This is a genomic window from Thalassobacillus sp. CUG 92003 (genome assembly GCF_013618635.1).
Classification (GTDB): Bacteria; Bacillota; Bacilli; order Bacillales; family Halobacillaceae; genus CUG-92003.
On sequence record NZ_JABLSJ010000002.1, the window covers coordinates 286,290 to 456,065 of the forward strand.

Genomic DNA, 169,776 nt, shown 5'->3' on the forward strand with positions numbered 1-169,776 from the left:
TGGGCTGATGGGCAGGAAAAGGGATTAAAAAACTTAAACGTTTTGACAAGTTTTTATTTTTCGTTAAGATAAGTTTGTAAAGAAAAAATTTAATAAACTTAATTGCGTAGGAGGTTGTAAATGTCGAACGACTATCAAGAACAAGCCCGGGCTTCCATTGAAGAAGCAAAAGGGTTGGTTGTGGATTCAATTGCTGAAACAATTGATCTCTATGGTGTCACACGCAGTGCGGGAACATTGTATGGCACCATGTATTTCGAAGAGGACATGACACTCGATGAGATGCGCGAAAAACTCGGGATGAGTAAACCGAGTATGAGCACGGGTGTTAAAAAGCTTCAAGATTATAACATCGTGAAGCAAACCTTCCGCAAAGGAACACGCAAACAGACCTTTGTGGCTGAAAAGGATTTCTTTCAGTTTTTCGCTAACTTTTTTGCGAAAAAGTGGATGAGAGAGGCAAAAATTAATTTGGATGCGATCAAACGCGCTCAACGGGAGTTGGATGAGGTGCTGGAATCTGATCAACTCGATCATGAGCTCAGAGAAGAAGCCGCTGCCATCTATAATCAAATGGAAGCGTCAAAACCTTACTATCAATGGCTGCAAAAACTTGTTGCCTCGCTTGAAAGCGGAGAACTATTCGAGCTTCTCCCTTTAGATGAAGACTAAAAGACAATACGGCTCTCTTAGGATAACATAGCGTTATTTAAGGGAGGCGTACGCTCAGCATAAGTTACTGAATATTCATAATAATCTGTCTACTAATAGAATTTAGGAGTGATGCAAGTGCTAGAAAATTCAAATGAACACAAGTCATTTTGGGCGAAAAACGCCCCCATGCTATTAATTGGATTGCTATTGGCGATCGCCGTCGTCTATATCGGGATGACCAATGAAAACATCCATTGGGGCGGCTTTATAGCTATGATTGTATTTTATGCCCTCGTTTACTATATAGGAGCCGTCCTCGCTACAAAAAACTCCAACACCCTTTCTGATATGATGGTCGCAAAACGGAGCCTTCCTTTAGGCATTGCGATGTTCACGATGGCTGCCACGTGGGTAGGTGGCGGTTACGTCAACGGAACTGCTGAATTCACTTATAGTGATGGGCTTGTTTGGGCCCAAGCGCCGTGGGGTTATGCATTAAGTTTAATAATTGGTGGTATTTTTTACGCTCGTAAAATGCGTCGTTATGAATTTATGACAATCATCGATCCGCTTGAACAGCGCTTTGGCAAACGTATGGCAGGTGTTCTCTATATCCCTGCTTTGCTTGGGGAGATGTTTTGGAGTGCAGCTATCCTCACAGCTCTTGGTACAACGTTTGGTACGATTCTAAACATCGATTTCACGACATCGATTATTTTATCCGGCATCATTGCGATCGCGTATACGGTGCTTGGCGGTATGTGGGCTGTTGCTTACACCGATCTATTCCAAATGGCTATTCTGTTAATCGGTCTCTTCCTCGTTGTCCCATTTGCCTTAAATCATGTCGGAGGGATTGATTCAGCCTGGGGGAATTACTCCGCTGAGCTAGGTTCTTATGCTCAATTGATTCCGCCGTTAAATGGCTGGCAGGACCCTGCGTGGGGCAATTGGTACTGGAATTGGATCGACTATGCCTTGCTGCTGGTATTCGGCGGTATCGCGTGGCAAGTCTATTTCCAGCGTGTCCTATCCGCTAAAAATGAAAAAACAGCGATGTGGCTATCGATAACTGCCGGTTTCATTTGCATTATAGCGGCGATTCCCGCTGTGTTGATTGGAATGGTAGGTTTCAATATTGATTGGGCCGGTATGGGGCTTCCGGATCCGGAAAATGCTTCCGTGATTCTTCCGCACGTCTTACGGTATTTAACGCCTGAACTGGTTGCTTCAGTTGGACTGGGGGCGCTGGCAGCTGCCGTCATGTCCTCCATGGACTCATCTATTCTCTCTGCTTCGTCTATGGCTTCCTGGAATATTTATCGCCCGTTGATCAATCCTGAAGCCAGCCAGGACAAACTGAAAAAAGTCATCAAACGGACGATCATTATCATTGGTGTGGGTGCCATGATCATTGCTTTAAACGTCCAGAGTGTTTATACACTTTGGTATCTGGCATCCGATTTGGTTTACACAATCCTTTTCCCGCAATTGACAATGGCTTTATTTTATAAAAATGCCAATATTTACGGTTCGATTGCAGGGTTTGCCGTCGCCTTATTCTTAAGGATAGGAGGCGGAGAACCAGCACTAGGATTGCCTGCTTTCCTTCCTTACCCAATGATTTCAGAAGGTGGCATCGTGTTATTCCCTTTCAGAACGCTCGCTTGTGTCGCGGCGTTTGTCTTCATCTTCATTGTGTCTGAACTGACGAAGAAAAAGGCCAAGCCGCAACCCTTACAACTTCCAGCTCATAAGCAGACTGGAAACGAGGGAAATGTAACTTCATAAGCTAATAAATGAACAGACCTCAGGGCCACGCCCTGGGGTCTATATTTGTTTGGTCAGGGGAAATGAGTGTGCGTGCTGATGGTCACTGTAATAGGCAATCGGCTGTTTTGAGAAAATGGCGTCTGGGAGCAGGTCTGACTTATAGAAGTGGTGGTCTATTCTTGCCTTTTGAAGCTTCCAACTTTGATGATAAATCGGTCCTTTATAGATCATCCGATCATGGGTGAGCCACAGGCAATACCGTTCGGTTAACCAGTAGATTAAAGACCCTGGTTCTGCCTGAAGGGGAGGAGATACCACGGAATAATGAACGGCAAAATGATCGAGCCCTTTTGAACTCCGACTGACAAACCTATTGGAGAGGCCGTTTTGTTGGCTTCGTATCGAAGCTGAAAAGTAAGGCAGACCAAACATGGTATGGACAAAACGAGCCATAAGGGGGTGATTGGCATTGATTTTTAGAAAATAGACCCCTTTTATTCCTTCATACGTGACGTAAGTGCGGATATTCAATTCATCGAACGCGTTGAATCCAGGGATGACAGGGCAACCTTTTATACGGGTGTTGCTCACATGAAAAGGAATGAGGCTGATCCAAGCTGTACCTTGGTACTCATCTAATGTAAAAGAAGGGGGGATTAATGGGAGGAGAATATCTCTCGGCACCGGCCAATTCATAAACAATAGATCTGTCCAGTCTTGCTCCATAAACCATGTGCGAGAAAACCAGGAATAATCTGACATTTAACAAGACTCCCTTTTACCATTTGGTTTTCCCAACTAAAAGCGAATCATGTATGTCGGTTGATTTTTATTTAACGGGTTGTTTAGGCTTAATCTGTAATTTGCGTTGCTGAAGTTCCTGCTTGAGTAAATCAATAAATTCGAGATCGACGTTTGATTTTAAGGCTAAATGATATGTTAACTTCAACATATCATTTGAGAGGTATCTCACGGCTAAGCACCCCTTTGTCATGTGTTAAGTTTGTGGAAGTTGTGGCAACACCGATGATATTTCCTTTGTGATTAAGGAGAGGACGTGCAAACACATAGTAATAAAGTTGCTCATCGGGCAAATCGAAGTGAATGTATTCTGTGAAGGTTTTCCCGGTCTTAATGACCTTATCTTTAAGTGATATAAGTGCATTTGTCCCATCACCGTTGTGAATATCATCGGGGCGCTTACCGATGATGGTTAAAGGGTTCAAACTTGAGTGAGGGTTATAAATCCACGTAAACCGCAAGTTTAAATCACAATGTGCCACTGTAATTGGGGATCCTTCTATTGCTGCCTGAAAGGGCTCACTGAGATGATCGGTGAAAAACAGTGATGGGTCGATGTTCAAAAATCGGGAGATTTGTTTGGCGACAGCCATGCTTGGGTTGCGTGTGTCGCTTTCGATTTGGGTGTAGTATGCGCGGTTGATGTGAGCTCCTCTCGCGACTTCTTCTTGAGTAAGGTTTAGTTCTTTTCTGATTTGGATTAACCATTCTCTCATGATTGTTTGCCCCTCTCACGATAGCTGTCTGATATTTAATACTTATTCTTTGTCGAATTATGATTACCTTGTGGCAGATTGCCACAAGAAGCACTTTTTTAGTTATATTTATCTATATCCGCATAATTAATTCATTAATCCAGGAAAAACGAAAAGCAAATAGGCTGATAAATGGATTATTTTTCTAGTTATTTCCTTCGATAAATGAGGCATGACAGACGTGCTGAGGTTTGATACGATGAAAGAAGCAGATTAAATTGAATATGACTACTAGGGGTGCCCAGGAGTTTGGGCTGAGAGAGAAGCGCGATCAGGCTTTTCAACCCTTGACCTGATCTGGTTAGCACCAGCGGAGGAAAGTAGCGCGACGCGTAACTCTACGTATATCATCAGCCAGGTCCTTACTTTGTTTGGAGCTGGTTTTTGTTGTTGAAAGGAGGGGAGGATAGACGCATTCATTTTGATCTGCTTGATTAACGCGAAGCTGCTGGGGGCGCTGTTTTAAGCTGAGATAAGGAGAGATCCTTTGTCCCTTAGAACCTGATCTGGTTAGCACCTGCGAAGGGAAGCAGGATGATGCCATTAATACGACATGTATATTTGTCATCCCGACGTTTCCCTTCTGACTTTCACCTCTAGTGAAAGGAACCATAAGAAGGAGGCTATATTATGACATTTACTGAACAATTACGCAGAAAGAATGATGATCTATTTAACATGATTTATGACCATCCGTTCGTCCAGGGGATCAAAACTGGTGATGTCCCTGAGGAAGCGATAGCTCACTATATTAAGGCTGATTATGAGTATTTGAATGCGTTTATGCATATTTATGGCATCGCAATATCAAAATCAACTCAACGCGAAGATGTGGCGTTTTTCAATGAGCAAATCCAGTTTGTTTTGAATAGTGAAGTGCACCCCCACCATAATTTCTGTGACCATATTGGTGTCGGTTATGAAGAATTGCAAGGTTATGCTTTACCCCCTACGGCTGATCATTATGTTAAGCACATGATGTATCACGCTCAAATGGGGTCTCTGGGTGAAGCCCTGGCTGCTTTATTGCCATGTCCCTGGACGTACCTTGAAATTGGAGACAACCTCAAACAAGAGGCGCAGCCGGGTCCAGACCACCCTTTTTATGACTGGATAACCTTTTATGCTGATCCTGAAGTAGCCGATATCACCCTCCAACTAAGAAATCGGCTGGATGCTGCAGCAGAGGGTGCTTCTGAGTACCAAAAGAAACGAATGGAAACAGCATTTCGGAAAAGCTGTCAGCTCGAGTGGTCGTTCTGGAATATGGCGTATACATGTGAAGAATGGCCGGAAAATAAGGAGGTTAACTTATGAAAGAAACACCATGCGCTCTCACTATTGCTGGAACGGATCCCAGTGGAGGAGCAGGAATACAAGCTGATTTAAAAACGTTCCAAGAGTTGAAGAGTTATGGCATGTCTGTCATTACTTCGGTTGTGGCACAAAATACAACAGGTGTTCAGGATGTTTTCCATTTACCGCTTGAGATGCTGAAGCGGCAAATCACCTCTATTATTGAAGATATGCCGCTGCATGCCATGAAGACGGGGATGATTGCGAACCGCGACATGATGAAAGTGATTGCTCCAGTCGTCCAAAATAAATCCGTTGCTTATGTGATGGACCCCGTCATGGTGGCGAAAAGCGGAGATCCCTTAATGGAAGAAGCGGATAGGTTGTTTTTGCGTGATGAACTCCTTCCATATGCAGATGTGGTCACGCCAAATTTGCCTGAGGCGGAAGCTTGGACAGGCAAGCAAATACGAGATGAAAAAGATATGAAAGAAGCGGCAGTCCAACTTGTGCAGCAATATGGTGCTGGGGCAGCCTTGATTAAAGGCGGGCATCTTGATGGTCAAGCGATCGATATATTATACGATGGTCATCATTTCCGCACCTTTGCGTCCGAGCGAATTAATACAAAGCACACGCATGGAACGGGATGTACGTATTCCGCCGCGATTACAGCTTATTTAAGTCAAGGCTACGTTCTCGAGGATGCGGTGGAAGCCGCGAAACAATATGTAACGTCAGCTATAAGACATTCCTTTGCACTCGGCCATGGGAACGGGCCGACGAATCATTGGGCTTGGCGTGAGGAGGTTAAGAGCAGATGAGTGGACAATATATTGGACAGCTTATTCGTGAAGTGCGCGAGATACAGCCTCTAGTCCATCACATCACCAATAAAGTCGTCATGAATTTTTCTGCGAATGGTCTGCTTGCTTTTGGCGGTTCTCCTGTGATGGCTGCTGAAGAAGCAGAGACGGCAGACATGGCCAGTGTCTCCCAAGGCCTGCTCCTTAATATTGGAACCATGACAAAACCGGAATTAGCAGCTATGATCACAGCAGGACGAGCAGCCAACGAAAACGGCGTACCTGTCGTGATCGATCCGGTTGGTGTGGCTGCAACACCTTTTCGTTCTGAATCTGTGCAGAAGCTGTTAAATGAGGTGAAGCCTACACTCATTAAAGGAAATGCAGGGGAGATGGCCCACTTAATTGATGTTCCATGGGAGACCAAAGGGGTGGATTCGACAGGTGAAGGGGACGTGGGTTATCTGGCGAGTCAGGTGGCTCAAACGTACCACACGGTTGCGCTTGTTACGGGTGAAACAGATGTGCTCAGTGACGGTAATCAAACGGCTGAAAATAGACATGGCAGCCCTATGTTGGCGCGCATTACGGGGTCGGGTTGTTTATTAGGCTCGGTGGTTACAGCTTGTCTTAGCTCTTCATCCTCCACCTTGGATGCTGCACTGGCTGGTACTGCATTTTATGGGTTGGCGGCTGAGTATGCGGCTCATCAATTATACGTCCATGGGCCTGGCACCTTTACACCTGCCTTCCTTGATAGTTTAGCTTTGAGTTGGGAGGAATTAGTGCTGGACGGTAAAAAGACACGGGTGACGTATTTATGAACCCTCGTTTTTCGGGTGAGCAGCTCAGAAAATATTTCGTGATGGGGAGCCAAAACTGTCTCAATGATCCTGTTTTGACTTTGCAAGCGGCCATTGAAGGCGGCATTACAGCCTTTCAATTTCGCGAAAAAGGAGAAGGTAGCTTAACAGGTGAGGCTAAACGGAACCTTGGCCTTATTCTCCGTGAGGAATGCCGTAAGCATGGGGTGTTGTTTTTCATCAATGATGATAGTGATCTTGCTCTGGATTTAGATGTTGATGGTATTCATATCGGGCAAGAAGACGAAGCGGCTGCGCGTGTGCGTGACCGGTTTCCCGATAAATGGATCGGTTTATCAGTCTCGACGTTCGAGGAGTTAGAGAAGAGTGACGTGCAGACTGTAGATTATCTTGGATTAGGTCCGATTTTTTCGACGGCGACCAAAGCAGATGCTAAACAAGCAGTAGGAACAGAGTGGATTAAAACAGTGAAGCGCCATCATCCGCAACTTCCGCTGGTAGGCATTGGGGGCATCACAACGGCAAACGCCCATGAGGTCATCCAAGCAGGAGCTGACGGAGTAGCGGTTATAACCGCGATCTCCCATGCCAAGGATATTCAAATGGCCGTTTCGGAACTGTAGGACACCACATTACCCTGTTGTCATAGCGTTCTTCTTGCTAAGATATGAGTAGCAGAAATAAGAAGGAGTTTGGAACTATGGCTTGGGATGTGTTAAATGTTATTGCTGTGGCTGCGTTTGCTTTTAGCGGGGCCATTGTAGCATTGAGTGAACGTTATGATATATTTGGAACGTTCATACTCGGTATCGCCACCCCATTCGCGGGTGGCATTATCCGGAATATCGCATTGGATGTTCCGGTGGTCCACGTATGGGAACAGAGCAGCTTGCTATGGGTGGCTGTCATCACGATATCGATTGTGTATGTGTTTCCGAAAAGCTGGGTTATGTTTTGGGATCGCTGGAATGTGTATTTAGATGCCGTTGGATTGTCAGCGTTTGCTTTACAGGGTGCGGCATTTGCGGTCGAGAATGGTTTCCCTTTCGGCGGGATATTATTTGCGGCTATTTTAACCGGTGTAGGCGGCGGGGTAACACGAGATGTGTTGGCGCAACGGCGCCCCATGGTTCTTCATCAGGAGATTTATGCCGTATGGGCGTTAGTAGCCGGTTTATCGGTCGCGGGCGGTCTTATTGATTTGGCTAGCACCTGGCAAACGTATGGATTGTTCATCTTGGTTATAGGCTGTCGCGTCACATCGTATCATCTCGGCTGGCACTTGAGATTTCGCGACCTTTACCGTTTATGACCGTTAAAAACGGTAAAGGTCGCGAGTTATTCTTGTGCATGAGCTGCTCAAAGCTGTTCGAACTCTTGAGCTCGCTTTAGGCCAATAATCGTACCTTGATGAATCGATTCATGGTAAAGCGAGAATGTCATCGCTTCTTCTAAGGTCGCCAAGTGAAAGGAACCAATCTGCATCGGTTGGTCCCTTTTTTCATGGAGCCGATTAGCGAACGTTTGCTTTATTTGTGACGTTTGAGCTTGCAAATATGATTGGATCTCTTCAGCTCGGGGCGGCGTGCTTTCCCATTGGCTTGGTGAAGTTCTTGGGCTGAAGAATGAAACATACTGCTCAGGGAGTTGTTTGTCCTCGCCTGTGAACCCGTAAACCAACTTTTCCTGCACGACCAAAATATGGCCGAAGTTCCACCGAAGTGAGTTATTGAATCCTTTCGGTACCGTATCTAATGCATAATCGGGCGTGGTTTCCAGACTTGAAATGGTCCGGTTGCGTACAGATTCCATATGTTGGAATACAACCTCTTCGTTCATGTTTACGCCTCCTTGTAAATTAATATCTGAACAGATCCCCTGAGAGGTACCGTTCGCCGGTATCCGGTGCGATGACGACCACGATTTCTCCTTGATCCTTTTGCTCAGCTACCTCCATCGCTGTAAAACAGGCAGCTCCTGCTGATGTACCGACTAAAATGCCTTCCTCTTTGGCTAAGCGTCTAGTGATCGCATAGGCCTGCTCATCTGTCACTTTGCATATTTCATCATAAATGGTTTGATTCAAAATATCCGGAATGAAACCGGGGCTTGTCCCGACTAATTTATGTTTGCCGGGTTTCCCCCCTGAAAGAACAGGGGATCCAGCAGGTTCAGCGACATGAATGGAAAGGTGCTCATAGTGCTTTTTCAGTTCTTCGCCTGTTCCGGTAACCGTTCCCCCGGTACCTGCTGTGGAGACAAAGGCTGATAGCGGCTTACCAATTTCGTTCATCGCGGCGATTATTTCGGCCGCGGTTGTTTGCCGGTGAGCATCGGGGTTGGCCTTATTTTCGAATTGCATCGGCATGAAACTATTCGGGATTTCATCTACGAGTTCTTTTGCTTTTTCGATAGCTCCGGGCATTTTGTCTGCTCCGGGCGATAGAACGATTTCAGCTCCGTAAGCCTTCAATAAGTTGATGCGTTCCTGAGTCATGGTATCCGGCATGACAAGAATGGATCGGTACCCTTTAGCAGTGGCACTCATAGCAATGCCGATGCCCGTGTTGCCGCTTGTTGGCTCAATGATAGTGGAACCTTCCTTTAACAAACCTTCCTTTTCTGCTTCAACCATCATATTATAAGCGGCACGGTCTTTGACACTTCCGCTTGGATTGAACATTTCTAATTTCATATAAATATAAGCCCCGTCTTCAGGCGACAGACGGTTCAGTTTAACTAACGGTGTTTCGCCGATTAAATCTGCAATATTATTTACAACGCGCATGTTGTCACATCCTTTTACCGGTTGACTTTTCTCCACTATTTTAACACACGTAAATGGATTATTCCCATCACCTCACTCAGGATAGCTTCTTTCCTTATAACAAGCGCATGATCACGAGGAATCAAGATCATACTAACGTATAAAAGTGACGTACTGAATACAGTGATAACTATGTTATGATGAAGGTTAAATAACTAACAAGGTGAAACGTCTTTTTCACACCAAAAGGGGAACACATAATGAACGAAACGAAGGAAATGTATGATTTAATCGGAGTAGGCGTCGGTCCATTCAACCTTAGCTTAGCAGCTTTGTTAGATGAGCAGACGGAGGTTGATGCGTTGTTTTTTGAGCAAAAACAACAGTTTGATTGGCACCCTGGCATGTTGATCGAAGGGACGAGACTTCAAGTGCCATTTCTTGCTGATTTGGTAACGATGGCTGACCCGAAGAGCCCGTATAGCTTTTTAAATTATATCAACGAAAATGAGCGGATGTATCAGTTCTACTTTTTGCAACGGTTGGAAATACCGCGACGTGAATATAATGACTATTGTCAGTGGGTCTCAAACCAACTTGCGAGTTGTGTGTTCGGCCATCGCGTAACGAATCTCCGCTACATTGAGGATAATGAGCCGTATTTCGAAGTGGAAGTTCTGGATATAGCATCTGAAGAAACGAAAGGGTTTCGAACCAAACATCTCGTATTGGGGTCAGGGAGTGTTCCCGCTATGCCGAAATCCTTCCAGGGCCTACCGGAAGAGGATGTGTTTCATACCGCTGACTTTCTCAAACATCAGGAACGCTGTCGACAATCGGAAGCCATATCTGTCATCGGCTCAGGGCAAAGCGCTGCTGAAACGTTCAGGGAATTGTTGAAGGAGCAACAAGATCATGGCTACCGATTGAATTGGATTACGCGTTCCGGGTTCGCTTCTATGGAAGAATCGAAATTAAGCCTGGAGCATTTCTCCCCCGATTATGTGAATTACTTTTATCAGCTTCCTCAACATAAAAAAGATGAAATATTTACGGACCAGGATTTGTTTTATAAAGGCATCAGTAACCATACGGTGACAGATATTTATAATCTGCTTTATGAACATTCTATCGGGCAGGACCGCGTCGATGCGGGGTTACAAGTTTTGACTGAAGTGAAGAATATTGAATCCAAATCGAACGCCCCAGGCTACACCATTACGTGTCAGCATAAGCAAACGGGCGAGACCTTTGAAATGCAGAGCGATGTCGTTATTACGGCCACTGGGTACCGTCCCTATGTGCCTGATTTCATACACCAACTAGGCTCGTTTGTGGAATGGGACGAAGAGGGGCGATACAAGGTTGAACCCGACTATCGATTAGTGAAAACAGCAGAGACCCCGAGTGAAATCTACGTGCACAGCGGGATTTCCCATACCCATGGGGTCGGCTCTACGAATTTAGGTTTAGCTGTGCATAGGAACAAGGTGATTATTAACCATTTGATGAATCGGGACGTTTATAAGATACCCGATCAAAACATCTTCCAGCAATTCGATGCGCCGAACACGTAATACGCGCATGAATGACGGAGATGAAAAACCGAACATTGCTGAGGAGTCATGACCGTAGGTAAGGGAATGCCTTCCTTGCTATACAAAAATGCCGAATGATTTGCAATCAGTTCGGCATTTTTATGTTTTAGACAAAGCCTTTTTAGTCGTTCAATTTTTCGGAGACCATGCGCTGAGCAAAATTGAACGACTCATTTGGGACGGCTATGTTGAAGGCAAGTTGATTGCTTTTAAGATTGAACCGATCCACACTCACATTAAAATTACTGGCCGTCTCCATGTCGGTAACGGCGACATAAATGTTTTCATCATTTGGGTTTACGACGACCCATTCAGGAAGGTTGTAACTGTCACGGACATATTCTAACACCTTTTTGGTGGGCAACGGCAATTTTCCTAAGGAAATGCTTTCTTGTTCCAGCACAACATCGCCGTTTTCCTGGACAACGGGATTAAACTGGGCAGTGAGCGGAATCTTTTGGTCAAACGCTTCAATGTTCCCTTTTAATTCAACATTTCGCTCTAGTGAAATCGAATAGTTCAGGCCGGTATCTTTTGATAGTTCTCCGAGATACTCGTTGGCTAGCTGTTCGAGGTTCTCTTTAGTGGATACAACAGTAAATTGGGCTTCTTTATTTTCTTTTTGCTCATCAACATTGACAAGCGTATACGAAGTGGGAAGAAACACTAACCCTAATATCCAAAGGACAATCCCGATATTCACAATGGCGAGGCCGAAGAAAAGTGCTTTCCATTTATTTTTAATCGTAAACTTCTTCATATCATTCCACCCTGGGTGTTTACTGGTTTTGCTCAATATCTGATCTTATATATTCTAACACGCGCTCTGCAATAAGTTTATACCCTTTTTCATTCGGATGGAAATTATCCTCTTTCCATAATAGGTCTGTATTCTGGTTATTAAAAATATCTTTGATAGGGATAAAGTTGACCCCGTTTTGATCTGAAATGACTTCCTTAGTGATGCGGTTATAATCACTAGTAATTTGGCCAAGTTCTGGAATATTAGTAAAATAAGCTTCGAAAGGGTTATAGAGCCCGATTAAATAGACAGGAGCATTAGGGTTTCGTTCCCTGATTAAATTGACCAGTTCATCCATGCGTTCCCTGTAACCTTCTTGGGCTGTCACGAAATCCTGGTAGTTCAACCCCTCAAAATTACTCTTCAACACTTTGATGACATCGTTGGCCCCAATCGTCACTAGGACTAAATCAGCCTGTTCAATCGAACGGGTCATCTCTTCCTGTTTAACGCGCTCGATTAATTGATCGGTTCGATTGCCGCGTTTCCCATAATTCTCAATATTGATTTCTTCAGGCGTGTTACCATTGCTGTTTAGGGAATCTTCAAGCACGCCAACATAGCCTTCATTATCAGTGCTATCGCCAACCCCTTGCGTCAAAGAGTCTCCGATCGCCACAATATCGAGGTCATCTTGCACAAAGAGCCCACGAGCGTTTTCTAAGACACTGGTGAAAACCTCTCCGAGCGTACTTTCTTCAGGTTCTTCGTCAGCTTCCTCATCGTTTTGTTCGGCTGTGTCTTGTTCAGTCTCTTCAGGTTCTTCTTGTTGAGGGGTGTTGTCCGTTTCTTGATTAGACGGTGTATCTTGTATAATAATGATAAAAGTTAATAGGCCTGCGATTAGGAGGCCAAGAATCGAAATCATTAAAAGGAATTTTTTCATAAAAACATCACACCTGTTATTTCCTTTATTTTACCCTTATTATAATTATATGCCTAAATAGATGTTTGGAAAACGGTAAAGATTTAAAAAACAGCAAGAACAGAATTTTCTTACATTATTTCGGCAGCCAGAGTTGTTTCGTGTCGGTAAAATATACATGAATGTTATGAAGGGGAGTGAAGCTAATGGACAGTCAATTGAGTGTCTCCATCCGTTCCTTGGCTGAATACGTGTATCGTTCTGGGAACATTGACAACCGCTTTCGATCCCCGACTGCTTTACAAGAAGGGACTGCTATTCACCAGGATGTCCAGCAAGCGTATGAGGATCAGGATGAAAAAGAAGTTTACCTGGAAACGACTTTCCGTCAAGATGATCTTGATTTAGTTGTTCACGGTCGCTGTGATGGGGTGCTGATGCGGGAAGGCCATCCGATTATTGATGAAATAAAATCTACCTCACTTATGCTTGACGAACTGGAATCAGAAGGTCTCCCTGTGCATTGGGCCCAAGCTAAGAGTTATGCCTACATATACGCACTAGATCATCGATTAACCGAGATTGACGTCCAACTGACGTATGTACAAAAACACTCAAAAGAAAAACGAATCATTAAACAAACGTTTGATCAACAAGCGTTGCAGACCTTCATGGAGGCAATGATTCAAGAATATCTATCTTACGGTCGGATACTCCTGCATATTCGTGAACAAAAACAACGATCCCTCCCTGATTTGGGGTTTCCTTTTACTCACTTCCGCGACGGGCAGCGCAAATTGACAGGTGCCGTCTATAAAACGATCCAGGAGAAACGGCAGCTTTACGCTCAGGCGCCGACAGGCATAGGAAAAACCATCTCCACTTTATTTCCTGCTATTAAAGCGATGGAGCAAGAAGATCTTCACCAGATATTTTATTTAACAGCTAAAACGGTAACGCGTGCAACCGTGGAGGAAGCCTTGCAATACATGAAAGATGAAGGCCTAGCATTGCGGTCGGTTACCCTGACAGCTAAGGACAAAATCTGTTTTCAAGAGGAGACGATTTGTCAGCCTGACTATTGTGAATTCGCTGATGGCTACTACGATCGAATTAATGGGGCGATCATCGATATTTTGCAAAATGAAATGATAGTGACTCGTTCTGTCATCGAATCCTATGCCATGAAACATAAGGTCTGTCCTTTTGAATTTTCATTGGATGTCGCTTATGTAGTGGATGTTGTCATATGCGACTACAATTATATTTTTGACCCTAAGGTCAGTCTGAAGCGGCTGATGCCAGAAGATAAAAAACAATCAGCTTTGCTTGTCGATGAAGCCCATAATCTAGTGGAACGCGGGCGCGAGATGTTCTCAGCTTCGCTGGAAGAAGATAGTTTTCTCCACATTTCCCGGTCGTACCCTGCTCATGAAGACAAAGTGAAAGAGGCAGCTGAGTCGATTGCGCGTGATTTGCAGCGCCTAGAAAAACAGCAAGGTAAAGGAGAGGCTTTTGTACTCGATGAGATGCCAGGGAGCTTTGAGGAAAGCCTTGATCAATTCGTACGCTATGCTGAGAAGGAATTACGAGAAGGGGATGACACAGAGGACAAAGAGCCGTTAAAAGATGCGTATTTTGCTGCGCAAAATTTTATTAAAGTGAGCAAGATGATGGATGAATCCTATGTCATTTATGGGCAAGGCGACCACCGTAAACTGTTTATTAAACTGTACTGTGTGGACCCTTCTCAGTTACTTTGGAAAGTCAGTGAAGGGTTTCGTTCATCTGTATTCTTTTCAGCTACATTGTCCCCTTTTGCTTACTATAAAGACTTATTAGGTGGTTCGAAAGATGATTATATTCTTAAACTTCCTTCGCCTTATAAGTTTGAAGAAGCTGTCGATGTCACGATTTGTAACGTCTCAACAAGGTATAAAGATCGCTCGGCGACATTACCTGCCATTATCGCAGCGTTTTACCAGATGACTTTGGAGAAACCCGGGAATCATTTATTTTTCTTTCCATCTTATCAGTATATGGAGCAAGCAGCAGAAGAATGGCGTAAACAGACAGGTAATAGGGACACCATCATTCAGTCTCCTGCTATGACTGAGGAAGCACGCGATGAATTTTTGGATCAATTTCATGCAGGGGGAGAGAAGATCGGCTTTGCAGTGCTGGGTGGTATTTTCTCGGAAGGTGTCGATTTAAAAGGGGACCGGTTGACCGGGGTTGCGGTTGTGGGTGTGGGCTTAGTTCCGCGCAGCTTTGAACGTGAATTGATCAAAGGTCACTTTAATCGCGCGAGCCGGAATGGGTATGACTACGCTTATGTATTTCCTGGTATGAATAAAGTGTTGCAGGCGGGAGGGCGGTTGATTCGATCGGAAAAGGATGAAGGGGCCATTATGCTGGTCGATGATCGCTTCCTCACTTCTAAATACCGGCAATTGATTCCTGACGAATGGCGTCATTATCGCGTTTTTTCGTAGCGTACTTCGACATATTTCCCGGGAAATCATTCAATGGTCGTAGATTTTTACACGACCAATAGCGTACCCTTAATTCCTTCTTATTCGTGATGGCGGGTATGCCTTTCTCAGATAAACTGTAAGTAATCAATTGAGAAAGGTGTTGGTGGTATGACTCAAACAATTATGATCACGGGAGCTTCAAAAGGTTTAGGGAAGGCGCTGGCCCTTGGATTTGCTGAACAAGGCGCTAACCTTGCGATATGCGCACGCGGAAAGGATCGTTTGCTGGAAGTCAAGGATCAGGCAGAACAACTAGGAGCGGCAGTGGTCGCCGTGGAGGCTGATATATCAGTTCGTTCCGATGTGGAACGGTTTGTGTCCATTGCAGAACATACATTTGATCGTGTGGATGTATTAATCAATAACGCTTCTATGTTTGGTCCTGGTCCGGAGTTACTGCTCGATTATCCTGCCGATGAATTTTCGGAAGTGTTGCGGGTGAACGTTGAAAATCCATTTTTGATGGCCCAGCGTGTGCTGCCGGGGATGGTCACCCGACAACAAGGCTCGATCATCAACCTAACATCCGAAGCGGGACACACAGGCTATGCAGAATGGGGAGCATATGGGGTCTCGAAATTTGCTTTGGAAGGTTTGACTGAAATTTGGGCCGACGAAGTTTATCAACATGGTGTTCGCATCAATATGGTTGATCCAGGCGAAATGGATACAGAGATGCACGACATAGCCATCCCTGATTGTGATTACCCATTGGCAAAGCCGGACGAGATTCTCGACGTGTTCTTTTATTTAGCTTCTGAAAGGTCACAACGTGTCAACGGGCAACGATTAGAAGCGCAATCATTTGAGAAGGCGGTGGAATGAATGACAGATACAGCCTTTTCATTTACGATACCTGATACGTTAAACGCGTCTGAACCAGCGGAATACAGGGGTAGAAATCGTGAAGATGTCAAACTTATGGTGTTGGATCGTCTAACAGGCAAAACGCGGCATGGTGAATTCTCCGACATTTCAGCCTACTTTCACCCGGGAGATGTCCTGGTTCTCAATCGTTCCAGAACGATGCCTTCTCAATTCCAAGCTAAAGTTCTGGGCGAGAGCTACGAGATGCGTCTTGCCCGGGAAGTAGAAGATGGGGTGTGGGAAGTGCTGTTGCTTCCCGATGCACTTAAGATAGGGACCACCATTACTTTAGCGGACGGTTACTCGGCAGAGGTAGTGGGGGAAGGGAGCGAGTCACCGCTTCAAACAGTTAAGTTTGAGCTTGCTGGAGAGAAATTGCTTTCGTTTTTCTATCAATATGGGGCGCCCGTTTACTATGAATACATTACCGAGCCATGGCCGCTCGATGCCTATCAGACTGTATATAGTTCAGTGCCAGGATCGGTTGAGATGACATCAGCAGGCCGCCCGTTTAGTTGGCGCACGTTGAATGCTTTACGTAATCAAGGGGTGCAGATTGCTTTTCTCGAATTGCATACGTCGCTTAGTTATTATTCCCATAACAGGTGGCCGACACCTTCATCCCATCCTGAAAACTATCATATTCCTAAAGAAACTACGGAAATGATTGAGCGGGCTGCTCGAGAGGGGAACCGTGTCATTGCTGCCGGCACCACTGTGGTTAGAGCTTTAGAATCAGCTGCTGTATCTCCAAGAGGCACACTCCACTATGGCAAAGGTGTCAGTCGTCTTTATATTGATCGTCATCACGAGTTGAAAGTCGTGAATGGCTTAATCACTGGTTTTCATGAACCTGAAGCAAGTCATTTGGACCTGCTCACTGCTATTGTGAGCGAAAAGTATCTCATGGAGGCTTACCAGGTTGCGATCGACCAACACTACCTCTGGCATGAATTTGGTGATATCAATCTCATTATGTAACGAAGCCGAGCTAAGGGGCTGGCATCATATCGGAATAGAGACCAGCTGTTTGGCACGTACCATTACGTTTTACACACAGTTAATTGATTTTCACACTAGTGAACAGATCGACCTGGATGATGAGAGCTTAACGTTTTTGACTAGAGGGAGTCTGCAACTCGAACTCGTACTGCCAAAACAAGAAACCGAGGTTTCCTCTGGACATGTACATTTTGCCTGGAAGGTGAACAATTTAACCGCATGGGTTGAATGGTTAAAGGAACATAATGTGTTTCCTGTGGATGGCCCCTATCGGGTTCGGCGGTTACAAGGGGTAATGTACAAAGGCCCCAATAACGAAACAATCGAACTAATTTGTTCCCAGCAGGAACACGGGCAATAACATCGGCGCTCAAGTAAGCGTTGGTGTTATTTTTTTGATCATTCTGAAAATTTCAAGTTTTAATTTGAGAAATTAAGGAAATCTATCACTGTGTAGTTTAAATCTTGTTATAATTGGAGGAATTATTTTTATGGCTCAGAGAAGAGTGAAAAATCGATGGTTAATTGCTCTTTGTGCGGTAGGTATACACATATCGATTGGTTCTGTTTATGCATGGAGCAATTTTACCAACCCCTTGATCGATGAATTTGGTTGGAGCTCCAGCCAAGTGCAGTTCACCTTTAGTTTGGCCATTTTGTTCTTGGGATTATCGGCCGCGTTTCTCGGCTGGTTTGTTGAAAAATACGGTCCTCGTGTAGCTGGTATGACGGCAGCTGTTTTTTTTGGAATTGGGATATTTGGTTCAGGTTTAGCCGTTAACGCCGGTTCGCTATGGATGTTGTATTTCTTTTATGGCGTATTGGGCGGTGTTGGACTCGGTATTGGCTACATAGCTCCAGTATCCACATTGGTCAAATGGTTCCCAGATAGAAGGGGCTTAGCTACCGGAATGGCTATTATGGGGTTTGGATTTGCTGCTGCCATCGCCAGCCCGGTTATGGACTGGCTGATCGGTTCTTTAGGGATCGCCGCCACATTTTTTATATTAGGAATAAGTTATTTTGCCATCATGATCCTTTCTTCTCTCTATCTGTCTCGCCCTCCTGAAGACTGGTCTCCTGAAGGGTATGACCCCCATGCAGAAAAGGAAGTGGAAAAACGAGATTTAGCCAATATTAAAGCAAAAGAGTCCTTAAAAACTGTCCGCTTTTACTATCTGTGGCTCATGTTATTCATTAATGTAACGTGTGGCATAGCTGTCATTTCAGCGGCAAAGCCACTGGCTGAAAACAGTGTTGGCATGAGCACAGGAGCCGCTGCTACATTAGTGGGCGTCATGGGGATCTTTAATGGACTTGGTAGAATTGGTTGGGCGAGCGGATCTGATTACATCGGACGTGCCAATACGTATTTAACTTTTTTCGCTTTGCAAATCGCCCTGTTCCTCATTTTACCCTGGACGACCTCGGTCGTTATCTTCGTTGTAGCATTGGCGGTCATCTATACGTGTTACGGTGGGGGCTTTGCAACCATCCCAGCGTTTATTGGCGACTTGTTCGGCACCAAGGAGTTAGGTGCTATTCACGGCTATATTTTAACAGCTTGGGCAGCTGCTGGTTTAGTTGGCCCATTGTTTGCGGCATGGATGCAGGATACGACCGGCAGTTATGAAAACAGCCTTATTTACTTTGCGGGGATGTTCGTCATCGCCCTGATCATTTCGATTTTAACTAAAGTTGATATAAGGAAAAAGCAAGCAGAACTAAAAAAATCAGCTTAAATGGACCGTTGTCGCTGGTGACAGACGTCATATTCAGTAAAGGAGGATGACCAATGGGAGCAGCGATTGGAGTTGTAGCGGTATTTATTGTTATTGGAATCTTAAAATCAGCTTTGGGTATGCCATCTACTAAGCGACCTGACAAGGAGTATGATTATTATTAAAGCACATAACACTTCAGGCGCGTGATAACGCTGCAACATTAATAAATTTAACACTGTATTGGAATAAGACCCCATATCGCTCGCGTGTTAAATCCGAGCGATAGGGGGTCGCTTTTTGAATATTGTAAACCTTTAAATTTTAAAGTTGACAATATAGCCAAGGTCCTCTATTGTAGCACTATAATGGTAAGGAGGTTAGAACATGACGAATCGTGCATTATCTACATATGATATCACGCTTGGGGCTATGTTTGTCGCTTTGATGGCAATAGGAGCAAATATTACAGCAGTAGCACCCTTTCTTTCGGTTATGGGCGTGCCGTTAACATTACAAACTTTTTTTGCTATCTTGGCGGGCCTCATACTCGGCAGTCGTCTGGGCACCATCGCCATGACTGTTTATTTGGCTCTGGGGTTAGTAGGGGCCCCTGTTTTTGCTGGGTTTAAAGCCGGTTTTTCAGTGTTGGTGATGCCGACATTTGGATTTATACTATCATTTATTTTATTGGCGTTTGTCGTAGGTAAAATTGCGGAAAAAAACCGAAGATTGAATGTGTATATTACGGCAGCAAGTGTTGGACTCCTCATCAATTACGCGATAGGAGTGAATTGGATGTACGGTGCATACGTCCTTTGGGTGGGGGAGCCAGAAAGCTTTTCTTATTTGGCTGCTTGGGCAGGCATGGGGGCGTTTTTCGTGAAAGACGCTGTCTTAGCTGTATGTGCAGGCATGCTTGCTAATCGTCTCGTCCGCACAGGGGCGTCAAGGGCTGCGTGGCGACGTAACCCAGCAGCTTAATGGGGTTGTCGTCTTTCGGTGCTCCTGATGTGTTACATTGTTTCTGTTTGAAAGACAAAATTGCTACAATGAAGGAAACAATTGTCAGGAGGGCGGATCATGAAATATCTATTCCTAGTATTCGCGATTGCTTTGCTCTCGGAATGTACGAGCGAACAGGAACCTTCCTCTGAACCATCGGACGAACAAGCCGATGATCAGGACAAATCGGCGCTCATCAGTCAGCTGAATTCCCCATGGGATATTGAATCGGCCGAGGGTACGTTTTTTATCTCAGAACGGGAAGGCTCCATCACCCGATGGGAAGAGGGCACTGATCCAACACGCATGGATGTGGAAACGAGCAAGGATATTGCTCAAATAGGAGAAGGTGGCCTGCTCGGGCTAGCGTTATTTCCTGATTTTTCAGAGTCCCGAAAGGCGTATGCTTACCACACATACAATGCGGACGGTGGCATCATGAATCGAGTTGTGGTGTTGGAGATGCGTAATAATGTGTGGGAAGAAACCGAGACAATCATAGAGGGCATTCCAGGGTCTAACTTTCATAATGGAGGAAGAATGAAAATCGGACCTGATGAAAAATTGTACGTAACGACAGGGGATGCACAAGAACAAGCATCGGCTCAGGATAAAACAAGCCTATCTGGTAACATTCTACGCTTGAATCAAGACGGTTCCATACCTGAAGATAACCCTGATTCAGACTCATATGTCTATAGCTATGGGCACCGGAACCCGCAAGGATTAACGTGGGCAGACAATGGAAAACTGTATGCTTCAGAACACGGATCGACGAACCATGATGAAGTCAATCAAATCAAGGCTGGTGCTAATTATGGGTGGCCGGAAATTGAAGGGGACGAAGAAGCCGCCGATATGGAAACGCCCTTGTATCAAACAGGCAACGACACGTGGGCTCCATCTGGTATGACGTCGCAAAATAATACACTGTACGTAGCAGCTCTTAGAGGAGAAGCCATTTACCAGCTGCCGCTTGATGATTCTGAACCGGAGAGGATCGTTGAAGATTACGGCAGAATACGGGATGTAGAATGGATAGATGGCGCGTTGTACTTTATTACCAACAGTACTGATGGACGCGGTTCACCTGAGGAAGGCGACGATCAATTGGTTCGCGCTCAGCTTCAGTAATGTGAGCCAGATAAGTAAATCGGAGATATTTCATGAATAGTTTGCCTGGAACACCAAAATGCCGAACTGATTTCAAATCGTTCGGCATTTTGGTGTTTCATTCAGTTTTTCCCTTCTTAGTCTTCTGTTATCCATTCCCCTTTTGTGAATACCAATAACGCAAATGTGAAAAAAGCAAGCAGCATGATGCTCCCGCCTACGATAAAAAAGATCATACTGAAGGTCTCCATACCTTCAATCGGCTGGACATAATATAGCCACATCCCGGTCGTCAGCCCCAGCGAACCTATGAACGACGTCCAGACGTGGACCAATGATAGTTTTGAGTTTTTCGGAATGTTGAATACTTTATAAAAGATGCCGAATGAAAATAACGATAGCCACCCGACGACCAAAATATGGGCGTGTACTGTCTTCAATTCATAACCGCCTGCACCCGCCATGTGTGAACCGATGTAAGCGCCTAATAGAGCATAAAGTGCGGCAACCCGCACAAAAAAACGTGTTCGATCCAATGTTAATCCCCCTCAATTCGTACAATTCTATTCCATTATATCTGAAAGGAATCTGATTAGAAATGAGAGCGCGGTATTGTTGAAAAGTGTTCATATGTACTGATTTATCTAAACTGTTTTTTGAATGGCCCATTTCCGCTATGATAGAAGGACAACATTCAAACAGAAGGAGAGATTCTATGAACCAACGATTGCAAAACATATGCGACTATTTAAAAAATCAGCAAATCGATGCTGCATTTATTAATGCACCCGAAAACTTTTTTTACTTATCGGGGTTTCAGACCGATCCTCACGAGCGTTTGCTTGGCATGATGGTCTTTCCTCACACGAAACCTATCGCCATCATCCCCGAAATGGAAGCTGAGCAGTTGAGGCAATCGGGGTGGGATTCGCATATCATCGGCTATCAGGATCATGAAAATCCCTGGGAGCTATTGAAGGATGATTTGAACAAACGTGAGATCATCAATGTAAAAACGATCGGTTTGGAGAAAAATGTATTGTCCTATGGACGCAGTGAATCATTACTCGGCATGTTTCCAAACGTCAACGTTGTGGACGTAGAAGTGCAGCTTAATCACATGCGCGTTGTGAAGGACGAGGAAGAAATCGCGGTTATGAGAGAAGCAGCTGAATTAGCCGATTATGGTATAAAAATAGGGGTGGACGCTTTAGACGAAGGTGTCAGCGAAATGGAGGTTCTCGCCAAAATCGAGTTCGAGCTGAAAAAGAAAGGCGTCCGCGAGATGTCATTCTCAACAATGGTGTTGTTCGGGGAAAATTCTGGCTCGCCACATGGAAACCCGGGGAATCGTACATTGAAATCAGGGGATTTTGTCTTATTCGATCTTGGGGTAGAGTGGAAGGGCTATACCTCTGATATTACCCGAACGTTTGCGTTCAAACATATCACCTCTGAACAGGAAGACATTTATCAGACAGTTTTGAATGCCCAGCTGGCAGCTTTGGATATCAGCCAGCCAGGTACGCGCATCGGTGATTTGGATCAGACGGCCCGAGATATCATCGAAGCAGCAGGGTTTGGCGATCGCTTCCCCCATCGGCTTGGTCATGGAATCGGGATCAATGTTCACGAATTCCCTTCGATGAGTCATTTGAATAATGATAAGTTAAAAGCAGGGATGACGTATACAATTGAACCAGGGATTTATGATAGTAAGTTAGGCGGGGTTAGAATTGAAGATGATGTCCTGGTGAAAGCGAATGGTTGTGAGACGTTAACCCGTTATCCAAAGGAACTCCAGGTCATTACGTAAATGGATAGAGACTAGACTAATAAATCCCAAAAATTCCGAACAATATTGCTGATTAAGCAAAACCCGGTCTATGTGATGAAATACGGAGAGATTGTGTGCGGATTCTATAGTTTATAACTGGACTTCTTACCATACAGCCGAGGGTGTTGGTCAATCTTTGTAGCAGCATGTCATCGATACAGCAGCTGAATACGGCTTGCAGAACGTCACGATAGATAGCAACCCAAATGCTGAACGTTCTACCTTAAAATGGGAGCGCGACGAATAGGAGAGATTTCCTCCACAGTCTTTCAAAATCGACAATTACCGTTGCTGCATGTCAGCGTATGTGGAAACGCCTGCTGCTACATGGAGATTTCTGTAGAAATGTGTTCCGGTCTTTGTGATTTATAAGCCTAATTCGTAGATATTCAATCCATTGGCCGGGGCAGGGAAAATCTACGAGCCTGTTAGTCTGTTTTCCGGGCTGATGCAATCGTTTTGTAAGCCACATCGTCTGTTTATAAACCAAACGCGAATATATATCATTCAAGTGCCCTAGTGGAAATAGGTTACGTGCCAAATTTTGAGGTCACCACGCCGAATCAGCACGTGACCGATCCAACCTGGCTCCTCACCCTGCCGAATCTACAAAACTATAAGCCGAATTCGGCATCTTTCATGCCTGGACGACTTTACATGCCGAAACAACTCAGATTCATTCCAATGCTCACAAAATATAAGCCAACGCCCGCACATAGTTAATCCCTACCAAACAAACCATCAATGCAATCCAGAAACACTTCGGAATTTTTGGGTTTCAAGGGAGGGGTTCCATAACCGGTCCATTAAAACAGACGATTTTTCCGATGCATGTTACTCGTACGTTTCTTTTCCCCATATCCGTTTAACGCTTAGTAACGCTTTATCATCAAATGTTAATTTGTAAACGTCTGGCATTTCGAGTTCTTTCCAAAAAGTGAAATTATAGCGCTCATTAAAGAAATTCATAATGAGAACCATTATATTGCCGTGAGTTCCGATCACAACGTTTTTTCCTCTGAATTTCTCCAATATATTCAACGTGGCAGCGACGCCTCTCTTTTGAGCTTCTAAGTTCGACTCCCCACCTTCCCAGGAAAAGTTATAATCCTCCCATACTTTTGTAATAGCAGAAGGAAAGTCTTTGACCGGGTCCTTGCTTAACGTACGTTCTTTAAACCCATCTACAATTGTAATATCTTTGTTTATTTGTTTAGCGATACCTTCCACCGTTTGAATAGCTCGTTTATAAGGACTTGAAACGACATGGTTAATTTGTTCTGAGTTAAATAACCTAGTAACCTTAGCAGCATCATTAAAGCCGTCTTCTGATAATGGTCTCCCTAACTCGTCCGGAGAATATATAGAATGGGCATGTCTCACGAAGTATAGATTAGTCATTTACAATCAACTTCTCCCTTACTATTAATGTAATCTACTTTAAATAAATTGTATTTGGCTAAATGCGTTGAGAAGGTATGTTCATTCAATATCAACCAAGTGGTTTCGAGAAGCCTATATGGCAAGTGCCGTTGGGGAAGGGTGAGACTCCCGCGGGAGAAGGAGCAAGGCAAGACCTCGGAAGGCGAAGCCTGAGGAGGCTTGCCAGTTCCCCCGCAGGAAAGCGAATCCTTCCCCAACGGCCCTACACCTCCCCAAAAACATCTCGAAATCGAGGCGAAGCCCCCGTTTCGAGATAAATATCCACTTCAAATATCAACAACAAACTTTAAAAAAGCCTTATAACCCTCATTCATACACAGTTAATTGCCAAATACAAATTAATCCTAATTTGCTTACAACTGGGTTCTCATTATACCAATTGTTTATTAAAAAAACAGATGGGTATTGATTATTGTAATCGGATACTATTCCCTTAACAACAAACTTCCACCAAATCATGAGATAGGAGAAGGTAATGAAAAAAGTAACTTCGGTATTTTGGATTACGCTAGCCATTACGTTATTTTCTGTCGTTTGGGGGTCAATTGCCCCGAAAAATTTAGAAAGAATTACGGGCAACATCCAATCGTACATCTCGGTCCATTTTGGATGGTATTATCTATTAATTGTTACGCTTTTTGTTGGATTTTGCTTATATATGATTTTCAGCCCTTACGGCAAAATGAAATTGGGGAAACCAGAGGACAAGCCGGATTATAGCTATTCCACATGGTTCGCCATGCTGTTCAGTGCAGGAATGGGTATTGGGCTGGTCTTTTATGGGGCGGCTGCACCAATTCAGCAATATATAACCAATCCGCCTACAGCAGAGTCCGGGACCCCGGAAGCTCTTGCTGATGCGATGCGGATTACGTTTTTCCATTACGGGGTCCATGCGTGGGGGATTTATGCCATCGTAGCCCTGGTACTAGCTTATTTCAAATTCCGTCGCGGTGCGCCCGGGTTGATTAGCGCCACGTTAGAGCCGCTGTTCGGTGAGAAAATGAAAGGCCCGTGGGGGATCGTTGTGGATGTTATCGCAGTGTTTGCCACCATTGTAGGCGTAGCGACCACCCTTGGGTTCGGAGCTGCCCAAATTAATGGAGGCATTACGTACTTGACAGACATCGATGAAGGATTTGGCGTTCAATTGATCATCATTGCCGTGGTCACTGTGTTGTTCATGGTTTCCGCCTATACAGGTTTGAGTAAAGGGATTAAGTATCTGAGTAACGCAAATATGGGTTTAGGTGGCCTCTTATTTATATTGATTTTGATAATCGGGCCGACGTTATACATCATGAACATGCTGGTTGATTCACTGGGGTCTTATATTTACACTCTCCCGAAAGAAAGCTTGCGCATTGCACCGAATAATGAAGAACAGCAAAAATGGGTGAATAACTGGACGGTTTTCTTTTGGGCCTGGTGGATCGCATGGTCGCCTTTTGTTGGCATTTTTATCGCCCGTGTCTCGAAAGGACGTTCGATTCGGGAGTTTCTATCCGGCGTGCTGCTTGTCCCGTCCATTGTCAGCTTTTTATGGTTCTCCGCATTTGGAAGCTCGGCGATTGTTAAACAGGATGAAGGAGCTGAACTTGCCAGTCTGGCGCCGGAACAAATGCTGTTTGGGGTTTTTGACCAATACCCAATGAGCTTATTATTATCCATTATCGCGCTCATGTTAATTGCGACGTTTTTCATAACATCAGCTGATTCAGCCACATTTGTGTTAGGCATGCAGACGACAAACGGCTCCCTTAATCCGCCTAAGATGGTTAAATTCGCATGGGGGATTGCTCAATCAGCAACCGCTGCTGTGCTCCTGTACACTGGTGGTTTACAAGCCTTACAAAATGCATTAATTTCTGCTGCATTTCCATTTTCACTGATCATGTTGCTTATGGTCTACTCTCTTTATAAGGCTTTACGAACGGATAAAGCAGAACTGGACCGAGAACGTATGCAGTCCTTGAAAAAACAAATCCAGCAAGAGGAGATTACGGATTAGTCGGCACACTTACTGTGTCGGCTTTTTTTATGCCCAGCCCCTTAAATACGCCTCTAGGCTTATATGAAAATATATCTCCAGCTCATTATGCAACCTTTCGGGAACGCGTAAGATGAAGATAGATTAAACGAAGGAGGGAATGAGATGAAGAAATTTCTAATTTTTTTAGCAGGACTTGTGGCTTTAATGGTCCTTCTCGCTAATTTAGGCCCAATGATTCTCCTGGCTGTAGGGATATGGCTGTTATATGTCGTGTTCAAGCAGTTTCTTAAAAGTGAATCCACTGCTGGAAAAATCGGCTGGGTTGTTGTCGGCTTGATTGTACTCAGTGTGACGATATCGAATATTTACGCTGTGATTGGCGTGGCTGCAGCTTATGTGCTTTACGTCATTTATAAAAAATGGCGCATGGACAAGGCCTCTTCAGTGGACGAGCCCGCTGAGCCAAGACGTAACGACCCTTTCACGAATTTTGAGAGACAATGGGCAGAATTGAACAAATAATGAAGTGTATCATGACTAAAAAAAGGAGAGATACGAAATGGCAAATATATTTACGCGTTTAAAAGACTCGATTACGGCCGATTTTCATGAAGCTCTGGATCAAAAGGAACAACGTAACCCTATCGCCATGTTGAACCAGTATTTACGAGAAAGTGAGCAAGAAACCGAAAAGGTACGTAAGCTGGTTGAGCGTCAATATCGGCTTAAAGATGAGTTTGGACAGGAATGCCAGCGGTCAGAAGATATGGCTCAAAAGCGTAAACACCAAGCAGAAATCGCCCGGAAAGCCGGGGAAGAGAATATGTACGAGTTTGCGGTGAAAGAGCAGCAGGAATATGAAGCGCGAGCTGAGCGGTTGCAAGCATCACGTGTCAATGCAGAGGAGCAGCTCGAAACGTTGGAACATAAGTATGAGGATATGAAGCACAGGCTGAAGGATATGAGGCTCAAGCGTATGGAATTGATGGGGCGGGAGAACATCGCACGTGCTCACCACCGTATGAACCAGGTCATGGAAGATACATCGGACAAGCCTTACTCACGGTTTGCAGAGATTGACCGTTACATTGACGATTTAGAGTATAAAGTGAATAGTTCTTACTATCGCAACACATTTGACAGCAAAATGGCTCATCTTGAAAAAGAGCTGGACAACAAAGAACCCGTTCCAGATCAATCACAATCATGATATAGTAAAAAGGCGCAGTCCTCTGCGTCTTTTTGATAGCTTAGGGAACTATAAAATTTGGACCTAATAAGCCGCGTCCGACTCCAGCGCCCAGTTCCTCGCGACATACGCAACCAACCCTGCGGAAGGAAAGACCACACCTTCCTCCTGGTGTTTTGCTTATGCGTGTCGGAGCTCCCGGGGTGCTTGTGCCTTTGTTCTTACATAAGCGGGAAGGAGGAGATCCTGTGTTTCAGCGCATGTCAACGGATACGTTAAATATGATTATCATCATCGGGGTCATTCTCCTTGTCGTAGAAGTTGCTTTTTTTAATGGCGGCTTGATATTTTCGGTTATGTTTTCCGGCCTCATGATATATTTTGGATTGAAACGCTACCATCGTTTTTGGGGGAAAGTCCTGTTTTGGATTGGAGCCGTCAGTTTATTTTTTACGGTATTGAACATGATTGCCGTTCGATTTGTCCTGATTGCATTGGTGGTCATGTTTCTGCTTAGTTACCAACGATCAAAAACGAATCCTGATCATATTAAACCTGATATAACAGAGCCTTCTGAAGCTGTGATTCCGCAAGACCCATTGTTTCGGCAAAAATTTTTCGGCGATCAAAAGACCGATTCAATGCCTTATAAATGGAATGATATTAACATTCATGGCGGGTTTGGTGACCGTGTCATCGACTTAAGCAACACCGTCCTGCCTGATGATGAAGCCGTTATATCGATTAGGCATATGATCGGAAATATCGAGATACTCGTGCCTTATGAGGTGGAAGTCAGCGTGCACCATAGTGCCTTATTGGGTCGGGTTCGCATTTTTCATCACCAGAAAGAGCGATTATTTAATCAGCTTGTGTCCTATAAAACGGAACATTACGCTACAGAAAAGCCGAGGGTGAAAATAGTGACGTCCATGGTGTCCGGGGATATTGAGGTGAAGCGGATATGAGCTTACTTCAACGGCAGATGGTCCTTGGATTGTTATGGTTTTTATTTTTTGCGATTGGTTTGTCCATCCTGACCTTTAGTGCGTTCCCTTTAGACAATTGGCAGGACTTATGGAGTGTCCACTTATTTGATCTCCCGTTCGCAGCCGTAATTTTAGCGTTTTCCGTGATAGCTGGATTTATCAGCGGCATTTCGTACGGTTGGTTTTGGCGTCGCAAACTGCATACGCTGGACCAAAAACTGGAGGACCTTATGAATGGGACCAAATTGGAGCACGATGATATGGAAGTCAACGAACTAAGTGAAATCCAGGATCATCTGTTTCAACTGGAAGACAAATTAAAGCAACAGACTGAATTGTCTCAGCGTCTGGCCACGGAACGGGCGAATGAACGCGAAAAAAGTTTGCAGGAAGTGGTGGCCCAAGAACGGAGTCGATTGGCGAGAGAACTGCATGATTCGGTCAGTCAACAATTGTTTGCGGCATCAATGATGATGTCTGCTATTAATGATACTCAGACGGATACCCCTGAAAATCAATCCGTCAATAAACAATTGGCCATGGTGGAAAAGATGATCCATCAATCGCAATTGGAAATGCGTGCCTTACTTCTGCACTTGCGTCCGGTTGCTTTAAATAATCAATCATTATCCGAAGGTGTCGAGGAGCTGCTTGACGAACTGACACAAAAAGTCCCCATGACAATTGATTGGAAAGTCGAAGCACTTGAGTTAGATAAAGGCATTGAAGACCAACTATTTAGAATCCTGCAGGAAGCAGTATCGAATACGTTACGTCATGCAAAAGCCGATCATTTAACCTTTATGTTAATCGAACGTGATGAGCATGTGATCATGCGTGTTGTGGATGACGGAATAGGATTCAACGTTGAAGAAGCCAAAGCGAGCTCATACGGATTGCAAAACATGCAAGAGCGGGCAGCAGAGGTCGGTGGTTCGTTAAAGGTTGTCAGCTTGGAAAAAGAAGGGACCCGATTGGAAGTGAAGGTTCCTCGTGTAATGAAAGGGGAAGAAAAAGATGATTAACGTGTTGTTTGCCGATGACCACGAAATGGTGCGCATAGGAGTCTCAGCTTATTTATCTGCCCAACCTGACATCGAAGTAACAGCTGAAGCAAACGATGGACATGAAGCCGTGAAACTCGCACTGGAAAGTAAACCGGACATTATTCTGATGGATTTAGTGATGAAAGAAATGGATGGCATTGAAGCGACCAAAAAAATTGTAGACGCGTGGCCGGAAGCTAAAATCATCATTGTGACGAGTTTTCTTGATGATGAAAAAGTTTATCCCGCCTTGGAAGCAGGCGCGACAAGCTATATGTTAAAAACGTCTAAGGCAGAGGAAATCGCTGATGCTATTAGGGCGACCCATGAGGGTCAGTCTATTCTCGAGCCCGAAGTGACCGGGAAAATCATGACAAAGATGCGGACGAAACCCGTTCAATATCACCATGAGCACTTGACTGAACGTGAAATGGAAATCTTGTTATTAATGGCGGAAGGGAAGACCAACCAGGAAATTGCAGAACAGTTATTCATTGCGATGAAAACAGTAAAAGTGCATGTAAGTAACATCCTTGGAAAATTAGAAGTTCATGACCGCACTCAAGCCGTCGTATACGCCTTCAAACATAATTTAGTGTGAGCGCAACCTTGTCTTTCGACGAGGTTTTTTCTTTTTTAGAACTATATTATGGTATATATAGAAAGAAAAGTGATGACAGGAAGCATGTTTTTTCCGTGGATTTAGGGAATACAAATAAAGGGAGGGGTTTTCATGAAGTGGCAAAATAAACTAGCAACTGATTTGAAGTGGGGAACAGAAATTAGTCATCAATCACAAAAAACACGCGTTGCGGCGAAAGTAGCTCAATTCGTAAAAGATGGAGATGTCATTGGAGCAGGGTCAGGTTCAACCTCTTTTATAGCGCTGCAGTCGATTGCGAAGCGTATCAAAGAAGAGGACTTGAATATTTCAGCCATCCCAACTTCAAAGGAAGTGGAGATGAATTGCGCTATTCTAGGTGTGCCGACCACCACCCTCATGGCGCACCAGCCCGATTGGGGATTCGATGGAGCAGATGAGGTTGATGGGAATAAACGGCTGATCAAAGGTCGAGGGGGTGCCATGCTTGCTGAGAAACTTGTGATGGCAAGCTCGCCGAAGACTTATATTTTGGTGGATGAAAGCAAATTTGTTAAGCGTTTAGGCGCATCATTTCCTGTTCCAGTCGAGGTCGATGCGAGAGCCGTCCATTTAGTCGAAGACCGTTTAAGTCAAATGGAAACCAGTGACATTACGTTAAGAAAAGCAGCAGGGAAGGATGGGCCGGTTATCACTGAAGCAGGTAACCTCATTCTTGATGTCCGGTTTGACAGCATTGAAGGCGATATGGAAGAACGGCTGGCTGCTATTCCTGGTGTCGTTGAAACGGGTCTTTTCTTTCATTATCCTATAGACGTTTTAACTGATTAACGCGTATGGCAGTTGTGATTGGTAACTCATAGCACGAAAAATTCTATAATAATTATAAATCCATGTCATGAAGGGGAAATCATTATGGAACTACCTGACAAACTTGTTCATTATGACCAGCGTTACCCCTATTTAATTCTGATCCCCATTGGAAGAGAACACAAAAAAGTACGTTCGATTGGACATAAATATGAACGAAGTGTGCTGTCGAGACTCAATGATTTAATTTCTGAACGGGCTTTACTGTCTGCACTGCCAGATGACGTGATGCTTCCTGTGCCTATAGGAAAAGACGAAACCATCTACCCTCACTTAATCCGGCCTGATCGAATGCTTTGGCGTGATATATCGGTTGAGGATGGCTTGATTCTTGATGAAGAAGATGTGTATGAAGAAGACTTCACAAAGCTGTCAGCTGCCGCCTTAGCCGTGCACGTTAATCACGTGTTGCAAGATTATCAATTCAACACCATGGTTGCAGGCTATTCGAGAGAATATTGGCTCAACCAAATTGCTGAGGCCTTTCACCTTCACCCTTTAATTAAATTGACTCGCAAGAAAAAAGCGGTGATTCAGTCGTTAGAACGCATGAACCAGTCCTCTCTGTTGGCTGTATTGAAGTACCCGGAGGATGTCGCAAGATGGCGTGATCGCTTGGAATATATGATGCGTCCATTCCGAACAGTTCCCGCAAGCTGGCTGAATAAGCAGCAGAATTTATGTAACCATGAAAAACATCTGACGTTCGACTCCTCTCGTCGTGCCATTGCATGTCACTGTGAGAATTGCCATTATACAGTCGAATATACAGTCGATCAGCACATGATTTCCCTTCAAGAAGAGTTCAATGTGATGAAAGCCGAGACACGACTAGGGAAACTTGAAGATGAATTTACTCACATCATTAACCATAATCACGACATAACATCAAAGCTGCAGCAATTAGCAGAGCTGAAATCCTGGTTATTGACCGATCATCATCAATTGGAAGAAAATCTCCACGTAGCGAATTGGATCATGTATTACCAACCAGAATCTGATGTGATGAATCAGTACCCTGCGCTCATGGTATACCGTGAGTTGAAAAACATGACCCTGCCTCACAATCAGCACAACAATGCGTTACAATGGTTATCGACGTTTGAAATTGACAATATGGCTGTATTAACACAGCTCCCAAATTGGTTGGCACGTCTTCCTGTTGATTTGGCAGCTGAAAATCGGGCTGACAGAGAAGAGCTTGTTCAGCTGTTGGAACTTGTGAAATACCAACGCGATGATGTCGTGATCAAAGTGAAAGACTTCCCGCTAACATTTGAAAAGGCCCAAATGGTCATCAACCTTGTGGAGACCTATGGCGATCACTACCCGACGCATATGTTGGTGCACATGTTATCAGGTAAAGCGACGCATAAAATCCGCTCCTTGCAGCTTCATGAAGCGCAGACATTCGGACTTCTTTCTGATTGGCCGGAAAAATATATTCCCCAATTGCTAAATATGATGGAAGATCACGGATGGTTATCTAAACAAAGGAAAGGGTATACGGTCACCTCGTTGGCGCTCGACATGTTATAGGGGCCAGCCGCTTTATGGCTGGTACTCCTAAGGTGGTTCGGGGCATATAATTGATCACAGAAAGGGAGAGTTTTATGAGTTATCAAGATTCAAAAGAAAATGAGCACGTTCATACGGATTTTAAAGAAAAAATGACTTACGGGGAATATTTAGAGCTTGATCAGTTATTATCCTCCCAGAAACGGCTTTCCGATCATCATGACGAAATGCTGTTCATCATCATTCATCAAGTGAGTGAGTTGTGGATGAAATTAATCCTACATGAATTGCAAGCCGCTATTAGTGCTATTCGGTCGGGTGAAGTGCAATCCGCCTTCAAGATGTTGGCGCGCGTTACAACGATCCAGAACCAAATCATCCATGCGTGGGATGTACTTTCGACGCTGACTCCCGCTGAATACATAGAATTTCGCGATCATCTTGGCCAAGCCTCAGGATTTCAATCCTATCAATATCGCATGGTCGAATTTGCGCTTGGCTATAAAACCGCTCATGTTCTGTCCATTTATAAGAAGGACCCTGAGCTCCATCAAAAGCTGACTGAAGCGTACCAAGCGCCCAGCCTTTATGATGCTGCCATTGAAAAACTTTATGAAGCCGGTTTTGATATCAATCCTGATTTAATTAATCGTGATTACACCGAAATTTATCAAGCTGATCCGACTGTGGAGGCCGCATGGCGTGAAGTTTATTTGAATGTGGAAAAGCATTGGGAGTTATACCAGCTGGCGGAAAAATTGGTGGATATCGAGGATTCACTGCAGCAGTGGCGGTTCCGGCATATGAAAACCGTGGAGCGCATCATTGGTCATAAGATGGGCACCGGAGGCTCCTCAGGTGTCGGCTACTTGAAAAAAGTGCTCGATCATCGGTTCTTCCCAGAACTGTGGGATTTAAGGACAAATTTATAGTTTTAGGTAAGTATCGTCTCTAAACATGGTGATGATGAATATTTGAAAAACTTGGCAACTATTTTTAGCGTACATGAGAGCTCTTCACTTCACTGAAGGAGCCATTCCTTAATCGAAATATAAGTTGGGCCCTTTTTGCCGGTAAAGTCAATAATCGCGACAGAGCATAGAACACCTCATACGTGATAATCATGCTAGAGAAGACGCTTTCTCTACATAGGTGTTCGTTTATATCCATGTCGAATGGGGTGGCTTTGAAACGACGAGACTCCCTTATGAAAGCGGAGGCGTCTTGATCAGCAGCGTATGGACTGGACTGAGCTGGAGGAGATAAAGGAAACACGAAGAACGACGTGATTCGATGTTGACTTATCGTACAGAAGCGAGGGAAGTCTCACTAGCCGCTAGACGCCGGAGCTGGATAGTTCAAATACGGCAGAGCTTCTATCCAGAAGGCAAATTCCCAGTTAATTAGCGGGAAAAGGAGCTCGGCGAGACCCCACAGGGAGCGAAGCGACCGAGGAGGCTTGCCGGTTCCCCGCAGGAAAGCGAGTTGTTTCAAAGCCACCCCAATTCTTTTTAGGGTAACGAACCCCTCCTAATGAAAATTAACAGATGTAAAAAAAATTAACTGAAAATAACGAATATATTAATCTTCTGTTACAGTTGTGTTACAATGTGTGGTGAAATGAAAAGTTATGGAGAGGGAACTGCATGAAACAATCACTTGTATATATAACTGTAACGATGCTGATGATACTAGGTTCGTGTTCGTACCTGGACAAGAATAATCAAAAAGAAGTAACAGCGACAGGACACGATAAAGCAGCGCCGTTTGAAATCAATATAGAATCAAAGATAGAGGAATACCCGGACTATCATTTGGCGGTACACTATCCTGAAACCTCGAATGACCAGATTAATCAACGGGTTAAAGACTACGTTAATCAGCAGATATCTGAATTCAAAAAAGAAAGCTACAATTTGAAGCAGGAGGCTCAGACTGACCGTAATTATGAATTGAATATTGATTTTAGTGTTGTTTATTTAAATGACCAGTTTTTCGTTGTTCAATTTGATAATGAAAAGAAATACGGTCAGGATAAAACGGAATCATCCAAAAAAGTCATGAACTTTGACCGTGACAAAGGAAAACAGCTGGTTATTGAGGACTTCTTCAGGGATGGAAATACGAAGGCAGGCTTACAGGCGTTATCAAAAGCCGTTCAAAAAAGAATGACGGAAGAAGATGCACTAGCTGAAGCTGAATATAGTTGGGTCAGCCAGGGCACCAAACCGACTTCAGCTAATTTTGATAACATTGCGCTTAAAGAAAATGAGATTGTTGTCCATTTTAATCCTTCTCAAATCGCGTCAGCAGCGGCTGGACCTGTTACCATTGCGGTGCCTAAGTCGGAACTGGAAGCTGAATTAGCTGACAGATTTATCGGTATAGGGGATTCGGAAAGCCCAACCACCGGAGATGAGTCCGAAGAGTCCGAAGTGGATAATGAGATTACAACAGACTCAGTTGAAAATAACTCAGGTGACAAGCAGGTGGCCCTCGCCTTTGAAGACGGACCTGATCCTACTGTCACCCGAGATATCCTCTCTGTGCTCGACCAGTACAAGGCAAAGGGGACTTTCTTCATGTTGGGAAAGCGTGTTTCATTCTACCCTGAACTTACAAAGCAAGTTGCATCTGAAGGTCATGAAATAGGGAATCATAGCTGGAGTCATAAGCAACTGGATCACTTGCCAGAAGAAGAGATCAAGAAGGAAGTAAAGAGGACGAACGAACTGATCAAGAAACTGACGGATAAAACGCCTTCATTTGTGCGTCCTCCGTATGAAACATTGAATGAAAAGCTGAAAAATGCCATTGATCAGAGTATTGTAGGGGACGCTATAAAAGTAAATGACCCTCAAAATTCTGCTCACATGGCTCGATCGATTCTTGATGACACAGAGAATGGCCGCGTCATTATGTTACCCGCTTTGTCGTCCATAACGCCGGAAGCACTCGATATTATTTTAAGGGAGCTATCGGTTCGTGGCTACACGTTTGTTACGGTGAGTGAATTAAAGCAAAAAAACCATAAGTAGAAAATGAAGCGTACGACAGGGAATTGTCGTACGCTTCATTAGTTTGGAAGAACGGTTCAGCTATTGATTCAACTTTTGCTCGACCCACCAGTTCCATCGTTCAAATTCCACAAGAAAGCCATCGTGGCCGAAATCTGTCTCGACATGGAAATGGTCACCTTCAGGTACGAGTTGAGCGAAGTTTTCCATTTGTTCTTTGGGATAAAGGAGGTCATGCTGAAAGCTTAAGGTGTAGACAGGGGCTTTGAAAAGCTGGGATGCTTTTTCGATGCCTCCGCGTCCTTCCCCAATATCATGGTGGTTCATTGCCTCCAACAAGTAAAGGTAGCTGTTGGCATCAAAGCGCTCTTTGATTTTTTCGCCCTGGTGATCCAAATACGTCTGGATTTGGTAATGCCTTTCATTTGTCAGCGTGCGTCCAAAACGCTGGTCGAAAAGGGGGGCACTTCGATACGTGACCATACCGGCCATCCGTGCTATTTCAAATCCGCTTAAATCCTGGTTTGAGTTATAGCGCCCGTCATTCCAGGCGGGGTCGGTTTTAATTGCCTTTGCACCGATGTGGTTAAAGGCAATCCCATAATCACTCAAGGAGGGCGTAGCTGCTATAACAAAGAGCTGCTCCATAAAAGTGGGATACAATAAACCCCATTCCAGTGTCTGCATGCCCCCGAGAGAAGCGCCAATTACGGCTTTCGCTTCGTTAATACCAAGGATTTTCAACGCTTCGTATTGAGCCCTTACCATATCTCTAACGGTCACGACAGGAAAATCCGTCTGATAATAGTGTTGACTGACAGGGTGGCGGCTGGCCGGACCAGTTGAGCCGTGACAACCACCGATCACATTGAATGTGATTGTTTGGAACTGCTGCGTATCAAAAACGTTTCCATCACCAATCAGACCATGCCACCAGCCCGGCGCTTCGTCAGACCCCTTCGCGAATTGGTTGCCTGTTAAAGCGTGACAAATCACAATTGCAGGCGCATCTGCTGGACCTACCCGCTCATAAGCCAAACTGACTTCAGGAAGGATAATCCCGGAATCAAGTCGGAAGGAGCCAATATTCACGTGCTCTGTAGTGTGCTGCTTCGTTACCGGGCTTTTTAATGACATTATCTGTGCGCTCCTTTCTGAAATTCTTTAAAGTGATAATTCAGATTCAATCAGTGATTCCCCTTGTCTTAATGCAATGACACTGTCGTAGATCGGAAAGCCTGTAATGACTCGATCATCTTCGTTGGTTAAGGATGATTTACTCCATACTAAGGTTGGCTGCAATGCTTTTGCCTCGTTAAGCTGAACGGGCTCAGGCTCTTCAAAATAGATGATATCGATGATGCCGTCCTCAGGTACCTCGAGGTGCTGGGGCTCATCGAAGGTTTTAACTTCAAATCCGAGACGAGATAACTTTCGGAGTTCTTGGGACGTATTGTCTGAAAGGCTCTCGCCAATTGCGTAAATACGACGTTTTCGCAATCCTCCGTCTGTACGGTCAAGCGAGGAAGATAAGACATCTTCAATCAACGTGCGTTCTGACGCATATGGTTTGGAGGCGCCTGTAGCCTGTTCAATGCCATAGTTTAAATCCTCAATGATGTCCTCAACAGATTCGAGGCCGACGGACAATCGAATCAATTCCTCACTAACGCCCGATTTTCTTAAATCTTCACCACTTAGCTGCTGATGAGTTGTGGAAGCGGGGTGAATGATCAGTGATTTAGCATCCCCCACGTTAGCAACATGCGACCATAGCGACGTGTTGTCAATCACTTGACGTCCAGCTTCGCGATCCCCATTAATACCGAACACGATGATGGAGCCGAACCCGTATTGAAAGTACTTTTTGGCTAACTCATGAGAGGGGTGGTCATCCAACCCCGGGTAGTTCACCCATGCAACACCTTCATGGTTCTTTAGGTATTCAGCTACGGCCAATGCATTATCAGCGTGTTCAACAATCCGCAAGTGCAGGGTTTCGAGGCCTTGAAGTAAAAGAAAAGCGTTATGTGGGCTCAGACAAGCCCCAATGTCACGCAGTAACTGAACGCGCAGCTTAATGGCAAAGGCTGCAGGGCCTGCATCGTAAGCGTAGCGGAGGCCATGGTAACTATGGTCAGGCTCAGTGAAACGCGGGAATTTTGGGTTATCCCAGTTGAAACGTCCACTATCAACAACGACTCCCGCAATGGCTGTACCGTGTCCGCCAATCCATTTTGTAGCTGAATGAATGACAATATCAGCCCCCCAGGCAAGCGGTTTACAAATATAAGGCGTGGCGAACGTATTATCGATAATGAGAGGAATTTCATGCTCATGTGCAATATCGGCGACGGCTTCAAAATCTAAAACGTTCAGACTAGGATTGCCAGTCGTTTCAGCAAAAATCGCTTTTGTTTTATCAGTTATCGCCAGGGCAAAATTATCTGGTTCCGTACTATCTACGAATTTAACGTTAATACCATATCGCGGTAAAGTGTTAACGAATAAATTGTAAGTACCTCCGTAAAGATTGGTCGATGTTACGATTTCATCGCCTGCTTCTGCAATATTCAATATCGAAAGCGTGATGGCTGACATACCTGAAGACGTAGCTACAGCAGCGGCACCATCCTCTAGTAAAGCCATGCGCTGTTCGAAGGCATCGACCGTCGGGTTCCCAATTCGTGTGTAAATATTACCGGGTTCAGCTAAAGCGAAAAGGTTCTGGGCATGATCAGTATCTTCAAATACGTAGGACGTCGTTTGATAGATGGGGACGGCGCGAGACCCTGTTGCAGGGTCAGGCTCTTGTCCTCCGTGAAGTAAAAGTGTTTCCGGGCGGTAAAGATGGAATGGTAATGTCAATTTAAACTCCTCCTTTAAGATTGTCTGAATGAGCAAGGAAACATTTCAAGAAAATATAAAAAGCCCTCTTCGGTAAGAAGAGGGCGTTAACGTCTAGTCCTCCTCTTATCTTTCAGATCTGTACGATCTGTAGGAATTAGCACCTTTTCAAGCCGTTGCTTGAAGGTTGCCGGGCATCACAGGGCCTAGTCCCTCTGCCACTCTCGATAAGAGATATTAAAATGTTTTAGTATTATATGCTTGTTGAAGATTATAAATGACCAACAATTGTCTGTCAACTGAATTGTCAGAATTCAGCGGCCTGGCCCCTCGATGTTTGAATACCCTCAGCGGTGGGAATGGTGTTGCAAAAGACGAAAAGGAGTGTTTTTGGATGAAGGAATATACAGTTGCTCCCAATAAAGATGTAACAGGCTGGTTAGTAAAAATTGAAGATATAGCCCCTACTGATCTGTATGATGAAAAAGATACAGCACTAGAAAAAGCTGAACAGCTGGCTCAAGAAAATAAACCGAGCCGCCTGACCATTCTTGATGAGCACCATCAAGTTGAACAAGAAAAACGATATTAAAATCATGAACCCTGCACCGCTTACAGTAGTGCAGGGTTTTCGTATATAGAAGCTTCCTTTTAGGTACTACTCCTCTAATCAGATGTTAGAATTTAATTTGAGGGTCAAAATGTTTGGCCATATCGGGAGGTGACACACGTTGAAAATCAGAGGGATTAATCACTTTCTTTTTTCGGTATCCAATTTAGAACGGTCTATTGCGTTTTATCAACATGTTTTTGAAGCTGAATTATTAGTTAAAGGGGAAACGACTGCTTACTTCGATTTATGTGGCATGTGGCTCGCTTTGAATGAAGAAAGAGATATTCCGAGAGAAGAACAGCATCAGTCCTACACCCATATCGCCTTTACGATTGATGAAACAGAAGTAGACGAAACATATCAAAAGCTGCAGAATTTAAACGTCAACATTCTCACAGGCCGGCCTAGAGACGAACGCGATAAGAAATCTATTTATTTTACCGATCCGGATGGCCGCAAATTCGAATTTCATACGGGTACGTTACAGGATCGTATCAATTACTATAAAGAAGCTAAACCTCATATGGAATTCTTTAAGTGAGTCGGGGTTGTGACTGTTTCGTAAAAAATCCACCATACTGGTTGGAAGGGGGGGTGAGGGTGCCGACTGCTAATGTATTAGGGTTAGTTTTAAAAAATAATCACATTTTATTAGAAAAGTTTAATGGTGCTCATTCTCTTGGAGAAGGAGTTTATTATCGTCCTATTGGAGGTAAGATTGAGCACGGTGAATCATCACAGGCAACATTAATAAGAGAATTTAAAGAAGAAGTGGACATTGAAATTATAATAGACACTTACATAAGTTGTGTTGAGAATATCTTTAATATAGGAAATGAAATAGGACATGAAATTACACAAGTCTATGTAGTAAAGTTCAAGGATGAAAATTTATATGACAAGCCATGGTTTGAAGTTATAGAAGGAGAAAGAGTATCTATAGCCGAATGGATTCCATTAAAGGAACTAGAAAAAGTATATATGTACCCAATTAAATTAAAAGAGATTATTTTTCATAATCCATTTTTGGCAGAAGGTTAGTTATTCATAGAAGACTGTTAATTGTAGGTAATGCTCGGTTATGAGCTAGTTTGTGGTCTTGGCTGTAATTGAACCCCAATAGAGCGTTTGCAATGGAAAAGATGATTAAAAAACGATAAAGTAGTACAAGATCAAGACACTGCAGAATTAAAAGGTGATTATACATGACAGAGCAAAACCATTATGATGCGATTATCATCGGAGCGAGGGCAGCAGGTGCAAGCCTCGCTATTCTACTCGGACAACGCGGCAAGAACGTTCTGTTGGTTGATAAGGCAGCTTTCCCAAGTGATACGTTATCAACACACCATCTTTCCCACATTCATTACTTGGACAAACTGGGTGTGCTCGATGAAGTAGAGGCGTTGGGTTTAAGGAAGATCACGCGCATGCGAACGCATATAGCGGATAGTTTAATAGAAGGACCGCGTTCACATTATACATTGATCCCGAGACGAAAGGACTTGGATCAGATATTAATAGCCAAGGCGCTGACCTATAATAGTGTCACACTGATGGAAAACACGCCTATTAAAGGCTTAATTAAAGAGGGCGATCATGTTATCGGCGTGGAGGGGGTCTATGCCGACAAGCAAATGGAGGCTTATGGCGAACTGGTCGTTGGTGCTGACGGAAAACGTTCGCGAACTGCCGAATGGGCAGGAGCAGAAACGTACCGGAATGAAGGGGCAGAAAGGCCGGTTTTTTATGGGTACTACCGAAACGTCAAAGCCTTAGAAGAGCCCACGACTGAAATATTTCTTCAGGGAGGGCGGATCGGTTTTTTATTTCCAATGGAGCCCGGGATGGATTGTTTAGGTTTAGAGATTCACCCCGACGAATACCAGGCGTTTGCACAAAATCCCCGCTCTCAATTTGAAACAGCCTATCGCCAGCTGTATCGTATGGAAACACGGTTGCAAGATGCCCGGTTGGAAGGCAAGGTGTTCGGCACGGCAGGGGTGCCGAATTTCTTTCGAACAGCTTACGGAAAAGGGTGGGCGTTAATCGGAGATGCCGGCCATTGCAAGGATCCAAGTACCGGTCTTGGTATAAACGATGCGTTCCTGCAATCGTTTTTATTAGCTGAGGCATGGGATCGGCATGATGAGGGTGCAGCATGGGAGTCGGTTATGGAAGATTTTCAAAACAAACGTGATCAACAGATGCTCCCAGCTTTTGAATTGACGCTCGACTATGTCCAATCGTTACGTGCCTGGTCCCAAGATGAAGCAGCATTATTTAACGCAATGGCGGCCAATCCCATCGTATGGAATCGATTAGTTTCCCACTTGCCTGATCTGCTTCAAGCAAAATCAACGGACCTCCCTCAGTTAATGGGTTCTGTAATTGAAGAGGCTAAAGCGTTTGGATACCGCCCTTAAGTGCCGAGCGTGTTTTTTAGGTGTCTTCCTCAGGCTTGAAAGCATCTGTACGTGTCCCCTGGTGGAAAGTCATCCGCCATGTATCGCCTTCTCGCTTCCATATGGAACTACGTAAAGAGTAGGTGTCTGATCCGTGATTATAGACACGAAATGTGTTTAAGACAATATCAGTTGCTAAGGGGTCGGCGTGGAAGTGAGAGATTGTTCGCTCAGCCGGCTCTTCTGTGGGAAGTCGCTCAAGAATATCATGCTTTGTGTAGGTGAGACCGGAAATTCCGAATTCGATAAAATCGTCACTCAGCATACGATTAAGTGCGTCTCTTGATAGACGTACATCCGCTTGCAATAACTCGTTTTCCAATGTATATAACTGTTCTGACAACGTTGGGCGAGGCATCGTATCGCTTCCTTTCACGAACCGGATAGTAGTAAATTTGAAAGTTTTGTTAATGCAATAGTATCATAATAAATAAGTTAAGTGATATTAATCGGAGGAGGGATAGGGTATGAATTGGACGCATGACCAGGCTTACGCTAAGCTCCAGGAGATTTACACGGATAAGGTGATGCAGGATGAAAAACGCCGGGTGTTTCAGGACGTATACCGCCATTTATTTGAACATCTCGATGACCTCGAAGTGAAAAAAGGACTTAAGGAAGAAGCGGAGAGGCAATTGAAGTTCTTTAAGGAATACACATTCATGCCAGGGGACAATTTGTTCCAGTCCATGAGATACGTTTTTCTAGTTGCAAGAGGCGAAAAAGAAAAGGACCGTCAAGAAACCTATCAACATGTTCAGAGAATCTATCGCGCGTTATTTCAGCCGGCAGGATTGAAAAACCCGGTGATCCCCGATTCATTCTGGAGCACCCCCATAGGTGTAGCCTGTACCGTGGCTGAAAAAGGTGTTGAGGCTGTCTATCCTGTGCTTGATGAAGTTAAAGAAGCTGAAGACATGGCGTGAGTAAGAGGCGCGAGGAACGACTCGCTTTCCGTGGAAGCGCAGTGTTCCGTTTCTTGCTCCCCTCTTATCCGTCAGGTTCCCTTTTCAACGCATTAAGGAGGACTTGAGTTAAGTGTGGCGTCATTTTTCTTAATCGTTCGATGTCATAAACACCTAAATAGTACTGGATAATCAGGCCGTCTACGAAAGCGACGAGCAGAGAGGCGCCATGCTCTGAATGCAGGACTGGGTAATCTCTGTCCTGATCCAGTTGCTCCAATCTTATTTGAAGATGGTCAACCATTTCATTGAATGCTGCACTAAAGACCCCTTGATAAATATCGCCACTCTTGTAACGCCCCAAAACACGCTTGATGTTTTCTATATTCTGATCATTATAGGTCCAGGACTTATACAAAAACTGTTCAATAAACTCTTCTACGTTTGTGCTATTATCGTCCCTGATGGCATTCACATAATCATCTTCCAACTGCTTTAACAATCTATCCATTTCCTGATGGGAAATTCGATGCTCCATGATCACGTCCTCCTTTACCATTATTCCTTGTTCCCTAAATCTCGCGTTATTAGACTTAAACAAGATACTGAGCCGCCTCTTTGCTTTTTGAAGAAGCTGAAGGGTTGTGCCCGTGGAAAGCGGTGTGGTTTGACGGAGCGGTCTTTGATCGTCTTGCTTGATACACAAAAACGCCGAACGGATTTCTACCAGTTCGACGTTTTTTGTATTTCATTCAGTTTTGTCCCAGCCTTGCCTCTGATCTTTTCAGAAGCATAACGTTATTGGGTGACGTAGTCTGAGATCGTTTTTTGGATATCGTAGATACTATCATCTTTTTTGAACTGTTTCGCAATAGGTTCAGACTTTCCGGAAATCCAGATATTTAACTCAGCATCCAAATCAAACGTTCCCGCCGTCTCCACGCTGAAATGGGTAATGGAACGATAAGGCACAGAATGATATTCGACTTTTTTCCCGGTCATCCCTTGTTTATCAACGAGTATCAATCGTTTATCTGTAAAAATCATCATGTCACGGAGTATTTTATAAGCTTTCGTTACGCGTTCGTTATCCGAAATGATGTCTTCTAACTGGTCTTCAACGTCCTTAAGATCGACTTCAGATGCGTTGCCCATTATTCCATCTAAAAATCCCATCGAATCCCTGCCTTTCTTAAGCGTTATGATCATTCTATCATATGCGGCTAGTCGTCACTATTGTTTCGTGATGCTGCTTCTTTTGTTGATACATCCGTTGATCGGCGAATTTAATTGCATGGCGTAGGTCGATTTCATTATAGACGAATGAATAGCCGATTGATACAGATAAGCGATGGTTCTCTACAACAATCGAGGCAAGAGGCTTTTGGATACCGGCAATGACCTCATCCATCTCTCCATCAAAAAATGTGCCGGGGATGAAAATGACGAATTCGTCCCCTCCATACCGGTAAATTTGAGCGGATTCACCCAAGTACTCGTGGGTAATACGGGTGAAAGAACGCAATATGTAGTCTCCCTGATCATGGCCGTACTCATCATTAAACACTTTCATGTTATCAAAATCACAGAGCAACACCGTCATCGGGAAAGAAAGGTGATGGGGGCTCTGGAGTATCTGCTCCAGATAATTTCGGTTGTAAACCCCTGTTAAATCATCGTGGTGGCTTAACCATTGTAATCGGTGCTCCAATTCTTTTTTTTCGGTTATGTTGCGCGCGATGGCATTATATCCTTTTAGCTTTCCTCTCCAGTTGTGATAAGGGAGCAAATGTTGTTCCAGCCACAATGACTGGCCTGATGAAGTCTTGAATTCGACTTCCATTGTGGTCAGGCTTGTGATGTTTCCTAGGTAAATCGACTCAATGCGTGATTTGTGGTGGTCTACTGCTGTATTAAGAGGGATGAAAGGGTCAATGGTATACCCTGATGCGCTGTTTTCGAGAATACGTTTAGTTGAATCACTGATGTATTTAAACTTTGGTGTAGGGTGAATCTGGAGGGTGTAGGTTAAATCGGGTGAATGAAGTTTATGAAAACGGTAAAATTTAAAGCCGGGATAGAAGGCAATGGCTGCTCCAAAGCTTACTAACATGAATATGAACATGATTAAGATTAAACTATCCATTATTTGAAATCGCCACCTAAGGATTGGTTATGAGAGTATTTCACCATAAATATCCGGACGATTAGATAGATAACTGCAAAAAATCAGAAAAATGATCGACAAATTAAACGCCGTAATTTTATTTTTCCTTCCATAAAACACGTTGTACTTCAGACTCTGCATCGAGGTAGTAGGGAGGGAGCTTCTCGGTTTCGAGGAGAACGATATTTACGACTTTCCTTCTCTTCGAAACCGAGTCTTCCGGTATCCTGTCGGTCAGCTGCACGTATCATTGTACACATTAAAAATCATAATAAGTACGCAGTTTTCCAGCTATACCTTTGTATTGCTCGTAGGCCTCTAAGTTGGTTACCATGCCTTTAATCAATGCTTTACGTGGGTTTTGCTGATGCAGTTCATCGAGAAGGACTTCTGCGGTCTCTTTGATTTCCTCCAACCCAGGCTCAAGCTCCTGATCTGAAATAGCTTGCAGGGATGACGTAATGTCCTCTAACTGTAGATGAAGTAAATCTGATGGAATAATACTTTTCATAAGAGTTTCATCAATGACTACATGGTCATCATATTGCAGGAAACCTTCAACTAAATAGTCAGTCCTTCGCAATAAGGCTTCACAGACGTTATCCAAATCCAAGTCAATTTGTTCAAAGATCATAAGTTCCATATAAGATTGGAACATGGTCTGGAGCAGGATGCTGAGTTCCCATACATAGTCTTCAATGGCATCACCATAAATGCTGAGTAAATGTTGTTTATAAAAAAGATAAGAACTGTAACGCTTCCGTTTAATGAATGTTTCGATACTCGTATTGAAAGGGATGGCCTGTTCGCGAATTTGCATGATGATAAATGCCCGGTGATGGGTGATTTCTTCATACGTTACATACAGTTGCCGATACAGTTTGGTACGAGGGTCGAGATCCTTCATTTCAATATCATCAATACGCGCTTGAAGGATATCGAAATAGTATTCGAAAATGGCCATTAATAACGCATCTTTTGATTTGAAATGGAGGTAGAATGCCCCCTTTGAAATATCACATTCATTGGCGATCTCTTGAACTGAGGTGGAACTGAATCCTTTATTAGCAAATAACTTAATGGACTGTTCAATGATATGCTTGGTTTTATGATTCATTTGAACGTCTCCTTTTTTATTTTCTTTCTTGACTTATGACCGAGTGGTCAGTTATATTATAAATTGCAATGACCGACCAGTCAAACTTAAAGGGGGAATACAGTTTTGAACAAAATAATCAATTTTTCTATGAATAACAAATTTGCAGTTTGGTTTATGACCATCATTATTACTGTAGCAGGTTTGTATGCTGGTTTAAATATGAAACTAGAAACGATTCCTGATATCGAGCCGCCGATTATTACGGTCTCAACGACTTATCCAGGAGCTACACCGCAAGAAGTGGCCAGTGAAGTATCGGAACCGATTGAACAGCAGGTCAGTAATCTGAGCGGGGTGAAAACGGTCAGCTCATCTTCTTTTCAAAATGCATCATCATTTCAGATTGAATACAATTTTGATAAAGATCTCGATGAAGCTGAAGATGAGTTGAACGAGACGATAAGCAATGTAGATTTTCCTGATAGTGTGGAGGATCCTTCTGTCTCAAGGCTGAATTTCAATGCCTTACCTGTTGTCAGTGTCAGCGTATTGAATGGAGATCAATCACTTTCTGAATTGACGGATACGGTAGAAGACGAGATTTTACCGCAAATTGAAGGGATTGAAGGAGTAGCCGATGTTCAAGTATCCGGGCAGCAGGTTGAACAGGCGACGATCGATTATGATGAGGATCGCTTAGCTGAGCTCGGAATGGATAAGGAAACGGTAACCAATTTGCTCAAAGGGTCGGATGTTTCTTACCCGTTAGGTTTACTCACCTTCGATGACACTCAAAAGTCCGTGGTTGTAAATGGTGACATCTCGAGTATAGAAGAGTTGAAAAGCTTACAAATTCCAGCAGTTCCTTCTCAAGGTAGTCAAGGTCAAGCGGGGAGTCAAGGACCGTCAGCCGGAGGAGATATACCATCGGAGCAACCTGGAGATGGAGCACCTTCTAGTAATGCAGGCAGTCAGGGGCAATCAGGAGCAAGTGGAAATGCCCAGGCTGAACTAGCGGACATCCCGACTGTGGAACTGGGAGAAATAGCAGATATATCAATGGAAGGTAAGGTTGAATCGATTTCAAAAACGAATGGTGAAGATTCAATCAGCCTCCAGATTGTTAAATCACAAGAAGCAAATACCGTTGATGTCGTAAATAAAGTTAAAGAAGAGACGTCATCGTTTGAGGAAGAGTTAGATAATGTCAGCTTTGTGTATTCGTTTGATCAGGGGGAACCGATTGAAGAATCCGTGAGCACGATGTTGAACAAAGCGCTCTTCGGCGGCATTTTCGCCATAGCTGTGATCTTGCTGTTCTTGCGTAATGTAAGAACAACATTGATTTCTGTGATTTCCATACCACTATCCCTATTGATTGCTGTCCTGGTACTGAATCAAATGGACATCACGTTGAATATTATGACACTCGGTGCTATGACGGTCGCGATTGGCCGGGTGGTTGATGATTCCATTGTGGTGGTCGAAAACATATACCGGCGCAAATCAATGACGGAAGAACAATTGGAAGGAAAAGAGCTCGTCCGTTCGGCAACGAGAGAAATGTTTATGCCGATTCTTTCCTCAACGCTTGTAACCATTGCAGTCTTCCTGCCTCTAGGCTTAGTGGAAGGAACAGTGGGGCAGATTTTCCTACCGTTTGCCCTAACAGTAGTGTTTGCGTTGCTTGCTTCATTGCTGGTGGCAATCACAATTGTGCCGATGATGTCGCATTCGTTATTGAAAAACAAACGGGCCACCAAGTCCGGTCATGAAGAGGCTGGCAAATTGGCTCGGGGTTACCGTCGTTTTCTCAACAAGGTGCTGAATCATAAAATCATCACATCTGTCGTTGCCATTGCTGTGCTGGTCGGGAGCATCGCGATGATTCCGTTGGTCGGGGTCAGCTTCCTTCCGTCTCAAGGTGAGAAAATGGTTATGGCCACCTATAGCCCGGCACCAGGTCAAACGCGCGAGGACGTCGAAGAAGTAGCCACATCAGCAGAAGGGTATTTTGAAGGACGTAATCAAGTGCAAAACATCCAATACTCTGTCGGGGGCGAAAACCCTATGAGTCCGGGTGCGTCGAATGAAGCCATGTTTTATGTTGAGTACGACAGCGATACAGAGAGTTTCTCTGACGAGACCCAAACGGTGATTGATGCGTTAAATGAACAAACGTCTGAAGGGGAATGGGCTTCACAGGATTTCTCTGCAAGCGGCGGAAGTAGTAATCTCGAACTTCTCATTTATGGGGAAGATACAGAAGAGATCAAGCCGTATGTAGAGGATGTAGAACAATTATTGAATGAACAGGAAGATTTGAGCAATATCGACTCAAGTCTATCTGAATCCTATGATGAATATACGTTAACCGCAGATCATGAACGCTTAAGCGAGCTAGGTTTGACTGCTAGTCAGCTCGGTATGGAGCTGAGCCAGAACAGGCGAAACGCTGTTGTTACGACGATAGAAGAAGATGGGGAATCCATTGATGTCTACGTAAATGAAGAGGAACAGGCGTATCAAAACATTGATGACCTGACGAATCAGGAGATTGAAACGCCAGGTGGTCAAACCGTCCCTGTTAATGAACTCGTGGAAGTAGAAGAAGGAACCACGGAAGATACGATTACTAGACGAAACGAACGGGTGTATGCGAGTGTCAGCGCTCAAATTACGTCCGATGATATCGGCACCGTTTCATCCGATGTTCAGGAAGCGATTGACGAGATGGATACGGAGTCAAACGTTGATATTGCAATGGGAGGCGTGACCCAGGATATTAATGAATCGTTCACCCAACTAGGGTTGGCGATGCTGGCTGCCGTTGCGATCGTTTACTTGATTCTCGTCATCTTCTTTGGCGGAGCGTTAGCCCCTCTTGCCATTCTATTTTCATTACCGTTTACCATCATCGGTGCAGTGTTGGGATTATTAATCAGTGGGGAAACGCTGAGCATATCAGCTATGATCGGAGCGTTAATGCTGATCGGTATTGTGGTCACCAATGCTATTGTTTTAATTGACCGAGTCATCACGCGCGAGAAAGAAGGGTTTACAACGAGAGAGGCCTTGCTTGATGCAGGGATGACCCGTTTAAGACCAATTCTCATGACAGCATTAGCCACAATCGGTGCATTGCTGCCGTTAGCTCTTGGATTTGAAGGCGGATCTATCATTAGTAAAGGATTAGGTGTCACGGTTATCGGTGGTCTGGCAAGTTCCACATTGCTGACTTTAATCATCGTACCGCTCGTCTATGAACTTTTGAATAAGTTTCGCAGAAAAAAAACGTTAGAAGACTAGAACCAAGGGCATCCTTCTGAATTCAGAAGGGTGCTCTTTATTGTTGGGATCTTCCTAGCTGACGTCTATCAAAAAGTCCTTAACTGTTTTTGTGCCTATAATCACTGACTATTACCATATCTTTGTTGTTTTTAAAAAGAGTGTTCTGGGTAAACAATACTACGACTAGACTTGAGAGGGAGAGCAGACATGAATACGACTTATGACGTTTTGATTGTGGGAGCCGGAATGGCCGGAATTATGGCAGGACAGGAATTAAGACGTAACGAATGTGATAATGTCATGTTGTTGGATAAAGGCAGCCATGTAGGAGGCAGGCTCGCTACAAAGGAGATAGCTTCTGGAAAAGCCGATCATGGTGCGCAGTTCTTCACAGTACGTTCGCAACCGTTACAGGAACAGGTGGAAAAATGGCTGCACAACAGTTGGGTGAAACACTGGTTCGGGGAAGACTATCCGAGATACACGGGTGTCTCTGGAATGAATCAGTTGGCCTACCATTTAGCTGAAAATTTACCATTATCGTTAAATACTGAAATAAATCATTTAGAGAAACGAGACGATGAATATATTCTAAAGGACGTTGAAGGAAAGGTATATCACACGAAACATCTTATTTTTACACTTCCGGTTCCACAGACGCTCGACTTATTGGATGCAAGCGCCCTCGGTATCTCGAAGGATGCTTATCGTTCACTGGAACAATTGACATTTGCTCCGACATACGTCGGGTTGTTTGAATTTAGTCAGGATACCAGCTTACCCGAGGATGGTCACTTGGATAAAGGTCTACCGGATGGAGTACAACGGATTGTCGATCATAAAAAGAAAGGCATGTCATCTGTCCCCATTATTAGCGTTTATATGACAGCTGATTGGTCTGATGAACATGAGGGGAGGGACAATCTTCTAGCTGAGATTGAGACGTCAGTGAAGAGCTATTTTAATTGGGATGACCTGCAATCCCGGTACTTGAAGCTATGGCGTTATGCTCAAGCCGAACGGGTTTATAAACATCCTTATATGGGACTTGATGAAGAAGCGACGCTTTTGATTGCGGGAGACACTTTCCTTTATCCGGATGATCAATCCGGTCGCACCCGATTTGAGAGTGCTTTTCTATCCGGTGTAGCGGCTGGGCAGAAGATATTGGAGAAATATTAACGGCTCCTGATTTAAACGTATATTAGCGAAACAAAAGCTTGCAGCGGATCGCTGCAAGCTTTTAACGCTTAGCTGGCTTTAGCTTCGTAAGAGCGCATTCGTTTTACTCTGGTGACTGTGTATACGGTTAAACCTGCCCAAATAAGACTGAATGAAATCATATGTGTGACAGTGAAGGGTTCGTGGTACAAGATGACCCCAATCAGTAACATAAGCGTAGGGGCAATGTATTGGAGGAAACCTACCATTGAAAGTGGGATCCGTTTCGCCCCACCTGCAAATAACAAGAGAGGCACTGCGGTTACAATCCCAGCTCCAAAGAGTAAAAGGGCTGTGCTGGACCAAACGTCAATTTGCCCCCAATTACCATTTTGCTGTGTCATTAGATAAAGCAGGGCCACCGGAGAGACAATCAAGGTTTCAATCGTCAAACCAAACATAGGGCCTAGCTGTACGACTTTCTTCAATAAGCCGTAAAACCCGAAACTGAAAGCGAGTAATAGGGCAACCCACGGAACCGCACCGAAATTGACGGTCATAAATGAGACCCCAGCCGCAGCTAAAGCAAAGGCTAACCACTGTGCTCTTGAAAATGTTTCTTTGAGAAAAATCATGCCTAGTAAAATACTTACTAATGGATTGATATAATAACCGAGACTGGCTTCGACGACGTGGTCACTGTTGACCGCCCAAATGAATGTCACCCAGTTGATGCTAATGGTAATGGAGGCGAGGGTGATGCCAGCCAAATCCCGTTTTGCTTTCCAAATCCGTTTGCATTCCCTCAGAAAGGGCCGCCACTTTCTCATGAGAAAGACGATCATGGTCATGAATAAAAAAGACCAGACGATCCGGTGAGCAAGAATCTCGTAGGCCGACACGTCTTTTATCAGCTTCCAATATAGTGGAAGAACGCCCCACAATATATAAGCGGCCGCCGTATAAATGATTCCGTGTTTTTGGTCTTCATGCATAGTAACCACGCCTTTCCTTCGTGACATAATACCTCACTACTATATAGGATTCGTTTGGAAGGGGGCAACCATTTGAATTGGTGTGTGTTTACTTTTTGGTACACAAAAGTGCCGAACTGATTTCAATGAAATCGTTCGGCACTTTTGCGAATCATTCGTTTTATTCATCATGATCCAATTTAGTTAAAGGCTGTTTAGCAGGCCCTTCCATAACTTCCCCGTCGTAAGAAAAGCGTGAACCATGACAAGGGCAGTCCCACGTTCGTTCTGCACTATTCCAATCTACTTCGCAGCCCATGTGAGTACAGGTCGTATCGAGCACATGAAGGTTTCCGTCTTCATCTCTAAAAGCGCCTGCGCGTTCGCCTCTAATTTGAACGATATCCCCCTGGCCTTTTTTCAAAGCTTTCGGACGTGTCCCGACCAACTCCATTTTTCCTTCTAATAAATGCGCCCCCACATTGAAGTTTTGGGAAATGAATTGTTTAATGCTTGGGTTTGCTTTGAAGCGAGATGGGGTGTACAACGACACGTAAGGATTATCTTTCCCCATGATGCTATCCGTGATAAGACGTGCTGCCACAGTACTGGTTGTCATTCCCCATTTACGGAAGCCGGTAGCGACGTAAATATCCGGTTTATTCCGGGTGATTTTCCCGATGTAAGGCACTTTATCTAACGTCGTTAAATCCTGCGCCGACCATTGAAACAGTTTTTCTTTAACGCCAAAGGTTTGGGCGGCAAACTCCTCTAACGCATTGTAGTGGAAAGCGGTGTCGATCCCTTCGCCCGTTCTGTGACTTTCACCACCAATGAGTAATAGCGATTTGCCTTGGTATTGGACAGGACGAACGGAACGTTTTGGTTCATCTATGGATAGATACATGCCCGTTGTGTCATGGTTCTCTGGCTCAATGGCGATGACGTACGAGCGTTCAGCATACATCCGACTGAAATAGAAGCCGTTGCCGTCATAAAAAGGGAAATGGGAACACGAGACAGCATGGTCACATGTTATGGTGAAGCCTTCGCGTGTCATGACTTTTTGTGATTGGTCGTTTGTAACCCCTGTCGCTACAGTGTGTTCGAAGATTTCACCGCCACGTTTGATGATTTCTTCTACCATAAACTGAAGATACTTCAAAGGGTGAAAGTGAGCTTGGTGAGGCATGAATAACCCGCCTAAAGCATCTGAATCAAACGGTATCGTGTTAATATAATCACCCGGTATGCCAAGTTGAGCATAAGCGCGATGCTCAAGCTCTAATTTTCTCTGGCCCTGCTGCGTTGTCGCGTAAATAAAGGCGTCGTCTCTTTCCCAGTTGCAATCGATATGATGTTTTTCGACTAGACCAGCCATAAAGTCTATGGCTTGCTGGTTAGCCTGATAATATAACCGGGCTGTTTCCTTGCCAAAATGCTGAATCAATTCATGGTAAATAAAGCCATGCTGAGCTGTCACTTTAGCTGTCGTATGACCCGTTGTACCGTTTAAGATGTGATCGGCCTCAATCAGCGCTACTTTCTTTCCTTCAAGGCTGAGCAAATAAGCAGTCGTAATCCCAGTTATACCCCCGCCTACAATAGCAATGTCTGTTTCAATATTTTCTTGTAAAGGTTTGAAACGCGGGAAGCTTTCATTTTCCCGCCATAATGGTTCTGGATTCATCCAGCGTTCCTCCGTCATGTTTATCCTCCTTTTGCATTCATCTCCCTTCAGTTTGTCCTTTAGTTGACGGAATCATGTATGAAAACCAAAAAGAACCAGCAAGATGGAAATTGGCATCAGCTCGTCAAGATTAGACGAAAAATCTCATGTGCAAACGCTTTCAAAATGTTTTATTTTGCCATATGATAGAAGAGAGAAGATATGCACCCCGGCTGATACTGACGAATTAGGGAAAGCTGGTGCATCAAGACTAAGTGATAGAAGAGGAGAGGAAATTAATGACCCGTAACGAGGAACGTTTTGAAACGAAAGTCATTCATGAAGGATACGATTCTAAAGATCATCTAGGCAGTCTGGCCACCCCGTTGTTCCAGACTTCTACGTTTACATTCGATTCAGCAGAACAAGGGGAAAGGCGATTCGCAGGGGAAGAAGAGGGTTATGTCTATTCAAGATTGGGCAACCCGACTGTACGTGTCCTTGAAGAGCGTATTGCAGCGCTTGAAGGAGGCGAAATGGGTCTTGCTTTCGGTTCAGGAATGGCAGCCGTATCAGCAGTGCTGACAGCATTGACCAAGGCGAATGACCATATTCTCTGTTCCCAAGGACTTTACGGCTGTACATTTGGGCTGCTGACCATGATGAAAGAAAAATACGGCATAACGCATGACTTCAGTTTGATGGCTTCGGAAGAAGAGGTTCACTCGCGTATTCAACCGAATACAGCGGTTATTTATATAGAAACACCCATTAATCCGACTATGAAACTGATTGATTTAGACATGGTCGTCCGAGTGGCGAAAACATACAATATCCCTGTGGTGGTCGATAACACATTTTCCTCCCCTTACCTTCAACGTCCGATTGAATTGGGGTGTGATATCGTGCTTCACAGTGCCACGAAGTATATTGGCGGTCACGGAGATTTAGTAGCGGGCCTGGTTGTGGGCAAACAAGCTTTCATGAAAGAAGTAGCGATGACCACACAAAAAGACATAGGCGGCATCATCGCTCCCTTTGATGCGTGGCTGTTGTTGCGCGGGCTTAAAACACTTCCCGTACGAATGGATCGCCACTGCGATAATGCCGAGAAAATTGCTCAGGCGTTAGCGGAACATCCGTCTATTAAAGCTGTGTATTACCCGGGGGATCCGGACCATCCGGATGCTAAAGTAAGGGCAAAACAAATGAAGGCGGGCGGTGGCGTGATTGCATTCGATATACATGGATCAAAAAAAGAAGCACAGAAATTATTGAATAGCCTAGAATTTATTAAAATTGCTGTCAGTCTAGGTGATACGGAAAGCTTGATTCAACACCCTGCCACTATGACGCATGCGGTTGTTCCAGAACATGCCCGCCGACAGATGGGCATCAACGACGAACTGATTCGTCTCTCAGTGGGTCTTGAAGCATGGGAGGATATCTGGTCGGATTTATCACAAGCCCTTGATCATGTCTTACCTCAATACGCCGACCACACATCGCATTCCATTTAAAGTTTCCAGCGTGGGACTCCTCTTATCCATATAAAGTGTTGTATTAAATGGTCAGCAGCAAGATTGTGGAAGACTTGAATTTTAGGTGATGAAGGTTCGTTACTATAAGAGGAATTGGGATGGCTTTGAAACAACTCGCTTTCCTGCGGGGAACCGGCAAGCCTCCTCGGTCGCTTCGCTCCCTGTGGGGTCTCGCCGAGCTCCTTTTCCCGCTAATTAACTGGGAATTTGCCTTCTGGATAGAAGCTCTGCCGTATTTGAACTATCCAGCTCCGGCGTCTAGCGGCTAGTGAGACTTCCCTCGCTTCTGTACGATAAGTCAACATCGAATCACGTTGTTCTTCGTGTTTCCTTTATCTCCTACAGCTCAGTCCAGTCCTAACGCCGCTGATCAAGACGCCTTCGCTTTCAGAGGGGAGTCTCGCCGTTTCAAAGCCATCCCATTCAACAAGCAAATGAACGAACCTCCGGCATAGGAGCATGCTTTCTAACTACGCTATAGAATAACCGCTACCCAATACGATTCTTAGGGAGAGCCATCAAATGCTCAGCTCATTTCATGTTTCCGTTCTACCACAAATGGAAGAAGGTCCGGGAAATTGCGAGACTCCTGTGGGATGAAAATGTTCGGTGAGATCCCGCAAGGCGAAGCCTGAGGAAGCTCACCACATGCCCACGGAAAGGGAGTAATTTCCCGGACCTTCATATGGCAAATTTCGTAACGGAAACCAGGTTTATTTCAGGTACCGAGTCTTAAACAAACGGGGGGATTTTATCAAACTTTGATAATTGGCAGTGTTATGCTTTTAAGAGCATAAGGCGTCTGTTCATCATATTTTTTAATCTTATGTTAGAATAACAGGGATGGATTTGGAACAAAGGAGTAATGGATATGACGCAACCATCCAAAAAACGAAATGCAGAAGAGCGTCGAGACCAGATTCTCACCCTTTTAACAGAAAGCACTTCTCCGATTACTGGAAGTGATTTGGCTGAGAAAATGGGCGTCACGCGTCAGGTTATAGTCGGGGATATTTCCCTGTTAAAAGCAAAGAACGAACCAATAGTAGCCACAAGTCAAGGTTACTTATATATGACAGATACGAAACGTTCCCCCGCATATAAGCAAAAAGTTGCCGTAAAGCATACCCCTGGGCAAACGGAAGTTGAATTGAATACCATCGTGGATTTCGGAGTCAGCGTTGAGGATGTGGTGGTGGAGCACCCCGTTTATGGGGATTTGACAGCTTCTCTCATGATATCAAATCGCCGCGATGTAAAAAAATTCATCGAAAAAGTTCAGGCTACAAATGCTTCATTTTTATTAGAATTGACTGACGGCATCCATACGCATACGCTGTCTGCGGATAGCGAGACCGCCCTGCAGGAAGCAGTGGACGCTCTGGAGAAAGAAGGGCTTATGTATCATGCCTGAATCTATTTGAACAAGTAAGCCATTTGTCGATCAACGGCAGGTGGCTTTGTTTTTTTTATAACGAGGCGCCTGTTCAGGTATGTTTGCTGTTTGTCAAAGTATGCTATAGTAGGTACACAAAGTTCGCCAAATGGAGAAAGGTGAAGACGGATGGATGTTTTGACATTTTTCTTAGGGTTCGTACTGGTGTTGAACGTATTACTTGCATTCGCCATCATCTTTTTAGAACGCCGTGATGCAAGCGCAACATGGGCATGGTTGATGGTATTGCTGTTCGTACCAGTAGCTGGATTTATATTATATCTTGTATTTGGACGTCGACTCAGCAATAAAGAAATTTTTACATGGGATAAGAAGAGCAGGCTGGGTCTGCTGACCGCTGTGCAGGATCAGCTTCGTTCTATAGAAGAGAATACGCTGGAACTGGCTCACCCTGCTTTAGAGAAATATGAGGATTTATTTTATCTGCATTTGAAAAACAATGACGCTATCCTGACTCAAAGCAACGAAGTCGAGGTCTTCACGGATGGCGAGAAGAAGTTCCATTCCCTTATGGAAGATATTGATAATGCTACCGAGCACATACATATCCTTTATTACATCATTCGTGACGATCAGCTTGGGCAGCGGCTTGGCGACGCTTTGGTGAAAAAAGCGCGTGAAGGCGTGAAGGTCCGTGTTTTGTACGATGATATGGGATCGCGTTCCCTCAGCCGCAAATACGTTCGCCGAATCCAGAATGCCGGGGGCGAGGTTGAATCGTTTTTTCCTCCGCTCATTCCTAAGTTGAATATGAAAATCAATTACCGTAATCATAGGAAATTATCGATTATAGATGGGAAAATCGGCTACATCGGTGGTTTTAATATAGGAGATGAGTACCTCGGTTTCAACAAAAGGTTCGGATACTGGCGAGATACGCACCTTCGTGTAGAAGGGGAAGCAGTACATAATATGCAGACCCGTTTCATTCTCGACTGGAATCATGCTTCGCGCCGGGATATCGAATATAATGAAGGGTACTATCAAGCGGAGAAGAAGGGCGACGTGGGGATGCAAATCGTTTCAAGCGGCCCTGATTCTGAGTGGGAACAAATAAAGAATGGGTATATCAAGATGATTTTATCGGCCAAGGAATACGTTTATATTCAAACGCCTTACTTCATACCTGATGACAGCCTGTTGGATGCCCTCCGCATAGCTGTCCTTTCCGGTGTTGACGTGCGCGTCATGATACCAAATAAGCCTGATCACCCCTTCGTTTATTGGGCAACGTATTCTAACATCGGGGATTTGTTGAAATCGGGCGCCACCATTTATGTGTATCAAAAAGGTTTCCTGCATGCCAAATCAATCGTTGTCGATGGGGCGATTGCATCAGTCGGAACGGCCAACATCGATGTACGTAGTTTCAGGCTGAATTTTGAAGTCAATGCTTTCATTTATCATCCCGGTGTCGCAAAGTTGCTTTCAGATCGTTTTGAAGCAGATATCATTGATTCTACCGAATTGACCTATAAACTATATCAAAGCCGCTCAACTTGGGTGCGCTTCAAAGAAGCATTATCCCGGTTGCTCTCTCCTATTTTATAGGCCCTATGGTGCTCAAAAAAAGCCAGGCTATGGCCGTCCTAAAACGGCGATAGCCTGGCTGAAAATTTATAAAGGGGGTCAATGAACTTTAACTATTGGGAGGAAAGTTCAAGGTTTACGTTCGTTTCTTTACCGTTACGATAGAGAGTCAGTTCAACTTGTTCACCTGTTTCAGCTTCATTGTAAAGGTACTTGCGAAGTTCGATGAGGTTATTTACTTGATTACCCTCGATGGCGGTAATGACATCGTACTTCTGCAAGTCAGCTTCAGCTGCTGGTGTTCCTTCTTTGACACTTGCGACCACAACACCTCCTTCGAGTTTGTTAGGGAGATTAAGCTCCTGTCGCTGGATAGCTGCTGGCACCTGGTTAAGGTCTTGCAGGGCGACTCCCATGTATGGCCGTTTTACTTCACCATCTGCTTCTAAGTCTTGGATGATCGGCTTTGCAACGTCCATAGGAATAGAGAATCCGATGCCTTCAACTTCAGCTTTGGCAATTTTCATCGAATTGATTCCGATGACTTCTCCCTGCAGGTTGATTAACGGCCCGCCGCTATTTCCGGGATTAATGGCAGCGTCTGTTTGCAGGACTTCTGTCTGCCAATCGGGCTGCCGGTCGCCGTTTAAATCAACGGGGATGTTTCGATTTAAACCGCTGACGATCCCTTTAGTAGCTGAGCCTGTCAATTCCATGCCGAGTGGGTTGCCGATGGCAATGGCTGTCTGACCAACCTCTACGTCTTCGGTTGATCCTAATTCAGCAACTTTATCGACATGTTCATCATTTATTTGTAAAACGGCCAGATCTGAGAAGGGGTCACTGCCTTTCAATTCGGCTTCAACTGTTTGACCACCATTTAAAACAACTTCAAGGCTTGAAGCATTTTCAACGACATGATGGTTGGTTACGACAAAGGCATTGCCGTTCTCCTGTTTATAGATGACCCCAGAACCTGTGCCGGCTTTTTGCTGCTCTTCTTGCAGGGCATTAGTTGCCCCCTGCATGCTGTTAACCCCTACCACAGCAGGAGATGTTTCTTCCACTGCTTGGGTGACTTCACTTTTATCTTCGAGAGTGACTTCATCTGCTTGTGCCGAAGGTTTGTCTGTATTGACTTCTACAGAGACACCCTTCCATTGAAATACGGTGGTGACGACAAATATAGCGATAATAGCACCGAGGACACTGTAAGCAAATCCAGAACGTTTTTTCTTTTGTTGCTCAGTGTGATGTTCTCTATTAAACATGTTTCAAAACTCCTTTACGAAAAGAATGGTTCAGGGCAATTACGATTAGTTCACTTTATATTCTAGGTTAGAGGTGCGGCATGATTTTGGAGAAAATGTGGAAAAAGTGTGTAAATGAACAAAGGAGTAAGAAATGGTTTTATGGAATATGACATGATAGGAAGAGGAAGTATAGTAAAGGGGTTATGATATGGAACATCATATTGGTATTGTAGAAGATGACCCGAATATTCGAGATATTGTAACTGGTTATTTATCGAAAGAAGGCTATCACATAGATGCAGTCGGTACAGCGGAGGACGCGTGGGAATTATTTGAGCGCACGCCTCCTGATTTATGGGTGCTGGACATTATGCTCCCCGGGATGGACGGTTACGAGTTTTGTAAAAGTGTCAGGCAGTCGTCTGAAGTTCCAATCATCATCATTTCTGCAAAAGATGATGAAGTGGATAAAATTCTCGGGCTGGAACTAGGGGGCGATGATTATTTAACGAAACCGTTCAGTCCGCGAGAGTTGGTTGCTCGTGTCAAACGGCAGCTCAAACGCTGGGACGTGATGCAGCCTGGTGCTGGGGAGTCAGGAAAAAGTTTATTTTCCGGCGATTTAGAATTGAACATTGAAGAACGACGTGTGTTCTGGGCCTCTGAGGAAGTGGATGTCACAGCGAAAGAGTTTGAAATGCTGAGAATACTGACTGAACAACAGAATCGTGCTTTTTCCCGGGAAGAATTGCTTGTAAAAATTTGGGGAAGCGATTATTTCGGTAGTGACCGCGCAGTGGACGATCTTGTGAAACGCTTGCGAAAGAAAATGAAAGACCTTCCCCTTGATACCGTTTGGGGTTTTGGCTATCGACTTAGAAGCGGCGGCGGTTCAGGATGAAATTGCTTTATCAGCTAAATGCGGCCTTTACCGTGCTGCTTTTAGTCATTATGTCGATTACGGCATTTTTTATTTACTCATTATTAATGGATATGCTTGTGCAAGATGAGCAGCGCCAGCTCCAGGCAAAAGGGGAATTGCTCATTGACGTCTTGAATGAAGAAAACGAGTCGATCAAAGCGTCTCAATTATCACAGCTTGTACAGGATGATGATTTTAGAATTCTATTGCTCGATCAAACACAAGGTGAGCCTGTTTACTCGACGCTCCCAGCTGAAACCTCAGCGGATTGGGCTGCTCGCTATAATCAAGAGTTGCATGAACAAGATTTATGGGAAAGCGCAAATGAAAGTTTTGTTGTCTATGATTTACCGATAACCCCGCGAGAGAGCGGGCTAGTACTTGTCATGGCCACGCCGTTGAATGATTTGCAGGCCGTGCAGTCCGTATTTGCTACACGCATGATAGCCGTACTGCTGATCGGCCTTGTGCTGGCTGTCACACTGAGTTACTTTTTAACGCGCAGGTTAGTCACGCCGTTGACGCGTTTGAAGCAAGAACTGAAAAAAATAGAAAAGCGGCAATTTGAGGCCATTGAACCGATTAAGGCGAGTGGTGAGATTAAAGAGGTGGAACAAAGCGTCCGGCATACAGCAGCAGAATTAGAGCGTTATATTCTATCGCAGAAACAATTTTTTCAAAATGCTTCGCATGAATTGAAAACACCTCTTATGTCCATTCAAGGGTACGCCGAAGGGATAAGGGATGGTATTTTTCAAGGAGATGAGGCTGATCGTGGACTCAACGTCATGGTCAGTGAAACGGAGCGGCTCAAGAAAATCGTAAATGAAATGATTTTACTTGCTAAACTGGAGAGTAATGAGGATATCTACCATCCCGGAGAAGCAGACGTGGTCAACCTCCTTATCCAGGCCAAGGATCGATTATACCCGCTTGCCTCGGAACAGGAAGTGGACATTCGCGTTGAAGAAACAGGGTCGTTCATCACATACGTGGATGAAGAAAAAATTCTGCAAGCCTTAATTAACATTATTGGTAATGCTATCCGTCATGCTGATGCTGTCATCACGATTGAAAAAGAAGTACAAGACCAGAACATTACGATTAAAATCGTTGATGACGGGGATGGGATACCCGACGAACTCCTGCCTCACTTATTTGAACGTTTCATTAAAGGAAAAGAAGGAGAAACAGGATTAGGATTAGCCATTTCAAGAGCGATCATCGAACGAAGCGGCGGGAAAATCCATGCCTATAATAACCCTGTTCAGGAGGGTGCTGTGTTTGTGATCACCTTGCCGAAACAAGCGGACGATAAATTAAAGGAGCGTGACCATCATGAAAGCTAAAACATGTATAGATTCTTTGGCGATCAAAAATTCGCATGTGCTGCCACCGGATACGAACAGCCATGGTACATTATTTGGAGGAAGATTAATGGGCTATATCGATGATGTCGCTGCGATTGCTGCAACAAGACATTGCCGCAGTCCTGTCGTAACTGCCTCGACCGACTCTGTCGATTTTTTACATCCGGTTTATGAAGGGGACACCATTTGTCTAGAAGCATTTGTTACGTGGACCCACAACACGTCAATGGAAATATTCGTTAAAGCGATAACAGAAAACTTGCTCACCGGAGATCGAAAGTTGTGTACAACAGCGTTTCTCTCTATGGTCGCCGTCGATGAAAACAACAAGCCGACCGAAGTTCCACCTGTTCAACCAGTATCAGAAGAAGAGAAATGGCTCCATGAAGGTGCTCCGAAAAGGCATGAAGCAAGAAAAGCCCGGCGCAAAGAATCCAAAGGGATGGCCGACATGTTCGGTACTGATTTGCCGTGGAATAAAGCGTAATAACGAAAACTGCTCGGGATGACAGGCTGGTTCGACAGATAGCTGGTAAAAAGCGATATTTTGACTATTTCTGCAGCCTCCCGGGCTGTTTTTTTGCTTTCAAGGAAGAAATTGCTCTCAGGTTGCTTGCATAGCACTCGAAGTTGCTTACAAACCAGTAAAAGTTGCGTGCATATGCAGATAAGTTGCATGGAAAACGACTAAACTCAATCATATGCTCTATTTCAATTTTCACTTTTCCTGGGACAGAATCATTGATACAGTGGGAGATATTGGATGAAACGTTCAAGAATGTCAAGTTTTGAAGGAGGCAGCAGGTGTGTTAGAGACATTACTCAGTGAGTTAAATACGTACATGTGGGGCTACATATTGATAGCCGCTTTATTAGGTTTGGGATTGTGGTTTTCCATTCAATTAAAGTTTGCTCAATTCCGGTATATTCCTGAAATGTTCCGCGTGTTGTTTGATAAACGTGCCATATCGGCGAAAGGTAAAAAAGGCACCTCAGCATTTCAGGCTTTTACCATCAGTACCGCTTCCCGTGTTGGGACGGGCAATTTGGCCGGGGTGGCAGCAGCGATTTCATTAGGAGGTCCTGGCGCCGTATTCTGGATGTGGATGATTGCCCTTTTAGGAGGAGCTTCGAGCTTTATCGAAAGCACCCTCGCCCAAATCTATAAAATTCCCGAGCGTAACCAGTACCGGGGCGGCCCTGCCTACTACATGGAAAAGGGGTTGAATAACCGAAAATTAGGGATCGTGTTTGCGGTTATCATTACGTTTACATATGGACTTGTCTTCAGCTCTGTCCAGTCCAATACCATCCGCTTGGCTTTCGAAAATTCGTTCGGTACTGATCGCTGGGTTATGGCAGCCATCCTCACGCTTATCGTCGGGTTGATTATTTTTGGCGGTTTAAAGCGGATTGCACAAGTAACGCAGTATATCATTCCGATTATGGCTGTCTTTTATATTATTTTAGCTTTCTATGTGTTTTTTAATAACTTCGGGATGGTACCAGATATGGTTGCGATGATTTTTAATGGGGCGTTTGGTTTTCAAGAGGTAGCCGGCGGAACAGTCGGTGCAGCCCTTATGAATGGCATCAAACGTGGCTTATTTTCGAACGAAGCTGGTATGGGTAGTGCCCCGAACGCTGCAGCGACGTCTGAAGTGACGCACCCCGTTAAACAGGGACTCATTCAGACGCTTGGCGTTTTCACCGACACGATACTCATTTGCAGTGCGACGGCATTCATCATCATGGTGTCCGGCGATTACGTGCAGTCAGAAGCAGACGGTATCCAGCTCACTCAATTAGCATTTGAAAATCAACTCGGGCAATGGGCTTCGATTTTTATCGCTGCTGCTATATTTCTGTTTGCGTTTAGTTCAATCATCGGCAATTACTATTATGGCGAGACCAATATTGAATTCATAAATAACGGTTCCAACGGGATTTTTATTTATCGAATTGCCGTGTTGCTTATGGTGATTTTCGGTGCTATGTCCGAGTTCACGCTGGTTTGGTCGTTAGCTGATTTATCCATGGGCATCATGGCGTTGATTAACTTATATGCCATTGCCAAATTGTCTAAGGTCGCTTACGCTGCTTTGCAGGACTATAGCAGGCAAAAAGCGTCCGGACAGGATCCGGTCTTCTACCAGGATCATTTGCCGGGTGTATCGGGCATGTCTTATTGGAGACGTGATCAAACAGCTGAAAAAGAACAGCAATCCTCTTAACGCGAGCGAATGGCCTCCGAACCGCGTGAATCGGTTTTCGGAGGCTTTTTATGATATCATGGAACACAGATTGAAAAATGTAAGGATGGTTGTAATGAGCATATTAGCCGTAGACCAACTCAGTAAAAATTATGGCGATAAACAGTTGTTTCAAGATATATCGTTTCACGTCTCAAAAGGACAGCGAATCGGTCTGATCGGCGTAAATGGTACAGGTAAATCCACATTATTGAAAGTCTTGGCGGGGTTGGACTCTCCGGATCAGGGCACAATGAAACACGCTAAAGATTTTCAGATTGAATACTTGCCTCAAGAGCCTGAGCTTGAAGAAGATCGGACAGTGCTGGAACAAATTTACTATGGGAATACAGATGTTATGGTAACGTTGCGGAAATACGAGGAAGCCCTGATTGCCCTGGAAGCTGACCCTTCTAGCCAAGACGCTCAAAGTCAATTGATCAACATGCAGCAGAAAATGGATGAACAGGATGCCTGGGAAGCGAATACCGTTGCTAAAACTGTGTTGACGAAGCTCGGGATATCAGCGTATCACAAAAAGGTTTCTGAACTCTCAGGGGGACAAAAGAAACGGGTGGCGATTGCAAAATCACTCATCCAACCCGCTGATTTGTTGATTCTTGATGAGCCGACGAACCACTTGGATAACAACACGATCGAATGGTTGGAGGATTACCTGGCTCATTATCGCGGCGCCTTGATTGTGGTCACGCACGATCGTTATTTCTTGAATCGTGTCACCAACTTGATTTATGAACTGGATCTTGGCCGGTTATATATCTACGAGGGGAACTATGAAACGTATTTAGAAAAAAAGGCCGAACGGGAAGAGTGGGAGCTGCAAGCTGAGCAGAAATTGCAAAATACGCTGCGAAGAGAACTAGCCTGGCTGAAACGAGGACCCAAAGCGAGAGGAACGAAACAGAAAGCCAGGAAAGAACGCGTCGAGTCTCTACAGCAGGAAAGCTTCTCACGACAGAACCAATCGGTCGATATGGATATAGGCTCAACGAGACTTGGTAATCAAGTGATTGAGCTGAAAGATGTCAGCAAATCGTTTGCCGGCGTTCCGTTTATTAAAGATTTTAACTACTTGGTCGTACCTGGCGAGAGACTGGGTATTATTGGACCAAATGGATCGGGTAAAACAACGTTGTTGAACCTTATGGCTCAACGGCTTCAGCCTGACCAAGGTGAAGTGAATCTGGGGAACACCGTCAAGATCGGTTATTATACCCAAGACCATCAGGAAATGGATGAAAAACTGCGGGTGATTGAGTATATTAAAGAAGCGGCGGAAGTGATTACGACCAATAAAGGCAAAGAAATCACCGCTGAACAAATGCTCGAGCGTTTTCTTTTTCCGCGCTCCCAGCAATGGAGCTATATCGGGCGTTTATCTGGAGGGGAGCGTCGTCGTCTTTATTTACTACGCGTGTTGATGGGGGAGCCGAACGTATTGTTCTTAGACGAACCGACCAATGATTTAGACACGGAAACCCTCAGTATCCTTGAAGATTACCTGGAACAGTTTCCTGGCGTAGTGATTACGGTTTCTCACGATCGTTACTTTTTGGATCGTGTCGTAGCTAAACTCCTCTCCTTTGAAAACACGGGAGAGATTCAACCGTTTTACGGGAACTATAGCGAATACATGGATGAGCAGAAACAAGTCAGACAAGAGGCTGTAACCAGTGAAACACAATCCGAACCAAAACAGCGGCCAGAGCGATCGGAACGAAAGCGTAAACTCTCTTATCGCGAGCAAAAAGAGTGGGACACAATCGAAGATGACATAATGGAAGTGGAGAACAGCCTGGACGCAATTAAACAGCAGATAGCTGATGCAGGAAGCGATATTGATCAAGTTCAGGACCTTTACCAGGCACAAGAGGATAAAGAGAAAGAACTAGAAGCTAAAATGGAACGGTGGGAAGAACTTTCCCTGTTAGTAGAGGAGATTGAAAAAAGCTAGGGTAGTGATAAAGCAAGCAGTCGGATGCCGATATGCTTGCTTTTTTATTGCTTGGCACTGTTAAAGTTTAGTGTTGATATGACTAAAAAAATAAGAACTTCCAATTTTATGGGAGTCCTTCATTTTTTATATATTGGGCTAATTCAACTAAAACCCCGCAATAATGGAAGAGTTATAAAAACTCAAGACTTAATCCAACGTAGATTAAAAGTGACACAATGGCAAATCCAGAAAAGAATAATCCTTTCTGAAACCTTGTCCAATTTTTCATCCACCCCCAACGCTTTCGATCTACATCTAACCAAAAGATAATCCACTACTACCACTAATAAAACAATTACTAAAGCTGCGGAGATACCCAAAGAACCCCTCCAATTCTGTAAGTATTTTAACTATATCATCATCAATCCAAATAATACCAGGAAAGAAGTGAGATACTCATTATATGTATTTATCTTGAATTCAAGTCTTCAACTAATCTGCCCTATAGTGAAAAACTCCGTTTCGAGATAAATATCAAGTCAGAGCTCCCGGGCGCTTGCGCCTTTTTTCTGTGAAAATCACGAAAATTGTCGGAAAAAAAACGATAAAAAGCAATGAACAACATTTGTAATCAATTTGAAATATGAAATAATAGACAATGTGAAACTATGGAAAGTGGGGATGAACTCATGCCAGAGACTAAAATGCTGGAGCAATATGCTGAACTAGCACTACGAACAGGTGTCAATCTTCAACATAATCAAAAGCTTATGATTAATTCCACCATTGAAGGTGCAACGTTTACACGTATCGTAGCACGGAAAGCGTATGAACTTGGTGCGAAGGACGTTCACATTAATTGGACGGATGATGAACTCACACGCTTAAAGTTTGAATATGCTGACCAGGACGTTTTGGCAGAAGTGCCGGAATGGAAAGTTAAAATGTATGACACGTTTGCAGAAGAGGGTTCTGCCGTCTTGTCGATCAGAGCGACGGATCCTGACTTACTGAAAGGAATCGATCCTGCCAAAATTGCGGCCGCTAACAAAGCCGGCGCTCAAGCAATGAGTAATTTCCGCAATTACACGATGAACGATCGTATTCAATGGTCGATTGTAGCCATACCTATTGATGCATGGGCGCAGAAGATATTCCCGGATGAGCCGGCAGAACAGGCGAAGGAAAAGCTTTGGGAGCAAATTTTCAGTATTGTCAGAGTGGATCAAGACAATCCGGTCGAAGCATGGCAAGAACATAACGACATTCTTGCTCAGGCGCGGGAATTTTTGAACCGCAGGCAATATCATACGTTGGTTTATAAAGCGCTGGGTACAGATTTGAAAGTCCAGCTGCCTAAGAATCATATTTGGAAAGGCGGATCAACGACCACGGAGAAGCAGAATATTCCATTTAACGCTAATATGCCGACAGAAGAAGTATTCACTGTCCCGCATAAATATGGGGTTGATGGCGTTGTCTCCAGTACGAAACCCCTTAATTACGGGGGCAATTTAATTGAAAATTTCACCCTAACATTTAAAGATGGCAAGGTCGTGGATTATCAGGCAGAAAAAGGGCAGGACACGCTGCAGCATTTGCTGGATACCGACGACGGTGCCCGGAGGTTGGGAGAATTGGCACTTGTGCCGCATCACTCACCGATTTCTCAGTCTGGCTTAATTTTCTATAACACGTTATATGACGAAAATGCATCCTGTCATTTAGCGTTAGGAAAAGCATATCCGAATAGCTTGCAAGGCGGGTCCGATATGGATGAAGCCGACCTTGACCAGAACGGTGTCAATCACAGCCTGACGCATGTAGATTTCATGGTGGGATCTGGTCAACTGGATATTGATGGTGTGTTAGCCGACGGAAGTCCCGAGCCATTGATGCGAAAAGGAAATTGGGCAATCGAATTTGAATAATGCCAAACGTAAGGACCTGAACGATAATTTAACGCGTTCAGGTCCTTCTTTTATTCTGGCGGGCTTTCCAGAACGTCTATGCCATTTTCTTCTAACTGTTGCCATTCACCCGATAACTCTTGTTTATCTAAAACAACCGTTTCCAGGTTATCCAATTCCAATAGTGCTGATACATTTTCCGGTTGGACGTAAGGCGTGCGGATATCGAGATATCGTAAAGTGTCCAGATTACTGAAACTATTGAGATCCGCTCGTGCGTCCCGAATGGTCAACCTCTCCAGGTTAGGGATGCGAGCAAGGTGTTCTGCTGGAATAACGGTTCGTTCTAGCGTAATCGCTGAGAGCCCAGTCATCTCATTGTAGTAATCTGCTTTTGTTGCTTTAACTGAGAGCATACCACTACCAGAGTGGCTGACTGCCAATTGTCCCACTTGGTTCAAGTCTTGCCTTGTTACGTTCTGAGGTTCTTTACCTGCAGATTGAGCGATCGCCTCCACCATCGCTCCGCTAAAGCCGATTTGATATTTTTTCTGTGATTGGGCTTGACCGTCAACATAAACGAACCCATCTGACTTGAAGTTAACGGCACGTCTAGTTTCTCCATCTTCGGCTAAATACGTGTAAGATCCCGAACGCACACGGTCGTTACTGTCAAAGGTAAGTGTGAAACTGAGACCGATATGACCCTGCTTGAATTGGTCAAGTGATATATCGCCTTCCTCGTTAAATGAAAGGTCATCTGTAGCAAAATGGTAATATTCGCCTACCATTCTTTCACCTAAATCAACGACGTTTCGACGTGAATAGTTGCCACTGCCAAAAGCTTGCTTGGCCTGGCTGATGGTCATGCCGTATTGAAATTGACTTTGAATATCATCTGCTTTTGCTTGGACCTGTTCAAATGGCACACGCTCCGGTTCTTCGGATTCGGAGTCCTGTCCGTTATCGTTATTATTCGAGTTGTTATCTTGTGAGGTTCCCTCGTTTTGATTGTTGTCGTTAGAAGAGGGGTCGTTCGTGCTGTCATTACCGTCTGGTTGCTCAGAATCAGATCCTAGCTCTGGTTCAGACTCTGATTCGGCATCTGATTCGTTGTCTGTTTCACGCTCGGACTCGTTCTGTTGATTGTCGTCCCTGTTCGGTTGCTCTTGTTCATCGCTTTCCTGCCCGTTCTCATCTTCTTGTTCATCCGCCGTATCAGGTGTCGAGTCAGGTTCCTCCTCAGGAGTCTTTTCCAAATCAGGATCTTCATAAGAGCCCAAATCTTCCTTGCTTTCACTTTCGGGAGCATCCGTTATAGGCTTCGTAACAGATTCGAACGGAGATTCTTCCGCTACAAAGTAGAAGCCGCCGCTCATCACACCTAAAAAAAGCAAAGCGGTTACCAATTTCGGCCAAAAATAATGCGTCCAGCTGCTACGTCCAGCCATTTTTTTTTGGTTGTAGAAGCGTTCTTTGTCTTTATCGGTGAAAAGGGGCTTTTCCCCGATTTCTTTATCAATGGCTTTTTTCAGCTTCGTGTTATTCATAGGATATTTCCCTCCCATCCATCTTCTCTTTTAGAAGATCTCTTGCCCGCTGCATGCGTGTTTTCACAGTTGAAACGGGCACCCCAGTCGTCTCTGCTATTTCGTGTTGCGTGTAATTTTGATGATACGTCAAAATCATGACTTCCCGATATTTGACCGGAAGATTTAAAATAGCCTGGGCGATTTCTCCCCAATGTTCGTCTTCGATAACGGCTTTTTCTGCACTTTGCTCATCGCCTTTATCTACCCATTGATCTTTTACGAGCTTAATACGATGTAAGGGAGATCGAAGGTAATCTTTGCAACGATTAATGGCAATCCGCATCGCCCATGTTTTCAATTGGGAGTCACCCTGGAATTGATCCCATTTCCGATAGATTTGAATTAGAACTTCTTGAAAAATATCGTCAGTCGTGTGGAAGTTCTTAACGTATGTATAAATGGTGCGTTTAATGGCTTCACCATAGTGATTCATTATATATTCGATCGCTTGGTCGCGTGTGAGTTCTTTGTGCGGTTCAGGGTTTCCGGTCACCGGCAAGTCACTCCCTTCAAATATATTAGACGATGCTCACGTATGTAAGGACTGAAATTTATAGAAAAATTCTCAAACATTATACATACCCATCTCACTTTGATTGAAACATGAAAAAGTAGAGCAATCAAAATCATAGCGGCTCTTTAGAGGGTCAAGTTTAAATGTTTTCGGATGCAGGGTATATTAGTAACTAACTCTGATAATAGATAAGGTACAGGTGCTTGCCACGCTTGGGCGGTTATGCGCCTTGCTTGGGCGATTATGCTCTCGACATGGGCGATTGTGGGTCGAATATGGGCGATTCATCCGCACTTGGGCGGTTATGCGCCTCCCTTGGGCGATTTTACCTTCCGCATGGGCGATTGTGTGGCAAACATGGGCGATTCATCCACACTTGGGCGGTTATACGCCTCCCTTGGGCGATTCCGACCACGCCTTGGTCGAATAGTCCTGGGGAGGGAACTGTAGGTTACATAAATGTAAAGAAGGGAGATGAAACGATGCCGGAATCAGGACCAGGACCAGAAAGTGAATTGATGGGATTTCAAGCAAACCCTAACGAATTTGGCAAATGCAATAATTGTGGGAAAGTATTGACCTCAAAGAAAGAAGAGAAGGTAAAATTATGTAAAGAGTGTCAAAAGCGGCATAAAGATCAACGACCTGACTATGGTGAAGCTGAATGACCACAAAAAACCGCTGGGGTATTAGGACCCAAGCGGTTTTTTGTGTTGTTTATGTGGTTTCGCTAGATAGAAGAGGGGCTGATTAATATTGACGAAGAACGGCTCTGACGGGGCAGCCGTCAGCTTGTTCTGCTTTCAACGGAAAGGCCATGAGTTCGTAGCTTCCTGGCGCGACATGATCCAGTACAATACCTTCTAATATGAGGACGTCATTGGCATTCATAGACTGGTGCGCTTTAAGGTCTTTGCTGTTTTCAGGGTCAACTGAGGGTCCGTCTACACCGATTAAATCGATTCCATTTTCTTTGAGATACGTTCCGAGGTTTTCGTCTAGCACAATGTAATCCCCTGGGAATTGGCTGCGATCTTCCCATGTATTGGAGCGGATCAAAAGCTTACTGACACCGGTAAGTTCAAAGGCGGCTAAATCCTCTGCTGTCACGACGTCTTTTCCTTCCATATTGACGACAAGTGCGTCGCCTATGAACCGGTCAACCGGGATGTCCGCAATCTTCAATCCATCGTTATCATAATGAAATGGAGCATCCACATGGGTAGCTGTATGGGCGCTCATTTGTAAGTGCCCCACATTTACCGCACCTGTTTCTTCCATCGTAGCCGATAAACCATAGTGAAAGGAGTGATCTCCGGGCCAGGGGGGTGTTTGATTATTCAATGTCATTGAAATATCGATGAGTTTCATAGTTTCCTCCTTACGCGATAACACCGCGTTCTTTTTTGTATTGTTTAAAGAGCTCGTTCTCCATTATGGAGCGAAGTCGCTTAACCATATCATACACGTCTGTAAAAGTAGTGTATAACGCGGTTGGGGCTAAACGGATGACGTTAGGTGAACGGAAATCGGGTATGACGTCTTTATCTTTTAACGCTTTGCATATTCGCACAGCTTCAGGGTGTTCTAAACTGACGTGGCCGCCCCTGCGTTCCTGCTCGATCGGGTTCGCAATGGAAAAGTCGTAGTCTTTCAGCTCTTGCTGGATCAAGTCCATCATTAAACGGGTTTGCCACAGTGATTTTTCGCGCAGCCGTTCGATACCGGCTTCGTTGAACATCTCAAGGGAGCCGAGCAGGGGAGCGGAACTTAAAATATGGGGGGTTCCGATTTGGAAAGCTCCTGCAGTTTCGGCAGGTGTCAGGTCGTGTTCCATGTCGAATTGTTTATCTTTACGCGAGCTGAACCACCCGGCCAATCCCGGCGTTCTGCCAGCGTGCTTGTTATGGACAAACAACCCTCCAACGCCTCCAGGGCCGCTATTCAAGTATTTATAGGTGCACCATACAGCAAAATCCGCTCCGATGTCATGGAGCTCATGGGGGAGAGCCCCGATGGAATGAGCGAGATCCCATCCGATGGTGATATTTTTTTCCCGTGCCGCTTCCGTTACTTTTTTCATGTCAAGCAACTGCCCGCTGCGGTAAAGGACGGATGGAAGCAGGATAAGCGCTACATCGTCTGTCATGGCTTGCAGGATGTCCGCTTCATCCAATGTACGTTGGTCGTGACTCTCGATTTGGATGAGATGGGTCTCAGGATCATAGCCGTGGAGGGTCAATTGGCTTTTTAGTGCATAAATATCAGACGGAAAATTCAGCGCATCAGCCATGATTTTCGTTTTGCTTCCCTCTGGCTTGTAGAAAGTAGCAATAAGCTGGTGAAGATTTGTCGTAATCGATCCTGTGCTCACGACTTCATCTGGTTTTGCACCGATGAGGGGCGCTGTTAACCTCCCCAGTTTTTCAGACATGTAATACCACGGCTCCTGGCCTTCGCTCCACCCATCGATGCCATGAACCTTCCAATCTTCAAGTGACTGCAGCAGCGCGGTTTCTGCCCGCTTGGATAATAAGCCGAGTGAATTGCCATCCAGGTAAAGCGTGCCGGGATTTATGTAGAATTCCTGCTTGTAATCAGAAAGCGGATCCGTCTCATCAAGCAAAAGGGTGTCTTGTCGTGTGATTTCAGGCTGTGTCATCGTTTGGCCTCCTTTCTTTCAGTATAACGTAAAGCGGGACCGATGGGTTATTCATGCACATCTCAAATGATCCCATGTTTGGTTAATACAGCGCGAAGGACCCGGTACGTGTACGTGTTTGGTAATGCTTCCTTAATAGGTTTGAGTTTGGTTTCTTCTAGTTGGTTTTGGGCCTGTAGCACTTCAGCTTCCTGCGCGTCTGTAAACCATTCACTCCAATCGATTGTAGCTCCATCTTTAACGGCTCGAAAAATATGATTTTCCACTGTGATCTCTGTAATCCCTCGTTCGGTCGCGACCGCTTCAATAGGCAGCTGGTCTGTTTGCCACATGCGAAAAGAAATGAGGTGACTGGGGCCCTTGTCGTTACGATCAACAGGCTGCTTTTTTACTGGAGCGGCCGGTTCGGATGGAGGAACGGGTTGGGCATGCTGCTGCCACGGTGTTAACGCTTCTAAAAATAATTCGCCATAATGGTCGAATTTTATCTCCCCGATGCCTTTGATGTTAAGCATCTGTTCTTTCGTTTGCGGTATATAGCGCGCCAAATCTTTCAATGTAGCATCTGAAAACACCACATAAGGCGGAAGGCCGTCATGGTCTGCAATGGACTTACGAAGCTGCCGAAGCTCTTCGAATAGGGCTTCATCATAATCAACCTCAACGGTGGCTGTAGGTTTACTTGCTATCATCCATACTTCGTCATTTCCTTTTAGCACATCGACGGCTTGTTGTGTCAGGCTCAAAGTCGGATAGCGGCCATTGCCGGGAGTCAAGAGGTTTTCTGCCGTTAAGAAATGAATGAGGTTGACGATTTCTTTTTCATTGTATTGCGACAATACGCCGTACGTCGATAGACGATCGAACTTGAACGAGCGGACTTTCTGGTCCTTGGATCCACGTAACACCTTAGCTGTCAGTCCCGCCCCGAATTTTTCTCCCATGCGTTTGACACACGAGAGAATCTTTTGAGCTTCCTGGGTCATATTCTCCTGTTCCCCTGTATACGTGCAGTTGGTGCATTTCCCGCAGGCCTCATGGGGGAACGGGTTATTGAAATAATCCAGGATATACTGCTGTAAGCACCGGTGAGTATGGCAATAGTTGACCATGGATTGAAGTTTTTCATATTCGTTGACTTTTTTATTGTCTTCTAAATGCGATTGCTCAATCAAATATTTTTGCAGATGGATATCCTGACCTGAGAATAGCAGAATGCAGTCGCTTGGCTCTCCATCCCGCCCAGCGCGGCCTGCCTCTTGATAATAGGACTCAATATTCATCGGCAGTGAATAATGCATGACAAATCGAACATTGGATTTGTCGATGCCCATGCCAAATGCATTGGTTGCCACGATCAAAGGTGTTTCATCCTGAACAAAATCAGTCTGTGCCTGTTTTCTGTTAAGCTCACTCATCCCCGCGTGATATTTCCCCACCTGATATCCTTTTTTGGAAAGAAAATGCTGGAGCTGGTCCGCATTCTTCCGGGTGGCGGTATAAATGATGCCTGACTCGTGAGGGCGTTTGTCCAAGTATTCCTTTAAAAACTCACGTTTATCCCGTCCTTTGACAATCTGAAAAGCTAGATTTTCCCGGGCGAAGCCGGTATTGACAATGTGGTCTTCTTCAACATGAATCAAGTGTTGAATATCACGGACGACCTCCTGGGTAGCGGTGGCTGTCAAAGCCATGATCACAGGAAGGTTACGCAAACTATGGATAGTGGAGACGATTGAACGGTAACTAGGACGGAAATCATGTCCCCATTGGGATATGCAATGGGCTTCGTCAAACGCAATTAAAGCCAAAGGTGTTTTTTGAACGGCGTTCATAAAATTAGGCGCATCGAACCTTTCAGGAGCGACGTAAACAAATTGATAATCTCCATTTTGCATAGCTTGCACCCGGCTGCGTTGCTCGTCATGGCTCAGCGAGCTATTGATATAGGTCGCGTCGATGCCTAGAGCCGTCAGTCCGTCCACCTGATCCTTCATTAAGGAAATCAAGGGCGAGATAATGATCGCTATGCCTGATTTTACAAGACCCGGGATTTGATAACATAAGGATTTACCGCCTCCCGTTGGCATCACAGCTAGCGTATTTGCATCGTTTAATACTCTATTTATTATGTTTTCCTGCCCTGGGCGGAACGAGGAATATCCATAGTATTCGCTCAGTATCTGTTTAGCATTTTCCATGGCATGGCTCATCCTTTTTAAATTCTTTTTTTATCCTATCATGTTTCGCCAGTTTTGAAAGGGGAAAAATCTTTATGTAGCTATTAAACTGGAAGTAAGTGTAAGGAGCGTAAAAACATGAAAGCTGTTGTTATAGAAGCATATGGAGATAAGGACCAATTGGTAGAGAAACAAGGAGAAGTCCCTGAAATAAACGCGGATCAAGTGTTGGTGGAAGTACACGCGACTTCGATCAACCCGATTGATTGGAAGTTGCGCGAAGGCTATCTTAAAGAAATGCTCGATTTTGATTTTCCGATTACACTTGGCTGGGACGTGGCAGGTGTCGTTGCTGAGACAGGGGCAATCGTAACAAAATTCAAAGAAGGCGACCGTGTATTCGCGCGTCCTGAACTGACACGGTTTGGTACGTATGCGGAGTATGCACCGGTCGATGAAGATTTACTTGCACACTTGCCGGATTCGATTCCATTTGAAGAAGGTGCAGCGGTTCCGCTGGCTGGTTTAACCGCACGACAGTGTCTGGTGGATGTCGGAAATGTAGCAGAAGGGGATCGGGTGTTAATTCACGCAGGTTCAGGCGGAGTCGGCAGTTTTGCTATTCAGATCGCGAAAGCACGCGGCGCTTATGTAGCTGCTACTGCTAGCGGTGAAAATGAGGTGTGGGTTAAAGCGTTAGGTGTCGATCGTTTTATCAACTATGAAATGGAAAATTTTCATAAAGCGTTGGAAGGGTTTGACTTTGTGCTTGATACGTTAGGAGGAGAAGTCCAGGAGAACAGTTATCAGGTATTGAAACAAGGTGGAACACTTGCCTCTATCGTTCAAAAGCCGAATGAAGACAAAGCTGCCGAATACGGCGTGACCGCTGCGAGTGTGTGGCTCCAGCCTGACGGGGAGAATCTTGCCGAGTTGGCAGAATTGATGAATAAAGGCATGCTTACGGCCGTGGTCGGGCATCGTTATGATTTTTCACAAACGGGATTAAGAGATGCTCATGCCGCAAGTGAGTCGCATCATGCTAAAGGAAAAATCGTGATTCCGATTCATTCATGATATAATAATAGCACCAGATAGTTTCCAAGTGTTAACTATTTGGTGCTTTTTTTAAGATAGTACTGTTAAATGTTGTAGGTGATGGACCACACGAGCATTCCTCAAATATTGGTCAGGAATCTGTAAGAAATGACGGGGTTCGTTAATTTTAAAAGGGTGAGGGGTGGCTTTGAAACAACTCGCTTTCCTGCGGGGCACCGGCGAGCCTCCTTTTCCTGGTGGTTTGCGCTAAATGGAAGAGCTGCCTTATTTTATCCAGCTGCGGCGTCTAGCGGCTAGTGTGACTTCCCTCGCTTCTGTGCGATAAGTCAACATCGAATCACGTCGTTCTTCGTGTTTCCTTTATCTCCTCCAGCTCAGTCCAGTCCATACGCCGCTGACCAAGACGCCTCCGCTTTCAGAGGGGAGTCTCGCCGTTTCAAAGCCACCCCTATCGATATTGCAATTGGACGAACCCGGGCATAGAGTGGATCGTGTTTTAGAACGATTCTCGTGCATGAAACACTCTGGAAACTTAAAGCATCTGATGTTTCCGTGCTACTTTATGAAAAGCCAGAAGGCCCGCTCACCAGGTCTTTGAGGCAATTCACCAAACGCCTGCAAGAACTTGTGAATCTCTGGGCCTTCCAACGCCATCGCTCTCAACAGGCATTACTAGATTTTAGTATTCCATAAACGAGATTATAGGAAACATGCGATTTAACAGAGCCAAGGTTTAAATTCATCTATCATTCAAAAAGGAGGCTGTTAATGAACAACTATAAGGTTGCATCTTATTTTGATGAAATGTTACAAGACGAGAATAAGCCGAAGCCTCATTATCAGAGATTTCATCGATTAATGGAACAATACACAGAGGACGAACTGCGCGAAAAACATGAGACAGCTCAAATGAACTTTCTCAGACAAGGCATTACGTTCACCGTTTATCACGAAGCGGTCGGAACAGAGCGGACCATGCCGTTTGATTTCATCCCGATCATCATTCCGACTGATAAATGGGCGCAGATCGAGAAGGGTATGAAGCAACGCGTCTCTGCACTTAACGCTTTTCTTGATGATATGTATCATGACCAGGAGATTATAAAAGATGGACTTATTCCACGCGAATTGGTGGAAACAAATCCTAATTATTACCACAGTCAAGTGGGTGGGTTGGATATCCCGCTTAACAATCATATTTTTCTGGCTGGAATCGATCTGATTCGCGACGAGCAAGGGGAGTATCGTGTTCTTGAAGATAATTTGAGAAACCCCTCAGGCATGTCCTACGTGTTTCAGAATCGTTATGTCATGCGCCAAGTGTATCCGGAACTCTTTTTCCAGCATTCAATTGAAACCCTCGAGCATCAACTATCTATGCTTCACCAATCCCTCTTAAGCCATGTACCACCAAATGCAATTGAACCATTAGCTCCAACAGCCGTACTCCTGACTCCGGGCATGTTTAATTCCGCCTATTACGATCACGTCTTCCTGGCCCAGCAAATGGGCATTGAACTCGTGGAAGGAAGGGATCTGTATGTTCGAGATGACAAAGTGTTTATGAAAACGATACGCGGTCTAAGGCGTGTTGATATCATCTACAAACGAATTGACGATGATTTTATGGACCCCGAAGCTTTCTGGCCTGATTCAGAACTCGGTGTACCGGGTTTATTACGCGCCTATCAGAAAGGCAATGTTTCCATATTAAATGGTATTGGGAACGGTATAGCAGATGACAAGGCCATGTATGCATATGTTCCTGATATGATTCGTTATTATCTTAATGAAGAGCCGCTAATCAAAAATGTCCCGACCTATTTCTTAAGTGATAAAGCACAGCGGGATGAAGTGCTTGAAAAGCTGGATCAACTGGTTGTCAAAAATGTCGGTGCTTCCGGTGGCTACGATCTGCTGATCGGTCCTCAGGCTTCCCCTGAGGAAAGGGAGCAGTTCCGACACAAAATCATGGAAAATCCTGCGAAATATATAGCCCAGCCTACTATTAAACTATCGCGTGCTCCCGCTTTCCAAGGTGATGACTTTTACCCGTGCCACGTTGACTTGCGCGTGTTTGTGATGGGCGGAAAAGACAGTCATGTATTACCTGGCGGGTTATCTCGTGTTGCTCTAAAGGAAGGGTCGCTCGTCGTGAACTCCTCACAAGGCGGAGGCGGTAAAGACACATGGGTATTAACCGAAGGAGAGATCAATCATGCTTAGTCGTGTAGCAGATTCGCTTTATTGGATGGCTCGTAACATAGAACGTGCGGAGACAAATGCACGGGTCCTCAGTGTCCAGTTGATTCATATGCTAGAAGTATCTGAACAGCATGTATCAAACCGCGATTGGGAAGAAATCATAGAAATCAGTGCATCGCTATCAGATTATTATAGTGGTCATGACGGAATAGAACGGGAAGAGGTTATTCACTATTTGACTCAAGACAGGCAAAATTTTAATTCGATCAGTAATTGCATGATTTATGCACGTGAAAATGCGAAAGCTACACGGGATATGATCCCTGATGGCTTATGGGAAGTGCTGAATCAGTATTATTTAGAACATACAGGAGAATCTCGCTTCAGTTCCTACCAACAAGCGCAGCATGCTCTTCAACTGACGATGCAAACCTCCACCACAGCACAAGGTATCGTGGAGTCGTCGATGACAAGGGGAGTGCCTTATGCCTTTCTTAAAATCGGAAAATGGCTGGAACGCGCTGAAAAGACGGCTAGAATTCTCAATGTGCTATGTGAAAAGACACTTAAGGAAAAGCAGGCCGCCAATGTCAGTAATTATTATTATTGGTTGACGGCTCTACAACAAGTAAACGGGTACAATGCCTATATTAAAGAATACCCGCCTACAATGAAGCCGGAGCATGTGCTGTCGTTCATTATCGACAACCGGGGTTTTCCAAGGTCGATCCGTTATTGCATCGATCACGTGATGGAAGCCATCCATCACTTGGAAGATGGGAAAATTTCGCATTACTCCCAGCAACTGTTTCATACACTGGCGACTGTACAAGAGGAATTTACGGCTGCCCACATTGATGATATGAGCACTGAAGAGTTGATGGCATTTCTTGATCGCTTCCAGAATCGCTGTCAGGAGATGAGTCGATTGTTTTCAGAAACCTATTATTTGATCGACCCTGTTAAGATAAAGTGAAAGCACCTTTCACTTGAGGAGGAAAATCGAGTGAAATATGAAATTGAGCATGTGAACTTGTTCCAGTACGAGAATTTCGTAGATCAGAGTATGAATAATATTCGACTCAAACCGAGGACTGACGAATGTCAACGGTTATTGGCATACCGAACTGAAATCAGCCCGGCTTCTATGACGAAAGAACATATCGATTTATGGGGCAATCATGTGGAATCGTTTTTTATCCCGGAAAAACATGAGCATTTAATGGTTAAGACGGTATCAACTGTCAGTATTCAAAAAAGCCCGTTCCTATTCATGATGGCGTATACAAAAGAAATGCGTGACATCTTCCTTTCAGCGCTGTTCAATCGTCATTATCTGGCTTATTTAAATGAGACCCCCTATACCTTTTTATATCAGGAGCAAATAGACGATATTGTCAATCAAGTAGGGGACCCGAGTGATCCGCTTCAGTTTTCCATTCAATTAATGGCCTTTATCCATCATTCCCTCCGTTATGATGGTGAAGTGACTGAAGTGTCTACCAAAGCATGTGAATCCTGGCCGTTAAAAGCAGGCGTCTGTCAGGATTATGCTCATATTATGTTGGGCGTGCTCAGGGCGAAAGGCATACCCGCGCGGTACGTGAGCGGTTATCTTTACGTTGGAGAAAATTCAGCATTAGTGGGCGACTCGGCTACACATGCCTGGGTGGAAGTGATGATGCCAGGGATAGGCTGGGTTGGGCTGGATCCCACCAACAATGTCGAAGCACTCGAACAACATATTCGTGTTGGCACAGGACGTGATTATGCTGATGTGAGCCCGCTTCAGGGCGTTTATCGTGGGGGAAAGCACACACTTGATGTGAATGTCTCTGTCACGTTATTGGAGAAATAGAAAGGGTTTGGGAAGGCTGTCGGGAGAAACCCCGGCAGCCTGATTTATGAATCAAGGGCGATATGACCATTCTGCCGGATTTTTATCAGATGCCATACCCATCCGATAAGACCGCCCGCTAGAGCCGGAATAAGCCATCCTAAGCCTTGCTCAAACAAAGGAAGTATGCTCAGGTATGAGTGAACAGCGGCAAGGTCAAGGCCGAATGCTGTTAATCCGTCATAGAGACTCATTGCTGCAGTGAACAACAGCGCACCACGATAGACATAAGGGGAACCTTGGAAGACGGGATGGATAAATGTCAATAAGACGAGTACGATAGCCACGGGATAAATGAAAACCAGCACCGGGACAGAAAAGGCAATGATCTGATTGAGACCAACGTTAGTAATGGTCAGGCTCAAAAGTGTAACAATTGAAATGACGGCTTTATAAGAGAGAACCGGGAATTGGCTGGAAAAGAATTGTCCGCAGGCTACAGTCAATCCGATACAAGTCGTCAGACAGGCTAACGCAACAAGGACCCCAAGCAGCAGGGCGCCGGTAGAGCCGTAAATCAGGTTAGCGGCGCCTGACAGGATTTCGCCACCATTGGTGAAGGTGCCCTTGTCAGCCATTCTAGAACCGATCCAGCCGATTGATGCATAAACAGTACTCAAACCGATGGCCGTTACTCCGCCTGCTTGAAGCGTGCGAAGCATAACGCGGCGGCGTGATTGGACCCCTTTTTCATGAAAAGCAGTCATCACAATGATGCCGAATGCCAGCGCTGCGATGGCATCCATCGTGAGATAGCCTTCAATGAATCCTGTGAAAAAGGGCTGCGTTTGATAGGCGGAAGAGGGGGAGGCAGGTTCTCCCTTAAGCCCCCATAGACTCCCGATGACAAGTGCAATGATCGTTAACAAGAGAGCAGGTGTCAGCCATTGCCCGATGCGATCTACGAGTTTGGATGCATTCAGACTGACAATGAAAACGAGCGAAAAAAAGGCGATCGAAAAAAGCAGCAGCCACTGTGAGGACGGAGTGGTAATTAACGGGGAGACGCCCATTTCATACGCAACATTCGCCGCTCGTGGAATGCCGAAAAAGGGTCCGATTGCCAAGTAGACGATCGACGTGAAAATGACCCCGAACCACGGATGGACTCGTTGCCCCAACTCTACTGCTCCGTTTCCCACCAATGAAATGGCTGCTACGGTAAGAATCGGAAGACCTACTCCAGTCAATACAAACCCTGCAATGGCCGGCCAATAGGCGGTTCCGGCGCTTATGCCGAGGGAAGGGGGGTAAATCAAGTTCCCTGCTCCGAAAAACAACGCAAATAACATGAAACCGACAAATACGGTGTCTCGTCTTCTCATAGCTGCTCCTCCTGTTGATAAAGTCTTTGCCGCAATCGGCGCGAAATAAAGGACTTCGTAATACTATCAATGTCAAAAAATTATGTCAACGTAAATCACTCAGCTAAACATGAGAGTTTACATATAAGAGAGAGGAATATAGAATATTTCTATATCTTGTTAGTAAAGAATAGCTGTAAGGAACGATTTCAAAGTCTGTCGGAATGAGGAGACATGTCAATGCCTGAATCGCTTTTGCTTGAATTAATGCTCATAGGTCTCCTAGGCATCGGCTCACAATGGGTTGCTTGGAGATACCGTTTGCCTGCTATCGTGGTTATGTCAGTCGTTGGACTGTTAGCAGGTCCAGTGCTTGGCATTATGAACCCCGAGCAAGATTTTGGGAATCTCTACAGTCCCATTATCTCATTAGCTGTAGCCATTATCTTATTTGAAGGCAGTTTAAACCTTGATTTTAAAGAAGTGCGTGGACTTGGGCGTCCTGTCTTTCGTATCGTTTCAGTCGGCGCCTTCTTGAGCTGGATTCTCGGTTCATTGACAGCCCATTACATTGCAGGCCTCTCCTGGGCGGTGGCTTTTGTCATCGGGGGTTTATTTATCGTCACCGGTCCCACTGTCATTTTACCGCTATTACGTCAATCCAAGCTCAAACCAAGGCCGGCTAAAATATTGAAATGGGAAGGCATTATAGTGGATCCTGTCGGGGCATTGCTCGCTGTCTTCGCCTTTGAAATCATCCAGTTTTTATTAGGAAACAACGTGAATCCGACCGTCTTGTTATCCTTTTTCTTAGCTTCCTTGTTCGCTGTCATATTAGGTTGGGGGTGTGGCAAGTTAGTCGGTTGGATGTATGAAGTCGGTTACGTACCGGAGTATCTTAAATCACCCTTTGTCTTCGTCATCGTGCTTGCCTGCTTCACAATTGCGGATGAAGTGACCCACGAGACGGGTTTATTATCTGTTACGGCCATGGGGATGACCCTCGCCAATATGCATATTTCCTCGATTGCGGATATGCGCCATTTTAAAGAGAATATATCGTTATTATTAATATCGACTATATTTGTCATGTTGACGGCTTCCCTCACCCGAGATACCTTGATGCAGATTTTTAATATAGAAATCATCGGATTCGTACTATTGATGCTCTTCGTTGTGCGCCCATTAGCCATTTTCATCTCGACGATCGGCACGGATTTAACCCGTGCTGAGAAATTGCTGGTCGGCTGGATAGCGCCACGCGGCATCGTTGCCCTGACTGTTTCCAGTTATTTTGCCACTGTATTATTACAGGAAGGGTTCGAAGATGCTGCTATATTGACGTCGATTACGTTTGCCTTGGTTATCACAACGGTTGTGGCTCACGGTTTTACCATTCAGGCCATGGCCAAGAAACTGAATTTGTCTATCGAAGGGCCGCCTGGATTGCTGATGGTCGGAGGGAGCACGTTTACCACAGGATTAGCACGGACGCTCGGACAAATCGACGTGCCCGTCCTCATTAGCGACTCTTCCTGGGAACGCCTTACAAAAGCGCGCAGGGCAGGGGTTTCCTCCTATCATGGTGAAATTCTTTCGGAGCAGACAGAGTATTATTTGGATATGACGCCCTATGATTATATGATTGCGGCGACGGAGCTCGACTCCTATAACGCGCTTGTCTGTACCACATTCGTCCCTGAATTTGGGCGCAACAATCTGTTTCAGTTAAGTCTGCGCAACCAAGAAGGAGATAATCTTCAGAACTTAGTCCATACCATCGGGGGGCGCGTCTTGTTCAAGGAAGGCGCTTCGTGGGAAATGCTGAATGATAAAGTTGAAAGTGGCTACGTCTTTAGAAAAACGAGCATCACAGATCACTATACCTTTAAGCAATATCTCGAGAATATAGACGAAAACGCATTGTTGTTATTGGTCAAAAAGCCAAGCGGAAAACTTGATTTCTTTACTGTAGAAAATGAGGCTTTTGTTGAAAGCGGGGACATCGTTGTAAGTCTGACCCCGCCTAGTAAAGAATTTGAAAAAATTCAGGAAAAGCTATCTGAAAAGCGTAAGGAAAATAATGAAGAATAATCGTTCTGTATCATGAAATATGGGGAAGGTTTACGGGTTCATTCGTACAACCTTCCCCTTTTGAATTAAGAACGTTCAGCTTGCTCCAGTTTACGGTTCAACTCTTGCAATTCTTCTTCAATCCGTTTCAGCTGTTGTTCCGAATTCTGGATGTTACCACCCGCTGCTTCCACCTTGTCCAAATCACCTTGAATCCTCATATAATCTGATTTCAGTTCAGCAATTTGGGATTGAATCTCTTTTTTATTCATATTATCACCTCTCATACTATTGTAGTGGTTGCGTCAATCTGTGTATAATAAGAGAAATTCTTACTATTGACGAGAAAAGTTGGCTAAATCAAAAGGAGGGGGGGATTATAAATAGAAGCCATTCTGCCATGGTCATGTAAAACGATGAAAAAAACTGTTCGTTTCCCTTGATATTCGGGGTGAAAGAGCCATTATTTTCATGTATAGAAGCAGGAAAAGCTTCAAAATGCGAGGTAGAATAAGCTGGAAATCAAGTAAATAAAATGTATGCATAGAAAATTAAGCGCAATTTGAAGGAAATTCAGCTATGTTCAGCGAAACGGTACTATACCTGGAGAGAAATGACGAGAGGACTTTTGAGGGTAGTTGTGTGTTCGTAGTCTGTTCGGTATGATAATTATTATATGAGTTAATTTATTCATAACTCACGCACTCCAGAGGAGGCACATCGAAGTTGAAGCTCTTAAAATTGTTTGACAAATTTATACTTAAACTAGAGGAATTCATACTAAGCTATGCTGTTATTATTATAGCTCTTATGGTTGTTGGAAAAGCCTTAAGCAGAGCCATTTTCAGTTATTCCCCTCCATTTGCTGATGAGGTCAGTCAAATATCCATTGTGGTCGCAACTTTTATGGGAATCAGTTATGCAGCGAGGAAGGGAAGGCATATCAGCATGTCAGCTTTTTATGATATGGCCCCATTTAAAATACGTAAAATTCTCGCCATATTTATTCCAGCTGTAACGGCCCTTTTTCTATTCTTACTTGCCTATTATTCCTATCAATATGTGTACGGTGTTTATGAATCCGGTCGTGTAACACCTGCCTTGCAAATGCCGGCTTTCGTGATGTATATGTTCATACCGATCGGCTTGTTAATGGGAGGCATCCAATTTCTTCGCAACATGTGGATCAACATTGCAAATCGCGAAGAAATCTATCTCGGGACGGACGTAAAGGATTACAACGATGAGGATGACAGGGAAATTGAAGAACAGGTTCATATGTAATTCATAGTACTCGACATGGCACCACTAAAATGAACTAAGAAAGGATAACATTATGATAGCGACTTTATTATCCATCATGGTGGTCCTCTTATTACTTAATTTCCCCATGATGATTCCGCTAATGGCAGCACCGTTAGTCATATTATTCTTATACTTTCCTAATCTTGATGCAACAATTTTAATGCAACAGTTTTCCACAGGTATTGAACCTTATGTGTTACTTGCTGTCCCACTGTTCATATTTGCAGCTGACATCATGACAAGCGGTAAAACGTCTCGCCGGTTGCTCGATTTTATCGGTGCCTTTATCGGCCACGTTCGTGGAGGCTACGCCGTAACGACAGCTGCAGCTTGTACATTATTTGGCGCAATTTCAGGATCAACGCAGGCGACAGTTGTAGCCATCGGTAAGCCGATGAGGGAAAGACTCCTCAAAATAGGCTACAAGGACCCGGCCGCGATGGCTCTGATCATCAACTCGAGTGATGTTGCCTTACTCGTACCGCCCAGTATCGGAATGATCATATACGGCCTTGTATCCGGTACATCGGTAGGGGACTTGTTCATCGCCGGTATCATCCCTGGCGTTATCGTCTTTCTAAGCTTTGCTGCGTATAGCGTAATTTATGCCAAAGTAGCCGATATTCCTTTAGCAGATAAAGTATCGTGGAAAGAGAGATTCCGTTTAACGAGAAAAGCCATTCTGCCGCTCGGGTTTCCCGTTATTATTATAGGTGGAATTTACACAGGACTATTTAGCCCGACAGAAGCAGCGGGGATGTCTGTCCTGTACGCGTTTATCTTGGAAGTATTGATTTACCGGTCAGTATCCATCATGGAACTGCCTAAAATCGCCCGTTCGACTGGCTTGGTTACGTCCGCCGTTTTCGTCTTAGTTGCTGGCGGTCAGGCGTTCACGTGGGTTATATCGTTTGCCAGAATACCGCAAATGATTACAGAAACGGTACTTGGCACTGATCCGAGCGCTATTTTCGTCTTACTTATGGTGACGCTATTTTTCTTTATCGGGTGCATGTTCGTAGACCCGATTGTGGTCATCTTGATTCTGACACCGATTTTCTATCCAGCTGCGATGAACGCGGGCATAGACCCTGTTCACCTTGGCGTAATCATTACATTCCAGGCAGCACTTGGGTCAGCAACACCGCCATTTGGGGTGGATATTTTCACAGCGAGTGCAGTCTTTAATAAACCGTATCTTGATGTTATTAGAGGGACCCCACCTTATATTGTAATGATGGTGGTCATCTCGTTTTTACTCATATTCTTTGAAGAACTCTCGCTCTTATTACTATAAGAGTAGAGTCAATATAAAAATTTACCTAGGGGGTAATGGATATTTTTAACAGAAAAGGATTTTTAGGTCTTGCTATGCTGCTTGCTATCAGTTTAGTGTTAGCCGCTTGTGGTGGAAACGATGATGGTGGTAATGCAGATGGAGGAGAAGGGCAAACATATAATTGGAAATTTGTAACCGAAGAAGTTGAGGGTCAGGTGCAATACGAATATGCAGAAGAATTTGCTAAACGTATGAACGAAAAGTCAGACGGCCAAGTCAACATTGAAGTGTATGAATTCGGCGGTCTTGGTAGTGAGGTTGACCAGGTCGAACAGCTGCAAAGCGGCGCCGTTGAAATGGCTGTCATGTCCCCAGGGTTCACTGGAAACATGGTAAAAGAAGGACAAGTTTTCGCCTTGCATTTCTTGTTCCCGGACAGTGTTGAAACAACACAGCAAATTTTGACTGAAAGTGAAGCGTTAAATACTGATTTACGTGAAAAGTATGAAGAACACTCCATTTCACCGTTATCCTACTGGACTGAAGGTGCTATGCAGTGGACATCCAGCAAGAAAATTGAGAGCCCGGAAGATTTCCAGAATTTCAAAATGAGAACACAAGAATCGCCATTGATTCTAGAGTCGTACAAAGCGTATGGCGCAGACCCGACTCCTATGAGCTGGTCCGAATTGTATACAGCGCTTGATCGTGGCACAGTCCAAGGTCAGGAAAACCCAATATTCTTTATCGGGGATGCTTCTTTCCATGAGGTGCAGGACTACATGACGATCTCTAACCACAATAACTATGTAGCCATGACCACAGTTAATACAGAGTGGTATGATGGATTGCCTGAGGAGATGCAGACCATGGTGGATGAAACCACCCAGGAGATGCAGGAATGGGTCTTTGAGGAACAAGATGAGCAGAACCAAAAGTTCCTAGAAGAAATTAAAAACGATTCAGAGAACCCGACAGAAGTCGTTGAACTTACTGAAGAACAACGTCAAGCATTTAAAGACAAAGCAATGCCGGTTCGCGATTTCTACCGTGAGGAAGTATCCACAGTAGATGGCGAAATCCTAGATAAACTGCAGGAAGAAATTGAAGCAGCAACTGAATAATCTAAAACGTATAAGAGACTTGAATAAAATTGAATGAAACGCAAAAATGCCGAACGATTTGATATCAGTTCGGCATTTTTGTGTGTCAGGAAAGGTATTCAATGAAAACCCTAGGTTGGCGTTTAAACCAGGGGAGCGTGAGGAACGAAATCAAAGAGGTTTTTCTGTAATGAAAAAAGGATTTCCTTTATAGTGTGAAGAATCATTTAGAGGAAGGATTTAACTTATTGGAAATGGTGTGTTGGCATCTGGGTCTCCTGGACAGCGCTAATTTCTCCTATCCCTTCTCTTTTAATCGATTGTGGAATATCCATAATAAAAGGCTTTTATAATATATTTAACTTACTTTAAAAAGGTGTGTGCGACGTGTGCTGCAAAAACGCTGGTTTCAACTATTAATTGTCGGGGTTTTGGCTTCTTTACTAATCTTATTAGTAACAGAAATAGATTTTCTGTTCGATCCGATATTCGCTTTTATTGGTGCTGTAGCCGTCCCTCTCATAGGCGGCGGAATTTTATTTTATCTTACCCGTCCTATTCTGCATGTGCTGGAACGAAATAAGGTGCCGCGACTTTCAGCTATAATGATCATTTTCTTACTTTTGGTTTTGGTCGGCTACATTATAACCCAGTTCATTGCACCGATTGCTCAGCAACAATTTTCCAGGTTTATCAATAATCTCCCCAATATGATTGATATGGTCCAAGAGATGATTACATATTGGCAAAGCAACCAGGATATCATTCCATCTCAATTTGACAGTTCAATAGAAAAGTTAACAACTAATTTGGAGAGTTATTTGAATGGCATAGCAGGTACTTTAGTCAACTTGATCAGTCAGCTGATTGGCTTTGTCTTTGCGCTCGTGCTCATTCCCTTCTTCCTTTTCTTTATGTTAAAAGACGGGGATAAGCTTGTGCCATTTTTGAAGCAATTCATGAACAAACGCGTGAGTGAAAGTTTCGGACGCCTGGCCCATTCAATCGATCACACGCTTCACTCCTTTATTATTGGTCAACTGACGGTTAGTGCTGTGGTCGGTGTATTATTATTGATTGGTTATTTAATCATCGGGCTCCACTATTCATTAACACTGGCTCTGTTTGCTATGCTGATGAACGTCATTCCGTTTGCTGGTCCTTTTCTGGCTGTTATACCAGCGATATTGGTGGCGTTATTCCAAAATCCTATCATGGCAGTCTATGTCACCATAATTATGGTGATTGCGCAGCAAATTGAGGGTAATTTTGTATCACCTAATGTGATGGGAAAAGCATTGAGTATCCATCCACTCACGATCATAGCGTTGATTCTAGCTGCTGGAAGCATTGCTGGATTTCTCGGATTGCTATTTGCGATTCCAGCTTACGCGGTGGTAAAAGCAATCGTCAGCCATTTTTATAACGAATGGCTTGCCTCTCGAAACACACAAGACGAAACATAAGGGGGAGTGCTGTTCTTCAACCGAGAGGAAAGTAGGCTAACAGGTTTAAGATTGACTTTCTGAACGAACATGCTATGATTGAATATAGAATATACGATTCCTAAAGGGGAGTAGCTGCACAGTAAAGTCGTCATTACGGGAGAGATCCCCGGCTTTATTGGCAACACACGTTGTTAGCGAGACCTTTACCGTCAAGGTAAAGGTCTGTTTTTTTATGAGGTTTTGCCTTGTGGCGGGAATCACCTTTAAGGAGATGTTAATAGAGTATGGACGCACAATTACTGATTGAATACGGCTGGGTACTCATCGTTCTCGTGGGGCTAGAAGGGATTCTTGCCGCTGACAACGCTTTGGTGTTGGCTATCATGGTCAAACACCTGCCTGAAGAAAAAAGGAAAAAAGCTTTGTTTTATGGCTTGTTCGGCGCGTTTCTTTTACGTTTTGGATCGTTATTTGTCATTTCATTCCTGGTTGACGTTTGGCAGGTGCAAGCGCTAGGTGCCGCCTATTTATTGTTTATCTCAGGAAAGAACCTTTATGATCGTTGGAAAACAAGCAGACAAACAGATGAAGAAAAGGAAAAAGCGGAAGCTGCTCAAGTTGGCAATGGGTTTTGGGCCACGGTGTTTAAAGTCGAACTTGCTGATTTAGCCTTTGCCGTCGATTCTATTTTGGCTGCTGTGGCGCTAGCCGTCACGTTACCTGAAACAGACCTGCCAGCTGTAGGCAGTCTGGACGGGGGACAGTTTGCTGTTATTTTAACAGGTGGAATGATCGGAATCATCATCATGCGTTTTGCAGCTAACGTATTCGTGGATTTATTACATTCACGTCCAGGTTTAGAAGTTGCAGCATTTGTCATCGTCGGCTGGGTCGGCGTTAAACTTGTTGTAACAACACTGGCTCACCCAAACATTCAAGTTCTGGATGAACATTTTGCCCACTCTACATTATGGAAGGTCATTTTCTATAGCGTCCTTGTCTTAATTGCAGTGCTCGGCTGGGTTCTGTCAAACAAGAAAGAGACGGAGACAGATCAGGGTACTTCATAAAGGCGTGCATATAAAAATCAACGGAAGGATGGGGGCGTCATGGGGAAAGCAGCAAAAGAGGCTTCTGAACAGTTTCACTATATTCAAAATCGAATCGACATGCTGAACCAGGTCGTCGGTTCCATGGACCCATCCAAAGTTGATCAACATGATTTCCAGCGCGTTTTGGAGATGATTGAGCATCTGCAGGAGAAAATGAAACGGTTCACGCAAGACTGGGAAAGGTAGTCGATAATGGAGATCCGTGCGATGACCCAAAGGGAAGCAGAAGAAATCGCTTCGTGGCACTATCCGAGCGATTACGCTTTTTATGATATGGAGGCTGACAAGGAAGATTACGAGGAATTCATTGATCCCGCATTACGAAAGCATGCTTTTTCCGTTTGGGGCCAGGGTGGGTTGATCGGCTTCTTTTCTTTTAACCCGGTCAACGATGAAACGGTGGATATTGGCTTAGGCATGCGCCCTGATCTTACGGGGAAGGGGTTAGGTGAGGCTTTTCTTATAGAAGGACTTGCTTTTGCAGCGCATAAGTTGAAACCTGCACAATTTACGTTATCCGTGGCCTCGTTTAATCATCGCGCTATTACAGTGTATCAACGAGCAGAATTCAGCATTGTGGCAACTTTCATGCAAAAAACGAACGGCGGAGAGTACGAATTTGTCAAGATGGTAAAAGAAGTGAAGAATGACTGACGTCGTATCACTTAAGAAGACCTGCATGTTATGAGTAATGCAGGTCTTTGCTAATTGTCTCGTTTGTTATAATTTTGGTGAATCAATCCGGTTGAAATGATCGAGTAATGTGAGAGCTTCCAGCGTGAGCACACCCTCCCATTCCTGCTTGGCCGCTTGCCAGGCATCAGGGTAGTGATCTCCCCATGCCCAGTTAGGTTCGCGTAGTTTCCCATCCTTCAACACATCAACCAACATATCAAGGTTAGTTTCAATAGCTTCATGTGATATGTCGTAATCCTGTTCATCTGGATGATGGACAAAACTCAAAGGTTGGGGAACATACTCCTTCCATTTCGTTTGATCCTCGTGTACAAGCTCTTGAACGGCATGGGTTATCTTATCAGCAAGTCTCGGCGTTTCCAAATCAGGATGCAGTTTGAACAAGCGTTGGTAACAATAGATCTCATGTTCGGACTCGAATTTTTCCAACCCGTCCAAATGTTCCAGCGCGTCCTTCACGAGCTGGTCAACATTGAGACGGCGCGTAAAGGAGCGATACTGGTACAGATACCCAATCAACTCAGCAGAGGGGTTCCCCCAGTGATGATCGATAAAAGAACGCCCGTCCTCATGAACATGCCACCAGAAAGCGTGCGGATAATCATTGACTTTTGGGGGGACCGCATACCAGCCGCGGCGCGCTTCATCAAAATGATCTTCTAAATACGTAATGCTCCGTTCTATAATGGGCAAGGCTAAAGGGTGTTCTTCCCACTGAATCAGCGTCTGAAAAGCGACACTTGTTGCTAACGCAGAAGAGTCAGGCAAGCGAAAATCGGCTTCCAAGCCATTTCCGAAGCCGCCATCATCATTTTGGAAGCGTCGTAATGCAATTAATATATCCTCACCTGTTTGTTCCCCTTTCATGTTGCGTGCTTTCATAGCTTCCAACTCTCGTCCATTTTCGATCACTTCATCTAAGAGCTGTTGTTTTGTTTGCCATGATAACTGTTTCATCATCTTCCTCCATTTTTGTGGGTTATATCTATTATTTAGGCAAAAATCGCGCAAATCCTTCTTACATGCGTGAAAAAAGTTTGGCTTAAGGTAGTAATGGTTACACGACCTACAAAAGGAGGCATCTATATGTCGATCGTATTGCAACGGATTTATGACGAAGCCTCACCGATGGGGGGCCATCGCGTCTTAGTGGATGGAATTTGGCCGCGAGGCATCTCTAAATCAACAGCCCAACTGGATGAATGGATGAAAGACCTGGCGCCTGAAAAAACCTTGAGACAATGGTTCAACCATGAGCCGGAAAAGTTTGACGAATTTGCACAAACGTATCGACGTCAGCTAGAGGAAGATGAAGAGCAGCAACGTCTTTTAGAGAAGCTTCGCACGTTAGCGGACGGTAACCGGGTCGTCCTTTTATTCGGCGCGAAAGAAACGCACTATAACCATGCAGTCGTTTTGAAAAATATATTAGAAGAAAACTGATGGCGGATTATACGATTTAATTTAGGAGGAATTGACATGGCTGAACATCGTTTCAAATTGCAGGCAGAATGGCCAGGAGGCAGAAATAATGTAGGCTCGATCGCCATGGATAACTTAACGACAAACGTATCCATCCCTGAAGAAATGGATGGGCCGGGCGAAGGGACGAACCCTGATGAAATGCTGCTCGGAGCTGCTTCAACCTGTTATATCATTACACTTGCTGCCATGATTGAACGAAGTGGGCTGCCATTAGAAGAAATGTCCATGCAGTCGGAAGGCATTGTGGATTTCACAAATGGTGTTATAACGTATAAAAAAATCATTCATCGCCCTGCCGTTTATCTGCAAAGCAGGGCATCGGACAACCAGTTAGCTCAACTCAATAAATTGATTGACCGGGCCGAAGAACATTGCATGATCTCAAAAGCGGTACGTGGAAATGTTCGTGTGGAATTAGAGCCTCTAACGGGGAAAGCAAATTGAAAGAGTACGCTAATAGCGTGCTCTTTTTTCATGGAAAGCTACTACTCTAGTGCTACTTCTTCCAGAACCTGCACCAAATCATTGAAATACGGTTTTCTGATAAATTTAATTGCCCCTAAACTTAAACATCTGCGCACAGCAAAATCATCCCCTAAAGATGAGCACATGATGACCTTAGCCTCAGGATGGGTGTGCATCAAACGTTCGAGTGCTTGTATCCCGTTCATCTTATTCATCGCGACGTCCATAATGACGAGATCCGGCTTGGTCATATTATAGCGAGCAAGAGCCTCTACGCCATTCGAGGCCTCTGCAACAATCTCAAACCCCCTTTCCTGTAAAATCTGTGTAAGCCATCGTCTCATAAACCTAGAATCATCAACTAAAAGTACAGTAGAAATGATCAAAAGCTCCTTTCACTAATAAAACTAGGCAAATTAGGAAAGGGAAACATTAAAATGAAGCCCGGCTGCCCTAGCTGTAACCTTAGGCCCGTGGCTTTGCGTCTTTTACTTTCGTAAAATTTGCCCTTGAGACTATTTTATCATAATGTTGCTCAGTCAGGTAACGTCTATCGACATAAATTTACATAAAAGCAGATATAAAGCGGATACATGACATGAACTGGTACAGTTTTCTAAATATTTGTAGAAAATTGTCGATAAAGATGAGTAAAGAGACTCATTAGGAGGGACTTGAATTGGAGATGGTCATGAATAAAACGCTAGACGAATTTACACGGATGCACAATCAACTACTGGCTGAGTGGGAAAACGCCATTAAAACCGGGGACGCTTCACCGTTAGAAAACATGGCACAACACTATAGTGTTGCCTTCTTTACAACAAAAAAGAAAAATCCGTACGTATTCAATCGCGCAGAAGCATTAGAAGGACTTAGAAAATCAGTTATCTTATCCTCGGAACTGCAAAAGAAATTCGAAAACCGCATCATACGGATGAAAAGCAGCACAAAAGCTAAAGTATTCTACGAACAAGTGATTGAACGACGAGGCCAAGAGATAAATCGCATCTTTACAATTGAGAGTTGGGAGTATGACCAAGGCTGGCTGCTAACGAGAGAAGTAGAAGATCAACTCTAGCACAATTCAAACTCCTGTCGATAATGAAAAAACCCTCCGCGGAGGATTTTTATGATTCCCAGATATAAGCTGGAATATGAGAATACTATTCGTACGCGAACGAGGCAGAGATGAGCCGTGTTTCTAAGTAGTGCAGACGCATCGATCTGCTCGCCTCGCACTTATATCGGTCAAACGGAGCTCGATATCGGTAGGAACGAAGAGCATATCGGTCTAACCGCAGCACATGTCAGTCGTAGCCCAACTATAACGGTCTGCCGTTAATCAATTTGCTGTTCATCATATTCATTTCTATAGTGGTTCTTTGCATGGAATTCATGGACGAGTCGGATAGTCGGTTTGATGACAAACTGCAGACTGGCTAAGACGAACAATGTTACGCCCCACGTTTTTAATGAATCAAAGTAGAAAAAGATACTGCCGATAAAAAACCACAGCCCTAATAAAAAATCGTTAATGGTATATAGCACATGATAAATGTGTTTGTAGAAATTGGAATGCTGTCCCATTTGATGATTGACGTATTCATCTTTTGTTTGGTTTTGTGCATTGGCATGCTCAGGATGACGGGCATCCATTAAGTTTCCCATGGCTAAAACCTCCTCTTAAAAAGAAACCTGTAGTGTAATGTTATCATTAACGTTAATGCACTGAGTAAAACGTGTTAAATCCTGTTGACAATTTTCAGAAAATAAATTAGCGTGATTGTAAGCGCTTTATTGCTAGGGGACATGGATATGGTATCTTCAAAAGATGTAGCTAGATATGCAGGCGTATCACAAACCACTGTATCACGCGTGTTGAACAACCCTGACATGGTGGAGAAAAAGACGCTGGAAAAAGTGACGCGTGCGATGAAGGAAATGAATTATCGGCCGAACTCTGTGGCGAGGTCGCTGGTCAACCGAAGGACAAAATCAATAGCGTTGCTTTCGGGCCCGTTACACAATCCGTTTTTTGTGGAAACAACGACGTCGATCGTCAATTATTCGAAGCAAAGGGGGTATAATGTTAACGTTCATTTTGAGAATTTCGGGGACAACATGTCTGTTTATCAGGATGTGTTAGCTTCAAAAGTGGATGGGATTATTTTATCATCGATTCTTTACGAGGATCCGATTTTCTCAGAACTCCAGTCACTAGATATTCCATTTATGATGTTCAACAGGAAACATAAGAAGCCGGGAAATTTTGTCGAGATGGATAATATCGAAGCTGGAAGGAAGGCAACCCGGCATTTGTTAGAGCTTAATCATCGGCATATTGCCTGGATCGGCGGACCGATGAATATGACCACTTTCTCTGGCCGTTATGAAGGGTTTCAGCAAGAAATGAAGGAAAATGGATGTACCATCAGCCCTCAAAATGTGAATATCACCGATACAAGTGAAGCTGACATTTGTCGTGTGATGAGCGATCTATTAGCTGAAAAGGAGCGTCCGACCGCTATTTTTGCAGCAACGGATTCCATTGCGATCTTCTTACTGGATTACTTGATTCAAAAAGGTTATCAGGTCCCAGAAGATATGAGTTTAATCGGAGTGGATAATATAGCTTTGAGCCGGCACCATTCTTTCCGGCTTAGCACGGTAGGGATGAACGAAAAGGAGAACTTAGGCCGCATTGCTATTGAACATTTAATCGACAAAATCGAATCGAGCGATGACCAATTTGTAGAAAAGACATATCCCGCTCAACTGTACCAGCGCTCGACAACGAAGAACATATAATTTTATGCCTATGTTTGAATACGTATTCATAACAAAAATGAAAGAGGGGAAACAAAATGCTTGATATCAATAACTATTTAAATGATTTGCGAAAAGATGCAGAGAATACGTACGCACTCGTTAATCCCCACACATTGGACGTAGTGGAAGACGTACCAGAATGCACAGATGTTCAAATGGAAGAAGCCATCCAGCGTGCAGGGGAAGCGTTTAATGAAATGAAAAGCATGCCATCGGTAAAACGCTCGACCATTCTGGATGAGGCAAGCCGAAAGGTGGCAGCGCATAAAGAATTATTCGCCCACACCATCGTTAAAGAAGCAGGCAAACCGATCCGTTTTGCACGTGGAGAAGTAGCGCGTGCCGTCGAAACGTTGAAATTCTCCGCCATCGAAGCGAGAAAATTAGAAGGTGAATCCATTCGGTTAGATGCCGCGCCGAACGGGGAAGGAAGAGACGCCTATACGATTTATGAACCGATTGGAGTCGTCGGTGCGATTACTCCGTTTAATTTCCCGCTTAACTTAGTTGTCCATAAAGTCGGCCCGGCCATAGCGGCTGGCAACACGATTGTCGTGAAACCTGCCGAAAAGACGCCTTTGTCGGCTATGCTGCTCCGGGAGGCACTCGTACAATCAGGGCTGCCTGAGGATGCGTTTCTTATTATAACAGGTGACGGTCCCAGGCTTGGGAAAGTGCTGTTAAATAGTTCAGATATTCAAAAAATAACATTTACAGGAAGTCCGGAAGTCGGCAAACTGATTAAATCACAAGCAGGGCTTAAGAAAGTTACATTAGAGCTTGGGAATAATTCTGCATTGTATGTTGATGAAAGCATGCGAGGCAAATTAAAGCAGATTGCTGCCAAAACAGCAGTGGGAGCTTTTGCCTACAACGGACAAGTTTGTATTAGCACGCAAAGGATTTATGTGCACGCCTCAATAGCAGACGCGTTTAAAAAGGAGTTGATTCAAGAAGTAAATAATATGCAGTACGGGGACCCTTCCAAGGAAGCGACGGATGTTTCGGCGTTAATTGATGACCAGTCGCAGGATCGTCTGATGGATTGGATCGAGGAGGCGAAGGGAAACGGGGCCGCTGTCATTGCCGGAGGAGAAAAGGTCGAGCGCGGTATAAAACCAACGATTTTAACCGACGTCAAGCGTACCGATAAAATTTCCTGCCAGGAAGTATTCGGGCCACTTGCTCTGTTGAATACAGTCTCAAGTGCTGAAGAAGCCCTGCATGAGATGAATGAAAGTGAATATGGCTTGAATGCTGGTGTTTTCACCACAGATTTATCTCAGGCGATGCAGTTTGGTCATGAATTGGATGTCGGGCAAGTCTTTATCAATGATGTGCCGACTTTGCGATTTGATCATATGCCTTATGGAGGGCGAAAGAATTCAGGTTACGGATACGAAGGGGTTAAATATGCGATTCATGAAATGGTCAATCGGAAGTTAATTAGCTTGAATTATACATTTTAGGGGGGAGCAGATGTATACGTTGACGCAAGCGAAAAGCGTGGAGCTTCCGGAAGCAGCGAAGGTGATCTATTACCCATACTTGGTAAGTGAATGGTCGGTTGCGTATCGGCCATTACCGTTCATGAAAGAACGAAAAGAAAAGATTAAGGTCGTTACAAATGTGTTTCGGAAGGAGACGAGCTTGTTTGAATGGCCGTCGTCTAAAATGAAAACGCTTACTACTATTGGAGAGGGTATCACGTTACCCAAAAAGCACGGCGAAGCGGAGTGCCTTGCCACAGCTAAGGATTTTATAAGGAATATCTACCTGCATAAGCGCAAAGTGTGGTCAAACCCTGTCATATCATCTTTGAATACGTATTCATTGTATGTCGGTTACGCGACTTTCTTGAGCTCTCATAAGGGAAAGCCAACGTACAAGCTGTTGGAACTTGCTACGGGACATGAAGCTGATGTGGCACAGCATAAAGACATCCACCAGTATTTAAAAGCAAGGGAGGTGTTGGCATGACATTTTTATATATAATGGTCGCCGTTATTTTCGGTACATGGATCGGAATGGGGCTTGTGTTATTTAAAACGAATCTATTAAACAAATAAAGGAGGCGTTTCCTTTGAGTAGTGTTGTCATCTATTCATGGCTATTTATTGCCCTTTTCATAGGCATCATGATTGCGATGGGGATTGTCGGAATGAAACGGACAAAAACGTCAGAGGATTTTGCGACAGCCCGGTCCAGTTATGGTCCTTTGACAGTCGCTCTCGTTATTAGCGCCGGCATCTCCAGTGGTTCCACCTTTATGGGGATGCCCGGTTTAGCGTATGACTTAGGTGCTCCAAGTTTATGGTATCCGCTGCTATATCCAGTAGCAACGGTGATTGGCATGTTGTTCGTAGCAAAAACGATTAAGCGTTACGGTGATCAATTCGGTACACGAACAATCCCGGAGTTTATCGGGGATCGATTCAATAGTGACTTCTTACGGATCATTTTGACCATTATCTCCATCTTGCTCATCTTCTATGTGGTCTCGCAGCTCGTGGCTGCTGCGACGATGTTTCAAATCATGATGGGCGTGGACTACGGTTGGGGGTTGATGATAACCGGGGTGGTACTAGCCATTTATGTATTCATGGGCGGATCCCACTCTGATATTTTAACGGACTCCATCCAGGGCTTTTTAATGGTGATTACATCCATTGTTGTGGTCATTTGTTTTGTCAGTAGTGTAGGAGTGGAAGGTGGCTTTGGTGACATGATCTCCATCATTAAGGACAGGAATCCGACCGGTGGCTTCGATCGATTATTCCTTGCTGGAGATAACACCTACGGCTCCTTTTGGCTGGTAGCCTTGCTATTTGTAGCTCACCTTCCATTTGGTATTTTACCACATTTGGGGAATAAGTTTTTAGCGGTAAAATCTAATTATGATATGAAAAAGTTGATCATGTACTGTACGATTTTTGCCACGATCCTTCCCCTGATGGGGTTAGGCGGCATGCTTGGGATTGCGGTAATTGAACCTGGCATGGATATTCGGCCGGACCAGGTCATCCCTGTCCTGTTTCAAGAAATTTTTCCGCCCTTTTTGGCGGCATTCTTAGCCGTTACAGTGCTTTCGGCGATCATGTCCACATCCGATGGGCTGATTGTCTCGTTAACGCAGCTGCTCGCTAACGACATCTATCGCAAGACGATCGTTCCTAAACTGAATATATCAAAAGATAAAGCAGAGAAAATGGAACTGGGCATCAGCCGGTATTCCACTTTCCTTGTTATTATTGTCGGGGTGTTCATGGCATGGAATCCGCCGCAGTACCTGTCCATTTTTATGTGGATTGGCATCGGCGGCATCGTGTCGGCTACAGCAGGGCCATTGGTCGTGGGGTCACTTTGGACCAGCTCTACCCGAGCAGGGGCCATCGCTTCATTGTTAGCGGGCACCCTGGCGTATTGGATCATCTATTTGCCATTCGGTTTCGGGGTAAGCAACCCATTCGCAGCTGCAGGGTCAGGCGTCCTGATTAGCATGGCAACAATGGTCGTCTTCACCCTCATCGCACCTAAAAAAGATGCAGCTGGGGTAGATGAACAGGCTTCTGTAAATTTATAAAAAAAGGAGAGTTGTTTCAATGCATTCATTTATCACACCACAGCACATTTACCACGGGGAACATTCGATTCAACAACTGCATACGATCATTGCTGATTTAAATGTAGCGAACGTATTTGTGTTGACGGATCCTGTATTAAAAGAGCTGGAAGTCATTAATCCGGTGCTCGATATCCTGAAGGCAAATGACGTGGCGTACCACATATCAACGAATGTAGTACCTGAGCCTTCTGTTCTTACAGGTGAAGAGGTCGTCGAAGAAATGAGGGATATAAGACCTGATTTAGTTGTTGCCGTCGGGGGAGGCAGTGCCATGGACCTCGCTAAAGCTTCAGCTGTCTTAACCGAACACGACGGCACTGTAAAAAACTACTTGAACCTCTCCGGGACGAAACAGCTTCAAGCGTCGGGAATACCCACTGTCTTGATTCCCTCGACAGCTGGAACGGGAGCTGAAATAACGGACATCGCTGTATTTTCCTTAGAGGACACCAAGGACGTCATCACACATAAATATCTGCTCGCCAATTATGCCATCGTCGATCCTGTCTTAACGTATACACTCCCGCCCAAAGTGACTGCCGCCAGTGGAATCGATGCCCTAACGCATGCGATTGAAGCCTACACCTCCGTCAAGGCGACTCCCTTAACGGATGCGCTTGCGCTGGATGCTATGAAACGCATAGTGGGTAATGTGCGGACCGCTGTTTGGAACAAACACGCGACTGAAGCAAGGAAAGAAATGTCCCTCGGGAGTTTAATAGCAGGCATGAGCTTTTATAATGCTGGCGTCGCTGGCGTGCATGCCCTGGCTTACCCTTTAGGAGGCTTGTTTAAGATTCCACATGGCGAGTCGAACGCCGTCCTGCTTCCTTATGTCTATCATTATATTTGGCCCTCCTGCTTAGATAAAATGGTGAATCTAGCAGACGTCTTTTCTATATCGACAGAAGGAAAAGACAAACGGCAAATCGCTCTTGAAGTCGTCCAGGCCCTGTTTGATTTAGTTCAAGACGTGGGACTGCCGACATCGATTTCGGTTTATAACATCACACAATCTGATATTGAGACGCTCACCGCAAATGGGCTGAAACAAACTCGGCTGCTCGCCAGGAGTCCAATGCCCTTTGATGAGGACGCCATCAGGAGCGTGTATCAACATGCCTGGGAAGGATGGGAGAAAGAAGAAAGTTAAAGCCGTAACGAATCGTACAAATAGCAATCAAAAACGCTTGGATATTTAATGTCCAAGCGTTTTTTGTCTCATGAGCTTATTTATGTATGGTTTCCATTTAAATGGTAAATTAAGAAAACACAGATGGCATAAAAAGGGGCTGCTATACAAATGAAAGTGATACCTGAATATACTTTTTCTTGTTCATACACATCTAGATTTGCAGCAAAGTACAATAACCAAGAAACTAGGGATATGACAGCAATTAAATAATGGAACTTTTCATCACTTAACTTTTTTTCACCCATAATTGAACAATCACCCCCTACACGCTATACCTTTCATACGAGGATGATTAAATAACGTTTCATTGAACTATGAATAGGAAAGATATTTTTAAAATTCGATCTCTAATACCTGTTTTATTTCTTTCGTTAACTCTGGATGTTTTTCCGTCGTGATAGAAGCAGAGTCTTGATTATCATATGTATTGAGACCGAAGAGGATGGTACCGTTTTCCATAAGATTGAACGCATATTCTCCTTTTTTCGATGGTGTTGCCTTTCCTTCAAAAAAACCAAGCATATATACGTTTCCCTCACCTTTCAATTTCTCCAAGACGTTGTCAGTTTTCTCCACGTTCAGACCTTCTACCATCGTTAAGATTTTTTCAATTTTATCTTTATCCGAAACGATCTTTGACTTTTCTTCAGAGGGGGAACCGTTCTCTACTTTTTGTATGAATAATGTATCAGCAAAACGCTTGTCATCAAGTTTTAAGGTCGAGTTATTTCCTGAGCACGCACTCAAAAGTACGACTATGCCTATGAGCAATCCACTTACATATTTCAATTACGGTTTTTCCTTTAAGGTTTTGTGTCTAATGGCCGCAGCATTTATGCTAAAAGAAAGATATTACATAAATCATTTTATAGAGTGAATGTTTAGTTAAGAAAGGGGGGGAGTCATCTCTAGTAATAACAAAACAGAATACCGTATCTCTGCAAATTAGTTACTTGTCTTCAAAAAAAGTGGCTACTTCTTTAAAATCATATGTTTTGAGTACGAGACCATTTTCATCGAAGATCACATAGGCAGGCGATTTTTCTAGTGAAAGCTGCGGATATTGGTCATTAGAACCTTCTAATGAGGAGCGATTCTTTAACGTTACATCATCCATATTATGTTCTTGTGCGGCTTCAATAGATATTGAATCTCCTACGGTATAAACTGAATATACATCATCCTCGGGTGGCATAAGATCAGGATACATCTTTGCAAAGTCATCTTTTTCACTAGAGCAAGAAGCTAAAAGTGCTGCAATTACTAAAAATAAACTAATGCTAAAAAGTCTCTTATCCAATTTTTTGTTCCCTCCTTTTTTCATAGAATATCATAAATCTATAGCAAGTCTTTTGGGGACGTGAGAAAATTCATAAATGTATTAGCAGGGAAGCAGTGTAAAAAAGGCTAGGAACCAAACAAAAGAAAATTAGCCTAAAAGCCTCTCGAAGTTTTAATCAACATTTGCTTTGTTTAAAGGAGATAATAATATGTTTAAAAATGAAAAAGTGAACATTATTTACAGGGTATTAGGAAGAATTATCGTACTAGGAATGTCAACGTATGTGTTATATCCACTCTTGAAGGGTTTATTCCTTGGGTGGTTTGATAGTAGCTCCAAGCAAAAAAGTAGTGATGAAAAAATCGAAGCTTATATAGCAAATACGCAAAATGATGAAAAAGGTGCTTACAAAGAAATAAATTCGCAAATAATCATGCGTGGGTCTGGAGATTCACTTAAGATTGAAGCGCGGAAAATCGAAGATTATTATTCAAAAGGGGGAGAGTACATTAAAACGATCTTGCTGCATTCAACACCAGAAGATGGTGACGTGACAAGAGAATACGATTCCCCCTTAACGAAAATGGTTCAAAGTGATTTTGTTTATGATCAAGATAAATTAATTCCCATTGAGAGCGAGTTAAGTGGAGAGGATAAGGAAAAGTTGAAAGAACACATTCTTAGCAACTTTGAAGATAAGTTTTAACTATTACATAACAAATTAAAGATGCCAGGATGGTTACTTAATTTTGTATTGTTGACGAATTGTTGACGAAACGCATCAATAACGATCAATTTTGAGCGTAATCAAACCGTAAAGTACTCCAATACAAACCTAAATTATTGCGAGTTCCTCACATTTCATATATATTAGTAGTAACAAAACTGAATATAAAATCCTTCGGGGTCGGGTGAAATTCCCAATCGGCGGTAATGAATGTAAGTTCTCAGCCCGCGACGGGGAAGGTGCAGTCTGGCGCTTGCCGCGTCAAGAACGATTTTCCCCCTGATTTGGTGCAACTCCAAAGCCGACAGTGACAGTCTGGATGGGAGAAGGATAAGCGAGCATGTTGAGTCGCTACTGACATTTTATAAATTCTGCCCGTGTGCCTGAAAACAGGTCTAAGGGAAACATGACATGTCTAGACCCTGGAGAAGTATGCCTTCTTCAGGGTCTTTTTCATTTCAAAGGCAAAACCTTATGGAGGTGAGCGGATATGGAACGTGATGAAAAATATATGCAAATGGCCATTGATATGGCCGCCGAAACAGTTGGGCAAACGTCTCCGAACCCGTCAGTAGGAGCGGTGATCGTCAATGATGATCAAATTGTAGGTGTCGGGGTGCATGTGAAGGCAGGACTGCCTCATGCGGAAATCAACGCTTTGCAAATGGCCGATATCATGGCAGAAGGCGGCGAGATGTTTGTGACGCTAGAGCCGTGCAGCCATTATGGCCAGACACCTCCGTGTGCAAAAGCGATTATTGATGCCGGATTGCGTCGTGTCGTGATCGCCTCTGATGACCCCAACCCTAAAGTCGCCGGTCGCGGTGTGAAGATGCTAGAAGATGCTGGGATTGAAGTTCGTACGCAGGTTTTAAAGGAGGAAGCGGATCAGTATAATCGCTCCTTTTTCCACTTCATCACCGAAAACGAACCGTATGTGTTATTAAAATCAGCGATGACTCTCGATGGGAAAATAGCGACCGTGTCGGGAGAAAGCCAGTGGATCACAGGTGAACCTGCACGGCGCGATGGTCACCTTTATCGCCACCGGTCTGATGCGATATTAGTTGGCGTTAATACCGTCTTACATGATGATCCCACCTTGACGGCACGGCTGGATATAGTCGGAAGCCACCCGATACGAGTCATCCTTGATACCCATTTAAAGACCCCGGAAACCTCGAAAGTTATTCAAAATGAAGATGCACCGACGTGGATCTTCACAGGCGAGGACGTGCCACGCGAACGTGCGTCGGTCTTTGAAGCTTACGCTCATGTTCGGGTGATTCCGTTGAATGAATCGGCGATTGATGTGCAAGCCGTATTGCAGCATCTGGGTGAAGAAAAAGTCACCTCGCTGCTGATTGAAGGAGGGGGAACAGTAGCGGATGCCTTTGTAAGAGCAGGCAAAGTGCATGAATCCGTTACGTATATTGCCCCGAAATTGCTAGGCGGGGCTGAGGCGAAGACCCCTGTATCCGGTCGCGGCATCCCGAAACTGGCCGATGTTTATCAATTGTCGTTTCAATCGATGGAACAGCTTGGCGATGATATTAAAATCGTTTCGATTCAAAAGGAGGACGTGTAAATGTTTACCGGAATCATAGAGGAAATCGGTAAGGTAACTGGCATTACCTCGAAGCATGAAACAATGGAACTCAGCATAGAGGCATCCGAAATCTTGAGTGATATTGAATTGGGGGCAAGCATCTCCATTAATGGCGTCTGTTTAACGGTTACCGATTATTCAACAAACACCGTGCAATTCGATGTAATGCCGGAAAGTTTTCATGCGACCAACCTCCATGAATTGAAACAGGGCAGTCAGGTCAATTTAGAAAGAGCAATGGCTGCAGGTGGCCGGTTCGGCGGTCATCTCGTATCAGGCCATATTGATGGCGTCGGAACAATTGTAAGCAAGTCGCGTGAACAAAATGCTGTCTACTACGTGATCGACCTTCCAGCTGAGCTGAGTCATTATTTTGTTTATAAAGGATCCGTAGCTGTTGATGGGACCAGTCTTACCGTCTTTGGCATGGACGGGAATCACATGAGGATCTCTTTGATTCCACACACGATGGAGCACACTGTACTCGGGGCAAAAGAGCCTGGAGATGACGTCAATATTGAGTGTGACATGATTGGCAAATATGTGGCCCATTTCCTATCAGGCAAAGAAGAGGATGGGAAGAAGAACGCGATGACCAAGGATTTTTTAAGTGAAAATGGATTTGCTTAATTTAACTTAGAGGTGATGAAAATGTTTGACTCAATCGAAAAGGCGCTTGATGATCTGAAACAAGGAAAAGTGGTCATCGTGTGTGATGATGAAGACCGAGAAAATGAAGGAGACTTTGTCGGACTGGCGGAACATGCCTCGTCTGAAATGATCAACTTCATGATTACGAACGGGAAAGGGTTGGTTTGTACGCCGGTGAGTAAGACGATCGCCGAGCAGCTTGACCTGTTTCCGATGGTGGAAAATAACACCGATCCTCATCAGACAGCATTCACGGTGAGTATTGACCATAAAACGACCACAACGGGCATATCGGCCGATGAACGCGCGTTTACTGTTAAAGAATTGTTGAATCCCGAAGCAAAAGCAGCGGATTTCAAACGCCCCGGCCACATCTTCCCGTTATTAGCAAAAGAAGGCGGTGTGCTGCGCCGGGCAGGTCATACCGAAGCGGCGACAGACTTGGCGAAGCTTAGCGGTTCCAAAGAAGCAGGTGTCATCTGTGAGATTATTAAAGACGACGGCTCAATGGCCCGTGTTCCGGATTTACGGGAACTTGCTGATGAATTTGATATTACGATGGTTACGATTGCTGATCTCATTCAATACCGGAGTCGCCATGAGAATCACGTCAAACGTGAAGTAGAGATTCAACTTCCGACCGAATATGGCGATTTCAGAGCGATTGGTTATACGAACGATATTGATCATAAGGAGCATATCGCACTCGTCAAAGGAGACGTGAAGCCGGGAGAGCCTACACTCGTCCGCGTTCATTCGGAATGTTTGACGGGGGATGTCTTCAGCTCGTTTCGGTGCGACTGTGGCCCGCAGCTCCATAACGCGTTGCGACAAATTCAGGAAAACGGAAGCGGCGTACTCTTGTACATGAGACAGGAAGGACGCGGTATCGGTTTGTTGAATAAAATGCATGCGTATAAGCTGCAGGAACAAGGGTTAGATACAGTGGAAGCGAATGAAAAATTGGGGTTCGCCCCTGATTTACGAGACTACGGAGTGGGCGCGCAAATCCTAAAGGATCTCGGTGTTTCCAAGCTTCGTCTGTTGACCAATAACCCTAAGAAAATTTCCGGGTTAGGCGGCTATGATTTAGAAGTAGTAGAGCGCGTGGCGATCCAAATGAAGCATCGCCAGGAAAACGAACGATATTTGCGAACAAAACAATCTAAAATGGGTCATCTGTTTCACTTTTAAAAGGGAGGATATTACAATGGTTAAAACGTATGAAGGCAACCTCGTCGGAACAGGGTTGAAAATCGGCATTGTAGTCGGAAAGTTTAACGATTTCATCACAAGCAAATTATATGAAGGTGCCATCGGGACGTTGAAACAACACGGGGTGGACACCGATCAAGTTGAAGCAGCCTTCGTACCTGGCGCATTCGAAATCCCGATGGTGGCAAATAAAATGGCAAACTCTGGCCGCTTTGATGCAATTGTCACGCTAGGAGCCGTTATTCGCGGCTCGACGCCTCATTTCGATTACGTCTGCAGCGAGGCGGCCAAAGGTGTTTCACAAGCGTCCGTTTCCAGCGGTGTGCCTGTCATGTTTGGTGTCATCACGACCGAATCGATTGAACAGGCCATTGAACGGGCCGGAACGAAAGCAGGAAATAAAGGGGCAGAAGCGGCTGTTGCAGCGATCGAAATGGCTAACCTCAATAAAAGTCTAAACGAGTAATAAGCTAGCAAGTTAGTTCATGCTCTTACAATGCATAATTTTAACTCTTTTCATGTTGCACAAAACTTCCGAACGATTTCATTGAGATCGTTCGGAAGTTTTGTATTTCATTCAGTTTTGCCCCAACCTGTTTTATTTATTTTCAGATATAGACATCATTTCTCCTCCTGACGACATATCTTTTAATTGAGGTTGTTTTAAATAAAAGGAGGGGGTTTGATGGAGCATGTAGCTATTATCATCAATATCATTTTATTTCTAGCATTCATTTTCCTCTTATTTCGATTGCAGCGCAAAAACGTTTCCTTCAGCAAACGTGTATTTTCTGGTCTAGGGCTTGGGGTGTTATTAGGGATTTACCTGCAATGGTGGTTTGGTGCTCAATCTGACGTCGTGACCACGACTACCGATTGGTACAGCATCGTTGGAAGCGGGTATGTTCGTCTGCTTATGATGATTGTGATTCCGCTCGTTATGGTGTCCATTATTCAAGCCATCATCAATTTAGCGAAATCGTCTGAACTCGGAAAAATGTCGGGGTGGATTCTCAGTATTTTAGTCGGGACCGCCATGATTGCAGCGGTTGTTGGTATTGCTTGTACGCTCATATTTGATTTGAACGCCGATCAGATTGAAGCTGGTCAAGCTGAAGCCGACCGCGGAGCCTACTTGGAAGAACGTGTTGGAGAGGTAGAAGATTTAAGTATTCCGCAGCAAATTTTGAGTTTCATTCCGAGAAACCCATTTGAAGATATGACAGGAGCCCGTTCAACATCAACCATCGCCGTCGTGATTTTCTCTGTTTTTATTGGCTTAGCCATCTTGGCTGTGAGGCGAAAACAACCCGATCATGCAGCGATGGTCACCAAAGGCGTTAATGCCATCTACGCAGTCGTGATGCGGATCGTCACCATGGTCCTGCGGCTGACGCCATTCGGGATTATGGCTTTGATCGCGAATACAGTGGCACGGACCGAATTAGCTGGTATTTTAGAACTGGGTAAATTTGTACTCGTTTCCTATATAGCGCTCTTTGTCATGTTCTTGATCCACTTGTTATTTATCTTCCTGGCAGGGTTGAATCCATGGCGCTATGTTCAGAAAGTGTTACCTGTCCTGGGATTTGCTTTTACCTCGCGCTCTAGTGCCGGAACGATTCCATTGAATATTCAAGCACAAAAGAGCAGCCTCGGTGTCGATGAAGGCAGCGCAAATATGTCCGCTTCGTTCGGAGCGACCATTGGCCAAAACGGATGCGCCGGTATCTATCCCGCGATGCTGGCTGTCATGATTGCTCCTACAGTCGGCATCGACCCGCTGAGCCCTGGTTTTATCCTGCAATTGATCCTGATTGTCGGAATTGGCTCGTTTGGCGTTGCTGGGGTAGGGGGAGGCGCTACGTTTGCGGCTTTGATCGTCTTGTCCTCTATGAATTTGCCTGTTTACCTGGCAGGGCTGCTTATATCAGTAGAACCATTGATTGATATGGGACGGACGGCGTTAAATGTCAATGGCGCGATGACATCCGGTACGCTGACATCACGCTTCTTAGGCAAACTCGATCGCCAAACGTTTCAAAATCCAGATGCTATCGAAAAAGATTTGACGCTATAAGCTCAAGCACCTCCATCAAGGCTGATCCATTATGGGCCAGTCTTGTTTTGTTTTCAACTCGAGTGCTGTTGTAAACGCGTAAGTGCACAATATAATCGCATTATCCGATTTGTAAGCAACTCCCGGCGATTTACAAGCAACTTCAGATGATTTCTTTGCAACTTCACTTTATAGCGATATTTAGGAGCCAGTATCTTCGTGCTTTCTGCCTCCTGGATTTACAGGTGACATCTGGTGGGCAGACGATTAATGACGCTATAAGCTCAAGCACCTCCATCAAGGCTGATCCATTATGGGCCAGTCTTGTTTTGTTTTCAACTCGAGTGCTGTTGTAAACGCGTAAGTGCACAATATAATCGCTTTATCCGATTTGCAAGCAACTCCCAGCAATTTACAAGCAACTTCAGATGATTTTTTGCAACTTCACTTTATAGCGGTATTTAGGAGCCAGTATCTTCGTGCTTTCTGCCTCCTAGATTTACCGATGACATCTGGTGGGCAGACGATTAATGACGCTATAAGCTAAAGCACCTCCATCAAGGCTGATCCATTAGGGGCCAGTCTTATTTTGTTTTCAACTCGAGTGCTGTTGTAAACGAGTAAGTGCACAATATAATCGCATTATCCGATTTGTAAGCAACTCCCGGCGATTTACAAGCAACTTTAGACGTTTTCTTAGCAACTTCGCATTAGAGCGGTATTTAGACTGTTCCAACTAAGGTTTATTTATCAATCCTTCACTAAGACTGATCCATTAAGGGTCAGTCTTGTCTTGTTTTCAACTCGAGTGCTGTTGTAAACGAATAAGTGCACTTCATAATCGCATTACCCGATTTGCAAGCAACTCCCGGTAATTTACAAGCAACTTCAGACATTTTCTTTTCAACTTCGCATGATAGCAGTATTTAGCATGCGGTTTTTCATCACTTCAGACTTCAGCGGTAGTCTTGTGATTTTGCTCGAGCGGGGAAATATGAAATAATATACAACGGAATAAGAAGAGAGAATGGAGGGAAGGAAGATGACGACACATCAGCAGCAATTAGAAAAATACGCTGATTTAGCACTACAAAAAGGAATCAACCTTCAGGAAGGACAAGGTCTGCTCATCAATGCCCCATTAGAAGCAGCAGATTTAGTCCGAACGTTGACAGCTAAAGCATTCGGCCGAGGCGCAAAAGACGTTCATGTTGAATGGAGTGACGAAGTCCTTACTTACTTGAAAATGAAGCATGCACCAATGGAGGTCTTAGAAGATTATCCTCGCTGGAAAGCAGAAGGCAAAGAACAAATGGTTAAAGACGGGTACTCGGTGTTGAGTATCTTCGGACCAGATCCTGATCTATTGAAAAATGTTGACTCTGAACGCATAGCTGCGGCTAACAAAGCCACTGCTCAAGCATTAGCTGATTTCCAATCCTTTGTTATGAATGACAAAGTGACGTGGCTTGTCTTGGGCTATCCGCAAAAAGCATGGGCTCAGAAAATGTTCCCTGATGATTCTGGGGAAGAGGCGCAGCGTAAGCTTTGGGAGCACATCTTCAACATTACACGCGTTGATCAGGACGATCCGGTTGCAGCCTGGGAGACTCATAATGAAACGTTGCGTCAAGCGCGGGAATTTCTAAACGACAAGCAGTATAAAAAGTTGCACTACCGGGCGCCGGGCACCGATTTGACTGTTGAACTCCCTGAAAACCACATCTGGCACGGGGGTTCGGCGACGTCCGAACAGGGCATTGAATTCATTCCGAATATGCCGACGGAGGAAGTCTTCACGATGCCGCATAAATACGGGGTGGACGGAAAAGTGTCCAGCACGAAGCCATTGAATTACGGCGGTAACTTGATCGAAAACTTTACGTTAACCTTTGAAAATGGCAAGGTCGTCGACTTCTCAGCTGAGGCGGGCGAAGAGAACTTGAAACATCTTATCGAGACAGATGAAGGCGCAAGACGATTAGGCGAAGTTGCGCTCGTACCGCATGAATCGCCAATATCGCAATCCGGGCATATTTTCTTCAATACGCTTTTTGATGAGAATGCTTCCTGTCATCTGGCGCTTGGAAAAGCCTATCCCACCAATGTCGAAGTCGGGCCGAACATGAACAAATCAGAGATGGACGAGCACGGAGTGAATGACAGTCTTGTTCACGAAGATTTTATGATGGGCTCTGCAGAACTTGATATTGATGGGGAAACGAAGGAAGGCGACACAGAAGCGATCTTCCGCAATGGCTCCTGGGTACTTGATTTTGGATAAGTAACAAACCAGTCATACAGTTGAAGCTATAACACAAAAAGCCGAACGATTTCGATTGAAATCAGTTCGGCTTAATTATCCTCTTTACTTATATCTACTTAATATGTCGTCTGGAATATGACAATAATCATCTGGACATCGAGCTAACCTATCTTGATGTTCCTCTGCACTTCTCACATAGTTAGTAAGAGGCAATACTTCCACAACTATATGGTCATAATCATGTCGCTCACTCAGAAACGCTTGCGCCTCTTTTAAGTGTTCAGGCTTTTCACTGTAAAATCCTGTTCGGTATTTCTTGCCAACATCCTGGCCTTGTTTATTCAAACTGTAGGGATCAATGATTTCAAATAAATATCCCATTAGTTCCTTAATTGTTACTACCGCCGGGTCAAATTCGGTTTTGACACATTCGGCGTAGCCGTCATAATCACCTTCACGTGTATGACTGGTTCCGTTAGCTCTTCCCGCTTCTGTAGACGTAACGCCTGGTAACGTTTTGATAAAAGCCTGTACGCCCCATAAACATCCACCTGCAATATATACGACTTCCATATTGACTCTCCTTTAAAAATCCTGCCCGATCATTGACTATCTATAATGTCCATATTAGATAGTCGTAGCTTTGAAATCAACCGGATTCTGGAGAAGATTCAGCGTATCAAGACAATAGTGGCATTTCAATGACAATGTCACATTTTAATGACGTTCCGTTTAAATTGTTCTAACAACCTGTCAAAACCCCTTTATAAGTCTGGAGAACCACATTAAAGTATAGCAAAGAGAGGTTTCGCGCTCCTTCTCAACGTCAATATATGAGAGAGACAGAGTGTTTATAAAGGGACTGATAAATATGAATCGTGAACCATTTTTCGACAATGCAAAATTAATTTTAATATTCATCGTAGTGTTTGGCCATATGATTCAGCCTTTCACGCATGATTCTCAATTTGTGTATACCTTATATACGTGGATTTATGTCTTCCACATGCCGGCCTTTATCTTATTAGCAGGGTTCTTTGCGAAAGCTGTTAAAGAGAAAGGGTATATTGCTAAACTCAGTAAGAAGCTTGTTATGCCTTATTTGATTTTCCAATTTGTTTATACGATGTATTACTTCTTTATCGGCAAAGAAGGATGGCTGCACGGACCTTTTTATCCGCATTGGTCCTTATGGTTCCTGTTCAGTTTATTTTGCTGGCACGTGCTTCTTCAATGGTTCAGCCGACTTTCCCCTTTGATTGGTTTGGGGATTGCGGTGCAACTCGGTATTTTGGTCGGTTACTTCAGTGATATCGGCCACACGTTAAGCTTATCACGGACGCTCGTATTCTTCCCGTTCTTTCTATTGGGCTACTGGTTAACCGTCGATCACATGAAGAAATTGCAGACTTGGCCGGTAAGAATAGCTGGGTTGGTTGTCATGGCGGGTGTGGCTGCCTTTATCGTTGTGGCCCCAGAATTCAGTTCTGGCTGGCTTCTTGGATCTAAGTCGTATGCTACACTCGGATCAGCTGATGTTGGCGGCTTAATTCGCGTAGGGGTTTACCTCTTGGCTGCTGTGATGACGGCCAGTGTCCTGGCATGGATGCCAACCAAGCAGTTTTCCTTCACTGTTCTTGGTCAACGCACCTTATATGTCTATCTGCTTCATGGGTTCTTCATCCAATTTTTCCGGCAGGCAGATTGGTTTAAGGTCGATAATATGTTTGATTTGTTTGGTTTGGCCGTATTTGCAGCCGGTATTGTGTATCTGCTTTCCAGTTCGCTGGTACGTACGATGTCCCAGCCTTTAATAGAAGGGCAGGCTAAAATGCTGAAACACATGTGGAGTAAGCATGTCACCCATTCTAGTAACCGAAAAGGCCCTGGCGCTTACCGCTGATTGACTAAAATTGCAGTTTTCTATCCGACCCAAGCAGCAGGGCAGTTGCTTGGGTCTTTCGTATGGTTGGCAGCACGGCCACTTTAAGAATTGAAGTTTAAAATTGAGCATAAGTGAAATAGTAACGGTAGGCGTAATTATCCACCCCAATAAGGAGGGCGTTTAGATTGGCTAAGAAAATTCTCATGATTGTAACGAATGCAGATCAAGTCAATGAAGATAATAAGACAGGACTATGGTTGTCAGAATTCGTCGAACCGTACATGGAATTTTTACAGGCGGGATTCGAGGTGACGGCCGCCAGCATCAAAGGTGGCAAGATACCGATTGACCCTAACAGCTACAGTAATGAACTGCCGAAAGAATGGGATGATATCGTCATGGAACCGTTAAGCAACACGGAAAAACTGACGAATATTGATCCGTCCGCATTCGATGGGGTGTTCCTCCCTGGCGGACACGGGACAATGTTTGATTTTCCTCAGAATGAAACATTGCAATACGTATTAAAACATTTTGCAGAATCAGATAAGTTGATTGGAGCAGTCTGTCATGGCCCGGCCGGATTTGTAGGAGTGACAGATGCCCAGGGGAACTCGATTGTAAAAGGGAAAAAGATTACCGGATTCACGAATGAAGAAGAGTCCCAAACAGGTTTGGATTCCTATATGCCGTTCTTGTTAGAAAGTAAATTATCAGAAGAAGGCGCCACATTCGTAACGGATGACGCTTATCAGGATCATGTGGTCATGGATGGTCGCTTCATAACAGGCCAAAACCCGCAATCAAGCTTAAGTACAGCCAGACAGTACGTTGAGACGATCGGCAAATAAATTCGTGTAAGATACCTCTAGAAGGAAAATAGGTTGGAAAGTAATAAATTATAGGTGTGAAAAAGCGAACATTGTAACCGTTTATAAGGTCTGCGATGCTCATGAGCGTAGTCAAAACACGTAGACTCCTACGGGAACAGCGCGAGCCGAAGATCCCGCAGGAAAGTGGTTTTGCTTTCCGAGGAAGCTGAGGCCGTGCCCGTGGAAAGCGGAGTGTTTTGACGGAGCGGTACAGAAAAACACCGAACAATTTCAGAGTAATTGCTCGGTGTTTTTTTCTGGTTTCATTTAGAATTGCCCCAGCTCTTTATAACTATATTTAATATGTTTTAGCTCCTAAGTATCTGGAACTCCAGTAAGACGTCGTCATGTTGCTGATGGTCACTCCGTCGGAACCAGCATGGACAAATTTGTTGTTTCCAAGATAAATGCCGGCGTGAGAGGGACCTGATTTATAGGTTTCGAAGAATACGACATCTCCGATCGATGGAGAATTGACGGACGTCCCTGCATGGTAGATTGAAGCTGTTGTCCTTGGTACATTGATACCATGTTTTTCGAATACATAATTGATGAACCCGCTGCAATCGAATCCTGCCGGTGTTGTCCCGCCCCATTGATAAGCAGTACCGATTTGAGACTTAGCGGTGGAAATCAAAGCAGATGTTGTATTCTGCTTTGGAGCTGAGTCGGAAGAGGAGCCGTTTGAGGATCCGTTACCGGTCACTTTCAGCTTTTGACCAACGTGAATGATCGTGCCGCTGATATTATTTAAATTCTTCAATTTAGAAATGCTGATGTTATATTGGTTGGCAATCTTCCACAAGGAATCACCCGATTTTACGGTGTACGTGCTTGTGTTGCCAGAGTTGCTACCCTCAGAGGAAGAATTGTTGGAGTCGTCATTGTTGGAATGATTCGACTGAGAACGGTCTAATTTAAGGGTTTGGCCAACATGGATAATGTCGCTTGACAGATTATTTAAGCTTTTAAGTTGAGCCACACTGATATTATACCTGTTGCCGATCGCCCAAAGGGAGTCGCCGGATTTCACGGTATACGAATCAGTGGCGTTATCAGAACTGGATTGATTGTCCGAAATCGAACGAGATTCTTCACTAACGACAAGTTTTTGACCCGGGTGGATGATGCTGCCCGATAGGTCGTTCAGCTCTTTTATTTTATAGACGGATGTACCATATTTATGTGCGAAATCCCAGAGCGTGTCCCCGCTTTTAACTGTGACTGAATCAGCATGTGCAACATTAGCTCCTACGGTCATGACACCTACAAAACTCGTGGTAACAATGGCCTTTTTGACCCAATTGTTTTTCATTATGTACCTCCCAATTAATAAGTTAGGTAGTTTGATAGATTATAAAGAGATTCTAACATAGCTGGATTCGACATTATGTTACATTAGGATTACATTATTATTACGACCGTCAAAAAGCCTTCAGACAGTGTAGTCTGAAGGCTTTTTGGTGTTTGGATTTTTTCGTGATTACAAAAATGTTAACTATTTTATGCTGCCTATTAAAAGATTAGGTGAGCGATTAGTACGATAATCGGCAAGGTAATCAATGTGCGCTCGACAAATATAATGAATAAGTCTTTCATCCCGACAGGCACTTTGGATGCTAATAATAGACCGCCAACTTCTGACATATAGATCAGTTGGGTAACAGATAATGAAGCGATGATAAATCGTGTCATTTCACTCTCGATTGAGCTTCCGATAATAGCCGGCAGGAACATATCGGCGAAGCCGACTAATATCGTTTCAGATGCTTCAGCAGCGTACGGAACCTGCATGAGCTCCAGAAGGGGGATGAAAGGGTACCCGATCCACGTGAAGAATGGAGTGAACTCAGCAATGACAAGGGCGATCGTACCGAGTGCCATGACAATGGGCGCTACCCCCATCCACATGTCGAGAATGTTTTGTCCGCCCTGTTTAAAGAATTTACTGACGCTCGATTCTTTACTTCCTCTTTGTACGGCTTGTAGATAAGCGTAAGACAGCATGTTGTGCTCACTTGGTATAGCTTCATCCATTTCCGCTGGCTCTTCTGTGACATACGTATTTGTTTTTCTTGATAACGGAGGAATACGCGGCATAATGAGCGCTGCGACAAGACCGGAGGCAGCGACTGTTAAATAAAAGGGAACAAATAGATGCTCTAAATGGACTTCAGCGATGACCACAAGACTGAAGGTGATCGATACAACTGAGAATGTGGTCCCGATCACCGCGGCTTCACGTTTGGTGTAGTACCCTTCTTCATACTGCTTACTCGTCAATAGGACCCCGATGGTGCCATCTCCAAGCCAGGATGCAAGGGAATCAATGGACGAACGGCCTGGCAGGGTGAACAGCGGGCGCATGATTTTGGTAAGCAAAACGCCAAATAACTCCAGCAAACCGTAATTAAGCAGTAAGGGTAGAAAGAGGCCGGCAAATAAGAAGACGGCAAATAATACATGAAGTAAGTCTCCGAGCAACAGTCCACCCGTATCTGGCGATATGATCGCTTGGGGCCCGATTTGAAAAAAGACCATGATAGCAAAGATCATCCCTAATAATCGAGTGATGGTCCAAACAGGCGTGACGTTAAATAAAGATTGAAAAAACGGCTTTTGCTTTAGCGCATCAGCTCCTGCTGCTTTCGTTAACAGGGTCCCGATAGCGGTGATGGAGATGATCATCATCATGATGAAGGATAGATAATCGGCTAACCAAGCTTGCACCCATCCGGCTAAAATCGCAATGGGGATGGTAATGGTATCGCCGTTCTTAACGGGCACCATAAAGAGAATGATCCCTAAAAGGGAAGGAAGAATAAATTTCAGATGATTGCTTGTCGAATATTGACTTGCTTTCATTCGTCACACTCCTACGATGGTAATAAAAATACAATAGATTTCATTTTAATACACACAGGGGAACTTGCCAATAGCGACTTTACGGGTGGTCACGTGACATAGCGGTCCAGGACACGATCGACGGAAGGGCCGTAGCTTTCTCCGAAAATATTCAAATGGACAAGCAAATAAAACAGCTGATACAACGGTTTCGTATCGTGATAGTAATCCGGCAGGGGCTGGACCTCCTCATAGGCGGAATAAAAGGTTTTCGGGAAACCTCCGAACAGTTCTGTAAAGGCTAACTCAAAAGCGCGGTCCCCATACAGAATCGAAGGATCGATGACATAGGGACGCCCTTCAGGACCGCTCATCCAATTTCCGCCCCATAAATCACCATGCAAAAGAGACGGGCTTGGCCGTGCTGGGATCCATCTTTCCAAATACGTCAGCAGGGTTTCCATTTTGCGGTGGCGGGAGGCAGGCATTTTGTTTTGCTGAACAGCCCGTTCAAATTGATTTTTCAGTCGTTGGTCACGGTAATACACGAGCCAATTATCAAACCAACCATTAGGCTGGGGGAGTGTACCGACAAATGTCTCCTCGTGGAACCCGAATTGATTGGCATGCGTGGCGTGCATCTCAGCGAGTAAACGTCCCAGCTGCTCTTCGCTTTTGGGGGAGGGGGTTTGTGTGATCCAGTCCATCACAATAACAGCAGGGCTGCCATCCTCAGGTTCATCGTAGTAATGGACATTCGGCACTGAAAGAGTGTCGCTCTCCTTGATTAAATTGAGACCTTCGGCTTCTACTCTAAAGAAGTGGCTGGAGATGTGTTGGTTTCCTTTGATGAAATATTGTTCATTCAAGGTTTCGACGTAAAAGGCCTGGTTAATGTCGCCGCCCGATAGGCTGCGCATAGATGTGATGGGGGATGTATCGTTCACATGGCTTAATGCGCGCTGAATCGTTTCTCTCATCATAACACCTGCTTTTTTCTAGAATGTCGTTCTGCTGGTTTGTACCCTTCTCTACCATGGATGACACATATTAAGAGAAGGCAGCAGGTTGGCTGGCATGCGTATCGCGGTATTGTTTCGGAGTCAAGCCGAGATGTTTACGAAAAACAGAGGTATAGTAGCTTTGATTGCAAAATTTAAAGAGGCCCGAAATGTCTGAGATAGAAGTCGTCGTATGAAGAAGGAAATATTTCGATTCCTCTACGCGTTTTTCATTGATAAATTGCACAATCGATCGCCCCACTTCTTTTTTGAACAAATGCGAGAGGTAACTTGGGCTTACATAGCAATGGCCGGCGATTTGTTCCAATCTGAGGTCATCCAATATGTGATCATGAATAAATGTGATCGCTTTATTGATGATGGTGGAATAAGGGAGCCCTTCTAATTCAATCACCATTTGAATGAAGTGGCTGAGCATCTCGTATTCCAGCTCGTCCAAACGTTCCGGTGTATTCCTCAGTTCAATTTCCAGGATGTAAGCGTCGCTTAAATTGAACGCCGTTTCGGCTTCGACACCTGCACTGATGATCGCTCGCGTAAAGAGCGTACATGAACAAATCAAAGAATTTTTTAAAGATCTTAATGGGGTATGAGCCAGAGTCGGGCGTTGGTCTTTATTGATATTTTTTAATAAGTTCATAGCCCGCTCTTTATTCTGGCTTGTAATCGCTTCTATCAATTGTTGTTCCATTAAAAAAGACGGGTGCAAATAGTGGTTTTGCCTATTATTCATGCGGACTGTCATAAACCTTTCCAACATGTTGGGTTTGATGGTGTTTGTCATGATATCCCCCCTTGAAGTGCTTAAATTTTTGTTAAACATATAAATAATTTAATATAATTGTAAGCGATTCCATAGTAATATGAAACCATATCGTATCAAAAAATTTTATCAAGGAGGTCACATACTGATGAAAAAATGGCTTTCATTATTGTTTCTAGTTTCATTGATGGCAATCGTAGTTGCAGGGTGTAGCGGCGACGGTGGCGGAGAAGGCGGGGAAGACACGGGATCTGACTCGGAAGAAACGAGCGGGGACGAAGGTTCCTCCGGTGAGAAAACGGTGATCAATTTCGCTGCTCAAAACGATAATACACCTGCAACGCAAGCAGCGATTGATGCTTTTAATGAGCAGTCTGATGAGTATAAAGTTGAATGGACAGAGATGACCAACGACTCAGCTCAGATGCACGATCAACTACTTACAACGCTTTCTAGCGGTTCTAATGAGTACGACGTGATTTCAATGGACGTTGTCTGGGCAGGTGAATTTGCAGGCGCTGGATATATCGAACCGTTGGATGTCATGATGAGCGAAGACGATATCAATATGGATGACTATAACGCAGGTTCGATGACCTCTGGTAATTATCAGGGTAAACAATACACCTTGCCGTTTTTCCCTGATGTGGGCTTGCTGTATTTCCGTAAAGACATCGTTTCTGAAGAAGACACTCAGAAGCTGGTATCCGGTGATTACACATATGAAGATTTGTTAGCTATGTCTGAAAAATACGCTTCAGAGAGTGATGCTGAGAATGGGATCGTGTACCAGTCCAAGCAGTATGAAGGCTTGACCGTTAACGCGACAGAGTTTACTAATCAATTTGATGAAACTGAAAAAGGGCTGCAAATGATGCAGAAATTCACGGCTTCTGATGCGGTGCCTGAAGATGTACTCAACTATACAGAGGGTGAAACGCATACGGCTTTTGAAAATGGCAATGCCGTATTTGCGCGTAACTGGCCATACATGTACGGCCGGATTATGGACCCTGAAGAAAGCGGTGCGACCATTAAAGCTGACCAAGTTTCCGTTGCTCCTCTTCCAAACGGCGGGGCAGTCGGCGGCTGGCTGCTGGGAATCACCTCTAATTCCGAAAACAAAGAAGGGGCCTGGGAATTTGTGAAATTCCTCTCAGGACCTGAAGGGCAGAAAATCATGTCAACAGAAGGCGGCTACTTGCCAGGATACACAGCATTGCTTGAGGACGAAGAGGTACTCGAATCGAATGATCTGTTGAACTTTGAAGGTTTCCAGGCAGCTCTGGATAGTACCATTGCGCGTCCTGTTTCACCAGAATATTCTAAAGCATCCAACGAAATTCAGGTAGCTGTTCATAAGTACTTGAGTTCCGGAGATGGCCTTGATGAAGCGGTGCAGAAGGTTAATGCTGCGATTGAGACAGAAGAAGCGGAATAATGAGCGACACGTTTGATATTCAGGCCATGCTGAACATAAAGCAGCATGGCCTGTCCATTTTGTCAGGATGAAAATATAACCGTCTAGAGGTGAAGCTGAGGAGGGTTACAATGAAGAAGATGGGCTTTAAAGGCTCGATTTTTATTATTCCAATATTGATATTGATTGCAATATTTTCTTTATGGCCGGTGCTGCAGTCTTTTACTTACACATTCTTTGATTATCAGTTGAACGATCGCAGTAAAGCAGGACTTTATTTGAATGACCGCTTCAACGTTGACTTATTTAATGAATCATCGACTTATATTGATCTATTCCTTGAACGGGACATGGACAATATTACAGAGGAAGAAGACGTAGCCAAGGCTGAAGATTTGATGGCCCGTCTCGATGAGCTTGACCAGGAATTTGAAGGTGAGTCGGGTGTTATTACCATTGATGACAGTGTAAAAGAGGATATCCAGGCGTTTCATGAAGATGCCAGCACATTAGTATCGAACTTTAATGAGAAGTATGATATGCAGACTGGACAAAACTTACCTGATATTGTGGCTGATGTTGATAATAGCCTGATCGAGTCCAACTTTGTGGGGCTGGCTAATTATAAGAAAGCCTTCAAAGATGCCTTTATCGGCACGGCCACGATCAATACGTTGATTTTTACAGGGGTCTCTGTGTTCTTAGAATTAATCCTTGGCCTCGGCATGGCAATGATCATGGACAAGGGGATGCGTGGCCAAGGATTTATTCGGACAGCTTCATTAATTCCCTGGGCCATTCCGACTGCAGTGGCAGCCCTGATGTGGAGTTATCTCTATGATGGGACAGCAGGTGTGGTGGCCGAAATATTTGCTAATATCGGCTTAATCGGTGCGCCGACAGATCTACTGCAGACTGGTGCGGGTGCCATGACAGCCGCTATTTTAGCGGACGTATGGAAAACGACGCCTTATATGGCTATCCTGCTGTTAGCGGGTCTTCAAACGATTCCAAAATCCTTGTATGAAGCAGGTTCGATTGATGGGGCAAGTAAAGTGCAGCAATTTATAAACATTACGCTGCCGTTGTTGAAACCTGCTGTACTTGTGGCGCTGCTATTCCGTACGCTCGATGCGTTCCGCGTCTTCGATTTGATTTACGTCCTCACAGGTGGAGGACCCGGAGGCTCGACGGAAACGCTCTCGATTTATTCTTATAAAGTCATGTTTGCTCAGACGAACTTTGGCTACGGCTCTGTGATTGTCATGATCATGTTTGTGATCGTTGCCATCATCGCCACGATTTATGTTAAAGTGCTGGGCGCAGATGTTATGGAAAAAAATTAAAGGAGGTTGAGTGAGATGGCAAAACAAAAGCATCCGAATTCATCTAAAAGTAACTGGTTATTTCTGGTTGTTCTAGCATTTTATTTAGTCGTTGTTGTTTTTCCGTTTTTGTGGATCTTCATCACCTCCTTTAAGAGTACAGGTGAAATTTTCGGTAACAATCCCTTCAATATCATCCCGGAAAATCCGACTTTGTCCCACTATTCCAGTGTTATTTTTGATAAAGGCATTTTTACAGCCATCTGGAACAGCCTTGTCGTTTCAGGCGTGACCACCATTTATATTGTGTTTGTGGCGACCTTGGCGGCTTATGCTATCTCCCGTTTTGATTTCTTTGGCAAAAATCTTTTGCTAGGAATTGTCTTAGCGGTTTCCATGTTTCCGCAAATGATTGTCATTGGTCCGATCTACAACCTATTCGTTGATTTAGGGTGGACAAACAGCTACTGGATCACCCTCCCGTATTCTTCCATTACATTGCCAATGGCGGTTTGGATATTGGTGACCCATTTCAATCAAATTCCTATGGCTCTTGAGGAATCGGCCAAAATGGACGGGGCGAATCGGTTTCAGACGTTGTTCCGGATTGTGTTTCCGTTAGCGGCTCCTGGGGTATTCACCACTGCAATCATTGTGTTCATCACAGCGTGGAATGAATTTGTACTTGCAATTACCATCAACTCTGATGCTTCTTATCATACCGTACCGGTTGCCATTTCCTTTCTCAGAACCCAATTTGAGATTCTGTGGGGTCAAGTAGCAGCTGCGACCACTCTGGTAACCATTCCAACGCTTTTGATTGTCTTGTTCTTCCAGAAACAGATTGTCTCTGGTTTGACAAGTGGTGGTGTGAAAGAATGATGAATAAAGGAGAGATGGGCCAATGAGCTGGAAAATTAAACGACACTCCATGAAAGAAACCGACTTAACCAACGAAGAAAGCCTATTCTTTCTCGGTAATGGGTACATCGGAGTCCGCGGAAATTTTGAAGAAACGTATGGGGAAGCGATCGGAACCATACGAGGCACGTATTTGAATGCGTTTCATGACGTGATTGATATTCCTTATGGAGAGAAGCTTTTCGCGTTTCCGGATAATCAGCAGAAAATGCTGAATGTGATGGATAGCCAAACGATTCATGTTTATTTAGGTGAAGAAAAAGAACATTTCTCCATGACAGAAGGGGAAGTGCTTGATTATACACGTACACTTCATATGGACGAGGGGCGCATGGTCCGTGAGATACATTGGAAATCTCCACTCGGGCGAGAAATCAAGGTGCAGTTTGAACGACTCGTTTCGTTTGTACACCGTGAACTATTTCTTATCAACATGACCCTCACCCCCATGAATTTTTCTGAGTCGATCACGGTTGTTTCGGTTTTAAATGGGGATGTCGAAAACTATGTGAATCCCGATGACCCAAGAGTGGCTGCCGGTGAAGCCAAACGTCTTCATGTGGAAACATTAGATGCAACTGACGAATGTGGCTTCGTCCGCTCCCGGGCGGAAAACTCCGGGCTGGAAGCGGCCTCCCTCACGTACCATAACACGCAGGAAGGCAAGCTGATCGATTTGCAGCAGGAAGATGTGTTAAAGCGTATCGTTTTCACCTATCAATGGCAGGGTGAAGAAGGAAAGGTCATTGATTTGAGCAAACGCAACATTTATGTCGATACGCTGCGTCATAAAGAGGATCTTTTTCAAAATGCGTATCGTTTAAAGGATCAACTTGATACGGTGGAAGATGAGCAATTGTTTGCTTCGCAGCACAAATATCTGACCAGGTTCTGGCAGCATGCCGATGTGGAGGTAGAGGGGGATGAAGCCTTACAAGAGGCGCTCCGTTTTAATCTCTACCATTTGTTGCAATCCGTTGGAAGAGATAAGCATAGTAACATTTCAGCAAAAGGCTTGTCGGGGGAAGGCTACGAAGGCCATTATTTTTGGGATACAGAAATTTATATGTTCCCTGTTTTTCTCATGACTGCCCCTGAGTTAGCGAAGCAGCTGCTCATATACCGCTATTCGATTCTGGAGCATGCTAAAGCCAGGGCTATAGAAATGGGGCACGGCCAGGGCGCGTTATTTCCTTGGCGGACGATCAGCGGGAGCGAATGTTCGTCCTATTTCCCAGCTGGCACGGCCCAATATCACATTAGTGCGGATATTGCTTACAGCTATATTCAATATTACCACGCCACAGGCGATTTACAGTTCATGAATGATTACGGTGCCGAGTTACTGATTGAAACGGCGAGACTGTGGATTGATATTGGTCATTTTAGAGAAGATGGCAAATTCGCCATTGATGATGTGACGGGTCCGGACGAATATACAGCGATTGTCAATAACAACTACTACACGAACGCGATGGCGAAGCATAATCTTAACTGGGCAAACGAAATGATTCAAATTTTGAGACAAGAGGATTCCGCACGGTTCCAGCAAGTTGAGGACCGTCTTAACTTGCGTGAGGAAGAGCTGGAAAGTTTTTGTATTGCTGCTGAGGCCATGTTCCTGCCTTATGATCAAGAACGGGGCATCAATCCTCAAGATGACACATTTCTTAATAAGGCCGTATGGAATTTTGAACAAACTCCTAAGGAGCATTACCCTTTACTGTTGAATTATCATCCGTTGACGCTGTATCGTTATCAGGTGTGTAAACAGGCGGATACGGTGCTAGCGCATTTCTTATTGGAAGATGAAGCGGACGAAGCGACGATCCGCAATTCGTTCGACTACTATGAACGCGTCACGACTCACGATTCATCGTTATCATCGTGTGTGTTCAGTATGATGGCCGCCCGGGTCGGAGAACTCGATAAAGCTTACCATTATTTCCAGGAAACAGCGAGACTCGATCTGGATAATACGCATGGCAACACGAAAGACGGTCTCCATTTAGCTAACATGGGCGGCACGTGGATGGCTATGGTATTTGGCTTTGCAGGTCTTCGGATTAAAGCGGATGGCCTTCATTTGTCTCCTCAGCTTCCTGAGCAATGGGAGCGTTTCTCATTCCATCTGCATTATAAAGGGCAATTAATTGAAGCGACCGTCACCAAAGATGATTGCCTGATCCGGTTAGTCGAAGAAGGAGAGCCGGTCAGTCTTGTGGTGAATGAAGAAGTGTATCATTTAACTTATGACCAGGAATTGCGCGTTCCCCATTAATGATAAATGAAGCACAAAAAATGCCGAATGTTCAGCCGAAACATTCGGCATTTTTGTGGTGTCAGCAAAGCTTCCCATTACCGCTACGTCAAAACACTTCGCTTTCCACGGGCACGGCCTCAGCTTCCTCAGAAAGCAAAAACCGCTTTCCTGCGGGATCTTCGGCTCGCGCTGTTCTCGTAGGAGTCTACGTGTTTTGACTACGCTCACGACCATTGTTGACTTTAAGCAAGGTTCCTATATTTATATTTTACATCCATAACTCTCAGCCTCAATTGATGACTGCTGTTTATTCTGCGTGGAACGATTCATTTTCCATCGGAGAGCTTTGAGCCAAGATAAACGATTTTTCAAGGCTTAAAGGAACTGATCAACCCTTTATTAATGGAAAGTGTTTCGTACGATGGGTTCCTGGAACACTTTTTCATAGGCGTGAATGACATTCCATACTTCAAAACCGAACTGGCGATACAAATGTTCAGCGTCCTGATTAGCGGTACGGACTGAAATGGTAACGCTGTTAAGGTTTAAGGCGTGGAAAGCGTATTGCAGGGCATGCTCGATCAGAGCTGTTCCTACCCCTTCGCCTCTGTCCGAAGGGGCGACGTTAACGAAACAAATTTCCCCCTCTTCTTCCGGGAGGATCGTTTCAAAATAGAGGTACCCCGCAATTTCTCCGTTTTGTTGGTAGCCCCACAGATAATTTCCGGCTTGATGCTTCAGTTCAAACATTTCAGCTGCGGTGTAATAAGCTCCATCAGGATGAAGCGCCGCTATTGCTGCCTGGTCTTCAGGCGTGGCTTCGACAATGGAAGAGGCGTCTACATGCATAGGTTGGAACGTATCCCGCCATTGAATCAATGTTTTTTCCGTATTGTATAAGTGAAACGCATGCTGTTCACAAAAGTCGATGAGTTCCTGGTTCACTTGAAAACATGCGACTTTGACAGCGTTAAAGTACATTTCAATCGTTAGCGACGCTTTGTTCCATAAGCCTTCTAGCACCTCTGCTTCATGTTTGATGGCGAACGGTCCTAGCAGTCGGCAGAGCTTGTGCTCGAAAAACGGCAGAATACCAAGGAAACCGATGATCTCATTGTTTTCCCATGCGACATAGGCGAGCGGCTCCTTAAATTGGGTTAACGTCCAGATTTGTTCATATATTTCATTTTCATCTGAGGCTAGCCAGGCGACAAAATGGCGATCCTGCCCATTCATGCCATATAACCATTGAGATACCTGACGCAATTCTTTTACTTCCAGTTCCTTGATTTGCATTCCTCATCACCAGACTTCTTTTTTTTTCAGCATGACATAGACACGCTGAAAAGCCAATGCCAATGTTTGAAGACCTGCAGTGAGCTTAATCTTAATGATTGACAATGCCGATAACGGGTAAAAATAACGTATATGGACAACCAATGGTTCATCAGGGGGGTGAGCGTATGAATAAAAAGCGGAAATATGTGCCGCTCTTTCGTGTCACATTGATCGTTTGGATGGCGGTGAAATTCTTATTACAAATCACGTGGTTCCAGAAAACGCATCGTATTTGGGATGAAGAAACAGAACGAGAGTGGGAAGATTTACTGGCTAAACAAGCGACAGAGTACCGGAAGAAAGCCATCGAACTGGGAGGCTTGCTAATCAAATTTGGTCAGTTTCTTAGTTCGCGCGGGGATTTGCTTCCTGATTCGTTTATCAAGGAATTGGAGGGATTGGTTGATCGCGTGAAACCTGTTCCTTTCGAATATTCACGTTTAATTCTCGAGGAAGATTGGAATGACAGCATCGAGAATGTGTTACAGAACATTAATGAAGAGCCAGTGGCTTCAGCTTCAATTGGTGAAGTTTACCAAGCATGGTTAAAAGACGGGACACCTGTGGCTCTCAAGGTGCGTCGTCATCGCGTGAAAGAAATTTTCCACATGGATTTCAAAGCATTGCGTATCGTTTTCTGGCTGCTATCGCGCTTTACCTCTTACGGGAAGAAAGCAGATTTAAAGGCTTTATATCGCGAGTTGGTCACGGTGATCAGCAATGAGCTGGATTTTACGAAAGAACTGAAAAATGGCAGGCATTTTAAACGAAGGTTCAAGGATTTTTCTTCGGTCTATATTCCGGAATATTATCAGGCATTATCAACTCAGCGCGTCATTGTGATGGAATGGATCGAGGGGACGAAAATTACGGACTTATCTTATATGAAGCACCATCAGATTGATCGCCAACATGTGGCGAAGATTTTATTCGACTTATGTGTGGAACAGTTCTTATATACGGGGATGTTCCACTCCGATCCCCATCCAGGTAATTTGATGATCCAAGAAGATGGCACGGTCGTTGTGATTGATTTCGGTATGGTAGGGGAAGTTAAAAAAAGGGATGCGGGCTATATTCGTTCGATGATTCAGGGATTCATACTAGATGATTATGATAAAGTGATTGAAGCATTGCGGAGTATGAATTTCTTACTCGATAACGCAAATACAGAGCAAGTGAAAAAAATCCTGAAGGAAACAGCGGATATGTATTTAGAGGGCGGATTTGATAAATTGGATGCGCATACGATGAATCACATCATTGAGGACATCCAGACTGTAGTCAAAGAACAACCCATCCAGCTTCCGGCAGACTACGCTTTTCTCGGAAGGGCCACATCTATTATTGTAGGGGTCGTCACCACCATTTATCCGCAAGTCGATCTGATTCAATGGGGCAGGCCAGTCATTAAAGACTGGATGGCAGGGGATGATTCTTCCTACTCTGTCTATAAAGAAATTGCTAAAGAAACAGGCCGCCCGTTACTCTCTTTACCGAGGGCGTTAATCAATTTTCTTGAGGACGGCGACCAGGAAAGAGACTGGGAGAAACAAAAGCAACAGAATCGTTTTTTTCATCAGTATTACATGTTGTATAGCTGTTTAGCATATATGGTAATACTTGTAGGCGGTTCATGTGGTGTGGCAGGTGTCATTTATGCTGTGCCGGTGATCATATGGACAGGATTTTCCTTTGCTGGTTTAGGCATACTGGGTGTCTTATTGGCTGCCATTAAACATATGGGCATGATTAAACATATTAAATAAACTGAGGAGGTATGTGGCATGAGCGATTTATTGAGAAAAGGATTTCACTTAGGATTAGGAGCGGCCATCAGCGGGAAAGAACGGTTTGAAAAGTTGTTGGATGACGCTGTCAAAGAAGGGGAGGTCAGTCCTTCCCAGGCGCGTGAAATGGCCAATAACTTTATTCAAAAAGGTGAAAAGCAAGATAGAGAGTGGACGGAGCAATCGCGTGCAAAGATGCAGGATCATATCAGAGAGTTAGGATTTGTCACGAAGGAAGAATATGAAATTCTCGAAGCACGGGTACAGCGCTTGGAAAGTTATCACGAAAAACCAGAAGAATAAGTGAAAGAGGGCTGCCTGTTAGGAGGCAGTCTTTTTTTAAAAAGAAATTGTGAACGTTTTTTGACAATTTATCACTATAATATGTTTTACGCCCGCCTGATAAGGCAATTGTATATGAGCTATCTTCAAAAATACATGAAAAAGGTTGAATGACTATGAAAAGACTTTTTATCATGCTAGGGCTGGTGCTGCTAAGCGGCTGTAGTTTACGCGTACTTGATCCCAAAACGTCAACAGGTCAGGATCAGGCCAATTTAATCTACCTCAGCTTTGGCATCATGATGGTGGTGCTCGTCGTTGTGTTCGTTTTATTTGCTTTATTTGTGACAAAATACCGCGAAACAGAAAGCAATCAAAACGTCATTCCAGAAGATTCGGCAGGCGACCGCCGGTTGGAAATAACCTGGACCGTAATTCCGGTTATTCTTTTAACGATCCTCGCGATCCCTACGGTGCAAATCACGTATGATTTAGCGTCTACGGATGCTGAGTCAGAGGAGACGGTACATATAGACGTGGTGGCCGAACAATTCAACTGGAATTTCAACTATGAAAATGGGAAGGCAACGGAGAATGAAGTGATCATTCCAAAAGGACAGGAAGTCGTTTTTCACCTCGAATCGGCTGACGTTGTGCATTCGTTTTGGATTCCACAATTGTCAGGGAAGACAGACGTCATCCCGGGTGAAGAGTTGGTCCAATCCTTCACCCCACAAGAAACCGGAACGTATCAGGGCAAATGTGCAGAGTTTTGCGGGAGCTTACATGCGGTTATGAGATTTGAAACGAAGGTGGTTGAACAAGACGAATTCGAGGATTGGCTAGACAATGAATAAACGAAGGAAAGGGGGTTTTCATCTATGCAGCTTCCACTAGTAGGGGACATACCAAGTGATGTAATTGCAGCATGGGTATTATCAGCTGTTATGGGCGTTGTGCTGTTTATATTTGTTATGAAAAAACGAAAATGGCCGCTGATTTGGGAGTATATGACAACGACTCATCATCGGAAAATCGGAACCATGTACATACTTGTGTCGATTATATTCTTTTTCCGAGCCGGGATGGATGCGTTGTTCATCCGGATGCAGTTGGCGGTGCCCAACAACGACTTTTGGGTGTTTCAAGGCGATAAATATAACGAAGTCTTTACCACTCATGGAACGATGATGATCTTCTTTGTAGCGATGCCTTTTTTGATCGGTTTGATGAACGTTGCTGTGCCATTGCAAATCGGTGCTAATGATCTAGCTTTTCCTTACCTCAACGCCGTTAGTTTTTGGCTGTTTCTGGCAGGCGGGCTGATCTTTAATATGTCCTTTTTCATGAACGCAGCGCCGAATGCGGGTTGGACTGCTTACACGCCGCTTTCGACGGATGGCTTTACATCAGGTCCGAATAATAATTATTACATATTTGGTTTGCAAGTTTCCGGACTTGGGACGATTATGACGGCGATCAATATGATTGTAACGATCATGCGTCTGAGAGCTCCAGGATTAAAAATGACTCGGATGCCATTGTTTTCATGGTCAACTTTGATAACGTCTCTGCTTATTCTCGTGGCGTTTCCGGTCTTAACGACCGCATTGTTCCTGTTGACGTTTGATCGCTATTACGGTACCTCCTTCTTTGTAGATGATCCCGTCTATTATCAGCATTTATTTTGGATATTCGGTCATCCTGAAGTGTATATTCTGATATTGCCTGCGTTCGGTATATTTTCAGATGTCATCTCGAACTTCGCTAAAAAACGAGTTTTCGGCTACACCTCCATGGTCATCGCGATTGCAATCATTGGACTGCTCGGTTTCATGGTTTGGGCTCACCACATGTTTACCGTCGGTTTAGGCGCGATGGCGAACACATTCTTTGCGATCACGACGATGATGATCGCAGTCCCGACCGGGATCAAAGTGTTCAATTGGCTGTTTACCATCAGGCGTGGAGTCATGAGGGTTACCACCCCCATGCTGTTTTCGCTTGGGTTTATTCCCACCTTTGTCATGGGTGGTGTGACAGGGGTGATGCTTGCCGTAGCAGCGGCTGATTATCAGTATCATGATAGTTATTTTGTGGTGGCTCACTTTCATTACACCATGGTTGGAGGCACAATCTTAGGGGTCTTTGCAGGCATTTATTATTGGTACCCGAAGATGACAGGCAAACTATTAGACGAAAAACTGGGCAAATGGCACTTTTGGCTGTTTGTCATCGGGTTTCACCTCACGTTCCTTCCGCAGCATTTTGCAGGATTAAATGGCATGCCTCGCAGGGTGTTCACCTATACGACCGAAGATAATGTCTTCGGGTTCAATGTGATCAGTACGGCTGGAGCATTCTTGATGGGCATCAGCATGCTGTTTGTCATTTGGAACATATATAAGACGCATAAGAAAACGGATAATGTGGGGCCTGACCCATGGAAGGGCCGGACTTTGGAATGGACGGTCGCCTCGCCGGCGCCAGAGCACCCGTTTGAGCCCATGCCTAAGGTAACCAGCATTGACCCGTATTGGTATGGGAAAAAGGATAATCGGGAACTAGAAGTGGCGGAATCACCACGGCCTTCGCCAATTGCTGTCAAGACGGCTCAACCTATTCTGCTTGCTGGCACGTTAATGGTGTTGAGCATCGGATTTGTCTATCATTGGATATGGATGCAGGTGATGGCCGGGGCCGGAGCTCTTCTTTTCCTTATCTGGCGTTTCTTTACAGATGAACGAATAGAAGCGTATCGAAAGGAGGAAGAGCGATGAGCCAGTCAACGTCAGAAGCGTTATTCAAAGACAAGCGACTTGGTTTTTTTCTTTATTTAGGCGTTGAAGCCACCATGTTCGCCACCTTATTTGCCACGTATATCATTTATACGCCAGCTCCTGAAGGGCCGGCTCCTGAATCGGTCTATGAAGCGCGCACGGTCATTTTAGCTTCCATCTTCCTGCTATCAAGCAGCGGGACGTTATTGGTAGCTGAAAGTGGACTTAAGGACTGGACGTTATGGAAAATATGGACAGGGATCGGGATTACCTTTCTCTTTGGGGCCATCTTTATGGGGCTTGAGGTTCATGAATTTTATAAATACGCTCACGAAGGCTATACAATAGGGGCCAACAACTTCCTCGGATCTTTTTATGTGTTGGTAGGCTTGCATGCGTCTCACGTTTTGTTTGGGCTGTGCTGGATGTCCCTTCTCATGGTGCAATTAAAAAAGAATGCCATTCCACGGGCATTGTTCATTGAGAAGCATAAAATCTTCAACTATTATTGGCACTTTGTTGATGTCATCTGGGTGTTGATCATCATCATTGTGTATACTCCGTTCCTTATATAAAAAAGTCTTGGTTCGTTTTTACAATAAATTTAAGAAATGCCTAATAAATTATCTTTTAATTTGTTAGGCATTTTTTATGTTCTTCTAATTCATGCTAGTGGGTCTTTCATTAAGGCATGTTTTCATCTAATCAAACCACTGTAGATATAATTGGTCTCTTTATTTTTGCAGCTTTTTCAAAAGGTATATGAGGTGACTTGCAAAGAAAATCAATCATCTTTAAATAAATTATGAAGCAATCAGGGACTAGTATTGAGCAAATCGAGCATAAGTCACATCGCTTTATTTTATTCATGATAATAGTGTTGACACAGAGCACCATAGTGGTATTCTGATATATAGGAGATACATGGAAGGTGGAATTATTTTTGCCAACAACTTGTAATGGTTAAAAAGTAACTAAATAGTACATTTTTTCTAAGCATTTTCATTTAGTCATAGGAGAAATGTGTCTATTTTTAACCATTACAGGGGACGCTGGATAATCAGTTGTTTAATTCCACGCGGGAACCCTTTAAGGTATTCCGCTTTTTTTATGGAAAATTTTTCTCCTCCCACAACCTTTAATGGCGTTCCTCTGAATCATAGGAGGAGCGATATATGACCGTTTATGATTTATTAACTTATGAGATTATCCCTCAAGAAATACCAAGTGTATTCCGAAACTGTAGTAAATGTAAAAAGGCTACAGAATTCTATTGCAGTGAGAGATTTAGAGTGAATTCAAATAAAAAAATAATTGATGTTTGGATTATTTATAACTGTACACATTGTGAAGGAACTTGGAATTTCCCTGTTTTATCTAGAGTACATGTAAACAAAATTAATTCTGAACTATTTTACAAATTTATGACCAATGATATAGAGACAATCTGGCACTATGGTTTTCAATTCAATCATTTGCGAAGACTGTGTAATGAAGTGAATACAAATATACGTTATGAGCTAAGGAAGGAAAGGCTTGAATCAAAATCTAACAATCTTACCATTAGGTTTAACTGTAAATATGATCTTGAGCTTAGAATTGATAAACTATTAGCAGAAATACTGGGTATTTCTAGGTCAAATCTAAAAAAGCTAGAGCTCGAGGGAAGGTTAACACTAAACCCAAGCATAAATATGAAGAAAAAAATTAGTGATAATTTACAAGTGATAGTTAGAGGTAATTTTTAAATGTAATGCAGGGGCTAACTTTTAGAAGTTAGCCCCTACTTCAGTACAAAAAAGCGTAAAAAGTCAATTGATGGTGTCTCTAAATCAACTCATGAAAAAGACGTGGGGAACTCAAAACCAAAGTAGAAGTAATGTCAAGCTAATTTTAAAACCTACTTCATCGAACTTATTAGAAGTTGGTTTCAGTTCAATTTTTTAATTTGAAGGGGTGGGGGGCAAGCACGTATTGACAGCCCCACCCCTTGTCAAACTTTTTTCAAAACCATATGATAGAGCCCGTACGTAAGAAAAAATGAAAGAAGAGCAAGGATCCCCAGGTTCAGATAGTACAACACTCCGCCTCCGAGCAAGTCGAGAGGGGTATCGGCAAGAGGTGTCTCAGCGAGATATAAATAATTGGAACCAAAATAGACGTTATAAAGACTGACTAGGATACTGTAGGCGACTAAGTAACCGTACGCTTCTAACGCATTTTTCCAACTCACCTTTACCGAAGATGTAACGAGCAGAAAGACACTTGTCCATGGGATAGCCATGTGATGAATAAAAAATTTCCAGTAGCGAAAATGTTCATAATTGTAGGGGATTTCCGGCGTCAGCAATGCCATAAATGATGGGATGATGCCAATGAACAAGGTGAGTTGGATCAATTTATAATGGCGGGTGATCAAAGCAGCCATACCGAATAAAGAAGCGATTCCGCATAAATGAAGCGGTAGATGAGCGCCAACATTCCAAACCCCGTTCACCGCAGCCCACGTTTGATAGCTGACTTCTGAGATGATAAGCACCCCCAATAAGCTCCACCTCAAGAGTGTGTACACGGTGTCGGATTCCCTGATTATTCGAGCATTCAGCACGAGCAAGAGCAAACCTGCGACACAGATGCCCAACATGATAACATGATCAGTGGAAAAGGCTGTGAATTCTTCGTTAATCGTTTTGCCGAACCATCGCTTCATAATGGTCACGTCCTTGAGTCTCAGGTTTGAAAGGTCTTCTTATTCTAGCATATACCAAAGAAAGTGAGAGATTCGATTTGAGTAAAATCAATTGTTTCCGTTGTGAGCACTTTTTTACAACATGGAACCAATCATTCCCGCGCGGGTGTAAAGCCTATGGTTTCAAGACGAGAGAAATGCCCTCATCATATGTCTTGAAAGTGACGGGAAGGGAATGCCTCCAATTCACACCGAAAGCTTCGCAACAGTCATCAAGATAAGTGTTCATGCCTGTCATGACAGTTGTAAATGATTAGAAATTTCTGATTACATATCGTGTCACTTTCATAAATGTGATATGATATTGAATGTTTATGAATGTAGGAGAGGAGTGTCACAAACATGGCGAGAGAAAAATGGGCCTCAAAGCTCGGTTTTATGCTGGCTGCGATGGGCTCCGCTGTAGGCTTAGGGAACATTTGGCGCTTTTCCTATGTAGCTGGCGAGAGCGGTGGAGGCGCCTTTTTATTGTTATATTTAGTTTTTGTTCTATTAATCGGCATTCCACTATTATTGTCTGAAGTTAGCATCGGGAGAAAAGCCCAAAGCGATGTTGTCGGTGCCTATAAAGAGATAGCCCCGGGGACCCCCTGGTATTTAACTGGTTTTTTCGGCGTTATAAGTTCATTCTTAATTTTAAGTTTTTATGGGGTAGTCGCTGGCTGGTCTATCTATTATTTCTGGAATTATGTGAACGGTCAATTATTCACGAGTCCAGCAGGCGGCTATGGAGCGGCCTTCGAGGGATTCATTGGCCATGCGTGGCACCCCATCGGATGGCATGCGTTTTTTATGATTTTAACGATCCTGATTGTGTATAACGGGGTTAAGAAAGGCATTGAAGCAGCTAACAAGGTGTTTATGCCCACTCTTGCTGTCCTGTTAGTCGCGCTTGCAATCTACAGTTTAACACTGGAAGGAGCGGCAGAAGGGTTAGCGTTTTTATTCCAACCTGACTGGAGTGCTTTGAGTAAACCGTCCATTTATTTGGCGGCGCTTGGTCAAGCCTTCTTCTCACTCAGTTTAGGGATGGGAGCTATGCTGACGTATGGCAGCTATTTATCGAAGGAAAACAAACTTCCTAGTGCTACAGTAGGAATAGGTTTAATGGATACCTTTTTTGCGATTGTTTCGGGGATTATGATCTTCCCGGCTGTGTTCGCTTTTGGCATCCAGCCGTCCTCAGGTCCACCTTTGGCCTTTATCACGCTGCCGAGCATTTTTGAACAAATGCCACTAGGTGGTTTTGTCGGAATCGTCTTTTTCTTCTCATTAGCGTTAGCATCATTATCGTCCTCGGTTTCCATTCTAGAAGTGCCGGTCGCCTACTTTATGCGTGTGTTCAAATGGAGCCGTCATTTCACCAGTGTAATTACAGGGATGGTTATGTTCGTACTTGGCCTAGCTGTATCACTTGGAATGGGCGTCTGGTCAGGCATCACACCGATCGGCGATAATAATATCCTCGATTCTATGGACTACATTGCTTCAAATATCCTGCTTCCACTTGGCGGTCTGTCGATGGCCCTATTCGTCGGCTGGTATCTCACCAAAGATCAAGCGCTTGAGGCGAGCGATATGACTCGATTACCATTGGGGCCGGTTTGGCTTACAATTGTGAAATACGTGGCCCCAGTTATGATCATTCTCATCTTTTTAAATGCGTTAGGATTCATTGGATGATACACCATTTATATCATCGTTCGGTCTCTGTAGCTGAACAGATTTATAACGTTCAAAAAGTGAGTTATGCTCAGGAAGCGCGGTGGATGGAGAATCATTCCCTTCCGCCTTTATCGGAAAAAACCGACGATATTCAAGCCAGCGATGAAACGTTTTGGGGTGTTTATGACGATGATCGTCTCGTGGCTTTTATCGCATTTGAGTCCCTTGATGAAGAAATCCAAATCTGTCGGTTAGCTACGCTTCCAGATTGGATGAATAAAGGGCTTGGAAGGCGTTTATTAAATAGGGTGTTAGACTTGACGGGCATTCGCAAGTTCTTTGTGATGACAGGAAACAACAACCAGCCGGCACTCGGTCTCTACGAGAGCGAGGGATTCAGCCCTGTGAAAGATGTTCAAACAGAAGAAGGGATAACGTTGACAGTGCTCGAATATTATCCTGCTTGAATAATCAAAGCCCCCAGGTATGATACCTGAGGGCTTTGTGCTGGATTGTCACGAAGTTGTCGGATTAAATGAGCGGAGTCAGATGGTATAATAATAAGGACAGTCTAAAGGAATAACGATTGTGGAGATAAGAAGACATGCTGAAGGAGGGGATGGAGTGGCTGTCTCAAATCAAACGGTCTTAACCAAAATGTCCCATGAGATACAAGAAGCGATGGCAAAGCAAGGCGAATCGACTTCATCTGTGCGTGAACATGTTCGTGCTGTACGTTTAATGTGTGATTTGTTATTAGACGAACAAGCACCGCAGGAGTTAAGCCCGTCCGTTCAGGAACCCACTGAAGCAGAGATTCGCAAGATGATGGGGGCTGCACCGCGGAAGACTCAAACTGAAGACAAGAGTCTGGTTAAAACGAGCGGTTCGTCCTTCGATGAAGAAGATGCAAATGGAAATTCGATACTCGATTTTTAAGAGGTGAGCACGTTGAAATTATTTTTTATTCTGGCTGTTATCAATGGATTTGTCTCAGTGGCGCTTGGTGCGTTTGGGGCTCATGGACTAGAAGGGAAGATTTCTGAGAAGGCTTTGAAAACCTGGGAGAAAGCTGTCAATTATCAAATGTTTCACACCATGGCGTTGTTTGTGACCGGATTGTTAATGGGAAAAGTGACAGGCAGCTTGATGACAGGAGCCGGTTGGGCGTTCCTGGTTGGCATTATCTTTTTTTCCGGGAGCCTGTACATGTATGCGCCTACTGGCATTAAAACATTTGCTATGATTACGCCATTAGGCGGCGTTTCATTTTTAGTAGGTTGGATTCTCCTTGGGTATGCATTGATCAAACATTTATAAGAAAAAAAGCGTAGTGGAAAAGATAATAACAATGATAGCTCGCAGCAACTGGCCGAAAAATTCGACGGGTTGCTGTTTTTTTTGAGCCATTAATGCGTCAAACATGAGGCTGACGGCTATGCTGTAAAAGAGAAGTAAGATGAGCCAGGCATGATCAAGTTGGAATAAGGCAACGATTGAAAAGAGAATGACGACTGCCAATGATAATACCTGCAGCTGCTGCCATTTTTGGTGGGGGGCTTTCACGTGATCACCAGCCTTTTACATTCTTGGTAGAGTCGCGCCTCTCATAGACGCGACTCGCAGATTATCTTGGTGTCTATCGGGAAGAACCGCCGTTTCCATAGGGGTAGGAATAGTTCAATTCTTCATTGAACGTAATATAGTCGAGATAAATCATCAGCAGCAAATAACGCAATCCGGTTTCCGGGTCGCTGAGAATAATGTGATCTCGACCCGCAGCTTCGATAATCCCTTTGAAAACTTTTGCATTCCATTGGTCATTATTTTCAAATGTCATATAGACGGTTGCATTTTTTCCCTGATTCATTCGCAAAATATTTTCAATGTAAGACTCTTCACTTGGTAGCATTCCAGCTCCTCCACCGCCGCCCATGGACACCCCTTGAACGCCACTTTGGCCTGGCATGCCACTCTGTTGTCCGGGCATGCCGCTCTGTCCAGGCATACCTCCTTGACCAGGCATGCCACCCTGGGCGGGCATCTGCCCTGGCATCCCGCCTTGAAAACCCTGGATACTGCCGCCTTGTTGATTAGGGAAAAAATAGGGCTGACCAGGATAGTAAGGGGACTGCGGTTGCATGCCCTGCGGGTAGTAAGGCGTTTTAGGCTGTTTATGATTAGCCATTTACATTCACTCCTTTATTTCTCGTATTAATAGACCTGACCACATTCCGAGCGCGTAGGGGCATAAAAACAGTGAGACTTATAACGCCCTACATTCCATTGCCCATACCATTGTTCCGGGCAGGCGCCGTCTGGTCTGAAAAACCACAGTGAGTTTGTTGCTGGGTGATAACGTTTGCCCATGACGACTTTTTTGGCTAAACGTTTATCCTTTTCTCTGGCTCTCTGATAGAAGTAACCTTTTTGTGTTGCCTCGAAGCCTCCGGGACTCTGAAAGACCATCTGACGAACAGAGGTAATGTTGCTGAAGTCAAGACAATCAACACGCACGCGGTTTACGCCCGTGTTTCCCACCATAAGCATGCCAAGTCTTCCATCTCCTTCAGCCTCTGCACGCATCAGCCTTGCTAAAAGCTTCAAGTCTGCTTGGTTATAAGCAATGACAGCCACTGAGTCACCCCACTTCGTACGTTCAATACGCAGCTTCTCTAACACTATATGTGACGCTTATCCTCCTTATGAAAAAATTTAGCCAGGGGGAGTCTTATTAGGAGCGTTTACTGGTTTTAAGCCATAAAAAAGTCCGGTCAGATTGAGCATCTGACCGGACGGGTATCGTCCATTATACATGTAAGAATTGTGGTACAGCTTCCGGTTGTAGTAAATTTCCAATATAAAACGAACCGAAATCTCCGTAACGTGCGGTGACTTCATCAAAACGCATTTCGTAAACGAGCTTTTTGAACTGTAGAACATCGTGAGCGAAGAGCGTCACGCCCCATTCCCAGTCATCAAACCCGATTGAGCCCGTAATAATCTGACGCACTTTCCCGGCATATTGACGCCCGGTCATCCCGTGGGCGTACATGAGCTTGCCGCGTTCGTCCTTCTCTAGCATGTACCAATTATCATTTCCCTGTCTGCGCTTGTCCATAGGATAAAAGCAGATATGATTCCATTTGGGAAGGATCGGTTTCAAGCGGGCCTGCATCTCCGGATCAGTGTCCGGGTCTTTATCACTGCCCATATAATTTGAGAGCTCAACGACGGAGACGTATGAATAGCGTGGCGCTGTAAATTCGGCCAGCTTTGATTTATTAAACGCGGTCTCGATTTCATTCAGTTCTTCCATCGTAGGGCGAAGAATCATCATCATGAAATCAGCTTTCTGGCCCACGATCGAGTATAAAGCGTGGCTGCCCTGTTTATTCTTTTCAGTCTGCTCCCATTTTCCGATCAGTTGCTGGAACTCATAAATGGCTTGCTCGCGTTCTTCGCTTGATGCGTGTTTCCATGCAGTCCAATCCATTGAACGAAAATCGTGTAAGCAATACCATCCATCAAATGTTACAACGGCTTCAGGCATAAGTGCATTCGCTCCTTTATAGCATTCATTACTTAATTGATTCTCATGTTAATATAACACAAACAGGATTGCTGTATCAGTCCGGACCGCTTCAATACGCATGACAACTTCTTGAACAATGATCAAGCAGGTAAGAAAAGGGCAAGCTAATAGGGAGGCGTCCAAGAATATTACACCTGTTGTGTTCTTATGTTTTAACTAGGGCGTGAATGAGGGGCCGTTATCCTAAAGAAGAGAGGGGGTGGATTTGAAACAATTATCTTTTCGCGGGGAAACGGGCAAGTAAAGGCTTTAGATACTGTTAAAATCCTCCCTCGTTTCTGTATGAGGAGTCGAGTCACGTCATTCTCAGGTATCCTTTATATCCTCCAGCTCAGTTTTACTCCGTATGCCGCTGAAAAAAAGCATCTTCTATGTGGGAGCGTATCATGTCGATGGGGGTGGATTTGAAACTGCGAGACTCCCGCGGGAAAAGGAGCTCGGCGAGACCCCACAGGGAGCGTAGCGAGCGAGGAGGCTTGCCGGTTCCCCGCAGGAAAGCGAGTAGTTTCAAATCCACCCCCTATCTCTTTATAGAGTAACAGTACTCGGGAACATTTATAACTTTTCATAATACACAAAAGGTATTATCATATATAACAGAAATCATATGGGAGGTAAAAGTATGAGCGATCTTTTCGATATATTGAAAGAAAAAATACAACCAGAGAACAAGAAAGTTGTGTTTCCAGAGGGGTTGGATGAGCGTATCTTAAGAGCTTCCGGGAAATTAGGAGCAGAAGGAACGCTGAAACCTGTACTAATTGGAAATAAGAAAGAAGTGCAACAGAAAGCTAATGAATTGGAAATTGACATCGCCACATCCGATATATTAGATCCGAAACGTTACAGTCAGATAGACGAGATGGTGGCAAGCTTTGTAGACAGAAGAAAAGGCAAAGTCACCGAAACAGAAGCCAGAGATTTGCTTCAGGATGAGAACTATTTCGGCACTATGCTTGTTTATATGGGGGAAGCTGATGGTCTTGTCAGCGGTGCGGCTCATTCCACGGCGGATACCGTAAGGCCGGCGCTGCAGATCATTAAGACAAAGCCTGGTATAAAGAAAACCTCTGGCGTGTTCATCATGGTGCGGGATGAAGAAAAGTATGTGTTTGCTGATTGCGCCATTAATATGAACCCGGACGCCCAAGACCTTGCTGAAATCGCATTAGCTAGTGCTGAAACCGCTGAACTATTTGATGTAGATCCGCGAATCGCGATGCTAAGCTTTTCCACAAAAGGGTCGGCGCAATCACCGGAAACCGAAAAAGTGACTGATGCGGTCAAATTGGCCCAAGAACAAAACCGCGATCTCGTGATTGACGGCGAGTTTCAATTCGATGCTGCGTTCGTGCCTTCTGTGGCAGAAAAGAAAGCTCCAGATTCTCCATTGAAAGGCGCAGCCAACACGTTTATTTTTCCGAGCTTGGAAGCTGGGAATATTGGTTATAAAATTGCCCAGAGATTAGGCAACTTTGATGCCGTTGGTCCAGTTTTGCAAGGGTTGAATCAGCCGGTTAACGATCTTTCTCGCGGGTGCCATTCCGATGATGTGTATAAGTTAGCGATTATTACAGCTGCTCAATCTCTTGATTAACTCATACGAATTAGAGACTGGGACAAAACTGAATAAAACACAAAAGTTCCGAACAATCCCAACGAAATTGTTCGGAATTTTTGTGTTTCAAGGAAGACGTTCCATAACCGCTCCGCCAAAACACTCCGCTTTCCACGGGCACGGCCTCAGCTTCCTCAGAAAGCAAAAAACGCTTTCCTGCGGGATCTTCGGCTCGCGCTGTTCCAGTAGGAGTCTTCGTGTTTTGACTACGCTCATGAGCAGAGTTGATTTAATATACGTTCCAATGTTCGTGGCTCAGATAAATCTCAGCGTTCATTTTTTATAAATTTTGCTTTTTTGCCATTATGAAAGAATGTTTTTATGAACAATCAACAACAAACATAGTACGGTTAAAAAAATTGGGTGAAACGAGGCGCTTATGCTCGTAATGCTTTATGATTGCGGTCGATCATGTGTGCCAATCGTTTTTCAAAGTCTTTGTGTTCGTCTTCGTTAAGCGAATAGGAAGTGAGTTCCCCTGACAGCTCTTGCAGTGCAGATAAAATTCTGTTTCTTACGTCGCGAACGGTCCAATTTTTTCCGAGCAATTCGTTCATCGAGGCCATGACCTCGGGATTGATTTCAGGGTACTCAAAGCGGGTCGCGGCTTCTTTCTTTCCGATTTCGTAAAATCGTTTCAGTATCCGTGCGCGTTCCTTTCCGCTTCCGGTGACATCAAGGTAAATTTGTACAGCTGACCCCTGTTTGACCCGGCGTTGTGAAATACCGGCGAATTTTTTCCCGTTAATGCTGAGGTCATAGGTGCCGGGACAATAGGAGTCGGGGATTTCATAGGCTTCGATGTCATTTGTCACATCTCTGAACACATAACGCGTAAAGTCCACCATGGCGTTATAGCCTTCGTGAATATTGACCTCTTTGGAGTCAGGGAAGATGAGGGAGAGGTTTAGTACACCTTCATCCAATAGGACGGCAAGTCCCCCTGAATTACGGACAATGACACGATAGTTTTCTGACTCCAAGTAATCAACAGCTTCAGAGATGTAAGGAAGCCGTGCATCCGGGATGCCGAGCACGACCGTTTTATCATGAACCCATATCCGGGCAGTGGTGGGGGAGGTGTGATTTCCTACCGAAATGGATAACGCGTCATCTGCTGCAAATGAGTGTAAAGGTGAAAAGTCAGGACCAAGCTCACTTTGATCTATGAATCGATAGTGTGATGGTGTTAATAATGGGTGGATCGTTGTCATGTCTTCTGCTCCTTTAACGTTCAATAACCGAGCTGATGTATGGGCAGGAATACTTTCCTGCGTTTGGGGCCAAGGCTGACTCAGATGTATTTGTAAACCTTTACCTTAAATCGAGTTGAAACTACGATATAACCTGCTATATTGGTGAATAGAATAGCAACCATGCTCGCAAATGCTGCTCCGTTAATGCCATATTCAGGTATTAATACAAAATTCAAAGCAATATTCATAATGACAGCGCAAAAATTAGCATACATTTGAAATTTGGGCTTCCCTGTCATTGATAACATCAGCCATACACTGCCAACAGCAACGTTTATGAGTTGCGCCACATTCCTCATAAGCAAAGCTGTTTTTCCTGCCACTACTTCTTCGCCAAAGACCCATAGGATAAAATCATCAAAGATGACGATGGTAGCAAAATATAGGGCAGCCAGGGCGGCTAAAGCCCGTGTCGAGTTGACATAAATTCGTCTTAACTCTTCAAGTTTATTGTTATGATATAAGTCTGCTATTTTAGGAGCAAACACGGTATTGAATACAAACAAGAATATGGAGATCGTACTAGAGATTTGAAACGTAATCTGATATACGCCAACATCTTGCTTGGTGGCCATGCTTCCGAGCATTAAAATATCGACTTTATTGATGATGGTTGCCATCAATGTTGCAAAAAGTAAAGGAAATGAATATTTTAAGTGCCCCATATCAAAATGAATTTTTTGAAACTTGCCCTTTTGATGAAGGATATAAATGAGATTTGAGAATAAGAACGATAGATAAACAGCGATTGCAATACTGTATTCGTTTTGCCCAATCAGGAAATAGCATAGGATGACAAAGACTACCCTCAGCAAAATGGCCATAAACCCATTGATAAAATAGAATTCTTTGATTTTTCCCTCAGTGCGGTATAAAGCAAAGAACAGTTGCTCTGAAGAAACCAGCCAAATTAAAGGCAGTACAAACCAAATATACGGATCGTTGTATATAAACCCGCCAATAATCGTTAAGCCAACCGCAAGAATAAAATTGACCACAAAGCTGAATGAGACATGCAAATACTTATTTCTTGGAATGGAATACATCATCCCATTATCAAGGCCTGCTCTGGCAACGATCATAAGGATCGTGACTATTGTAAAAGCATGCGTGTATACTCCAAATAGTTCGACCCCGTAAATCCTTGTACATATTAAGGAAAATAATAAAGAAAAAATCATGTAGGAAATTCTACCGAAGAATGATTCAACTAACTTTTGTAAAAAATTGCTTTGTTTGAAATACGTGATGATATCTTTAAACGACATGGGTACGCCTCCATTGTACTTACCGTACATAGTGCCAGTATGGTTTACGAGTATGAACTATTTGGGATAGTTAAATTTAGACAGGTCGTCTCCTACGATTGCTTCAAGGTTTCGGTTGCTTTCCTTATAATACTCTTTAATATATTGCTCAGTGGATTTATCTAAACTGCTTTTTTTCGAGTTGATGATGTTAGAGAGCTCAAATTTATACAGGATTTTTTTCATGCCTTTATATAATAAAGGTAGATTCATGATCCCTTTTTTATTGATTGGATCTTTACCGTAAAAATGGTTGAAAATTCGAGCGATCCGTAAAGAAATGGTGGAGTAACTCGGGTTCTCTTGCTTGTCCACAAGTTTATTTAAATCCTCTAACCTGGATAAGCCCAGTTCTTCCAACATATTGTTATAATATTCTCGGTCTTTTCTAGCTTTCTCATAAATAAACACGTGTACGTTGTCAGGACCAAACAGTTTGATGTAGTAGTTTATCAATTGATCATATTCAAAGTGCGTGAATGAAAATTGAGGGAAGCGATGGTTCGCACCGCCATTGTCATAGAGGTATTTTTTTAAGCCGAACGTGCCCCCCTTTTTGACGTATTGTTTGTAAACAGAATCGATCATACTGACCTGGTTTCTAACAGTGATGACAATATGGGCATCCGGCATGGTTTTATAAATACGGTCGGCTACTTCTTTTGACAAATAGCCGCCATTCCCGCCTGTATGGATGTTACCGGAAAGTTCTTCATCAGAGAAAACAAGCGCTTTTTGGTTTGGATCAAGCTGTTCTAATAAGCGGTTGATTTCCTTTTTTGTTTTCTCTACATCAAAAAACAACGAGCCGATTCTTAAAAAAAGCCGTTGCGTGATCGGTCTGTTTACATAGAAAATTTCCGGGTGTTCTGGGAATAAGACATTCTGCAAGAAAGTAGTGCCTGTTTTATGGTAACCAATATGCACAATCTTTTGTTTACTCTCCATGGTGATTTACCTCCCGTAAATAGGTTCGTCAGAGTGCAACGTTTTTATGGGCGAATTCAATTATCGGTAAGATGGCCGTTACAAGTGTGGATTAATAGCGTCGAGAGAAACGTTCAATTCGATTCATTGATTGATTATATCATAGACTAACTTTCATTAGAATCATGCTCTAAAATAGCTTTGCGGGAGTTATGTGCATTTTAAATGCTAAGTTACACCGTTATTGTGACTGATGCTATAGAATTGATCTCGAGGGAAAGAAGGGTACCCTAACTGTTCAGGGAAAACAAACTTAATTGTCAAGCCGTTTTTTAAAAGTGGGAAAAGGTATATAATAGAAGAAAATGTCGTCAGAAAGGATTAACGCCATGGCGTACCGCGATGAAAAATTAAGTGAAGAAAAGGTATTTAAAGATCCTGTCCATCGCTACATCCACGTTCGGGATCAAGTCATTTGGGATTTGATCGGGGCTCCTGAATTTCAGCGGCTTCGGCGTATCAAGCAGCTCGGGACTTCTTATTTGACCTTTCATGGCGCAGAGCATAGTCGGTTTAACCACTCGCTCGGTGTCTATGAAATTGTCCGTCGTATTTTAGATAATTTTCACGATCGTCCGAATTGGAATCCTGATGAACGGTTACTATGTCTTTGTGCAGCGCTCCTGCACGATTTAGGACATGGTCCATTTTCACATTCATTTGAAAAAGTCTTCAAACTTGATCATGAGGATTTCACGCAGGCTGTTATATTAGGGGATACCAAAATTAATAAAATTCTATCTCAAGTCGATGAAGGCTTCCCGCAAAACGTTGCTGATATCATCAATAAAACGTACCATAATAAATTGGTCGTCAGTTTGATTTCCAGTCAGATCGATGCGGACCGTATGGATTATCTCCAGCGTGATGCTTACTTCACGGGAGTGAGCTACGGTCATTTTGATATGGAAAGGATTCTGCGTGTCATGCGACCGATGGAGGACCAGGTGGTTGTGAAGCAGAGCGGGATGCATGCGGTAGAAGACTATATTATGAGCCGTTATCAAATGTACTGGCAAGTTTACTTTCACCCCGTTACCCGTAGTGCCGAAGTGATTCTATCCAAAATCCTTCATCGAGCCAAGGAGCTTTACGAGGAAGGTTACACGTTCAAACTGAAGCCGACTCATTTTGTCTCGTTTTTCTCAGAGTCACCCAGTCTACAAGAGTATTTGGAACTCGATGAATCGATTGCGATGTACTACTTTCAAATATGGGTGAATGAAGATGACGCGATTTTAAGCGACTTATGTGAACGCTTCGTGAACCGCCGCTTGTTCAAATACATTGAATTTAATCCTAACCTGCAAATGAATGCATGGATGGAATTATACCGCCTGTTTACAAAAGCAGGTCTGAATCCCGATTACTATTTAGTTGTTGATTCAAGTTCTGACCTTCCATATGACTTTTACCGTCCGGGTGAAGAAGGCGAACGTCTGCCGATTCATTTGTTGATGCCGAATCAGGAATTGAAAGAACTCTCACGGGAATCAGAGATTGTTGAATCGATTTCCGGAAAAAAACGGACCGACCATAAACTCTACTTCCCCCTTGACCGCCTGGAAGAGATGTCGGATCGAAGTAAAACGAAAAAACGGATCATGGAAATATTGTTCGAATAGGAGCTGAGCACGAATGCTTGAAAAGCATGCCAAGCTAATGCAGTTTTTTTCAAATAGTGATGAGATAATCGGTCGGAAACGACTACAAAAAATGATCTACATACTGAAAAAGTGTGATATCCCTTTCGAGGAACGCTATCAATTTCATTTTTACGGCCCGTACTCAGAAGAATTGACATTAAGAATCGAAGAGATGGGGAACCTCGGTTTCCTCAACGAAATAAAGGAAGACAAAAAGAACTATTCTCAATATCGCTATCAACTGACGGACGCTGGATGTGAGTTTCTTGACCATTACCATATGGACCTCCCGCCGATGAACCGTCATATCCAGTTGATGAAAGAGAAAAGTTCCCGCTTTCTTGAGTTGGTGTCAACGCTGTTGTTCTTTGAGCAGCTGCCTAAAGCGGAAATTACTGAAAAAGTCTTCACTGTTAAAGGGAAGCAGAATTACAATGAAGAGGATATAGCTGAGGCATGGGCGTTTATCGCTCAATTACGCCAAATCGGAGCGTAACATGTACGGCACGGATTACAAATAAAGAGTAAATGAGAACGCTTGGATTTAATGTCCAAGCGTTTTTTTGTTATGTGCCCAATGAGTTTGGGGAAAGAAGCGACCGAGGATACGGCTAGGATCTCTTGCAGAAATGATGGGAAAATTAATAGAAGTATTGGGACTTTGCATAGATGAATATCGTCTATAGTATGATTCATAACCCGTTTTTGTAGGGGGATAAAGGAAAAAAGTCGCCATGATTCACCAATTTTTATCAGATAATTGTAAATTTTGCAATACTCATTTAAAATAAAGCAATATAAATAGATACGTTTCTTGGGGGGTCATTATGAGGTTGTTAAAGTTTCTAGGGTACTATGTGCTGGGGATGGTTGGCATTCTATTAATCAGTCCTTCTCCTGCCTTGTTTCAGAACGACAGTTTTTTTAATATAGTCGGCTATACGCAGGCGCTCGGGGAATTAATTAGTAAACTGTTCGCTCCTGGAGAGTGGGTCTATTATTTTAAAGGCCAGCCTGAGCCGTTACTGACGTTTTTGTGGGAGCCTTATTCCTATTCAATGACGATATTTTTAGGGGCCATCCTGCTCGGTTTTTTCATCGCCTTTATCTTAGCGCTTTCTACAACTTTTCTCCCATCATGGGCCCGAAAGCCGTTGGCGAAAGTGCTGGATATATTCGAAGCCATCCCTGATTTACTGCTCGCCTTCAGCATTCAATTGTTCATCGTTTTTATTTATAAGCAGACGAACGTGCTTGTCGCCCAATTTACAACCCTTGGGCAGGAAAAAATCTATTGGCTGCCGATTATAGCGCTTGCTGTTTTGCCGATGATTTCACTGTATAAAGTGATTTTGATGCAAATAGATGAAGAAATGACCAAATCTTATGTCAGCATGGCTAAAAGTAAAGGGCTTGAGCATTACGTCATTTTAAATGTGCATGTGCTGCGGAATATAACTAAGAGTGTATTCTATCATTCTAAGATCATTATGTGGGCGGCCCTATCAAGCTTGTTGATCATCGAATACATATTTAATATCAATGGGATCACCTCAGCGTTTCAGGCAGATTTTCGTCCGATTGTAACGTTGGTCATTCTGTTTATGCTATTCACGCCGTTTTTCCTTTTCTATCAAGGCGTGGAAACGTTTGTGTTCAAGGAGAGGGACGTAGCTGAAGAGGCGAATTTAAGAATGAACCGCTTCATGGGCAGGCCGAGCTTTAAACCGGGCGGCAAGTGGTTCAAACGGACGCTGAAAGAGGTGTTTGCGCATTTTAAAAATGTGAAGTTCCTCTTTGGTTTTGTCATTATAGGGGGGATGCTGCTGACCAGTATCATCTATACATGGACAGCGGAACCGCTGGTTGAGCAAACCTTTCATGTGTATGATGATCACGATAGGTTAGTAGGTGCAGCCCCTATTTCACATGAGCACCTCTTTCTTGGCACAAATCCACTTGGATACCACGTGTTTGATCAACTCTTAGTAGGAGCAAAATATACGATATTTTTTGCGTTGATCATTGCGCTGCTTCGGATCGTGCTCGGATTTATCCTGGCGGTTCCGTTTGCCTTTTTCCTGCCGAGTAACATACAGCGGGTTGTTGAAAAACTTGTTGATAGCATGCATTTTCTACCGCTTACGGTTATCGCCTTAATTCTGCTTCGTCCGGTGCTATGGATGCCGCAGGGCGGGTTTGAAACGACGGAGACTGAAAGGATCATATACCAATTGGTCGTTCTGACAATTCTCGTTGTACCCCTTGTGATGACCCTCTTAGGTAATGAAATGAAACTCATCATGAAAGAAGAGTTTGTGATGAGTACGAAAATTTTGGGAGGTAGTTCGGTTCATTTGTTATGGCGTCATTTACTCCCGCATTTAAGTGCGCGCTTAGGCGTACTTTTCGGTCAGCAATTCATTCAAACGTTACTCGTCTTTATCCACCTCGGTGTTTTCTCGCTCTATTTCGGAGGAACGGATGTGGATTACAGCCCCATGCAATCGGATCCACCGCAATCGACGACATACGAATGGTCCGGTTTGATTGGTGCTGCAAAAAACTCATTGATGACAGGGCAGTGGTGGCTTGTCGTCCCCGCCTTGATTTGTTTTATGATTCTAATCGTGGCGATGCAGTTTATCATCCAAGGAATTAAAGAGGTGCAACAGCAACGTGTAGGCGTTCCGATTGAGCAAAATGGCTGGCTGAAACGTCTTTTCAATCGCAAGAAAACCTCTGAAAAAGCACCTGAGAAGCAGCCAGCTGAGTCCGATCTAGTGTTTATGAATTCAGAACACTCCAGGCATGGTTAAAGGTTTCAATGGTGATTGAAAGGGGGGGGAGATGTGAGACTACTGACATTTATCGGGAATTTTATACTGGGTGTTGCAGGCATCATGTTAATCAGTGCAGCGCCTGCCTTATTCAAGAATGGTCAGTTTTTTAACATCTCGGCTTACACAGAAGGACTGGCCAAATTAGTGGGAACAGCCTTCCATCCTGAAGATTGGCTGTATGTCTATAAAGGTAGCCATGAGCCTTTATTTCAATTTCTGTGGGATCCTTACTCGTATTCAATGACGCTCTTTTTAGGCGGCGTCGTGCTTGCCCTCGTTATGGCATTTTTACTTGCCCTCGGGACCTTGTTCCTCCCGAAGTGGGCGAAAAGTGTGGTAACGAAGCTATTGAATATTTTGGAGGCGCTGCCCGATTTGCTGCTTGCCGTCATGATCCAAATGCTTATCGTGTATATGTATAAACAAACGGATATCCTGGTCATGCAAGTGGCTACAGTGGGGCAGGAAAAGATTTATTGGCTCCCCATCGTGACGTTAGCCATTGTGCCGATGGTGTCATTCTATAAGTTAATCCTTCTACTATTGGAAGAAGAAATGACGAAGCCTTATGTCAGTTTAGCGAGGAGTAAGGGTCTTGAGGCGTTAACAATTATCAATGTCCACATGTTGCGGAACATCATGAAAAACATTTTCTATCATTCAAAGGTCATTGTATGGGCAGCGCTTTCGAGCTTGCTTGTCATCGAATACATATTCAATATCAACGGCATCACCACGTATTTTATTGATGGCTTCACACCTATTGCGACAGCAGGAATATTGTTAATGATCTTCACTCCTTTTTTTGTTATCTACCAGGGGATTGAATTGTTCCTCTTTAAAGAAGGCAAAATGCCACAAGCCCAGCCTGTTAAAATGAATCGGTTTGCTGAGGGAACCTTTTGGCGGGTTAGAAAACCTGGCTTGCGAACTGCTTTCAAGGACAGTTTCGCTTACTTTAAGAATGTACCATTTTTATGTGGTTTTTTCCTGATAGGTGGCCTGTTAGTTTGGAGTATCGTTTACACGTTTACCGCTGAACCGCTTATCGATCAATATTTTCAGATATACAATGATGAGGGTGAACTGGTGAGTTCTGCACCACATAGTCCGGCGTATTTATTTTTAGGGACGAGTGAGCTGGGATTCAGTATTTTTGATCAATTGGTCGTGGGGGCTAAGTATACGATCATCTTTGCGCTGTTAATCGCCTTATTAAGAGTCTTTTTCGGTTTTTTGCTGGCGATTCCCTATGCTTTTTTCCTGCCTGAAAAAGTCAGAGGCCCTATTGATAAAATTGTAGACAGTATGCACTTTCTCCCGCTTACCATCATCGCATTCCTCTTGTTGTATCCTGTGTTATGGATGCCGCAAGGAGGGTTTACCACATCTCAGTCAGAAAGGATTGTATACCAGATCCTTGTGCTGGCCATTCTCGTTCTCCCTTTGATGATGACTTTATTCGGAAATGAAATGAGGCTTCTCATGAGACAGGAATTCGTTGCTAGTACAAAGGTGCTTGGAGGCAGCTCCCTCCATTTATTAAGGCGTCACCTATTGCCTCACCTTCGTGCTCGTATAGGGATCGTGTTCGGTCAGCAATTCATCCAAACCTTGCTTATTTTTATTCATCTCGGTTTGTTCAACCTTTATTTCGGCGGGACTAAAGTCAGTTATGATCCAGATTTTCCAGATCCACCTCAATCGACGACTTATGAATGGTCAGGTTTAATCGGAGCCTCCAAAAATTCCTTGATGACCGGGAGGTGGTGGTACATCATTCCGGCACTGGTGGGGTTTATGCTGTTGATCCTGGCGATGCAAATGATCATTAAAGGAATAAAAGATGTTCAGCAAGTGCGCGTGGGCGTTTCCACCGAACGTTCACATTGGTGGTCACGGCTTAAAGCATGGCGGTCAAAGCAGGAGAAACAAAAGGAAGCTGTCACGGAAAGTCCAGGGGTACATGATTTTGAACGACTGGACCGGCGTCGAACGCATAATTCGTATTTATAGCCACAATTGGACACAGCCAAAACCCCCGGGTTCACGTTACGAACCGCGGGGGTTTTGGCTGCCTGCCAGCATATAATTTTTAGTCGACGGGACGTTTGCCGCCTGCCGCGTAGTTGGATGGTGCCATTTCATCAATAACAACGTTGACAGCTTCTTTTCTCGCTCCGGTCGTTTCAGTGACGGCGTTCGTTACTTCACGGACAAGCGCTTGCTTTTGATCATCTGTACGTCCTTCTAACAATTGCACAGTAACAATAGGCATCACACGAACTCCCCTTTTTATCGGCTCTGTTAAATGGTGCCGTTGACTGATCTTCTTGTAAGACTCGGTCACGAGGTAGAGGTAGTTCGTTTACATATAAATGTTAAGGATGGCTTTGAAACAACTCGCTTTCCTGCGGAGGATGAATTACCTCAAGCGTAATACTATAGTTGTTTCGGAAGCGCATTTGACCAGGTGTGAACCTTTTCCCCTTATAAGAAGGTCCGTTCACTAATATAAAGATAGGTTGGCTGGGTAATGACGAGACTCCCGCGGGAAAAGGAGCTCGGCGAGACCCCACAGGGAGCGTAGCGAACAAGGAGGCTCGGCGGTTCCCCGCAGGAAAGCGAGTTATTACCCAGCCAACCTAAGCCTTTCTGCCGTAACGGACTAAACATTCTGAGTGGCAGTTAGAAACCAGTCAACACTGAGATTCAACAGAGCCTTTCTTATAGATAGATCACCCCATATTTCGCCGTCTCTCTCAGTGATTCCTTCCCATTAAAGAAAGAAATGTTCTCAGGATAAGATGCGCTTCATGAAAAGACCATTTTTCCTATGTTAAAATGAGACATACCAGCGCTAGATAAAAGGAGGAAACGTAAACCATGAAAGAATTTGATCAATTTAAAAATGATAAGAACAATACAGAAGAAGAAGGTCAAAAAAAGAAAAACCAGTTTACTATTCTGAAGGATGATTCCACCGACGGACATGGTGGATATGGCGTCGGGTCGGTCAGCCTGGAAAATGTGTCACCCGTCATCGTGGATCCCAACGAGGAAAAGGCCTATATCGATATGGGGGCTTTACACGCGCGCAGTGCACCTGAAAAACGTATCAAGTTTATAAAAGATCGCAGCGAAGTACCGAACGGGAAGATTTACTGGATCGTGTGGGTCACGGTCGATAAAAATGAGAAAGGTGGCTTTTATGCCGGAGTCGGCAGTTGTCAACTTGTCGTAGACCGTGAAATACGCCGCGGTTTCAAATCAATGCCTGAACATGTAAACAACATGGATAGATCACTCAAAGGCCAGTTTGTAGTGGATCATATGGATGATGCTTCCAAACAAATATTAGGAGATTTCCTACGGGATTTTGACCCTGAACTATGGGAGAACTCCGCAGAAGAATTAAAACAAGCGTTTGATTAATAATAGTCTTGTGACAAAAAGTTCACAAAATGTTCACTGGCACAAGGCCGGTTCCTTTATTGACAAAATGAGTATAACAAGCAAAAATATAAGGTATGGTAATACGTGGTGTTGCACGTAGTTTACTAGGACACAGAAAAGAGACCGAGCCACACACTCGGTCTCTTTCTTTTTGTTAAAAGAACCAATCGACAACTTCCTTGAACCATGGATCTTTCTTCAAATTATCCTCGATTTCCTGATCATCAGACCCTTCATGGTCGTCACACGTTTTCTTAGGTACATCTTCTTCCCTCATGTAAATCAGCCGTTGTTTAGGGCACTGAGGCGAAGCGAGTAATCCGCTCTCTGGATCGATATATACCCCCTCCACACCGTCCGAGGGAGAAAAGGTGGTTAAGGCCTGATCTTCATGTATGTCTTCCATAAGGTTCGCCCAAACGTTTTTAGCGAAGACTTCATCCACAGGCGTCTTGAGTTCACGGTTTTTATCATACCCTGTCCATATCCCGGCTGTATAATCTGGACTGAATCCGATCATCCAGCTATCCGTTTCTGTTGTGCCTGATTTCCCCCCGTAAAGATGGGTCAGCTGATTAGCAATACTTGAGCCGGTCACATTCATATAACCATTCAAGTTGGTATCAAACATTCCCGTCATCATGTGGGTGACCATAAACGCACGATCTGGATCGATTTCATTTTTCTCTTCTATATCAGGGGAATACTCATAGAGTACGTGCCCCAGCCGGTCCGTTATTTTCGTGATCGTGTGTCCCGTCACATCTCCAGAGCCGTTTAATAAACGTGTATACCCTGTCATCATGTCATAGAGCGAGATTCCAGCAGTCCCGAGTGCCAGGGAAGGCACAGCAGGCAGATCGCCTTCGACTCCGAATGTATGCAAGGTATCAACAAGCTCGTCCGGGCCGATGTCCATATTCGTTTTGACCGCGTAAATGTTATCAGATAACGCTAACGCTTGTGCCATCGTGATCGGTTTTTTAGCATAATACCCATTGTAGTTGCTAGGATGGTACGCCTCTCCGTCCTTCTGCTCAAACGTTGTCGGCTCGCTGACAAGCTCGGTGACTGGGGAATAGCCGTGTTGCAGGGCGGCGTAGTATAAAAATGGTTTGATCGTCGAACCGACTGAGCGATTGTTTTGGAGTGCCCGATTGTACTGACTCTTCTCGTAGTCACGCCCGCCGATGAGTGCGGTGACAGCTCCTGATTTATCCATCACCATACCGCCCGCTTCGATTTCTGAGTCATCTGCGATATGCTCGGCTACGTTCTCTTCTAATCGCTGCTGATGTTCTTCATCTAACGTCGTGTAAATGTGGTAGCCGCCCGCTTCGATTTCCTCGCGGTTAAGCTTCAGTATGCCTTGTGCCTCTTGAATGACGGTATCCTGGAAATAGGGTGCAACGTCTGCTTTCACTTCTTCTTTCGTTTCGTTGAAGTTCAACGTTTTCTGTGCTGCAGCTACCTCGGCGTCCTCATCGATGTACCCGTGCGTGTTCATTTGTGCGAGCACTTGAGCCTGCCTGTCATGTGCTTTGTCTAAATCAACTAGAGGCGAATAATAGGTTGGCCCTTTCGGAATACCCGCAAGCATGGCTGCTTCCTCCAAGGTGATATCCTCGACACTTTTATCAAAATAATGACGACTGGCAGCTTCGATTCCATAAGCGCCGTGCCCATAATAAATCGTGTTCAAATACCCCTGTAAAATTTCTTCCTTTGTATAAAACACTTCTAGCCGTACGGCGTACAACGCTTCATGAAATTTTCGCTTCCACGATTTTTCATGAGAAAGGTATAAATTCCTGGCATATTGCTGTGTGATCGTGCTGGCGCCTTCAACTTTTTTCATCGCTTTTAAATCAGTGATAATGGCAGATGCGATCCGTTTCACGTCAAACCCAAAGTGATCGTAAAAACGATGGTCTTCAATTGCAATGGTGGCTTCGGTCATAACCTCAGGGATCTCATCAATCCCCACCCAATACCGATCCGTCTCGCCCTGGTCTTCACCGATAATATTACCGTCTCTGCCGTAGTAAATTGTATTTTGATCCGTTACGAGAGAAGGAGGGCCGAGCCAAATGACATAACTCAACAAACCTGTCATCACAATGATGGCAAGTATCGTCATAACAAGCATCGTCTTAAAGCCACGGCGAATCCATTTTCCCCACGTTTGAAAAAGATTCTTCATTCCTTTTCCCGCCTATCATGTAAAATGAAAGATTGCTATTATTATGTGATAATAATGAAAAGAATAAACATATTCAGGGAAATGCTTGCTTTTTCGATAGGATTCTTTATAATTTGATTGTTTCCCCCGATAAGTATTCAAAAGGAGTATGATCATATGGCCACTTGGTTTACAGAGAAGCAGACGGAGGACTTCGGTATTACCGCGAAAGTCAATAAAACCCTTCATAAGGAAAAGACCGACTATCAGGAGCTTGAAATGCTTGAAACAAAAGAATGGGGGAGAATGCTCGTATTAGACGATATGGTAATGACGACTGAACGTGACGAATTTGTCTATCACGAAATGCTGGCGCACGTCCCTTTATTCACGCATCCGAGCCCAAAGACCGTACTGGTAGTTGGCGGGGGAGACGGGGGCGTCATCCGCGAGGTGTTAAAGCACCCTTCCGTTGAACAAGCTGTCTTAGTTGAAATTGATGGAAAAGTCGTCGAATACTCCAAATATTATCTGCCAACCATAGCCGGTGCTTTAGATGATGAACGGGTACGCGTTGAAGTGACTGATGGCTTTATGCACATCGCTGAGAGCGAACGTCTCTATGATGTGATATTAGTGGATTCTACAGAGCCTGTCGGACCGGCAGTCAACTTGTTTTCAAAAGGATTCTATGAAGGAATAGCCAAGGCGTTGAAAGAAGATGGAATCTTCGTAGCCCAGACCGACAATCCCTGGTTCAAGACCGACTTGATCCGCCGAGTATTTGGAGATGTTAAAGAAACGTTCCCGATCACGAAATTATATACCGCTAACATCCCCACCTATCCAAGTGGATTATGGACATTTACCATGGGGAGCAAATTGTATGACCCGCTGCAGATCGATGCGGCGCGCCACCATGAAATCGACACGCAATACTACACAAAAGAACTGCATAACGCTTCTTTCGTTTTGCCAAAGTTTGTAAAAGACTTGACGGAATAGGAGGATACCGATGCGATTTGATGAAGCGTACTCTGGCAAAGTGTTTATCATGAGTCAGCCTGAGCACGAAACAGCCGATACGATTTTATTTGGTATGCCAATGGACTGGACAGTCAGCTTCCGCCCGGGTTCACGATTCGGCCCCAACCGTATCCGGGAAGCATCATTAGGGCTTGAGGAGTACAGCCCTTATTTAGATCGCCACCTGGAGGAAATCAACTATTTTGATGCAGGGGACATGCCCCTTCCGTTTGGAAATGCAAAACGAAGCATTGAGCAAATCGAAGCTTACGTCGCTACCATTTTAGAAAAAGGCAAATTTCCGCTCGGCATCGGAGGGGAGCACCTTGTCACATGGCCTATCATCAAAGCGATGTATAAGCAATATTCTGATCTAGCTCTGATCCACATCGATGCCCACACGGATCTGCGGGAAGAATATGAAGGAGAGGAGTTGTCACACTCCACACCTATCCGAAAAGTCTGTGAGCTGATCGGTCCAGAAAATGTGTACTCCTTCGGCATCCGCTCCGGCATGAGAGAGGAATTTCAATACGCATCCGAAAGCGGCATGCATCTGGCGAAATTTGAGGTAGCCGATCCCTTGAAACAGGTGCTGCCTGACTTGGACGGCCGCCCCGTTTACGTCACCCTGGATATCGACGTCCTGGACCCGGCCTATGCGCCCGGAACAGGTACAGCTGAAGCGGGCGGCATCTCCTCCAAAGAACTGCTCGAAGCCATCCACCTCATTTCCCGGTCCGGCGTTAACGTCGTAGGAGCGGACTTAGTCGAAGTAGCACCCATCTATGATCCCAGTGAAAAGACACCAATAGCAGCCAGTAAGTTTCTTCGTGAAATGCTGCTAGGCTTCAGATAAGTCAGGTCGCCATTAGGTGCGCCTGACTTTTTATCTCTAATCTGAAGTGTTGTTCGCCTAAGTCGGGGTCTAATCGCCCAAGCGAGGTGGAGAACCGCCCAAGTGAAGGTGAGAATCGCCCAAGCCAGGCGCACAATCGCCCAAACAGAGGGTGAAACCGCCCAAGTCGGACCTAATCGCCCAAGCGAGGTGGAGAACCGCCCAAGCGAGGGTGAGAACCGCCCAAGTAGTGGAGAGAATCGCCCAAGGAGGGTGCAGAATCGCCCAAGCCGCCAGCACATCACCCAAGCCGGACCCTCCAGCCGCCTAAACCAGCCAGCCAACCGCTCCAACAAGTGTTCAAGCCCCTTCTAATTTGCCAGGATGCTTGCGCTTTTGGTGTGAAGTTTTTATAATGGATGAGTTAAGTAGACGACAAATCTCCTGAATCCGAAGTGAAGGAGCGATTCAAATGAGCGCCATTCAAACACCTGTGCAGGTTTACTTAAAGACTGAAATCCGAGATGAGGATCAGCACGAAACGGTTGAAATGAGTGAACCGGGCAGGTTTTATGCACGAGGCAACACAGAAGTGATTAAATATAGGGAGCACCCGGAAGATGGGGAACCGGTTGATACGATGATAACCATTCAACCGGAGAAGGTGAGCATCAAACGGTCTGGTGGGGTGCAGATGCACCAGACGTTTCGACGGGAAATGGAGACGGAGAATGCTTATCACCATCCATATGGTGTGTTCCATATGCAGACACGGACGGATGCGATTGAGTACCGATCGATTAATGAGGCTGATACGGGGCGGCTGTTTATAAATTATCAGTTGACGTTAAATCAGGATGTTACGCAACGTCATCGATTGACGTTAACGTTGGAAAGGGAGGACCTATCATGAATATCGTCGAGCAGACGGAGCAAAAACTGAAGGCGGAAATTGCTGAAGCTGTACTGAAGGCTGGATTAGCCGGACGCGATGAGTTGCCTGAAGTTGTGTTGGAACAGCCGAAGGATAAGAGTCATGGCGATTATGCTACGAATATGGCGATGCAGCTGGCTCGTATTGCCAAGAAGAATCCGCGTGAGATTGCGCAGGATATCGTTGATCAATTCGATCACTCTAAAGCATCGATCAAGCAAATTGAAATCGCGGGGCCTGGCTTCATCAACTTTTATATGGACAATCAGTATCTCACTGATCTGGTGCCCAACATTTTAGAGGCCGGTGAACATTATGGCGATTCTCAAGTCGGTCAGGGTCATCCGATACAAGTTGAATTTGTCTCAGCCAATCCGACTGGGACCTTGCACCTTGGTCATGCGCGAGGGGCTGCGGTAGGTGACGCACTTTGTAATGTGCTTGAAAAAGCTGGTTACGCGGTTTCCCGTGAATATTACGTTAATGACGGTGGCAATCAAATCACGAATTTGGTGCGCTCAGTGGAAGCGCGTTACATGCAGGCACTCGGAAAGGACTTCCCGATGCCGGAAGATGGCTACCATGGTCCGGACATTACGGAGCTTGGGCAAACTTTAGCGAACGAACAAGGCGCGAAGTGGGCGGAAGCAGACGAGGAAGAACGCCACGCTTACTTACGTGAGTATGGCTTGCAATTTGAACTGGATAAAATCAAGCGTGATCTCGAAGAATTTCGCGTGCCGTTTGACGAGTGGTATTCCGAGTCTTCCTTATATCAAGATGGAAAAATCGTTGCGGCTCTCCACGTTTTACAGGAGAAAGGGTTCATTTATGAGGCAGACGGAGCGACCTGGTTCAAATCCACCGACTTTGGAGATGACAAGGATCGCGTCTTGATCAAACAGGATGGGACTTACACGTATTTGACCCCCGATATCGCTTATCATAAGGACAAGCTTGACCGCGGATTCCAGACGCTCGTCAATATTTGGGGGGCAGACCACCATGGTTATATTCCGCGTATGAGTGCGGCCATTCAAGCGTTAGGGTACGATAAAAACACGCTGGAAGTGGAAATCATTCAAATGGTGAACCTTTTCCAAAACGGTGAAAAAGTGAAAATGAGCAAGCGGACAGGTAAAGCTGTTACACTGCGCGAGCTCATGGAAGAGGTGGGCATTGATGCGATGCGCTATTTCTTCTCCATGCGTTCATGTGATTCCCACCTTGATTTTGACATGGACTTAGCGCGATCTGAATCGAATGATAATCCTGTTTATTACGTGCAGTACGCACATGCCCGGATTTGCACGATGATGCGCCAGGCAGAAGAAAAAGGCTTCCCGCTAGACGGTCCGTTTGCAGGAGAATGGCTCGACTCTGAAAAAGAAGCTGATCTTCTGAAACGGCTGGGCGAGTTTCCACAAGTCGTTGCAGAAGCAGCTGAAAAACGCATGCCCCACCGTGTAACGCAATACAGTTTTGACTTGGCTTCAAACCTTCATAGTTTTTACAATGCGGAAAAAGTGTTGGATCAAGCACATCCTGAGCGTACGCAATCACGGATTGCATTAATGAAAGCTGTCCGTACGACGCTGGCAAATGCGATGCATTTAATTGGCGTTTCCGCTCCCGAACGTATGTAAGGAGAAAGCGTTCCTGAAGCACACAATCAGGAACGCTTTTTTTAGCTATAAAATTTGGGCCCTGTGAATAACATATCTCATAAGCCACGTCCGGCTCCAGCTCCTCGCGACATAAGCAACCCACCCTGCGGAAGGAAAGACCACATTCCTCCTGGTGTTTTGCTTATGCGTGTCGGAGCTCCCGGGGCGCTTGCGCCTTTGTTCCTTCACTCACGATTTTGCAATTTAGTAAAAAAACACCAAAATCTCCCCGCGACATGACGGGGAGACCCATGTATAATAAAAAGTGAAAGCGGTTTCCAAGAGGTGGTCATGATGAAAGAAATTATCCTTGCTTTAGTAACAGGATTCATCGTCGGTTTTTTATTTGCCGTGTTTAAACTTCCGATCCCGGCCCCGCCAGCGCTCGCAGGCGTTGCGGGCATCGTCGGCATTTACTTAGGTTTCAAAGTATTCACCTGGGTGGGACCGTTCGTCTCGGAACTGATTAAATGATTAGAGAAGCGGGCGCAGCAGACGGGCGATGACTACGTTGATCCGGGTACCGAGGGATCGTTGTTTAAACCAATGGTTATCGACTACGATGGCATCAATGGCATCAAGGAAGAAGCGATTCCTTAAATCTTCAATGAGCGTTTCGTCTCCGGTCATAAGGCTGACTTCCTTATTTAAAAAGAAACTGCGCTGGTCAAAGTTCGCTGTGCCAATGGTACATGACTTTTGGTCGATCATGACCATTTTAGCGTGGTAAAAGCCATTATCAAACAAATAAAGGTTTCCGCCGGCTTGGACGAGTTTTTTCATGAAGGGGATGCCCCCTTCTTTGACTAACGGGTGGTCGGATTTTAAAGGGGCTAAGACGGTTACTTCCACGCCTCGTTGACATGCTTGTTTTATTGCATCCATTAAAGCTTGAGACGGAATGAAATAAGGCGAGCTGATTAATATTTCCCGTTCTGCCTGTTGAATTTCTTCTAACAAGTAAGACGCCAGCCCCTCACCATCGGTAGCCAATACTTGAAAGTCATGCTGCCCAGATGGCTGGTCCGATTTCGGCTGGTGCTCTTCTCCAGTTGTGAGCTGCCAGTCGTGGAAGAATATCTGATGGAGGTCGGTTACGACTGTACCTACCAGGCGGATGTGATAATCGCGCCAATTTCCCATAATAGCGTCTTTGCCGACGTATTCCTTGCCGATATTGAAGCCGCCCGTATACGTGATCCGTTCGTCGATAACCGTGATTTTTCGGTGGTTTCTCTGGTTCAACTTATAAAAGAAATAGGGGAATGAGGGCTTTTGCATAAAATGAAATTGAATACCTGATTGTTCTAGGTGATGAATGATTCCAGTTGTGAAGCCTGAACTGCCGAGCCGATCAAGCAACAGTCTCACAGTTAGACCTTCATTCGCTTTTTGTTTCAATAACCTAAGGAATTCTTGGCTCAATTCGTCCTGTTTAACGATGAAAAATTGAACATCAATCTGTTGCTTTGCATCCCGGATGTCTTGAAAGAGATCATCAAAAAAAGCAGGACCGGTTTTATAGAAACGATAATCGCCCGTGCGTTTGGGATACAGGATATGAAGCGGTTGATGCTGGCGATGATTGCGACGGCCAGTCTTAAAGTCCAGAACGATAAGAAAAATTAAAAGAAAGATACCAATGAGTATGAGTACGATGGGGGTCATAGTCGTTCAGCTCCATTTATTCTGAGTAGATAGGGTTAGTCTTCCCGAAAATGTCAAATTGACAAGGTGATTATGCGAAAATATGTTGACTGAATGTTCATTCATAATTTATAGTTAATGTATACGATTCACAAATTTTGGAGGGGGAGACTCACGGACGAGTCCGTGAAATACAACGAGGGGGTTAACAGATGAACACGTTACTGTTGTTGAACTGGGTTTTATTCGTTGCTGTCACGATATACGGCCTGTATCTGTTTGTGCGTGTGGTACAGACAAGAATTGCCTATATCAAGCTGGGGCGTAAAGTTGAGTTCGACGGGGCGATCAAAGAACGCCTGAAGAAAATATGGATTTATGTATTTGGACAAAAGAAATTATTAAAAGATAAAAAATCAGGCGCGATTCATGTCATGATGTTTTATGGATTTATACTCGTTCAGTTTGGGGCGATTGATTTCATTTGGAAAGGGTTGGCGCCGAATTCCCACTTACCGTTGGGGCCGTTTTATCCTGGCTTCACCTTTTTCCAGGAAATCGTGACGCTGACGATTATTGTGGCGGTCATTTGGGCGTTTTACCGCCGTTATGTTGAGAAATTGGTCAGGCTCAAGCGTGGTTTTAAAGCCGGGCTGGTATTGGTTTTCATCGGAACGTTAATGGCGACGGTCCTGATCGGAAACGGCATGGGGCTGATCTGGCATGGGCATGAAGGTGCCTGGACGGAACCCGTTGCAACCTTAATTGCAAATGCTTTCGGATGGCTGCCGTCAGTCGCTGCTGCCACAGTGTTTTTCGTCATGTGGTGGATTCACCTGTTAATTTTACTTACATTCCTGGTTTATGTGCCTCAATCTAAACACGCTCACTTGATCGCGGCTCCAGTCAACACATTCTTGAGCCGCCGTGACGCACCAGGGAAGCTGAAGCCGCTTAATTTTGATATCGATGACGAAACAGACGAAGAGGATGTTTCATTTGGTGTCGGCAAAATTGAAGAGTTCGATCAGCTGCAAATGATCGACTTTTATGCCTGTGTGGAATGCGGCCGCTGTACGAATGTGTGTCCGGCGACAGGCTCGGGTAAAATGCTGTCACCTATGGATTTGATTATTAAATTACGTGATCAGCTGACGGAAAAAGGAGCCGCTGTGACGGGCCAGACCCCGTGGGTTCCATCGTATGCTTTCTCAAATAAAGAAGGCAATCAATTAGCACAAATGGCTCAGGCTCAAGGCAGTGAAGAAGCAGCTGCAGCAGCCGAGGGCACGAACGGCTCCAGTTTGATCGGTGATGTAATTACAGAAGAAGAGCTGTGGGCTTGTACGACGTGCCGGAACTGTGAAGACGCGTGTCCGGTGATGAACGAACACGTAGACAAAATCATTGATTTGCGTCGTTACCTCGTCATGACTGAAGGCCGAATGGATCCGGATGCTCAACGTGCGATGACGAATATCGAGCGTCAAGGGAACCCTTGGGGGCTTTCGAAAAAAGACCGGGAAGATTGGCGCGACGCTGCTGAAGAGGGCGTGCGCATTCCGACGATCAAAGAGTTGAAGAAAGAAGGAGAAGACTTCGACTACTTGTTCTGGGTTAGTTCCATGGGCTCCTACGACAACCGCAGTCAAAAGATTGCGATGGCATTTGCCAAGCTGATGAATGAAGCAGGCATCAAATTCGCCATTCTCGGTAATAAAGAAGGGAACTCAGGTGATACTGCCCGCCGCATGGGCAATGAATTCCTGTTCCAGGAGTTGGCTGAGAAGAATATCAAAGAATTCGAGAAACATGATGTTAAGAAAATCATTACGATCGATCCGCATGCGTATAACATTTTCAAAAATGAATACCCTGATTTCGGATTTGAAGCCGAGGTCTATCACCATACCGAAATGCTTTCGCAATGGTTGAAAGAGGGGCTGCTGAAGCCGGAAGCTGAAGTGAATGAAACGATCACTTATCATGACAGCTGCTACCTTGGACGTTACAATGAGGTTTACCAGCCGCCGCGTGAGGTGCTGGAGATGATTCCGGGTGTCAAGGTAGTCGAAATGCAGCGTAATCGTGAGAACGGCATGTGCTGTGGCGCCGGTGGTGGTATGATGTGGATGGAAGAGAAATCAGGCAACCGTGTCAACGTCGCTCGGACTGAACAAGCAATGGAGACCGATCCGACGATGATCTCGAGCGGGTGCCCATTCTGTCTCACCATGCTATCGGATGGGACGAAAGCGAAAGAAGTCGACGAAACAGTCGATACAATGGACATTGCAGAAATTTTAGCGAAGTCAATCTTTACGCAAAAACAGGAAAAAACAGCCTGATATTTGAAAAATTTGTGGAAAGTGTACAGAATTTTATGTACACTTTCCTTATGGGTATATATTGAGCGAGCGTTCAATCGTGTTAATTGAAAGCGTTAACATAATAAAGGAGGAGTTAGTGTGAGAAAAACAGTAATCGTAGCAGGTGCCCGGACGCCTTTTGGTAAATTCGGAGGAAGCTTAAGTGCTTTGACGGCTTCTCAGTTAGGAGGCATCGCCATTAAAGAAACGCTTGCAAGAGGGAAGTACAACCCGGCGGACGTCAATGAGGTCATCATGGGCAGTGTGCTGCAAGGCGGCCAGGGGCAGATCCCTTCCCGTCAGGCTGCGAGAGAAGCTGGCATTCCATGGGATATCAAAACAGAAACGATCAATAAAGTGTGCGCTTCCGGCATGCGCAGTGTGACTATGGCTAATCAATTCATTCGTCTCGGTGATGAAGATGTCATAGTAGCAGGCGGTATGGAAAGCATGAGCAATGCGCCGTATTTCATGCCTAAAGCACGCTGGGGTCTGCGCATGGGAGATGCTTCGGTTAAGGATATGATGGTGCATGACGGATTGACGTGTTCATTCGAAGGCGTTCATATGGGGAATTACGGAAATAGAACGGCGGAAGATTACAAGCTCACGCGTGAAGCACAGGATGAATGGTCGTATCGCAGCCATCAGCGCGCAGCCGAAGCCATCGAATCAGGTCGAATGGCTGAAGAGATCGTTCCCGTTGAAGTGCCGAAACGAAAAGGGGATCCGGTTGTCGTCGATACTGATGAAGCACCGCGCAAAGATACGACGGTTGAAGCTTTGGCTAACTTGCGTCCTGTGTTTGACCCTAAGGGAACCATTACGGCAGGCAATGCCCCTGGAGTCAATGATGGAGCGTGCGCGATGCTGTTAATGTCTGATGAAAAGGCCGAACAAATCGGAGCAGAGCCTATGGCGACGATCTTAGCTCATGAGGAAGTGGCGGTCGAAGCGCAGGATTTTCCGAAAACACCAGGGTTGGTTATCAATGCGCTGCTTAAGAAATCCGGTCATGCTATTGATGAGATCGACCTCTTTGAAGTGAACGAAGCGTTCGCAGCGGTGTCGCTGGCCAGTGGAGAAATTGCAGGATTGGATCACGAGAAGGTGAACGTCAATGGCGGTGCTGTGGCACTTGGTCATCCGATCGGAGCAAGCGGCGCGAGAATCATCTTAACATTAATTCATGAGCTGAAACGACGCGGCGGCGGCCTGGGAATCGCAGCCATTTGCAGCGGCGGAGGACAGGGAGACGCTGTCTTGTTAAAAGTTCCCCAGCAGTAACAGTCTCACATACAGGAAGGAGTTCGTCATATGGCCATAAATCGAGTCATGGTGATCGGTGCCGGACAGATGGGGGCAGGGATTGCCCAAGTGTTCGCCCAAAACCAATTCGAAGTTAAACTGAATGATTTAGCAGAGGATGCTTTGACTAAAGGCTTATCCGGTATTGAAAAACGCTTGGATCGGGCCGTGGAAAAAGGGAAGTTATCTGAACAAGACAAATCACAAGCGTGGCAGAATCTATCAGGCACCACGGATATGAATGACGCCGGGGCGTGCGATTTAGTTATCGAAGCTGTTGTCGAAAATATGGACGTAAAAACCAAACTTTTCAAGCAGCTTGATGACATCGTACCTGCACACACGATTCTAGCGACCAACACATCATCACTTCCCATTACTGAAATTGCGGCGGCAACGACGAGACCGTCTCAAGTGATCGGCATGCATTTCATGAATCCTGTTCCCGTTATGAAGCTCGTTGAGATTATTCGCGCGCTTCAAACGAGTGACGAGACGTATCAGGTGATTGAAGATACCGCGAAGAAAGTGAATAAATCACCAGTAGAGGTCAATGATTTTCCGGGCTTTGTCTCCAATCGTGTCTTGATGCCGATGATCAACGAGGCGATCTACACCGTGTATGAAGGGGTGGCCAGCCCGGAGGATGTGGATACCGTCATGAAACTCGGAACGAATCATCCGATGGGACCGCTGACCCTGGCTGATTTTATCGGTCTCGATACGTGCTTGTACATTATGGAAGTCCTTCACGACGGATTTGGCGATAGCAAATATCGACCTTGCCCATTGCTCAGAAAGTACGTAAAAGCAGGCTGGATCGGTAAAAAATCTGGCAGAGGTTTTTACAGCTACGAGCAATAAACATAGAAAAAGGTGGGGGTCGGAAATGGATATAACGTTTACAGATGAACAGGACATGATGCGTAAGATGGTGCGAGATTTTGCAGAGAAAGAAGTCGTACCAGAGATCGAACGCATGGAAAAGGAAGACCGTTTCCCGATTGAGCTCGTAAAACGTATGGGGGAGCTCGGTCTTATGGGCATTCCGATTCCAGAAAAATACGGTGGTGCCGAAATGGGGTTCACCTCGTATATCATTGCCATTCATGAGTTATCAAAGGTCAGTGCGACGCTCGGGGTCATCTTGTCCGTTCATACATCCGTCGGCACGAATCCGATCTTATATTTTGGAACAGAAGAACAGAAGCAAGCGTATCTGCCTAAACTCGCAAGCGGCGAGATGCTGGGCGCATTCGCTTTGACTGAACCTTCTTCTGGTTCCGATGCGGGCAGTTTGAAAACGCGAGCAGTTAAAGAAGGGGATCATTACGTCTTGAACGGATCGAAGGTATTTATCACGAACGGTGGGGCGGCGGATTCATTCATTGTGTTCGCCCGAACGAATCCGGTAGAGAAAGGGGCCGATGGCTTGAGCGCCTTCATTGTAGAGAGAGATACGCTAGGGCTTGAGATCGGTAAACCTGAGAAAAAGATGGGGCTCCATGGTTCGAGTGCTGTACCGCTTAGTTTTGATAATTGCAAAGTCCCTGCCAAGCAGTTGCTTGGGCAAGAAGGCGAAGGGTTTAAGATTGCCATGGCTAATCTTGACGCCGGCCGTATCGGTATTGCCGCACAAGCACTCGGCATAGCGGAAGCTTCACTGGAGCATTCCGTGAACTACGCTAAAGAAAGGGAGCAGTTCGGTCGACCAATTGCGCAACATCAGGGGATAGCCTTCAAACTCGCCGATATGGGCACCCGCGTGGAAGCAGCCAAGCTTCTTGTCTATCAAGCTGCTCATTTAAGAGAAAAAGGACTTCCAGGGGGTAAAGAAGCTTCCATGGCCAAATTGTTCTCTTCTAAAACGGCAGTGAATGCCGCAATAGAAGCTGTCCAAGTTCATGGGGGCTACGGTTATACAGAGGATTATCCAGTTGAACGGTTTTTCCGCGATGCAAAAGTTTGTGAAATATATGAGGGTACCAGTGAAATTCAACACTTGGTGATCAGCAAGCATTTATTGAAGGCCTAATAAAATGGGGGGAACACGGAGATGGATTTTCAATTAACGGAAGAACAACAGATGCTGCGTAAAATGGTGCGCGACTTTGCCAAGAATGAGGTCGAACCAACGGCGGCTGAACGTGATGAAGAAGAACGTTTTGATCGAGAGATTTTTGACAAAATGGCTGAGCTTGGTTTGACGGGCATCCCGTGGCCGGAAGAATACGGCGGTATTGGATCGGATTTCCTCAGCTACGTCATTGCAGTTGAAGAGCTCTCACGGGTTTGTGCTTCAACAGGCGTGACGTTATCTGCACATATTTCACTTGCGAGCTGGCCGATTTATGCGTTTGGAAATGAAGAGCAGAAACAAACCCATTTAGCGGCGCTTGCTTCGGGTGAAAAACTGGGAGCTTATGCGTTGTCCGAGCCGGGAGCCGGCAGTGACGTATCTTCCATGAGAACCCAGGCTAAATGGGACGGTGAGCATTATGTCTTGAATGGCAGCAAGGTATGGATTACCAATGGCGGCGTCGCTGATACGTATATCGTGTTTGCCAAAACCGACCCGGAAGCGGGTAACAAGGGCATCAGTGCGTTTATCGTGGAGAAAGGGATCGAAGGCTTCACATTCGGCAAGAAAGAGAAAAAATTAGGTATCCGCTCGTCACCGACGACAGAGTTGATTTTCGAAAATTGTAAACTCCCGAAAGAGAACTTGCTTGGCGACGAAGGACAAGGCTTCAAAATCGCCATGATGACACTGGATGGCGGACGAAACGGCATTGCGGCTCAAGCGCTCGGTATTTCGCAAGGGGCCCTTGATGCTTCAGTCAATTACGCCAAGGAACGCGAACAATTCGGCCGTCCGATCGCTCAGCATCAAGGTATCTCCTTTAAACTGGCCGATATGGCAACGGAAACGGAAGCAGCACGCTTGCTCACGTATCAAGCAGCTTATCTGGAATCACAAGGCCTGCCGTACGCCAAAGCTTCGGCCATGGCCAAACTGCATGCCGGAGATGCTGCGATGCGGATTACCACGGAAGCAGTTCAAGTGTATGGGGGTTATGGCTATACGAAAGATTACCCAGTCGAACGTTATATGCGGGATGCCAAGATTACGCAAATTTATGAAGGTACGAACGAAATTCAACGCCTCGTCATCGGCCGCATGCTGACGAAAGAATAGAAAGGACGGCTGCCTATGCATCCGCTGGCTGAACGCATTCATCATCAGGATATTCGCGCGCTCGCTAAGGCGATTACGCTGGTTGAAAGTGAGACAGAAGAAAAACTGACGCTGATGAGCGATATCTTTTCCTTCTCCCGCCAGGCCCATCACATCGGCATCACCGGGTCGCCGGGAGCGGGGAAAAGTTCCTTGATCAATCGGTTGCTCACCTACTTACGGGAGCAGGGATTGACCGTCGCTGTCATTGCTGTGGACCCCACGAGTCCCTTCAGCGGCGGCGCATTGCTAGGCGACCGGACACGGATGCAGCAGCATTTTACCGACCCAGGCATCTTCATTCGAAGTATGGCGACGCGCGGCAACCTTGGCGGCCTGGCTCGAGCTTCTAAGGATGCCATTCGCGTCTGTGATGCTTTCGGATTTGATGTCGTCCTAGTCGAAACAGTCGGGGTCGGGCAATCAGAGTTAGACATCATGAAAGTGGTGGATTCAACCGGCTTGGTCCTGACACCCAACAGTGGCGATGTGTTGCAGATTTTCAAAGCAGGGATTATGGAGATCGCGGATTTGTTTATCATTAACAAAGCGGATTATCCCGGTGTCGCCCGGCTGAAAACGACTCTGCAGGAATACATGATGATCGCGGATCCCAAGGGATGGCAGCCTCCGATCGTTGAGACCGTTTCAACAGAAAACAAGGGGATGGCCGCCTTATGGGAGCAGTTCAAGGAACACCAGGGCTTTCTGTATGGCACGGATCAAGGTGCGAACAGGCGTAAACAACAGCTGAAGCTGGAGGTCTATGATTTGATCCGAGAAGAAATCTGGCGTGATGTCGAGCGCGCTATTGAGCATGACGCGGCCAAACAGCAACTCCTGAACGATTCGCAAGCTGACCCCTATGAGCTGGCGCGCCGCTGGTTCAAGGATTGGAAGGAAAGGGGACCTCGCCAATGAAAAAGAATGTTCATTCTTCCATAAAAGATGAAGCATTAGTTGAAAAAAGACGGGATCAGATGATCAGGGGAGCCGTCTCACTATTTAAAGTAAAAGGGTTTCATAAAACGACGACGCGGGAGATAGCAAAAGCTTCGGGGTTCAGCATCGGAACGTTATATGAATATATCAGGACGAAAGAAGATGTCTTGTTTCTCGTGTGTGATTCCATTTATGAACGGGTGAAAGATCGGATGACCATGGTGATTGATACCCGCCAAACAACATCGGAAAGCCTGATTGATGCCGTGACCTCGTACTTTGAATTGATGGATGAACTTCAAGAAGAAGTCGTGGTCATGTACCAGGAGGTCAAGGCTCTGTCGCGTGATGCACAAGAATACGTTTTGCAAAAAGAGAAAGACATGGTGGCGATGTTAGAACAAGTGATTGCCAACAGCACAAACCGGGCGCTCCCGGCTGCTGAAACCACACTTGTCGCCAATAATATTTTTGTTCAAGGTCAAATGTGGGGCTTCAGACGCTGGATTTTACAGAAAGACTTCACTCTTGCCGAATACAGTGAGAAACAGATTAATCTGCTCCTGCATGGGTTAAATGTTGAAATTACGTCTGAAGAACAGACTTCATAAAGAAGGAGGGGGTAAACGATGGAACAACCTCACGTATATAAACCGAAAAATCCGGTTCGTTTTGTCACATCAGCCAGTTTGTTCGATGGCCATGATGCATCCATAAATATCATGCGCCGCATCTTACAAGCGACTGGCGTCGAAGTAGTTCACCTTGGTCATAATCGTTCAGTGGAAGAAGTGGTGACCGCGGCGATTCAAGAGGATGCTCAAGGGATTGCCATTTCGTCCTACCAGGGCGGTCACGTCGAATATTTTAAATATATGGTCGACTTGCTCAATGAGAAAGGGGCTGGCCACATCCGTGTTTACGGTGGAGGCGGCGGTGTCATTATTCCGCGTGAAATTAAAGAACTTCACGACTACGGCGTGGCGCGCGTCTTTTCACCAGAAGATGGCCGGGAATATGGCCTTCAGGGCATGATCAATCAGATGGTAGAAGAATGTGATTTCATCCCGCCGATCAACGTCAAAGCAGAAGTCGAACAGTTGACCAATGGCGTCGATCAGGCGATTGCACGCTTCATCACCTACGTTGAGAATACGCCTAAGGAAGAACGGGAGGCTGTCGATCAGTTTGACAAAGCGATCGAGCAGACGTCATCCAAAACCGTGCCTGTCCTCGGCATCACGGGTACAGGCGGAGCCGGGAAAAGTTCCCTTACCGATGAATTGATCCGCCGTTTCATTAACGAGATTCCCGATAAGAAAGTTGCTATTCTTTCCATCGATCCCACTAAGAAGAAAACGGGGGGCTCTTTACTGGGCGACCGCATTCGCATGAACGCCATTTACAATCCACGCGTTTATATGCGTTCGCTTGCGACACGGGGGTCCCGATCAGAACTTTCCCAAGCATTGGATGACGCTATCCACGTAGCCAAAGCGGCCGGGGTCGATTTGGTGATTATTGAAACGAGCGGAATCGGGCAAGGGGATGCTGCCATCACGGATGTGAGCGACATGTCCATGTACGTCATGACGGCTGAATTCGGTGCGCCATCCCAGCTGGAGAAGATTGATATGATCGACTTCGCTGATTTCCTCGTCATTAATAAATTTGAACAAAAAGGCTCGGAAGATGCGATGAATCAAGTGCGCAAGCAATATGAACGCAGCCATATGCTGTTTCATGAAGAAAAGGCCGCATTTCCGGTGTTTGGCACCATTGCAAGTCAGTTCAATGATTCAGGAACCAACACCTTGTTTGCAGCTATTGTCGATCAGCTGAATGAACAGTACGGTTGGGATGAGCAAACGTCTTTTGAACGTACCACAGACGTGAAAAAGCAAAATGTGATCATTCCTAACGAGCGCAAGCAATATTTGCGAGACATTTCGTTAGCTGTCCGTGACTATCATGATGAAGCGGAAAAACAGGCGGATAAAGCGCGGAAATTATATCAGCTCACCGGCACGGCTGAAGTGGTGGAAGATGAAGACCTTAAGCAGACATTAGAGCAGAAAATCGCCGATTATGAACAAGCATTGGATGCTGATACCAAAGCTAAATTGGACGATTGGGAGGGCCTTCATGAGCGGTACAGCGGCGATACGTATACATTCAAGATCCGAGATAAAGAGATAACGATGGACTTGAATACAGAAAGCATTTCAGGATTAAAGATTCCGAAAGTGGCGTTGCCGTTGTATGCCGACTGGGGAGACCGCGTAAAATGGCTGTTGCAGGAAAACGTTCCCGGTGCTTTTCCATTTACTGCAGGGGTCTTTCCATTCAAACGAAAAGGCGAAGATCCGAAACGTCAATTCGCCGGGGAAGGAACGCCGGAGCGCACCAATCGCCGCTTCCACTATTTATCCCACGGAGATGACGCTAAAAGACTAAGCACTGCGTTTGACTCGGTGACCCTTTACGGAGAAGATCCGAATGAACGCCCTGATATCTATGGGAAAGTCGGGGAGAGCGGCGTAAACATCTGTACATTAGAAGATATGAAGAAACTGTATGAAGGCTTCGACTTGATTGATCCCACCACGTCGGTTTCCATGACGATTAATGGACCTGCGCCGATTATTTTGGCCATGTTCTTTAACACCGCGATCGATCAACAGTTGAATAAATTCACAGAGGAGCAAGGCCGCCAGCCGAATGCTGAAGAAGCGCAGCGGATCAAGGAGGAGACTATTCACGTTGTTCGGGGTACGGTGCAGGCGGATATTTTGAAAGAAGATCAGGGACAGAACACGTGCATCTTCTCAACCGAATTTGCCCTGCGGATGATGGGGGATATTCAACAATACTTTATCGATTATCAAGTACGAAACTATTATTCTGTCTCCATTTCCGGCTACCACATCGCAGAAGCGGGGGCTAACCCGATATCCCAGCTCGCTTTTACATTAGCCAATGGCTTTACGTATGTGGAATACTATTTGAGCCGCGGTATGGATATCAATAAGTTCGCGCCGAATCTTTCATTCTTCTTTTCCAACGGCCTTGATCCGGAATATACCGTACTTGGGCGTGTCGCCCGCAGAATTTGGGCCATCGTCATGAAGAATAAATATGGCGCGAATGAACGCAGCCAGAAACTGAAATACCATATTCAAACCTCTGGTCGTTCGCTCCATGCTCAGGAAATCGATTTTAACGATATCCGGACGACCCTTCAAGCGTTGATTGCGATCCAGGATAATTGTAATTCCTTGCATACCAACTCCTATGATGAAGCCATTACAACGCCAAGTGAAGAATCCGTACGCCGGGCTATGGCGATTCAAATGATCATCAGCAAAGAGTTTGGACTCACTAAGAATGAAAACTCCTTGCAAGGCTCTTACATCATCAAAGAATTGACCGACCTGGTGGAAGAAGCCGTTTTACAGGAATTTGAACGGATCAATGACCGCGGCGGGGTGCTTGGCGCCATGGAACGCCAGTATCAACGCGGTAAAATTCAAGAAGAATCCTTGTATTATGAAGGGAAGAAGCATTCCGGCGAATTGCCGATTATCGGCGTGAACACCTATATCAATCCGAATCCTACGTCGGAAGATGACGTCAATTCCATGGAGTTAGCGCGTGCGTCTAAAGAAGAAAAAGAGCACCAGATCACCGAGCTTCGCAATTTCCAAAAAGCGCATGAATCTGAAGCAGAAGCAGGCCTCAGACGTTTGAAAGAGGTTGCAAGCAGCGGAGGAAACGTATTTGCGGAATTGATGGAAACCGTAAAAGTCGCCAGTCTGGGTCAAATAACGCATGCCCTATATGAAGTCGGCGGCCAGTACCGTCGTAATATGTAGGACTCCTTTTCTGTTAAAGTTTAGTGTTGATATTACTAACAAAAAAGAACTTCCAATTTTATGGAAGTTCTTCATTTTTATATAGTGGGCTAATTCAACTAAAGCCCCCTATTGTGGAAGACTCCGTTTCGAGCCTTTTGTGTATGCGGATGCTTGATGGGAAAACGGATCGCTTTCCGTGGGCATGGGGTGAGCTTCCTCAGGCTACGCCT

General features: G+C 44.6%; 154 protein-coding genes and 5 riboswitches. Of the genes, 105 read left to right on the forward strand and 49 right to left on the reverse strand.

The annotated features are described in order from the left end of the window. Nucleotides 1–120 precede the first annotated feature (120 nt). Together cudC and HOP45_RS04055 are read left to right on the forward strand one after the other, a co-directional pair. A complete protein-coding gene (gene cudC, locus HOP45_RS04050; protein WP_181347627.1) occupies nt 121–672 on the forward strand; it encodes a choline uptake/conversion transcriptional regulator CudC in 552 nt (183 codons plus the stop codon). 168 nt (nt 673–840) lie between these two features. Then, a complete protein-coding gene (locus HOP45_RS04055; RefSeq protein ID WP_181347790.1) occupies nt 841–2,445 on the forward strand; it encodes a high affinity choline transporter 1 in 1,605 nt (534 codons plus the stop codon). 39 nt (nt 2,446–2,484) lie between these two features. Here the strand turns inward: HOP45_RS04055 and HOP45_RS04060 are convergent, their stop codons facing one another. The 3 genes from HOP45_RS04060 to HOP45_RS04070 all read right to left on the reverse strand — a co-directional run bounded on the left by HOP45_RS04060 (nt 2,485) and on the right by HOP45_RS04070 (nt 3,944). Further along, nucleotides 2,485–3,189 carry a YqjF family protein gene (locus tag HOP45_RS04060; protein WP_181347628.1) on the reverse strand — a complete coding sequence of 235 codons (705 nt, stop codon included), beginning with the start codon at nt 3,187–3,189 and terminating at the stop codon, nt 2,485–2,487. Nucleotides 3,190–3,256: 67 nt separating this feature from the next. Continuing rightward, nucleotides 3,257–3,421: a sporulation histidine kinase inhibitor Sda gene (sda, locus tag HOP45_RS20950; protein ID WP_370457943.1), complete on the reverse strand. Its 165-nt coding sequence runs from the start codon at nt 3,419–3,421 to the stop codon at nt 3,257–3,259. Then, complete coding sequence (locus HOP45_RS04070) at nt 3,381–3,944, reverse strand: helix-turn-helix domain-containing protein (RefSeq protein ID WP_181347630.1); 564 nt, start codon at nt 3,942–3,944, stop codon at nt 3,381–3,383. The genes sda and HOP45_RS04070 overlap by 41 nt, the downstream gene beginning before the upstream one ends. 262 nt (nt 3,945–4,206) lie before the next feature. Then, nucleotides 4,207–4,319: riboswitch (TPP riboswitch) on the forward strand. 104 nt (nt 4,320–4,423) lie between these two features. Next, nucleotides 4,424–4,528, forward strand: a riboswitch (TPP riboswitch). A gap of 85 nt (nt 4,529–4,613) precedes the next feature. Here HOP45_RS04070 and tenA point away from each other — a divergent pair. The 5 genes from tenA (at nt 4,614) to HOP45_RS04095 (ending at nt 8,221) form a co-directional block, all read left to right on the forward strand. Then, nucleotides 4,614–5,300, forward strand: coding sequence for a thiaminase II (gene tenA / locus HOP45_RS04075; RefSeq protein WP_181347631.1), 687 nt, complete (start codon nt 4,614–4,616; stop codon nt 5,298–5,300). Further along, on the forward strand, nt 5,297–6,103 hold the full coding sequence (thiD, locus tag HOP45_RS04080) for a bifunctional hydroxymethylpyrimidine kinase/phosphomethylpyrimidine kinase (protein ID WP_181347632.1): 807 nt from the start codon (nt 5,297–5,299) through the stop codon (nt 6,101–6,103). Before tenA ends, thiD begins: the two co-directional genes overlap by 4 nt. Further along, on the forward strand, nt 6,100–6,909 hold the full coding sequence (gene thiM / locus HOP45_RS04085; RefSeq protein ID WP_181347633.1) for a hydroxyethylthiazole kinase: 810 nt from the start codon (nt 6,100–6,102) through the stop codon (nt 6,907–6,909). The genes thiD and thiM overlap by 4 nt, the downstream gene beginning before the upstream one ends. Then, nucleotides 6,906–7,532, forward strand: coding sequence for a thiamine phosphate synthase (gene thiE / locus HOP45_RS04090; protein ID WP_181347634.1), 627 nt, complete (start codon nt 6,906–6,908; stop codon nt 7,530–7,532). Before thiM ends, thiE begins: the two co-directional genes overlap by 4 nt. A gap of 77 nt (nt 7,533–7,609) precedes the next feature. Next, entirely contained in the window at nt 7,610–8,221 is a 612-nt protein-coding gene (locus HOP45_RS04095) for a trimeric intracellular cation channel family protein (protein ID WP_181347635.1), read from the forward strand. A 47-nt stretch (nt 8,222–8,268) separates the two neighbouring features. On the opposite strand, the gene HOP45_RS04100 is transcribed toward HOP45_RS04095, so the two are convergent. After that, a complete protein-coding gene (locus tag HOP45_RS04100) occupies nt 8,269–8,748 on the reverse strand; it encodes a DinB family protein (protein WP_181347636.1) in 480 nt (159 codons plus the stop codon). A gap of 19 nt (nt 8,749–8,767) precedes the next feature. Beyond that, entirely contained in the window at nt 8,768–9,697 is a 930-nt protein-coding gene (cysK, locus tag HOP45_RS04105; RefSeq protein WP_181347637.1) for a cysteine synthase A, read from the reverse strand. Between the two features lie 239 nt (nt 9,698–9,936). On the opposite strand from cysK, the gene HOP45_RS04110 reads away from it, so the two are divergent. After that, nucleotides 9,937–11,253, forward strand: a complete 1,317-nt coding sequence (locus HOP45_RS04110; RefSeq protein ID WP_181347638.1) for a lysine N(6)-hydroxylase/L-ornithine N(5)-oxygenase family protein — start codon at nt 9,937–9,939, stop codon at nt 11,251–11,253. 142 nt (nt 11,254–11,395) lie between these two features. On the opposite strand, the gene HOP45_RS04115 is transcribed toward HOP45_RS04110, so the two are convergent. Together HOP45_RS04115 and HOP45_RS04120 are read right to left on the reverse strand one after the other, a co-directional pair. Then, nucleotides 11,396–12,034, reverse strand: a complete 639-nt coding sequence (locus HOP45_RS04115; protein ID WP_181347639.1) for a YpmS family protein — start codon at nt 12,032–12,034, stop codon at nt 11,396–11,398. Between the two features lie 19 nt (nt 12,035–12,053). Then, on the reverse strand, nt 12,054–12,962 hold the full coding sequence (locus HOP45_RS04120) for a DUF459 domain-containing protein (protein WP_181347640.1): 909 nt from the start codon (nt 12,960–12,962) through the stop codon (nt 12,054–12,056). A gap of 185 nt (nt 12,963–13,147) precedes the next feature. On the opposite strand from HOP45_RS04120, the gene HOP45_RS04125 reads away from it, so the two are divergent. The 7 genes from HOP45_RS04125 to HOP45_RS04155 all read left to right on the forward strand — a co-directional run bounded on the left by HOP45_RS04125 (nt 13,148) and on the right by HOP45_RS04155 (nt 21,207). Beyond that, on the forward strand, nt 13,148–15,436 hold the full coding sequence (locus HOP45_RS04125) for an ATP-dependent DNA helicase (protein ID WP_181347641.1): 2,289 nt from the start codon (nt 13,148–13,150) through the stop codon (nt 15,434–15,436). 150 nt (nt 15,437–15,586) lie between these two features. Then, the gene (locus HOP45_RS04130) at nt 15,587–16,303 is read left to right on the forward strand and encodes an SDR family oxidoreductase (RefSeq protein ID WP_181347642.1); all 717 of its coding nucleotides are present in this window, start codon (nt 15,587–15,589) and stop codon (nt 16,301–16,303) included. Further along, nucleotides 16,304–17,326, forward strand: a complete 1,023-nt coding sequence (locus HOP45_RS04135; RefSeq protein ID WP_181347643.1) for an S-adenosylmethionine:tRNA ribosyltransferase-isomerase — start codon at nt 16,304–16,306, stop codon at nt 17,324–17,326. Next, on the forward strand, nt 17,295–17,708 hold the full coding sequence (locus HOP45_RS04140) for a VOC family protein (RefSeq protein ID WP_255437489.1): 414 nt from the start codon (nt 17,295–17,297) through the stop codon (nt 17,706–17,708). Before HOP45_RS04135 ends, HOP45_RS04140 begins: the two co-directional genes overlap by 32 nt. Nucleotides 17,709–17,838: 130 nt before the next feature. After that, nucleotides 17,839–19,089, forward strand: a complete 1,251-nt coding sequence (locus tag HOP45_RS04145) for an L-lactate MFS transporter (RefSeq protein WP_181347645.1) — start codon at nt 17,839–17,841, stop codon at nt 19,087–19,089. Nucleotides 19,090–19,455: 366 nt separating this feature from the next. After that, nucleotides 19,456–20,052: a biotin transporter BioY gene (locus HOP45_RS04150; RefSeq protein ID WP_181347646.1), complete on the forward strand. Its 597-nt coding sequence runs from the start codon at nt 19,456–19,458 to the stop codon at nt 20,050–20,052. Between the two features lie 99 nt (nt 20,053–20,151). Continuing rightward, nucleotides 20,152–21,207: a PQQ-dependent sugar dehydrogenase gene (locus HOP45_RS04155; protein ID WP_181347647.1), complete on the forward strand. Its 1,056-nt coding sequence runs from the start codon at nt 20,152–20,154 to the stop codon at nt 21,205–21,207. Nucleotides 21,208–21,323: 116 nt separating this feature from the next. Here the strand turns inward: HOP45_RS04155 and HOP45_RS04160 are convergent, their stop codons facing one another. After that, nucleotides 21,324–21,722, reverse strand: coding sequence for a hypothetical protein (locus tag HOP45_RS04160; RefSeq protein WP_181347648.1), 399 nt, complete (start codon nt 21,720–21,722; stop codon nt 21,324–21,326). 179 nt (nt 21,723–21,901) lie between these two features. Between HOP45_RS04160 and HOP45_RS04165 the strand changes: the two genes are divergently transcribed. Continuing rightward, the gene (locus tag HOP45_RS04165; protein WP_181347649.1) at nt 21,902–23,002 is read left to right on the forward strand and encodes a M24 family metallopeptidase; all 1,101 of its coding nucleotides are present in this window, start codon (nt 21,902–21,904) and stop codon (nt 23,000–23,002) included. Nucleotides 23,003–23,857: 855 nt separating this feature from the next. Here HOP45_RS04165 and HOP45_RS04170 read toward each other — a convergent pair. Continuing rightward, nucleotides 23,858–24,424 carry a histidine phosphatase family protein gene (locus HOP45_RS04170; protein WP_181347650.1) on the reverse strand — a complete coding sequence of 189 codons (567 nt, stop codon included), beginning with the start codon at nt 24,422–24,424 and terminating at the stop codon, nt 23,858–23,860. Nucleotides 24,425–24,941: 517 nt separating this feature from the next. On the opposite strand from HOP45_RS04170, the gene HOP45_RS04175 reads away from it, so the two are divergent. The 10 genes from HOP45_RS04175 (at nt 24,942) to HOP45_RS04220 (ending at nt 35,710) form a co-directional block, all read left to right on the forward strand. Next, complete coding sequence (locus HOP45_RS04175; protein WP_181347651.1) at nt 24,942–26,477, forward strand: glycine betaine uptake BCCT transporter; 1,536 nt, start codon at nt 24,942–24,944, stop codon at nt 26,475–26,477. A 144-nt stretch (nt 26,478–26,621) separates the two neighbouring features. Next, nucleotides 26,622–26,981: a lmo0954 family membrane protein gene (locus HOP45_RS04180; RefSeq protein WP_181347652.1), complete on the forward strand. Its 360-nt coding sequence runs from the start codon at nt 26,622–26,624 to the stop codon at nt 26,979–26,981. Between the two features lie 37 nt (nt 26,982–27,018). Then, a complete protein-coding gene (locus tag HOP45_RS04185; RefSeq protein ID WP_181347653.1) occupies nt 27,019–27,669 on the forward strand; it encodes a PspA/IM30 family protein in 651 nt (216 codons plus the stop codon). Nucleotides 27,670–27,896: 227 nt separating this feature from the next. Beyond that, the gene (gene liaF / locus HOP45_RS04190) at nt 27,897–28,616 is read left to right on the forward strand and encodes a cell wall-active antibiotics response protein LiaF (protein WP_181347654.1); all 720 of its coding nucleotides are present in this window, start codon (nt 27,897–27,899) and stop codon (nt 28,614–28,616) included. Then, nucleotides 28,613–29,662, forward strand: coding sequence for a sensor histidine kinase (locus HOP45_RS04195; protein ID WP_181347655.1), 1,050 nt, complete (start codon nt 28,613–28,615; stop codon nt 29,660–29,662). Before liaF ends, HOP45_RS04195 begins: the two co-directional genes overlap by 4 nt. Next, the gene (locus HOP45_RS04200; RefSeq protein WP_181347656.1) at nt 29,655–30,284 is read left to right on the forward strand and encodes a response regulator transcription factor; all 630 of its coding nucleotides are present in this window, start codon (nt 29,655–29,657) and stop codon (nt 30,282–30,284) included. Before HOP45_RS04195 ends, HOP45_RS04200 begins: the two co-directional genes overlap by 8 nt. A gap of 132 nt (nt 30,285–30,416) precedes the next feature. Beyond that, entirely contained in the window at nt 30,417–31,115 is a 699-nt protein-coding gene (rpiA, locus tag HOP45_RS04205) for a ribose 5-phosphate isomerase A (protein WP_181347657.1), read from the forward strand. Between the two features lie 84 nt (nt 31,116–31,199). Continuing rightward, a complete protein-coding gene (locus HOP45_RS04210) occupies nt 31,200–32,693 on the forward strand; it encodes an RQC-minor-2 family DNA-binding protein (RefSeq protein ID WP_181347658.1) in 1,494 nt (497 codons plus the stop codon). Between the two features lie 74 nt (nt 32,694–32,767). After that, entirely contained in the window at nt 32,768–33,604 is an 837-nt protein-coding gene (kynA, locus tag HOP45_RS04215) for a tryptophan 2,3-dioxygenase (RefSeq protein ID WP_181347659.1), read from the forward strand. 714 nt (nt 33,605–34,318) lie between these two features. Continuing rightward, on the forward strand, nt 34,319–35,710 hold the full coding sequence (locus HOP45_RS04220; protein WP_181347660.1) for a polysaccharide deacetylase family protein: 1,392 nt from the start codon (nt 34,319–34,321) through the stop codon (nt 35,708–35,710). 60 nt (nt 35,711–35,770) lie between these two features. On the opposite strand, the gene metX is transcribed toward HOP45_RS04220, so the two are convergent. Next, nucleotides 35,771–36,826 carry a homoserine O-acetyltransferase MetX gene (gene metX, locus HOP45_RS04225; RefSeq protein ID WP_181347661.1) on the reverse strand — a complete coding sequence of 352 codons (1,056 nt, stop codon included), beginning with the start codon at nt 36,824–36,826 and terminating at the stop codon, nt 35,771–35,773. A 27-nt stretch (nt 36,827–36,853) separates the two neighbouring features. Beyond that, complete coding sequence (locus HOP45_RS04230) at nt 36,854–38,557, reverse strand: O-acetylhomoserine aminocarboxypropyltransferase/cysteine synthase family protein (RefSeq protein ID WP_181347662.1); 1,704 nt, start codon at nt 38,555–38,557, stop codon at nt 36,854–36,856. Between the two features lie 102 nt (nt 38,558–38,659). Continuing rightward, nucleotides 38,660–38,770, reverse strand: a riboswitch (SAM riboswitch). Between the two features lie 160 nt (nt 38,771–38,930). Here HOP45_RS04230 and HOP45_RS04235 point away from each other — a divergent pair. From HOP45_RS04235 to HOP45_RS04250, 4 genes are all read left to right on the forward strand, one after another. Then, a complete protein-coding gene (locus HOP45_RS04235; RefSeq protein WP_181347663.1) occupies nt 38,931–39,128 on the forward strand; it encodes a DUF2188 domain-containing protein in 198 nt (65 codons plus the stop codon). Nucleotides 39,129–39,267: 139 nt separating this feature from the next. Continuing rightward, entirely contained in the window at nt 39,268–39,690 is a 423-nt protein-coding gene (gene fosM / locus HOP45_RS04240) for a FosM family fosfomycin resistance protein (RefSeq protein ID WP_181347664.1), read from the forward strand. Nucleotides 39,691–39,749: 59 nt separating this feature from the next. Beyond that, a complete protein-coding gene (locus tag HOP45_RS04245; protein ID WP_181347665.1) occupies nt 39,750–40,190 on the forward strand; it encodes an NUDIX hydrolase in 441 nt (146 codons plus the stop codon). A 164-nt stretch (nt 40,191–40,354) separates the two neighbouring features. Beyond that, nucleotides 40,355–41,575 carry an FAD-dependent oxidoreductase gene (locus tag HOP45_RS04250; RefSeq protein ID WP_181347666.1) on the forward strand — a complete coding sequence of 407 codons (1,221 nt, stop codon included), beginning with the start codon at nt 40,355–40,357 and terminating at the stop codon, nt 41,573–41,575. 16 nt (nt 41,576–41,591) lie between these two features. Here HOP45_RS04250 and HOP45_RS04255 read toward each other — a convergent pair whose 3' ends face one another. Next, nucleotides 41,592–41,972, reverse strand: a complete 381-nt coding sequence (locus HOP45_RS04255; protein WP_181347667.1) for a nuclear transport factor 2 family protein — start codon at nt 41,970–41,972, stop codon at nt 41,592–41,594. Between the two features lie 109 nt (nt 41,973–42,081). On the opposite strand from HOP45_RS04255, the gene HOP45_RS04260 reads away from it, so the two are divergent. Beyond that, nucleotides 42,082–42,540, forward strand: a complete 459-nt coding sequence (locus HOP45_RS04260; protein WP_181347668.1) for a hypothetical protein — start codon at nt 42,082–42,084, stop codon at nt 42,538–42,540. A gap of 64 nt (nt 42,541–42,604) precedes the next feature. Here HOP45_RS04260 and HOP45_RS04265 read toward each other — a convergent pair whose 3' ends face one another. From HOP45_RS04265 to HOP45_RS04280, 4 genes are all read right to left on the reverse strand, one after another. Then, nucleotides 42,605–43,057: a hypothetical protein gene (locus HOP45_RS04265; RefSeq protein WP_181347669.1), complete on the reverse strand. Its 453-nt coding sequence runs from the start codon at nt 43,055–43,057 to the stop codon at nt 42,605–42,607. 260 nt (nt 43,058–43,317) lie between these two features. Beyond that, the gene (locus tag HOP45_RS04270; protein ID WP_181347670.1) at nt 43,318–43,695 is read right to left on the reverse strand and encodes a PH domain-containing protein; all 378 of its coding nucleotides are present in this window, start codon (nt 43,693–43,695) and stop codon (nt 43,318–43,320) included. Nucleotides 43,696–43,732: 37 nt separating this feature from the next. After that, nucleotides 43,733–44,665: a sensor domain-containing diguanylate cyclase gene (locus tag HOP45_RS04275; protein ID WP_181347671.1), complete on the reverse strand. Its 933-nt coding sequence runs from the start codon at nt 44,663–44,665 to the stop codon at nt 43,733–43,735. A gap of 280 nt (nt 44,666–44,945) precedes the next feature. Continuing rightward, on the reverse strand, nt 44,946–45,803 hold the full coding sequence (locus HOP45_RS04280) for a TetR/AcrR family transcriptional regulator (RefSeq protein WP_181347672.1): 858 nt from the start codon (nt 45,801–45,803) through the stop codon (nt 44,946–44,948). Nucleotides 45,804–45,908: 105 nt separating this feature from the next. On the opposite strand from HOP45_RS04280, the gene HOP45_RS04285 reads away from it, so the two are divergent. Both HOP45_RS04285 and HOP45_RS04290 read left to right on the forward strand, forming a co-directional pair. Further along, nucleotides 45,909–49,094, forward strand: a complete 3,186-nt coding sequence (locus HOP45_RS04285) for an efflux RND transporter permease subunit (protein ID WP_181347673.1) — start codon at nt 45,909–45,911, stop codon at nt 49,092–49,094. A 189-nt stretch (nt 49,095–49,283) separates the two neighbouring features. Continuing rightward, nucleotides 49,284–50,258, forward strand: coding sequence for an NAD(P)/FAD-dependent oxidoreductase (locus HOP45_RS04290; protein ID WP_181347674.1), 975 nt, complete (start codon nt 49,284–49,286; stop codon nt 50,256–50,258). A 68-nt stretch (nt 50,259–50,326) separates the two neighbouring features. On the opposite strand, the gene rarD is transcribed toward HOP45_RS04290, so the two are convergent. After that, nucleotides 50,327–51,232 (reverse strand): EamA family transporter RarD, encoded by a 906-nt coding sequence (gene rarD, locus HOP45_RS04295; RefSeq protein WP_181347675.1) that lies wholly within the window; start codon nt 51,230–51,232, stop codon nt 50,327–50,329. Between the two features lie 160 nt (nt 51,233–51,392). Then, nucleotides 51,393–52,919, reverse strand: a complete 1,527-nt coding sequence (locus HOP45_RS04300) for an FAD-dependent oxidoreductase (RefSeq protein WP_181347676.1) — start codon at nt 52,917–52,919, stop codon at nt 51,393–51,395. A gap of 260 nt (nt 52,920–53,179) precedes the next feature. Between HOP45_RS04300 and megL the strand changes: the two genes are divergently transcribed. The 3 genes from megL to cls (HOP45_RS04315) all read left to right on the forward strand — a co-directional run bounded on the left by megL (nt 53,180) and on the right by cls (HOP45_RS04315) (nt 57,428). Further along, nucleotides 53,180–54,400 (forward strand): methionine gamma-lyase, encoded by a 1,221-nt coding sequence (gene megL / locus HOP45_RS04305; RefSeq protein ID WP_181347677.1) that lies wholly within the window; start codon nt 53,180–53,182, stop codon nt 54,398–54,400. A gap of 892 nt (nt 54,401–55,292) precedes the next feature. Next, entirely contained in the window at nt 55,293–55,835 is a 543-nt protein-coding gene (locus tag HOP45_RS04310; protein ID WP_181347678.1) for a transcription repressor NadR, read from the forward strand. 150 nt (nt 55,836–55,985) lie between these two features. Then, entirely contained in the window at nt 55,986–57,428 is a 1,443-nt protein-coding gene (cls, locus tag HOP45_RS04315) for a cardiolipin synthase (RefSeq protein ID WP_181347679.1), read from the forward strand. 92 nt (nt 57,429–57,520) lie between these two features. Here cls (HOP45_RS04315) and HOP45_RS04320 read toward each other — a convergent pair whose 3' ends face one another. After that, on the reverse strand, nt 57,521–58,678 hold the full coding sequence (locus HOP45_RS04320; RefSeq protein WP_181347680.1) for a S1C family serine protease: 1,158 nt from the start codon (nt 58,676–58,678) through the stop codon (nt 57,521–57,523). 190 nt (nt 58,679–58,868) lie between these two features. Here HOP45_RS04320 and HOP45_RS04325 point away from each other — a divergent pair, with 190 nt between their 5' ends. From HOP45_RS04325 to HOP45_RS04350, 6 genes are all read left to right on the forward strand, one after another. Further along, nucleotides 58,869–59,561, forward strand: a complete 693-nt coding sequence (locus tag HOP45_RS04325) for a response regulator transcription factor (RefSeq protein ID WP_181347681.1) — start codon at nt 58,869–58,871, stop codon at nt 59,559–59,561. Beyond that, nucleotides 59,558–60,931 carry a sensor histidine kinase gene (locus HOP45_RS04330; protein WP_181347682.1) on the forward strand — a complete coding sequence of 458 codons (1,374 nt, stop codon included), beginning with the start codon at nt 59,558–59,560 and terminating at the stop codon, nt 60,929–60,931. Before HOP45_RS04325 ends, HOP45_RS04330 begins: the two co-directional genes overlap by 4 nt. Further along, nucleotides 60,921–61,439, forward strand: coding sequence for an acyl-CoA thioesterase (locus tag HOP45_RS04335; protein ID WP_181347683.1), 519 nt, complete (start codon nt 60,921–60,923; stop codon nt 61,437–61,439). Before HOP45_RS04330 ends, HOP45_RS04335 begins: the two co-directional genes overlap by 11 nt. A 355-nt stretch (nt 61,440–61,794) precedes the next feature. After that, nucleotides 61,795–63,186: an alanine/glycine:cation symporter family protein gene (locus HOP45_RS04340; protein WP_181347791.1), complete on the forward strand. Its 1,392-nt coding sequence runs from the start codon at nt 61,795–61,797 to the stop codon at nt 63,184–63,186. Nucleotides 63,187–63,280: 94 nt separating this feature from the next. Then, nucleotides 63,281–65,179, forward strand: coding sequence for an ABC-F family ATP-binding cassette domain-containing protein (locus HOP45_RS04345; protein ID WP_181347684.1), 1,899 nt, complete (start codon nt 63,281–63,283; stop codon nt 65,177–65,179). Between the two features lie 671 nt (nt 65,180–65,850). Continuing rightward, nucleotides 65,851–67,092 carry an aminopeptidase gene (locus tag HOP45_RS04350; protein WP_181347685.1) on the forward strand — a complete coding sequence of 414 codons (1,242 nt, stop codon included), beginning with the start codon at nt 65,851–65,853 and terminating at the stop codon, nt 67,090–67,092. 50 nt (nt 67,093–67,142) lie between these two features. On the opposite strand, the gene HOP45_RS04355 is transcribed toward HOP45_RS04350, so the two are convergent. Both HOP45_RS04355 and HOP45_RS04360 read right to left on the reverse strand, forming a co-directional pair. Beyond that, nucleotides 67,143–68,621: a hypothetical protein gene (locus HOP45_RS04355; RefSeq protein ID WP_181347686.1), complete on the reverse strand. Its 1,479-nt coding sequence runs from the start codon at nt 68,619–68,621 to the stop codon at nt 67,143–67,145. Next, on the reverse strand, nt 68,614–69,156 hold the full coding sequence (locus tag HOP45_RS04360; protein WP_181347687.1) for a sigma-70 family RNA polymerase sigma factor: 543 nt from the start codon (nt 69,154–69,156) through the stop codon (nt 68,614–68,616). The genes HOP45_RS04355 and HOP45_RS04360 overlap by 8 nt, the downstream gene beginning before the upstream one ends. A 233-nt stretch (nt 69,157–69,389) precedes the next feature. On the opposite strand from HOP45_RS04360, the gene HOP45_RS20630 reads away from it, so the two are divergent. After that, the gene (locus tag HOP45_RS20630; protein WP_255437478.1) at nt 69,390–69,845 is read left to right on the forward strand and encodes a hypothetical protein; all 456 of its coding nucleotides are present in this window, start codon (nt 69,390–69,392) and stop codon (nt 69,843–69,845) included. A gap of 82 nt (nt 69,846–69,927) precedes the next feature. Here the strand turns inward: HOP45_RS20630 and kynB are convergent, their stop codons facing one another. From kynB to recQ, 3 genes are all read right to left on the reverse strand, one after another. Then, nucleotides 69,928–70,548: an arylformamidase gene (kynB, locus tag HOP45_RS04370; protein ID WP_181347688.1), complete on the reverse strand. Its 621-nt coding sequence runs from the start codon at nt 70,546–70,548 to the stop codon at nt 69,928–69,930. 10 nt (nt 70,549–70,558) lie between these two features. After that, nucleotides 70,559–71,839, reverse strand: coding sequence for a kynureninase (gene kynU, locus HOP45_RS04375; protein ID WP_181347689.1), 1,281 nt, complete (start codon nt 71,837–71,839; stop codon nt 70,559–70,561). A 62-nt stretch (nt 71,840–71,901) separates the two neighbouring features. Further along, on the reverse strand, nt 71,902–74,040 hold the full coding sequence (recQ, locus tag HOP45_RS04380) for a DNA helicase RecQ (protein ID WP_181347690.1): 2,139 nt from the start codon (nt 74,038–74,040) through the stop codon (nt 71,902–71,904). A 117-nt stretch (nt 74,041–74,157) separates the two neighbouring features. Here recQ and HOP45_RS04385 point away from each other — a divergent pair, with 117 nt between their 5' ends. From HOP45_RS04385 to HOP45_RS04400, 4 genes are all read left to right on the forward strand, one after another. Beyond that, entirely contained in the window at nt 74,158–75,096 is a 939-nt protein-coding gene (locus tag HOP45_RS04385) for an NADP-dependent oxidoreductase (RefSeq protein WP_181347691.1), read from the forward strand. Between the two features lie 750 nt (nt 75,097–75,846). After that, the gene (locus HOP45_RS04390; protein WP_181347692.1) at nt 75,847–77,304 is read left to right on the forward strand and encodes a circularly permuted type 2 ATP-grasp protein; all 1,458 of its coding nucleotides are present in this window, start codon (nt 75,847–75,849) and stop codon (nt 77,302–77,304) included. Next, nucleotides 77,297–78,259: an alpha-E domain-containing protein gene (locus HOP45_RS04395; RefSeq protein ID WP_181347693.1), complete on the forward strand. Its 963-nt coding sequence runs from the start codon at nt 77,297–77,299 to the stop codon at nt 78,257–78,259. The genes HOP45_RS04390 and HOP45_RS04395 overlap by 8 nt, the downstream gene beginning before the upstream one ends. Before the next feature lie 30 nt (nt 78,260–78,289). Beyond that, a complete protein-coding gene (locus HOP45_RS04400) occupies nt 78,290–79,141 on the forward strand; it encodes a transglutaminase family protein (RefSeq protein ID WP_181347694.1) in 852 nt (283 codons plus the stop codon). Between the two features lie 44 nt (nt 79,142–79,185). Here the strand turns inward: HOP45_RS04400 and brnQ are convergent, their stop codons facing one another. Next, nucleotides 79,186–80,505 carry a branched-chain amino acid transport system II carrier protein gene (gene brnQ / locus HOP45_RS04405; RefSeq protein WP_181347695.1) on the reverse strand — a complete coding sequence of 440 codons (1,320 nt, stop codon included), beginning with the start codon at nt 80,503–80,505 and terminating at the stop codon, nt 79,186–79,188. 219 nt (nt 80,506–80,724) lie between these two features. Between brnQ and HOP45_RS04410 the strand changes: the two genes are divergently transcribed. Continuing rightward, nucleotides 80,725–82,578 (forward strand): cation:proton antiporter, encoded by a 1,854-nt coding sequence (locus HOP45_RS04410; RefSeq protein ID WP_181347696.1) that lies wholly within the window; start codon nt 80,725–80,727, stop codon nt 82,576–82,578. A 65-nt stretch (nt 82,579–82,643) separates the two neighbouring features. Here the strand turns inward: HOP45_RS04410 and HOP45_RS04415 are convergent, their stop codons facing one another. Further along, a complete protein-coding gene (locus tag HOP45_RS04415; RefSeq protein WP_181347697.1) occupies nt 82,644–82,829 on the reverse strand; it encodes an SE1832 family protein in 186 nt (61 codons plus the stop codon). A 454-nt stretch (nt 82,830–83,283) separates the two neighbouring features. Between HOP45_RS04415 and HOP45_RS04420 the strand changes: the two genes are divergently transcribed. The 7 genes from HOP45_RS04420 to HOP45_RS04450 all read left to right on the forward strand — a co-directional run bounded on the left by HOP45_RS04420 (nt 83,284) and on the right by HOP45_RS04450 (nt 89,458). Then, a complete protein-coding gene (locus HOP45_RS04420) occupies nt 83,284–83,841 on the forward strand; it encodes a TRAP transporter small permease (protein ID WP_181347698.1) in 558 nt (185 codons plus the stop codon). A gap of 52 nt (nt 83,842–83,893) precedes the next feature. Beyond that, nucleotides 83,894–85,159: a TRAP transporter large permease gene (locus HOP45_RS04425; protein WP_181347699.1), complete on the forward strand. Its 1,266-nt coding sequence runs from the start codon at nt 83,894–83,896 to the stop codon at nt 85,157–85,159. Nucleotides 85,160–85,194: 35 nt separating this feature from the next. Beyond that, complete coding sequence (locus HOP45_RS04430) at nt 85,195–86,265, forward strand: DctP family TRAP transporter solute-binding subunit (protein ID WP_255437479.1); 1,071 nt, start codon at nt 85,195–85,197, stop codon at nt 86,263–86,265. 368 nt (nt 86,266–86,633) lie between these two features. Then, the gene (locus tag HOP45_RS04435; protein WP_181347700.1) at nt 86,634–87,710 is read left to right on the forward strand and encodes an AI-2E family transporter; all 1,077 of its coding nucleotides are present in this window, start codon (nt 86,634–86,636) and stop codon (nt 87,708–87,710) included. A 266-nt stretch (nt 87,711–87,976) separates the two neighbouring features. Further along, a complete protein-coding gene (locus HOP45_RS04440) occupies nt 87,977–88,762 on the forward strand; it encodes a TerC family protein (RefSeq protein WP_181347701.1) in 786 nt (261 codons plus the stop codon). 39 nt (nt 88,763–88,801) lie between these two features. Then, the gene (locus HOP45_RS04445; RefSeq protein ID WP_181347702.1) at nt 88,802–88,990 is read left to right on the forward strand and encodes an SE1561 family protein; all 189 of its coding nucleotides are present in this window, start codon (nt 88,802–88,804) and stop codon (nt 88,988–88,990) included. A 21-nt stretch (nt 88,991–89,011) separates the two neighbouring features. Then, entirely contained in the window at nt 89,012–89,458 is a 447-nt protein-coding gene (locus tag HOP45_RS04450) for a GNAT family N-acetyltransferase (protein ID WP_255437480.1), read from the forward strand. A 66-nt stretch (nt 89,459–89,524) separates the two neighbouring features. Here HOP45_RS04450 and HOP45_RS04455 read toward each other — a convergent pair whose 3' ends face one another. Then, complete coding sequence (locus tag HOP45_RS04455; RefSeq protein ID WP_181347704.1) at nt 89,525–90,457, reverse strand: hypothetical protein; 933 nt, start codon at nt 90,455–90,457, stop codon at nt 89,525–89,527. Between the two features lie 129 nt (nt 90,458–90,586). Between HOP45_RS04455 and HOP45_RS04460 the strand changes: the two genes are divergently transcribed. Beyond that, nucleotides 90,587–90,943, forward strand: coding sequence for a DUF488 domain-containing protein (locus tag HOP45_RS04460; protein ID WP_181347705.1), 357 nt, complete (start codon nt 90,587–90,589; stop codon nt 90,941–90,943). A 36-nt stretch (nt 90,944–90,979) separates the two neighbouring features. Further along, nucleotides 90,980–91,429: an OsmC family protein gene (locus tag HOP45_RS04465; protein ID WP_181347706.1), complete on the forward strand. Its 450-nt coding sequence runs from the start codon at nt 90,980–90,982 to the stop codon at nt 91,427–91,429. Between the two features lie 41 nt (nt 91,430–91,470). Here the strand turns inward: HOP45_RS04465 and HOP45_RS04470 are convergent, their stop codons facing one another. Next, nucleotides 91,471–91,836: a response regulator gene (locus tag HOP45_RS04470; protein ID WP_255437481.1), complete on the reverse strand. Its 366-nt coding sequence runs from the start codon at nt 91,834–91,836 to the stop codon at nt 91,471–91,473. Between the two features lie 49 nt (nt 91,837–91,885). Continuing rightward, a riboswitch (cyclic di-GMP riboswitch) is annotated at nt 91,886–91,968 on the reverse strand. A gap of 161 nt (nt 91,969–92,129) precedes the next feature. On the opposite strand from HOP45_RS04470, the gene HOP45_RS04475 reads away from it, so the two are divergent. Continuing rightward, a complete protein-coding gene (locus HOP45_RS04475; RefSeq protein WP_181347707.1) occupies nt 92,130–92,531 on the forward strand; it encodes a hypothetical protein in 402 nt (133 codons plus the stop codon). A 260-nt stretch (nt 92,532–92,791) separates the two neighbouring features. Here the strand turns inward: HOP45_RS04475 and HOP45_RS04480 are convergent, their stop codons facing one another. Further along, a complete protein-coding gene (locus HOP45_RS04480) occupies nt 92,792–93,121 on the reverse strand; it encodes a YrhK family protein (RefSeq protein WP_255437482.1) in 330 nt (109 codons plus the stop codon). A 141-nt stretch (nt 93,122–93,262) separates the two neighbouring features. Here HOP45_RS04480 and HOP45_RS04485 point away from each other — a divergent pair, with 141 nt between their 5' ends. From HOP45_RS04485 to HOP45_RS04505, 5 genes are all read left to right on the forward strand, one after another. Then, a complete protein-coding gene (locus HOP45_RS04485) occupies nt 93,263–94,261 on the forward strand; it encodes a LacI family DNA-binding transcriptional regulator (protein ID WP_483316423.1) in 999 nt (332 codons plus the stop codon). Nucleotides 94,262–94,317: 56 nt separating this feature from the next. After that, nucleotides 94,318–95,751, forward strand: a complete 1,434-nt coding sequence (locus tag HOP45_RS04490; protein WP_181347709.1) for an aldehyde dehydrogenase family protein — start codon at nt 94,318–94,320, stop codon at nt 95,749–95,751. A gap of 10 nt (nt 95,752–95,761) precedes the next feature. Continuing rightward, nucleotides 95,762–96,262, forward strand: coding sequence for a hypothetical protein (locus tag HOP45_RS04495; protein ID WP_181347710.1), 501 nt, complete (start codon nt 95,762–95,764; stop codon nt 96,260–96,262). 103 nt (nt 96,263–96,365) lie between these two features. Further along, entirely contained in the window at nt 96,366–97,865 is a 1,500-nt protein-coding gene (locus HOP45_RS04500) for a sodium:solute symporter family protein (RefSeq protein ID WP_181347711.1), read from the forward strand. Between the two features lie 19 nt (nt 97,866–97,884). After that, nucleotides 97,885–99,060 (forward strand): iron-containing alcohol dehydrogenase, encoded by a 1,176-nt coding sequence (locus tag HOP45_RS04505; protein WP_181347712.1) that lies wholly within the window; start codon nt 97,885–97,887, stop codon nt 99,058–99,060. Between the two features lie 80 nt (nt 99,061–99,140). Here HOP45_RS04505 and HOP45_RS04510 read toward each other — a convergent pair whose 3' ends face one another. The 3 genes from HOP45_RS04510 to HOP45_RS04520 all read right to left on the reverse strand — a co-directional run bounded on the left by HOP45_RS04510 (nt 99,141) and on the right by HOP45_RS04520 (nt 100,402). Beyond that, a complete protein-coding gene (locus tag HOP45_RS04510; RefSeq protein WP_181347713.1) occupies nt 99,141–99,347 on the reverse strand; it encodes a hypothetical protein in 207 nt (68 codons plus the stop codon). A gap of 88 nt (nt 99,348–99,435) precedes the next feature. Then, the gene (locus HOP45_RS04515) at nt 99,436–99,891 is read right to left on the reverse strand and encodes a hypothetical protein (protein WP_181347714.1); all 456 of its coding nucleotides are present in this window, start codon (nt 99,889–99,891) and stop codon (nt 99,436–99,438) included. 160 nt (nt 99,892–100,051) lie between these two features. Further along, nucleotides 100,052–100,402, reverse strand: a complete 351-nt coding sequence (locus HOP45_RS04520) for a hypothetical protein (protein WP_181347715.1) — start codon at nt 100,400–100,402, stop codon at nt 100,052–100,054. Nucleotides 100,403–100,592: 190 nt separating this feature from the next. Here HOP45_RS04520 and HOP45_RS04525 point away from each other — a divergent pair, with 190 nt between their 5' ends. The 7 genes from HOP45_RS04525 (at nt 100,593) to HOP45_RS04555 (ending at nt 108,929) form a co-directional block, all read left to right on the forward strand. Further along, on the forward strand, nt 100,593–101,090 hold the full coding sequence (locus HOP45_RS04525) for a hypothetical protein (protein WP_181347716.1): 498 nt from the start codon (nt 100,593–100,595) through the stop codon (nt 101,088–101,090). Between the two features lie 187 nt (nt 101,091–101,277). Further along, nucleotides 101,278–101,446, forward strand: a riboswitch (FMN riboswitch). Nucleotides 101,447–101,601: 155 nt separating this feature from the next. After that, nucleotides 101,602–102,699, forward strand: coding sequence for a bifunctional diaminohydroxyphosphoribosylaminopyrimidine deaminase/5-amino-6-(5-phosphoribosylamino)uracil reductase RibD (gene ribD / locus HOP45_RS04530; protein ID WP_181347717.1), 1,098 nt, complete (start codon nt 101,602–101,604; stop codon nt 102,697–102,699). Continuing rightward, nucleotides 102,700–103,350, forward strand: coding sequence for a riboflavin synthase (gene ribE, locus HOP45_RS04535; RefSeq protein WP_181347718.1), 651 nt, complete (start codon nt 102,700–102,702; stop codon nt 103,348–103,350). It begins immediately after the preceding gene. A 21-nt stretch (nt 103,351–103,371) separates the two neighbouring features. Further along, the gene (locus HOP45_RS04540) at nt 103,372–104,565 is read left to right on the forward strand and encodes a bifunctional 3,4-dihydroxy-2-butanone-4-phosphate synthase/GTP cyclohydrolase II (protein WP_181347719.1); all 1,194 of its coding nucleotides are present in this window, start codon (nt 103,372–103,374) and stop codon (nt 104,563–104,565) included. 16 nt (nt 104,566–104,581) lie between these two features. Further along, the gene (ribH, locus tag HOP45_RS04545) at nt 104,582–105,052 is read left to right on the forward strand and encodes a 6,7-dimethyl-8-ribityllumazine synthase (protein ID WP_181347720.1); all 471 of its coding nucleotides are present in this window, start codon (nt 104,582–104,584) and stop codon (nt 105,050–105,052) included. A gap of 219 nt (nt 105,053–105,271) precedes the next feature. Beyond that, the gene (locus HOP45_RS04550; RefSeq protein ID WP_181347721.1) at nt 105,272–106,666 is read left to right on the forward strand and encodes an L-cystine transporter; all 1,395 of its coding nucleotides are present in this window, start codon (nt 105,272–105,274) and stop codon (nt 106,664–106,666) included. A 1,021-nt stretch (nt 106,667–107,687) separates the two neighbouring features. Beyond that, nucleotides 107,688–108,929: an aminopeptidase gene (locus HOP45_RS04555; protein WP_181347722.1), complete on the forward strand. Its 1,242-nt coding sequence runs from the start codon at nt 107,688–107,690 to the stop codon at nt 108,927–108,929. A gap of 84 nt (nt 108,930–109,013) precedes the next feature. Here HOP45_RS04555 and HOP45_RS04560 read toward each other — a convergent pair whose 3' ends face one another. Then, nucleotides 109,014–109,484, reverse strand: a complete 471-nt coding sequence (locus HOP45_RS04560; protein WP_181347723.1) for a peptide-methionine (S)-S-oxide reductase — start codon at nt 109,482–109,484, stop codon at nt 109,014–109,016. Nucleotides 109,485–109,782: 298 nt separating this feature from the next. Between HOP45_RS04560 and HOP45_RS04565 the strand changes: the two genes are divergently transcribed. Then, nucleotides 109,783–110,814, forward strand: coding sequence for an acyltransferase family protein (locus tag HOP45_RS04565; RefSeq protein ID WP_181347724.1), 1,032 nt, complete (start codon nt 109,783–109,785; stop codon nt 110,812–110,814). Between the two features lie 167 nt (nt 110,815–110,981). After that, nucleotides 110,982–111,647, forward strand: a complete 666-nt coding sequence (locus tag HOP45_RS04570; protein ID WP_181347725.1) for a type 1 glutamine amidotransferase domain-containing protein — start codon at nt 110,982–110,984, stop codon at nt 111,645–111,647. A gap of 319 nt (nt 111,648–111,966) precedes the next feature. Here HOP45_RS04570 and HOP45_RS04575 read toward each other — a convergent pair whose 3' ends face one another. The 4 genes from HOP45_RS04575 to HOP45_RS04590 form a co-directional block, all read right to left on the reverse strand. Continuing rightward, nucleotides 111,967–112,983, reverse strand: a complete 1,017-nt coding sequence (locus HOP45_RS04575; RefSeq protein WP_181347726.1) for a C40 family peptidase — start codon at nt 112,981–112,983, stop codon at nt 111,967–111,969. A gap of 200 nt (nt 112,984–113,183) precedes the next feature. Continuing rightward, nucleotides 113,184–114,533 carry a YjiH family protein gene (locus HOP45_RS04580; protein ID WP_181347727.1) on the reverse strand — a complete coding sequence of 450 codons (1,350 nt, stop codon included), beginning with the start codon at nt 114,531–114,533 and terminating at the stop codon, nt 113,184–113,186. An 89-nt stretch (nt 114,534–114,622) separates the two neighbouring features. After that, nucleotides 114,623–115,492: a fructosamine kinase family protein gene (locus HOP45_RS04585; protein WP_181347728.1), complete on the reverse strand. Its 870-nt coding sequence runs from the start codon at nt 115,490–115,492 to the stop codon at nt 114,623–114,625. Nucleotides 115,493–115,562: 70 nt separating this feature from the next. Then, the gene (locus tag HOP45_RS04590; protein ID WP_181347729.1) at nt 115,563–116,318 is read right to left on the reverse strand and encodes a helix-turn-helix transcriptional regulator; all 756 of its coding nucleotides are present in this window, start codon (nt 116,316–116,318) and stop codon (nt 115,563–115,565) included. A gap of 127 nt (nt 116,319–116,445) precedes the next feature. On the opposite strand from HOP45_RS04590, the gene HOP45_RS04595 reads away from it, so the two are divergent. The 4 genes from HOP45_RS04595 (at nt 116,446) to HOP45_RS04610 (ending at nt 122,244) form a co-directional block, all read left to right on the forward strand. Continuing rightward, nucleotides 116,446–117,738, forward strand: coding sequence for an extracellular solute-binding protein (locus tag HOP45_RS04595; RefSeq protein WP_181347730.1), 1,293 nt, complete (start codon nt 116,446–116,448; stop codon nt 117,736–117,738). Nucleotides 117,739–117,848: 110 nt separating this feature from the next. Next, nucleotides 117,849–119,063 carry a carbohydrate ABC transporter permease gene (locus HOP45_RS04600; RefSeq protein ID WP_181347731.1) on the forward strand — a complete coding sequence of 405 codons (1,215 nt, stop codon included), beginning with the start codon at nt 117,849–117,851 and terminating at the stop codon, nt 119,061–119,063. A 15-nt stretch (nt 119,064–119,078) separates the two neighbouring features. Next, nucleotides 119,079–119,924 carry a carbohydrate ABC transporter permease gene (locus tag HOP45_RS04605; protein WP_181347732.1) on the forward strand — a complete coding sequence of 282 codons (846 nt, stop codon included), beginning with the start codon at nt 119,079–119,081 and terminating at the stop codon, nt 119,922–119,924. Nucleotides 119,925–119,946: 22 nt separating this feature from the next. Continuing rightward, a complete protein-coding gene (locus HOP45_RS04610; protein ID WP_181347733.1) occupies nt 119,947–122,244 on the forward strand; it encodes a glycoside hydrolase family 65 protein in 2,298 nt (765 codons plus the stop codon). 381 nt (nt 122,245–122,625) lie between these two features. Here the strand turns inward: HOP45_RS04610 and HOP45_RS04615 are convergent, their stop codons facing one another. Then, a complete protein-coding gene (locus HOP45_RS04615; RefSeq protein ID WP_181347734.1) occupies nt 122,626–123,522 on the reverse strand; it encodes a GNAT family N-acetyltransferase in 897 nt (298 codons plus the stop codon). A 167-nt stretch (nt 123,523–123,689) separates the two neighbouring features. Between HOP45_RS04615 and HOP45_RS04620 the strand changes: the two genes are divergently transcribed. From HOP45_RS04620 to HOP45_RS04645, 6 genes are all read left to right on the forward strand, one after another. Next, entirely contained in the window at nt 123,690–125,333 is a 1,644-nt protein-coding gene (locus HOP45_RS04620; protein WP_181347735.1) for an ABC1 kinase family protein, read from the forward strand. Nucleotides 125,334–125,351: 18 nt separating this feature from the next. Then, a complete protein-coding gene (locus HOP45_RS04625; protein WP_181347736.1) occupies nt 125,352–125,657 on the forward strand; it encodes a phasin family protein in 306 nt (101 codons plus the stop codon). A gap of 155 nt (nt 125,658–125,812) precedes the next feature. Beyond that, nucleotides 125,813–126,493, forward strand: coding sequence for a cytochrome c oxidase subunit II (coxB, locus tag HOP45_RS04630; protein WP_181347737.1), 681 nt, complete (start codon nt 125,813–125,815; stop codon nt 126,491–126,493). Nucleotides 126,494–126,517: 24 nt separating this feature from the next. Beyond that, nucleotides 126,518–128,416, forward strand: coding sequence for a cytochrome c oxidase subunit I (locus HOP45_RS04635; RefSeq protein ID WP_181347738.1), 1,899 nt, complete (start codon nt 126,518–126,520; stop codon nt 128,414–128,416). Continuing rightward, nucleotides 128,413–128,991, forward strand: a complete 579-nt coding sequence (locus HOP45_RS04640; protein WP_181347739.1) for a cytochrome c oxidase subunit 3 — start codon at nt 128,413–128,415, stop codon at nt 128,989–128,991. Before HOP45_RS04635 ends, HOP45_RS04640 begins: the two co-directional genes overlap by 4 nt. 600 nt (nt 128,992–129,591) lie before the next feature. Then, a complete protein-coding gene (locus HOP45_RS04645; protein WP_181347740.1) occupies nt 129,592–130,164 on the forward strand; it encodes a DUF1062 domain-containing protein in 573 nt (190 codons plus the stop codon). A gap of 245 nt (nt 130,165–130,409) precedes the next feature. On the opposite strand, the gene HOP45_RS04650 is transcribed toward HOP45_RS04645, so the two are convergent. Continuing rightward, nucleotides 130,410–131,126, reverse strand: coding sequence for a YwaF family protein (locus tag HOP45_RS04650; RefSeq protein ID WP_181347741.1), 717 nt, complete (start codon nt 131,124–131,126; stop codon nt 130,410–130,412). Nucleotides 131,127–131,507: 381 nt separating this feature from the next. Here HOP45_RS04650 and HOP45_RS04655 point away from each other — a divergent pair, with 381 nt between their 5' ends. From HOP45_RS04655 to HOP45_RS04670, 4 genes are all read left to right on the forward strand, one after another. Continuing rightward, nucleotides 131,508–132,848 (forward strand): sodium-dependent transporter, encoded by a 1,341-nt coding sequence (locus HOP45_RS04655; RefSeq protein ID WP_181347742.1) that lies wholly within the window; start codon nt 131,508–131,510, stop codon nt 132,846–132,848. Further along, nucleotides 132,845–133,297, forward strand: coding sequence for a GNAT family N-acetyltransferase (locus HOP45_RS04660; RefSeq protein ID WP_181347743.1), 453 nt, complete (start codon nt 132,845–132,847; stop codon nt 133,295–133,297). The genes HOP45_RS04655 and HOP45_RS04660 overlap by 4 nt, the downstream gene beginning before the upstream one ends. Nucleotides 133,298–133,454: 157 nt before the next feature. Further along, entirely contained in the window at nt 133,455–133,769 is a 315-nt protein-coding gene (locus tag HOP45_RS04665) for a YwdI family protein (RefSeq protein WP_181347744.1), read from the forward strand. Nucleotides 133,770–133,781: 12 nt separating this feature from the next. Next, nucleotides 133,782–134,150, forward strand: coding sequence for a DUF423 domain-containing protein (locus tag HOP45_RS04670; RefSeq protein WP_181347745.1), 369 nt, complete (start codon nt 133,782–133,784; stop codon nt 134,148–134,150). On the opposite strand, the gene HOP45_RS04675 is transcribed toward HOP45_RS04670, so the two are convergent. From HOP45_RS04675 to hemQ, 4 genes are all read right to left on the reverse strand, one after another. Continuing rightward, complete coding sequence (locus HOP45_RS04675) at nt 134,145–134,396, reverse strand: hypothetical protein (RefSeq protein ID WP_181347746.1); 252 nt, start codon at nt 134,394–134,396, stop codon at nt 134,145–134,147. The two genes, HOP45_RS04670 and HOP45_RS04675, sit on opposite strands and share 6 nt — an antisense overlap. Before the next feature lie 73 nt (nt 134,397–134,469). After that, complete coding sequence (gene gerQ, locus HOP45_RS04680) at nt 134,470–135,018, reverse strand: spore coat protein GerQ (protein WP_181347747.1); 549 nt, start codon at nt 135,016–135,018, stop codon at nt 134,470–134,472. A gap of 26 nt (nt 135,019–135,044) precedes the next feature. Beyond that, complete coding sequence (locus tag HOP45_RS04685; protein ID WP_181347748.1) at nt 135,045–135,467, reverse strand: cell wall hydrolase; 423 nt, start codon at nt 135,465–135,467, stop codon at nt 135,045–135,047. Nucleotides 135,468–135,639: 172 nt separating this feature from the next. Next, a complete protein-coding gene (gene hemQ / locus HOP45_RS04690; RefSeq protein WP_181347749.1) occupies nt 135,640–136,383 on the reverse strand; it encodes a hydrogen peroxide-dependent heme synthase in 744 nt (247 codons plus the stop codon). A 664-nt stretch (nt 136,384–137,047) separates the two neighbouring features. Here hemQ and pta point away from each other — a divergent pair. Next, nucleotides 137,048–138,022 (forward strand): phosphate acetyltransferase, encoded by a 975-nt coding sequence (gene pta / locus HOP45_RS04695; RefSeq protein ID WP_181347750.1) that lies wholly within the window; start codon nt 137,048–137,050, stop codon nt 138,020–138,022. A 398-nt stretch (nt 138,023–138,420) separates the two neighbouring features. On the opposite strand, the gene HOP45_RS04700 is transcribed toward pta, so the two are convergent. The 3 genes from HOP45_RS04700 to HOP45_RS04710 all read right to left on the reverse strand — a co-directional run bounded on the left by HOP45_RS04700 (nt 138,421) and on the right by HOP45_RS04710 (nt 141,554). Beyond that, nucleotides 138,421–139,257 carry a lipoate--protein ligase family protein gene (locus HOP45_RS04700; protein ID WP_181347751.1) on the reverse strand — a complete coding sequence of 279 codons (837 nt, stop codon included), beginning with the start codon at nt 139,255–139,257 and terminating at the stop codon, nt 138,421–138,423. A gap of 80 nt (nt 139,258–139,337) precedes the next feature. Continuing rightward, the gene (locus tag HOP45_RS04705; protein ID WP_181347752.1) at nt 139,338–140,567 is read right to left on the reverse strand and encodes an MATE family efflux transporter; all 1,230 of its coding nucleotides are present in this window, start codon (nt 140,565–140,567) and stop codon (nt 139,338–139,340) included. Nucleotides 140,568–140,624: 57 nt separating this feature from the next. Next, entirely contained in the window at nt 140,625–141,554 is a 930-nt protein-coding gene (locus HOP45_RS04710) for a hypothetical protein (RefSeq protein ID WP_181347753.1), read from the reverse strand. Nucleotides 141,555–141,922: 368 nt separating this feature from the next. Here HOP45_RS04710 and HOP45_RS04715 point away from each other — a divergent pair, with 368 nt between their 5' ends. The 4 genes from HOP45_RS04715 to HOP45_RS04730 all read left to right on the forward strand — a co-directional run bounded on the left by HOP45_RS04715 (nt 141,923) and on the right by HOP45_RS04730 (nt 148,098). After that, nucleotides 141,923–143,218: an HD domain-containing protein gene (locus tag HOP45_RS04715; RefSeq protein ID WP_181347754.1), complete on the forward strand. Its 1,296-nt coding sequence runs from the start codon at nt 141,923–141,925 to the stop codon at nt 143,216–143,218. Between the two features lie 13 nt (nt 143,219–143,231). Beyond that, entirely contained in the window at nt 143,232–143,735 is a 504-nt protein-coding gene (locus tag HOP45_RS04720) for a YwgA family protein (RefSeq protein ID WP_181347755.1), read from the forward strand. Nucleotides 143,736–144,066: 331 nt separating this feature from the next. Beyond that, the gene (locus tag HOP45_RS04725; protein WP_181347756.1) at nt 144,067–146,058 is read left to right on the forward strand and encodes an ABC transporter permease subunit; all 1,992 of its coding nucleotides are present in this window, start codon (nt 144,067–144,069) and stop codon (nt 146,056–146,058) included. Between the two features lie 33 nt (nt 146,059–146,091). After that, nucleotides 146,092–148,098: an ABC transporter permease subunit gene (locus HOP45_RS04730; protein ID WP_181347757.1), complete on the forward strand. Its 2,007-nt coding sequence runs from the start codon at nt 146,092–146,094 to the stop codon at nt 148,096–148,098. Between the two features lie 79 nt (nt 148,099–148,177). Here the strand turns inward: HOP45_RS04730 and HOP45_RS04735 are convergent, their stop codons facing one another. Continuing rightward, nucleotides 148,178–148,360, reverse strand: a complete 183-nt coding sequence (locus HOP45_RS04735; protein WP_181347758.1) for a 2-hydroxymuconate tautomerase — start codon at nt 148,358–148,360, stop codon at nt 148,178–148,180. A 608-nt stretch (nt 148,361–148,968) separates the two neighbouring features. Here HOP45_RS04735 and HOP45_RS04740 point away from each other — a divergent pair. Continuing rightward, entirely contained in the window at nt 148,969–149,517 is a 549-nt protein-coding gene (locus HOP45_RS04740; RefSeq protein ID WP_181347759.1) for a YwhD family protein, read from the forward strand. Between the two features lie 175 nt (nt 149,518–149,692). On the opposite strand, the gene HOP45_RS04745 is transcribed toward HOP45_RS04740, so the two are convergent. Then, entirely contained in the window at nt 149,693–151,741 is a 2,049-nt protein-coding gene (locus HOP45_RS04745; RefSeq protein ID WP_181347760.1) for a transglycosylase domain-containing protein, read from the reverse strand. A gap of 156 nt (nt 151,742–151,897) precedes the next feature. Between HOP45_RS04745 and speE the strand changes: the two genes are divergently transcribed. The 5 genes from speE (at nt 151,898) to HOP45_RS04770 (ending at nt 156,659) form a co-directional block, all read left to right on the forward strand. After that, nucleotides 151,898–152,725, forward strand: coding sequence for a spermidine synthase (speE, locus tag HOP45_RS04750; RefSeq protein ID WP_181347761.1), 828 nt, complete (start codon nt 151,898–151,900; stop codon nt 152,723–152,725). 10 nt (nt 152,726–152,735) lie between these two features. After that, a complete protein-coding gene (gene speB / locus HOP45_RS04755; RefSeq protein WP_181347762.1) occupies nt 152,736–153,605 on the forward strand; it encodes an agmatinase in 870 nt (289 codons plus the stop codon). A gap of 451 nt (nt 153,606–154,056) precedes the next feature. Continuing rightward, nucleotides 154,057–154,497 carry a YwiB family protein gene (locus HOP45_RS04760; protein ID WP_181347763.1) on the forward strand — a complete coding sequence of 147 codons (441 nt, stop codon included), beginning with the start codon at nt 154,057–154,059 and terminating at the stop codon, nt 154,495–154,497. After that, a complete protein-coding gene (argS, locus tag HOP45_RS04765) occupies nt 154,494–156,164 on the forward strand; it encodes an arginine--tRNA ligase (protein ID WP_181347764.1) in 1,671 nt (556 codons plus the stop codon). The genes HOP45_RS04760 and argS overlap by 4 nt, the downstream gene beginning before the upstream one ends. A gap of 315 nt (nt 156,165–156,479) precedes the next feature. Continuing rightward, nucleotides 156,480–156,659 (forward strand): XapX domain-containing protein, encoded by a 180-nt coding sequence (locus HOP45_RS04770; protein WP_181347765.1) that lies wholly within the window; start codon nt 156,480–156,482, stop codon nt 156,657–156,659. On the opposite strand, the gene cls (HOP45_RS04775) is transcribed toward HOP45_RS04770, so the two are convergent. Next, complete coding sequence (gene cls / locus HOP45_RS04775) at nt 156,660–157,853, reverse strand: cardiolipin synthase (protein WP_181347766.1); 1,194 nt, start codon at nt 157,851–157,853, stop codon at nt 156,660–156,662. A 191-nt stretch (nt 157,854–158,044) separates the two neighbouring features. Between cls (HOP45_RS04775) and HOP45_RS04780 the strand changes: the two genes are divergently transcribed. From HOP45_RS04780 to icmF, 8 genes are all read left to right on the forward strand, one after another. Beyond that, a complete protein-coding gene (locus HOP45_RS04780; protein WP_181347767.1) occupies nt 158,045–160,180 on the forward strand; it encodes a heterodisulfide reductase-related iron-sulfur binding cluster in 2,136 nt (711 codons plus the stop codon). A 120-nt stretch (nt 160,181–160,300) separates the two neighbouring features. Continuing rightward, the gene (locus HOP45_RS04785) at nt 160,301–161,488 is read left to right on the forward strand and encodes an acetyl-CoA C-acetyltransferase (RefSeq protein ID WP_181347768.1); all 1,188 of its coding nucleotides are present in this window, start codon (nt 160,301–160,303) and stop codon (nt 161,486–161,488) included. Nucleotides 161,489–161,518: 30 nt separating this feature from the next. Further along, complete coding sequence (locus tag HOP45_RS04790) at nt 161,519–162,373, forward strand: 3-hydroxybutyryl-CoA dehydrogenase (RefSeq protein WP_181347769.1); 855 nt, start codon at nt 161,519–161,521, stop codon at nt 162,371–162,373. 25 nt (nt 162,374–162,398) lie between these two features. Further along, nucleotides 162,399–163,544 (forward strand): acyl-CoA dehydrogenase, encoded by a 1,146-nt coding sequence (locus HOP45_RS04795; RefSeq protein ID WP_181347770.1) that lies wholly within the window; start codon nt 162,399–162,401, stop codon nt 163,542–163,544. Nucleotides 163,545–163,565: 21 nt separating this feature from the next. Then, a complete protein-coding gene (locus HOP45_RS04800) occupies nt 163,566–164,708 on the forward strand; it encodes an acyl-CoA dehydrogenase (RefSeq protein WP_181347771.1) in 1,143 nt (380 codons plus the stop codon). 15 nt (nt 164,709–164,723) lie between these two features. Continuing rightward, nucleotides 164,724–165,668 carry a methylmalonyl Co-A mutase-associated GTPase MeaB gene (gene meaB, locus HOP45_RS04805; RefSeq protein ID WP_181347772.1) on the forward strand — a complete coding sequence of 315 codons (945 nt, stop codon included), beginning with the start codon at nt 164,724–164,726 and terminating at the stop codon, nt 165,666–165,668. Continuing rightward, entirely contained in the window at nt 165,665–166,300 is a 636-nt protein-coding gene (locus HOP45_RS04810) for a TetR/AcrR family transcriptional regulator (RefSeq protein WP_181347773.1), read from the forward strand. Before meaB ends, HOP45_RS04810 begins: the two co-directional genes overlap by 4 nt. Nucleotides 166,301–166,318: 18 nt before the next feature. Beyond that, nucleotides 166,319–169,564: a fused isobutyryl-CoA mutase/GTPase IcmF gene (gene icmF / locus HOP45_RS04815; RefSeq protein WP_181347774.1), complete on the forward strand. Its 3,246-nt coding sequence runs from the start codon at nt 166,319–166,321 to the stop codon at nt 169,562–169,564. The last annotated feature ends 212 nt before the right edge of the window (nt 169,565–169,776 follow it).

Coding starts and splice junctions, on each gene's coding strand:
- cudC (WP_181347627.1), top strand. CDS start 121: ATGTCGAACGACTATCAAGAACAAGCCCGGGCTTCCATTGAAGAAGCA.
- HOP45_RS04055 (WP_181347790.1), top strand. CDS start 841: ATGCTATTAATTGGATTGCTATTGGCGATCGCCGTCGTCTATATCGGG.
- HOP45_RS04060 (WP_181347628.1), bottom strand. CDS start 3,189: ATGTCAGATTATTCCTGGTTTTCTCGCACATGGTTTATGGAGCAAGAC.
- sda (WP_370457943.1), bottom strand. CDS start 3,421: ATGACAAAGGGGTGCTTAGCCGTGAGATACCTCTCAAATGATATGTTG.
- HOP45_RS04070 (WP_181347630.1), bottom strand. CDS start 3,944: ATGAGAGAATGGTTAATCCAAATCAGAAAAGAACTAAACCTTACTCAA.
- tenA (WP_181347631.1), top strand. CDS start 4,614: ATGACATTTACTGAACAATTACGCAGAAAGAATGATGATCTATTTAAC.
- thiD (WP_181347632.1), top strand. CDS start 5,297: ATGAAAGAAACACCATGCGCTCTCACTATTGCTGGAACGGATCCCAGT.
- thiM (WP_181347633.1), top strand. CDS start 6,100: ATGAGTGGACAATATATTGGACAGCTTATTCGTGAAGTGCGCGAGATA.
- thiE (WP_181347634.1), top strand. CDS start 6,906: ATGAACCCTCGTTTTTCGGGTGAGCAGCTCAGAAAATATTTCGTGATG.
- HOP45_RS04095 (WP_181347635.1), top strand. CDS start 7,610: ATGGCTTGGGATGTGTTAAATGTTATTGCTGTGGCTGCGTTTGCTTTT.
- HOP45_RS04100 (WP_181347636.1), bottom strand. CDS start 8,748: ATGAACGAAGAGGTTGTATTCCAACATATGGAATCTGTACGCAACCGG.
- cysK (WP_181347637.1), bottom strand. CDS start 9,697: ATGCGCGTTGTAAATAATATTGCAGATTTAATCGGCGAAACACCGTTA.
- HOP45_RS04110 (WP_181347638.1), top strand. CDS start 9,937: ATGAACGAAACGAAGGAAATGTATGATTTAATCGGAGTAGGCGTCGGT.
- HOP45_RS04115 (WP_181347639.1), bottom strand. CDS start 12,034: ATGAAGAAGTTTACGATTAAAAATAAATGGAAAGCACTTTTCTTCGGC.
- HOP45_RS04120 (WP_181347640.1), bottom strand. CDS start 12,962: ATGAAAAAATTCCTTTTAATGATTTCGATTCTTGGCCTCCTAATCGCA.
- HOP45_RS04125 (WP_181347641.1), top strand. CDS start 13,148: ATGGACAGTCAATTGAGTGTCTCCATCCGTTCCTTGGCTGAATACGTG.
- HOP45_RS04130 (WP_181347642.1), top strand. CDS start 15,587: ATGACTCAAACAATTATGATCACGGGAGCTTCAAAAGGTTTAGGGAAG.
- HOP45_RS04135 (WP_181347643.1), top strand. CDS start 16,304: ATGACAGATACAGCCTTTTCATTTACGATACCTGATACGTTAAACGCG.
- HOP45_RS04140 (WP_255437489.1), top strand. CDS start 17,295: ATGAATTTGGTGATATCAATCTCATTATGTAACGAAGCCGAGCTAAGG.
- HOP45_RS04145 (WP_181347645.1), top strand. CDS start 17,839: ATGGCTCAGAGAAGAGTGAAAAATCGATGGTTAATTGCTCTTTGTGCG.
- HOP45_RS04150 (WP_181347646.1), top strand. CDS start 19,456: ATGACGAATCGTGCATTATCTACATATGATATCACGCTTGGGGCTATG.
- HOP45_RS04155 (WP_181347647.1), top strand. CDS start 20,152: ATGAAATATCTATTCCTAGTATTCGCGATTGCTTTGCTCTCGGAATGT.
- HOP45_RS04165 (WP_181347649.1), top strand. CDS start 21,902: ATGAACCAACGATTGCAAAACATATGCGACTATTTAAAAAATCAGCAA.
- HOP45_RS04170 (WP_181347650.1), bottom strand. CDS start 24,424: ATGACTAATCTATACTTCGTGAGACATGCCCATTCTATATATTCTCCG.
- HOP45_RS04175 (WP_181347651.1), top strand. CDS start 24,942: ATGAAAAAAGTAACTTCGGTATTTTGGATTACGCTAGCCATTACGTTA.
- HOP45_RS04180 (WP_181347652.1), top strand. CDS start 26,622: ATGAAGAAATTTCTAATTTTTTTAGCAGGACTTGTGGCTTTAATGGTC.
- HOP45_RS04185 (WP_181347653.1), top strand. CDS start 27,019: ATGGCAAATATATTTACGCGTTTAAAAGACTCGATTACGGCCGATTTT.
- HOP45_RS04195 (WP_181347655.1), top strand. CDS start 28,613: ATGAGCTTACTTCAACGGCAGATGGTCCTTGGATTGTTATGGTTTTTA.
- HOP45_RS04200 (WP_181347656.1), top strand. CDS start 29,655: ATGATTAACGTGTTGTTTGCCGATGACCACGAAATGGTGCGCATAGGA.
- rpiA (WP_181347657.1), top strand. CDS start 30,417: ATGAAGTGGCAAAATAAACTAGCAACTGATTTGAAGTGGGGAACAGAA.
- HOP45_RS04210 (WP_181347658.1), top strand. CDS start 31,200: ATGGAACTACCTGACAAACTTGTTCATTATGACCAGCGTTACCCCTAT.
- kynA (WP_181347659.1), top strand. CDS start 32,768: ATGAGTTATCAAGATTCAAAAGAAAATGAGCACGTTCATACGGATTTT.
- HOP45_RS04220 (WP_181347660.1), top strand. CDS start 34,319: ATGAAACAATCACTTGTATATATAACTGTAACGATGCTGATGATACTA.
- metX (WP_181347661.1), bottom strand. CDS start 36,826: ATGTCATTAAAAAGCCCGGTAACGAAGCAGCACACTACAGAGCACGTG.
- HOP45_RS04235 (WP_181347663.1), top strand. CDS start 38,931: ATGAAGGAATATACAGTTGCTCCCAATAAAGATGTAACAGGCTGGTTA.
- HOP45_RS04250 (WP_181347666.1), top strand. CDS start 40,355: ATGACAGAGCAAAACCATTATGATGCGATTATCATCGGAGCGAGGGCA.
- HOP45_RS04255 (WP_181347667.1), bottom strand. CDS start 41,972: ATGCCTCGCCCAACGTTGTCAGAACAGTTATATACATTGGAAAACGAG.
- HOP45_RS04260 (WP_181347668.1), top strand. CDS start 42,082: ATGAATTGGACGCATGACCAGGCTTACGCTAAGCTCCAGGAGATTTAC.
- HOP45_RS04265 (WP_181347669.1), bottom strand. CDS start 43,057: ATGGAGCATCGAATTTCCCATCAGGAAATGGATAGATTGTTAAAGCAG.
- HOP45_RS04270 (WP_181347670.1), bottom strand. CDS start 43,695: ATGGGATTTTTAGATGGAATAATGGGCAACGCATCTGAAGTCGATCTT.
- HOP45_RS04275 (WP_181347671.1), bottom strand. CDS start 44,665: ATGGATAGTTTAATCTTAATCATGTTCATATTCATGTTAGTAAGCTTT.
- HOP45_RS04280 (WP_181347672.1), bottom strand. CDS start 45,803: ATGAATCATAAAACCAAGCATATCATTGAACAGTCCATTAAGTTATTT.
- HOP45_RS04290 (WP_181347674.1), top strand. CDS start 49,284: ATGAATACGACTTATGACGTTTTGATTGTGGGAGCCGGAATGGCCGGA.
- rarD (WP_181347675.1), bottom strand. CDS start 51,232: ATGCATGAAGACCAAAAACACGGAATCATTTATACGGCGGCCGCTTAT.
- HOP45_RS04300 (WP_181347676.1), bottom strand. CDS start 52,919: ATGACGGAGGAACGCTGGATGAATCCAGAACCATTATGGCGGGAAAAT.
- megL (WP_181347677.1), top strand. CDS start 53,180: ATGACCCGTAACGAGGAACGTTTTGAAACGAAAGTCATTCATGAAGGA.
- HOP45_RS04310 (WP_181347678.1), top strand. CDS start 55,293: ATGACGCAACCATCCAAAAAACGAAATGCAGAAGAGCGTCGAGACCAG.
- cls (WP_181347679.1), top strand. CDS start 55,986: ATGGATGTTTTGACATTTTTCTTAGGGTTCGTACTGGTGTTGAACGTA.
- HOP45_RS04320 (WP_181347680.1), bottom strand. CDS start 58,678: ATGTTTAATAGAGAACATCACACTGAGCAACAAAAGAAAAAACGTTCT.
- HOP45_RS04325 (WP_181347681.1), top strand. CDS start 58,869: ATGGAACATCATATTGGTATTGTAGAAGATGACCCGAATATTCGAGAT.
- HOP45_RS04330 (WP_181347682.1), top strand. CDS start 59,558: ATGAAATTGCTTTATCAGCTAAATGCGGCCTTTACCGTGCTGCTTTTA.
- HOP45_RS04335 (WP_181347683.1), top strand. CDS start 60,921: ATGAAAGCTAAAACATGTATAGATTCTTTGGCGATCAAAAATTCGCAT.
- HOP45_RS04340 (WP_181347791.1), top strand. CDS start 61,795: ATGTGGGGCTACATATTGATAGCCGCTTTATTAGGTTTGGGATTGTGG.
- HOP45_RS04345 (WP_181347684.1), top strand. CDS start 63,281: ATGAGCATATTAGCCGTAGACCAACTCAGTAAAAATTATGGCGATAAA.
- HOP45_RS04350 (WP_181347685.1), top strand. CDS start 65,851: ATGCCAGAGACTAAAATGCTGGAGCAATATGCTGAACTAGCACTACGA.
- HOP45_RS04355 (WP_181347686.1), bottom strand. CDS start 68,621: ATGAATAACACGAAGCTGAAAAAAGCCATTGATAAAGAAATCGGGGAA.
- kynB (WP_181347688.1), bottom strand. CDS start 70,548: ATGAAACTCATCGATATTTCAATGACATTGAATAATCAAACACCCCCC.
- kynU (WP_181347689.1), bottom strand. CDS start 71,839: ATGACACAGCCTGAAATCACACGACAAGACACCCTTTTGCTTGATGAG.
- recQ (WP_181347690.1), bottom strand. CDS start 74,040: ATGGAAAATGCTAAACAGATACTGAGCGAATACTATGGATATTCCTCG.
- HOP45_RS04385 (WP_181347691.1), top strand. CDS start 74,158: ATGAAAGCTGTTGTTATAGAAGCATATGGAGATAAGGACCAATTGGTA.
- HOP45_RS04390 (WP_181347692.1), top strand. CDS start 75,847: ATGAACAACTATAAGGTTGCATCTTATTTTGATGAAATGTTACAAGAC.
- HOP45_RS04395 (WP_181347693.1), top strand. CDS start 77,297: ATGCTTAGTCGTGTAGCAGATTCGCTTTATTGGATGGCTCGTAACATA.
- brnQ (WP_181347695.1), bottom strand. CDS start 80,505: ATGAGAAGACGAGACACCGTATTTGTCGGTTTCATGTTATTTGCGTTG.
- HOP45_RS04410 (WP_181347696.1), top strand. CDS start 80,725: ATGCCTGAATCGCTTTTGCTTGAATTAATGCTCATAGGTCTCCTAGGC.
- HOP45_RS04415 (WP_181347697.1), bottom strand. CDS start 82,829: ATGAATAAAAAAGAGATTCAATCCCAAATTGCTGAACTGAAATCAGAT.
- HOP45_RS04425 (WP_181347699.1), top strand. CDS start 83,894: ATGATAGCGACTTTATTATCCATCATGGTGGTCCTCTTATTACTTAAT.
- HOP45_RS04430 (WP_255437479.1), top strand. CDS start 85,195: ATGGATATTTTTAACAGAAAAGGATTTTTAGGTCTTGCTATGCTGCTT.
- HOP45_RS04440 (WP_181347701.1), top strand. CDS start 87,977: ATGGACGCACAATTACTGATTGAATACGGCTGGGTACTCATCGTTCTC.
- HOP45_RS04445 (WP_181347702.1), top strand. CDS start 88,802: ATGGGGAAAGCAGCAAAAGAGGCTTCTGAACAGTTTCACTATATTCAA.
- HOP45_RS04450 (WP_255437480.1), top strand. CDS start 89,012: ATGACCCAAAGGGAAGCAGAAGAAATCGCTTCGTGGCACTATCCGAGC.
- HOP45_RS04455 (WP_181347704.1), bottom strand. CDS start 90,457: ATGAAACAGTTATCATGGCAAACAAAACAACAGCTCTTAGATGAAGTG.
- HOP45_RS04460 (WP_181347705.1), top strand. CDS start 90,587: ATGTCGATCGTATTGCAACGGATTTATGACGAAGCCTCACCGATGGGG.
- HOP45_RS04465 (WP_181347706.1), top strand. CDS start 90,980: ATGGCTGAACATCGTTTCAAATTGCAGGCAGAATGGCCAGGAGGCAGA.
- HOP45_RS04480 (WP_255437482.1), bottom strand. CDS start 93,121: ATGGGAAACTTAATGGATGCCCGTCATCCTGAGCATGCCAATGCACAA.
- HOP45_RS04485 (WP_483316423.1), top strand. CDS start 93,263: ATGGATATGGTATCTTCAAAAGATGTAGCTAGATATGCAGGCGTATCA.
- HOP45_RS04490 (WP_181347709.1), top strand. CDS start 94,318: ATGCTTGATATCAATAACTATTTAAATGATTTGCGAAAAGATGCAGAG.
- HOP45_RS04495 (WP_181347710.1), top strand. CDS start 95,762: ATGTATACGTTGACGCAAGCGAAAAGCGTGGAGCTTCCGGAAGCAGCG.
- HOP45_RS04505 (WP_181347712.1), top strand. CDS start 97,885: ATGCATTCATTTATCACACCACAGCACATTTACCACGGGGAACATTCG.
- HOP45_RS04510 (WP_181347713.1), bottom strand. CDS start 99,347: ATGGGTGAAAAAAAGTTAAGTGATGAAAAGTTCCATTATTTAATTGCT.
- HOP45_RS04525 (WP_181347716.1), top strand. CDS start 100,593: ATGTTTAAAAATGAAAAAGTGAACATTATTTACAGGGTATTAGGAAGA.
- ribD (WP_181347717.1), top strand. CDS start 101,602: ATGGAACGTGATGAAAAATATATGCAAATGGCCATTGATATGGCCGCC.
- ribE (WP_181347718.1), top strand. CDS start 102,700: ATGTTTACCGGAATCATAGAGGAAATCGGTAAGGTAACTGGCATTACC.
- HOP45_RS04540 (WP_181347719.1), top strand. CDS start 103,372: ATGTTTGACTCAATCGAAAAGGCGCTTGATGATCTGAAACAAGGAAAA.
- ribH (WP_181347720.1), top strand. CDS start 104,582: ATGGTTAAAACGTATGAAGGCAACCTCGTCGGAACAGGGTTGAAAATC.
- HOP45_RS04550 (WP_181347721.1), top strand. CDS start 105,272: ATGGAGCATGTAGCTATTATCATCAATATCATTTTATTTCTAGCATTC.
- HOP45_RS04555 (WP_181347722.1), top strand. CDS start 107,688: ATGACGACACATCAGCAGCAATTAGAAAAATACGCTGATTTAGCACTA.
- HOP45_RS04560 (WP_181347723.1), bottom strand. CDS start 109,484: ATGGAAGTCGTATATATTGCAGGTGGATGTTTATGGGGCGTACAGGCT.
- HOP45_RS04565 (WP_181347724.1), top strand. CDS start 109,783: ATGAATCGTGAACCATTTTTCGACAATGCAAAATTAATTTTAATATTC.
- HOP45_RS04575 (WP_181347726.1), bottom strand. CDS start 112,983: ATGAAAAACAATTGGGTCAAAAAGGCCATTGTTACCACGAGTTTTGTA.
- HOP45_RS04580 (WP_181347727.1), bottom strand. CDS start 114,533: ATGAAAGCAAGTCAATATTCGACAAGCAATCATCTGAAATTTATTCTT.
- HOP45_RS04585 (WP_181347728.1), bottom strand. CDS start 115,492: ATGAGAGAAACGATTCAGCGCGCATTAAGCCATGTGAACGATACATCC.
- HOP45_RS04590 (WP_181347729.1), bottom strand. CDS start 116,318: ATGACAAACACCATCAAACCCAACATGTTGGAAAGGTTTATGACAGTC.
- HOP45_RS04595 (WP_181347730.1), top strand. CDS start 116,446: ATGAAAAAATGGCTTTCATTATTGTTTCTAGTTTCATTGATGGCAATC.
- HOP45_RS04600 (WP_181347731.1), top strand. CDS start 117,849: ATGAAGAAGATGGGCTTTAAAGGCTCGATTTTTATTATTCCAATATTG.
- HOP45_RS04605 (WP_181347732.1), top strand. CDS start 119,079: ATGGCAAAACAAAAGCATCCGAATTCATCTAAAAGTAACTGGTTATTT.
- HOP45_RS04610 (WP_181347733.1), top strand. CDS start 119,947: ATGAGCTGGAAAATTAAACGACACTCCATGAAAGAAACCGACTTAACC.
- HOP45_RS04615 (WP_181347734.1), bottom strand. CDS start 123,522: ATGCAAATCAAGGAACTGGAAGTAAAAGAATTGCGTCAGGTATCTCAA.
- HOP45_RS04620 (WP_181347735.1), top strand. CDS start 123,690: ATGAATAAAAAGCGGAAATATGTGCCGCTCTTTCGTGTCACATTGATC.
- HOP45_RS04625 (WP_181347736.1), top strand. CDS start 125,352: ATGAGCGATTTATTGAGAAAAGGATTTCACTTAGGATTAGGAGCGGCC.
- coxB (WP_181347737.1), top strand. CDS start 125,813: ATGAAAAGACTTTTTATCATGCTAGGGCTGGTGCTGCTAAGCGGCTGT.
- HOP45_RS04635 (WP_181347738.1), top strand. CDS start 126,518: ATGCAGCTTCCACTAGTAGGGGACATACCAAGTGATGTAATTGCAGCA.
- HOP45_RS04640 (WP_181347739.1), top strand. CDS start 128,413: ATGAGCCAGTCAACGTCAGAAGCGTTATTCAAAGACAAGCGACTTGGT.
- HOP45_RS04645 (WP_181347740.1), top strand. CDS start 129,592: ATGACCGTTTATGATTTATTAACTTATGAGATTATCCCTCAAGAAATA.
- HOP45_RS04650 (WP_181347741.1), bottom strand. CDS start 131,126: ATGAAGCGATGGTTCGGCAAAACGATTAACGAAGAATTCACAGCCTTT.
- HOP45_RS04655 (WP_181347742.1), top strand. CDS start 131,508: ATGGCGAGAGAAAAATGGGCCTCAAAGCTCGGTTTTATGCTGGCTGCG.
- HOP45_RS04660 (WP_181347743.1), top strand. CDS start 132,845: ATGATACACCATTTATATCATCGTTCGGTCTCTGTAGCTGAACAGATT.
- gerQ (WP_181347747.1), bottom strand. CDS start 135,018: ATGGCTAATCATAAACAGCCTAAAACGCCTTACTACCCGCAGGGCATG.
- hemQ (WP_181347749.1), bottom strand. CDS start 136,383: ATGCCTGAAGCCGTTGTAACATTTGATGGATGGTATTGCTTACACGAT.
- pta (WP_181347750.1), top strand. CDS start 137,048: ATGAGCGATCTTTTCGATATATTGAAAGAAAAAATACAACCAGAGAAC.
- HOP45_RS04700 (WP_181347751.1), bottom strand. CDS start 139,257: ATGACAACGATCCACCCATTATTAACACCATCACACTATCGATTCATA.
- HOP45_RS04705 (WP_181347752.1), bottom strand. CDS start 140,567: ATGTCGTTTAAAGATATCATCACGTATTTCAAACAAAGCAATTTTTTA.
- HOP45_RS04710 (WP_181347753.1), bottom strand. CDS start 141,554: ATGGAGAGTAAACAAAAGATTGTGCATATTGGTTACCATAAAACAGGC.
- HOP45_RS04715 (WP_181347754.1), top strand. CDS start 141,923: ATGGCGTACCGCGATGAAAAATTAAGTGAAGAAAAGGTATTTAAAGAT.
- HOP45_RS04720 (WP_181347755.1), top strand. CDS start 143,232: ATGCTTGAAAAGCATGCCAAGCTAATGCAGTTTTTTTCAAATAGTGAT.
- HOP45_RS04725 (WP_181347756.1), top strand. CDS start 144,067: ATGAGGTTGTTAAAGTTTCTAGGGTACTATGTGCTGGGGATGGTTGGC.
- HOP45_RS04735 (WP_181347758.1), bottom strand. CDS start 148,360: ATGCCTATTGTTACTGTGCAATTGTTAGAAGGACGTACAGATGATCAA.
- HOP45_RS04740 (WP_181347759.1), top strand. CDS start 148,969: ATGAAAGAATTTGATCAATTTAAAAATGATAAGAACAATACAGAAGAA.
- HOP45_RS04745 (WP_181347760.1), bottom strand. CDS start 151,741: ATGAAGAATCTTTTTCAAACGTGGGGAAAATGGATTCGCCGTGGCTTT.
- speE (WP_181347761.1), top strand. CDS start 151,898: ATGGCCACTTGGTTTACAGAGAAGCAGACGGAGGACTTCGGTATTACC.
- speB (WP_181347762.1), top strand. CDS start 152,736: ATGCGATTTGATGAAGCGTACTCTGGCAAAGTGTTTATCATGAGTCAG.
- HOP45_RS04760 (WP_181347763.1), top strand. CDS start 154,057: ATGAGCGCCATTCAAACACCTGTGCAGGTTTACTTAAAGACTGAAATC.
- argS (WP_181347764.1), top strand. CDS start 154,494: ATGAATATCGTCGAGCAGACGGAGCAAAAACTGAAGGCGGAAATTGCT.
- HOP45_RS04770 (WP_181347765.1), top strand. CDS start 156,480: ATGAAAGAAATTATCCTTGCTTTAGTAACAGGATTCATCGTCGGTTTT.
- cls (WP_181347766.1), bottom strand. CDS start 157,853: ATGACCCCCATCGTACTCATACTCATTGGTATCTTTCTTTTAATTTTT.
- HOP45_RS04780 (WP_181347767.1), top strand. CDS start 158,045: ATGAACACGTTACTGTTGTTGAACTGGGTTTTATTCGTTGCTGTCACG.
- HOP45_RS04790 (WP_181347769.1), top strand. CDS start 161,519: ATGGCCATAAATCGAGTCATGGTGATCGGTGCCGGACAGATGGGGGCA.
- HOP45_RS04795 (WP_181347770.1), top strand. CDS start 162,399: ATGGATATAACGTTTACAGATGAACAGGACATGATGCGTAAGATGGTG.
- HOP45_RS04800 (WP_181347771.1), top strand. CDS start 163,566: ATGGATTTTCAATTAACGGAAGAACAACAGATGCTGCGTAAAATGGTG.
- meaB (WP_181347772.1), top strand. CDS start 164,724: ATGCATCCGCTGGCTGAACGCATTCATCATCAGGATATTCGCGCGCTC.
- HOP45_RS04810 (WP_181347773.1), top strand. CDS start 165,665: ATGAAAAAGAATGTTCATTCTTCCATAAAAGATGAAGCATTAGTTGAA.
- icmF (WP_181347774.1), top strand. CDS start 166,319: ATGGAACAACCTCACGTATATAAACCGAAAAATCCGGTTCGTTTTGTC.